Annotated in this window: 232 protein-coding genes, 3 tRNA genes, 6 pseudogenes and 1 other annotated feature (2 of these 242 cut by a window edge); of the genes and pseudogenes, 100 read left to right on the top strand and 141 right to left on the bottom strand. The window is 64.7% G+C overall.

The annotated features are described in order from the left end of the window. Positions 1-262 carry the final stretch of a gamma-glutamyltransferase gene (gene ggt, locus BHK69_RS16025; RefSeq protein WP_069690968.1) on the top strand. 1,334 nt of this gene lie to the left of the window's left edge, so 262 of the gene's 1,596 nt are visible here — the last part of the coding sequence; its start codon lies off the left edge, out of view; it ends in the stop codon at positions 260-262. A 166-nt stretch (positions 263-428) separates the two neighbouring features. On the opposite strand, the gene BHK69_RS16020 is transcribed toward ggt, so the two are convergent. The 8 genes from BHK69_RS16020 to BHK69_RS15985 all read right to left on the bottom strand — a co-directional run bounded on the left by BHK69_RS16020 (position 429) and on the right by BHK69_RS15985 (position 7,957). After that, on the bottom strand, positions 429-1,442 hold the full coding sequence (locus tag BHK69_RS16020; protein ID WP_069690967.1) for an ABC transporter substrate-binding protein: 1,014 nt from the start codon (positions 1,440-1,442) through the stop codon (positions 429-431). Positions 1,443-1,480: 38 nt separating this feature from the next. Then, complete coding sequence (locus BHK69_RS16015; protein ID WP_069690966.1) at positions 1,481-2,902, bottom strand: amidohydrolase family protein; 1,422 nt, start codon at positions 2,900-2,902, stop codon at positions 1,481-1,483. Between the two features lie 77 nt (positions 2,903-2,979). Further along, a complete protein-coding gene (locus BHK69_RS16010; protein ID WP_069690965.1) occupies positions 2,980-3,936 on the bottom strand; it encodes a Bug family tripartite tricarboxylate transporter substrate binding protein in 957 nt (318 codons plus the stop codon). 31 nt (positions 3,937-3,967) lie between these two features. Continuing rightward, the gene (locus tag BHK69_RS16005) at positions 3,968-4,318 is read right to left on the bottom strand and encodes a cupin domain-containing protein (RefSeq protein WP_069693706.1); all 351 of its coding nucleotides are present in this window, start codon (positions 4,316-4,318) and stop codon (positions 3,968-3,970) included. A 5-nt stretch (positions 4,319-4,323) separates the two neighbouring features. Beyond that, positions 4,324-5,340: a quinone oxidoreductase family protein gene (locus BHK69_RS16000; RefSeq protein ID WP_069690964.1), complete on the bottom strand. Its 1,017-nt coding sequence runs from the start codon at positions 5,338-5,340 to the stop codon at positions 4,324-4,326. 41 nt (positions 5,341-5,381) lie between these two features. Then, positions 5,382-6,305: a beta-keto acid cleavage family enzyme gene (locus tag BHK69_RS15995; RefSeq protein WP_425285518.1), complete on the bottom strand. Its 924-nt coding sequence runs from the start codon at positions 6,303-6,305 to the stop codon at positions 5,382-5,384. Between the two features lie 4 nt (positions 6,306-6,309). Further along, positions 6,310-7,056: an SDR family NAD(P)-dependent oxidoreductase gene (locus tag BHK69_RS15990; protein ID WP_069690963.1), complete on the bottom strand. Its 747-nt coding sequence runs from the start codon at positions 7,054-7,056 to the stop codon at positions 6,310-6,312. Between the two features lie 10 nt (positions 7,057-7,066). Beyond that, the gene (locus tag BHK69_RS15985) at positions 7,067-7,957 is read right to left on the bottom strand and encodes a dioxygenase family protein (RefSeq protein ID WP_069690962.1); all 891 of its coding nucleotides are present in this window, start codon (positions 7,955-7,957) and stop codon (positions 7,067-7,069) included. A 161-nt stretch (positions 7,958-8,118) separates the two neighbouring features. On the opposite strand from BHK69_RS15985, the gene BHK69_RS15980 reads away from it, so the two are divergent. Together BHK69_RS15980 and BHK69_RS32095 are read left to right on the top strand one after the other, a co-directional pair. Continuing rightward, positions 8,119-9,141: a LacI family DNA-binding transcriptional regulator gene (locus tag BHK69_RS15980; RefSeq protein WP_069690961.1), complete on the top strand. Its 1,023-nt coding sequence runs from the start codon at positions 8,119-8,121 to the stop codon at positions 9,139-9,141. 274 nt (positions 9,142-9,415) lie between these two features. After that, positions 9,416-9,544 (top strand): annotated as a pseudogene (locus tag BHK69_RS32095) (IS481 family transposase); the annotation flags it as partial. Between the two features lie 20 nt (positions 9,545-9,564). Here the strand turns inward: BHK69_RS32095 and BHK69_RS15975 are convergent. Beyond that, positions 9,565-10,161, bottom strand: coding sequence for a TetR/AcrR family transcriptional regulator (locus tag BHK69_RS15975; protein WP_244548213.1), 597 nt, complete (start codon positions 10,159-10,161; stop codon positions 9,565-9,567). Positions 10,162-10,821: 660 nt separating this feature from the next. On the opposite strand from BHK69_RS15975, the gene BHK69_RS15970 reads away from it, so the two are divergent. Together BHK69_RS15970 and BHK69_RS15965 are read left to right on the top strand one after the other, a co-directional pair. Continuing rightward, positions 10,822-12,495: an AMP-binding protein gene (locus tag BHK69_RS15970; RefSeq protein ID WP_069690960.1), complete on the top strand. Its 1,674-nt coding sequence runs from the start codon at positions 10,822-10,824 to the stop codon at positions 12,493-12,495. Between the two features lies 1 nt (position 12,496). Continuing rightward, positions 12,497-13,243 (top strand): nitroreductase, encoded by a 747-nt coding sequence (locus BHK69_RS15965; protein WP_083269478.1) that lies wholly within the window; start codon positions 12,497-12,499, stop codon positions 13,241-13,243. A 211-nt stretch (positions 13,244-13,454) separates the two neighbouring features. Here the strand turns inward: BHK69_RS15965 and BHK69_RS15960 are convergent, their stop codons facing one another. After that, positions 13,455-14,765, bottom strand: coding sequence for an aspartate aminotransferase family protein (locus BHK69_RS15960; RefSeq protein ID WP_069690959.1), 1,311 nt, complete (start codon positions 14,763-14,765; stop codon positions 13,455-13,457). 98 nt (positions 14,766-14,863) lie between these two features. Between BHK69_RS15960 and BHK69_RS15955 the strand changes: the two genes are divergently transcribed. Both BHK69_RS15955 and BHK69_RS15950 read left to right on the top strand, forming a co-directional pair. Further along, entirely contained in the window at positions 14,864-15,772 is a 909-nt protein-coding gene (locus BHK69_RS15955; protein ID WP_069690958.1) for a LysR substrate-binding domain-containing protein, read from the top strand. Between the two features lie 418 nt (positions 15,773-16,190). After that, entirely contained in the window at positions 16,191-16,817 is a 627-nt protein-coding gene (locus BHK69_RS15950) for a transglutaminase-like cysteine peptidase (RefSeq protein WP_069690957.1), read from the top strand. Positions 16,818-16,936: 119 nt separating this feature from the next. Here BHK69_RS15950 and BHK69_RS33420 read toward each other — a convergent pair whose 3' ends face one another. After that, the gene (locus BHK69_RS33420) at positions 16,937-18,187 is read right to left on the bottom strand and encodes a hypothetical protein (RefSeq protein WP_069690956.1); all 1,251 of its coding nucleotides are present in this window, start codon (positions 18,185-18,187) and stop codon (positions 16,937-16,939) included. A 919-nt stretch (positions 18,188-19,106) separates the two neighbouring features. On the opposite strand from BHK69_RS33420, the pseudogene BHK69_RS15940 reads away from it, so the two are divergent. Next, a pseudogene (locus tag BHK69_RS15940) lies at positions 19,107-19,289 on the top strand (IS1 family transposase); the annotation flags it as partial. A 2-nt stretch (positions 19,290-19,291) separates the two neighbouring features. Beyond that, positions 19,292-19,480 (top strand): hypothetical protein, encoded by a 189-nt coding sequence (locus BHK69_RS15935; RefSeq protein WP_069690954.1) that lies wholly within the window; start codon positions 19,292-19,294, stop codon positions 19,478-19,480. 146 nt (positions 19,481-19,626) lie between these two features. On the opposite strand, the gene BHK69_RS15930 is transcribed toward BHK69_RS15935, so the two are convergent. Together BHK69_RS15930 and BHK69_RS15925 are read right to left on the bottom strand one after the other, a co-directional pair. Then, entirely contained in the window at positions 19,627-20,016 is a 390-nt protein-coding gene (locus BHK69_RS15930) for a hypothetical protein (protein WP_069690953.1), read from the bottom strand. A 465-nt stretch (positions 20,017-20,481) separates the two neighbouring features. Then, a tRNA-Ser gene (locus BHK69_RS15925) sits at positions 20,482-20,572 on the bottom strand. Positions 20,573-20,810: 238 nt separating this feature from the next. On the opposite strand from BHK69_RS15925, the gene BHK69_RS15920 reads away from it, so the two are divergent. Continuing rightward, complete coding sequence (locus BHK69_RS15920; protein WP_069690952.1) at positions 20,811-21,173, top strand: hypothetical protein; 363 nt, start codon at positions 20,811-20,813, stop codon at positions 21,171-21,173. A gap of 155 nt (positions 21,174-21,328) precedes the next feature. Next, a complete protein-coding gene (locus tag BHK69_RS15915; protein WP_069690951.1) occupies positions 21,329-21,616 on the top strand; it encodes a BrnA antitoxin family protein in 288 nt (95 codons plus the stop codon). Positions 21,617-21,799: 183 nt separating this feature from the next. On the opposite strand, the gene BHK69_RS15910 is transcribed toward BHK69_RS15915, so the two are convergent. From BHK69_RS15910 to BHK69_RS15890, 5 genes are all read right to left on the bottom strand, one after another. Beyond that, on the bottom strand, positions 21,800-22,060 hold the full coding sequence (locus BHK69_RS15910) for a hypothetical protein (protein ID WP_148663453.1): 261 nt from the start codon (positions 22,058-22,060) through the stop codon (positions 21,800-21,802). A 153-nt stretch (positions 22,061-22,213) separates the two neighbouring features. Beyond that, the gene (locus BHK69_RS15905; RefSeq protein WP_069690949.1) at positions 22,214-22,531 is read right to left on the bottom strand and encodes a hypothetical protein; all 318 of its coding nucleotides are present in this window, start codon (positions 22,529-22,531) and stop codon (positions 22,214-22,216) included. Between the two features lie 528 nt (positions 22,532-23,059). Continuing rightward, positions 23,060-23,500: a GFA family protein gene (locus BHK69_RS15900; protein ID WP_069690948.1), complete on the bottom strand. Its 441-nt coding sequence runs from the start codon at positions 23,498-23,500 to the stop codon at positions 23,060-23,062. Positions 23,501-23,614: 114 nt separating this feature from the next. Then, a complete protein-coding gene (locus BHK69_RS15895; RefSeq protein ID WP_158516227.1) occupies positions 23,615-24,181 on the bottom strand; it encodes an OmpA family protein in 567 nt (188 codons plus the stop codon). A gap of 180 nt (positions 24,182-24,361) precedes the next feature. Next, complete coding sequence (locus BHK69_RS15890; RefSeq protein ID WP_069690946.1) at positions 24,362-27,817, bottom strand: indolepyruvate ferredoxin oxidoreductase family protein; 3,456 nt, start codon at positions 27,815-27,817, stop codon at positions 24,362-24,364. 138 nt (positions 27,818-27,955) lie between these two features. Here BHK69_RS15890 and BHK69_RS15885 point away from each other — a divergent pair, with 138 nt between their 5' ends. Further along, a complete protein-coding gene (locus BHK69_RS15885; protein WP_069690945.1) occupies positions 27,956-28,423 on the top strand; it encodes an Lrp/AsnC family transcriptional regulator in 468 nt (155 codons plus the stop codon). 59 nt (positions 28,424-28,482) lie between these two features. Here the strand turns inward: BHK69_RS15885 and BHK69_RS15880 are convergent, their stop codons facing one another. The 3 genes from BHK69_RS15880 to BHK69_RS32655 all read right to left on the bottom strand — a co-directional run bounded on the left by BHK69_RS15880 (position 28,483) and on the right by BHK69_RS32655 (position 30,597). After that, positions 28,483-29,187, bottom strand: a complete 705-nt coding sequence (locus BHK69_RS15880; RefSeq protein ID WP_069690944.1) for a L,D-transpeptidase — start codon at positions 29,185-29,187, stop codon at positions 28,483-28,485. A gap of 837 nt (positions 29,188-30,024) precedes the next feature. After that, positions 30,025-30,141, bottom strand: coding sequence for a DUF6538 domain-containing protein (locus BHK69_RS33585; protein ID WP_425285517.1), 117 nt, complete (start codon positions 30,139-30,141; stop codon positions 30,025-30,027). 180 nt (positions 30,142-30,321) lie between these two features. After that, on the bottom strand, positions 30,322-30,597 hold the full coding sequence (locus tag BHK69_RS32655; RefSeq protein WP_069690943.1) for a hypothetical protein: 276 nt from the start codon (positions 30,595-30,597) through the stop codon (positions 30,322-30,324). Here BHK69_RS32655 and BHK69_RS33580 point away from each other — a divergent pair. Both BHK69_RS33580 and BHK69_RS15870 read left to right on the top strand, forming a co-directional pair. Continuing rightward, positions 30,574-30,804: a helix-turn-helix domain-containing protein gene (locus BHK69_RS33580; protein ID WP_425285516.1), complete on the top strand. Its 231-nt coding sequence runs from the start codon at positions 30,574-30,576 to the stop codon at positions 30,802-30,804. The two genes, BHK69_RS32655 and BHK69_RS33580, sit on opposite strands and share 24 nt — an antisense overlap. 57 nt (positions 30,805-30,861) lie before the next feature. Then, the gene (locus BHK69_RS15870) at positions 30,862-31,143 is read left to right on the top strand and encodes a hypothetical protein (RefSeq protein ID WP_069690942.1); all 282 of its coding nucleotides are present in this window, start codon (positions 30,862-30,864) and stop codon (positions 31,141-31,143) included. Positions 31,144-31,326: 183 nt separating this feature from the next. Here BHK69_RS15870 and BHK69_RS15865 read toward each other — a convergent pair whose 3' ends face one another. The 3 genes from BHK69_RS15865 to BHK69_RS15855 all read right to left on the bottom strand — a co-directional run bounded on the left by BHK69_RS15865 (position 31,327) and on the right by BHK69_RS15855 (position 34,073). Further along, the gene (locus BHK69_RS15865; RefSeq protein WP_148663451.1) at positions 31,327-32,130 is read right to left on the bottom strand and encodes an AbiJ-NTD4 domain-containing protein; all 804 of its coding nucleotides are present in this window, start codon (positions 32,128-32,130) and stop codon (positions 31,327-31,329) included. 547 nt (positions 32,131-32,677) lie between these two features. Beyond that, entirely contained in the window at positions 32,678-33,439 is a 762-nt protein-coding gene (locus BHK69_RS32070) for a hypothetical protein (RefSeq protein WP_148663450.1), read from the bottom strand. Between the two features lie 256 nt (positions 33,440-33,695). Beyond that, positions 33,696-34,073 carry a hypothetical protein gene (locus BHK69_RS15855; RefSeq protein ID WP_069690939.1) on the bottom strand — a complete coding sequence of 126 codons (378 nt, stop codon included), beginning with the start codon at positions 34,071-34,073 and terminating at the stop codon, positions 33,696-33,698. Positions 34,074-34,393: 320 nt separating this feature from the next. On the opposite strand from BHK69_RS15855, the gene BHK69_RS15850 reads away from it, so the two are divergent. The 4 genes from BHK69_RS15850 to BHK69_RS15840 all read left to right on the top strand — a co-directional run bounded on the left by BHK69_RS15850 (position 34,394) and on the right by BHK69_RS15840 (position 36,277). Continuing rightward, positions 34,394-34,969 (top strand): recombinase family protein, encoded by a 576-nt coding sequence (locus tag BHK69_RS15850; RefSeq protein ID WP_069690938.1) that lies wholly within the window; start codon positions 34,394-34,396, stop codon positions 34,967-34,969. 127 nt (positions 34,970-35,096) lie between these two features. Continuing rightward, entirely contained in the window at positions 35,097-35,435 is a 339-nt protein-coding gene (locus tag BHK69_RS15845; RefSeq protein ID WP_244548212.1) for a hypothetical protein, read from the top strand. Between the two features lie 247 nt (positions 35,436-35,682). Further along, positions 35,683-35,907 carry a hypothetical protein gene (locus tag BHK69_RS32065; RefSeq protein ID WP_148663449.1) on the top strand — a complete coding sequence of 75 codons (225 nt, stop codon included), beginning with the start codon at positions 35,683-35,685 and terminating at the stop codon, positions 35,905-35,907. A 70-nt stretch (positions 35,908-35,977) separates the two neighbouring features. After that, positions 35,978-36,277, top strand: coding sequence for a hypothetical protein (locus BHK69_RS15840; protein ID WP_069693702.1), 300 nt, complete (start codon positions 35,978-35,980; stop codon positions 36,275-36,277). 155 nt (positions 36,278-36,432) lie between these two features. Here BHK69_RS15840 and BHK69_RS15835 read toward each other — a convergent pair. From BHK69_RS15835 to BHK69_RS15800, 8 genes and pseudogenes are all read right to left on the bottom strand, one after another. After that, positions 36,433-36,508, bottom strand: a tRNA-Phe gene (locus tag BHK69_RS15835). Between the two features lie 315 nt (positions 36,509-36,823). Then, complete coding sequence (yacG, locus tag BHK69_RS15830) at positions 36,824-37,036, bottom strand: DNA gyrase inhibitor YacG (RefSeq protein WP_069690936.1); 213 nt, start codon at positions 37,034-37,036, stop codon at positions 36,824-36,826. Continuing rightward, a complete protein-coding gene (locus BHK69_RS15825) occupies positions 37,029-37,850 on the bottom strand; it encodes an SDR family NAD(P)-dependent oxidoreductase (protein ID WP_069690935.1) in 822 nt (273 codons plus the stop codon). Before BHK69_RS15825 ends, yacG begins: the two co-directional genes overlap by 8 nt. Before the next feature lie 106 nt (positions 37,851-37,956). Next, a complete protein-coding gene (locus tag BHK69_RS15820) occupies positions 37,957-38,253 on the bottom strand; it encodes a hypothetical protein (RefSeq protein WP_069690934.1) in 297 nt (98 codons plus the stop codon). Beyond that, on the bottom strand, positions 38,250-38,633 hold the full coding sequence (locus tag BHK69_RS15815) for a hypothetical protein (protein WP_069690933.1): 384 nt from the start codon (positions 38,631-38,633) through the stop codon (positions 38,250-38,252). The genes BHK69_RS15820 and BHK69_RS15815 overlap by 4 nt, the downstream gene beginning before the upstream one ends. Before the next feature lie 47 nt (positions 38,634-38,680). Next, positions 38,681-38,893: pseudogene (locus tag BHK69_RS15810) on the bottom strand (Maf family protein); the annotation flags it as partial. Between the two features lie 89 nt (positions 38,894-38,982). Beyond that, positions 38,983-39,585, bottom strand: a complete 603-nt coding sequence (locus BHK69_RS15805) for a GNAT family N-acetyltransferase (RefSeq protein ID WP_069690931.1) — start codon at positions 39,583-39,585, stop codon at positions 38,983-38,985. A gap of 287 nt (positions 39,586-39,872) precedes the next feature. Then, on the bottom strand, positions 39,873-40,481 hold the full coding sequence (locus tag BHK69_RS15800; RefSeq protein ID WP_069693701.1) for a Maf-like protein: 609 nt from the start codon (positions 40,479-40,481) through the stop codon (positions 39,873-39,875). Positions 40,482-40,828: 347 nt separating this feature from the next. Here BHK69_RS15800 and BHK69_RS15795 point away from each other — a divergent pair, with 347 nt between their 5' ends. Further along, entirely contained in the window at positions 40,829-41,173 is a 345-nt protein-coding gene (locus BHK69_RS15795) for a hypothetical protein (RefSeq protein ID WP_069690930.1), read from the top strand. Between the two features lie 180 nt (positions 41,174-41,353). On the opposite strand, the gene BHK69_RS15790 is transcribed toward BHK69_RS15795, so the two are convergent. From BHK69_RS15790 to BHK69_RS15780, 4 genes are all read right to left on the bottom strand, one after another. Then, positions 41,354-42,199, bottom strand: a complete 846-nt coding sequence (locus BHK69_RS15790; RefSeq protein WP_069690929.1) for a CDP-alcohol phosphatidyltransferase family protein — start codon at positions 42,197-42,199, stop codon at positions 41,354-41,356. A 250-nt stretch (positions 42,200-42,449) separates the two neighbouring features. Beyond that, positions 42,450-43,151 carry a phosphatidylserine decarboxylase gene (locus BHK69_RS15785; RefSeq protein ID WP_069690928.1) on the bottom strand — a complete coding sequence of 234 codons (702 nt, stop codon included), beginning with the start codon at positions 43,149-43,151 and terminating at the stop codon, positions 42,450-42,452. Between the two features lie 251 nt (positions 43,152-43,402). Then, a complete protein-coding gene (locus tag BHK69_RS32645) occupies positions 43,403-43,540 on the bottom strand; it encodes a hypothetical protein (protein WP_158516225.1) in 138 nt (45 codons plus the stop codon). A gap of 8 nt (positions 43,541-43,548) precedes the next feature. Further along, on the bottom strand, positions 43,549-44,085 hold the full coding sequence (locus BHK69_RS15780; RefSeq protein ID WP_069690927.1) for a hypothetical protein: 537 nt from the start codon (positions 44,083-44,085) through the stop codon (positions 43,549-43,551). A gap of 308 nt (positions 44,086-44,393) precedes the next feature. Here BHK69_RS15780 and tam point away from each other — a divergent pair, with 308 nt between their 5' ends. The 4 genes from tam to BHK69_RS15760 all read left to right on the top strand — a co-directional run bounded on the left by tam (position 44,394) and on the right by BHK69_RS15760 (position 47,958). Further along, positions 44,394-45,170, top strand: a complete 777-nt coding sequence (gene tam / locus BHK69_RS15775) for a trans-aconitate 2-methyltransferase (protein WP_425285572.1) — start codon at positions 44,394-44,396, stop codon at positions 45,168-45,170. A gap of 172 nt (positions 45,171-45,342) precedes the next feature. Then, positions 45,343-45,819, top strand: coding sequence for a GNAT family N-acetyltransferase (locus BHK69_RS15770; RefSeq protein ID WP_083269476.1), 477 nt, complete (start codon positions 45,343-45,345; stop codon positions 45,817-45,819). 96 nt (positions 45,820-45,915) lie between these two features. Then, on the top strand, positions 45,916-46,311 hold the full coding sequence (locus tag BHK69_RS15765) for a DUF559 domain-containing protein (RefSeq protein WP_244548211.1): 396 nt from the start codon (positions 45,916-45,918) through the stop codon (positions 46,309-46,311). 282 nt (positions 46,312-46,593) lie between these two features. After that, entirely contained in the window at positions 46,594-47,958 is a 1,365-nt protein-coding gene (locus BHK69_RS15760; protein WP_069693698.1) for a cytochrome P450, read from the top strand. A gap of 204 nt (positions 47,959-48,162) precedes the next feature. Here the strand turns inward: BHK69_RS15760 and BHK69_RS15755 are convergent, their stop codons facing one another. From BHK69_RS15755 to BHK69_RS15745, 3 genes are all read right to left on the bottom strand, one after another. Beyond that, positions 48,163-48,651 carry a hypothetical protein gene (locus BHK69_RS15755; RefSeq protein WP_069690926.1) on the bottom strand — a complete coding sequence of 163 codons (489 nt, stop codon included), beginning with the start codon at positions 48,649-48,651 and terminating at the stop codon, positions 48,163-48,165. A 256-nt stretch (positions 48,652-48,907) separates the two neighbouring features. Then, entirely contained in the window at positions 48,908-49,558 is a 651-nt protein-coding gene (locus tag BHK69_RS15750) for a class I SAM-dependent methyltransferase (RefSeq protein ID WP_069690925.1), read from the bottom strand. 127 nt (positions 49,559-49,685) lie between these two features. Next, a complete protein-coding gene (locus BHK69_RS15745) occupies positions 49,686-51,638 on the bottom strand; it encodes an ABCB family ABC transporter ATP-binding protein/permease (protein WP_083269475.1) in 1,953 nt (650 codons plus the stop codon). Between the two features lie 131 nt (positions 51,639-51,769). On the opposite strand from BHK69_RS15745, the gene BHK69_RS15740 reads away from it, so the two are divergent. Beyond that, on the top strand, positions 51,770-52,117 hold the full coding sequence (locus BHK69_RS15740; protein ID WP_069690924.1) for a hypothetical protein: 348 nt from the start codon (positions 51,770-51,772) through the stop codon (positions 52,115-52,117). A gap of 138 nt (positions 52,118-52,255) precedes the next feature. Here the strand turns inward: BHK69_RS15740 and cimA are convergent, their stop codons facing one another. The 3 genes from cimA to cysS are packed head-to-tail and all read right to left on the bottom strand — an operon-like array spanning position 52,256 to position 55,439. After that, a complete protein-coding gene (cimA, locus tag BHK69_RS15735) occupies positions 52,256-53,854 on the bottom strand; it encodes a citramalate synthase (RefSeq protein WP_069690923.1) in 1,599 nt (532 codons plus the stop codon). Then, complete coding sequence (locus BHK69_RS33415) at positions 53,851-53,973, bottom strand: hypothetical protein (protein WP_280141780.1); 123 nt, start codon at positions 53,971-53,973, stop codon at positions 53,851-53,853. The genes cimA and BHK69_RS33415 overlap by 4 nt, the downstream gene beginning before the upstream one ends. Then, positions 53,970-55,439, bottom strand: coding sequence for a cysteine--tRNA ligase (gene cysS / locus BHK69_RS15730; protein ID WP_069690922.1), 1,470 nt, complete (start codon positions 55,437-55,439; stop codon positions 53,970-53,972). Before cysS ends, BHK69_RS33415 begins: the two co-directional genes overlap by 4 nt. A gap of 319 nt (positions 55,440-55,758) precedes the next feature. Between cysS and BHK69_RS15725 the strand changes: the two genes are divergently transcribed. Next, positions 55,759-56,085, top strand: coding sequence for a hypothetical protein (locus BHK69_RS15725; RefSeq protein ID WP_069690921.1), 327 nt, complete (start codon positions 55,759-55,761; stop codon positions 56,083-56,085). Here the strand turns inward: BHK69_RS15725 and BHK69_RS31465 are convergent. Beyond that, positions 56,069-56,767 (bottom strand): hypothetical protein, encoded by a 699-nt coding sequence (locus BHK69_RS31465; RefSeq protein WP_083269474.1) that lies wholly within the window; start codon positions 56,765-56,767, stop codon positions 56,069-56,071. The two genes, BHK69_RS15725 and BHK69_RS31465, sit on opposite strands and share 17 nt — an antisense overlap. Then, positions 56,755-57,273, bottom strand: coding sequence for a CreA family protein (locus tag BHK69_RS15715; protein ID WP_069690920.1), 519 nt, complete (start codon positions 57,271-57,273; stop codon positions 56,755-56,757). The genes BHK69_RS31465 and BHK69_RS15715 overlap by 13 nt, the downstream gene beginning before the upstream one ends. A gap of 152 nt (positions 57,274-57,425) precedes the next feature. Here BHK69_RS15715 and BHK69_RS15710 point away from each other — a divergent pair, with 152 nt between their 5' ends. Continuing rightward, positions 57,426-57,977, top strand: coding sequence for a GNAT family N-acetyltransferase (locus tag BHK69_RS15710; RefSeq protein ID WP_158516224.1), 552 nt, complete (start codon positions 57,426-57,428; stop codon positions 57,975-57,977). An 82-nt stretch (positions 57,978-58,059) separates the two neighbouring features. Here the strand turns inward: BHK69_RS15710 and BHK69_RS15705 are convergent, their stop codons facing one another. Next, a complete protein-coding gene (locus BHK69_RS15705; protein WP_069690918.1) occupies positions 58,060-58,593 on the bottom strand; it encodes a hypothetical protein in 534 nt (177 codons plus the stop codon). A gap of 175 nt (positions 58,594-58,768) precedes the next feature. On the opposite strand from BHK69_RS15705, the gene BHK69_RS15700 reads away from it, so the two are divergent. Next, positions 58,769-59,050, top strand: coding sequence for a HigA family addiction module antitoxin (locus BHK69_RS15700; protein WP_069690917.1), 282 nt, complete (start codon positions 58,769-58,771; stop codon positions 59,048-59,050). Between the two features lie 38 nt (positions 59,051-59,088). Here BHK69_RS15700 and BHK69_RS15695 read toward each other — a convergent pair whose 3' ends face one another. Next, positions 59,089-60,102: a fumarylacetoacetate hydrolase family protein gene (locus tag BHK69_RS15695; RefSeq protein ID WP_069690916.1), complete on the bottom strand. Its 1,014-nt coding sequence runs from the start codon at positions 60,100-60,102 to the stop codon at positions 59,089-59,091. 63 nt (positions 60,103-60,165) lie between these two features. Here BHK69_RS15695 and BHK69_RS15690 point away from each other — a divergent pair, with 63 nt between their 5' ends. After that, a complete protein-coding gene (locus BHK69_RS15690; RefSeq protein ID WP_069690915.1) occupies positions 60,166-61,251 on the top strand; it encodes a TRAP transporter substrate-binding protein in 1,086 nt (361 codons plus the stop codon). A gap of 25 nt (positions 61,252-61,276) precedes the next feature. Here the strand turns inward: BHK69_RS15690 and BHK69_RS15685 are convergent, their stop codons facing one another. Continuing rightward, positions 61,277-62,245 (bottom strand): CHAD domain-containing protein, encoded by a 969-nt coding sequence (locus tag BHK69_RS15685; protein ID WP_069690914.1) that lies wholly within the window; start codon positions 62,243-62,245, stop codon positions 61,277-61,279. A 335-nt stretch (positions 62,246-62,580) separates the two neighbouring features. Here BHK69_RS15685 and BHK69_RS15680 point away from each other — a divergent pair, with 335 nt between their 5' ends. The 4 genes from BHK69_RS15680 (at position 62,581) to BHK69_RS15665 (ending at position 66,774) form a co-directional block, all read left to right on the top strand. Further along, entirely contained in the window at positions 62,581-63,075 is a 495-nt protein-coding gene (locus BHK69_RS15680) for a MarR family winged helix-turn-helix transcriptional regulator (RefSeq protein WP_069690913.1), read from the top strand. 53 nt (positions 63,076-63,128) lie between these two features. Further along, positions 63,129-63,770: a maleylacetoacetate isomerase gene (gene maiA, locus BHK69_RS15675; RefSeq protein ID WP_069690912.1), complete on the top strand. Its 642-nt coding sequence runs from the start codon at positions 63,129-63,131 to the stop codon at positions 63,768-63,770. Between the two features lie 232 nt (positions 63,771-64,002). Next, on the top strand, positions 64,003-65,169 hold the full coding sequence (locus BHK69_RS15670) for a DUF2865 domain-containing protein (RefSeq protein ID WP_069690911.1): 1,167 nt from the start codon (positions 64,003-64,005) through the stop codon (positions 65,167-65,169). A gap of 285 nt (positions 65,170-65,454) precedes the next feature. Continuing rightward, a complete protein-coding gene (locus BHK69_RS15665; RefSeq protein ID WP_069690910.1) occupies positions 65,455-66,774 on the top strand; it encodes an MFS transporter in 1,320 nt (439 codons plus the stop codon). 113 nt (positions 66,775-66,887) lie between these two features. On the opposite strand, the gene gltX is transcribed toward BHK69_RS15665, so the two are convergent. After that, positions 66,888-68,228, bottom strand: coding sequence for a glutamate--tRNA ligase (gltX, locus tag BHK69_RS15660; protein ID WP_069690909.1), 1,341 nt, complete (start codon positions 68,226-68,228; stop codon positions 66,888-66,890). Between the two features lie 42 nt (positions 68,229-68,270). On the opposite strand from gltX, the gene BHK69_RS32060 reads away from it, so the two are divergent. Together BHK69_RS32060 and BHK69_RS15655 are read left to right on the top strand one after the other, a co-directional pair. After that, the gene (locus BHK69_RS32060) at positions 68,271-68,447 is read left to right on the top strand and encodes a hypothetical protein (protein ID WP_158516222.1); all 177 of its coding nucleotides are present in this window, start codon (positions 68,271-68,273) and stop codon (positions 68,445-68,447) included. Continuing rightward, positions 68,372-68,427 (top strand) — a sequence feature (sul1 is cis-regulatory element that is thought to sense ions involved in sulfur or methionine metabolism; They are found in Alphaproteobacteria). (Overlaps the previous gene by 56 nt.) Before the next feature lie 42 nt (positions 68,448-68,489). Continuing rightward, the gene (locus BHK69_RS15655) at positions 68,490-69,974 is read left to right on the top strand and encodes a SulP family inorganic anion transporter (RefSeq protein WP_069690908.1); all 1,485 of its coding nucleotides are present in this window, start codon (positions 68,490-68,492) and stop codon (positions 69,972-69,974) included. Between the two features lie 108 nt (positions 69,975-70,082). On the opposite strand, the gene BHK69_RS15650 is transcribed toward BHK69_RS15655, so the two are convergent. Beyond that, entirely contained in the window at positions 70,083-71,822 is a 1,740-nt protein-coding gene (locus tag BHK69_RS15650; protein WP_069690907.1) for an NAD+ synthase, read from the bottom strand. Positions 71,823-71,955: 133 nt separating this feature from the next. Between BHK69_RS15650 and BHK69_RS15645 the strand changes: the two genes are divergently transcribed. The 3 genes from BHK69_RS15645 to BHK69_RS15635 all read left to right on the top strand — a co-directional run bounded on the left by BHK69_RS15645 (position 71,956) and on the right by BHK69_RS15635 (position 73,556). Next, complete coding sequence (locus tag BHK69_RS15645) at positions 71,956-72,792, top strand: outer membrane protein (protein ID WP_069690906.1); 837 nt, start codon at positions 71,956-71,958, stop codon at positions 72,790-72,792. 72 nt (positions 72,793-72,864) lie between these two features. Beyond that, on the top strand, positions 72,865-73,134 hold the full coding sequence (locus BHK69_RS15640; RefSeq protein ID WP_069690905.1) for an antitoxin: 270 nt from the start codon (positions 72,865-72,867) through the stop codon (positions 73,132-73,134). Then, positions 73,131-73,556, top strand: a complete 426-nt coding sequence (locus tag BHK69_RS15635; protein WP_199578894.1) for a type II toxin-antitoxin system VapC family toxin — start codon at positions 73,131-73,133, stop codon at positions 73,554-73,556. Before BHK69_RS15640 ends, BHK69_RS15635 begins: the two co-directional genes overlap by 4 nt. Before the next feature lie 22 nt (positions 73,557-73,578). Here the strand turns inward: BHK69_RS15635 and BHK69_RS15630 are convergent, their stop codons facing one another. Genes BHK69_RS15630 through BHK69_RS15620 form a run of 4 tightly spaced genes read right to left on the bottom strand, consistent with a single transcriptional unit; the run spans position 73,579 to position 75,939 of the window. Next, positions 73,579-74,964 (bottom strand): class II 3-deoxy-7-phosphoheptulonate synthase, encoded by a 1,386-nt coding sequence (locus BHK69_RS15630; protein WP_069690904.1) that lies wholly within the window; start codon positions 74,962-74,964, stop codon positions 73,579-73,581. Between the two features lie 60 nt (positions 74,965-75,024). Beyond that, on the bottom strand, positions 75,025-75,246 hold the full coding sequence (locus BHK69_RS32640) for a hypothetical protein (RefSeq protein ID WP_158516221.1): 222 nt from the start codon (positions 75,244-75,246) through the stop codon (positions 75,025-75,027). Between the two features lie 34 nt (positions 75,247-75,280). Further along, complete coding sequence (locus BHK69_RS15625; RefSeq protein ID WP_083269471.1) at positions 75,281-75,694, bottom strand: type II toxin-antitoxin system VapC family toxin; 414 nt, start codon at positions 75,692-75,694, stop codon at positions 75,281-75,283. Beyond that, entirely contained in the window at positions 75,691-75,939 is a 249-nt protein-coding gene (locus BHK69_RS15620; RefSeq protein WP_069690903.1) for a type II toxin-antitoxin system VapB family antitoxin, read from the bottom strand. Before BHK69_RS15620 ends, BHK69_RS15625 begins: the two co-directional genes overlap by 4 nt. A gap of 294 nt (positions 75,940-76,233) precedes the next feature. Between BHK69_RS15620 and BHK69_RS15615 the strand changes: the two genes are divergently transcribed. The 3 genes from BHK69_RS15615 (at position 76,234) to BHK69_RS15605 (ending at position 78,045) form a co-directional block, all read left to right on the top strand. Continuing rightward, positions 76,234-77,247: an alpha/beta hydrolase gene (locus BHK69_RS15615; protein ID WP_069690902.1), complete on the top strand. Its 1,014-nt coding sequence runs from the start codon at positions 76,234-76,236 to the stop codon at positions 77,245-77,247. A gap of 151 nt (positions 77,248-77,398) precedes the next feature. After that, a complete protein-coding gene (locus BHK69_RS15610; RefSeq protein WP_069690901.1) occupies positions 77,399-77,638 on the top strand; it encodes a type II toxin-antitoxin system Phd/YefM family antitoxin in 240 nt (79 codons plus the stop codon). Next, the gene (locus BHK69_RS15605) at positions 77,635-78,045 is read left to right on the top strand and encodes a type II toxin-antitoxin system VapC family toxin (RefSeq protein WP_069690900.1); all 411 of its coding nucleotides are present in this window, start codon (positions 77,635-77,637) and stop codon (positions 78,043-78,045) included. Before BHK69_RS15610 ends, BHK69_RS15605 begins: the two co-directional genes overlap by 4 nt. 3 nt (positions 78,046-78,048) lie before the next feature. On the opposite strand, the gene gor is transcribed toward BHK69_RS15605, so the two are convergent. Beyond that, positions 78,049-79,416 carry a glutathione-disulfide reductase gene (gene gor / locus BHK69_RS15600; RefSeq protein WP_069690899.1) on the bottom strand — a complete coding sequence of 456 codons (1,368 nt, stop codon included), beginning with the start codon at positions 79,414-79,416 and terminating at the stop codon, positions 78,049-78,051. Further along, the gene (locus BHK69_RS15595) at positions 79,413-80,666 is read right to left on the bottom strand and encodes an O-antigen ligase family protein (RefSeq protein WP_069690898.1); all 1,254 of its coding nucleotides are present in this window, start codon (positions 80,664-80,666) and stop codon (positions 79,413-79,415) included. Before BHK69_RS15595 ends, gor begins: the two co-directional genes overlap by 4 nt. A 462-nt stretch (positions 80,667-81,128) precedes the next feature. Here BHK69_RS15595 and BHK69_RS15590 point away from each other — a divergent pair, with 462 nt between their 5' ends. The 6 genes from BHK69_RS15590 to BHK69_RS15565 all read left to right on the top strand — a co-directional run bounded on the left by BHK69_RS15590 (position 81,129) and on the right by BHK69_RS15565 (position 86,585). After that, positions 81,129-82,094 carry a Bug family tripartite tricarboxylate transporter substrate binding protein gene (locus tag BHK69_RS15590; RefSeq protein WP_069690897.1) on the top strand — a complete coding sequence of 322 codons (966 nt, stop codon included), beginning with the start codon at positions 81,129-81,131 and terminating at the stop codon, positions 82,092-82,094. Between the two features lie 134 nt (positions 82,095-82,228). Then, positions 82,229-82,705, top strand: coding sequence for a tripartite tricarboxylate transporter TctB family protein (locus BHK69_RS15585; RefSeq protein WP_069690896.1), 477 nt, complete (start codon positions 82,229-82,231; stop codon positions 82,703-82,705). A gap of 13 nt (positions 82,706-82,718) precedes the next feature. After that, positions 82,719-84,218 (top strand): tripartite tricarboxylate transporter permease, encoded by a 1,500-nt coding sequence (locus BHK69_RS15580; protein ID WP_069690895.1) that lies wholly within the window; start codon positions 82,719-82,721, stop codon positions 84,216-84,218. A gap of 194 nt (positions 84,219-84,412) precedes the next feature. Continuing rightward, positions 84,413-84,685 (top strand): alpha/beta fold hydrolase, encoded by a 273-nt coding sequence (locus BHK69_RS15575; protein ID WP_244548210.1) that lies wholly within the window; start codon positions 84,413-84,415, stop codon positions 84,683-84,685. 18 nt (positions 84,686-84,703) lie between these two features. Beyond that, the gene (locus BHK69_RS15570) at positions 84,704-85,036 is read left to right on the top strand and encodes an alpha/beta fold hydrolase (RefSeq protein WP_069690893.1); all 333 of its coding nucleotides are present in this window, start codon (positions 84,704-84,706) and stop codon (positions 85,034-85,036) included. Positions 85,037-85,166: 130 nt separating this feature from the next. Beyond that, positions 85,167-86,585: an APC family permease gene (locus BHK69_RS15565; RefSeq protein ID WP_069693693.1), complete on the top strand. Its 1,419-nt coding sequence runs from the start codon at positions 85,167-85,169 to the stop codon at positions 86,583-86,585. A 318-nt stretch (positions 86,586-86,903) separates the two neighbouring features. Here BHK69_RS15565 and BHK69_RS15560 read toward each other — a convergent pair whose 3' ends face one another. The 4 genes from BHK69_RS15560 to BHK69_RS15545 form a co-directional block, all read right to left on the bottom strand. Continuing rightward, entirely contained in the window at positions 86,904-87,410 is a 507-nt protein-coding gene (locus BHK69_RS15560) for a DUF2059 domain-containing protein (RefSeq protein WP_069693692.1), read from the bottom strand. Positions 87,411-87,636: 226 nt separating this feature from the next. Next, a complete protein-coding gene (gene rpiA, locus BHK69_RS15555; RefSeq protein ID WP_069690892.1) occupies positions 87,637-88,338 on the bottom strand; it encodes a ribose-5-phosphate isomerase RpiA in 702 nt (233 codons plus the stop codon). Continuing rightward, a complete protein-coding gene (locus BHK69_RS15550; RefSeq protein WP_069690891.1) occupies positions 88,335-89,786 on the bottom strand; it encodes an NAD-dependent succinate-semialdehyde dehydrogenase in 1,452 nt (483 codons plus the stop codon). The genes rpiA and BHK69_RS15550 overlap by 4 nt, the downstream gene beginning before the upstream one ends. A gap of 157 nt (positions 89,787-89,943) precedes the next feature. Continuing rightward, positions 89,944-90,300: a hypothetical protein gene (locus tag BHK69_RS15545; RefSeq protein ID WP_425285571.1), complete on the bottom strand. Its 357-nt coding sequence runs from the start codon at positions 90,298-90,300 to the stop codon at positions 89,944-89,946. Positions 90,301-90,528: 228 nt separating this feature from the next. Here BHK69_RS15545 and BHK69_RS15540 point away from each other — a divergent pair, with 228 nt between their 5' ends. Further along, the gene (locus tag BHK69_RS15540; RefSeq protein ID WP_069690890.1) at positions 90,529-91,233 is read left to right on the top strand and encodes an HAD family hydrolase; all 705 of its coding nucleotides are present in this window, start codon (positions 90,529-90,531) and stop codon (positions 91,231-91,233) included. 70 nt (positions 91,234-91,303) lie between these two features. Then, a tRNA-Val gene (locus tag BHK69_RS15535) sits at positions 91,304-91,378 on the top strand. 49 nt (positions 91,379-91,427) lie between these two features. Here the strand turns inward: BHK69_RS15535 and BHK69_RS15530 are convergent. Then, positions 91,428-91,991: a hypothetical protein gene (locus BHK69_RS15530; RefSeq protein ID WP_069690889.1), complete on the bottom strand. Its 564-nt coding sequence runs from the start codon at positions 91,989-91,991 to the stop codon at positions 91,428-91,430. A gap of 286 nt (positions 91,992-92,277) precedes the next feature. Between BHK69_RS15530 and BHK69_RS15525 the strand changes: the two genes are divergently transcribed. Continuing rightward, a complete protein-coding gene (locus tag BHK69_RS15525) occupies positions 92,278-92,532 on the top strand; it encodes a DUF7696 family protein (protein WP_069690888.1) in 255 nt (84 codons plus the stop codon). Positions 92,533-92,646: 114 nt separating this feature from the next. On the opposite strand, the gene BHK69_RS15520 is transcribed toward BHK69_RS15525, so the two are convergent. The 5 genes from BHK69_RS15520 to BHK69_RS15505 all read right to left on the bottom strand — a co-directional run bounded on the left by BHK69_RS15520 (position 92,647) and on the right by BHK69_RS15505 (position 95,320). Continuing rightward, positions 92,647-92,865: a hypothetical protein gene (locus tag BHK69_RS15520; protein WP_148663442.1), complete on the bottom strand. Its 219-nt coding sequence runs from the start codon at positions 92,863-92,865 to the stop codon at positions 92,647-92,649. Between the two features lie 196 nt (positions 92,866-93,061). Then, positions 93,062-93,352 (bottom strand): DUF7696 family protein, encoded by a 291-nt coding sequence (locus BHK69_RS32055; protein WP_148663441.1) that lies wholly within the window; start codon positions 93,350-93,352, stop codon positions 93,062-93,064. A gap of 147 nt (positions 93,353-93,499) precedes the next feature. Next, entirely contained in the window at positions 93,500-94,069 is a 570-nt protein-coding gene (locus BHK69_RS15515; RefSeq protein WP_069690886.1) for a hypothetical protein, read from the bottom strand. A 148-nt stretch (positions 94,070-94,217) separates the two neighbouring features. Then, a complete protein-coding gene (locus tag BHK69_RS15510; RefSeq protein WP_069690885.1) occupies positions 94,218-94,478 on the bottom strand; it encodes a hypothetical protein in 261 nt (86 codons plus the stop codon). Further along, positions 94,475-95,320, bottom strand: coding sequence for a glycoside hydrolase family 108 protein (locus tag BHK69_RS15505; RefSeq protein WP_069690884.1), 846 nt, complete (start codon positions 95,318-95,320; stop codon positions 94,475-94,477). Before BHK69_RS15505 ends, BHK69_RS15510 begins: the two co-directional genes overlap by 4 nt. Before the next feature lie 150 nt (positions 95,321-95,470). On the opposite strand from BHK69_RS15505, the gene BHK69_RS15500 reads away from it, so the two are divergent. Beyond that, positions 95,471-96,004: a hypothetical protein gene (locus BHK69_RS15500; protein ID WP_069690883.1), complete on the top strand. Its 534-nt coding sequence runs from the start codon at positions 95,471-95,473 to the stop codon at positions 96,002-96,004. A 40-nt stretch (positions 96,005-96,044) separates the two neighbouring features. Here the strand turns inward: BHK69_RS15500 and BHK69_RS15495 are convergent, their stop codons facing one another. The 7 genes from BHK69_RS15495 to BHK69_RS15465 all read right to left on the bottom strand — a co-directional run bounded on the left by BHK69_RS15495 (position 96,045) and on the right by BHK69_RS15465 (position 102,933). Beyond that, complete coding sequence (locus tag BHK69_RS15495; RefSeq protein ID WP_069690882.1) at positions 96,045-97,742, bottom strand: tetratricopeptide repeat protein; 1,698 nt, start codon at positions 97,740-97,742, stop codon at positions 96,045-96,047. A gap of 220 nt (positions 97,743-97,962) precedes the next feature. Then, entirely contained in the window at positions 97,963-99,066 is a 1,104-nt protein-coding gene (locus BHK69_RS15490) for an IS5 family transposase (protein WP_069693320.1), read from the bottom strand. Between the two features lie 220 nt (positions 99,067-99,286). Further along, positions 99,287-100,039: a class I SAM-dependent methyltransferase gene (locus tag BHK69_RS31460; protein ID WP_083269464.1), complete on the bottom strand. Its 753-nt coding sequence runs from the start codon at positions 100,037-100,039 to the stop codon at positions 99,287-99,289. 101 nt (positions 100,040-100,140) lie between these two features. Further along, positions 100,141-100,371, bottom strand: a complete 231-nt coding sequence (locus tag BHK69_RS32635) for a hypothetical protein (RefSeq protein WP_069690880.1) — start codon at positions 100,369-100,371, stop codon at positions 100,141-100,143. A 69-nt stretch (positions 100,372-100,440) separates the two neighbouring features. Further along, positions 100,441-102,144, bottom strand: a complete 1,704-nt coding sequence (locus tag BHK69_RS15475) for a hypothetical protein (protein ID WP_069690879.1) — start codon at positions 102,142-102,144, stop codon at positions 100,441-100,443. Beyond that, positions 102,144-102,482 carry a hypothetical protein gene (locus BHK69_RS15470; protein WP_069690878.1) on the bottom strand — a complete coding sequence of 113 codons (339 nt, stop codon included), beginning with the start codon at positions 102,480-102,482 and terminating at the stop codon, positions 102,144-102,146. Before BHK69_RS15470 ends, BHK69_RS15475 begins: the two co-directional genes overlap by 1 nt. Positions 102,483-102,603: 121 nt before the next feature. Further along, positions 102,604-102,933 (bottom strand): hypothetical protein, encoded by a 330-nt coding sequence (locus BHK69_RS15465; RefSeq protein WP_069690877.1) that lies wholly within the window; start codon positions 102,931-102,933, stop codon positions 102,604-102,606. 14 nt (positions 102,934-102,947) lie between these two features. Here BHK69_RS15465 and BHK69_RS15460 point away from each other — a divergent pair, with 14 nt between their 5' ends. Next, positions 102,948-103,436: a hypothetical protein gene (locus BHK69_RS15460; protein ID WP_148663440.1), complete on the top strand. Its 489-nt coding sequence runs from the start codon at positions 102,948-102,950 to the stop codon at positions 103,434-103,436. Positions 103,437-103,575: 139 nt separating this feature from the next. On the opposite strand, the gene BHK69_RS15455 is transcribed toward BHK69_RS15460, so the two are convergent. From BHK69_RS15455 to BHK69_RS15415, 9 genes are all read right to left on the bottom strand, one after another. After that, on the bottom strand, positions 103,576-104,913 hold the full coding sequence (locus BHK69_RS15455; protein WP_148663439.1) for a hypothetical protein: 1,338 nt from the start codon (positions 104,911-104,913) through the stop codon (positions 103,576-103,578). A gap of 13 nt (positions 104,914-104,926) precedes the next feature. Beyond that, positions 104,927-105,604, bottom strand: a complete 678-nt coding sequence (locus BHK69_RS15450) for a hypothetical protein (protein ID WP_069690874.1) — start codon at positions 105,602-105,604, stop codon at positions 104,927-104,929. A 263-nt stretch (positions 105,605-105,867) separates the two neighbouring features. Then, positions 105,868-106,866: a hypothetical protein gene (locus BHK69_RS15445; protein WP_069690873.1), complete on the bottom strand. Its 999-nt coding sequence runs from the start codon at positions 106,864-106,866 to the stop codon at positions 105,868-105,870. Further along, positions 106,866-107,735 (bottom strand): hypothetical protein, encoded by an 870-nt coding sequence (locus tag BHK69_RS15440; protein WP_069690872.1) that lies wholly within the window; start codon positions 107,733-107,735, stop codon positions 106,866-106,868. The genes BHK69_RS15445 and BHK69_RS15440 overlap by 1 nt, the downstream gene beginning before the upstream one ends. A gap of 242 nt (positions 107,736-107,977) precedes the next feature. Next, positions 107,978-108,184 carry a hypothetical protein gene (locus BHK69_RS15435; RefSeq protein WP_069690871.1) on the bottom strand — a complete coding sequence of 69 codons (207 nt, stop codon included), beginning with the start codon at positions 108,182-108,184 and terminating at the stop codon, positions 107,978-107,980. After that, a complete protein-coding gene (locus BHK69_RS15430; RefSeq protein ID WP_069690870.1) occupies positions 108,181-108,567 on the bottom strand; it encodes a hypothetical protein in 387 nt (128 codons plus the stop codon). Before BHK69_RS15430 ends, BHK69_RS15435 begins: the two co-directional genes overlap by 4 nt. Beyond that, positions 108,564-109,424, bottom strand: a complete 861-nt coding sequence (locus BHK69_RS15425; protein ID WP_069690869.1) for a hypothetical protein — start codon at positions 109,422-109,424, stop codon at positions 108,564-108,566. The genes BHK69_RS15430 and BHK69_RS15425 overlap by 4 nt, the downstream gene beginning before the upstream one ends. Next, entirely contained in the window at positions 109,424-110,797 is a 1,374-nt protein-coding gene (locus BHK69_RS15420) for a packaged DNA stabilization protein (RefSeq protein ID WP_069690868.1), read from the bottom strand. Before BHK69_RS15420 ends, BHK69_RS15425 begins: the two co-directional genes overlap by 1 nt. Further along, on the bottom strand, positions 110,797-111,171 hold the full coding sequence (locus BHK69_RS15415; protein WP_069690867.1) for a hypothetical protein: 375 nt from the start codon (positions 111,169-111,171) through the stop codon (positions 110,797-110,799). Before BHK69_RS15415 ends, BHK69_RS15420 begins: the two co-directional genes overlap by 1 nt. 134 nt (positions 111,172-111,305) lie before the next feature. On the opposite strand from BHK69_RS15415, the gene BHK69_RS15410 reads away from it, so the two are divergent. Both BHK69_RS15410 and BHK69_RS15405 read left to right on the top strand, forming a co-directional pair. After that, entirely contained in the window at positions 111,306-111,845 is a 540-nt protein-coding gene (locus tag BHK69_RS15410) for a hypothetical protein (RefSeq protein ID WP_069693690.1), read from the top strand. A 366-nt stretch (positions 111,846-112,211) separates the two neighbouring features. After that, positions 112,212-112,979, top strand: coding sequence for a DUF3800 domain-containing protein (locus BHK69_RS15405; protein ID WP_069690866.1), 768 nt, complete (start codon positions 112,212-112,214; stop codon positions 112,977-112,979). A gap of 75 nt (positions 112,980-113,054) precedes the next feature. Here BHK69_RS15405 and BHK69_RS33575 read toward each other — a convergent pair. From BHK69_RS33575 to BHK69_RS15360, 9 genes and pseudogenes are all read right to left on the bottom strand, one after another. Beyond that, positions 113,055-113,190, bottom strand: a pseudogene (locus tag BHK69_RS33575) (IS1595 family transposase); the annotation flags it as partial. A 145-nt stretch (positions 113,191-113,335) separates the two neighbouring features. Then, positions 113,336-114,571, bottom strand: coding sequence for a P22 phage major capsid protein family protein (locus BHK69_RS15400; protein ID WP_069690865.1), 1,236 nt, complete (start codon positions 114,569-114,571; stop codon positions 113,336-113,338). Between the two features lie 18 nt (positions 114,572-114,589). Continuing rightward, positions 114,590-115,447: a hypothetical protein gene (locus BHK69_RS15395; RefSeq protein ID WP_069690864.1), complete on the bottom strand. Its 858-nt coding sequence runs from the start codon at positions 115,445-115,447 to the stop codon at positions 114,590-114,592. A 310-nt stretch (positions 115,448-115,757) separates the two neighbouring features. Further along, positions 115,758-116,114 (bottom strand): hypothetical protein, encoded by a 357-nt coding sequence (locus BHK69_RS15390; RefSeq protein ID WP_069690863.1) that lies wholly within the window; start codon positions 116,112-116,114, stop codon positions 115,758-115,760. Between the two features lie 27 nt (positions 116,115-116,141). After that, positions 116,142-117,998: a portal protein gene (locus BHK69_RS15385; protein ID WP_069690862.1), complete on the bottom strand. Its 1,857-nt coding sequence runs from the start codon at positions 117,996-117,998 to the stop codon at positions 116,142-116,144. Between the two features lie 8 nt (positions 117,999-118,006). After that, positions 118,007-119,644, bottom strand: coding sequence for a terminase large subunit (locus tag BHK69_RS15380; protein ID WP_244548209.1), 1,638 nt, complete (start codon positions 119,642-119,644; stop codon positions 118,007-118,009). Positions 119,645-120,496: 852 nt separating this feature from the next. Continuing rightward, positions 120,497-121,027, bottom strand: a complete 531-nt coding sequence (locus BHK69_RS15370) for a nuclear transport factor 2 family protein (protein WP_069690859.1) — start codon at positions 121,025-121,027, stop codon at positions 120,497-120,499. A gap of 180 nt (positions 121,028-121,207) precedes the next feature. Beyond that, positions 121,208-121,555 carry an Atu4866 domain-containing protein gene (locus BHK69_RS15365; RefSeq protein ID WP_069690858.1) on the bottom strand — a complete coding sequence of 116 codons (348 nt, stop codon included), beginning with the start codon at positions 121,553-121,555 and terminating at the stop codon, positions 121,208-121,210. After that, a complete protein-coding gene (locus tag BHK69_RS15360; protein WP_069690857.1) occupies positions 121,555-122,283 on the bottom strand; it encodes an SDR family oxidoreductase in 729 nt (242 codons plus the stop codon). The genes BHK69_RS15365 and BHK69_RS15360 overlap by 1 nt, the downstream gene beginning before the upstream one ends. 121 nt (positions 122,284-122,404) lie before the next feature. Here BHK69_RS15360 and BHK69_RS15355 point away from each other — a divergent pair, with 121 nt between their 5' ends. Next, positions 122,405-123,301, top strand: a complete 897-nt coding sequence (locus tag BHK69_RS15355) for a LysR family transcriptional regulator (protein WP_069690856.1) — start codon at positions 122,405-122,407, stop codon at positions 123,299-123,301. A gap of 124 nt (positions 123,302-123,425) precedes the next feature. Here BHK69_RS15355 and BHK69_RS15350 read toward each other — a convergent pair whose 3' ends face one another. From BHK69_RS15350 to BHK69_RS15340, 3 genes are all read right to left on the bottom strand, one after another. Further along, the gene (locus BHK69_RS15350; RefSeq protein ID WP_069690855.1) at positions 123,426-124,352 is read right to left on the bottom strand and encodes a transposase; all 927 of its coding nucleotides are present in this window, start codon (positions 124,350-124,352) and stop codon (positions 123,426-123,428) included. A gap of 318 nt (positions 124,353-124,670) precedes the next feature. Next, on the bottom strand, positions 124,671-125,120 hold the full coding sequence (gene rpiB / locus BHK69_RS15345; protein ID WP_069690854.1) for a ribose 5-phosphate isomerase B: 450 nt from the start codon (positions 125,118-125,120) through the stop codon (positions 124,671-124,673). 230 nt (positions 125,121-125,350) lie between these two features. Further along, positions 125,351-126,727 (bottom strand): IS5/IS1182 family transposase, encoded by a 1,377-nt coding sequence (locus BHK69_RS15340; protein WP_069690852.1) that lies wholly within the window; start codon positions 126,725-126,727, stop codon positions 125,351-125,353. A gap of 119 nt (positions 126,728-126,846) precedes the next feature. Between BHK69_RS15340 and BHK69_RS15335 the strand changes: the two genes are divergently transcribed. The 3 genes from BHK69_RS15335 (at position 126,847) to BHK69_RS15325 (ending at position 129,851) form a co-directional block, all read left to right on the top strand. Continuing rightward, positions 126,847-127,422, top strand: a complete 576-nt coding sequence (locus BHK69_RS15335; protein ID WP_069690853.1) for a hypothetical protein — start codon at positions 126,847-126,849, stop codon at positions 127,420-127,422. Positions 127,423-127,516: 94 nt separating this feature from the next. After that, complete coding sequence (locus tag BHK69_RS15330; RefSeq protein ID WP_069690852.1) at positions 127,517-128,893, top strand: IS5/IS1182 family transposase; 1,377 nt, start codon at positions 127,517-127,519, stop codon at positions 128,891-128,893. Between the two features lie 361 nt (positions 128,894-129,254). Beyond that, positions 129,255-129,851 (top strand): hypothetical protein, encoded by a 597-nt coding sequence (locus tag BHK69_RS15325; RefSeq protein ID WP_069690851.1) that lies wholly within the window; start codon positions 129,255-129,257, stop codon positions 129,849-129,851. A gap of 837 nt (positions 129,852-130,688) precedes the next feature. Here BHK69_RS15325 and BHK69_RS15315 read toward each other — a convergent pair. The 5 genes from BHK69_RS15315 to BHK69_RS15295 form a co-directional block, all read right to left on the bottom strand. Continuing rightward, complete coding sequence (locus tag BHK69_RS15315) at positions 130,689-134,063, bottom strand: molybdopterin-dependent oxidoreductase (protein ID WP_069690850.1); 3,375 nt, start codon at positions 134,061-134,063, stop codon at positions 130,689-130,691. 107 nt (positions 134,064-134,170) lie between these two features. Further along, positions 134,171-135,232, bottom strand: a complete 1,062-nt coding sequence (locus BHK69_RS15310; RefSeq protein WP_069690849.1) for an ABC transporter ATP-binding protein — start codon at positions 135,230-135,232, stop codon at positions 134,171-134,173. A 10-nt stretch (positions 135,233-135,242) separates the two neighbouring features. Beyond that, positions 135,243-136,067, bottom strand: coding sequence for an ABC transporter permease (locus tag BHK69_RS15305; RefSeq protein ID WP_069690848.1), 825 nt, complete (start codon positions 136,065-136,067; stop codon positions 135,243-135,245). A 2-nt stretch (positions 136,068-136,069) separates the two neighbouring features. Continuing rightward, a complete protein-coding gene (locus tag BHK69_RS15300; protein WP_244548208.1) occupies positions 136,070-136,966 on the bottom strand; it encodes an ABC transporter permease in 897 nt (298 codons plus the stop codon). Beyond that, the gene (locus BHK69_RS15295) at positions 136,963-138,024 is read right to left on the bottom strand and encodes an ABC transporter substrate-binding protein (RefSeq protein WP_083269457.1); all 1,062 of its coding nucleotides are present in this window, start codon (positions 138,022-138,024) and stop codon (positions 136,963-136,965) included. The genes BHK69_RS15300 and BHK69_RS15295 overlap by 4 nt, the downstream gene beginning before the upstream one ends. A 116-nt stretch (positions 138,025-138,140) precedes the next feature. On the opposite strand from BHK69_RS15295, the gene BHK69_RS15290 reads away from it, so the two are divergent. Continuing rightward, entirely contained in the window at positions 138,141-138,914 is a 774-nt protein-coding gene (locus BHK69_RS15290) for a response regulator transcription factor (RefSeq protein WP_148663438.1), read from the top strand. Here the strand turns inward: BHK69_RS15290 and BHK69_RS15285 are convergent. The 5 genes from BHK69_RS15285 to BHK69_RS15265 form a co-directional block, all read right to left on the bottom strand. Then, complete coding sequence (locus tag BHK69_RS15285; RefSeq protein WP_069690846.1) at positions 138,872-141,163, bottom strand: response regulator; 2,292 nt, start codon at positions 141,161-141,163, stop codon at positions 138,872-138,874. The two genes, BHK69_RS15290 and BHK69_RS15285, sit on opposite strands and share 43 nt — an antisense overlap. Before the next feature lie 451 nt (positions 141,164-141,614). Next, positions 141,615-142,751, bottom strand: coding sequence for an MlaD family protein (locus BHK69_RS15280; protein WP_069690845.1), 1,137 nt, complete (start codon positions 142,749-142,751; stop codon positions 141,615-141,617). A 193-nt stretch (positions 142,752-142,944) separates the two neighbouring features. Continuing rightward, positions 142,945-143,175 (bottom strand): hypothetical protein, encoded by a 231-nt coding sequence (locus BHK69_RS15275; protein WP_148663437.1) that lies wholly within the window; start codon positions 143,173-143,175, stop codon positions 142,945-142,947. A 337-nt stretch (positions 143,176-143,512) separates the two neighbouring features. Continuing rightward, on the bottom strand, positions 143,513-144,397 hold the full coding sequence (locus tag BHK69_RS15270) for a sensor histidine kinase (protein ID WP_148663436.1): 885 nt from the start codon (positions 144,395-144,397) through the stop codon (positions 143,513-143,515). 394 nt (positions 144,398-144,791) lie between these two features. Continuing rightward, positions 144,792-146,768, bottom strand: a complete 1,977-nt coding sequence (locus BHK69_RS15265; RefSeq protein ID WP_069693686.1) for an AI-2E family transporter — start codon at positions 146,766-146,768, stop codon at positions 144,792-144,794. A gap of 481 nt (positions 146,769-147,249) precedes the next feature. Between BHK69_RS15265 and BHK69_RS15255 the strand changes: the two genes are divergently transcribed. Together BHK69_RS15255 and BHK69_RS15250 are read left to right on the top strand one after the other, a co-directional pair. Then, the gene (locus BHK69_RS15255) at positions 147,250-148,233 is read left to right on the top strand and encodes a L,D-transpeptidase family protein (RefSeq protein ID WP_069690841.1); all 984 of its coding nucleotides are present in this window, start codon (positions 147,250-147,252) and stop codon (positions 148,231-148,233) included. 185 nt (positions 148,234-148,418) lie between these two features. Next, entirely contained in the window at positions 148,419-148,835 is a 417-nt protein-coding gene (locus BHK69_RS15250; RefSeq protein ID WP_069690840.1) for a DUF1236 domain-containing protein, read from the top strand. Between the two features lie 337 nt (positions 148,836-149,172). On the opposite strand, the gene BHK69_RS15245 is transcribed toward BHK69_RS15250, so the two are convergent. After that, the gene (locus tag BHK69_RS15245; RefSeq protein WP_069690839.1) at positions 149,173-150,102 is read right to left on the bottom strand and encodes a GntR family transcriptional regulator; all 930 of its coding nucleotides are present in this window, start codon (positions 150,100-150,102) and stop codon (positions 149,173-149,175) included. A gap of 82 nt (positions 150,103-150,184) precedes the next feature. Here BHK69_RS15245 and BHK69_RS15240 point away from each other — a divergent pair, with 82 nt between their 5' ends. The 8 genes from BHK69_RS15240 (at position 150,185) to BHK69_RS32630 (ending at position 157,097) form a co-directional block, all read left to right on the top strand. Continuing rightward, positions 150,185-151,648 carry an amidase gene (locus BHK69_RS15240; protein WP_069693685.1) on the top strand — a complete coding sequence of 488 codons (1,464 nt, stop codon included), beginning with the start codon at positions 150,185-150,187 and terminating at the stop codon, positions 151,646-151,648. Further along, positions 151,648-152,487, top strand: coding sequence for an alpha/beta hydrolase family protein (locus BHK69_RS15235; protein ID WP_069690838.1), 840 nt, complete (start codon positions 151,648-151,650; stop codon positions 152,485-152,487). The genes BHK69_RS15240 and BHK69_RS15235 overlap by 1 nt, the downstream gene beginning before the upstream one ends. Positions 152,488-152,651: 164 nt before the next feature. After that, on the top strand, positions 152,652-154,214 hold the full coding sequence (locus BHK69_RS15230; protein WP_069690837.1) for an ABC transporter substrate-binding protein: 1,563 nt from the start codon (positions 152,652-152,654) through the stop codon (positions 154,212-154,214). Between the two features lie 139 nt (positions 154,215-154,353). Further along, complete coding sequence (gene blh / locus BHK69_RS15225) at positions 154,354-155,664, top strand: bifunctional sulfur transferase/dioxygenase Blh (protein ID WP_069690836.1); 1,311 nt, start codon at positions 154,354-154,356, stop codon at positions 155,662-155,664. A gap of 41 nt (positions 155,665-155,705) precedes the next feature. Continuing rightward, positions 155,706-156,044: a sulfite-sensing transcriptional repressor BigR gene (bigR, locus tag BHK69_RS15220; RefSeq protein ID WP_244548207.1), complete on the top strand. Its 339-nt coding sequence runs from the start codon at positions 155,706-155,708 to the stop codon at positions 156,042-156,044. Next, a complete protein-coding gene (locus BHK69_RS15215; RefSeq protein WP_069690835.1) occupies positions 156,041-156,451 on the top strand; it encodes a YeeE/YedE family protein in 411 nt (136 codons plus the stop codon). The genes bigR and BHK69_RS15215 overlap by 4 nt, the downstream gene beginning before the upstream one ends. After that, complete coding sequence (locus tag BHK69_RS15210) at positions 156,448-156,921, top strand: DUF6691 family protein (RefSeq protein WP_244548206.1); 474 nt, start codon at positions 156,448-156,450, stop codon at positions 156,919-156,921. The genes BHK69_RS15215 and BHK69_RS15210 overlap by 4 nt, the downstream gene beginning before the upstream one ends. Next, a complete protein-coding gene (locus BHK69_RS32630) occupies positions 156,921-157,097 on the top strand; it encodes a hypothetical protein (protein WP_158516220.1) in 177 nt (58 codons plus the stop codon). Before BHK69_RS15210 ends, BHK69_RS32630 begins: the two co-directional genes overlap by 1 nt. A gap of 255 nt (positions 157,098-157,352) precedes the next feature. Here the strand turns inward: BHK69_RS32630 and BHK69_RS15205 are convergent, their stop codons facing one another. The 5 genes from BHK69_RS15205 to BHK69_RS15185 all read right to left on the bottom strand — a co-directional run bounded on the left by BHK69_RS15205 (position 157,353) and on the right by BHK69_RS15185 (position 164,097). Next, a complete protein-coding gene (locus BHK69_RS15205) occupies positions 157,353-157,757 on the bottom strand; it encodes a type II toxin-antitoxin system VapC family toxin (protein ID WP_069690834.1) in 405 nt (134 codons plus the stop codon). Further along, the gene (locus BHK69_RS15200; protein WP_069690833.1) at positions 157,757-158,011 is read right to left on the bottom strand and encodes a type II toxin-antitoxin system Phd/YefM family antitoxin; all 255 of its coding nucleotides are present in this window, start codon (positions 158,009-158,011) and stop codon (positions 157,757-157,759) included. Before BHK69_RS15200 ends, BHK69_RS15205 begins: the two co-directional genes overlap by 1 nt. 353 nt (positions 158,012-158,364) lie before the next feature. Further along, positions 158,365-162,540 (bottom strand): autotransporter domain-containing protein, encoded by a 4,176-nt coding sequence (locus BHK69_RS15195; protein ID WP_083269451.1) that lies wholly within the window; start codon positions 162,538-162,540, stop codon positions 158,365-158,367. Positions 162,541-162,809: 269 nt separating this feature from the next. Next, the gene (locus BHK69_RS15190; RefSeq protein ID WP_069690832.1) at positions 162,810-163,460 is read right to left on the bottom strand and encodes a glutathione S-transferase family protein; all 651 of its coding nucleotides are present in this window, start codon (positions 163,458-163,460) and stop codon (positions 162,810-162,812) included. Between the two features lie 280 nt (positions 163,461-163,740). Further along, entirely contained in the window at positions 163,741-164,097 is a 357-nt protein-coding gene (locus BHK69_RS15185; protein ID WP_069690831.1) for a hypothetical protein, read from the bottom strand. 187 nt (positions 164,098-164,284) lie between these two features. Between BHK69_RS15185 and BHK69_RS15180 the strand changes: the two genes are divergently transcribed. The 4 genes from BHK69_RS15180 (at position 164,285) to BHK69_RS33495 (ending at position 166,464) form a co-directional block, all read left to right on the top strand. Continuing rightward, positions 164,285-164,701, top strand: coding sequence for a DUF6766 family protein (locus BHK69_RS15180; protein ID WP_069690830.1), 417 nt, complete (start codon positions 164,285-164,287; stop codon positions 164,699-164,701). After that, complete coding sequence (locus tag BHK69_RS15175) at positions 164,673-165,278, top strand: CinA family protein (RefSeq protein ID WP_158516219.1); 606 nt, start codon at positions 164,673-164,675, stop codon at positions 165,276-165,278. The genes BHK69_RS15180 and BHK69_RS15175 overlap by 29 nt, the downstream gene beginning before the upstream one ends. Before the next feature lie 335 nt (positions 165,279-165,613). Further along, complete coding sequence (locus tag BHK69_RS33570) at positions 165,614-165,991, top strand: DUF4167 domain-containing protein (RefSeq protein WP_083269448.1); 378 nt, start codon at positions 165,614-165,616, stop codon at positions 165,989-165,991. Positions 165,992-166,092: 101 nt separating this feature from the next. Then, positions 166,093-166,464, top strand: coding sequence for a DUF6894 family protein (locus BHK69_RS33495; protein ID WP_342029728.1), 372 nt, complete (start codon positions 166,093-166,095; stop codon positions 166,462-166,464). Here the strand turns inward: BHK69_RS33495 and BHK69_RS15170 are convergent. The 9 genes and pseudogenes from BHK69_RS15170 to BHK69_RS15135 all read right to left on the bottom strand — a co-directional run bounded on the left by BHK69_RS15170 (position 166,400) and on the right by BHK69_RS15135 (position 172,778). Then, a complete protein-coding gene (locus BHK69_RS15170) occupies positions 166,400-167,170 on the bottom strand; it encodes a Crp/Fnr family transcriptional regulator (RefSeq protein WP_199578892.1) in 771 nt (256 codons plus the stop codon). The genes BHK69_RS33495 and BHK69_RS15170 overlap by 65 nt on opposite strands. A gap of 319 nt (positions 167,171-167,489) precedes the next feature. Further along, on the bottom strand, positions 167,490-167,852 hold the full coding sequence (locus BHK69_RS15165) for a hypothetical protein (RefSeq protein ID WP_069690827.1): 363 nt from the start codon (positions 167,850-167,852) through the stop codon (positions 167,490-167,492). Positions 167,853-168,209: 357 nt separating this feature from the next. Further along, on the bottom strand, positions 168,210-168,485 hold the full coding sequence (locus BHK69_RS15160) for a hypothetical protein (protein ID WP_069690826.1): 276 nt from the start codon (positions 168,483-168,485) through the stop codon (positions 168,210-168,212). A gap of 388 nt (positions 168,486-168,873) precedes the next feature. Then, a complete protein-coding gene (locus BHK69_RS15155) occupies positions 168,874-170,415 on the bottom strand; it encodes a glycosyltransferase (protein ID WP_069690825.1) in 1,542 nt (513 codons plus the stop codon). A gap of 216 nt (positions 170,416-170,631) precedes the next feature. Further along, on the bottom strand, positions 170,632-171,066 hold the full coding sequence (locus tag BHK69_RS32625) for an NAD(P)/FAD-dependent oxidoreductase (RefSeq protein ID WP_069690824.1): 435 nt from the start codon (positions 171,064-171,066) through the stop codon (positions 170,632-170,634). Between the two features lie 67 nt (positions 171,067-171,133). Beyond that, positions 171,134-171,490 carry an NAD(P)/FAD-dependent oxidoreductase gene (locus BHK69_RS15145; RefSeq protein WP_069690823.1) on the bottom strand — a complete coding sequence of 119 codons (357 nt, stop codon included), beginning with the start codon at positions 171,488-171,490 and terminating at the stop codon, positions 171,134-171,136. Positions 171,491-171,509: 19 nt separating this feature from the next. Further along, entirely contained in the window at positions 171,510-171,668 is a 159-nt protein-coding gene (locus BHK69_RS33565; protein ID WP_148663431.1) for an FAD-dependent monooxygenase, read from the bottom strand. A gap of 114 nt (positions 171,669-171,782) precedes the next feature. Then, positions 171,783-172,205, bottom strand: a pseudogene (locus BHK69_RS15140) (uracil-DNA glycosylase family protein); the annotation flags it as partial. A gap of 87 nt (positions 172,206-172,292) precedes the next feature. Further along, entirely contained in the window at positions 172,293-172,778 is a 486-nt protein-coding gene (locus BHK69_RS15135) for a DUF305 domain-containing protein (protein WP_244548205.1), read from the bottom strand. A gap of 359 nt (positions 172,779-173,137) precedes the next feature. On the opposite strand from BHK69_RS15135, the gene BHK69_RS15130 reads away from it, so the two are divergent. From BHK69_RS15130 to BHK69_RS15115, 4 genes are all read left to right on the top strand, one after another. Further along, a complete protein-coding gene (locus tag BHK69_RS15130; RefSeq protein ID WP_069690820.1) occupies positions 173,138-173,995 on the top strand; it encodes an SDR family oxidoreductase in 858 nt (285 codons plus the stop codon). Between the two features lie 78 nt (positions 173,996-174,073). Next, positions 174,074-174,520: a PPC domain-containing DNA-binding protein gene (locus BHK69_RS15125; RefSeq protein WP_069690819.1), complete on the top strand. Its 447-nt coding sequence runs from the start codon at positions 174,074-174,076 to the stop codon at positions 174,518-174,520. 104 nt (positions 174,521-174,624) lie between these two features. Beyond that, positions 174,625-174,933, top strand: coding sequence for a PepSY domain-containing protein (locus BHK69_RS15120; protein ID WP_069690818.1), 309 nt, complete (start codon positions 174,625-174,627; stop codon positions 174,931-174,933). Between the two features lie 21 nt (positions 174,934-174,954). Beyond that, positions 174,955-175,488 carry a hypothetical protein gene (locus BHK69_RS15115; protein WP_069690817.1) on the top strand — a complete coding sequence of 178 codons (534 nt, stop codon included), beginning with the start codon at positions 174,955-174,957 and terminating at the stop codon, positions 175,486-175,488. A 147-nt stretch (positions 175,489-175,635) separates the two neighbouring features. Here the strand turns inward: BHK69_RS15115 and BHK69_RS15110 are convergent, their stop codons facing one another. The 5 genes from BHK69_RS15110 to BHK69_RS15090 all read right to left on the bottom strand — a co-directional run bounded on the left by BHK69_RS15110 (position 175,636) and on the right by BHK69_RS15090 (position 181,408). Continuing rightward, positions 175,636-176,712 carry a cache domain-containing protein gene (locus tag BHK69_RS15110; RefSeq protein ID WP_148663430.1) on the bottom strand — a complete coding sequence of 359 codons (1,077 nt, stop codon included), beginning with the start codon at positions 176,710-176,712 and terminating at the stop codon, positions 175,636-175,638. A gap of 11 nt (positions 176,713-176,723) precedes the next feature. Further along, complete coding sequence (locus BHK69_RS15105) at positions 176,724-178,694, bottom strand: glycosyltransferase (protein WP_069690815.1); 1,971 nt, start codon at positions 178,692-178,694, stop codon at positions 176,724-176,726. Then, positions 178,694-179,899 carry an HlyD family secretion protein gene (locus BHK69_RS15100; protein WP_069690814.1) on the bottom strand — a complete coding sequence of 402 codons (1,206 nt, stop codon included), beginning with the start codon at positions 179,897-179,899 and terminating at the stop codon, positions 178,694-178,696. Before BHK69_RS15100 ends, BHK69_RS15105 begins: the two co-directional genes overlap by 1 nt. Positions 179,900-180,302: 403 nt before the next feature. After that, positions 180,303-181,085 carry an SDR family oxidoreductase gene (locus tag BHK69_RS15095; RefSeq protein ID WP_069690813.1) on the bottom strand — a complete coding sequence of 261 codons (783 nt, stop codon included), beginning with the start codon at positions 181,083-181,085 and terminating at the stop codon, positions 180,303-180,305. Further along, on the bottom strand, positions 181,082-181,408 hold the full coding sequence (locus BHK69_RS15090) for a nuclear transport factor 2-like protein (protein ID WP_069690812.1): 327 nt from the start codon (positions 181,406-181,408) through the stop codon (positions 181,082-181,084). The genes BHK69_RS15095 and BHK69_RS15090 overlap by 4 nt, the downstream gene beginning before the upstream one ends. A gap of 78 nt (positions 181,409-181,486) precedes the next feature. Here BHK69_RS15090 and BHK69_RS15085 point away from each other — a divergent pair, with 78 nt between their 5' ends. Further along, complete coding sequence (locus tag BHK69_RS15085) at positions 181,487-181,897, top strand: winged helix-turn-helix transcriptional regulator (RefSeq protein ID WP_069690811.1); 411 nt, start codon at positions 181,487-181,489, stop codon at positions 181,895-181,897. Positions 181,898-182,003: 106 nt separating this feature from the next. Here BHK69_RS15085 and BHK69_RS15080 read toward each other — a convergent pair whose 3' ends face one another. From BHK69_RS15080 to BHK69_RS15060, 5 genes are all read right to left on the bottom strand, one after another. Next, positions 182,004-182,453 (bottom strand): hypothetical protein, encoded by a 450-nt coding sequence (locus tag BHK69_RS15080; protein WP_148663429.1) that lies wholly within the window; start codon positions 182,451-182,453, stop codon positions 182,004-182,006. Then, positions 182,450-183,085 (bottom strand): hypothetical protein, encoded by a 636-nt coding sequence (locus tag BHK69_RS32035; RefSeq protein WP_148663428.1) that lies wholly within the window; start codon positions 183,083-183,085, stop codon positions 182,450-182,452. The genes BHK69_RS15080 and BHK69_RS32035 overlap by 4 nt, the downstream gene beginning before the upstream one ends. A gap of 388 nt (positions 183,086-183,473) precedes the next feature. Continuing rightward, a complete protein-coding gene (locus BHK69_RS31435) occupies positions 183,474-183,962 on the bottom strand; it encodes a TIR domain-containing protein (RefSeq protein WP_083269447.1) in 489 nt (162 codons plus the stop codon). A 179-nt stretch (positions 183,963-184,141) separates the two neighbouring features. Then, positions 184,142-185,641 (bottom strand): PAS domain-containing HWE histidine kinase family protein, encoded by a 1,500-nt coding sequence (locus BHK69_RS15065; protein ID WP_244548204.1) that lies wholly within the window; start codon positions 185,639-185,641, stop codon positions 184,142-184,144. 152 nt (positions 185,642-185,793) lie between these two features. After that, positions 185,794-187,098 carry an NRAMP family divalent metal transporter gene (locus BHK69_RS15060; protein WP_069690807.1) on the bottom strand — a complete coding sequence of 435 codons (1,305 nt, stop codon included), beginning with the start codon at positions 187,096-187,098 and terminating at the stop codon, positions 185,794-185,796. 211 nt (positions 187,099-187,309) lie between these two features. Here BHK69_RS15060 and BHK69_RS15055 point away from each other — a divergent pair, with 211 nt between their 5' ends. Further along, positions 187,310-188,200 (top strand): alpha/beta fold hydrolase, encoded by an 891-nt coding sequence (locus BHK69_RS15055; RefSeq protein ID WP_069693680.1) that lies wholly within the window; start codon positions 187,310-187,312, stop codon positions 188,198-188,200. Positions 188,201-188,338: 138 nt separating this feature from the next. Here BHK69_RS15055 and BHK69_RS15050 read toward each other — a convergent pair whose 3' ends face one another. Then, positions 188,339-189,364, bottom strand: a complete 1,026-nt coding sequence (locus BHK69_RS15050) for a hypothetical protein (protein WP_199578890.1) — start codon at positions 189,362-189,364, stop codon at positions 188,339-188,341. A 523-nt stretch (positions 189,365-189,887) separates the two neighbouring features. Here BHK69_RS15050 and BHK69_RS15045 point away from each other — a divergent pair. After that, positions 189,888-190,154 (top strand): hypothetical protein, encoded by a 267-nt coding sequence (locus tag BHK69_RS15045; protein ID WP_342029727.1) that lies wholly within the window; start codon positions 189,888-189,890, stop codon positions 190,152-190,154. A 54-nt stretch (positions 190,155-190,208) separates the two neighbouring features. Further along, positions 190,209-191,231, top strand: coding sequence for a DNA topoisomerase IB (locus BHK69_RS15040; RefSeq protein WP_069690804.1), 1,023 nt, complete (start codon positions 190,209-190,211; stop codon positions 191,229-191,231). 163 nt (positions 191,232-191,394) lie between these two features. On the opposite strand, the gene BHK69_RS15035 is transcribed toward BHK69_RS15040, so the two are convergent. The 3 genes from BHK69_RS15035 to BHK69_RS15025 form a co-directional block, all read right to left on the bottom strand. Next, positions 191,395-191,793 (bottom strand): DUF1330 domain-containing protein, encoded by a 399-nt coding sequence (locus BHK69_RS15035; protein ID WP_083269445.1) that lies wholly within the window; start codon positions 191,791-191,793, stop codon positions 191,395-191,397. Between the two features lie 93 nt (positions 191,794-191,886). Next, on the bottom strand, positions 191,887-192,282 hold the full coding sequence (locus BHK69_RS15030) for a putative quinol monooxygenase (RefSeq protein WP_069693678.1): 396 nt from the start codon (positions 192,280-192,282) through the stop codon (positions 191,887-191,889). A gap of 101 nt (positions 192,283-192,383) precedes the next feature. Continuing rightward, a complete protein-coding gene (locus tag BHK69_RS15025; protein WP_425285570.1) occupies positions 192,384-193,091 on the bottom strand; it encodes an SDR family NAD(P)-dependent oxidoreductase in 708 nt (235 codons plus the stop codon). Positions 193,092-193,439: 348 nt separating this feature from the next. On the opposite strand from BHK69_RS15025, the gene BHK69_RS15020 reads away from it, so the two are divergent. Further along, the gene (locus BHK69_RS15020) at positions 193,440-194,231 is read left to right on the top strand and encodes a carboxymuconolactone decarboxylase family protein (RefSeq protein WP_069690803.1); all 792 of its coding nucleotides are present in this window, start codon (positions 193,440-193,442) and stop codon (positions 194,229-194,231) included. Positions 194,232-194,256: 25 nt separating this feature from the next. Here BHK69_RS15020 and BHK69_RS15015 read toward each other — a convergent pair whose 3' ends face one another. Continuing rightward, positions 194,257-195,150, bottom strand: coding sequence for a LysR family transcriptional regulator (locus BHK69_RS15015; protein WP_069690802.1), 894 nt, complete (start codon positions 195,148-195,150; stop codon positions 194,257-194,259). A gap of 301 nt (positions 195,151-195,451) precedes the next feature. Between BHK69_RS15015 and BHK69_RS15010 the strand changes: the two genes are divergently transcribed. The 4 genes and pseudogenes from BHK69_RS15010 (at position 195,452) to BHK69_RS14995 (ending at position 198,574) form a co-directional block, all read left to right on the top strand. Continuing rightward, a complete protein-coding gene (locus BHK69_RS15010) occupies positions 195,452-195,847 on the top strand; it encodes a (R)-mandelonitrile lyase (protein ID WP_069690801.1) in 396 nt (131 codons plus the stop codon). 25 nt (positions 195,848-195,872) lie between these two features. Further along, positions 195,873-196,240: pseudogene (locus tag BHK69_RS15005) on the top strand (cyclophilin-like fold protein). A 159-nt stretch (positions 196,241-196,399) separates the two neighbouring features. After that, positions 196,400-196,861 carry a (R)-mandelonitrile lyase gene (locus tag BHK69_RS15000; protein WP_069693676.1) on the top strand — a complete coding sequence of 154 codons (462 nt, stop codon included), beginning with the start codon at positions 196,400-196,402 and terminating at the stop codon, positions 196,859-196,861. Between the two features lie 144 nt (positions 196,862-197,005). Then, positions 197,006-198,574, top strand: coding sequence for a S10 family peptidase (locus tag BHK69_RS14995; RefSeq protein WP_083269439.1), 1,569 nt, complete (start codon positions 197,006-197,008; stop codon positions 198,572-198,574). 72 nt (positions 198,575-198,646) lie between these two features. On the opposite strand, the gene BHK69_RS14990 is transcribed toward BHK69_RS14995, so the two are convergent. Further along, a complete protein-coding gene (locus BHK69_RS14990) occupies positions 198,647-198,853 on the bottom strand; it encodes a hypothetical protein (protein WP_069690800.1) in 207 nt (68 codons plus the stop codon). 152 nt (positions 198,854-199,005) lie between these two features. Beyond that, entirely contained in the window at positions 199,006-201,402 is a 2,397-nt protein-coding gene (locus BHK69_RS14985) for a xanthine dehydrogenase family protein molybdopterin-binding subunit (RefSeq protein ID WP_083269438.1), read from the bottom strand. Positions 201,403-201,706: 304 nt separating this feature from the next. Between BHK69_RS14985 and BHK69_RS33490 the strand changes: the two genes are divergently transcribed. From BHK69_RS33490 to BHK69_RS14960, 5 genes are all read left to right on the top strand, one after another. Then, complete coding sequence (locus BHK69_RS33490; protein WP_342029726.1) at positions 201,707-202,738, top strand: cupin domain-containing protein; 1,032 nt, start codon at positions 201,707-201,709, stop codon at positions 202,736-202,738. A 283-nt stretch (positions 202,739-203,021) separates the two neighbouring features. Beyond that, on the top strand, positions 203,022-203,393 hold the full coding sequence (locus BHK69_RS14975; protein ID WP_148663426.1) for a hypothetical protein: 372 nt from the start codon (positions 203,022-203,024) through the stop codon (positions 203,391-203,393). A gap of 111 nt (positions 203,394-203,504) precedes the next feature. Continuing rightward, positions 203,505-203,912, top strand: coding sequence for a FixH family protein (locus BHK69_RS14970; RefSeq protein WP_069690797.1), 408 nt, complete (start codon positions 203,505-203,507; stop codon positions 203,910-203,912). Further along, positions 203,909-205,339 carry an efflux RND transporter periplasmic adaptor subunit gene (locus tag BHK69_RS14965; protein ID WP_069690796.1) on the top strand — a complete coding sequence of 477 codons (1,431 nt, stop codon included), beginning with the start codon at positions 203,909-203,911 and terminating at the stop codon, positions 205,337-205,339. Before BHK69_RS14970 ends, BHK69_RS14965 begins: the two co-directional genes overlap by 4 nt. After that, positions 205,336-208,527 carry an efflux RND transporter permease subunit gene (locus tag BHK69_RS14960; protein ID WP_069690795.1) on the top strand — a complete coding sequence of 1,064 codons (3,192 nt, stop codon included), beginning with the start codon at positions 205,336-205,338 and terminating at the stop codon, positions 208,525-208,527. Before BHK69_RS14965 ends, BHK69_RS14960 begins: the two co-directional genes overlap by 4 nt. A gap of 77 nt (positions 208,528-208,604) precedes the next feature. Here BHK69_RS14960 and BHK69_RS14955 read toward each other — a convergent pair whose 3' ends face one another. Next, positions 208,605-208,916: a hypothetical protein gene (locus BHK69_RS14955; protein WP_069690794.1), complete on the bottom strand. Its 312-nt coding sequence runs from the start codon at positions 208,914-208,916 to the stop codon at positions 208,605-208,607. A gap of 66 nt (positions 208,917-208,982) precedes the next feature. Continuing rightward, complete coding sequence (locus tag BHK69_RS14950) at positions 208,983-209,882, bottom strand: AraC family transcriptional regulator (RefSeq protein WP_069690793.1); 900 nt, start codon at positions 209,880-209,882, stop codon at positions 208,983-208,985. A 370-nt stretch (positions 209,883-210,252) separates the two neighbouring features. Here BHK69_RS14950 and BHK69_RS14945 point away from each other — a divergent pair, with 370 nt between their 5' ends. Further along, complete coding sequence (locus tag BHK69_RS14945) at positions 210,253-212,730, top strand: EAL domain-containing protein (RefSeq protein WP_069690792.1); 2,478 nt, start codon at positions 210,253-210,255, stop codon at positions 212,728-212,730. Between the two features lie 45 nt (positions 212,731-212,775). Here BHK69_RS14945 and BHK69_RS32030 read toward each other — a convergent pair whose 3' ends face one another. Together BHK69_RS32030 and BHK69_RS14940 are read right to left on the bottom strand one after the other, a co-directional pair. Further along, positions 212,776-213,075, bottom strand: coding sequence for a hypothetical protein (locus BHK69_RS32030; RefSeq protein WP_148663425.1), 300 nt, complete (start codon positions 213,073-213,075; stop codon positions 212,776-212,778). A 113-nt stretch (positions 213,076-213,188) separates the two neighbouring features. Then, the gene (locus BHK69_RS14940) at positions 213,189-213,494 is read right to left on the bottom strand and encodes a hypothetical protein (protein ID WP_148663424.1); all 306 of its coding nucleotides are present in this window, start codon (positions 213,492-213,494) and stop codon (positions 213,189-213,191) included. A gap of 62 nt (positions 213,495-213,556) precedes the next feature. Between BHK69_RS14940 and BHK69_RS14935 the strand changes: the two genes are divergently transcribed. The 6 genes from BHK69_RS14935 (at position 213,557) to BHK69_RS14910 (ending at position 216,005) form a co-directional block, all read left to right on the top strand. Next, entirely contained in the window at positions 213,557-213,811 is a 255-nt protein-coding gene (locus tag BHK69_RS14935; RefSeq protein ID WP_148663423.1) for a hypothetical protein, read from the top strand. A gap of 120 nt (positions 213,812-213,931) precedes the next feature. After that, positions 213,932-214,303, top strand: coding sequence for a GNAT family N-acetyltransferase (locus tag BHK69_RS14930; protein WP_244548203.1), 372 nt, complete (start codon positions 213,932-213,934; stop codon positions 214,301-214,303). Further along, complete coding sequence (locus BHK69_RS14925) at positions 214,300-214,677, top strand: VOC family protein (RefSeq protein WP_069690788.1); 378 nt, start codon at positions 214,300-214,302, stop codon at positions 214,675-214,677. The genes BHK69_RS14930 and BHK69_RS14925 overlap by 4 nt, the downstream gene beginning before the upstream one ends. A gap of 11 nt (positions 214,678-214,688) precedes the next feature. Then, complete coding sequence (locus BHK69_RS14920; protein WP_069693674.1) at positions 214,689-214,877, top strand: DUF3008 family protein; 189 nt, start codon at positions 214,689-214,691, stop codon at positions 214,875-214,877. A 300-nt stretch (positions 214,878-215,177) separates the two neighbouring features. Then, a complete protein-coding gene (locus BHK69_RS14915; RefSeq protein ID WP_069690787.1) occupies positions 215,178-215,735 on the top strand; it encodes a hypothetical protein in 558 nt (185 codons plus the stop codon). A 45-nt stretch (positions 215,736-215,780) separates the two neighbouring features. Further along, a complete protein-coding gene (locus BHK69_RS14910) occupies positions 215,781-216,005 on the top strand; it encodes a hypothetical protein (RefSeq protein WP_069690786.1) in 225 nt (74 codons plus the stop codon). A gap of 214 nt (positions 216,006-216,219) precedes the next feature. Here BHK69_RS14910 and BHK69_RS14905 read toward each other — a convergent pair whose 3' ends face one another. Next, positions 216,220-216,654 carry a CBS domain-containing protein gene (locus BHK69_RS14905; RefSeq protein ID WP_069690785.1) on the bottom strand — a complete coding sequence of 145 codons (435 nt, stop codon included), beginning with the start codon at positions 216,652-216,654 and terminating at the stop codon, positions 216,220-216,222. A gap of 238 nt (positions 216,655-216,892) precedes the next feature. After that, positions 216,893-217,567 (bottom strand): alpha/beta fold hydrolase, encoded by a 675-nt coding sequence (locus tag BHK69_RS14900; protein WP_069690784.1) that lies wholly within the window; start codon positions 217,565-217,567, stop codon positions 216,893-216,895. Between the two features lie 183 nt (positions 217,568-217,750). Between BHK69_RS14900 and BHK69_RS14895 the strand changes: the two genes are divergently transcribed. The 3 genes from BHK69_RS14895 to BHK69_RS14885 all read left to right on the top strand — a co-directional run. Beyond that, positions 217,751-218,545 (top strand): AraC family transcriptional regulator, encoded by a 795-nt coding sequence (locus BHK69_RS14895; protein WP_069690783.1) that lies wholly within the window; start codon positions 217,751-217,753, stop codon positions 218,543-218,545. Positions 218,546-219,053: 508 nt separating this feature from the next. Further along, the gene (locus BHK69_RS14890) at positions 219,054-220,043 is read left to right on the top strand and encodes a dienelactone hydrolase family protein (protein WP_069690782.1); all 990 of its coding nucleotides are present in this window, start codon (positions 219,054-219,056) and stop codon (positions 220,041-220,043) included. Between the two features lie 342 nt (positions 220,044-220,385). Beyond that, positions 220,386-221,502 carry the 5' portion of an ABC transporter ATP-binding protein gene (locus BHK69_RS14885; protein ID WP_069690781.1) on the top strand. 734 nt of this gene lie beyond the right edge of the window, so only the first 1,117 of its 1,851 coding nucleotides appear in the window; the start codon lies at positions 220,386-220,388; its stop codon lies off the right edge, out of view.

Here is a 221,502-nt window from a genome sequence, read left to right as displayed (position 1 = left end):
GTCGAAGCTGTTCGACCACGGCCTCGACCTGCAGAGCGCGATCGACCTGCCGCGGCTGTTCCCGCTGCCGGGCACCGCAACCGTCGAGCTCGAAGGCCGGTTGCTAGCGTCCTGCGGCCCTGCGCTCGAAAGCCGGGGCTTCAAGGTTCAGCCCGCCAAGACGCCGATCGGCGGCGCCCAGGCGATCTGGATCGATTGGGAGAACGGCACGCTGCTTGGCGGCTCCGACCCGCGCAAGGACGGCTGCGCGCTCGGCATCTGATCAGGCGCCGGAGGCGCCTGATCGAGCTGGAGTGCCCGGATGGCTCGACACGGAGTGAGCCCCGGGCGCAATGCAAGGCCGTAAGCATAGCGAACCGGCGTGAGATCAAGGACATGGCGGGCCGCGCAGGAACCCATTTCCAAGTCGGCACTATCAGGAGTTGAGACTAGCGTCGGGCGAGGGCTTCGCCGAGCAGGGCTGAATCGAGGTAACGTGACGGATCGCTGAGGGTTCGCCCGGCGGCCGCGTAGGTCGAGCGCAGGCGCAGGACCGTGCGCAGACCCTCGATGTCGATCGCCGCGTCGCGCTTGATGCCGCGCTCGGGATGGGTGAGCCGGGCATGGATTCTCTGCGCCAGCTCCGGCGACGTGCCCTGCACGCGCTCGCGCAGGATCGCGATCGCCTCATCCTTGCTTGCCGGATCGACGAGCCAGGCCACCGAGGCATGGAAGGCGCGCACGAACGCCTTGGCCGTATCCCGGTTTTCGGTGAGCCAGGCGCGGCGCGCCATGCCCGAAATGCCCTGATAGGGGCCGATCAGCGCGTGCATCTCGGCCAGCCGCACCGAGCCTGCGCTCTCCGCGATCAGGTCGAGCGGCGAATTGAGCAGCGTAGCGGTCTGTTTCTGTTCGCGCAGGGCCGCCAGCCGCTGGGCTCCACCGCCGACGGCGACGAACTTGACCTCGTCGGCTCCGATGCCCGATTTCATCAAGGCGTCGCGCAGCACGAAGGCGAATCCCGTCGTCAGCGCGTCGACCGACAGCTCCTTGCCCTTGAGGTCGTTGACGGATCTTGTACCCGGCACCGCCATCAGCGAGAGCATGCCGTCATCGACGCCCATGAAGGCCACGAAATCCGCGGGCCCCGGCAACTGCGCCTCGCCCTGGCCCTCGACATAGGCGACGACGTTGTCGATCGCTGTCAGGGCGACGTCGAACTTGCCGCTGAAGACGTCCGCCGCCATCTGGCGCGAGTTCGGCGTGATCTCGAGCGACGCCTGGAGCTTCTCTGCCGCGAAGAAGCCCTTCTGCTGGCCGATCCAGATCGGCCAGTTCGATGCGCCGGCGAAGGCGACGAGCCTGATCGGTCTTGCGTCCTGCGCCAGCGCGCCGGCGCAACCGAGCATCAGCGCGCAAACTGCGAGCGCCGAGCGCTTGGTGAGGCTCCATTCCTTGGTCAAGTTGCGTTCTCCCTGTCTTGTTTTGGTTGTCGATCTGTTCAGCGCTTCATCAGGTCGCTGGCCTGGCGTTGCAGGTCGCTTGCAGCCTTGGCGATGTCGCGCCCGATGAAGCGCCCATCGCGCTTGATTGGTTCGCCATCGACCAGCACGGTGTCGACGAGGCCGACATGGCCCTGCATCACCACCGCCGCGACCGGATCATGGATCGGCGTGTTGGCGAGGCCGCGCCCCTTCAGCATGACGATGTCGGCGCGCTTGCCGGCCCTGAGCGATCCGGTCTCGGACTCGATCCCGAGCAGGCGCGCGCCATCGATGGTGGCGGCCGCCAGCACCTGCCGCGTCGTCAGCGTCACCGCCTTCAGCGGCTCCTTCTTCTGCTGGGCCGCGAGATTGTCTGCCAGCCGCTGCGCGCTGAGCGCGCTGCGCATCTGCGTGAACATGTCGCCGCCGATACCGGTGACGACATCGACGCCCAGGCCCGGCCGGCCGCCATTGCGCAGCACGCGCCCGGTCGCAGGCTGGCCATGGCCCATCAGCATCTCGACCTCCGGCGTCACCACGACCTTGGCGCCGGCGTCTGACACGATGCGGTACTCGTCCTCGTCGAGATCGTTGGCGTGGACCAGGATCGACTTGGCCGAAAGCAGCTTGTCGGCGGTGAGCTGCGCGACCGCGCGCGGGCGGCGCGCTGCGTAGAGCCAGGCGCCAATATGGAACTGGTGCAGCAGGTCGAGCTCGCGGGCGAGCGTGAAGTCGCTGAGCGTATCCTCCGGCGAAGACGAGTCGGGACCGCGAATGCCGAGCGCCAGACGTACGCGCCCCTCGCGGCTGGCGAGCGGACCCGCCAGCACGCGGCGGATGTCGGCCTTTACTGCCTCGCCGCCCTGCGCCGCGCCGGGAATCGCGTAGCCCAGAAAGGCGCGGATGCCCGAGCGGCGCATGGCGTCGATGGCCGCGTCCGCATGGGCCGGCGTCAACACTTCGCGGCTCCAGTCGAAGATCGTGGTGACGCCAGCCTCGAGCTGTTCGAGCGCGCCGGCATAGTCGCTGGCGGCGAGGTCCTGCGCGCTCAGCTTCGGGCTGTAGCGGCCGACCACGACCTGGAAGTACTGGCCGAGCGTATGGTCCGCGGACAGGCCACGAATGATCGCCTGCCCGAGATGGATGTGGCTGTTGATCAGGCCGGGGATCAGGATGTTGCCCTGCGCCTCGACGACCTCGGCGTCGCCCGCCTCCAGCCGTTCGCCGATCGCGGCTATCCGTCCCTCGCGCACCATCAGATCGCCTGCGCGGACGCCGCCATCCTCGGCCTCCATGGTGACGAGCGTGGCGTTACGAAACAGCAGCGCCCGGTCGCTGCGCGCCTGTGCGTAAACCTCGGGCATCGGAGCGGCGGCCACGGCGAGCGCGGCGGCGGCGCCCAGCAGCAGGTCGCGGCGGTCAGGTATTGGTTGGCTCACGGCGTGTCTCCCCTCGATACTCGCTTCGGTTTGGCCGCGCCTGGCGCTCCCTGGCGCAAGGTCCGCGAAGGTTCGGCTCAGCCGCCGGCGGCCGCGACGAGCTTGCCGTAGCGCTCGGCATCGCGGCGCAGTTCCGCATCGAAGGCGTCGGGCGTCGAGGTCGTGATCTCGACGCCGAGCGCCGCGAAGCGCCCGACGGTTGCGGGATCGGCCATGACCTCGGTGACGTCCCTGCCGATCTGGCCGATGATTGGGCGCGACAAGGCCGCGGGTGCGAGCAGTCCAAACCAGCTATCGTAGACGAAGCTCGGCAGCCCCGCCTCCGCGAAGGTCGGCACATCCGGGAGCTGCGGAAGGCGCGAGCCCCCTGTGACGGCCAGCGCGCGCAGCTGGCCGGACTGGATCAGGTCGCCGCCGACGGTGAAGAAGGTGAAGGCCATGGCGGTATCGCCACGCATCACGCTGATCTGGGACTCCGGCTGGCCGCGATGCGGCACCAGCACCATCTGCGTGTTGGTCAGTTGCTTGAACAGTTCGGCGGCGATTCCCGTCGTGCTTCCGAGGCCGGCCGAGCCGTAGCTCAGATCGCCGGGCTTTGCCCTGGCGGTCGCGATGAACTCGGCCAATGTCCTGAAGGGCGCATTGGGCGGCACGATCAGGAGTAAGGGCGTGGTCGCGACCCGGCCGATCCCGGCGAAATCCTTGACCGGGTCGAAGCCGACATTCTTGTTGACGACGCCGATGACGCTGTGACCGTTCGAAGTCAGCAGGAGTTGCGAACCATCGGCCGGGCCGCGCGAGACGCTGCTGGTCCCGGCGATACCCGGCCTGTTCTCGACGATCACCTGTTGCTTCCATTTCGGCGAAAGCCTCTCGGCGACCGCGCGCGCGAGAATGTCGGTCATGCTGCCCGCTGAAAACGGTACCACGAGCCGCACGAGTTGATGGGGATAGCTCTGAGCGAAGGCGCTGCGGGCGCCAAGCGCTGTACCGGCAGCAAGGCCGGCTCGGATGATGAACTGACGGCGATCCATCGACGTTCCTCCCTGTGGACAAGCCGGGCCTTCAGCCTCTGGCGGTGTTGGGCAGCGGCATGGCGAGCAGAACCGTGGCCGGACGTTTGGCCTCGTTGCGCAAGGCGCGCGTTTCGTTGGGGGCGATGCGACAGGAATCCCAGACCCCGAGCATGACGACACCGTCCGGCGTCTCGAAGGTCACTTCGCCCTCGAGCACGAGGTAGAATTTCTCCTCCGGAGAGGCCGAAGGGGCGATGCCACCGCCCGGCAGGATCTGGCTCATTCCCAGCCACATCACGTCGGCAGGCCCGGCCTCGCGGCCCTGCAGCCGGAACATCCGCATGTCGCTGTGGCCAGGCGCCTCGTAGCGCGGGGCATCGTTCAGTCGCACGACGTGCATGGCGATCATCCGTTCGGCAGGAGGACGAGGCGGTCGCGCGAGGAACCGAGTACCGCGATATAGGCGTCACGAGCGCGCGCGAGCGGATAGGTCGCGCCGGGAGGGATCGGGAACGGTCGCAGCGCGCCGGTGGCGAAGCCCGGAACAAGGTCGCGCAGGATGTCGGCCGTTGCGACCGAGGATAGGGAGAGGGTGTCGACGCCGACATAAATGTGCCGGCCGCGATAGAAGGCGAAGATGTCGAACGGAACCGTCTGCTTCAGGGCGGCGATGAAAATCTGCCGACCGAGGATCGCGAGCGCTTTCGTGCCGGCCTCGTAGTAGGGCTCGCCGACCGTGTTGTAGACGATGTCGGCACCCTTGCCGCCAGTGAGTTCGCGGACCGTGCCGGCAACGTCCTCCCGACTTGAATCGATCACCGTGACGGCGCCTTGGGCGTGGCCGGCATAGGGTTCATCCTTGCGGACCACGCCGATGACGCGAGCGCCCTGCCAGGAGGCGATCTGCGCCGCCGCCTGACCGACCTTCCCGTTCAATCCAAGAATCAGGACCGTCTCGCCGGGTTTCGGCATTCCGCAACGGCGAAAGCCCTCCTGCGCGGTGACGAAGGGAACACCGATGCCGGCCGCCTCGGCAAGCGTGATCCCGGCCGGCTTCTCGATCAACGCTTCCGCCTCGACCACGAGATGGGATGCGTGGGTGCCGTCGCGCCGGATGCCGAGATCACCGGAGGAACCGAACACCTCCTTGCCGATCAGAGCGGCGGGCCCGTCAACGACGATGCCCGCGAAATCACGCCCCGGTGTGCGCGGGAAGATGGCGTAGGGCATCATCCCGATCGCGGCCTTGGCGTCGGACGGGTTCACAGCCGCCGCCCTGATCTCGACGATCGCGTCGCCGGCCTGCGCAGGAGCCAGCGAGCGCCGCTCGATCACAGGCGCAACCGCCTCGATCCCGTCGGCCTTGGCCAGCAGCCGGACCGTCGTCGCCATGATCGAGGTCATCTTTGCCGGTGCGTTCATTTCCAATCTCTCGCTTGCCCAATCTCTCGCTTGTCTGCGTGTCATGCGGGCGTCCGTCCCGGCTCGGACCCGGCCAATGGCAGGTCGAAGAGCGCCCGCGCCTGTGCCGGCGTCGCGATCTGGGCACCGAGCTGTTCGATGATCAGCCGCGCCTTTTCGACCATTGCGGCGTTGGAAGGCGCGAGCGTGCCGCGGTCGATGTAGACGGCGTCCTCGAGCCCGGTACGGGCATGACCACCGGCCAGCACCGACTGGGCGACCATCGGAAAGGTCGAGCGGCCGATCCCGATCGCGGTGAAATGGGCGCCGGCCGGCAGCAGGCCGCGCGCGTAGAGCACGGTCTCGGGCGAGGCCTGGAAGCCGTATTTCACGCCCATCACGAAGGAGGTGAGCGCCGGCCCCGTCAGGGTGCCGTCGGCCAGCAGATCATGCAGCAGGGCGATGTCGCCGGAGTCGAACAGTTCGATCTCGGGTTTCACGCCGGCCTCGCGAATGACCTTGGCCATGCGCCGGACATTGCCGGGCGTGTTGATGACGACCTGCCCGCCCGAATTCATCGTGTTGAGGTCGAGCGTGCAGATGTCGGGCCTCAGCGCCGCGATATGGGCGACGCGCTGCTCCGGATTCATCAGCGTGGTGCCGGCGGCCGCGATCTTGGGATCGTCCTGCGAGGGCACGAAGCGCCCGCCCGGACCGGTAGTGATGTTCAGGATCAGCGCGCGGTTGCGCGCTCGGATGCGCGCGACGACGTCCTGATAGTACTCCAGTTTCATCGACGGCGTGCCGGAGCCGGGTTCGCGGACGTGGATGTGGGCGATCGCCGCCCCTGCCTCCGCCGCCCCCAGGCAAGCGTCGGCGATCTCCTCGGGCGTGACCGGCAGATGCGGGGTCTGATCCGGACGCGTCAGGTTGCCGGTAACCGCGCAGGTGATGACGACCTTGTCGAGCATGGCGCGCATCGTCATCGCCTCACAACGCCCTGCCGCCGTCGACGATCAGGATCGATCCGGTCGAATAGGTCAGATGCGTCGCGCAGGCTGCGATGGCGCGCGCGACGTCTTCGGCGGTCGCAACGCGCCTCAGCGGTATTGTCGAGGCAACCTTCTCCAGGGCCGCCGCATCGCGGCCCGGCACGAAATCGGTCGCGACGACGCCCGGCGAAACCGACATCATCCGGATCGCAGGGGCCAGCACCCGCGCCAGCGACTTCGTCATCGTGTCGATGCCGGCCTTGATCGCGGCATAGGCGAGGTTGGAGCCGACGCCATTCAGCCCCGCGATGGAGGAGACGTTGACCACGAGCCCGTCGCCGGATGCCTTCAGCAGCGGCGCGAAGGCGCGGATCGCGGCGAACTGGCCGCGCCAGTTCACCCTGAACATGTCGTCGATGAATTCGTCGGTCAGCGCATCGAGATCGGCAATCGGAATCGGCTTCGTGTAGCCGGCGCTGTTGACGAGGATGTCGCAGCGCCCGAGCGCGCCCCCGACATCGGCCGCGAGCGCGACCAGTGTCGCGCTGTCCTCGACGGCAGAGTGTCGCGCCATGTGGCCGGAGCCCGGGAGGCCGGCGATGACGGCCCTCGCCGCAGCCTCGTCGGAGCGCCAGGTCACGACCAGCGTCGCACCCTCGGCCGCGAGCGCCCTGGCCGCCGCGGCACCGATGCCGCCCGATCCGCCGATGACCACAGCGACCTTGCCAGAGAGAATTTGCGTCATCGGCCCTGACTCACTTGATTGGAGGCTGCGGGAGCACGGCTTCGCCCGGCTCCATCACGAAGGTGTAGGCGAGGCTGAACCACTCGCCCGCGACGTCGGCAGCCGGCGCCGGCCCCTCTCCCTTGCGGAAATCGCCGATCAGCGCCTGCGTCACGCCGAAGACGACGTCGCTTTCGAGATGCTCGTCGTCGTCGACGAAGACCTGGGTTATCAGCGTCTTGAAGCCGGGCTTGAAGGCCAGCACATGCAGATGCGCCGGGCGATAGGGATGGCGCTTCTGTGCCGCCAGCATCTCGCCGGTCGGCCCATGGGTCGGCACGGGATAGCCGGCGGGCTTGACCGAGCGGAAGGCGAAGCGCCCCTCCGCGTTGGTCTCGAAGACGCCGCGCAGGTTCATATCGGCCTGGGTCTCGTCCTGGTTTTCGTACATGCCGGCGGGCGAGGCCTGCCAGACATCGACGCGCACACCCGCAAGCGGCAGGCCACGCGCATCGCGGATTCGGCAATCGACGAAGAGCGGTGGACCCGGCGTCGGCGAACGAACGATCGAGCCGCCATTCTCGGTCAGCGGCGCATTCGCCCGCCAGAACGGGCCGAGCAGGGCCGCGGCCGTTTCGGTCGCGCCGTTCTGGCCGTTGTTCAGCAGGCAGACCAGCGTCGACAGGCCGAGCGCATCCGAAAACAGAACGCCCTCGTTGTGGCTTTCGTTCGTCGCCTGGCCAATGCGGTTGAGCGTGCCGATCGCGTATTCGAACTCGGCCTCGGTCAGCAAAACCTCACGCGCGAAGGCGTGCAGATGGCGGATGAAGGCTGCCATGACGTGGCGCAGACGCGCATCTTCGGCTCCGTCCATGGCGACGAGCACGGCCTCGGTCACATCCTCCTGACGCGCGATGATCATCGAGCCTCCACTCCACCGAAACGACTGCCGACCCCGGCTTCCCGTGAAGGGGCCGGCCACCCGATGGCGTCGATTAAGCATGCGCAATCGATTGCACAATCGATTGCGCATGCTTAATCGACGCGATTGCAGCCGTCAAGCGCAGCGGCTACAAGCGGGACATGGCGGGGTTGGCGACAATCAAGGACGTGGCGCGCGAGGTCGGTGTTCACCCCTCGACGGTCTCGCGCGCGCTCGATCCGTCTCAGCGCGACCGACTCGGCCCATCGATCGTGCAGCGCGTCCTCGAGGCGGCGGAACGGCTCGGATACCGGCCCGATACGGCGGCGGCCAGCCTGCGTAGCGGGCGCTCCCATCTCGTCGGCATCATCGTTCCCGACATCGCCAATCCGGTGTTCTCGCCGATCATCAGCGGGCTCGAGCGGGTGCTGGCCGCGCGTGGCTACGCCTTGATCGTCGTCGACCAGCCGCCGGACCGGCCCATCCAGCCCGACATCCTGCAGATGCTGGTTGCCCGCCGCGTCGACGGACTCGTCCTCGCCAATGTTTCGCTCAAGGACGATGCCGTCGAGCGGTGCCTGCGCTGGCAGGTGCCAGTGGTGCTGGTCAACCGCGCCGAGGCGGCCGCGCGTGTCCCCTCTGTGGTCTCCGACGATATCGCCGGCATGCGGCTCGCCGTCGAGCATCTGGTTGGGCTCGGCCATCGCGCCATCGTCCATGTCGCCGGCCCGCAATCGCTCTCGACCGGCTCGCTGCGCCGCCGCGGCTTCATCGAGGCGATGGCAGCTGCCGGTCTCCCGGTGGGCAGCGACGCCATCGTGGAAGCGACGGCCTTCACCCGTGAAGCCGGACTGCCGGCCGCCCGCGAGCTCCTGAAACGGCGCCCGGACATGACGGCCGTCGTTGCAGCCAACGACCTGCTGGCGCTAGGCGTCTACGAGATGCTGCGCGAACAGGGCCGGCGCTGTCCGGACGACGTCTCGGTGATCGGTCACAACGACATGCCCCTCGTCGACATGGTGAGCCCTTCACTCTCGACGATCCGCATCAGCCACCGCGAGATGGGCGAGCGCACCGGCCAGCTATTGCTCGACATCATCACCGGCGCCCGAGACGCGATCACGCAGATCGTGACCCAGCCCGAGCTGGTAGCGCGCGGCTCGAGCGCGCCGCCAAGCCGCTGACGCCTCAAATCGGCCAGGGACGCGCCCGACGCGGTTTGTATCAACAGAAGGGCCGGTTCACGGCTTTGACCATGAATGTTCGTGGCGTTGAAATGGTCGTCAAAAGATTCCAGCCCGAATTCGCGCTGATCAGGCGATACCCGCAATCGCGCCGTTTGGGTCGAGTTCCGCCGCGCGCGAAGCAAGGATCGCGTGAAGCGCGTCGGGGTTAAGCCAGGCACTCGCCATCGACGGCAGCAAGTTCAGGGCGGTCAACACCCACGACAAGAATTTCACCGCCTATAACTTCGCCAAGCATCTCAAGGCCCTGCGATGGCGAACGCCCTACCAGGCTATCTGCGACGCCTGGACCAAGGACCGGTCAGTCTTCAAGATCAACCCGCGCCATCTCATTCCGGGACCACAACCTAGTATGACCTCCACTCAACCTTGGCCGCGAAGATCGTCCAATGGCAGGCTCTCAATCCTGCCGCTGACGCCGCGCAAGCAGAAGCCGACAATCGCTTTTGCCTGGTTTTGACGCTCCACATCCGTGGACAGGCTGTCCGAGGCCAAGGGGCCGACCAAGCCCTCGAAGAGCGAGCCGACGATGCAGGCCGCGGAAGCCTGGACGTCCTGTGCCGGAAACTCGCTATCGCGTATGCCTTGTTCGATGATCATCTCGAAGACGCGCGCAAGTTTTCGCCGATATGTGAGGCGTGCGGCTTCGATTTCAGGCTCGACGGGCTCTGCCACGAGCGCATGCGCAAGCCTGCGGCCGATCAGGGCGCGGCTGGCGAAGAGCCAGGCGGAGGCGGTCAGGCGCTTGGCCGCCGTACCGCCCCCCATGGCCAATCCCGCCGCAGCATCAACCTCACGCTGAGACACCGAGGCGACGACCTCGACCATGAGAGCCGCCTTGGACGGGAAGTTCCGATACAGCGTCGCCAAGGCCACGCCGGCCTCCTCTGCGACCGCATTCATCTGCGCCTCGCGAAAACCGACGCGGGTCACGAGTTGACGCGCCGCGCGCAGGATCAAGGCGCGCTTGTCGACAGCCGGCGTCCGGATGCGGGGGCTGCGGCCTGATTGGCTTGGACGTGGCATCGCTATCCTGTTCGAGATGGGCTCGTAACCGAGAAAGAGCCTGCAGGCGGCTGCAGGGCCGGAGCGCCCTTATCGATCATCTTCATGCTCAATTCCACCGTGAGCCGGCGCTCTCCAGGGTGGCTTCATCGGGCGTCGCCTTATCGGTCCGGTTTGATCGGTCTTCTCACCCGCGCGCCAAGCCTTCGCGCGCCCTGATCTTGCCTGCGCCCGACACCGCAAAAGGCGGATGCCCGGCCACGAGGCGCGTCGCCGATCGGATGCGCCGGTTTGGGTTCCCGATGCTACGCGCCAACTCGCGCCATGCCCGCGCCCTCCAGCTTGACAAAGTAGAATCATGATTCTACTTTCACGTCAATAAAATCGACAGATGCTGCCGCAATGCGCGAATTGTCCAATAATTATATCTAGGGAGAAGAAGCGTGATTCTGAAAGAAGCGAAATTCGAGCCGCCACGCCACTCCGAGCTGGCATCGGCTAACTCCCGCCGAGCTGGCGCGCCCGAGACGCTCTTCCTGCTCTCGTGACCTCCCAGGCACCCGCGCCAGGCCCAAACCGCATCATTGCAGCAATGCATGCCGAGGAGCAGTTCGCATGCCGGCACGACAACACGCTTCCGCCCTGTCCCGTATTCGAGAGCTCGTCGCCATCTATAGCGATCCCAATGCCAGCGTTGCGGAGCTGCTTTGCGACCGCCGCTCGCCGGACGCCTTGGCCTACAGGATCATCGGCGCGGATCTTGAAGCCTCGGACCTGAGCTATGGAGCGCTGCGAGCCCAATCCGAGAGGTTCACTGCGGCCCTTGCGGATCTCGGCATCGGCCCCGGCGACCGGGTCGCCACCTTGATGGGCAAAGGGGCGGACTACCTCATCGCGCTGATGGGCATCTGGCGGCTCGGCGCGGTCCATGTGCCGATCTTCACGGCCTTCGCTCCTCCAGCCATCGCTTTCCGGCTCATCGGAAGCGGAGCAAAAGCCGTTATCTGCGACACCGCCCAGCAGCAGAAGCTGCTCCCGGGGGATGACATTCCCGCTGATCCGCCCTGGCAGGTGGTAACGACGGCGGAGGCTGGAACGGCCCTTCCCGGCGCATTGCGGTTCACCGCGCTGCTGGAAGCGCAATCCCCCGGAATGGCTGCGGCCGCGCTCGGGGGCGATGCTCCCATCATCCAGATCTACACCTCAGGCACGACCGGAACGCCGAAAGGCGTGGTGGTGCCGACCAAAGCGCTCGCCGGCTTCCAGGCCTATGCCGAGTTCGGGCTCGCTCTGCGCAGCGACGACCTCTACTGGTGCGCGGCGGATCCCGGCTGGGCTTATGGGCTGTATTTCGGCGTGCTCGGCTCCTTGACGACCGGAGTGCCGAGCCTGCTGCAGCAAGCCGGCTTCGATGCCGGGACGACATTCGAAATCCTGGCGCAATACGGCGTCACGAATTTTGCGGCGGCGCCCACGGTTTACCGCTCGCTGCGCAGCTTCGCCGGGCCCGCGCCCAAGATCACCAAGCTGCGTTGCGCGTCGAGCGCCGGAGAGCCTCTCACGCCGGAGGTCAATGAGTGGGCAGCCAGCGCTTTGGGCGTGCTCGTGCATGATCATTACGGCCAGACCGAAGCCGGCATGTTGCTCAACAATCACCATCATCCGGATCTCGCGGCTCCGCTCAGGCCGGGCTCCATGGGCAAGCCGCTCCCCGGCTGGTCGGCGCTCGTCTTGAAGGAACAAGAGGACGCTCCGGCGGAGGATGGAGAGCTCGGGCGCGTGGCGATCGAGGTCAAGGACAGTCCGCTGGCCTGGTTTTCCGGATATATCGACGACCCGCTGAAAAGCGCGGAAAAATTTGCAGGCGACGGCCGCTGGTATCTGACGGGCGACGCCGGCCGTCGCGACCAGGACGGTTACTACCATTTCTCCTCGCGCGACGATGATGTGATCATCATGGCGGGGTATCGGATCGGTCCGTTCGAGATCGAATCCGTCATCGTGACGAACCCCGCCGTCAGCGAATGCGCGGTTGTCGCGGTGCCCGACAGCACCAGGGGTGAAGTCCTGGAGGCTTTCGTCGTCCTGCGGGGCGGCGAGGCGCCATCTCCGGAGCAGGCGAAAAACATCCAGAACTGGGTCAAGACCCGCTACGCCGCGCATGCATTCCCGAGACACGTGCATTTCATCGATGCGCTGCCCAAGACGCCAAGCGGGAAAGTGCAGCGCTTCCTGCTTCGCCAGCAGCGCCGGGAGCAGTTGGCTGACCTCGTCGCCGAGGCTCGCTGACATGACGACCGAATACTCGCAATCCGAGGCAGCCCCGCTCTCCGCATCCCGGGATGTCGCCGCCGATGCCGGGCGTGACCCGAATTCGGCGGTGGTCGAAGCGGTCGTCAACCGACGCTCAGTGCGACGATTTCTTTCGACGCCGGTCTCGCCGGCTGTTGTCAGGGCAATTCTCTCCGGGGCGTCGCGCGCGCCGTCGGGCACCAACTTCCAGCCCTGGCATGTGCATGTCGTCACCGGCACGGCGCGAGAGCGATTGTCGCGCGCGGTCCTGGCCGCGGCCGAGGCAGGCGATCGCTCCGACGAGTACGCCTATGCCCCCTCCCCCGTGATGGAGCCCTATCTCTCGCGGCGGAGGCAGGTCGGCTACGAATTATACAAACTCCATGGCATCGAGCGGAGCGATTACGCGAACCGCAAGCGGGTCATGCTGCAGAATTTCGAATTCTTCGGCGCACCCGTCGGATTATTCTTCACGATGGAGAAATATCTACTCCACGGTTCATGGCTCGACTGCGGAATGTTCATGCAGAACGTGATGGTTCTTGCGCGCGCCCATGGCCTTGAGACCTGCCCGCAGCAAGCCTGGTGCGAGTATGGACAAGTCGTGCACCAACAGCTCGGCATCCCAGACACGCATATTCTGTTGTCGGGAATGGCGCTCGGCAACTCCGACCCCGAAGCGCCTGAGAATACTTTGGTCAGCGAGCGTGTACCCGTCGATCAATTCGCAGAATTTCATGAATAGGTTTTGCGACCTATTCCATCAGCATTTGCCTGCGAACTGAAGACACCGACTGCCCAGCACGGGCATCTCGTGACCGTCCCCGGCCGGCGCAGGGACGAGGCCTTTCAGCAGCTGCTCGCCCGGCTGTGCAAGGAAGCGCAGACATAAAGGCCTTCGGCCATCGCAAGGACGCGGCCTGATCGGTTCAGGTTGAAATCGCTCGTCGCCAGGGTCAGTTCGTGGCGATCGCGCTGTCGATCGCGTCCGACATGATCGCCAGGCCGCGGTCGATCTCGGCGTCTGAGACGGTCAGCGGCGGCGCGATCCGAAAGACGCCTCCCATGCCGGGAAGCTTGACGATGTTCATGCTGAGGCCCTGGCGCATGGCCTCCTCCATGATCCTGGCCCCGAGTTCGAAGCCCGGCGCCTTGCTCTGCCGATCGGTCACGATCTCGAGCCCGAGAAGGAGGCCCCGCCCGCGCACATCCCCGACGCATTCGAACCTCTGCTGAAGCGACAGAAGGCCATTGCGGAGCCGCTCGCCGCGCGCGACGGCCTGCTCGACCAAGCCGTCGCGCTCGACCACGTCGAGGACCGTCACGCCGACGGCGGCCGGGAGCGGATCGGAGACATGGGTCGTGTAGAACAGGAAGCCGCGCTCATGCGCCTTCTCCTCGATCGCCTGCGACGTCATCACCGCCGCGAGCGGCAGGCCGGCGCCGAGCGTCTTCGACAGCGTCAGAATATCGGGCGTGACGCCGTCGCGCTGGAACGCGAACATGTTGCCCGTCCGGGCGATCCCGGTCTGGGCCTCGTCGAGGATCAGCAACATGCCCCGCTCCTCGCATTTGCGCTTGAGCGCAGCGAGATAACCCAGCGGGAGTTCGAGAATGCCGCCGCTCGACAAGATCGGTTCGGCGATGAACGCGGCGAGGTTGCCGGTCGACTGCCTGTCGATCAGCGCGAAGGCGTCGTCGAGTTCGGCCTGCCAATCATTGGAGCCGTCGGGATGCGTGAAGCGCGGGCGATAGGCGTTCGGCGCAGGGATGACGAAGGAGCCGGGCGCGACCGGTCCGTAGCCCCGCCTGCCGGCGCTGTAGGTTGCCGCAGCCGCAGCGCCCGTCATGCCGTGCCAACTCTGTGCGAAGGCGACGACCTCGTATCCGCCGGTCACCAGCTTCGCCATGCGAATAGCCGCTTCGTTCGATTCCGCCCCGGTGGTGAGGAGCTGCACCCGGTCGAGACCGGGAGCGAGCGCGGCAAGACGCGAGGCCAGATCGACGACCGGGCGCGACAGCATCCCGCTGAAGAGGTGCGCCACGGATCGCATCTGCCGGTCCACCGTCGCGACGATGTCGGGATGGGTATGGCCGAGGACGGCGCTCATCTGGCCCGAGGTGAAGTCCAGGATGGCGCGGTCATCGGCATCATAGACAAAACTGCCCTCGGCCCGCTCGACGATGATCGCTTCGAAATCGGGCCCATAGCGGGTCAGATGCGTGTGTGCGGCGGCCCAGAATGCGGGATCGGCGTTCAGCGACATGGGGCACCTCGGAAGCGGGAGTGTCCAAAGGCTAGTTGCGCCTGTTGCACTGCGCAAATTGATACTCTTTCAAGCGGATATCGATTAAATTGATAGCCATGCGCACGCTCGACCTCGCATTGCTCCGGAACTTCGCCGTCATCGCGCGCACGGGCTCGATCAGTGTCGCCTCAACGCAGGTCGGACGGACACAGTCGGCGTTGAGCATGCAGATGCAGCGCCTGGAAGCGCTGACAGGCCAAGCTCTCCTGCACCGCAGCGGCTCGGGCGTGCGCTTGACCACAGCGGGAGACAAGCTGCTCGCCCATGCCGAATCCCTTTTGGCCAAGCATGACGAGATCCTCGCCGACATGCGCGGAACCGGCCTCAAGGGCTCGGTCAGCCTCGGCTGTCCCGAGGACTACTCGATCGCGTTTCTGCCGGACCTGCTGCGGGAGTTTTGCGCCCTGCATCCCGATGTCGAGTTGCGCATGGTCTGTGCGCCGACCTCGGAGCTGCGCCCGCTGCTCCATCGGCGCCAGATCGAGATGGCGCTCGTCTCCCTTCCCGATCCCGCCGGCGCCGAGGTCATCCGGAGAGAAAACTTCGTCTGGGTCGCAAACGCAGCGGAGCCGGACCTGCTTGACCAGGCCGTCCTGCCACTGGCGCTTTCGGCGCCCATGACACTGGATTATCGCGCGGCCTGCGACGCCATGGAAGCGGCCGGCCGTCGCTACAGGGTGGCCTTTGCGAGCAACAGCCTCGCCGGTCTCATCGCCATTGCCCGATCAGGTCACGCCATCAGCGTTCTGACTCGAACCGCAGTTCCGCCGGATCTGTACATCGTCTCGGCAGGATTGCCGGCGCTTCCCGCGATCGGGATCGCGCTGGAGTTCGCGGAGCTGCGGCCACCATCCGCCGCGAGAGCTTTGGGCGACCACATCGCGGCCGTGTTGCCGACCCTTGCATGCGATGCTCGCCCGATATCCCGCCCCGGATCGCCGTCTCCTGCCTTGCGCGGACTGTGAAGGCAGGAGCGAATGGGGGCGAATTGCAGCCGCCTGAAATAACTCGCGTCAGGACGCGTTGGGGGCGAGCGATCGCCGGCCGGACTGCAACGCCTACGATCACTCCGGTACCGTCCGAGGTTCGCGGCTGAGGGCCCGCCTTCGGCGAGCCCGCCATTTTGGCGAACGAAACCCGTGCGTTGACGCAAATGCCTCACCCGGCGCGCGATGCTGCGCCGCGGACCGCACTGTTGACGGCGGTGTTTTCAGCCTTGGCGGGCGAGCCCGAATTGCGCAAAGCACTAGGCTGCGGGGGCGAATCTCCCGCGAATTCTCATCACAGAATTGCCTTCTTTCTTAAGCAAAGGCCCCCATCCTTCAGCAGCCTTCCCGCGATCTCGCAACCCGCAAGGTGGACCATGACAACGTGGTTTCGGCTATGACGACCTTTGCCTCAATCGCGACATGGACACTCGGTGTCGCTCTATTCGCCGGAACCCTGCCAGGTTCTGCCCTGGCTGATCAGCTCGCGGCCAGGACCCGCGGGCCGGCCTCGCCACCGCCGGCATTCCTGACGTTCTGCGCCAACAACCCGGCGGAATGCCGCCGGTCCGGCGCCCTGACGCGGCAGGTTCAGCTGACACCGGAACACCAGCGCGACCTTCAGGAGGTCAATGCGCGGGTGAACTCCACGATATCCGAGGTATCCGACCGGGATCATTATGGCCGCGAGGATGTCTGGAGCATCCCGACCGACGGGCGCGGTGATTGCGAGGATTTCGCGCTGCTGAAGCGCAAGCTGCTGATCGAGCGTGGCTGGCCATCGTCGGCCCTGTTGATCGCGGTCGTCGGTACGTCCGCCGGCGAGGGGCACGCGGTGCTGATGGCAACGACCTCCGAGGGGGATCTCGTTCTCGACAACAAGACCTCCCGCGTCCTGCCCTGGTCGCAAACCGGACACCTGTTCTTCACCCGCATGTCGCAAGCCAATCCGCGCGCCTGGGAGTCGATCGATGGCGGTACGATCACCGTAGCCGCTGCAACACGGCGCCCGCATCGGCCCTGAGTGGCCTGATCGTCGAGGATGCCTGTTTCGGGGGACATCTGAGGACGTGCTCGCCTTGGTCTGCGTCGGCTGCCGGCCGGGACTGGGATCAGCCTGCGTGATTGGAGCGCGCAATCCGGTCAGGCTGGTACACAGCCTGACCGGATGCAGTTGCAGCTTTCAGCGACTGCCGCCACCGCCGTGACCGCCGCCACCGCCACCGCCCTGGCCGCCGCCACCCTGGCCGCCGCCGCCGCCACCACCACCTTGGCCACCGCCACCTTGGCCGCCGCCGCCATGGCCGCCGCCACCGCCGTGACCGCCGCCGCCATGGCCGCCACCACCGCCATGACCGCCGCCGCCATGGCCACCGCCACCGCCGTGCCCACCGCCACCGTGGCCACCACCACCGCCATGACCGCCGCCGCCGTGACCACCGCCACCGCCATGACCGCCGCCACCGTGGCCACCGCCACCGTTACCGCCGCCGCCATGACCGCCGCCGTCGCCGTGACCGCCGCCACCGCCGTGGCCGCCGCCACCGTGGCCACCACCACCGCCATGACCGCCGCCGCCCTGACCGCCGCCACCGCCGCCGCCACCGCCGTGCCCACCGCCACCGTGGCCACCACCACCGCCATGACCGCCGCCACCCTGACCGCCGCCACCGCCGCCGCCACCGCCGTGCCCACCGCCACCGTGGCCACCACCACCGCCATGACCGCCGCCACCGTGGCCACCGCCACCGTTACCGCCGCCGCCATGACCTCCGCCGTCGCCGTGACCGCCGCCACCGCCGTGGCCACCACCACCGCCATGACCGCCGCCGCCGTGACCACCGCCACCGCCATGACCGCCGCCACCGTGGCCACCGCCTCCGCCATGACCGCCGCCACCGTGGCCACCGCCACCGCCATGGCCGCCGCCGCCGTGGCCACCGCCTCCGCCATGACCGCCGCCACCGTGGCCACCGCCACCGCCATGGCCGCCGCCGCCGTGGCCACCGCCACCGCCATGGCCGCCGCCACCTTGGCCACCGCCACCGCCATGGCCGCCGCCACCTTGGCCACCGCCACCGCCATGGCCGCCGCCACCTTGGCCACCGCCACCGCCATGGCCGCCGCCACCTTGGCCACCGCCACCGCCATGGCCGCCGCCACCTTGGCCACCGCCACCCTGGCCGCCGCCTCCCTGGCCACCGCCGCCTTGGCCGCCACCACCTTGGCCACCGCCCTGACCGCCACCGCCTTGGCCACCGCCGCCCTGACCGCCGCCGCCTTGGCCGCCGCCACCCTGGCCGCCACCACCTTGGGCGCCACCACCTTGGGCGCCACCACCTTGGGCGCCGCCACCTTGGGCGCCGCCGCCGGAATTGCCGCTCGCCCCGCCATTGGAGGCGCTTCCAGAACCGCCGCTAGAGCCCTCGCCTCCGTTGCCTTCGGGGCTTGCGGCGCCGCTCGGGCCGCCCGAGGACAAGGCTCCCGTCGTCAAGGGCGGGCACATCCAATATTGACTGCCGCCCTGCTGAATCAGGCTGCACGCTGCATTGGGTGCGCGCATGCGCCTGCCATTGGCGGAAACCGCACTGTAATACTGGACATTGCCGGCAGTGGCGCCCTGAGGCGCGGGCGCAGGCGCGCCGATTGACGCGGTTGTCAGCGGCGGGCATGTCCACAGCAGGTCGCGGTCGTATTGTACGACGATGCACTCCCGGCTCGGCGCCCGCGTTCTGCGGCCATTTGGGGATACGGCGTTGTAGTATCGTACCCCACCTGCATCTGCCAGGGTTGGCCCGGGCGCTGCCGCTGGGACTGTGCTCTGGCGGAATGGGTTGCCGGGTGCCGCCGGATCGCATTCCCACAGCCAGTTGTCTCTACCCCACAGCCAGTTGTCTCTGATGAGCTTGCGTTCGCAAGCGCTGTGGGGCCTCGTTGTCGGACTGCCGTCGATCGCGGAGCCCGCGTGGTACTGCGGCCATGGCTTGGCCCCTTGCGCGTAAGCAAAGGTCGACGTAGTCGCAAGAAGTCCCGCAATAAGGATCTTGTTCTGCAGGTAGCGCATGACGTACCTCCCGCCCGGGAGGTCTAGCGGCCACCCAGCGCAAAAAAAGATGCATTTCGGGATGGCCTGCTTTAGATTTCGGAAGAAGGCCAATCCGGTATCTTAAGCAATAACATGCGGTATTGTTTTGACTTTATTCTATTCGAGCGAACGATTCAGTTCGTTCGAACTAATCCGATGGGATTACTGCCGGACGAGGCAGCCGGGAGGATGACGAGGGATGCTGACGTCTTGGAGATGGACGATGACCACGGCTGCTCCAAGACGGTCGAGAACCACGTCTTCGCCGTCGCTCTGCATAGGATGTATCGCAACTTCGTGCGCATCCATTCGATGCTGCGGATGTTCGCAGCCATGGCGGCGGGCGTTTGGGATCGGCTTTGGGGAATCGGCGACATCGTTGCGCTCGTCGAGGCGGAGGAAGCGGCCTGAACGTGCTCGACCTCATCAGCTATTGCGAGCCACATTTGGCCTATTTCGCCATGCCGCGCTTCATCGACTTCGTCGAGACCTTGCCGACGACCGAGAACGGCAAGGCGCAGAAATTCACGCTGCGCGAGCATGGCCCAAGGGCCGGAACCTGGGACCGCGAGGCGGCTGGCTATGTGCTCAAGCGGTTATAGACCCGCTTCAGGCCGCCTCATCGGAGCCGGGAACGAAGCGAACTGGTGCGAGATCAAGGAAGTGGCGGACCACGTACGATGAAGACGGGCGCTACGCCCGCCCCATCGCCCTTTGACCGAGATTATTGAACGTAACTCGCCGTGCATCAACGCGATTCAAGCTGGCCGGCCCAACGGTCTCGCCCTGCCCAGTATGGACAATGCGGGCAAGTTCCGCCGTTAGCATAGTCTATCCCCTCCTCATGGGGACAGCCCAGGATTCCGTCCGCCATCACCACCGATCGCACCTCGTGACCGCGCAGGAACGTGGCGATCTCGCGAAGGACCGTTTCGTCCGTCCGTACGTCGCCAAGATCGGCAAACCATCGACGCAGTTCGGACGGGTCGCGCTCCGGTCCCGGCACGACGCTGACGGCCACTTTCGTGGCGCGGCGGTCGTCGGGGCCATAGAAGGCGATCGTGCCGACAGGATAACCCTTGCGGCCTCGTTTGGCCTTCTTCTCCAGCCATTTCCTTGGCTGCCAGCCCAGCTTCATAGGACTGCTCCCTTTCGCGCCTCAGGCTCCCGCGTCACCGCGCATATGGATAGAGTTCGGCAGCATGGATCGAGGACATGGCCGTTGCAACGCAGCGAACGCTTCAGCCCGACGGCCGTTCATGCTCGCTTAGCGATAGAGATCGCCGGGCCATCGCGATTTATCGACCGAGCGGCCTGGAGATTGACCGCCCCGCCGATCTATCCCGCCGGGGTGGTTCATGTTGGGCGAGCTGCAAAAATGCGTCTCTTCCCAGCTCGATTCGAGTCGTGCTCCCATGTCGAACCTGACAGGATTGCGAGAAGAGCGACGTGGAATCGACTTGGATCGGTCGACGAATTCAAAAGCTTGGAAAGTGACGGTGAGGGAGAACGGATGTTCGAACTCGGCGCCGGGAGCGCGAGCGGCCGAAAGGCCACCCCATCGGAGCCGTGAACGAAGCGAACTGGCGTGAGATCAAGGAAATGGCGGAGACGGAGGGATTCGAACCCTCGATACCCTTGTGGGGTATGCTCATTTAGCAAACGAGTGCCTTCAGCCTCTCGGCCACGTCTCCGTTACGCGCTCTATGCCCGATTGCCGCGCGCTTTGACAAGCCGTCCCGTGGAGATTTGCGTGGGTTTTGCTGTGAGCCGATGAATCAGGGGCGAGCGGCCCCAAGAAACCGCCCCGCGCAAACGGCCGCCCTGCCCGGCTCCGGAGTGCCAGTGGCACCGCAGCAGAAACAATCCGGAACAACTCGCCCGGCAAGCTCCTAGCGAATCGCACGCGCGGTGCGCGCTCTGGAGCCGGTCATGAGCAGCATATCAGGCGTCAATGCCGCGTCGGTCATCAGCACGGCGTCGCTCGGCAGCGACAATACCTCCGCCCTCGCCCAGGCCGACGCCGCGGCAGCCCTGGCCTCGGCGGCACTTGCCACGGCCTCGGCGAAGCTCGCCGCCGACGAGAAGGACAAGGCCGACGACCAGACGCTGCAGCAGGACCGCGCCGCCGGGCAGCAGGCCGAGCGGGCCTTGCGGGCAGCCGAGCAGCGCGCAGCCCAGCTCAAGCAGGCGACTGAGGCGAACAAGAGTGCCGAGCAGGCGAAGCCGGCCGAGGAGGCGCAAGAGAGAAGCGCCGTGCCGGGCCTCGGCGAAGTGGTGGACGCCTCGGTCTGAGCCAGGCTCGCGGCTCCCGGCGAAAACGGCTCCCGTCCTGTACAGCGGTCGCGGCAATCACTAGCCTTTGCTTGGACACGTTCGACCACCTCGCTTTGCCTGGTGAGTCGGCCGGATGTCGCCGCGACGATCCATGCACAACGCCAAGGCCTCTCATGAGCCAAGATAGACCCCGCCGGCCGGTCAATCTCCGGGACAAGGCCGAAGCCTTGTTCAAGCCGGCCCCACCGAAAGTCCCCGCCCCGGCCGTGAAGCGGCCCGCCATTCCCGGAGCCCGGGAGCTGGTCTCGCTGCGGATCGACAGCGAAGTGCTGGAGCATTTCCAGAATGGCGGTCCCGGTTGGCAGGACCGTATCAACGATGCGTTGCGGCAGGCCGCGGGCCTCGGCAGCGACGATGAGGGCCTGACGCCGGACGAATTGAATTCCTCGAATGACGGCTGATTGGCGGGGCTAAGCTGTTTTTCCGTCACGCTGCCCCCGTCATTGCGAGGAGCGCAAGCGACGAAGCAATCCAGGAGGGCTCGCTCTACGTCCCCTGGATTGCTTCGCTGCGCTCGCAATGACGTTTTGGGCTGTGCGGAAAACGATCTGACGCACCGCCCGGCAGCCTCTCACTGGAACGCCTCACTTGGCGGCGACGCAGGTCCCGAGGCTCGCAACAGTGCCGGCTGGGCAGGTCTTCTTGCCGAGCGTCGGCGCAGCCCGCTGGGAGCTGGCCTGGAAGGATTCGCAGCAGGCGCCGCGCACATAATAGCCGCTGGGGCAGGCGCCGCTTCGCTCGATGCGGTCCTTGCCGTCAAGCGTTGGCCGGCACGCTCCGGCGGCTAGCGCCTCGCCGGCGAGACCGGTGATGGCAACAGTGATAAGGGCGGCGACTCGGATCATGCCGGGCAACATCGCGCATCTCGCCCGGCCTGTCACCGGCGAAACGCGCCTGTCCCCGGCTCAGGAGAGCCGGCCGGCCTTCGCGTCAGTAGCACTCGCGCGTCAGTAGCACTCGCGCGTCAGTAGCACTCGCGCGTCAGTAGCACTCGCGCGTCAGTCGCACTCGCGGACGCGGTTATAGCCGACGAAATCGCCCCAGCTGTTATAGACCGGGCGCCGTGTGACATAGCAGTCGGACTCATAATAGCGCGGCCCGGCATAGACGGGGGCGGGTCCGTAATAGGGCGGCGGCGGAGCATAGCGCCCGGCTCCGGCGAGCGCGCCGCCGACGAGAGCGCCCGCCGCCATGCCGCCGAACAAGGCGCCGTTAAAGCCGTCACGGGCCTGTGCGGCCGTCGACAGCGGCAGAGAGGCTGCAGAGATACCGACCGCCAGGAGACCAGCGATACCGATTCGAGTTAGCGCGCCCATGGCACCCTCCATCACGTGTAAGGTAGGTTTAACAATCCAAAAGTGAATAAAAACTGAATGACAAGGTATCGTAGCGTCATAGCCGTGCCAGAATTCGGACACAACTGTTAAAGTTCGAGAATATCTCTTGGCTTTAGCAGTACAATCTCTAGATATTCTGCAGTTTATTTCGACAAAATCAAAATACTCTCTTTGTATCCGCATCGTCATGAGACGTTTCTTGGGCGTTCCCCAGAAGCCGGCCAATCATGTGAGCAAGGATTTCAGTCGGTTGGAATTTCGGGAAACGCGCCGTCATCCCGGGCGACTGCAAGGAGACCCGGGATCCATGCCGGAACCTCTCCTGCAAGCGCTCCGGAATGGATCCCGGATCTCCGCGGAGTTTATCCTTGGGCCGATCGAAGATCGGACCCGAGGGCTGCGTCCGGGATGACGGCGCGGGTGATGGCAAGCGATTCGAGGCCTCCTGCGATCGCTCGTTTCATGTCACGCCACCCCCACCGTGGTGGAATACAGCCCGCGCGCCCCTCAGCGCCCCGCCGGCCAGCCGACAAGCTTTGTCGGTATCCAGCGCGCCTTGCGCCGCGCGATGCGCCCTTCGACGGCCTCGGCGCTGAAGTCCCTGGGCTCGGCCGGCCGGGTGAAGGCCGCGCGCTCGTCGAGCACGTCGATATTGAGCGTGGTCCAGGCCTCGCCCTGATCCGTCATCAGCATCGCGACATAGACCCCGCAACGCCTGCAGATCACCACCTCGGAGGTGCTCAGACCGAAGGCGTAAAGCTGCAACTGCTCGGGCTCGCGCGCCGTCAGCGTGGCGCTCGATTTCGGGTCGGAGAAGGTGCGGGCATTGTGCTTGCGGCAGAAGGAGCACTGGCAGGCGCCGATGACCTGCTCGGCCGGAGCGCGCGGCGTCCTCAACTCCACAGCGATCGCCCCGCAATGGCAGGCACCCTTGTGCAGGCGTTCCATGCTCTGTCCTCACGGGTTTGTTGGCAGCGGGCGCGACGCTGCGCCTGGGCGACGGCTTCGGTCAATGGGGGTGCTTGGGCAGGCGCTGCGATGGCGGCCGCTAACGGCACAAGCCTAACGGATCGTCACGGAGACAAAGCGATTGCGAGGCTCCCGCTCGCCTGCCGAGGTGGCAACGGGCAGTCCGCGGGTGCCGGCGGCTTCCAGGCGAACGATGCTGCGGCCCGGCACGCCCGCCGCAATCAGCGCGTCGCGAACAGCCTCTGCGCGTGCCCGAGCCAATTGGGCGGGGCGCTCTTCCGACCTGTCGGTGTGACCCGAGATGGTTATGCGAGAAGTCGGGGTTGCGCTTTCGCGGATGGCCGCGATGATCTGCCCGGCGGAGGGCGACACAGTCGCCAAGCCCCAGTCCATGAAAATCATCATGGTTCGCGACGAGCGCACGGCCGCCGCGATGGGCCTGCACTGATATTGTTCAAAGCAGGATGGCAAACCAGCCGCCCGGTCCTCCGGCCTCTGCACGCTGCAGAGCGCGCCACTCGAGACCCGCTTCGTTTGGGAAGGGCACCTACACTCCGGAGCGACCTTCCCGTCTTGGGTCGCGCAGGTCTCCGCACGAACGGGGGAGTAGGTCGCCAGCGTCAGAGCCAGCAGCGTCGGCAGAACCGTCCAGAGTTTCACGCCCATTCCCCCCAGTTTATGCGCGGGGACTATGAGCCGCATCAAGCGCCCGGGCTAGGGTCTTTCCGCGTGTCTCCGAATCGCGAAAAGGCTCTAGCTCCTTGTTTTATCGCATTTTCTCCGCGCAAACGCTTCGCGTTTGTCGCGAGGGAACCGATGTCCACTTCGCTCGAAAATGCACTACCCCCCGGCAACCCGGCGCACCCCACCATTCGCGGCCGGCGGCAGCGGACGTGCAAGCAACGCGGTCATGCGCGCCTTGACCTGCTCGACCGCCTTGTCCTTCACCGGGCCATAGCCGCGGATGTCCATCGGCGCCGTGGCGATCTCGGCTGCCCCCGCTGGCCCCTGCTGCGGCAGGCGCTGCAGCAGCTGCGCGACGATGTCTTCGTACCAGCCGATAAGGCCCCGCTCCATCCTGCGTTCGGCGGTATAGCCGAACAGGTCGAAGGCGGTGCCCCGCAGCCGCTTGAAGCGAGCCAGCGCACGCAGCGGCGTCTGGATCCACTGGCCGAACTGGCGCTTGAGCGGCCGGCCCCTTGCATCCCTGCCGCTCGCGAGCAGAGGCGGCGCGAGGTGGTAGTTCACGGAGAAGTCGCCTTCGAACTCGCGCTTCAGCTCGTCGAGAAACCCGCTCTGCATATGCAGCCGCGCGACCTCGTATTCGTCCTTGTACGACATCAGCTTGAAGAGCGAGCGCGCCACCGCCTCGGTCAGTGCGGTGGAGTTGAAGGGCGCCTCCGCAACCCGGACACGCGCGACGGCGTCGCGGTAGCGTCGCGACCACGCTTCGTCCTGATAGCCGACGAGAAATTCGGCGCGGCGCGCGATCACCTCGTCGAGCGACTCGGGGCCGATCGCTTCCTCCCTGCCGTTGAAGTCCGGATCGGCGAAGGCCAGACGCCCCACCGCGAACGCCTGCCGGTTCTTCTCGACCGAGACCCCGTTGAGCGCGATGGCGCGATCAAGCGCGGCATGCGAGACAGGCACCAGCCCTTGCTGCCAGGCATGCCCCAGCATGATGACATTGGCGAAGACGGCATCGCCGAAACGCTTTTCCGCCATGGCGTTGGCATCGAAAGCGTTGACGTTTCCAGCTCCCGCCACGGTCTCGATTTCACGCAGCCGGCGGCGCGAGGCGAGATCGGCATCGCGGATGCGGACGATGTCGCCGGTCGGCATCTCGGCAAGATTGACGACCGCTCGCATGCCGCGCCGATAGGTCGCCGACGCTTTCGGCGAGGAGGACACGACGATGTCGCAGCCGATCAAGGCATCAGCGGCGCCGTTGTCGATCCGGACCTGGTTGATGGTCGATGGCGTGCCGGCCAGACGGATAAAGGACAGGACCGGCCCGAACTTCTGCGCGAAGCCGGTGAAATCGAGCACCGAGCTGCCCTTGCCCTCGAGATGCGCCGCCATCGCGATCAGCGCGCCGATCGTGACGACGCCGGTGCCACCGACGCCGGTGACCAGAAGATCGAACGGCTCGTCGAGCGACACCGGCGTCGGCGCCGGGAGGCTGGCGGCACGGGCCACGAAATCGTCCTCCAGCACGGTTTTCTTGCGACGCGTGGCGCCTTCGACCGTGACGAAGCTCGGGCAGAAGCCGTTCAGGCAGGAGAAATCCTTGTTGCAGTTCGACAGGTTGATCTTGCGCTTGCGCCCGAACGGCGTCTCCTTCGGCTCGACGCTGAGGCAGTTCGACTCGACCGAACAATCGCCACAGCCTTCGCAGACGAGATCGTTGATGTAGGCGAAGCGCTTTGGGTCCTCCATCGTGCCGCGCTTGCGGCGACGGCGCTTTTCGGTGGCGCAGGCCTGTTCATAGATCAGCACCGAGACGCCCTTGACGTTGCGCAACTCGCGCTGCACGGCGTCGAGCTCGCGGCGGTGATGAATGGTGACACCGGCGGGCAGGTCGCGGCTTGAGAATTTCTCGGGCTGGTCCGACACCAGCGCGAGACGCTCGACACCTTCGGCGCGAACCTCCTGCGCAATCGCCTGCACGCTGATCGGCCCGTCGACCGGCTGGCCCCCGGTCATCGCCACGGCGTCATTGTAGAGGATCTTGTAGGTGATGTTGGCTTTGGCCGCGATCGCCTGGCGAATCGCCATCGACCCAGAATGGTAATAGGTCCCCTCGCCGAGATTCTGGAAGATGTGCCCCTTGCCGGTGAACAGCGACGAAGCCGCCCAGTTCACGCCCTCGCCCCCCATCTGGATCAGCGAGGTCGTCTCGCGGTCCATCCAGCTCGCCATGAAATGGCAGCCGATGCCCGCCAACGCCTTGGAGCCTTCCGGCACCTTGGTCGAGCTGTTGTGCGGGCAGCCCGAGCAGAAATAGGGCGTGCGCGTCGCGCCCGGCACTTGGATGACGCGATCGGCCTCGGGCATCAGGCTCGCCGCCCGCTCGGACAGACGCAGATCGGGAAACAGCGCGTCCAGGCGCCGCGCGACGATCGGCGCCAGCATGATCGGCGACAATTCGCCGATCCAGGAGATCAGCCGGTTGCCGTCCTCGTCGCGCTTGCCGACCATGGCGTGGGGCTTGTGGCCGGGATAGTCGTAGAAATACTCCTTGAGCTGACTTTCGATGATGCCGCGCTTTTCCTCGACGACGAGGATCTCGGTCTTGCCGCGCACGAAATCGAGCGCATCGCGGCGCGCCAGCGGCCAGACCATCCCGACTTTGTAGATGTCGATCCCGAGCTTTCGGCAGGCCGCCTCGTCGACGCCGAGCAGGCGCAGCGCCTCCATCAGGTCGAGATGGCCTTTGCCGGTGGTGACGATGCCGAAGCTGGCGTCGGGAATGTCGTAGATGCGGCGGTCGATCGGATTGGCCTCGGCGAAGGCGAACACGGCCATCTTCTTCGCCTCCATCCGCTCCTCGATCTGCGGCCCGGGCAAATCGGGCCAGCGATAATGCAGGCCGGTTGCGGGCGGCGTGTAGGCGGGCGCGTTGAAATCGCGCGGCGGCGGAATCTCGACCGATTGGCCACTTTCGACGGTTTCCGAGATCGCCTTGAAGCCGACCCACATGCCCGAATAGCGCGACAGCGCGTAGCCATATTCGCCGAAAGCCAGGTACTCGCCGATCGAGGCCGGATTCAGCGTCGGCATGAACCAGGCCATGAAGGCAACGTCGGACTGATGCGGCATGGAGGACGAGACGCAGCCATGATCGTCGCCCGCCACGACGAGAACGCCCCCATGTGGCGAGGAGCCATAGGCGTTGCCGTGCTTGAGCGCGTCGCCGGCGCGGTCGACGCCCGGCCCCTTGCCGTACCACATCGCAAAGACGCCCTCGACCTGCTTGTCGGGGTTCGTCTCGACCTGCTGCGAGCCGAGCACGGCGGTCGCGGCAAGGTCCTCGTTCACCGCCGGCAGGAACGCGATGTTGTGCTGCGCGGTCAGGTCCTTGGCGCGCCACAACTCCAGATCGACACCGCCGAGCGGCGAGCCGCGATAGCCGGAGATGAAGCCAGCCGTGTCGAGGCCGCCGGCCTTGTCGCGCCGCGCCTGGTCGAGCGCGATGCGCACCAGCGCCTGGGTTCCGGTCATGAAGACGCGGCCGGAGCTCTTCGCGTAACGGTCGCCAAGCGCGTAGTCGCCAACCGGGACATCGTAAGCCATGGGCGAAACCTCCCGCATGCGTTGTTGCGGTCGATTCAACCAGAATTCTCTGGAAAATCCTGTCTCACTTTGTAGGCTTTGCCTGTAATTCGGTTTATCCTACCGAAAATTGCCGCAACACCGGTGGAAATTTCCAGAATGGCTAGGATCGAACTCGGCGCCCAGGACAGCAGGCTGCTGCAGATCCTGCAGTCCGATGCACGCGTCTCCAATCAGGATCTGGCTGATCAGGCCGGCATGTCCGCCTCCGCTTGCTGGCGCCGGGTGCGGATACTGGAGGAGGCCGGCGTGATCGCGGGCTACATGGCGATCGTCGACGCCGAGAGGGCAGGATTTGGCTTCAGCGCGATCGTGCATGTGACGCTGCTGCGCCACGAAGCCGATCACGTGTCCAATTTCATCGCGCGCGTCGCCCAGCAGCCCGAAGTGGTGGAATGTTTTTCGACCACCGGCGAGGCGGACTATCACCTACGCGTCGTCTGCCGCGACAAGGACGACTACAACGTCTTTCTCGAGCAGTTTCTCTTCCGCCTGCCGGGCATTGCCCATGTTCGCACCAATCTGGTGCTGAAGGAGATCAAGCTACACGGCAAGATTCCGGCATAGCGCGCGGAAGACGGTCGAGATGCTGTTCGCGCAGCTCAAACCCCGGTCGTCCGACGCGTCTATGCCGGCAACACGGTTACAGGCGTGCCCAGCGACACCCGCGCATACAAGTGAATGATGTCCTGGTTTATCATCCGAACGCAGCCGGACGACACGTTGGTGCCCACAGTATAAGGCTCGAGGGTTCCGTGAATGCGGTAACCGAGATCGCCATTGGCATCGAACAGATACATTGCGCGCGCGCCTAGCGGGCTTTTCGGGCCGCCGAGCACGCCGAGGCCTCGGGGCGTCCTTTCGAGCTTGGCTTTGATTTCCGGGTCGCGCTCGACCATTTCATGAGGCGGCACCCAGTCTGGCCAGTCGCGCTTCATATTGATCTTCGCCGCGCCGGACCAACCGAACCCCTCGCGGCCGACACCAACCCCATAACGGGTCGCGATCCCCGGCGATTCAACGAAATACAGATGGTAGGATGCAGGATCGACAACGATCGATCCCGGAGCATGATCCCGGCTGAACTCGACGGTCTGGCGAAGATATTGCGGATCAATCTCGCCGGAATTGACCGCAGGAACCGGAAAGCGCTCGCCTGGATAGGCGGTGTAGACCTCGGCATAGTTCGGGCGCGCCAGCGTACGGGTCTTGGGGCTCGGCTTGCCCACCGACATGTCGGGAAGGGCAACGATGCTGCCGGTCCCACAGCCTGCCAGGCCGGTCGCGCCAACGGACAGGGTGAACAGGTTAAACGATCGGCGGCTCAGCATCGGGTATCTCTCGGCAAAGGCTGAGGAGAGACATGGCCTTATATGGTTACCACCGCGTGAAGGCGGGCGGGGCTGGCGGCTACAGACCCGTTTGGCTCTCCAGGCTACTCGACTTCCGCCTGAAGCTGCCGAGCAGCTGGGGCTGCTAAGCATGACCTAAGATCGACATTGCAATTCTACTGCCGGGTCGACGATGATATAAAATCGCCCTCAAATAGATTTCAGGGACAATGGTCGCGTTCTTTGCGGTACTAATATCCACAATTGTCGGCGGTGTTGTCGGAATATTCATGCTGGCAGCTTTTTCTCCCGTTAATATTATATTTATGGCAATTGGATTCAAATTTGTCTGATGGTGGCCGATTGCGTTGGCGGTTCCGACGACTGTATTTGTCCTACCGTTGGCGCATATTTTTGTACCAAATCCGCTTCTCCGAACGATTTTTCTGTTATTTTGTGGGACCATAAGCGGATCGATTACCGTATTCCTCATGTTTGGGAGCGTCATTCCCGTTAAACCGCACGGAACGCTATATGAAATGATCTTCTACGCGGGGGGATTTGCTGGGTTCGCCGCTGCCGCTGTTTTTGACAGCATCGCGAGAGAAGCAGAATAACCAGAACTACGCTCATGACGCTTTGCGAACGAGCGAACAGGAACATAGCTTTATACGCTCATCAGCTTTCGCAGATGTAATTCCCCCTACGGATCTCAGCGCCACAGGCCCGCTCGCCACTTCAGATACCCTACGTCCTCCTGCAGGTTTCCGGCTGCTGGCGCTGCCAAGCGGACCTGCTTCGGGAACGTCGCCAGAGCGAGCGCCATGGCGGCAATCGTCACGTCCCCTTAGTCGCCCCCCCTCGCATGAGCCGTCGGGCCTCCACAGGGTCCTTCGCGCGAAGCGCGCGCTTCTCTTCGCGCTTGCCAAGGGCCTCCTGAAGGTCCTTCGGCACCGCCTTGAAACCAGTAGACGCCTGTCTTGGGATGCGACGTGCACGCGTCGACCTGTTCGGCTTCTTCCATCATTATCGCGTACCCTGCCGGTCACCTGAAGGCCCCTTGCCGCTACAGGTCGGGAGCTTGCAGAGCGTTGCGGAGAGGGTCGGTACTGGCCTAGCCTGGAGAGCTATCGGCTATTCCTGGCCTTTCCCATGTTTCGCCGGTGTAGTGATGCGGCGCTCGGGACGCTCATCTTCAAAGAGCGGCCTCGGCCTCGCCTCAGGGGATTTGCCAACGCGTGGCGGAGGCCAGAAGAGCCACACGAAGTAAGCCAGCACCGCGCCGGCCTCAATCGCGACGATGGTCCAGAAGAGGCGTGGATACGGCCTCATGAGGTTGGCGCTCATGATGCCCGCCCATACCGCAAGGAAGCTCACGATCCACGGATGGGCCTTCAGCAGTGCTCGCATGCAGTCCGCCCCCACGACCTACAGACACTTCACCATCCGGAAGCAGCCGGCAAGTTGCCAGTCACATCCGGGAAGACCCTGTGGAGTTACGATGGTCCAATAGGGCAGGACGTGAGTCTGTCTGAGATCGCGAGGCGGCTCGGGATTGGTAAGGCGAGCGTGCACCGCATCCTGAAGGCCCGGAAGGAAATGCAAGCCGCAAGCTGATGCAACCTCTTGCACTGCTGAAACGGACGGGCTCAGTGGTCGCGGGGGAATATATCCATGTCAGCGATCACTCTGCTTCTTCCTTTCGGGGGCGCTCTTGTCGGCGCGTTGGGCTTCTACACGGACGTGGCTTGGGTGTTCTGGATCGGAGTTGCGCTTTGTGGACTCAATGAGTTTCTGAACACAGCATCGGGCGTCTATCGCTTTCCGTTCATCGCGTTGAGCTGCGTCGTTGTTGGCATCTTAGCTACTTCACCATGGTTTGTTGGGGCGGGCCTGGGGCTGTTAGCGGCAGGAGCTTTAGACGGCGCGAGCGAACTGTTCGGCAGGTCGCGTTAGGGGGCACCTGCCAGGCTCCGCGAAAGCCACTGCAAGTTATTGATTGAACGGCTTTGCTTACTGATCAACCCCTTAGAGGGGGAATGGTGCCCAGAGCTGGACCGGCCATTCAGCGCGAAAAACTCAATGAAATCAAAGGCACTAGAGGTCCCGATAGGGAGGACTTTGTATCACCGCCTTGTGTCACCTGTCGCCCCCTTGAGTGCGATCCCCCTCCTGTGTTCCCCGAGCTATGAGGTAAGATACAAAGGAAGCGCACGCGCCGAGCATGAATAATGCGTCAGCCTCATCGACGCGGGCCTCGTTTCCAAGAACTAGCGCATGACGGACGCCTTTTTCGTCGCTCGTATAGCCGTAAAGCGAGTTGAACGCATTCTTCAGGCCGCCATGCAAACGGCCGCGTCTTTCCAAAGCAATCAGCGCAGGACCGAGGACTGATGCGTCTGGAGCCAGGCGAAGCGCCATGGCTTCGACCGCGTGAATGCTCTCCCGCACGCTGCCTGCCCAATCTGCGTTCCGAAGAGCAAGACCCGCCGCAGTGAGATGCTTTCGGGCAGCTTCAGCACCGCTCGCTTCGGCATCAGCCAACGCCGCCTCGAATGCGGCACCCTGTTCCGCCACTCCGATAGCGATGATTTGGCCGTCAACGATACGATACGCAGACTTAGCCATGATAAACGCGCTGGCTAGCTCCGACTTCAACTCTGCACTGCACCCCTTATGCCGAACAAAGAACTCGACAAGATCGAACAGAGGGCCGATACTCGCCCTACTAGTAAAAGCCTTTAAGGTATTCCGTAGATCATAGGCACTATTCTCGTAGTCATCCGCATCCTTCTGCAGAAACAGAACGTGGAAATCCATCGCGACGCGCTCCCATTTGCCATGGAAATAGGTGCGCTCATATCCGGAGACAGCCTCGCGGTCGATTTCCAAACCTATGAAATAGTCTAACAGGCGTCGAAGTTCGGCAGAGACGTCACCCATTTGTAGCTGCGGTGGGATCGGCGCGAGGCCAGTACGCTGCGAAAACGGTAGGTAGCTCTGCTCGCTTGTCATGGCTCGTTATACAACAGGATGCAGCCTCTGGATAAGTAGTTTGGCTCCTCCATCAACAGCCAACAAGTTAAGCTAGGAACGGCTCAGCTCTATCGCGCGGGGTCATCATATGCGTCCGGAAAATCAGCCGCGAAAATCTGAAAGCCCTCCCCTCTCCGGCTACGCTCCCATTCCCCCCTGTGGCCCCCTCGCGTTTCCTGTAGGTCGCTATCAGGTATGCCGGAGGTTCCCACCATGACCTTGCAGAGTTCGGCACGGCGTCCCGCGTGTTGCGCCCCTCACATGGTTGGGGGGTTTGGAGAGCGGGAAACAGAAGAGGCCTTCCGGCTGGGGGGTCGATGAGGATTTGCGGGAAGTGCCGCTATTCGGGCAGTTGATGAGCCTTGAGGTGGAGATGCAGGGAGCGGCAGCGGCTCGGCATTGACGCACTAATCGGCCTCCACTGCCGGCCTTTCGTCGGTGCAGGAAACGCCTCTTACCTCACGACCTTTGGCCAACCATTTGGCCGAAGTCCTGCTCGCATAATCAGTAGCTGGCCAAGGCGGACGAAAGTGTGGACCGGCCCCTTTGGTTCCCAACTGTAATAACCCTGACCCCACACTTTTGGAGGCCCTAGTGAAACGGCCAAACGTGTCGATAACCAGTCATCGTCTTTCGAACGCCCGTCTAAAGCTCTGCTCCAATAAGATATATGCGTAATCCTCTTATCCTTTGATCCGTCATCGAAATAGAATGTAACTCTGTCAAAGACAGCATGGCCAGTCTGGTCGATGGAGTGATAGCTTTCTTTTGTTCTGTCGATTGCCTTTCCCGGAAAAGCGGCTGCCAGCCTCTCAGCCGTCTCGCCGACGCCTACACGTTCCAGCCCGACCGGATAGGAGGAACCTATCGCAAACGTATTTGCCCATTCGGCATCTTGTATTCGCGCTTTTGCCTCCGCGAGGGCTTTTACAGCGGCCTCTTTTGCCACCTTAACCTCAGCTTCCAGCTTCGCCGAACGGTCGGCGAAATCAGCTTCGGCTTTGTGGAGCCGCTGTTGCAGGGGCTGGATTTCAGCCACTAATCTCTGCGACGTATCAAGCTGGCTTTGAAGGATCGTGGCACGTTGAATGGCGTTAGGATCGCGTGCCGGAACAAGGAACTTCTCATAGAAGGCTGCTGTTGCGCTGACCGAGGCAAGGATCGTCAGTCCAAGAATGTAAATCGGCTGGTCCTTTAAATCCTTCCACGTCGTCATCTAAATGCACTCATCGTCCAGCGGCTATTCTGAAGAACATCATGGCAATCGCTCTGGCTACAAGCCGCTCCTGATTTGCAGATCGGGATATCCACGCGAAGAAATCTTTCAGCCCTCCTATCTCCGGCCGCTTCCCGATTTCCCCCCGAGGCCCCCTCGCGTTTCCAGTAGGAGACATCAAGTATCTACCGGGGTCCTGGAGGGCCTCTTGCTGCTACGGATCGAGAGCGTACAGGTAACTGGTAAGGCTTGCCGCCTAGGTTGACCAAACTACCGAAGCCAGACCGATTACGAAGAAGCCATAGGCCGCCCACAAGAGCCATTCCTGAGCATTTCGCACTCCGTCACGGAAGCCCCGAGGCTGGCCGAAATCAATTTCTCTGAGTTGATCCTTGAGGTGTTGCAGCTCTCCCCTGATGCTTGCCGCTCGTGCGCTCAGATCGCCTTGAGCAACAGCGGGGGTGAAGCTTCGCTCCGTCTTTTCATACAGCTTTTGGACTTGTTCATCGGCCTCCATACGCCTGCTCTCCACCGCGTAGGCATAGCTAGCGATGAGTTGAAGCCCACTAGCTACAAGGCCAATAAAAAAGCACCAGATGGGGAACTTGCCGATGGTCGGACTGAGCTGGACCACGGGCGTTTTACCTATCGAACTGAGCGCAAGAGTGAGGTGCCGTTCCGTTCGCGACAGATGCGTACTTGACGATTTGCTTCCACAGCTCGCTCGGATCGTGGCTCATGTTTCGTCCCCCAGACTCCTATCTTCTAGAACTCAACAGTGGGCTTCAACTGACGCCGGCGATTTGTCCCCGCTTAAGCGGCCGCAATGATCCGATAGGGCAGGCTCATGTGGTCCGTTCCAGAACACGGGCCTTGCGTTCCACACAAATGGTCCATTGATATTCAGCGCCAACTCTAGGAGCCTATCGGAACGATAGCTCTTTGGAGAGTGCCATGCTCATCGGATACGCCCGGACCTCGACCCTCGATCAGACAGCGGGCCTGGAAGCGCAACTGCTCGACCTTGCGGCGGCAGGGTGCGAACGGACCTATGTCGAGCAAGTCTCATCAGTGGATGTTGGGGAGCGGCAGGAGCTTGCCCGCGCTCTCGACAACCTTCGTCCAGGCGACGCCCTCGTAGTGACGAAGCTAGATCGCCTCGCGCGGTCGATGGCGCATCTGATGGACCTCTTGAAGGTCATCGATGGGAAAGGCGCGTCCCTCCACATCCTGTCCATGAACTTGGACACGGGCTCGCCCACCGGCCGGCTTATGCTCAACGTGCTCGGGAGCGTGGCTCAGTTCGAGCGAGAGATCATGCTTGAGCGGCAGCGCGAGGGGATCGCCAAGGCGAAGGCGGCCGGGAAGTACAAGGGTCGGGCTCCTACGGCGAAGGCCAAAAGTGAGCAGGTTGCCGAACTGGCAGGGCAGGACGTGAGTCTGTCTGAGATCGCGAGGCGGCTTGGAATTGGCAAGGCCAGCGTCCATCGCATCCTAAAAGCTCAGAAGGAAATCGCAGCGACGGCATGATCTAGGAGGCGGTCCACAGAATACTCGGCAGAAGATCGACAACTCTTGGACAGCGGGCGGACTTCCCGATACTCACAGGCCGCAGTGCTGGTCACCTCTTCCAGCTCGAGACTAAGCGGGGGCTAACTTGAAACGCATCGTGGTAATGGCGGGACTAGGTCTCGTCCTGATGGGCTGCGCAGCCTCCCCCGAGTCAATAGCCCCCTCTTATGTCAGCGAGGTTGGCTATCGCAGTTGGGCCTGCAAAGACCTTGCGGAGGAAACGGTCAGGCTCAGCGCCGCGCTGGCCCGCACCTCGCAGCTTCAAGAAAACGCCAGAACCGGGGACACTGTAGGAGTTATCTTGCTCGGTCTTCCCACCGCCTCCATGAGCGGACAGAACGTGGCCCCTGAAGTGGCGAGGCTTAAAGGCGAGACAGAAGCGGTGCGTAAGGCGATGATCGGCAAGCACTGCGCTTCAGCGTGAGCTACTATCGCCGACTTTCGGCCACTCCTGACATCTGGCCCCCCTTCATGTCCACCGCAAGAGCCCGTCAGCAATGGCGGGCTTTTCCTTTGGCACGTGCCGGGCAACCCAAGGTGTCCTGCTACACCTCAGGCCGTCGTGCCGCTACGGGTTTCAACGCTGATCAGGGCCTCGGCGAGCGCCGCACTTTGGCCTTGGAACGGGACCAAGCTTTTCCTTGCTGGGGGCAGAACCGGAGGCTCCGACAATGGCAAGCTCAACCTATAAAGGTTCGCGTGACCACATCGCGGCGGCAGAGCAGCTTGAAAAAGCAGCCCAATGTCATCGTGAGGCTGCTCGAATGTTTGAGAGCGGTGATGCCAGAAAGGGTGCTGAGCAAGCTCAGATGGCCCAGAGCTGTGAGGCAAAGGCGCAACAGCATGGAAGCGCCGCAGCCCAGGCTGACAAGGAAGTTAACCGTCAGCAGGGTTGATTGAAAAGCCTAGCGGTGCCCCCCTTCCAAGGGGGGCATCTGGGAATTCCGATGAGCAATGGAGGACACTATGCGTATGATGCTAAAGGTGTCGATCCCGGTCGAGACAGGAAACAAGAGCATTGTCGACGGCACTCTCCGGAAGACCGTGAAAGAGTTTATGTTGGAATTCGAACCTGAAGCTGCATATTTTGTGGCAGATGCCGGATTGCGCACGGGATACTTCTTCTTTGATCTTGCTAAATCGACCGATATCCCGTCGGTGGCCGAAACATTCTTTCTGAACCTCAATGCCGCCATCGAACTTACGCCAGCGATGAACGCGGCGGACATGGAGGCTGGCGTTGAGAGGGCGATGAGGGGTCGCTGATCCTCTTGTTCAGTGACGGGTAGACGTCTGTCTTGGGATGCTTGAACGGGCACGCCATCGTGAGAACCATTCAGATCACCCGATTGTATCACTCGGGTGCCTGCAAGTCTCTGATTTACTGAATTTCTTTGCTGATCAACCCCTTAGAAGGGGAGTGGTGCCCAGAGCTGGAATCGAACCAGCGACACTGCGATTTTCAGTCGCATGCTCTACCAACTGAGCTATCTGGGCGCCGGGGATGGGCAAGCGCCCGTCCCTGTTGGTGGAGGCGGTATAATGGCCGGGCTCGCGGCTGTCCAGTCGCTTGCGCAAGCTTTCCATCGCTATCGCAAAAGGGCGCTTTCCGGCCCCCTTCCGCGGCGGCTTTCCCGCCAAAACCTCTCAAAAACCGTTTGGAAATTCCAGCCCTCATCCTGAGGAGCCGCGGCACGCGGCATCTCGAAGGATGGTCCAGCCCGCACCGGAGCCTCCTGGAGCATCCTTCGAGACGCCATTCCCAAGGGAATGGCTCCTCAGGATGAGGGCTCAGGGTGTTGCCAAACCCACTCAATCCTCGTCGTCGCTCCCGCGGCCAGGCTTGTCGGCCTCGGCCTCGTCGACGGGCGCGCCTGGAATCACATAGCTGCCCTTCAGCCAGCGGCCGAGGTCGATATCGGCGCAGCGGGACGAGCAGAAGGGCTTGTATTGGGCGACCCGCGGCTTGCCGCAGATCGGGCAGGGTCTGGCGGCGGGCGGCGCAGCGTTTTCATTGTCAGCCATATTTGAGCGTGATTCCTCCATCGACGACGAGTTCGAGGCCGGTGACATAGCGCGCTTCGTCGCTGGCGAGAAACAGCGCGGCGTAAGCCACGTCCCAGGCCTCGCCCATATGGCCCATCGGCACCTGCGCATCGCGCGCCGCCCACATCGCATCGATGTCGCCATCGCCATAGACCTGGGCGAGGCCGGCGGAATACTCGACCATCGGCGTCTTCATCAAGCCGGGCAGGATCGCGTTGACGCGGATCTTCTGGGGCGCGAATTGCGCGGCGGTGGTGCGGGTGAGCTGGTTCAGCGCCGCTTTGGTCGCGGAATAGCTGGCATAGGGCACGCCGGTATGGCGAATCGAGGCGATCGACGAGATGTTGATGATCGAGCCGCCCTCGCCGCTCTCCTCGAACTGGCGCTGCATCACCGGGATGACATGCTTCATCGCCAGGAAGGCGCCGGTGAGGTTGACCTTGAAGACGCGGTCCCAGACCTCCTCGGGCAGGTCGACGACGCTGCCGACCTCGGCGATGCCGACATTGTTGTCGAGGATGTCGATGCGGCCATAGCGGCCAAGCGCGCGGGCGACGAGATCGGCGACCGCATCGGCGCTGGTCACATCGGTCTGCACGGCAAAGGCCTGGCCGCCCTCGTTCTGGATGATGGCGGCGGTTTCCTCGGCCGCGTCGCGGTTGATGTCGGCGCAGATCACTTTCGCGCCCTCGCGGGCGAAGATCGTCGCGGTCGCCTTGCCATTGCCCCAGCCCGGCCCGATCGAGCCCGCACCGGCCACGATCGCGACCTTGCCCCTGAGACGTCCCGTCATGCGCAATCCTCCTGGAGGCGCGCCTTGTCAGGCCGGCGCGCTTGCGGCGCAAGACTCCGACGTTCGGGGTTGCGTGGCAAGCGGCTGCTGCAAAAGGAGACCGCGTTCAACCTGCCATCATCGCGAGCGATACCGTCATCGCCACGACCCAACCGGCCATCGCATACCAGATCATGCGAGCGGCGGTGAGCGCGGATGCGGGCCTTCGGCGCAGCAGCGCGGCCGACAGAAGCAGTATCGGATAGCCGCAGAGATAGCCCAATGAAGCGACGAAGCCGATGGCCCAGCCATTGGCGAAGGGCGTGCCGGAAACACCGGGGGTCCCCAGTATCCAGACGATCAAGGCGCAACCCGACAGCAGCCAGGCCAGGAAAGGGAGCGCTTTCGCCAGACAGCCGCTCATCGCGTCCTCGCCCGCTCCTCAAACGGCTTTACAGACGAGCCCTGCGGTCGATCGGCCCAAGCTCGATCGGCCCAAGCGCAGATCATGGCGCGTGCATTGCTCCAGCACGCCCCTGCCCGCTCGACGTCACCGAGATCGACATCGGCTTTGCGCGCACCGCTGAGCCCATTCCAATAGGCCCGCGCCGCCCCGCTGGGCGCGACATAGACGACGGCGAAGGCGCGGCTGCGGCGCATCGCCTCGATGCCGAAGCCACCGCCACGGTGCCGCTCGATCTTGCAGGGGCCGTCGATATGACTGCGCTCATCGACAACGAAGCGGCAGCGATCGGCGCCGGCCGCCTGCCCGGCACCGAGCGTGGCGAGCAGGCTTGCAAACATTGCAACGACGCCCCGAAGGATCACAAACCCGCTCCTGCCGCTGCTCCTCACCCCATATTCATCCAGCCGAATCGGATCGGAAAGCCCTCGCCGCCGAGCAGGTTGACCGTCTCGTAGAGCGGCAGGCCGACGACGCCGGTATAAGGGCCGGCGAGCTTGATGACGAAGGAGCCGGCGATGCCGCGCCATTCGCCCGAGGCGAGATACATCTCCAGATCCTCGTTGGAGAGCCGCTTGAAGCGCAGGCGCGTCTTGACGACGTGATCGATTGATCTGTCGGACTGTCGCATAAAAGCTTGGAACCGCTTCGTCATAACGTACGAGCTTCAAATGGTAAGGCTCGTGATCCTCAGATCAGATCCTTGACCATCAAAATCCACTCCCCGGGCTCATCCGATCCCGGAAAAGCAGAAAAGGGGCGCCTGTCCCACTCGCTGAAGCCTGCCTGCCGATAAAGCCCATGGGCTCTCGGGTTGAAGCTGCCGACCATCAGCGTCAGCCGATCTTTCCCAGCCGCCCGCGCGATGGTTTCGGCCTCAGTGAGAAGGGATTTTCCAAAGCCCTTGCCCTGATGCTCGGGATAGATCGCCGCAGCCGAAATGTACCAGGTCCCGGCGGCCATGGCCTTCAGCTCGTTCAGCGCCCGCACGACCTCCGCGGAAGGCGCTGCGGGGCTGGTTGGCGCAGGGATGACATATCCGTTCAATGCCCCTGCGATCCGCCCCTCATGCTCGGCGACGCGCCAGTTGCTGAAATGCGTGAAGTGCGTCTCATCATTGCGGATGACGCCGCGACCGACCTCGAAAGCAGACCGGCCGGGATCGGCCATCTGGCCCCATAGGAAGGAGGTCAGGCGGCGCGTCGCCATATCCGCCAGCAGCGCCAGATGAGCGCAATCCTCCTGGGAGGCGGGCCGAAATGTGATGCTTGGCGAGGCGGGCGCTGAGGACATATCTGCTCCAGGGATTCGACGATTTCGGGTTCGGCGATGTCAGACAACAAAAAACCCGCCGACCGAAAGGTGGGCAGGTTGCGGAAAATCCCGGGACGTGACGGAGCCTAATGTCCCCGGAAACCTCGTCGCAGAATCGACACGCCACGCTGCACGGTGATGCAGCGTCGGCGTCGGAGGATCTCAGCAGGGCGGCGATTGAAGCTCATGGGCCGCCAGGATGATGGGAATTCGTCCCCTGGTCAACGGCATTGCCCGGCGCTCGCGACCCAAGTCGCGACAGCCCCCTACCCGACATTCATCCAGCCGAACCGCACCGGAAAGCCCTCGCCGCCGAGCAAATTGACCGTCTCGTAGAGCGGCAGGCCGACGACGCCGGTATAGGAGCCGACGAGCTTGATGACGAAGGAGCCGGCGATGCCCTGGATGGCATAGCCGCCTGCCTTGCCGCGCCATTCGCCCGAGGCGAGATACATCTCCAGATCCTCATTGGAGAGCCGCTTGAAGCGCAGCCGCGTCTCGACGATGCGGTCGCGGATCGTGCCGTTGGGAGCAACCACCGCGACCCCGGTATAGACCCGGTGCGCGCGGCCTGAGAGCAGGCGCAGGCAGGCGGCCGCCTCGTCGACGATCTCGGCCTTGGGCAGGATGCGTCGGCCGACCGCGACCACGGTGTCGGCTGCGACGATGTAGCAGCCTTCGAGATCGGCCCTGCTCTTGGCGCCCTCGCGCGCCGCTTCCGCCTTCTCGCGAGCGAGCCGGCGCGAGAGGTCGCGCGGGCGCTCGCCCTTGAGCGGGGTCTCGTCGAGATCGGCCGGCAGCAGCGCATCGGGCTTGAGGCCGGCCTGCTCCAGCAGCGCGAGCCGGCGCGGCGAGGCCGAGGCCAGAACCAGCATGGGCCGCCAGCCGGGATGTTTGGGAGAGGCGAAGAAGCTCACAAGGCGGCTCGATGAATTGGGGGCGCGCAACGGGCGGCGCGCTTGTCGCTAAGGCTCTAGAGCATTTTTCGCGGCGGATAAATCCGTCGCCGGCGCAATGCACTCAGCGCAAGCGGCCGGGCGCGTTTCACTCCAGCCATTCATCCTGCGCATATTATAGGCGGGACTACGGGGCCATGCCGCATTGCACAATGGCGCGTAAGGCACCACACTACGCGACCAAGCGGGCTGTGCGTCCCGCGTTCCGGAGTCACTCCCTTATGGCAATATCGAGCAAGCATCCGTCCGCCGTAGCAAAAGCGGGGGTGGAAGCGCAGGCGCTTGCCACCAAGATGCTGACGATGCAGGCCGATGCCGGGCTGACCATCGCCATGCGGATGCCGATCCTGCTCAAGGGCGCCCTCGGCGACAGCCATGGCCAGCGCGAGGCGGCCAAGGCGCTCAGCGAAAAGGTCTCGGCCGTGATGGAGAGCGGGCTTGCCGCCTCCCAGGCGGCGGCGATGTTCTGGTGGGGTCTTGCGCTCAACCCGCTGGCGCAGGTCGATTTCACCGAGGCCGTCGCCAAGGTCGCCAACAGCTCGCTGGAGCCCTTCGCCAAGCGCACCCGCGCCAATGCGAGCAGGCTCACGGGCCGCGCGCGCAAGCGCTGAGGATGAACGGAGAATCCGCGCCGGAATTCATCGCAGGGCGTCATTCTCGGCTTGCGCCCTGAGAATCTCATGACCAGCGCACTCTGGTTTAAGAGATGGTCGGGTCAAGCCCGACCATGACGCGCTTTGGATCCCGGCGCTACGCCCGGAATAACGGCGCGGGTACTCGTCCGCCCGGAATCAGACGCCGTCAGCCGGCACGTCCGCCGCGACGGCCGGCCCGGCGATCCCGGCCGCATGCTGGCGCTCGAGCTTGCGATAGCGCGCCACGCTGAGCGGAAGCAGCGCGAGATAGGCGACCACGATCAGCGCCAGCATCTCGAAGGGATAGGCGAAGAGCAGCCCCGCCACGACGACGACCGCCACGAAGATCGGCAGCACCTTGTCGCGCGGCACGCGCGTGCCCAGCGTCTTGCCGGCATAGCAGGGGATGCGCGAGATCGTCAGGAAGGCGATGAACAGGATGTAGAGACCGACGAATGGCGCGCCATATTCCGCCACCGGCAGGCCGATGAACTGCAGATAGAGCGGCAGCATGGCGGTGATCGCGCCGGCGGGCGCCGGCATGCCGACGAAGAAGTTCTTCTGCCAGTCGGGCCGGTTGGGATCGTCGATCATCACGTTGAAGCGTGCGAGCCTCAGCGCCATGGCGCAAGCCAGCGTCAGCACGATGATCCAGCCGAAGGATTTCAGATCGTGCAGCACGAAGATCCACAGCACATAGCCGGTGGCGACGCCGAAATTGACGAAATCGGAGAGCGAATCGAGCTCGGCGCCGAAGCGCGAGGTGCCCTTCAGCATGCGCGCCAGGCGGCCATCGACGCCGTCGAGCGCCGCCGCGATCAGGATGCAGACGGTCGCAATCTCGAGCTTGCCCTCGACGACCATGCGCATCGCGGTGAGGCCCAGGCACAAGGCCAGCAGCGTCACGACATTGGGCGCGATCAGCCGGAACGGGATCGGCTTGAAACGGGCGCGCTTGGATTCGACGCGCTCGGGCTCGAAGGGGGGGAACAGGTCGCTCATGGGAGCGGGAATACGCGGTTTTGAAGGCGGAGGCTAGGCGGAGGATTGGCTACCACGGCGGCAGCATGAGGCGCGGGGAACCCCTCTCCTGTAAGGAGAGGGGCAGGGGTGAGGTGTCGGCCCCTAGACCAGTCGAGTGGAAACCTCACAGCGCGGCTGTGGTGACGTCACGGCCAAAGCGTCCGACGGCCGACCCCTCACCCTGCCCTCTCCCTACGGGAGAGGGTTCCCCGCGCCCTTTCGAGCCGCGTTAAATCCCCCGGAACGTCCGCTTCACCGCCTCGTTGCCGCTCATATCGGCCAGCACCGTCTCGCCGGCGATCGCGGTCTGGCCCTCTCCGACCAGCGGGATCACGCTTGTGGGCAGATAGACGTCGACGCGCGAACCGAAGCGGATCAGGCCGAAGCGCTCGCCGGTCGCGATCGTGTCGCCCTCCTTGACGAAGGGCACGATGCGGCGCGCGATCAGCCCGGCGATCTGGACGACGCCGACGATCCCGGCCGGCGTCTCGATGGCGAGCGCGTTGCGCTCATTGTCGTCGCTCGCCTTGTCGAGCTCGGCGTTGAGAAAGAGGCCCGGCGTATAGGCCATCTTGACGATGCGACCCGGGACGGGCGCGCGGTTCACATGGCAGTCGAAGACGTTCATGAAGATCGAGACGCGCGTCATCGGCTCGGCCGGCAGGTTCAGCTCCGGCGGCGGCAGGGCCGAGGCGATCTGGCTGATGCGGCCATCGGCCGGCGAGATCACCAACCCCTCGCGCTGCGGCGTGATCCGGATCGGATCGCGGAAGAAATAGCAGATCCAGATCGTGATGATCGCGCCGATCCAGCCGAAGGGCGACCAGAGATTGGCGAGCACGATCGTCGCCACGAGGCCGATGGCGATGAAGACATAGCCCTCCTTGTGGATGGGCACGATCACCTTGCGGACGGAATCGACGAGCGACATGGATCTGGTTCCGTTGGCTTTAGTTGGCGCCGGCAGGCGCGGATGTGGCGGCTTTCTGCGGCGAAACTCGGGCGCAGAGCGTGGCGCTGGTTTAGAGCATTGCGCGAAAAAGTGGGTACCGGTTTTTTCGCAGGAGCAATGCTCTCATTTTTTAGAATCGATCAGGTTGTTCGCATTCGGACGGAATCGTCCGAATGCGACGTGATCTAAGGGGTTCGGCGCGCGGGGGGAAGAGGCCCGCAATCGCGCCATCACCTTGCCGGGCAATTCCCGACAAGATCGACCAGCGCCTGCTTGGCGAGGCGCAGATTGAAGCGCGCCTGGGCAGCCCCGATCGCCTGGGACAGCAGGGCAATGATGCCCAGCAACAGCGCTCCCCGCCTGACCATGGAAAGCCTCATCGTGAGACCGGGGCCGAGGCTTTGCTGAGCGGGGTCAACGCCTGGCTCCAGGCCGGGGAGACCGGCTGCGCGATCTCGGCCGGGAAGGCCGGCAGCAACGAGAGGCTGAGCGGTGCTCCGGCCTTGTCGCTCTGGATCACCAGCGTGTCGAACCTGAGCAGCCTGGCCGATTCCTGCCGAAGCACGGCTCCGGCCGCGACGACCGCGCCGCGCACGCTCAGCAGGAAGCAGGAATCGAAGGCGTTCCAGCGCTCAGTCGCGTGCTCGCCCTGCCAGCCCGGTTGCGCGAGATAGCCGCCCTGCCAGCGGATCGAGAGCGGCTGTTCGAGCCGCAAGGGCGTGCGGCCGCCCGGCAGCATGGTGGAGGCCGAGAGCGCGGAAACCGTCCTGAGCGAGGCGCAGCTTTCGAGATGGCCCGGCCTGTCCGGCTTGACGACCCATAGCGCCCAGCTCTGCGCCGGCTCGGCGGCAAGCGGACCCGCTGTCAGGCAAGAGACGAGAAGCACCCCCATCGGGCGCAGGCGCTTCCACATCTCGTCCACCTCACGGCCTTGCTCGGAGCCCAGCCTCGCTCGAAGCCCGGCCTTGCTCGGAGTTCATGCCTATGGCCCGCCATGCGTCGGCGCAAGCGCCATCGCCGCGCGCGCTGCCCTTTGGGGATTGTGCTGGACGGCGCTTGGCGCTGGACGGCACTTTGCAGTGGACGGCGCTTGGCGGTGACAGCGCTTGGCAGGCCCGCGCCATCCGGGCTGGAAGGCCTCGGGTCGCGGGCGTAACCTCCGCGCCGTTCGCACTGACGCCCGAACCCGATCCGATGCGGCCGCAAGACGCGGCCATGGAGATGCAGATGAGCTGGTCCGCCACGCAATACAGCAAGTTCGAAGCCGAACGGAACCGCCCGATCCGGGACCTGCTCGCCCAGCTTCCAGGCGACGACGTCGCATCCGCGGCCGATATCGGCTGCGGCCCCGGCAATTCGACGGAACTGCTCAAGCAGCGCTTCCCTGACGCTACGGTGATCGGCATGGATTCCTCGCCCGACATGATCGAGGCCGCCCGCAAGCGCATGCCCGACACCGGCTTCGAGATCGCCGACATCGCCAGCTGGGAGAATCCGGGCCCTTTCGACGTGATCCTGTCCAATGCCGCGCTGCAATGGGTGCCGGACCATCGCGCGCTGCTGCCGGCGCTCATCGCCAAGCTGAAGAGCGGCGGCTGCCTTGCCGTGCAGATGCCCGACAATTTGGATGAGCCGGCCCATATCCTGATGCGCGAGACGGCAGCCGACGGCCCCTGGGCCGCGGAGCTGACGAACGCCTCCAAGGCGCGCGGCAGCCGCCAGAGCGCCGACGGGTACTATCGCCTCCTGCGCGAAGCCGCCTCCGGGGTCGACATCTGGCGCACCACCTATCACCATCCCCTGGTGGGCGGTCCGCCGGCGATCGTCGAATGGTTCAAGGGCACGGCGCTGCGCCCCTTCCTCGATCCGCTCGACGCGACGCAGCGGGCGGGCTTCCTCGAACGTTACACGGCTGTGATCGCGCAGGCCTACCCTGCTCTGCCGGATGGCAGCGTGCTCCTGCCCTTCCCGCGATTGTTCTTCGTCGCGACGCGGTGAGCATGGGCTAGAGCGTTTTCGAGCGAAGTGGCTACCGGTTCGCTCGCGACAAACGCGAAGCGTTTGCGCGGAGAAAACGCGTTAAAACAAAGCGCTAGAGCAATTTAACGATCCAATTGGATCGGAAATTGCTCTAGCCTTGCGACGATCGCTCGGGGAGAGGAGAGCGCCCATGATCCGGCCTGGCTCCACCGTCGATGCAGATGACGCCCTCCCCTCCGGGCTGGCCTTCGCGGAGGTCAGCTTGCGGCTCAGCCATGTCTACCCGGCCGAGACCTCGCCCTGGGGCGTGCGCACCTTCCGCTTCGACATGCTGGTCGACGGCATGGTCGCCGGCACGATCAGCCTGCGGCCGGCGACCACGCATCTCCTGACCCATCTCTCCGGCCAGATCGGCTTCTCCGTGGAGCCCGGTTTTCGCGGGCGCGGGCTCGCCGCAAAGGCGGTCCGCGCGCTCGTGCCGGCCGCACGTGCCCATGGCCTCAATGAGCTCTGGTTCACCACGACGCCCGACAATGTCGCTTCAAGACGCACGCTGGAAAAGCTCGGCTGCGTACTGGTCGAGAGCGTCGCGGTGCCGGAGGACTATGTCAGCCATGCCAGCGGCGAACGGACGAAACTGCGCTACCGGTTGGACCTGTTGGGCTGAGGGTGATCAAGCGGCTGCGTCATGCTCGAGCACGACGGAAAGGGCGCGGGGAACCCCTCTCCTGTAAGGAGAGGGGCAGGGGTGAGGTGTAGGCCGTTGGACGGTGAGGCGCGATGGCGACGGAACAACAGAGTTTCGCAAGGACACTCCGCCGGCAATCGACGAAGCCGGAAGACATCCTCTGGGATCTGCCGCGCGCGTCGTCTCGACGGTCTCAAGTTCCGACGTCAGGCGCCGCTGCTCGGCTACACCGTCGATTTCCTCTGTTTCGAGCGCAAGCTCGTCGTCGAACTCGACGGCAGGCAGCATGATGTCGAACGCGACTACGACGCGGCGCGCTCAGAGGAGATCGAGCGCCATGGCTTCATGGTGATCCGCTTCGGCAATGAAACGGTGCTCAACGACCGCGACGTGGTCATCGCCCGGATTCGAGAGGGCGCGGGAACCGCGACGGAGATCCCACTCCTGCAAGGAGAAGGCAAAGTGAGGTGAAGGCCGCTTTCCGCATGAGGCTCGTGTCCGCTGCGGTGAGGCCTGCACCCCGCTGGTCCAGGGGCCGACACCTCATCCCTGCCCTTCTCCTTACAGGAGAAGGGTTCCCCGCGCCCTTCTCCCCCATCAAAGCCGGCTGTTGCCGGCTTTGACACTTAGGGTTGCCCATCTCGGGCAAGCCCGAGAGAAGGAAAGAGAGCACCCCGGTTGTTCATTCGCCATATTCGCAGGCACAATGCCGGCGCGTGGTGGAGCATGAACCGGGAGACCGAAGCCTTGACCATGATGGCCGCCGCCTCCGCCGAGATCGCCCCCGAAATCCCGTTCCGGAGCCGGCGCTCCTCGCTCTCCGTGCTGACCTCGCTGCTGCGCAACCCGCTCGAGGCGATACCGCCGGAGGCCTTCTCGGAAAAGCTCGTGCTCTCGCGCGTCGCCGAGCAAGACAGCCTTTATATCTGCGACCCCGCGTTGATCCAGGAGGCGCTGCTGCGCAATGCAGGCGCGCTCGGCAAGGGCGACACCTTGCGCCGCGTGCTGGCCCCCGCGCTCGGCCAGGGCCTGCTGACGGCCGACGGCGCGCATTGGCGCTGGCAGCGTCGCGCGGTCGCGGCGGGCTTCCAGCATGACAGCCTGACCGGCTTCCTGCCGGCGATGATCGCAGCCGCCGAGGCGACGCGCGACGGCTGGCTCGGCAAGGCGGGGCCACTCGATATCGGTCACGAGATGATGCACACCACCTTCGCCATCATCGTCGAGACGATGCTTTCGGGCAGCGGCGATTTCGACACCGTCAAGGTCGAGAGCGCCATCACCGATTATCTCGAACCGACGAACTACATGTTCGCCTACAGCCTGTTCCGCGCGCCGGAATGGCTGCCCTATCCCGGTCGCCGGCGCGCCTTCGCCTCCGTCGCTTATCTGCGCGAGACCCTGGGCGCGATGGTCGCCAAGCGGCGCGCCAGCGGCGAGCATCGCAACGACCTCATCGACATGCTGCTCGCCAGCGCCGACCCCGAATCCGGCCGCGCGATGAGCGACGCCGAGATCGTCGACAACCTCCTGACCTTCGTCACCGCCGGCCATGAGACGACCGCGCTCGGCCTGGCCTGGACCTTCCACCTCCTGACCCAGAACCGTGCGGTCGAGGATGCCGTTCTGGCGGAGATCGAGGCGGTGACGGGCGGTGGCGCGCTGCAGCCGGAGCATGTCATGGCGCTGCCTTTGACCAAGGCCGTCTTCCAGGAGGCGATGCGGCTCTACCCGCCCGCGCCGGTCGTCACCCGGCAGGTCGAGGAGCCCTTCCAGCTGGGCGGCATCGCGCTGAAGCAGGGCATGGTGCTTTATGTGCCGATCCAGGCGGTGCATCGGCATGAGCAGCTCTGGGACCAGCCCGATCTCTTCGACCCCGCCCGCTTCGCGCCCGATGCGGTGCGCGCCCGCCATCGCTACGCCTATCTGCCTTTCGGGGCCGGCCCGCGCACCTGCATCGGCAGCGCCTTTGCCACCATGGAGGCGGTCGCGATCCTGGCCGTGCTGCTGCGAGCGATCAGGCTCGAGCCGCTGACGCAGGAGCCGCCCGAGCCGACCTTGAAGGTCACCTTACGGCCGAAACAGCCCTTGCTGATGACTGCGGCGCCTCGCGCCTGAGAGTCTGTTTGCAGCCCGTGCTCGGAACCACCGCGTCATCCTGGACAAGCCGCCCTCGGGTCCGGCCTTCGGCCGGCCCAAGGACAGGCTCCGCGGCGCAGCTCCGGGATCCATCGTAGAGCGTTTAGGCCCTACGATGGATCCCGGGACGACCTTCGGTCGCCCAGGATGACGGTGTGGTTCCGCGTGTAGGCGAATGCGCCCCTAGGCCGCCGCGTGGACGCTGGTGAAGCGCCTTGAGGCGAGCCAGGTCAGCACGGCGAAGACGACCAGCACCACGCCTTGCGCAATGGCGAAGGGCGGCTCGCCTTGCGTCGGCGCCAGCGCGCGCAGCGCCGGCACCTTGAGGAAGGCCTGCGCGACCGCGACGAAGACGAGCAGATAAAGCGCCAGCATCGCGGTGATCGCATAAATCCGCCGCCAGCCATCAGCGAGGCCGCGACCATAAAGCGCGAAACCCGCCACGATCAGCAGCACGAGCGAGATCGCGCCGACGATATGGGAGGGCAATACGCCGGTGAAGGGAAAACCGTAGCCCGTCGCGCTCGTGGCGAAGGCGGTGGCGAGGTAGACGCCGGTCCAGCGCGGAACGGTGTGGCCCTTGAGCAGGCCGCTCGCGACGGGAATGCCCGTCAGGATGGCGATGATGCTGAGCCAGGTGTGAAAGCCTACGAAACTGGTCGGATCGAACATTGGAAGCCCCCGCTTCAACCGCAATACGCCATCCTGCCAAATCCGGGGCCGCCCTGGCGAGCGATATTATGGAAGCTTTCTCAACTGGAGGCCCCCGCCGCCGCTAGAGCATTTTCGAGCGAAGTGGATACCGGTTCGCGTGAAGACAATGCGATAAAACAAGGAGGTAGAGCATTTCCGCGATTCGCAGAAACGCGGAAATGCTCTAGGCGCTCTGCATGCTCCGGCCGCCGTACCGTTGCGCAACAGAAGCCGGTCAGTGCGAAGCCTTCCTGAACAGCCCGGTCATCCAGCGGCCTTCGCGGCCCTCGAACGAGTGCGACCAGTGCAGGACGAGGCCGAGCGCGGCCAGAAGGGCAACGATCTCGGAGCGCGGCCACAAGGCGACATAGTACGCGTCGCCCTTCGAGCCGATTTCGACGCTCTCGCCCTCCCCCTCCCGGAGTCCGAGCAGGAAGACGCCGCCGTCGCTGATCGCCTGGGCGATCCTGGCGAAGACCGTAGGCAGCAAGTCACGCTCGACATGCTGGAGCACGTAGAGCGCCACGACCCCGTCATAGGGGCCGCCCAGCAGATCACGGATCACATCAAGGCGCTCGGCATGGCGACCGCGCGACGCCTGAAAATGCAGGAAGGACTCCGCGGCGTCGGTGCGTCTGACAACGAGCCCTCTTTCCTCGAGCCAATCGGCGTCCCAGCCCGGGCCGGAGCCGATCTCGAGCAGGCGGCTTTCCGGTTCGACGAGCTTCAGCAGCTCGACGAGCCCCGGTTGATCACTCGCCTCCGGCCGTGGCGCAGTCGTTTGCGCATAGTCGATGGCACAGTCCTCATAGCCGGCGAGGGTCGACGCGTTGGAGGCCGAGCGGTTCACCGGCCCGCCTTCCTTGGGGGTCTTCGGTTCGGCCATGTCTCGCTCGCGTTGCTATCGCGCTCCAGCGGAATCCAGATCGCCAGCCCGCCGAGCCTGAGAGACCGGCGACGATCATCCCGAATGATGGCCCATCTCCTCGATCGTCCGCAAGCGCTGCCTGAGCTCACTCCGTCAGGCTGACCCTGACGCTCGGCGCTTCCTCCGCGGTCGCGCGCTGCAGCGTCGCCTTGGCCTCGTCGACCTGGCGCTGGCGGTTCCAGAGCGCCGCATAGACGCCATCGGCCGCAAGCAGTTGCGGATGGCTGCCGCGCTCGACGATCAGGCCCTTGTCGAGCACGATGATCTCGTCGGCATTGATCACGGTCGAGAGCCGGTGGGCGATGACCAGCGTGGTGCGGCCCTCGCTGACCCGGTCGAGCGCATCCTGGATCTCCTTCTCGGTGAAGGAATCGAGCGCCGAGGTCGCCTCGTCCAGAACCAGCACGGGCGGGCCCTTGAGGATGGTGCGGGCAATCGCGACGCGCTGCTTCTCGCCGCCCGAGAGCTTCAGGCCGCGCTCGCCGACCGAGGTGGCGTAGCCCTCCGGCAGGGATTTGATGAAGCGGTCGATCTGGGCGAGCCGCGCCGCTTCCTCGACTTCAGCCTCGCTCGCCTCGGGCCGGCCGTAGCGGATGTTGTATTCGATGGTGTCGTTGAACAGCACGGTGTCCTGCGGAACCATGCCGATGGCGGCGCGCAGGCTGACTTGCTGGACATCCGCGATCGGCTGCCCGTCGATCAGGATGCGGCCGGAATTCGGCTCATAGAAGCGGAACAGCAACCGCGAGATCGTCGACTTGCCGGCGCCTGACGGTCCGACGATCGCGATGGTCTTGCCCGGCGGCACGGTGAAAGAGATGCCCTTCAGGATCGGCCGCTCCGGGATATAGGCGAAATGGACGTCCTCGAAGCGGACCTCGCCGGCATCGACCCGCAGCGGCAGCGAACCCGGCTTGTCCTGGATCTCGGGATCCTTACCGATCAGCGAGAACATCTGCTCGATGTCGAGCGTCGCCTGCTTGATCTCGCGATAGACGGTGCCCATGAAATTCAGCGGCTGGTAGAGCTGGATCAGCATGGCGTTGATCAGCACGAAATCGCCGACCGTATGGGTGCCGGCGCGAAAGCCCTGCACCGCCATCACCATCGAGATCGTCAGCCCGGCGGCGAAGATCGCGGCCTGACCGAAATTGAGCCAGGCGAGCGAGGTGTAGGCCTTGATCGAGTTGCGCTCATAGCGCGCCATGGAGAGGTCGTAGCGGGCCGTCTCGCGGGCTTCGGCGCCGAAATACTTCACCGTCTCGTAGTTCAGCAGCGAGTCGATCGCCTTGGAATTGGCGTCGGTGTCGGACTCGTTCATCTGCGAGCGGATGGCGATGCGCCACTCCGTCGCCTTGATGGTGTAGGTCATATAGGTCGTCACCATCACGACCAGCACGACGACATAGACCCAGTCGAACATCACCAGGAGCACGGCGATGATCAGCACGAGCTCGATCACCACCGGCACGAGCTGGTTGAGGCCGAGCCGGACCATCTCCTCGATGCCGTTGCGTCCGCGCTCCAGAACCCGGGTCAGGCCGCCGGTCTTGCGCTCGAGATGGAAGCGCAGCGAGAGATAATGCAGATGGCCGAAGGTCTGCAGCGCCAGCGTGCGCACCGCATGCATGAAGACCGGCGCAAACAGCGCATCGCGCAATTGGATGAAGGCGGCCGAGCCGACGCGGGCAAGCCCGTAGACAACCGTCAGCGCCAGGGGCGCTCCGACGAGCCAGGGCAACCAGCGCTCCAGGCTGGTCGGCGTATTGGCAAGCGCGTCCGTCGTCCATTTGAAGGCGAAGGGCACGCCCATCAGCACGATGCGGCCTGCGACCAGCAAGGCGAAGGCGAGCACGACGCGCTTGCGCAGGTCGGCGCGGTCGGCCGGCCAGAGATAGGGCCAGAGCGCGCGGAAGGTCGCGACGAAGCCGGAGCCGGGCTGGAGCACGGCCGAGCGGGCGAAACTCGGCGGCGGGTTGGACACGGCTGGCGCAGACATCTTGAAACGATTCCAGTTGGCCGGGTGATATAGGCGCATTCGCGCGGCAATGCATGCCCATGTCGCGCAAGGTTCCGATTGCGTCGGCTTGCTGCCTTGTTCTCGTCCAAAGCCCGGTGTCAGATATCGGCGGAGAACGCCAAAGCTTTGCTAATGGGGACGAAACAATGATGAAGTTCCAACGCGTTATCGCCACCGCGGCTGCCGGCCTCTGCGCCGGGCTGATGCTCGCGGCCGCTCCCGCCGCCGCGCAAAAGGCCAAACCGCCGGCGCAGATCAAGATCACCAATATGCGCGCCTCGCCGCTGACGACCTTCGAGATCGCCACCACCGGCGACCAGTCGCGCCTCGTCGGCAAGCTCGCCAAGCCGCTGGAGCCGGGCAAGAGCACGGCGGTCAAGCTCAACAAGCCCTTGGGCTGCAACTACTACGTGCTCGCCCGCTTCGGCGACGACGCCGAGAGTGACGGCGAGAGCATGGATCTGTGCAAGGATCGGGTCATCCGCCTGACGGAGTGAGGCTGCTTCGCCCGCAACGTCATGCTCGGCCTTGTGCCGAGCATCCACGTCTTGAACACCGAATGCGATAGAGGAAGACGTGGATGGTCGGGACAAGCCCGACCATGACGGAGGTGGCGCTTCCGCCTCATTCGGCTTCTACGCCGTCGCGCCCTCGCGCATCAGCTTGTAGGTGATCGAGTCCACCAGCGCCTGGAACGAGGCGTCGATGATGTTGGCGCTGACGCCGACCGTGGTCCACCGCGCACCGGTCTCGTCGGCCGACTCGATCAGCACCCGGGTGACCGCGTCGGTGCCGCCCTGGAAGACCCGGACCTTGTAGTCGACGAGGCGCAGGCCCTCGATCAATGACTGATAGCGGCCGAGATCCTTGCGCAGCGCCAGGTCGAGCGCGTTGACCGGGCCGAGCGCGCTCTCGGCGACCGAGATCAGCACCTCCTCACCGACCTTCACCTTCACGATCGCCTCGGAGAAGGTGACGAGCTCGCCCAGCGCATTATGGCGGCGCTCGACATTGGCGGTGAAGCGCTCGATCTCGAAATAGGCCGGCAACTCGCCCATGATGCGCTTGGCGAGCAGGAAGAAGGAAGCGTCGGCGCCCTCAAAGGCGTAGCCTTGCGCCTCCTTCTCCTTGACCTCGTCGAGCACCCGGCCAAGGCGCGGATCGTCGCGGCCGAGCGTCACGCCGATGCGCTCCAGCTCGGCGACGAGGTTGGATTTCCCGCCCTGGTCCGAAATCAGAACCTTGCGCAGATTGCCGATCGCCTCGGGCGGGACATGCTCATAGGTGCGCGGGTCCTTCAGCACGGCCGAGGCATGGATGCCGGCCTTGGTGGTGAAGGCGGACGCCCCGACGAAGGGCGCATGGCGATTGGGCGCCCGGTTCAGCATCTCGTCGAGCGCGCGCGAGACATGTGTGAGCTCGCCGAGCCTGGTCGCGTCGACAGCGATGGCGAAGCGCTCGCGATAGCGCTCCTTTAGCTTCAGCGCGCCGATCAGCGTCACCAGATTGGCATTGCCGCAGCGCTCGCCGAGCCCGTTCAGCGTGCCCTGGATCTGGCGCGCACCGGCCTCGACCGCAGCCAGCGAATTGGCCACCGCGCAGCCGCAATCGTCATGGGCGTGGATGCCGAGATGGTCGCCGGGAATGGTTTTCGTCACCTCGGCGACGATCGCCGAAATCTCGTCGGGCAGCGTGCCGCCATTGGTGTCGCAGAGCACGACCCAGCGCGCCCCGGCCTCATAGGCCGTGCGGGCGCAGGAGAGCGCATAATCGGGGTTGGCCTTGTAGCCGTCGAAGAAGTGCTCGCAATCGAGCATCACCTCGCGTCCGGCAGCCCTGGCGGCTTCGACGCTCTCAGCGATGCCGATGAGGTTGTCTTCGAGCGGGATCTCGAGCGCGACATGGACATGGTAGTCCCAGGCCTTGGCGACGAAGACGATGGCGTCGGCCTTGGCCTCCAGCAGCGCCGCGATGCCGGGATCATTGGCAGCCGAGCGGCCGGCGCGCTTGGTCATACCGAAGGCGGCGAATTTGGCCTGCGTCGTCGGCTTCTGCGCGAAAAACGCCGTATCCAGCGGATTGGCGCCGGGATAGCCGCCTTCGACATAGTCGATGCCGAGCTTGTCGAGCATGGCGGCGACGCTGCGCTTGTCGTCGAGCGAGAAATCGACGCCCGTCGTCTGCGCGCCGTCGCGCAACGTGGTGTCGAAGAGATGGATGCGGGCAGCGCTCATCGCCCCCGCCTCAGTTTGAAGCGCAGCACGCGCGGCATCACCATGGCGAGCATGACGAGCTTCATGGCAACGGACAGAGCGCCGGCTGGGCGGATCTTCGGGGTGTCGGCGCGGTTCATCGTTTCACGTCCCATGTCGTCGTCGGCTCGCCGGTGGCGGGGTCCTTGCCATCTTTGAGCTGGATGCCTTGCGCCAGAAGCGCGTCGCGAATGCGGTCGGATTCGGCGAAGTTCTTGGCGCGGCGGGCTTCGAGACGAGCGGCGATCTGCATGTCGACAGCAGCACGAAGCGTTGCGTTGTCCAGCGCGTTGCTCTGGGAACGCAGGCCGATGCCGAGCAGCGACAGTCCTCCGCGCAGCCGAGACAGCTCGCCTGCTTTGCGAAGCGCATGCAGCTCGGCCAGCGCCTTGGCGATGTTCAGATCATCCGCCAACGCGTCCAGGAAGGCTTGCGAAGGCGATCCGACCTCCGCATCGCCGGCGACATCCGACCATTCGGCAAGCGTCTTCTCCGCCTCCTCCAGCGCCTTCACCGTCCAGTCGATCGGCTGGCGGTAATGCGTCTTCAGCATGGCAAGGCGCAGCACTTCGCCCGGCCATGTCCGCCCGCCAAAGACCTCGGTCTCCAGCAATTCGTTGATGGTGACGAAGTTGCCGAGCGATTTCGACATCTTCTCGCCCTCGACCTGCAGGAAGCCGTTATGCATCCAGATATTGGCCATGCGCCCTGCCCCGTCGACGCCGCCAAAGGCGCAGCAGGATTGGGCGATCTCGTTCTCATGATGCGGGAAGACGAGGTCGATGCCGCCGCCATGGATGTCGAAGAGGTTTTTGGCCGGGTCGTCGCAGGCAAGCCCGCCGCCGAAAGGCGAGAGCAGCTTTGCCATCGACATGGCCGAGCATTCGATATGCCAGCCGGGGCGGCCGGGCGTGGCGATGCCGGCCGGCGATGGCCAGCCGGGATCGATCCCTTCGCGGCTCGGCTTCCACAGCACGAAATCCATCGGATCTCTTTTGTACGGAGCAACGTCCACCCGTGCCCCGGCGATCATCTCGTCGAGCGGCCGGCGCGCCAGCGAACCGTATTTCGGCGCGGCCTTGAGATGTTCGACGGCGGGCACATGGAACAGCACATGCTCTTCTGCGACATAGGCGACGCCGCGCGCGATGAGGCGCTCGATGATCGCCTTCATCTCCTCGATATGGTCGGTCGCACGTGGCTCGGCGTCGGGCGGCAGGTTGCCGAGCGCGCCGATATCGGCATGAAACTGCGCCGTGGTCGCTTGCGTAACCTTCGCGATCGCCTGGTTCAGCGGCAGGCCGGGATAGTCGCGGGCCGCCCGCGCGTTGATCTTGTCGTCGACGTCGGTGAGGTTGCGGGCATAGGTGACATGGTTCGCGCCATAGAGATGCCGCAGCAGCCGGTAGAGCACGTCGAAGACGATGACCGGGCGGGCATTGCCGATATGGGCATAGTCATAGACCGTCGGGCCGCAGACATACATGCGGACATTGTCGGGATCGATCGGAGCGAAAACCTCCTTCGTCCGCGTCAGCGTGTTGTAGAGCCTCAAGATCGGCGACATCGGAGAGTGTCCTGGCGAAACGGCGGAAGGCATGGAGACGAGCATATCCTGGCCGCTGGCCGGGGCGCTGTCTGTCTTTCCGTTTCAGGACGAGGACGTGAGCAGCCGGCCAGCGAAAGCTAGCGGCAAATAATGCAAATCGGGTTGGCGGCTCGCGTCATAAAAAACTGATTGCCTGCATGCGAGCTTTGCGTCAAGAGGGCGCCCCACTTGTTGCGCTGCACCATGGCTGGCGCGAGTTCATCCAAATTTAACCGATTGGAACCATCCTCACGATTTGAGGGTTGAGCGCCCGACCGGGTCACGAGGAATATCTGAAATGCGCCGCGCCATCGCTCTTGTCGGCCTCTTCGGAATCATCGGCGCGGGCCTGTCCCTGTCGATCCTGCCCTCGACCAAGACTGTCGCGGCCGCCAGCGACCAGCGCACCTTCCTGATCCCCGCCAGCGACGGCTACGGCGTCGCCGACTGCATCTCGTCCAAAGCCGAATGCGGCAAGATCGTCGCCAATGCCTGGTGCGAGGCCAAGGGCTTCAAGATGGCGACCAGCTTCGGCCTCGCCGATCGCGAGGATTTCACCGGCACGCTCGCCAAGGCGACCGTGACGGCCGAGCCCGAGCAGCCGCTGGTCATCGTCTGCGGCTAAGGCTGCCTGGCCTGTTCTTCGCCCACCAATCGCACTGCCAATCCGTGTAACCCAGCAGTGTCCCTTGGCGGCGCTCCGACGCTTCGCTCCATCCCGATTTTTCGGCGCTCTGCCACATCTCGATATAGGCATTGATGCGCCATTCCTGCCCCGGCAAGGCAAAGTACACGCGACGTATCCCATCGAGAGGCTGACTATCTACGACACCTCGCTTCGGCGACGGGAACGGGTGGTCGATGGTGCGCCGCAGGAGGCGTCCTTGCTCAACGAATGGGCCAAAAGGCGCGAGAAACTCGTCAAGAAAGGCACTGGGATAGGCGTCGCTGAAGACAGCGAGAGGTTTTCGCCCGTCCAGCATCAACGCCAGTTCGAAACCGGTGTGAATGAGGTAAGGCACGTCGCGAAGAGAGTTCCAAGGAACTAGCGAGACGGTGCCCATGTCCGTTGGAAATGGACAGTCGAACGCTCGCGAGATTGCCGAGAGCTGTCCGCTGTCGAGTTCATATCCGCGTTCAAGCTCATGATCATCACCCAGATCCGGGCCCAGCACGACGCGAAGTCGGGCGAGATCGTCGCACTGGATCTGGGCTTCTAGGATGGGACAACAGGTCCGGGAATCACGGACCTGCAAGACGAAGCGGCGTGGCGCCGTTGCTTCCACCTCGCCCCTCACTTCACCCATTCGGCGCATTTCGGCGCATCGCCATTCGCGCCCCAGGGCATGATCGGCACGGTCGAGGTCGAGTTCTGCGGGGAGCCCTCGATTAGCTTGTCGGTATAGACCATGTAGATCAGCACATTGCGCTTGGCGTCGCAGCCGCGCACGATCTGCATCTTCTTCCAGATCAACGAGCGGCGCTCGCGGAAGACGACATCGCCCTGCTCGGATTTGTCCTTGAACTTGATCGGGCCGATCTGCCGGCAGGCAAGCGAGATGTCCGAGACCTGCTCAGCGACGCCGAACATGCCGGCGACGCCGCCCTTCTCGGGCACGGTATAGTGGCAGGCAACGCCCTCGACGACGGGATCGTCGACGCCGTAGACGGCGAGCTTGTCGTCGGGCGTCAGCATCTTCCAGACGGTCGACTTGCGGAAGATCAGGTCTTCCTGCGCCTGGGCCGGCGAAAGCGCCGCCCCGGCAAGCGACAACGCCGCCAAAGCGACAAGGACGTGACGACGAAACCGCATTCTCTCTCTCCCGAGGCTTTTCCGCATGGCGGCTGGCAGGATATGGGATATCGCGCCCTGCCGCACCAGAGCCGGATCGATGCGAAAACCGATTGCTCTAAGGCGGCGACGGCTCAGCCGAGATCGCGCCCTGCGAGAACCGCGACATGACCATGACGGGACTGCCAGAATTGAAGACCGCGCAGCTGGCGCTGCGGCCACGGCAACTGGCCGATCTCGACGCCATCGCCACGATGAATGCCGATCCCGAGGTGATGCGCTATATCGCGCCGCTCGGCGATCCGGCGATGAGCCGGGACGGCATCGCGGCACGCAGCTTCAGCCATATCGCACGCGGGCTCGGCTACTGGTCCGTCTTTCCCGCGACGGAACCAGGTGCACTCATCGGCTATGTCGGGCTCATCCCCGATGGCGAGGCGCAGCAGCAGGTCCAGCTCAGCTACCGCTTCGCGGCCCGCCATTGGGGCCAGGGCCATGGTTTCGAGGCCGTTTCCCGCCTGCTCCGCCACGGCTTCGAGACGCTGGCCCTGCCGGAGATCGTCATCGTCACGCACCCGCAAAATCTAGCTTCGCTGCGGCTGGCGGCGAAACTCGGCTTCAAGCCGGCACCGAGGCAGGTCATGACACTGATCGGCGCACCGCCGGTCGTCGCGACCCGCCTGCGCCTGGAGCGCCCCCGCGAGCAAAAGCGCGAGCCCTATTGACTGACGCCGTAGCTCGTCAGCGTCGCCCTACGCTACGCGATGATCTCCGCCCGGCAGGCCGGGACATGCAAGCCCGGCATGGTCACGCCGCCAGCGGCTTGAACACCAGATAGGCCGCCACGAGCGCGCCGACGATGCCGAGCGAGAACAGCACCAATTTCAATCGCGTGGTCCCGCTGGCGAAGGCGACATCGCCGGCCTCGACCTTGGGATATTTGTCGAGCAGGCGCGCAATGCCGAAATTCTCGGCGACGTCGCAGAGCCCGCCGAGCAACCAGCCGCCGCCGCACAGCGCCGCGCCCCACCAGGGCTGCCCGCGCATGCACAGCCCGGCGATGATGACCGCGCCGACGATCGCATAGACGAAGGCGACGGCGACATCGGCGGGCAGCACGCGATGGCGGTATTTCGCGCGGCGCTCATCGCCATAGGCGGCGAAGAGCTTCTCGACATCGGTCACGGTGAAGCCGTTCCAGTCGCTCTCGAGCAGGCGCGCCACGCCCTGCCGGCTCGCCCAGACGCCAACCAGCCAGTACAGCAGCATCACCAGCGCCGGGCCCCAGACGAAAAAGGCCAGCGGGATGGTGGTCGGGTAGAGCGGCACGGATTCGATCATGGCAGGCAGGACTCTCGCGGCAAGCGGGTTGCGAACAAAGCCTAGAACATCAAGCCGAAGCCTGGAAACCGGTTTTCGGACAGGGCCTCTATTTCATGTGGTATTAAAGGTGCTTCGCGAGCCGAGAGGCAGCCGACGGCGGTCGAGATCGTCGATTATCATTGAGGAGCTAGCGATGCCACGCATCCGCACCCATCCCGGCGAGATCCTGCGTGAGGACTATCTCGCCCCGCTCGGCATGAGCGCAAGGCAATTGGCGAAGGCGCTCGGCGTTCCCGGCAACCGCGTCAGCGAGTTGCTGCGCGAGCGCCGGGACGTCTCGGCCGATACCGCGATCCGGCTGGGGCGCTATTTCCAGACCGATCCGCGCTTCTGGCTCAATCTTCAGGCAGCGCACGACCTCTCCAAGGCCGAGACGCAGCAGGACTATTCAGCCGTCCAGCTGCACGCCGCCTGAAACGCCTCTCCTTGGGCCACCGGGCTTGGCGCAGCCCATCACTCGGCGTGAGGCAGGATCTCCTGTTCGATCGCCCCGAAGATCGAATGGCCGGCGGCGGTCTTCATCTCGATGCGGATGCTGTCGCCGAAGCGCAGGAACGGCGTCGTCGGCGCGCCGCGCGCAATCGTCTCGACCATGCGCTGCTCGGCGATGCAGGCATAGCCGAGTCCACCCTCCGCCAAAGGCTTGCCCGGACCGCCCTCTGTGCCGCGGTTCGAGACCGTGCCCGAGCCGATGATCGTGCCGGCGGCCAACGGGCGGGTGCGCGCCGCATGGGCGATCAGCGTGCCGAAATCGAAGGTCATGTCGATGCCGGCTTCCGGTCTGCCGAAGGGCTTGCCGTTGAGCTGCGTCAGCAGCGGCAGATGCAGCTTGCCGCCGGCCCAGCTCGCACCCAGTTCACCCGGCGTCACGGCGACCGGGGAAAAGGCGGTCGGCGGCTTTGACTGAACGAATCCAAAGCCTTTCGCCAATTCGTTCGCAACCTGATTCCGCAGGCTCACATCGTTTGCAAGCATGATCAGGCGGATATGATTGAGGGCCTGGGCGGACGAGACGCCCATCGGCACGTCACCGGTGACGACCGCGATCTCGGCCTCGAAATCGATGCCGTCGACCTCGCTGCGGGCGCGGATCGCCTGGCGCGGCCCGAGATTGGAATCGCTGCCGCCCTGATACATCAAGGGGTCGGTCCAGAAGCTTTCCGGCATCTCGGCGCCCCGCGCCTTCCGGACCAGTTCGACATGGTTCACATAGGCCGAGGCGTCGAGCCACTGATAGGCGCGCGGCAGCGGGGCCGCGCAATCATGCTCGTGGAAGCGGAAGGACGGGACCGAACCATGTTCCAGCGTCTCCGCCAGATCGGCGAGGCGCGGAGCGTAGCGATCCCAATCGTCGAGCGCCGCCTGCAGGGTCGGCACGACGGGGAAGGCATCGGTGGCCCGGGTGAGGTCTTTCGAGACCACGACGAGTCGGCCATCCCGGCCGTGCATAAGTGACGCGAGTTTCATGTCTTTCCATTCCTCCCCGGACGCGCCAGAAAGAGCGCAACACGCTTTTTGGGAGGTGACCATATGAAACGTCGCGACTTTTTGAAAACAGGGGCTCTCGCCGCCGCTGCGACCCCGGTCGCGATGCCTGCGATCGCGCAGTCGGCCCCCGAGGTGAAATGGCGGTTGACGTCGAGTTTTCCGAAGTCGCTCGATACGATTTACGGCACCGCCCAGCAGTTCTCGAAATTCGTCAGCGACGCCACGGACGGCAAGTTCGAGATCCAGGTTTTTGCGCCTGGCGAGATCGTGCCCGGCCTGCAGGCGCTCGACGCCGTCTCCTCCGGCACGGTCGAATGCGCGCATTCGCCGACCTATTTCTACATCGGCAAGGATCCGACGCTGGGGCTCGGCACCGGCATCCCCTTCGGGCTGAACGCGCGCCAGCAGCATAGCTGGTGGTATTTCGGCGGCGGCGAGCAGATCGTGAACGGCGTGCTCGACCGCTTCAACGCCTATTCGATCCCCTGTGGCAATTCCGGCTGCCAGATGGGCGGTTTCTTCCGCAAGGAGCTGACCGGGCTCGACGACCTCAAGGGCCTGAAGTTCCGCATCGGCGGCATGGGCGGCGCGGTCTTGGCCAAGCTCGGCGTGGTTCCGACCCAGATCGCGCCCGGCGACGTCTATCCGGCGCTGGAGCGCGGCACCATCGATGCGGCCGAGTTCGTCGGCCCCTATGACGATGAGAAGCTCGGCTTCATCCGGGTCGCGAAATATTACTACTATCCCGGCTGGTGGGAGGGCGGCGCGATGCTGCACCTGATCATCGGCAAGGAGGCCTGGGCCAAGCTGCCCAAGCATTATCAGGCGATCGTCCAGAACGCCTGCGAGGCGGCCAATAACTGGATGCTGGCGAAATACGACTTCGTGAACCCCGGCGGCCTGCGCCGCCTGGTGGCGCAAGGCGCGCAGTTGAAGGCGTTCCCGATGCCGGTGATGGAGGCCGCTCTCAAGGCCGCCGAGGAATACTACGCCGAGACCTCGGCCAAGAGCCCGGACTTCAAGAAGGGCTACGATTCCATGGTCGCCTTCCGTGGCGAGAACCTGCTCTGGTGGCAAGTGGCGGAGTTGTCCTACGACTCGTTCATGAACCGGCTGAGGGCGCGCTGAGGCGTCGAGTCACATCAGCTTGGGGTCACATCAGCTTGACCCGGCGTGGCTCGCGAAGCGCCATCATCTCGCCGAGGCGGGCGCGCAGGGTCTTCGGCTGCTCATCGAGCAGCCGGTGCGCCAGCCGCGCCGCCTTCCCGCGCCGCTTGACGATGCGCCGGGCGATTCTGTGCTCGGCCTTCTTGTGCCCAGCCTTTGCCCTGCGCCCGGCCGGCATCAACGTGTTCAGGTATCTGTGGGCGAGATCGAGATCGACGACGGCGCCGAGATGCGAACGCAGGCGCTCCGCCAATTCGCCCCGCAGCGCGGGCCCCGCCACCTTGGCGGGGCGAAAGAACTGGAGCTGATAGGCGAGATCGACGATCGCCGTCCGCGACGCATGCAGGCGCTTCAAACTCATCCGGAGTGGATCGCGATGCAGGCGCCGACGCGTCTTGCGGCAGGAGCGTTCGAAGCCCTTCAGCAGAAAGGCGCCGCCCTCCCCCGCCACCGACCAGCGCGCCATCTCGACGGAGAGCCGGCCCAGCTTGATGCGAGCGGCCTCCAGTCGCGGTCGCAGATCGGACGGAGCCGGCGACCCGGCCTCGCCCTCCGGTTTCGGCAGACGCTCGAAGAGGCTCTTCCCCAGCGCGTCCTCAAGGGTCCTGGCCAGGACGACGGCATCGCGTGCGGCGCCGAAATCCCGGCGCAGCGCCCTGATCTCGGCGCGCACCGCCCTGGCCTCCTCGGCCAGCGAGTCCGGCGCGAGCTTCAGCAGGGAGCGCCATGCCTTCATCAGGCGGCGGAAAGCGTGGACCTGCTTCTCGGGTTCGGCCCGTGCGTCGTTGATCAGGCGAAGGGCACGCTTGGGCATGTCGCGGCAGCTGCGCAACCAATGGCGAGCCCAGCGCTGCATCATGGCGCCGCCCTCGGCGGAGCGTTCCGGCTCGCGACGCGCGGCCAGTCCGCTGCCGGAACGAGCCCGCCTGGCCGGCGCCTTCGCTCGGACCGCCACAACGCCCTCCTTATGCCCCTTGCCGGAGAGACAACCCCAAACGCCGGGAAGCTGCAAGCCCAGCCGCGACCCGGCCGCTGCTCCATCGTCATTGCGAGCGCAGCGAAGTAATCCAGGAGGGCTCGCTCTATGTCCTGTGGATTGCTTCACTGCGCTCGCAATGACGGCAAGATCGTCAGGCAACTGGTCCAACAGCCTACACCTCATCCCTGCTCGTCAGGATGAGGGCTCAAAAATCCAAAGGCGATGCCGCTGCCGCCTGCCCGGGGCCTAGGCTCCGGGACCATGAGCCCGCATCATACCGTGCAAACTGAAGCCGCCGGACGTAAAAATCGATGTCGACGAAAAATCCTCCATCCGCCGCTGATCCCCTGCTCCGCCTGGAGCAATTCCTGCCCTATCGGCTCAACGTCGTCGGCCTGCTCGGCAGCCGGGCGCTCGGGCGGATCATCGGCGCGCATTTCGGCATCGACATCCCGCAATGGCGGGTCATCGCGCAGCTCGGTGAGTTCGGCAAGCTGACCTCGCGCGACATCGGCGAGCTCGCCGAGATGCACAAGACCAAGGTCTCACGCGCCGTCGGCGAACTGGAGAAGCGCGGCCTGGTCTCGCGCGCCGAGAACCGCCAGGACCGGCGCGAATCCTTCGTGGCGCTAACCGCGGCAGGCGTACGAATCTACGGTCAGATCGTGCCGCTGGCGCTCGCCTTGCAGGCGCGCTGGACGGAAGGCATCGCTCCCGAAGAATTGAAGGTGTTCGAGCGCGTGCTCTCGACCCTGACCGAACGCGGCCGCCATCTCGCCGGCGGCTATCGCGGCGACGAGGCCTGACGGCAAGGACGAAAACGGACGGCAGGGAGCGACCGGCAGCGGGAGGTTTCGGGATGCGTCTCGTATCGCGTTGGCAGAATTCGGCCGGGGAGCGTGTCCGCATCGCGCTCGGCCTCAAAGGCCTGGACTACAGCTATGTCCCGGTGAACTCCCTCGCGCCGGGCGAATATCTACGCCTGAACCCGCAAGGATTGCTGCCGGCCCTGGATGTCGACGGTCAGATCATCGCCCAATCCTCGGCGATCCTCGACTACATCGAGAGCATGTTTCCCGCTCCCCGCCTCCTGCCGTCCCAGCCCGTCACCCGCGCGCAAGCCCGCGCCTTCGGCGCGCTCATCGCCTCCGAAATGCACCCGCTCACCGTTCAGCGCGTCCGCCGCGTCCTGCAAGCCGAGATGAATGCCGACGAGGCCGGCGTCACCCGCTGGGTGCAACATTGGCTGGCGCTGGGTTTCGGAGCGCTTGAAACGACGCTGGCGCAACGGACGCGGCAATGGCCGTTCTGCTTCGGCGAGAGGCCGGGTTGGGCCGAGCTTCACCTCATTCCGCAGCTCGGCGCCGCTCGCCGCCTGCATTGCGACCTCTCCGCCTACCCGTTGCTGCTGCAGGTGGAGCAGCTTTGCACGCCCATCGACGCCTTCCGCCTGGCGCGCCCCGAGGCGCAGCCCGATTTTCCCGCCGAGGAGCATCCCTGATCCGCGTGCCCGATCGGACGCTGCGCACGGCTGAATGCCCAAAATCACAGCCGATTGCCGCTCGCAGGCAAATATGGCATGCGAGTGCGAGCTACGGCTCCCAGCGAATCCGCGCCAGGTCGCCGCAGGCGCCGTCCTTAGTTCCGTCGCGTTTGGCAGGTGTTCTCGCGCGTGAGCAATCGGCGCGGCAAGCGCCTGGACCAGCAAAACAGGTGATGTGGCCCGACCCGCGATGACAGTTCCGTTTTTCCGACGCTTCGGCGCCGTGCTGGTGGCGCTGGCGAGCCTGGGTGGCGCGGCTTTCGCGCAATCGCCGGCATGCAATGCCTGGCGCTCCGAGCTCGCCAGCCTGCAGGGTCAGCGTGGCGGCGATCCGCGCTCCGCCCAGGCCGCCCAGCGCGCCGGCGCGCAGCTTGCGCAGGTGACCAGCCAATACCGCAGCATGGGCTGCGACCGCAGCTTCTCCTTCTTCGGCGAGGGACCGCCGCCGCAATGTGGCCTGCTGCGCTCGCAGATCGGCCAGTTGCAGGCGCAATATGGCGCGGCTCAGCGCCAGGCCGAGGGCGGCGGTAGCGAGCAGCGCCGGGCCCAGCTCGCTGCGGCGATCGACAATAACTGCCGGCCGCAGCAGCGCGGCTTCTTCGAGACCATCTTCGGGCTCGAACCGCGCCGGGGCGAGATCGATACGACCTTGCCCGAGCTCCAGCCCGAGCAGCCGCTGGAGCCGGAGAAGCCGCGCATGGGCGGCGCCTACACCGTCTGCGTGCGCAGCTGCGACGGCTTCTTCTTCCCGCTCGCCAATAATGCCGGCGGCGGCGGCGACGAGATGTGCCAGGCGCTGTGCCCGGGCACGGAAACCACCGCCTTCGGCATGACGAGCGGCGGCGATATCCAGAACGCAGTCTCCCGCAGCACCGGCCAGCCCTATACCTCGCTGGCGAACGCCGGAAAATACCAGCGCAGTTTTGACGCCGCCTGCACCTGCCGCGGCCAGGGCCAGAGCTGGGCGCAAGCGCTGAAGGACGCCGAATACCTGCTCGACAAGCGCAAAGGCGACGTCATCGTCACCGAGCAGCGCGCCGCCGAATTGTCGCGGCCCAAGGCCGATCCCAAGGCAGATCCCAAGGTCGATCCCAAGCGCCGGGGTGCCACACCCGCGACCGTGCAGCCCGCCGCCGTTCCCGATGTCGCCGACGAGAAGCCCATGCCCTCCGAGAACTCGCCGACGGCGGGCACGGAATCGGCCGGCGTCGGTCCCGATACGGTCGGCGAAAAGGTCCTCCCCAAGGGCGACGGGGTGAAGAGCGAGACGAAGAGCGTCACCGGCGAGAAGCGCACGGTGCGGATCGTCGCGCCGAATCTTGCGCCCAATCTCGGCCCCTCGGCGACGCGGCAATAGAGCATTGCTCACGCGAAAAGCTGAGTACTGGTTTTTCGCGTGGGCAATGCTCTCAGTTTTTAGAATCGATCACGTCGCTCTCGGACGATTCCGTCAGGGCTCCATGCACAGAAACCATGACGCTACGCCGCCAGCCGGGTAGCCCGGCACTGGACGCATGGCCAGCCGGCGCGCATTAAAGGGCCATCCCTCATAACGGGGACGCCGCCTGGCCGTAGAATGACGCATCCGTCCCTCCGACGATGCGAGGCTGCCTCCGTCCCCAAAAAGGCTCAGAGGCCCGCCATGTCAGACGACGCCATTCCCGCCCATCCCCATCCGATCGAATTCAACGACGCCAAACGCCGCCTGAAGGCGATCTTCATGGGCTCGGTCGGCAACCTGGTCGAATGGTACGACTTTTACGCCTATACGGCCTTTGCGCTGTATTTTGCGCCGCATTTCTTCCCATCCAGCGACCCGGTCGTGCAGCAGCTCAACGCCGCGACCCTGTTTGCCGCCGGCTTCATCGTGCGCCCGATCGGCGGCTGGCTGTTCGGCCATCTCGCCGACCGCTATGGCCGCCGGCTCTCGCTGACCGTCTCGGTCGTGCTGATGTGCTTCGGCTCGTTGATCATCGCGGTGACGCCGACCTATGCCTCGATCGGCTTCGCCGCGCCCGCTTTGCTCGCCTTCGCCCGCATCGTCGAGGGCCTGAGCCTGGGCGGTGAATACGGCGCCAGCGCGACCTATCTCACCGAGGTCGCCGACCCCGAGCATCGCGGTTTCTATTCGAGCTTCCAATACGTCACGCTGATCGGCGGGCAGCTCACCGCCATCCTGGTGCTGTTGCTGCTCCAGAACGTCTTCCTGACGCATGAGCAGCTGGTCGAATGGGGCTGGCGCATCCCCTTCGTCATCGGCGCGGCGCTCGCCATCATCGCCATGTTCATGCGCCGCCACATGCACGAGACCGAGAGCTTCGAGGCGCTGAAGGGCAAGAAGCGCGAAAGCTCGATCCGCGGGCTGCTGCGCTATCCGCGCGAGGTCGCGATCGTGGTCGGCCTCACCGCCGGCGGCACCGCCGCCTTCTACACCTTCACCACCTATATGCAGACCTTCGTGAAGCAGACGGTGGGCCTCGACGACCTGACCACGACCTATGTCATCGCCGGCTCGCTGATCTTCGCCGCCGCCCTGCAGCCGATCTATGGCGCGATCTCGGACCGGATCGGCCGCAAGCCGATGCTGATCTTCTTCGGCGTCGCCGGCACGCTGCTGACGGTGCCGATCCTGACCGCGCTCGCCGGGACGAAGTCGCCCTGGATCGCCTTCCTGCTGATCTCCGGCGCCTGGGTCTTCGTCGCCGGCTACACCTCGATCAACGCCGTGGTGAAGGCCGAGTTGTTCCCGACCTCGATCCGCGCGACAGGCGTCGCTGTGCCTTATGCGCTGACAGTCTCGATCTTCGGCGGTACGGCTCCGGCGATCGCGCTCTGGTTCAAGACGCTCGGCCACGAGCAGTGGTTCTACTACTATCTCGCCGGTGTGATCTTCCTGTCGCTGCTGGTCTACACGACGATGCGCGACACCAAGCACGATTCGGCGATGCACCGGCACGATTGAGGCACCGCCTCCCGCAAACGTCATTGCGAGCGAAGCGAAGCAATCCAGGAGCGGCAGAACTCTACGCTCCCTGGATTGCTTCGTCGCTTCGCTTCTCGCAATGACGGCTTGGCTCAGGCCGTCTCGCCAGCGAGGCGCTTCAGCGCCTTTTCCCGCCCGATCAGCGGCAACAGGGCTGCCAGCTCCGGGCCGTGCTCCAGCCCGGTCAAGGCCAGGCGCAGCGGCATGAACAGGGCCTTGCCCTTGGCGCCGGTCGCGGCCGCGACGGCCTGCGTCCAGCTCTTCCAGCTCGTCGCGTCGAAAGGCTCGGCCGGCAGCACGGAAGCCGCCGCTGCGGCAAAGGCGGGGTCGGTGACGACCGGGTGCAGCGGCCCTTCGACGACCTGCCACCAGGCCTTCACATCATCGAGCTTGCCGAGATTGCCACGGACCGCGAGCCAGAAAGGCTCGGTCGCGGGCACGCCCAGTACCGCCAGCCTCTCAGCCACGGCGTCATAAGGCAGCTGGTGGAGCGTGCGGGCGCTCAGCGCCTCCAGCTCATGCTCGTCGAACTTGGCCGGGGCGCGCGAGACATGGGCGAGCTCGACCAGGCCAGCGAGCTCATCCAGGCTGGCGACCGGCCTGACCGCATCCGAGGAGCCGACGAGCACGGCGAGCGCCGCAACGGCCAAGGCCTCGACGCCGCTTTCGCGCAGGCCGCGCAGCGAGAGATGGCCGAGCCGCTTCGACAGCCCCTCCCCGCTCGCCGTCGTCAGCAGATTGTGGTGGCCGAAGAACGGCAGGGCTGCGCCCAGCGCCTCGAAGATCTGGATCTGCACCGCCGTGTTGGTGACGTGGTCCTCGCCGCGGATGACATGGGTCACGCCGGTCTCGGCATCGTCGACGACGGAAGGCAGATGATAGAGATAGCTGCCATCCTCGCGGATCAGCACCTGGTCCGACAGCGAGGCGCAATCGACATGGGCCTCGCCCCGGATGAGATCGTTCCAGGCGACGACGCGCGGCTCCAGCAGGAAGCGCCAATGCGGCTTGCGGCCCTCGGCCTCGAGCTGCGCCCTGTCTTCGGCCGTCAATTTCAGCGCGGCGCGGTCATAGACCGGCGGCAGGCCACGCGCGAGCTGGCGCTTGCGGCGGCGGTCGAGCTCGTCGGCTGTCTCGTAGCAGGGGTAGAGCCGGCCGGCCTCGCGCAGGCGGGCAGCTGCCGCGTCATAGATCGCCAACCGGTCCGACTGTTTGATGACGAAGTCGGGCACGACGCCGAGCCAGGCCAGGTCTTCCGCGATCGCATCAGCGAATTCCGGCTTCGAACGCGCCAGATCGGTATCGTCATAGCGCAGCAGGAAGCGCCCACTATAACGGCGCGCGAACAGCCAGTTGAACATGATCGACCGGACATTGCCGATATGCAGGAAGCCGGTCGGAGACGGTGCGGTGCGGACGAGCGGAGAGGTCATGCGCGGCTTATGGCGCGTTTGACGGGGGCGGACAATCGCCGAGTGATCGCCGCGCCCAGTGATCGTCGCGGTTGCGCGCCGATCGCCTCCGCAGCAATTCCTGTTGCGGCGCAGCAGGACTCGTGGCTAGAAGATGTCATTCGAATGGACCCGGTGAAATTCCGGGTGGCTCTTCCGGCCGCCGATCCGCCGGACAACCCAAATGTCGATCAAGCCTGATCCTGCGCATCGCGCAGGCGCTGATTGCTCGTGGGTTTCGCAATGTCAAAAATGACTGCCTATCGCCGTGAATGGTTCTCCAACATCCGGGCCGACATCCTGTCGGGCATCGTCGTCGCTCTCGCGCTGATCCCGGAAGCGATCGGCTTTTCAGTCATCGCCGGCGTCGATCCCAAGATCGGGCTCTACGCCTCCTTCGCCATCGCCTGTGTCTCCGCCTTCGTCGGCGGACGCCCCGGCATGATCTCGGCCGCTACCGCCGCCACGGCCGTGCTGATGGTCACGTTGGTGAAGGAGCACGGCCTGCAATATCTCTTCGCGGCAACGATCCTGATGGGGCTGATCCAGCTCGGCGCCGGAGCGCTCAGGCTCGGGCGGCTGATGAGTTTCGTCTCGCGCTCGGTCATCACCGGCTTCGTCAATGCGCTCGCCATCCTGATCTTCATGGCGCAGTTGCCCGAACTGATCGGCGTGCCGACGCTGACCTATGCGATGATCGCGGCCGGCCTCGCGATCATCTATCTCCTGCCTTATCTGACCAAGGCAATCCCTTCGCCGCTCGTCGCCATCGCCGTGCTGACGGCGGTCGCATGGGGCTTCGGGCTGAACCTGCGGACGGTCGGCGATCTCGGCGAACTGCCTTCGACCCTGCCCGTCTTCGCGCTGCCGCAGGTTCCGCTGACCTTTGAGACGCTGAAGATCATCTTCCCTTATTCGGTCGCGCTCGCCGCGGTCGGGCTCCTGGAATCGCTGCTGACGGCGCAGATCGTCGACGACATGACCGAGACCGGCAGCAACAAGAGCCAGGAATGCTACGGACAGGGCGCAAGCAACATCGCCTCGGCGCTGATCGGCGGCATGGGCGGCTGCGCCATGATCGGACAATCCGTGATCAATGTGACGTCGGGCGGGCGCGGCCGGCTCTCGACCTTCGTCGCCGGAGCCTTCCTGCTGTTCCTGATCGTCGTGCTCGACGACCTCGTGCGGATCATCCCGATGGCCGCGCTCGTCGCCGTGATGATCATGGTCTCGATCGGCACCTTCTCATGGCGCTCCATCCTCGATCTGCGCCTCAACCCGCTGCCATCCTCCATCGTCATGCTGGCGACAGTCACGACAGTCGTCGCCACGCATGATCTCGCCAAGGGCGTGCTCGTCGGCGTTCTGCTGTCAGGCGTGTTCTTCGCCGGCAAGGTCGCGCGGCTCGTCGCCGTCGATAAGCGCGAAAGCCCCGACGGGAAGAAGTGCGACTACACCGTCCGGGGTCAGATCTTCTTTACCTCGACCGAGAGCTTCCTTGCGGGCTTCGCCTTCGACGAGCGGCCGGAGCGCGTGACGATCGACCTGACCCATGCGCATTTCTGGGACATCTCGGCGATCGCGGCACTCGACAAGGCGGTCCTGCGGTTCCGCCGCAACGGAGCGTTGGTCACCGTGATCGGCCTCAACGAAGCCAGCGCGACCATGGTCGACCGCTTTGGTCAGCACGATAAGGGTGGCGATGCAGGGGCGTCGCCGGTGCATTGAATCGCTCACCGTCATTGCGAGAGCAGCGAAGCAATCCAGGGGAACGTCGAGCGCTGCCGCTCTGGATTGCTTCGCTGCGCTCGCAATGACGATGGAATTGGCCTTCGCTCAGAAGTCGAAGCTCTCCCCGCCCGGCTTGCCCACCCCCTTCACCAGCGTCGCATCAGGCTCGTAGGCGCCCTCGCCCGGGTCGCGAAAAACGTTGACGATCGGGTAGCGGCGGTCGCGACCGAGATTGCGGCCGGTGACCTTCACGCCCGGCGCGGCCTGGCGGCGCTTGTATTCGGCACGATGCAGCAGGCGCTCGACCGCGACGACGGTTTCACGCTCATGGCCGAGCGCGACGATGTCGGCGACGCGCATCTCGCGCTCGATCAGGCAGGCGAGGATGGCGTCGAGCACCTCATAGGGCGGCAGCGCATCCTGGTCGGTCTGGTCCTCGCGCAATTCGGCGCTGGGCGGCCGGGCGATGATGCTCTCGGGGATGACGACGCCATCAGGACCAAGCGCGCCCGCCGGCTTCCAGTGGTTGCGCAGCTGTGCGAGGCGGAAGGCTTGCGTCTTGTAGACGTCCTTGATCGGGTTGAAGCCGCCATTCATGTCGCCATAGAGCGTGGCATAGCCGCAGGACATCTCGGATTTGTTGCCGGTCGTCACCAGCATCCAGCCGAATTTGTTGGAGAGCGCCATCAGGAGCGTGCCGCGCGTCCGGCTCTGCAGGTTCTCCTCCGTGACGTCACGCTGCGTGCCCGCGAAGAGCCCGGCCAGCGCCGCCTCGAAGCCCGCGACCGGCGCCGCGATCGGCAGCGTCTCATAGCGGACACTGAGCGCCCTGGCGCAGGCCTGCGCATCATCCAGGCTCTGCTGGGCGGTGAAGCGGGAGGGCATCATCACGCAAGTGACGCGCCTGGGCCCGAGCGCATCGACGGCGATCGCCGCGCAAAGCGCGGAGTCGAGGCCACCGGAGAGGCCGAGCACGACGCCGGTGAACCCGGTCTTGCCGGCATAGTCGCGCAGGCCCAGCACGCAAGCCCCGTAATCCGCCTCGTCGCCGCTCTCGATCGCCGCGATCTCGCCCGGCTGGGCGCGCCATTGCCCGGCCTCGCGCGCCCACTCGGTGACGACGAGCGCCTCGCGGAAGGCCGGCAGTTGATGCGCCAGCGTCCTGTCGGCAGCGAGCACGAAGGAGGCGCCGTCGAAGACGAGCTCGTCCTGGCCGCCGAGCTGGTTGAGATAGACCAGCGGCAGGCCGGATTCGACCACGCGCGCGACCGCGATATTCATGCGTTCATCGCCGACATCGCGGCGATAGGGCGAGCCATTGGGCGCGAGCAGGATCTCGGCCCCGGTCTCGGCCAGGCACTCGACCACCTCCTCGCTCCAGATGTCCTCGCAGATCGGCAGGCCCAGCCGAACCTTGTCGCGGAACACCACCGGGCCGGGCAGCGGACCGGGCGAAAACACGCGGGAATCGTCGAAGACGCCATAATCGGGCAGCGCCACCTTGAAGCGCACCGACTGGATCAGGCCGCCATCGAGCAGCGCATAGGCGTTGTAGAGCTTGCCGCCCTCAGCCCAGGGCAGGCCCAGGAGCACGGCCGGGCCACCATCCCCAGTCTCGCGCGCGAGTGCCTCGCAGGCCTTGCGGCAGGCATCCTGGAAGGCCGGCTTCAGAACCAGGTCCTCCGGCGGATAACCGCAGAGAAAGAGCTCCGGCAGCATCAAGAGCTCGGCGCCGGCATCGCCTGCGGCGCGGCGGGCGGCGCGGACCTTGTCGGCATTGCCGCAGATGTCGCCGATGGTCGGGTTGAGTTGCGCAAGCGCAAGACGAAGAGAGGTCGCAGTCATGACTTTGCCTGTAGCGCGGCGCCCCAAAGCCAGCAATGCGTGTGGCCCGGGCTTAACTGCCCGTTAGGGTTAATCGGGCATGAATGGCGGCGTGTCGGACAGTGACGATGACCGGCCGGTTTGGAGAAACCTCATGCGCATCCGCTCCCTCATTCTCACCGGCGTAGCAGTTGCCGGCCTCGTTCTGGTCGTGGACCGGGCCGCCTTGGGCGCGGATTACCCGGTCCTGCGCGGCTCGCAGCAGACCGAGGACGCGCCGCCGCGCGATTTCGAATCCGGCACCTTCAACTGGACCGGATTCTATGTCGGCGGCTTTGCCGGTCAGACCCAGACACGCTTCAGGACCGATCGCGGCGTGATGGACCTCGCGAATGGCTTGTTCAACGCCACTACAGCGCTGAACGAAATGTCGCCGGGCGAATTGGTCCGGACTTCGCCGCGTGATGACAGGGGCATCACCTTTGGCGGTTTTGCCGGTTACAACATGGCTTTCGGTGAGGCCGTCATCGGCTTCGAAGCCGAATATTCGCGGATCGATCAAAACACCACCGCTTCGACTCTCGAAGGCCGCCTGCTCTCAAGCGGCCCCGCAATCGTTGCTTCGATTCAGGAAGCCAGGCTGAACGACTATGTCAACGCTCGCCTCCGGCTGGGTTACGCCTATGGCCGATTGATGCCGTATTTCACGATTGGCGCTGCTGCCGGCCGGTTCGACACCAATGTCGCCGTGGCTGCCGACTGGCGCCCATCGACCACCAGCACGACCAGCTATTTCGGCTATCCACGCATCGCTGGTGGTCCGAAAAAAGACGTCTGGGGCTACGGCATGAGCGTCGGCGGTGGCGTCGAGGCCGCCCTGGCCGACAACATCGTCGTTCGCGGCGAATATCTCTTCACGCGCTTCAACAATGTCGAGGGCGTCACAGTGAACGTGAACACTGCCCGCGTCGCGGCCGCTCTCAAATTCTGAGAACCGCAGCCAGCTTGCAGCAGCGTCTCGCCGAGAGTATATATCTCTGCATATACTCTCGGGAGATGCCATATGTCGGACATCCGCACCGCGAAACTGTTTCAGAACGGCGCCAGCCAGGCCGTCCGGCTGCCTGCGGAATTCCGCTTCTCCGGCACGCAGGTCTATGTCAGCCGCGACGAGCGAACCGGCGACGTGATCCTCTCCAGCCGCCCCGCTGCACGTGACTGGGCCGAGTTCTGCGAGCTCACCGGCGAAATCAAGGGCACGGACGCCTTCATGGCCGAGCGACCGCTGAATACCGCCCCCAAACATCGCAAGATCTTCGAGGATGAGGCGTGAGCCTGCTGCATATGCTCGACACGGATATGTCGAGCTACATCATCAAGGGCCGCTTGCCGAACGCGGCTGCCATCCTCTCGGCGATCCCATCCTCGAAACTCTGCATCTCGGCGGTGACGAGGGCCGAATTGCTTTACGGGCTGAAACGCCTGCCCTTGGACCATCGCCTGCACCTGGTCGTGCGGCGTTTCCTGGACATGGTCCCTTCTCTGCCTTGGGATGCCGCGGCTGCCGACCATTATTCCGAGATACGCCACCAGCTCGCCAGCACCGGTCAGCCGATCGGCGAACTCGACATGATGGTCGCGGCCCATGCGATCGCGGCCGGCGCTGTGCTGGTGACCAACAACACCCGGCACTTCTCGCGGATCACCGCACCGCTCGTCATGGCGAACTGGATGGATGCGCCGCAGCCCGGCTGACACCGGGCTGCGGTTGTCGTCTTTACTCGGCCGCCTCGACCTCCGGGCGCACCCGGCCCGAGCGCTCGCGCTTGACCAGCTCGGCAACGAGGAAGGCGAGTTCCAGCGCCTGCTCGGCGTTGAGGCGCGGGTCGCAGACCGTGTGGTAGCGGTCGTTGAGATCCGCATCGGTCATGCCGCGCGCGCCGCCGGTGCATTCGGTGACGTTCTTGCCGGTCATCTCCAGATGCAGACCGCCGGCATGGGTGCCCTCGGCCTGGTGGACGGCAAAGAAGTTCTTCACCTCGGTCATGATCAGGTCGAAGGGCCGCGTCTTGTAGCCGCTCGCCGCCTTGACCGTGTTGCCGTGCATCGGGTCGCAGGACCAGACGACATTGCGCCCTTCCCGCTTGGTGGCGCGCACCAAAGCCGGCAGGTTGTCGAAGACCTTGTCGGCGCCGAAGCGGGCGATCAGCGTCAGACGGCCCGGCTGGTTTTGCGGGTCCAGGACATCGATCAGCTTCAGCAAGCCGTCGACGGTCGTGGACGGCCCGCATTTCAGGCCGATCGGATTGCGGATGCCGCGGAAGAACTCGACATGGGCATGGTCGAGCTGGCGCGTGCGGTCGCCGATCCAGACCATGTGGCCGGAGGTGTCGTAGTACTCGCCCGTGGTCGAGTCGGTGCGCGTCATCGCCTGCTCGTAGCCGAGCAGCAGCGCCTCATGGCTGGTGTAGAAATCCGTCGTGCGCATCTCGGGATGCGTCTCGGGATCGATGCCGATGGCGCGCATGAAGTCGAGCGACTCGGTGATGCGCTCGGCCACCTCGTTGTAGCGCGACGAGGCCGGCGCATCCTTGACGAAGCCGAGCATCCAGCGATGCGCATTGTCGAGATTGGCGTAGCCGCCGGTCGCGAAGGCGCGGATCAGGTTCAGCGTCGCCGCCGACTGTCTGTAGGCCTCGAGCTGGCGGCGCGGATCGGGGATGCGCGCGTCGGGCGTGAACTCGATGTCGTTGACGATGTCGCCCTTGTAGCTCGGCAGTTCGACGCCGCCGATCGTCTCCGTTCCAGCCGAACGCGGCTTGGCGAACTGGCCGGCGATGCGCCCGACCTTCACCACCGGCGAGCCGCCAGCGAAGGTGAGCACCACCGCCATCTGCAGGAAGAGCCGGAAGAAATCGCGAATGTTGTCGGCGGAGTGCTCGGCGAAGCTCTCCGCACAATCCCCGCCCTGAAGGAGGAAGGCCTCGCCGCTTGCGACTTTCGCGAGAGCCTTCTTCAACTTGCGCGCCTCACCCGCAAAAACGAGCGGCGGAAAGCCGGCGAGCTGCTGCTCAACCGCCTTCAAGGCTGCCTGATCCGGGTATTCCGGCATCTGCTGAACGGGCTTGGCCCTCCAGCTCTCGGGCGTCCAACGCTCCGACATTTGTCTTGCTCCTGCTTGCGATCGCGCGGCGGTTAACCTCATCTCAGCGCGAAGCGGGGCCTATACACCGATCATCGCAAGCTGACCACCATGACGACGCCGCTTGGCGCGGAAAGGCCGCGCGGCCTTTGCCCGGCCGAAGGCGGAAGCGTGAATCTTCGCAACACGATGGCGCGTTCGGCTCACATCCTGAATCCGGCGGTTGAGACGCTGATTCAAGCCGCTGAGATGGCGATTCAACGACATCGACGATCGCTTCAACGGCTTCAGAGTTTGAATCATGCGGAGCTGGCAGGAAGAGATGGACGCCTGCCGCTCAGGCAGCCTCAATATCGGTGCGGCTGAAATCGTCGCCCTTAAACAGCAACCGCGCCTTGAGATGCCTGGCCGTCGCGTAGGAGAAGCAAGCGCCGAGATTGAGGATGCCGGGGCGGCCGCCGCCGAGGCCGTAACGCTCGGCCGCAGCCACGGCCCCCGCCGTGATCTCGGCGTCGGGCGCGATCGGCGTCACCATCGTCAACTCACAGAAAATCGTGACCAGTTCGAAAGCACGGTCGCGGCTCACCCGGTGGAGACGCGCAACGGCAGAGGCAGCCTCCCAGAGTGTAACGGTCGAGGCATGCCGCAATTCAGGCCCACGCGGCCAATTCTCCAGCCTCTGCGCGAGCGCCTCGCCGTCGCTCTCTCGTCCCAGGATCGCGGCCATCGCCGAGGCATCAACAACGATCACGGCCGCTCTGACTCGCCGTTCAAGTCGTCATAAAACGCGCGGTCGGCCACCAATCCCGTTTTACCGGCCTTTCTCAACTCTTCATGAATCGGAGCCAGCTTCTCCCAAAGCGTCTTTTCTGGAACGTCGCGTTCGGCTTTTTCCACCAGCGCCAGGCGGATGATCTCGGTCACACCCGTGCCGTGCCGGCGAGCCAGATCGCGCGCCAGCGTCTCGACGGCCTCGTTCTTGATGCTCAAACCCATGTCAGCATCTCCTTTCTAGAATTCGGCAGGGCCATTCTATAATCCAAAACAGCCGTTGCGTCAGCAGGTCGATGTGGCGTCGCCTGGCCTGCGCCGCCAGCCCTTCGCCATCTATTGGCGCCTGCTTTGTGGCCCGGGCGATCGATCCTGCTCTCACTCTTGGATGCGAGACGGATTCAGATTTCAGATGGCATCACTTTGTGATTCCATCTGAAATCATCCGGCTCTAGCGTTCGCCCCAAGATAGAAAGAGAAACTGGCAGGGAAACGCAGATGGGCTTTCGGTGCTTCGCAATGGTGGGGGCATTTTTCGCCGCCACACTCTCCAGTGCTTTCGCAGAGGAAGCCCTGTCGCTACGCGGCATGGGCTCGTTCCATGTCGGCGGCAAGCTGGTCGAGATTTCAGGCCGGCCGGTCAAGGAGGTGACCTTCACGCCCGGCGGCGTTCCGGCCAAGGTCGATCCGAACGGCACCTACCAGACCGGCCAGATGTATGTGCAGTATTTCCTGCCGCAGAACGAGCGCGGCGCCGCCCCTCTCCTGCTCTGGCATGGCGGCGGCATGACCGGCGTCAATTACGAGACGACGCCGGACGGGCGGCAGGGCTGGCTCGAGTTCTTCCTGCGCAAGGGCTGGGCGGTCTACAACTCCGACGCGGTCGAGCGCGGCCGTTCGGGCTGGGCGATGTATCCCGACGTCATTCCAGGCGAGCCCGTCTTCCTGACCACAGCGAACCCGTTCGAGCGCTTCCGCATCGGCGACGGCGCGGGCAGCTATAATGGCGATCCCGCCAAGCGGAAATATCTCACTGGGAGCCAGTTCCCGGCCGATGGCTACGACAATTTCGTCAAGCAGATCGTGCCGCGCTGGACCTCCACCGACCAGATGATCATCGATGCCTATATCGCCGAGGTCGACAAGGTCTGTCCCTGCGTGATCGCCTTCCACAGCCAGGCCGGGCAGTTCGGCTTCAAGGTGGCGCAGGCGCGCCCCGACAAGGTCAAGGCGCTGATCGCAGTCGAGCCGGCGGGCCTGGGCGACCCAGCCAAGGCCGATCTCCTGAAGAACATCCCCGTGCTGATGGTCTATGGCGATTATGTCGAGCAGGACGCGCGCTGGCCGGCGATCCGCAAGGCGGGAACCGATTTCGGCGACAAGATCAGGGCTGCCGGCGGCTCGGTCGACGTCGTCAATCTCCCGACTGTGGGCATCAAGGGAAACTCCCACATGATGATGCTCGACAAGAACAATCTGGAGGTCGCGCAGCTGATCCAGGACTGGCTCGCCAAGAAGGGGCTCAGCAAATAACCCGCGGCGGACGTGCTCTTCCGCTGCAGAGATGCAGCGCAACCGTGCGGTCGAAATCGGCCTTGGTCACGCCCATCGTCACAGTTCTTTCCCCGCCGGCCAAACCGACCTACCTTTTCATCTAGTTTGAAAATCAGGTGGGAAATTCGCCATGGTCACGATTGGCGCTTTTGAGGCCAAGACTCATCTCTCGGCGCTGCTCGAACGGGTCGCCGCCGGCGAGGAGGTGGTCATCACCAAGCATGGCAAACCGATCGCGCGGCTGACCGGCGCGGGCGATATCGATCAATCGCGCCGCGACGAGGCCTTCGCCAGATTGAAAGCGCTGCGCGGCAGAACGACGCTCGGCGGGCTATCCTGGAAGGATTTGCGGGACGAGGGGCGGCGGTGACGCTCGTCATCGACGCTTCGATCGCGCTCGCATGGTGTTTCGAGGACGAGGCGTCCCCGGAGAGCGATGCGATCGCGGAACGGGTTCGCCAAAGCGGAGCGATCGTGCCCGGCCTGTTCGCGCTGGAAATCGGCAACATCCTGTTGCAGGCCGAGCGGAAGGGCCGCCTCAGCGCCGCCGCGGTCTCCGAGCGCCTGGAACTGCTCGGCCAATTGGCGCTGGTCACGGATGCGGAGACCGCGGGCCGCGCCTGGCGCGAGACGCAAAATCTCGCGCGCGCCCACCGCCTGACGAGCTATGACGCAGCCTCTCTAGAACTGGCGCTGCGCATGGGGGCAACGCTGGCGACGCGCGACCGAGACCTGGCGGCCGCCGCCCGATCGCTCGGCGTGCCCGTGCTGCCCTGACCGCTACCCCGCCCGCGCCGTCCGCATCGTCACGAGTTCCTCCGCAGCACTGGGATGGAGCGCAATGGTGCGGTCGAAATCGGCCTTGGTCGCGCCCATCGTCACCGCGATGGCGACAGCCTGGATGATCTCGCCGGCGTCATGGCCGAGGATGTGGACGCCGAGCATCCTGTCCGTCTTCGCGTCGACCATAAGCTTCATGTAGATCCGCTCCTGCCGGCCCGAGATCGTCGCCTTCATCGGCCGAAAAGCCGATTCGAAGACCCGCAGCTCGTAGCCGGCCGCGAAGGCCTGGTTCTCGGTCAAGCCGACCGTGCCGATCTCCGGCGTGGTGAAGACGGCCGAGGCCACGAGGTTGTGCTCCATGTGCCAGGGCTTGCCGCCGAAGGTCGTGTCGGCGAAGGCGTGGCCCTCCCGGATCGCCACCGGGGTCAGATTGACGCGGTTGGTGACGTCGCCGACGGCGTGGATCGAGGGCACGCTGGAGGCGGAATTCTCGTCGACCATGATCTCGCCGACGGGGCCTAGCTTGACGCCGGCGGTCTCCAGCCCGAGCCCGACCGTGTTGGGCCGGCGACCGGTCGCGACCAGCACCACCTCGGCGTCGATCGGGCTGCCCTTGGCGCAATGGGCGCGGCGCACGCCATCCGGCAGCAATTCGATCCTGTCGATGGTGCAGCCGAGCCGCAGCGTGATGCCGGCATGCTCCAGCGCATCGCGCAGGCGGGTGCGGATGTCCTCGTCGAAGCCGCGCAGGATGTTGTCGCCGCGATGCAGCAGCGTCACCGCGACGCCGAGCCGCGCGAAGACGCTGGCGAATTCGAGCGCGATATAGCCGCCACCGACGACCAGCATGCGCTTGGGCAGGCTCGGCAGATGGAAGATCTCGTTCGAGGAGATGCCGAGCTCGCCGCCGGGGATCGGCGGATCGAAAGCGGGATAGCCGCCGGTCGCGACCAGGATATGGCGGGCGCGGATGGTCTCGCCGCTCTTCACCAGGCGCAGGCTATGGGGCCCCTCGACGACGGCGCGCTCCTCGCGAATCGCGACCTTGGCGCCCTCCAGGCCCTTGCGGTAGAGGCCCGACAGCCGCGTGACCTCGCCCGCCACGGCACCGCGCAGGGTCGGCCAGTCGAAGCTCGGCTTGGGAATGTTCCAGCCGAAGCCGGCGGCATCCTCAAAATCATCAGCGAAGCGGCTGGCATAGACGAAAAGCTTCTTGGGCACGCAGCCGCGAATGACGCAGGTGCCGCCGATGCGGTCCTCCTCCGCGATCATCACCTTGGCGCCGTGGCCAGAGGCGATGCGGGCAGCGCGCGTGCCGCCGGAGCCCGCCCCGATGACGAAGAGATCGACGTCGAATTCACTCATCGGCTTGTCTCCGTATCATTTCGGCTGGCATCGTTTCGCCCGGCATCGTTTTGCCTGATGCTCATGAACCAGATCGCCGTTGCGCCAAGAGCCGCGATCCACCAGCCCTGCCAGGCGCCATGGCCGACCGAGGCCACACCCAGCGCCGCAGCGACAACCGCAAGGCGGGGGCTGAGAACCCGGGCCGGCATATGGCGAAGGCGTCCCAGGAATACGAGCCCCGCAGCGCAGATCAGCAGGACGCCGGTCAGGCCGGTCTCGACCCAGACCTGCAGGAAGGCGTTATGGGGATGGCCGACATCGAGCAGCAGGCGGTGCGGCTCGGAGACCGCGGCCGCGGCCGGATGGGTGCGCAAGGCTGCCGAGGTTCCAAAACCGAAGCCGGTCAGCGGGCGCGCCCTGATCGCCTCGCCGAAGCTGAGCCAGATGTCGACGCGGTCGCGCGCATGGGCGCGGGCAAGCTGCTCGTAGACGCCAACTGGCAGGATGCGGTCGGCGAGCGGGCCGAGCACGGGCGCGACCGCCATCATGGCGACGAAGGCAAGCGCCACACCGGCCAGCGCCAGGCGCGGCAAGGCCAGCGCGACGAGCCAGGTTGCGGCCATCAGCATCAGCCCGAGCTTGGCCGCGCCGCTCTCGCCGGCCATGATCGCGGCGGTGACGAAGACGGCCGCTAGTCCGGCAAGCGCCCGACCGCCGCGCCCGGCTCCGGGGCCAGCCCAAAGGCCGTAGACCGCCGGGGCCAGCAGGAGCAGGCAGGTCAGGAGCGGCCGATTGAAGATAAAGAGCTGGCTCCGAAGCCCCAGAGCGTCACGCAGGCCCGGCCCGAGGCGCAATTCGCCCAGGACCAGGATGCCGGTCAGTGCCAGCGACCAGCCCAGCGCCCGCCTGGCGCGTGCAGGCGCCGTCTGCGGCCAGCACAGGGCGACGACGAAGCCAGACGCCAGCGACAGGACCAGCTCGCCATACATGGCGAGCCCGGTGCGCGGGAGATGGCTCCACAGCAGCGTCACCAGGGCCCAGCCGAGGAAGCCGAGCAGCACCAAGGCCAGGGGCTGCACCAGGAGTGCGCGCGCCTGCTTCAGCCGGGCCGGCAGGCGCCCGGCCAAGGCCTCGGCAGCAAGGACCGCCAGCGCGGCCAGCGAGAGCAGCAGCGGTGCGGAGCGGTTGGCCGCCCACATCACCGGCGGGAGCATGATGAGAAGCGCGCTGGCGATATTCAGGGCCAACGCGGCATGGCCAGCTGGCACGGCTTCGTTCGCCGCGGGCTCTTGCGGCGCGGGCTCTTGAGATGTCGGAGACAAGATCGATCGGCTCATCGGCAAGCGATTACGCGATCGCGGCTGGTCCGCCTAGAGCATTGCTCCTGCGGAAAACCGGTACCCGTTTTTTCGCGGAATTTCGTCTCGAAGCGCGCCGTCATCCGTGACGACTGCAAGGAGACACAAGGATCCATGCCGGAACCTCACTCGCAAGCGCGCCGGAATGACGAGGCTGCTCCAGATCAAGTCATTCGGCCCCAGCTAGCGGCTTGCCGCAGCGATCCAGCCATCAGTTGGGGTCGCTGCGGCAAGCCGTTCCCCGAGGGTTGCGCGCGGCAATTTATGAGATTGTATTATGCAATCACGTGCAATTGACGCTGGAAGTGTCAAAGTGTCACTGCGGATCGTTCAAGATAAAATCTGCGGGAAACCCGCGAGCGGAGGAAACCCATGCTGAGATCCATTCTGAAGCGCGGCGCTGTCACTGCCGTGGCCTTGGCTGGCCTGTCGACGGCCGCTTTCGCCCAGCTCGAACTGAAGATCATGGCGCCTGCCGCGCCCGGCGGCGGCTGGGACGGAACCGCCCGCTCGATGCAGCAGGTGCTGACGGCGTCTGGCATCGCCAAGAGCGTGCAGGTCAACAACGTCAACGGCGCCGGCGGCACGATCGGGCTTGCCCAGTTCGTCAACGGCGCCAAGGGCGACGGCTCGCAACTGATGGTCAACGGCTTCGTCATGGTCGGCGCCATCCTGCTGAACAAGTCGCCGGTGAACCTGTCGCAGATCACGCCGATCGCGCGGATCACCGCCGAGGCCGAGGTCATCGTCGTGCCGACGGATTCGCCGATCAAGAACGCCAAGGACCTGGCCGACCGCGTCAAGGCCGATCCGGCCAAGGTGACCTGGGCCGGCGGCTCGGCCGGCGGCGTCGACCACATCATGGCGGCACTCTTCGCCGGCGCCGTCGGCGCCGACGCGACCAAGGTCAACTACATCCCGTTCTCCGGCGGCGGCGAGGCACTGGCTGCGATGCTGGGCGGGCGCGTCACGGCCGGCATCTCCGGCTATGGCGAGTTCGAAGGCCAGATCAAGGCCGGCAAGCTGCGCGTGATCGGCGTCAGCTCGGGCTCGCGCCTGCCCAACGCTCCCGATGCCCCGACGCTGAAAGAGGGCGGCGTCAATCTCGAAGTGCTGAACTGGCGCTCGGTGATGGCGCCGGCCGGCATCACGCCCGAGCAGCGCAAGGTTCTCTCGGACGCGATCGAGAAGATGGTCAAGACCAAGGAATGGGCCGAGGTCCTCAAGGCGCGCGGCTGGGACGACGCCTATCTCGGCGGCGCTGCCTTCGAGACCTTCCTGAAGGACGAGGACGCCCGCGTCACCAAGGTGCTCAAGGATGTCGGCCTGGTAAAGTAAGACCTATCTGCAAAACCACTTGACGAAGGGGCCGTGCAAGCGGCCCCTTTGTTTACGGATCAACGCCGGATCAACCGGCGAAGCCGCGAGGCAAGAGCGCGCAAGACGAGAGCGCGCAAGGCGAGAGGGTTGGAATGAACCAGGATGTCACCACAAGCCGGGTCGACCGGCCTGCCCTCGTCGTCGCGGCCCTGCTGCTCATCGCTGCGGCATTCGTGTTCTACGACGCCCGCTCGCAGACCATCGTCTCGACCTATGGCCTCGGCCCCACGGCCATGCCCTATCTGGTCAGCGCCGTACTGGCCATTCTGGGTCTGTCGCATGTCGTCGTCGCCTTCCGCGAAGGCCTTCCCAAGCCGGAAGCGGTCGACCGCAACGCCATCCTCTGGCTGACCGGCGGGCTGATCGGCCTGATCGCCTGCATCGGGCTCGGCGGCGGCTTCATCATTGCGACCGCGATCGTGTTCTCCTGCACCGCCCGCTCCTTCGGACGTCAGGCGCTGGCGATCGATTTCGGCATCGGCGCCGTGCTGGGTCTGTCGATCTTCCTGCTGTTCTCGAAGCTGCTGCAGCTGACGCTGCCGTCCGGCCCCCTCGAAAACCTGTTCTGAGAGGCCCGGCACAATGGATACCTTCGCCTCGCTGATGCACGGCTTCTCCGTCGCGCTCGAGCCCTCCAAGCTGCTCTTCGCCCTGGTCGGCGTGTTTCTCGGCACCGCCGTCGGCGTGCTGCCGGGCATCGGGCCGGCCCTGACGGTCGCGCTGCTCCTGCCCGTCACCTTCAAGCTCGACCCCGCCGGCTCGATGATCATGTTCGCCGGCATCTATTACGGCGGCATGTATGGCGGCTCGACCACGGCGATCCTGATCAACGCGCCGGGCGAAAGCGCCTCGCTGGCGACTGCGCTCGAAGGCTCGAAAATGGCCAAGGCCGGCCGCGGCGGGCCGGCACTCGCCACCGCCGCAATCGGCTCCTTCGTCGCGGGCACGATTGCGACGCTGGGACTTGCCTTCCTCGCGCCCTGGCTCGTCGACATCGCGGTCAAGTTCGGGCCGTGGGATTATTTCGGCCTGATGATCCTGGCCTTCGTCACAGTGTCGGCGACCTTCGGCGACTCGCCCCTGCGCGGGCTGACCAGCCTCGCGATCGGCGTGACGCTCGGGCTGGTCGGCATCGATAAATTGACCGGCCAGGCGCGCCTGACCTTCGGCGTGCCCGAACTGCTCGATGGGGTCGAGGTGACGACGCTGGCGGTCGGCCTCTTCGCGGTCGGCGAGGCACTCTATGTCGCCTCCAAGCGCTTCCGCGACCCCGAAGAGATCGTGCCGATCAAGGGCTCGCTCTGGATGACGAAGGAAGACTGGAAGCGCTCCTGGGCGCCCTGGCTGCGTGGCACCGCCTTCGGCTTCCCGATCGGCGCGTTGCCGGCGGGCGGGGCGGAAGTGCCGACCTTCCTGAGCTATTCGACCGAGCGGAAGCTCTGCAAATATCCCGGCGAATTCGGCAACGGCGCGATCGAGGGCGTGGCGGGGCCGGAAGCGGCCAACAACGCCTCGGCCGCGGGCACGCTCGTGCCGCTGCTGACGCTGGGCCTGCCGACCTCGGCGACGGCGGCGATCATGCTGGCGGGCTTCCAGCAATACGGCCTGAACCCGGGCCCGCTGCTCTTCGCCGAGCGGCCGGACCTGGTCTGGGGGCTGATCGCCTCGCTCTTCATCGCCAACGCCATGCTGGTGATCATCAACCTGCCGCTGATCGGGCTCTGGGTCCGCCTGCTGGCGATCCCGCAGCCCTGGCTCTATGCCGGCATCCTCGTCTTCGCGGCGATGGGCACGCTTGCGGTCAAGGCCTCGGTGGTCGAGCTCTCGATGCTGTTCGTCTTCGGGTTTCTTGGGTTCCTGATGCGCCGCTACGACTATCCCGTCGCGCCGATGGTGGTTGGGCTGATCCTGGGGCCGATGGCGGAGGCTCAGCTCAGGCGCGCTTTGCAGATCAGCCTCGGCGATCCGATGATCCTGCTGGAGAACCCCGGCTCCGCCATCCTTCTGAGCCTGGCCTTCATCGGGCTGATCGCGCCCTTCGTGATGAGCGGACTGAACAGGTTCAAGGCCTCGGAGGACTGAGCAAGATCATTCGCCGAATAACGCTATCGCTCCAACGATTCAGATCGATGTCGTTGATCAGCTTTCGCGAAAGCCGCGTTGCACGGCCGATCCTGTAGGCATCGAATGGCATGACCATAAGGGACAAGCCGGAACTGCTCCTGCTGCATGCCCTGCCCCTTGATGGCTCGATGTGGGCAGAGCAGGAGCAGCTCTTGTCGGGCTTCACCTACGCGCCGACGCTCTATCCCTTTGGCGACAGCATCCAAGCCTGGGCAGCCGCAGCTCTGAATCTCGCGAAAGGCAATCGGCTTATCGTCGTGGGCTGCTCGATTGGGGGCTCTTGCGCGCTCGAGCTGGCTGCGATCGCGCCCGATCGCATTGCTGCTCTCGTCCTCATCGGAACCAAGGCCAGGCATCGGCCGGACCCAGCCTTTCATGCCTCGGCGCTGAGGACGCTCCAGGACAAGGGATTGGAGGAGGCTTAGGAGATTTTCTGGGCTCCCTTGTTTTCACCCTCGGCCAATGCCCGCGCCTTCGATGAAGGGAAGCGGATCTTGCTGCGCCAGTCGCCGCCGGATATTGCGCGCGGCATAACCGCGTTCCATAGCCGACCCAGCCGAGACCAGCTCATTTCGACGTTTCCTCACCCGGTCATCGTCGTGACGGGCGCGGATGATATCGCTCCCGGCATCGACGTGAGCAAGGCGCAAGCCGCCTCGGCGCTGCATGGACAGGTTCATGTCATCCCGGGATGTGGCCACTACGTGCCGCTGGAGCGCCCCGGTGATCTCAATGCGATCCTAGAAGAGGTGATCGCCGCCTGCGGCACAGACTAACCGCCGAGATTTGCAATCAAACCATTTTCACGCAACGACAGCGTGCATTGTTGTTGCGCCTGAACAAATGTGGCGTGAATTTGCTCTCCCCTTCATCAGCCGCATCGCGGCCCGTCGAGCGAGGATCATCATGAGCGACACAACGCTTCCAGCTTCCGCCGCACCCGCCGCCGAGCCCAGCCTGCACCGCGTCATGGGCCCCTGGCTGCTCCTGCTCTTCATCGTCGGTGACATTCTCGGCACCGGCATCTATGCACTGACCGGCCAGGTCGCCAAACAGGTCGGTGGCGTGGTCTGGCTTCCCTTCCTCGTCGCCTTCATCGTGGCGATGGTGACGGCCTTCAGCTATCTTGAACTCGTCACCAAATATCCCAAGGCGGCGGGCGCGGCGCTCTATACGCACAAGGCCTTCGGAATCCATTTCATCACCTTCATCGTCGCCTTCGCGGTGATGTGCTCGGGCATCACATCGGCCTCGACCGCCTCGCGCGCTTTCGCGGCGAACATGTCCAACGCCTTCGGGCTCGGCCTGTCGAGCGGTGTGGGCATCACTCTGATCGGGCTCGGCTTCATGGCTCTGGTCGCTGCTGTGAACCTGCGCGGCGTCGGTGAGAGCGTGAAGGCCAATGTCGTCCTGACCTGCGTCGAGCTGACCGGGCTGCTGATCATCATTACCATCGGCCTGATGGCGATCATGGCCGGCCAGGGCGATGTCTCGCGCGTACTCGAATTCAAGACCACGGGCGACAGCGGCGCGTTCTGGCCGGTGGTCGCGGCGACCACGCTCGCCTTCTTCGCCATGGTCGGCTTCGAGGATTCAGTCAATATGGCCGAGGAGTGCAAGGAGCCGACACGGATCTTCCCCAAGGTGTTGCTGACGGGGCTGGTGATCACCGGCGTCATCTATGTGCTGGTCTCGATCTCGGCGATCACGCTGGTGTCGCCCGAGCAGCTCGGCGAGGGCGAGACGCCGCTGCTCAAGGTGGTGCAGGCCGGCGCACCGAACTTCCCCCTCTGGATCTTCGGCTTCATCACCATGTTCGCGGTCGCCAACAGCGCGCTGATCAACATGCTGATGGCGAGCCGGCTGGTCTATGGCATGAGCCGCGAGCATGTGCTGCCGCCCCTGCTCGGCAAGGTGCATGCAACGCGGCGCACGCCCTATATCGCGATCGGCTTCACCACACTGCTCGCCTTCGCGCTGATCACCTTCGTCGGCGAGGTGCCGGCGCTCGGCGGCACGACGGCGCTGCTGCTGCTCTGCGTCTTCACCATCGTCAACGTCGCCGTGCTGATCCTGCGCAAAGACACGGTGGAGCACGATCATTTCCGGACGCCGACCGTGCTGCCGGTGCTGGGCGCGCTCGCCTGCGCCTTCTTCGCCGGGCCGTGGACCGGGCGCGATCCGGTTCAATACCAGATCGCTGGGGTGCTGATCGGCATCGGCATCGCGCTTTGGATCGTGACGGTGATGGTCAACCGCGCCAGCGGCGTGAGGCTGTCCGACCCGAGCGCGGACACAATCGGCGGACGCGGCCCGCTCAACTGAAGCGGGTCCTTAGATCACACCGCATTCGGACGGAATCGCCCGAATGCAAAAAACCTGATCGCTTCCCAGAGTTCAGAGCATTGCTCCCCACGAAAAACCGGCACTCATTTTTTCGCGCGATGCTCTAGAGCAATTTCCGATCTGATTGGATCGTTCATTTGCTCTAGCCCTTTGGTTTAACGCGTTTTCTCCGCGCAAACGCTTCGCGTTTGTCGCGAGGGAACCGGTATCCACTTCGCTCGAAAACGCTTTAGCAAGAAGGCCGCCCGCACCAGCGGACGGCCTTTTTCTGACGAGCGCATCGCAAGTGGCGCGCCCTTACATCTGGTGGCCGCGCTTGCGCATTTCCTGGGTGAAGCGGTCGAACAGGAAATTGCTGGTGTTGATGCTCCAGGGCTCCAGCACCACGTAGATCTCGTCGATCGCCTTGGCGCGCGCCGCGTTGTAGCGCTGGCCGACCGGCGATTTGAAGAAGGCGACGACCTCCTTGAGATCGGCTTCGTTGATCTTCCGGGCAAAAATCTCCGACGCCGAGACCATGATCTCCGCCCGCTTGGCGTCAGCCTCCGGCTTCAGCGCCTCGATGACCGCGTCCATGTCCTTCTTCATCTCGGGGCGGGTCGTGCCGACGAGCTGCTTCGTGCGCTCGCTGAACTCGGTGTAGATCGACTCCAGCGACGAGGAGATGCCGGTGAGCTCGGCGGCTTCACGCGCCAGCTGAAGGTGGCTGGGCGTGATAGCCGGGGCCGCCGTCTGCGCGAAAGCCGGCGCCGACAGGATCAGGGCGAGACCAAGAGCCGCGCTGGCGAGAGAGTGACGGATCATGCAGTGGTCCTTCGTCATGCGGCCGGACAACGGCCCGGTGCGCAGGCGGCCGCGGCGGGCCGTTTCGGTTTCAGAGCGATCTTTAGAGCAATACGCGAAAAAATGGGTATCGGTTTTTCGCGTGAGCAATGCTCTCAACTCCAGGAATCAATCACGTTTCTCGCATTCGGGCGGTTCCATCCGAATGCGAGAAACGTGATCTAGCGTGGTTTGCACCAATTGGGAATCACCCGGTCGCGCCAAGCAGGCGCAAGCCGTCGGCGCCCGCCAGGATGGCGCCCGATGCCAGGCCGATGAAGAGCCCGTGCTCGACGACGCCGGGAACCTGGCCGAGCGCGAGCGCCAAAGCCTCGGGCTGCGCGATCGCTCCCAGATGAGCGTCCAGGATGTAGTTGCCGTTATCGGTGACGAGCCTCGCACCATCGGGCCGCTTGCGCAGCACAAGTTCTCCGGCAGAGCCGCAGCCGGCGATGGCGGCAGCCACGGCGCGGCGCGTCGCCTCCAGGCCGAAAGGCACGACCTCGATCGGCAGCGGAAAGCGGCCGAGCCGCTCGACCAGCTTGCTGTCATCGGCGATGACGATCATCCGAGCGGAGGCGGCCGCGACGATCTTCTCGCGCAGATGCGCCGCGCCGCCGCCCTTGATCAGGCGCAGGGCGGAATCGATCTCGTCGGCCCCATCGACCGTGAGATCGAGTTCCGGCGTCTCGTCCAGAGTCGACATCGGAATGGCGAGCGCAAGCGCCTGCGCCTGCGTCGCCTCCGAGGTCGCGACGCAGATCACGTCGAGCCCCGCAGCGACGCGCTGGCCGAGCAGATCGACGAAATGCTTCGCCGTCGAGCCCGTGCCCAGGCCCAGGCGCATGCCGGGGCGCACGAGCTCGAGCGCCCGCGCCGCCGCCAGCTTCTTCAGATCATCGGCGGTCAAACGCCCAGCCCGCCCATCAGCATGTATTTGATCTCGACGAACTCATCCATGCCATGGAGCGAGCCCTCGCGGCCGAGCCCCGATTCCTTGACGCCGCCGAAGGGGGCGACCTCGGTGCCGAGCATGGCCGAGTTGATGCCGACCATGCCGTATTCGAGCTCCTCGGCGACGCGGAAGGCGCGGCCGAGATCCTTGGAGTAGAAATAGGCGGCCAGGCCGAAGGGCGTGTCGTTGGCCATCGCCACGACCTCGTCCTCGGTCTTGAAGCGATAGACCGGGGCGACCGGGCCAAAAGTCTCCTCATTGGTCACCAGCATCTTGGTGGTGACGCCCGAAAGCACCGTCGGCTCGTAGAAGGTGCGGCCAAGCGCATGGCGCTTGCCACCGACGACGACCTTGGCGCCATGGGCGACGGCGTCGGCGACGTGGCGCTCGACCTTCTCGACCGCGCGCTCATTGATCAGCGGGCCCTGCACGACGCCGACCTCGACGCCGTTGCCGACCTTCATCTTGGCGACCTCGCCGGCGAATTTCGCGACGAACTCGTCATGGACGCCGTCCTGGACGAAGAGGCGATTGGTGCAGACGCAGGTCTGGCCCATGTTGCGGTACTTGGCTGCGATCGCGCCCTGGACGGCGGCGTCGATATCGGCGTCGTCGAAGACGATGAAGGGTGCGTTGCCGCCCAGTTCCAGCCCGACCTTCTTCACCGTCGAGGCGGCTTGCTGCATCAGAAGCTTGCCGACAGGCGTCGAGCCGGTGAAGCCGATGAAGCGCACGGCGGGGTGCGAGGTCATGACGCCGCCGATCGCCTTGGCATCGCCGGTGACGATGTTGAGGACGCCAGCGGGAATGCCCGCGCGCTCGGCGAGCTCGGCCAGCGCCAGCGCGGTCAGCGGCGTATCGGGCGCGGGCTTGACCACGAAGGTGCAGCCGGCAGCGAGGCCAGGCGAGCATTTGCGCGTGATCATCGCGGCTGGGAAGTTCCAGGGCGTGATCGCGGCGCAGACGCCGACGGGCTGCTTCTGGATGATGATGCGCGAATTCGGGAAGGGCGAGGGAATGGTCTCGCCATAGATGCGCTTGGCTTCCTCCGCGTAGAACTCGACGAAGGAAGCGGCGTAGGCGACCTCGCCGCGGGCTTCCGTGATCGGCTTGCCCTGCTCGGCGGTCATGATCTGGGCGAGGTCTTCCTGGTTCGCCATGATCAGGTCGAACCATTTGCGCAGAATGACCGAGCGCTCCTTGGCCGATTTCTTCGCCCAGGGCTTGAAGGCGCGCGAGGCCGCCTCGACGGCAGCAGTCGTCTCGGCTGCGCCGAAGCGCGGCACCTTGGCCAGCACCACGCCCGTCGCCGGGTTGTCGACCGCGTCGACGCCCTCGCCGATCCAGGCGCCATCGACATAGCACTGCGACTTCAGGAGCGACGGGTCGTTGAGCTTGAGCATGACAAATCTCGAGGGAAGATCACGGGAGCCGTTCGTTTAGCACGGCGCGACGGCACATGCCGACGGTCAATGCCGCATGGCGCCGATATCATCGGCTCAATACAGGCCGGAAAATAGCGGGTTATTTCGCCTGGGCGGAATGTTTCGCCTGGGGCCGTTATTTCGCCTGGGGCGTGCAGACCACCTTGTCGTCGAAGACGTAGCAGACGCTCATCTCGCCGGTGCGGATGTTGACGCGGAAGATGCCGCCCTCGCGCTCGTGCCGCGACGGCACGAGTTGGTAGTCGCTGGGCGCCTGGGGCCCGGCCCCCTCGCCCGCCGCAAAGCAGATCGTCATGCCGACGCCGCCTTCCTTGAGCTGGAACTGACAGGCCCCGACCTCGCCGGTGGCCTTGTCGATACGGTAGACGCGGTTGAGATCGGTCTGCGGCGCCGGTGCGAATTCGAAGGGGGCCGCGATGGCCGGGCCGACCGCCGCGATGCACAGGCCAGAGGCCGCCACGAGGCGCACCAGCTTTTCCAGGGAGTTCGACACCGCAGCATTCCTTCCAGCGAATCGGCGAGACGATATCACCATCGATGAAGCTTTTGCCGACAGAGCGGCAGCAGTGCGGCGCGCAGCCTTTCCGAAGCAGCCTTAAGCGGGCTAAGAGGCTTTATACCCCCGCGCACCCCGCCCGGAGAGGCTTGCCGATGAGAGAGCCTCGCCCATGAGACACACACCCATGAGAGAGACTTGCCCATGAGTCTGCCCGCCATCGTCGTGTTCGATCTCGACGGCACGCTCGCCGAGACCGCGCCCGACATCATGCGCACGCTCAACCTCATTCTGGTGCGCGAGGACCTGCCAGCCCTGCCGCTCGATCGCGCCCGCGAGCTGGTCGGCGCCGGGGCCCGGGCCCTGATCGAGCGCGGCTTCCGCGTCTCCGGCCGCCCGCTCGATGAGGCGACGCTGGAGCGCCTGTTCGAGGATTTCCTGCTGATCTATGCGCAGGACACCGCCTCCAACAGCCATCTCTTCGACGGCGTGCTGGAGGCGATGGATACGCTTGCCACCGAGGGCTATGTGTTCGCGGTCTGCACCAACAAGCCGATCCTGCATACCCGACTGATCCTTGATCATTTTGGCATTACCGGGCGTTTCGCCGCCATCGCCGGGCGCGACAGCTTCCCCTTCCACAAGCCCGATCCGCGCCATCTGACCCTGACGATCGAGGCTGCCAAGGCCGATCCGGGGCGGGCCGTGATGATCGGCGATTCGCGCACCGACATCGCCACGGCCAAGGCCGCCGGCATTCCCTGCATCTGCGTGCCCTTCGGCTATACCGACGTCGCGATCGAGACGCTGGAGCCCGATCTCGTGATCCAGCATTTTGACGCCCTGCCCGACGCGGTGCGGCAACTGCTGGGTGAACGAGCGCTCGGCCGCGTGCCCATGCATTCATGACGCCAAGCATTTCTTGACGCCGCTCATTCTTGACGCCACGGCGCGCGCCGACTAGGAGAAGCGCCGGTGCGGGCGACTAGCTCAGCGGTAGAGCACTCCCTTCACACGGGAGTGGTCACAGGTTCGATCCCTGTGTCGCCCACCATTTTCTTTCAGTCATTGCGCCCCCCCCCCACTCGGACGTCACCCGAGCGTCACCAGTGATGGTTCGTGACCGGCGCAATGGCCCAACCCTGCTGGGCCGCGCGGGCGCCGCTCCACTGCTCCACATTGGCCGTGGTGTTGAAGTCGCCGCCGGGATTCAAAGGATCGCCGCCGAGAAAATGGAACCACCAGGCATTGGCGGTGGTTCCCGTTCGAATCCAGGTGATGCCATGCCGTCTTGCATAGACCGCCAGGGCATAGACCAGGACCGGGCCTATACCGCTGTTCAGAGGTGCGGCTTGAGCTCCGCTGATGATGATGCATTTTCCAGAGGGCATCGGCCCGGCATTGAGAGTGGGTACGCCAGCATGCCTTTGATGCTGCGTGCCGATTTCGATGTAGACCCTGAAATCCAGGGATGAGTCTGGCGGATTTGACCAGGCCGCCACTGCGTTGGCGCGATATGAGGCGACAAAACCCGCCCCCGCGACGCCGATGCGCAGCCCGGCGCCTGTGTTGCGGGTGACGATGACCGTCGTCCCCGGCGGCGTCTGCCACTGCTTTGGAAGATCAGCCGCCGCAGCCGCCGGACGGGCGCCATCAACCCAGGCCATCACATCCCCCCATGCTTAAGTTCCGGCAAGGCGGCTTCCGCAAATCGGGTGGCGCCCGCAGGGAATGCCAGTGTGCACAACCCGGATTGTTAACGCAACCTTAGGTAAGAACTCCGCGGTATGGGAAGGAATACTCGACCAAGGAGATTGCGCGGCGACGATCATCTGACCTCCCCTTCCGGCAGGCGAAAGCCATCGCCCGGCGGATCACCAGCCGCCCCGACAGATGCCGGGCAGGCACGCAGGAGGTAAGGTCTCCCACCCTCAAGGAGATTCGCCTGTGCCTATGCCTGCCCCGTCATTCACCTGGTCCGATCTCGCCGGCCGCGAGGTTTCGACAGCGTCCGAGGAATGGCGGCTCGAATGCGAGGTCGCGTATCTGCTCAGCCTGCCGCTCCCGAAGCGCAACGCGATGCTGGACGGCGTAACCGGGTCGACCGATCGCGATGCGCGCGGCATCAAGGGCGTTCGCGGAGAGGCGGCGGTCGTGGCGCTGCGGGCGCAGATCCAGCGGTTGAGCGAGATCAGGAAGCGCGGCTGAACGAAAAAGCCCGGCTCGCCGAAGCGAAACCGGGCATGCGGGCAGCCGTCCAGAGCAACGTCCGTTTCCATTGGATCGTTCAACCGCTCCAGCTCACGTACTAAAGCGTTTTCTTCACGCGAACCGGTGTCCACTTCGCTCGAAAACGCCGCAGCGACCGCTGGTCTGCGAGGCGCGCAGCCCGAACTGGTGCAGGACGTTCTTCTTGAGGTCATCCTCATCGAGCGCCAATGGCGCAAGGTTCGCGACGAGATAGGCAAGCCTTGTGCGTTCGCCATCGCGCTCCGGCTCAGGGATGGCATCCTTGAGCTCGTTCCACGCGGCCTCCATCACGGCACAGGCTCGGGCCAGGTCGGCTGGGTCTCGCAACGACGAAAAGGGCATTCTCTTTCCCCCGGATTGACAACGACGAGGGAAATTTAGGAGCCGCTACGCGCGCCGCAAGTCCTTGTTGCAACGAAACAAGTGCCTTGTTGCAATGAAAAAAGAGCCACCTGCCCCGAGGGAAGGACGGCTCAATCGGCGAGGCTTATCGGACGAGCGCGGGAACCGCATCGCTGCGAAGCCGGAACAGGATGATCTGGCTTCGCAGGAACCTGACCTCGGCTGGCCCTCTGATCGCCGTGATGCTGCGGTGGCTTGCCCTGCGCCCAAAACCGGTCAGGATATTTTCCAGACAATCGGGCGAAAGCGAACAGAGAAATTCAACTTCGCGTTCATGGCGAAATTCCTCAGACGCGTTCGAGATTAATTCACCGGTCAAGACAGATTTGACCGGCGCTGATCCTGCTAAATCACGGGGAGTTCTATTGTAAAACATGGCGAACCTCCTGATAAAGAACTTTTCCAGGTCGATTACGTTCCACAGCGTTCAAGATCAGGCTCCGCTGAAGTAAAACCTGAGGCCCCCGCACGCTCTCAAGCCAGGCGCCCTCCGGCGATCTGCACTCAAGGCCCGCCATTCCGATCAGGGCGGCGCCGGCCTTCGCGCCGCCAGTTCGCGCAGCAGCTGTTCCAGCGCCCGCATCCGCTCGTCCTGCGAGCGGAGGCGCTCCTCATGGCGCGCCATGACCGCATCGAAACTTTGCGCCTGGTCGACGAAGCGGCCGCTCATGGCCGCGCTCTGCTCGACCAGGCCGAGCTTGACCCGATCTGCGGCCATGTCGCGCTGCGCCTGCTGCTGGGCCGTGTTCAGGGCGGTGATGGCATCGCCCTGCCCGCGCACCGAGAGCGTCACCTGCGCGAGCTGAGAGGCGAGATCGAGCCGCACCGTGGCGATCTGCCCGTTGACGAGAAAAATCAGCCCGCCGAACAGGACCGAGGTCACCACCACCGCCGTGCCGATCATGCCGACGATCTGCGGCATGGTCAGGCGCGCTGATTTGTGCGCGGCGCGGTCCTCCTCGGCCTTCTCCGACCATTCCCTTCGGAAGCTCTTCAGATCCTGGCCGAGGTTCTCGAGGTTCGCGCCAAGCAGTTGGATATCTGTCTCGACCTTGCCGAGTCGGCGATCATAATTTGGAGTGTCAGTCGTCATCGGCACAGGCTCCCGCAGCCGGGATGATCATTTCCGCCCCCAGCAGCCGGCGGCGACGCCACGCTCGAAATGGATGTCGATGCGGCGTGTGTCGGCAGGCATAGCGCCGCGCACCGACATCAGGCTGTCGGTGATCACGCCGCAGGGCCTATCGACCGGCACCGTCTGGCAGGCAGAGGCCGCGAGCGCGATCCCAGACGCCAGTGCAATTCTCGACAGTGCGCGCCGCGTCATCGGCCTTCCCCCTCAGCGTGTCGTTTGATTTCATGATCTCGGCCGCCGCATCGGCCTGCCCTTTGCGGCGCTGGTCGCAGCCATAGAGGCCGATGCCGAGCAGAAGCGCGGCGATGCCCCAGGCCTGCCAGGGCACGCTGCGGGCCGCAGCCAGGGCGGAAAGCAGCGGGCTCACGCCGGCACCGCGAGGTCGAGCGCGTCAGCCTGCGCCGCCGCCTTCCGCCGCGCCCAGAGCCGGTAGAGGATGCCGCCAATCGTGATGACAGCGCCGGTGACGACGAGCGCCGCGACGATATTGCCGATGAGCGCGCTGTTGCCAGCGAGCGGCGAGAGCGCGTCCTGCGCCTGCTGCAGCGCGCCGCCGAGGCCGCCGGTCGCGACGCCGCCACCGATCGCGACATCGCCGACGGCGGGCGAGGCGGCGGGCACGGCCTGTCCGATCGTCGCCTTGGCGTTGCCACCCTCGGCATGGGCGAGCACCGGCCCGACGCTGCCCGAGGCCCAGGCCTGGCCAATGGCGCGCACGCCGGAGACGCGCGACGTCCAGCCCCTGCCGAAGGTCGACCAGTTGCGCAGCGCCTTGAGGAAGGCCATGCGGCGCGCGCAGATGGCGGCGATCAGCGCGTCATGATCGGGATGCGCCGCCACGGCCGCTAGCGTCGCCTCGCCGAATTCGCCATCGACCTTCACGCCTCCGAGCGCGCGTTGCAGCCACTTCACGCTCTGCGCCGGCCCGGAGTTTACAGCGCCGTCGAAGACGACATAGTCAATGCCGGCCGGCAGATCGTCACCGCGCACGGCATCCCAATATTGCGCGCGATAGATCTCGTCGCGCTCGGTCGTCTCCATCAGATAGACGTCGTGCTTCGGGCGCCCCTTGCGGGCGCGATAGCCGTCATAGACGCGCTGGATCACGCCCTGGTTGGTCCGGCCGCCCGGATCCCTGGGATGGTCGACCTTGCCGCCCTCATGAACGAGGACGCGCTTCAGCGCCGCCGCAAAATTCTGCGTCGTCATGGATCACCTGTGATGTTTTGAAGGGAGCAGTCGCCAGGCTGGCGACAAAAAAGTCCGCCCGGTGAGGAACGGCTTGAGCTGGCTGAAACAGCCATGGTTACGGCAGTTATCGCCGTAGACGGGCGTTAGGCGGACTGGCAGAATTGCAAAATGAAACGCTTCACTACGATCGCTCTGCTGCTGGCCTTCACGGGCGGCTGTGTCTCGTCCGCAGAAACCGAGTCCAAACAGCAGGCGCATGAAAGATCCGATGCATACGCCGCCGTACTCGCCTCAGCAGAAGCCGATTACGGCGCCAATAATATTACATTCGGCCAGATGGTTGCCCGCGTAACAAGCGCCAGAATTGCGAGTCTGCCAAATGATACATTCGCCGCCGAAGAATCTTATTTTGCTAGACTTCAGGGCGCGCGAGTGGATAAGGGCGAAATCACGATCGACGAATACCGTTATACTTTGTCGCAAAAAATAAATGAAATTGCCGCGAAACGGCACGCCAGAGCGGTTCAAACAGTCGCCGCCATTGCCGCATTGGAGAGCGCGCCAGCTTCATCACCCGCGCCGGTGGCTCCGCAAATGCAATTCCAATCCACCTATCAGCCGATCTACCCGCAGTCGCAACGGCTTCAGGCAAACTGCCGGTCTCAGATGGTCTTCAACCAGTTGCAGACGGTCTGCAATTAGCCGCCCGGAGGCGGCTAGGATTGACTAGGGATAGGCGCGCCTAAACCACCATCCCGCTCAGCCGTGCCGCGTCCTCAGCGCCACGCGCATGCTCTAGATTTTCAGGCTCCAGCTTTCGAGCGTTGGCGAATGCCAGGGCAGCCTTGGCATGGTTGCCGACTTTCAAATGTAGCCGGCCGAGGAAGTGAAAATGCCAAGCCTCGGCGGGCTGGCAGCTTGTCGCCACCTCGGCCGCCCGGATAGCCGCTTCGTCATTACCCAGGCGATATTCAATCTCGCCCAAGAAATAGGAGTATCCCGGCCGCTCGGGCGCGGTTTCGGCAGAGAGCCTGCTGTAGCGTGTAGCTTCCGCCAGATCGCCGGTGCCAACCAAAACCGCAGCCTTCTGATGGTAGCATTCCGCCAGCAACAGCCGGATGTCGGGCAACTTCTGATTTAAGGCCAAAGCCGATTGCGCGGTTCGGATGGCTGCATCGTAGTCGCCCAGGGCCATGTGAGAATGGCTCGCATGCATCGGATAGCGATATTCCCGAGGCTCGAGCTCAGCCGCGCGTGCGAAGTTTGCGACGGCTTCTTCGTGCAGTCCCGCTTCGGCCAAAAGGCTCCCAAGATGATGATACAGCCACGGGATGACGACGCGGGTTCCCGCGTCGGGGGCCGAGGCCGGCTCGACCGCGCGCCGGCCATACTCGATCGCCTTATTGAGGTCTCGAGCCTTGTAATAGCAATCGCTCAAATAGAAGCAGGATTCGGAATCCTGCGTTGCCGTCAGGTCGCCATCAGTGATGCGAGCGGTGAAATGGTCGATCGTGTTCTGGAGCGTTTGAGCACGGCGCAACGATAGGTGCTCTATCAACCGGTCGATCGCCGCGACCTGCGGGGTGTGAGCTCCGCTGTCCATTGCGAACCGGTTCATCGCCCCCTGATAGGCCAGTATCGCCTTGCAGCCGAGGAACAAGGCTGAATCCTGGTTGCTACGCCGAGCCTGCTCGACCGAAAGCATGTCCAAAATCGGCCCGTCATTGGCGAACCGGCCATCGGTCTCCAGCAGCAATTGCTGGAACTCAGCCTCGCTGATCCTGCCCGGGTCTTGCAGGAACTGATATCCGAGACTGCGAGCCGATCTGGTGGCGACGAAGCTGATCTTCTCCAGATCGTAGCCAAGCTCCGCAGGCAATGCCGGGTCGAGCCGGGACCAGAAGTCCAGAACGATGCTCTTGTCCAGCGAGCACTCCAGCCGACGGTAAGCTTCGACATCTTCCGGCGCGAAAGCCAGCGACATCGGAACCGAAGCGACGTGCCCGCGGCATTCACTTGCCGTTCCCGCTCCGATGATGCGGCCGAGATAATCGGCACCGCCATCGAGCGTTGCCTCATAGGACACAAGCGATCCATGTCCGGCAGCGCAGACAGCGCTCCATCCGCTATAGTAGTGCGAATACACGTCGGCGAAAGATGTGGGGCTATCCAGCCCATCCCTGAAGAACTCAGGGCGCCGGGTGACCAAGTCGCGCGGCGAATGAAGCAGGCAACTCTGCAGCCACATCACCGGATGACGCGTGACGACCAGAAACCGCTTGCCCTCCATCTCGTCAGCGCACTCGCTGACGAAGGCATGTTTCCAGACGCCCGACTGCGTCGTGACATCGATCCCGAACCGCTCCCTGGCCAGGTTGCTGACGTAGTTCGTTCCGGATCGTTGGATGCCGACTAAGGCCATCAAGGCGGTTGTAGACATACGTTCCCCGGTAGCATCAAAATTTGATGCTACCTAACTACCTGAAACGCTCTATTTGGAAAGCCATGCCTAGCAGGCTGCTGAAGAAGTCTGTTCTGGCTCTTGGTTTAGATGATCTTTGCTGTTTTGGCAGCGACTGGCGCAGCTGGGAAGCGTCGGCGGCTTGTCTTCTGGTGGATGCTGCTGCCGGAGCGTGGTTTGGTCCGCTTGGCGCTGCCCTTCATGCGGTCGCCTGGGCTAGAAGCTTGGGGATGCGGACGAGGTTGTAGGCGGCAACTGCGAAGGTGAAGACCGCCTCGGCCTTGGTCCGGGACCGGACCTTGACCTTGGCCAGCCCGGCCTGGGTCTTGATCCAGCCGAAGACCTCCTCGATGCGCTTGCGGCAACGCTGGCTGATCGCGTAGCCGGGATGGCGGGTGATGCGGCCGTCGATGGCGGTCTTGCGCACCTTGCCGGTCTTGGACACCGCGCCGTTGATGGCGATGTGCGGCGTCACCTGGCGCGCCCGCAGGTCGCCCACGAAGGCCTCGACATCGTAGGCCTTGTCGGCTCCCAACGTGATCCGATGCCGGCTTTCGCGCCGGTCGAGCATCGCAAGCGTTGCCTCGCGCTCGGCCGTGCCGGTGGCGTGGGTCAGCGTCGCGTCCACCACGAGGCCATGGCGGTTCTCCATCAGCGCATGGCCTATGAAGCACAGCCGGCTCTCGTGCCCGTCGCTCTTGCGATAGAGCCGGGCATCGGGATCGGTGGTCGAGGCATGGGTTACATTCGAGCGCTTTTCCTTGCGGAAGTTGCGCTCGCCGTTGCGGCCAGGCCCAGGCGGCTCGTCCGAGCCGTCCTTGCGCCGGAAGCTCTTCATCGAGGCCCAGGCATCGATCAGCGTGCCATCGACGGAGAAGTGGTCGCTCGACAGGAGCTGCTTCACCTGACGCAAAGCCAGCAGCCCCGACAGGAAGGCGTGGGCCACATCCGCTTCCAGAAGCCGGTCGCGGTTGTGCGTGAACACCGTCGGGTGCCAGACCGCGGCATCCATCTCAAGCCCGACGAACCACCGGAACAGCAGATTGTAGTCGATCTGCTCCATCAGCATCCGCTCGGAGCGAACCGAGAAGAACGCCTGCAGCAGCGTCGCGCGCAGCAGCATCTCCGGTGGGATCGAGGGCCGACCCATCTGCGAATACAGCGTCTCGAAGCGACCGTTCAGACCCGCCAGAACCTCGTCCGCCAAAGCCCGGATCGCTCGCAGCGGATGATCCGCAGGAACCCGCTCTTCCAGCCGGATGTAGCTGAACAGGCTATCCGACCGATCCTCACGTCCCCGCATCGCAAGACCCCGCATCTGCCTCAGACAGAGTGAATCATCTCCAAGACGATCCCGCCAGAGACTTCTGCAGCAGCCTGCTAGAGCAAATTGGTTGCTCAAAACGTCCAGAACAGCAGCCTGCCGTTGTTCTGGCCGCATGGCCGAATGCCAGCCATGCGGATTGTGCGGCCATGTGTTCGCCGACGGCATCAAAATTTGATGCTGCCGCGCCGCCTGAACGCTACTTGAAAAGCCAAGCTTGGAGCCCGGCATAGTTGTTCCACAACCGCCGGTCGACGCCGCCCATGTCGTTGAAGACATGCGTCAGGCCCTCTCGGCTGTAGAGGCTGATGTGCCCGTTGTGAGGGCCGAGATACCACCAGTCGCGATCGAGGGACGCGGGATCCCATTGAGCGGTCTGGAAAGCGAAGACGCCCGGTGACTTGAGATGAGCCCGGATGAAATCGAAAATCTTCCGCGGATCCGGTAGATGCTCGACCACCTCGCAGGCGGTGATGACATCGAACTTCTTGTCTCCGAGATCCGGCAGGAACCACTCCTTGCCGACCTTTGGCGGGATGATGTCCGTTCCCCAGGTCTTCAGGCCAAGGCTGCGGTGGCTCATATCCAGGAAGCCGCCGATGCCGCAGCCGAAATCAAGGATCTCGATCTCGTCGAGGCGTTTATGCAAAAGCTCGTTGGCTAGAGCGACCAGGCGAAATGTCTCGGTGACGCGGCCATACCAGTCAGGATCCTGATTGTTCCAGTAGGTGTCGTCGTAGATCTCGGTGTGGTCGTTTTCGTCCAGCGCCGGCGTGAATAGAAAATTGCAGTGAGAGCACTGATAATACCAGCAATCATCCGGCTCATCAGGAATAGGGTGGTTGGCGCGTTTGTTGTAGGGAAGGCCGAACTGAAGCTCTGATGGATTCCCGCAGAGTTTGCAGCTTATCGTTTTAGGTGCCTGCTCTCGGGTCAGAAACTTATTCGCCATCTGCACACGCTCTCGGTACGATCCTGCTCGATCGTTCGTATCGTGAGCGTTTGTGATTTGCTAGATTGATCCGACTCAAAAGCGCGAACGCTGGTCCATGGTCAGCTCCGTACCAGCCTCAGCTTCCGGCGAGGGTGCAGCTCCGCAACACCGCGAAGCTTCTGGACGACGGTCGCGCCATCATCGTCTTTAATCTCGGTGCGCGCGAGGCCGGTCTCCTCGTCCAGAAAGACGCACCCATCCAGCGATTTTCCATTCAGCCACGGCTCGAAGGAATGCAGGCCATGGAAAAATCGGGGCGATTGCGATCGGTAGAAATCCGCATCGGGCAACGGTGTGTTTGCAGCATACTCCTCAATCCATCGAGTGCCCCCTCTGCGTAGCGCTCTTGGGACGCCGCTTCAAGTATCGTTCACATTGTCCGCCATGGTGACATTGGTCCCAGTCCCGGTGTTGAAGGCCGTAACCACGTCGCGATAAGTGTTATCCTTGATGATCCCGTTTTTCGCAGCGGCGTTGATGCTGAGTGCATACGCTGCCCGGCTAGAACAATCGAAATCGCACCCGATGAATTTGAAGCCGCGCGCGGTCGGATTAAGGAGAACAGCTGAGTAGCTGCCTGCTCCCGCTTTCGACATGTCGCTGAATGTGGTGCCAATGTATTGCGTCCGCTTGCCACTTTCGTCCACAGCCTGACGCTGGCAATTGGTGATCCGACCGCCAATAAACTTGGTGTCGAGCATATTCTCTCCCACAAACACGGCTGCGGTGTCCGCGCCTCCCTGCCCAACCGCACCAGAGGTGTTGCTGATATCGCAACGGTGGAACTCGGTACGGAAGCCGCGATCCAACACCGCGGCGGCTTCCGTCGCGCGGTCAACCTCGAACTTGTAGAAGGCGCAAAATGACGGCAAATCAGCCAGCGCCGTCGAGGTGGAAATCATTTGAAGGCCGCGTTTCACACCGAGCGCATAAAATCCGTTCGTATGCACGCCGGCCACACGGCCGCTAATGACGAGGCCGTGAGAGCCCGCGCAGTTTGCCTGCACCGTAAACTCGTCAAAGACGACGATATCGGTTCGATAAGCCGTCGCTGGACTGCTAACGACACGAGCGCCTATGCCGGTGACAGCATAGGGCATATTGATGTGGCAACGGTTGAAATAAATCGAATTGCCATGCTCGACTCTGACACCTTCGACTGATCCATCCGAGATGAAATTGTGCACCTCGCAGATATTGGCGTGCGTGAAAACAACGTCTCGTTGGCCGGATGGCTGGGAATCCCGGTAGATGTATAGATCGCGAAGGTAGACGTAGTAGACCGGATTTGTGCCGTCCCCGACAACGAACACATCACCACCAGCAGCTGTGACTTTAAGCCTAGCCTGCTGACCGACGCCTTGGATCTTCACGCGCGATCCAGTCACGCCTGTCTTGTGGCCGTAGATAGGACCGCCAATTTTCCAATCCACCCCCGGAGCAATTGGCGGGAGCCATGCGATACCACCGCCATTCGTGATGACGCGGTCAATACAGGAATTGATCGCGGAGGCATGATTGGCATCTGCTGCGGCGGCGCCTTCGAAAAGAGGCGTGCTCCCCGTCCGCTGGATGATATCGCTCAGCGTCGCCGGGTGCGCCATATCCTCGTAGCTGAATTCGGCCCGCTCAATTGCGACGCGCACTTGCGCGGGGACCATCAGCTTTGCTGTGTCCGTCAGTGCCTCGGAATCCGCATCGACCGCCAGTCGAGCATCGATCTGCTGCTTCGTCCGCAGCGGCGACGTCAGCTTATCGTTGTCTGTTCCAGCCTCGGCGACTGCCTGACTAGCGAGCCGGGCCGTCGTCTGCTGAGCCGTCCGCAGCGACGACATCAGTTTGTCGTTGTCCGCGCCGGCCTCCGCGACCGCTTGGCTGGCTAGTCGGGCCGTCGTCTGCTGAGCCGCCCGCAGCGGGGACATGACCTTCTCGGCATCGGTCCCGGCTTCCGCCTCTGCTTGCGTGGCGAAGTCGTCTTCAGCCAGGGGCGGCCCGACAAGGCCGGGGCGAAACCGCATTTTCAGCGAGGACGGCCCTCGCGCGACAATGCTGACATCGGGCATCAGAAATTCCCCTCGGTAATGGTGACAAAACCGTCGAAGACCTGGATCGTCTTGCCGGTCGCGGTGTGGGTGATGCGGCAGCCATGCCGGTATCGACCGGCGCAAAGGCGCATCGCCTCAGGCGGCTGAAAGGTGATGGTGTTTTCGCTCGCGTCGACAGCCAGGCCGTCACTGCTGGTCAGCGAGAGGACCGGGCGCCTCTCGCGCTTCAGCTCATAGGCGTAAGCATAGTCCGCCCATGGGAAATCGGAACCGTCCGCGAGCGTCCACTCGCAGGTGAATGCGAAGGTCTCGTCATCGGTCGCGGAAACATTGACCTGATAGGCAGCGCCGGCCATGGCGGCTCCTCATGGAAAAAGCCGCCCGGTGAGGGCGGCTTGGGGTGGGCTTGGATTGACTGAAACAGCCGGGGAATTGGTGGCGTTTGCCGTGGACTCCGCGCCCTACCTTGCGGCAGGATCAGCCGGCTTGCCTGAAGCCCGTGAATTCGGAGTAGCTTTCTTGAGCGAAGTTCCTGCCAAGGGCGCTGAGGCTGCCCCGCTTGCGATCGATAATGGCACCCCGTTCCTGCCCTTCGACGGCATAACCGGTATCCGCCATGACGGGGGTATCTATCACCTCATCTTGGCAATGAACCGGCCCGTTGCTCTCAAGGGTGGCGGTGTCGCCCCCTCCGTTCACATCGTCTGCCAGCTCCAAGACAATCGCAACGCCTTGCAGGCCCTCCGCAGTGCAGTCGATGACGTAGTCCTGCTCGCAGTGAAGCCTGAGGGTGAGGCGCACTGACATGGTATTCTCCTGAGATGAAACGATTGCTGATCTGGTATCTGCCGCAGGCGGGACTCTTCTGCGGAACGTTCTGGCTGCTGGCCTCGATCGCCGCCAAAACAGGCGAGGAACCGCACGTCGGGGCGTTTGTTCTGGTTTCGGTTATGGTGGCCGCCGCCTATACCGCCGCAGTTATGGTCTTCCGGGATGCCCCTTTGCATTTTCGAGGCATCGGGCGCTGGGGGCGCCGGGTTTTTGCGAGCCTGCTCCTGGCTGTCGTCGTTGCTGCCTTCGCCGCCAGCGTGCTCTCGCTATACCGGACAGGTGACGTCCGCTCGAACTTGTTCGGTCCAGTTGTTGTATTCGCGCTTCTTGGACTAATCTGGGCCACCGCCTTGGCGTTATGGCACAGCTTCACCGTTCGGAAGTCAAACGCGTCTGCTGCGCCAGAACCAGAGGTCGAGAGGATTGCGGAAAGCCCCCGCCCCCCCGGCTCCCTCACGCACCTGCGGCAGGATCGCTAAATGAACGGTGAGGGCATTTTGGATTCGCCTGTTTCGGCCTGGCGACCCGGATCACCACGGGTTGGGCGTGGTCGAAGATCAAAGGCGTCCCGATCGGCAACTCTGCGGCCTGCACCGGTGCGGTCATCTCAGCATGAGCCTATTTTCGTGGTTGCGCGGCCGCAATGGCCTGCGCGGCCATGGCAGCCAGCCGGATAGCGAGAACCTGAGCCTGGGTGGAACCGGGCGCGGCCTTCGCCAGCCGCCTGAACGTCTCGATTCCCGCCGGGTCGGTGATGAGCCGGGCGATCTCTTCCGTATTCTGCCCCAACTGCCACCGCTCATAGATTTCCGTGGCCTTCTTCGGCCATTTGATGCGGCCGGCCACCAGCATCTCTGTAGCGTCTCCGATCCCCCCGCCGCCCTTCAAGGTATCGTTCATCTGCTTGTCGAAGGGGCCTTGCGAGCCGGGGCGCAGGCGCTGGCCGGTTGCGCTCAGGATCTTCAGGAACTCGTCGAAGCCCTGCAGGAGTTGCGGGCCGCCGACGCCCTGGATCGCAGCTGCGAGGTTTTGCGCCTGCTGCGAGTTTCCCTTCAGCGCGTCGACGAAGTCCGGCCCTACGAACTGGTTCGGCTTGGCTTGAATCGTCCGGGTCGCATTATTGAACACGCCCTCGACATGAGCGCGGACGAGCTGGCGCGCGGCCATGGCGTTTCGCTGCGTCAAAGCCCCGACGGTATCCATGATTTCCCGAGCGCTCCCCGCCAGAGGGTCCTTCGGGAACAGCACCGCGATCGCCTCGCGCGTTTCGATGTCGCGCTTGGCAACCTTCCCAAGCGGGCCAGCCATCAGCGGCTCGAGATAGCGCTGGCGCAAGGCCTCCTGCCGAGCCAGTGCGGCCTCATATGAGCCGATCTGCGCAGGCTGCATGGCCGCAGCCGGGCTCGTCGCGCGGTCTATGATTCCGGTTGCCTCTTGAATCGTATCATCGGCTGCACGGCCGATGGCGGGACCGAGGGTCGAGGGCGCCTGGGATTGCGGGGCGATGGTATCAAATGCCTGCCGGCTCGCCGCCTCGACCTGCGCGGGGCGCCGGGCCATGAAGTTGCCCATGATATCGGCCCCACCGACGGAGTCCTCGGTGAAGCGCTGAAGGTTCATGAGACCTCTGCCGCCGCCATTGGATGCCTGCGCGATGGCTTCCGGCCACGTCAAGGCGATGCCGCGCGCTTGAGCCGCCTGCATGAGCTGCCCGGCGGCTGTAATGGTCGCCTCATCGACGCCGCGCAGACCGGCGGAAAGGGTCGTCGCTGTGGCGGGGCGAGTCGCGAGAGCAGCAAGACCTCCAGTCACCACTGCCGCGCCTCCGCGCGCAAACGGTTCAAGAGGCGTTCCCTCCGTCGCCTGCCCCGCCCGCTCACTGGCGATACCAGGGGCGACAGTATAGCGCAGCTGATTGGCGAGCGAGCGTCCGGCACCGGGGATGAACTCGCCCACCGTCTGCGCATACTTACCGGCGGTGGTCTGCGGCTCGTAGAGGGTCGGTCGGTGGCATGCTCAGATCGTTGTAGACCCGCGCAAGCTGGCGTTTGACATTCGTGCTCGGGATGGTCCCGGCCAGTTCATCAACAGCATGCCCGATCTCATGCGCAAGGACGCGGGAATACGTATCGGGATCGAGGTTCTTGTCTATGAAGATCGCGCGGTCGACAACCTTCCCTGAGAGCCGGTTTCTCGTTACCACGTACCGTCCCGCATCCCCTCCGATCGCGCGCGCCGCAACATCCTGAGGGAATCTGCCCGTTCCTTCCTTTCCGATGGCGTCATATGCAGACGCTGGAATCCCGGTATCGCCCTCGCCAACGAAATTTCGGCCGGCGACATATCTTGCGGTAAGCGGCCTTCCGTCCAGATCTTGCGTGAGTTTTCCGGTTGCATCGACGGGGGCTCCGGCGGGGTAATCGGCAGCGAAAGGCCGCGGCGGTTTGACCGGAGGATCATACAACGAAACGCTTCTGGACGCTAGGCTTTTCGTCCCTTTTCCAAGCGCTGCGAGTGCCGACGTCGCACCTAGAACGGCCCCGAGCGTGTTCAGCCCGGCGCCTGCGTAATTCCCCTCCTGGTAGTCCCGGTACGCCTGATTGGCGGAGAGCGGCACAGCCAGCGGCGTCAGGTCGATGAGCGACATGCCGGTCTGCCCGAGAGCCGGATGATTTCAGATGGGCTCACGAAGTGATCCCATCTGAAATCTGAATCCGTCTCTCATCTAAGAGTGAGAGCAGGATCGATTGCGAAAAACCGGTGCCCACTTTTTCGCATCCTGCTCTTGCCCCGTCGAGCCGAGCAGGCCCGAGACGAAGCGGCGGCGCACGGGCGAGACCCGCCCATCGCCCATGAGCAGTTGGCCAAGCCGGTCACCCCAGCTCGGCTCGTAAGGACGAAGCTCAGCCACTATTCCGGCTCCCACTGATTGTTGCGCAAAGTGATGATCGTGCCGTCCGGCATGCGGGCGCGTGAGCCTTCACGAGCCTGCGGCTGGGCGCGGGGCCCCTGCTCCTGCCCCTGTCCAGGCTGCCCGGCCCCCAGCCCCCCGTTCACCGCGGACCGGATCATGTCGGCGGGATAGCGAGCGCCGGCCGCGCCATGCTCCTGCGCGATCAGCGCCTGCATGAAGGCCCGCGCCCGCTGCGGATTGGCGAGCTCGAGATCCTGATCCGGGGCAAGGCCCATGGCGCGCGCGATGTTGGCGGCGGCTGCGCTGTTGCCCGGCGTCCAGCCGTTGCGGCCGGCGATCAGCTCATCGGCCGTGCGCTTGCCGCCCTGGTATTTGCGCAGGGCCAGGCCGTAAGCGGCGGACATGCCGGCCTCGGGCGAGTTGAACACGCTTTGCGGGTCGCCCTGGTCGGTATTCCGGGACGGCCCGACAACGCCGGGAAAGGCGGTGTTCCCCGCATATTTGATGTTGCCGGGATTATTATTGCGCATGCCCGCCGGCAAAGCGGGGTTGCCATAGCCGAACCGGTTGCGCTGCTCCATCTCGGCTTCGAGCCGCTGCGTATCTGCTTCAGTCTCTGCCAGTTGAACCGGGCGATTGAACGCCCGCTGCGCCGGGACTGAGGGCGTGGCTGGCGCGAGCGCGGCCTGCGGTTCGTCCGCAACGGCTGGGCCCGGCGCAATGAGGCTGCTCGCCTCCTCATCGCTTGTTTGCGTGCGCGCCCTCGCCTTCTCACTGAGCGCCAGGAAATTCGCCGCGCCCCTGGCGTCGCCGGCCGCGAACAGGCCCCGGGCGGCCTTCAGATAGCCCTCGGGCGAACCGTCCAGGCCCTGGCCGAGATTGGCCAGGCCCTGGCGCTTGCGCGACTGGTCGAGGGCGCTGTTATAGGCTTCGCCCAGCTGCGAGAGCGGAGAGAAATCGACGACCGGAGGTCCGAGATTCCAAGGCTGTGCCATCAGTAGAGCCCTCCAGCGCCGGGCGTCGTGCCAAGGTTGCCGCCAAGACCGCCGCCGAGGCCCATAAGGCTAAGCCCGCCCGTCATCGGGGCGGCGAGCAGGCTCACGGCCGTTTTGCCGAGATTCATCCCGAAATTGAGCCGGTTCTGGGCCGCGGTCTGGCCCGCCATCAGCGCGCCGGTGCCGGCGCCGATGATGGTCTGGCCGAGATTGCCGAGCGCGCCCGCATTCGCGTTGGCATAGCCGGTATGGATCCCGGCCTCCTTGCCCGCCGCGTCGCTGTAGACATTCGATTGGTCGCGCCCCTGCTGGGCATAGAGATTGCCGAGGCCCTGCTGGATGTTCGCCTGCTGGCCGCTGGCCTGCAGGCCGGTATTCGACAGGCCGTTGAGCCTGTCCTGCCAGCCGCCATATTCTTGATTGGCGAGGTTCGAGGCGCGGTCAGTGATCGCCTGCATGGTGTTGCCGGAGCCGAGCGCACCGAGCGCCGAGGCCTTGCGCGCGACCGCATCCGTCGCCTGGTCGAGCTGGTACTGGTAGCCGGGCGAGGCCTGGAACTGCGCGACCGCGGCCGCATTGCCCTCGGCGCCGTTCTGCCCGAGGCTGTTCTGATAGGTCGTCAGAGCGCTCTTGCCGGCCTCAGTCCAGGGGTTGAAGCGCTCGATCGCCGCCTGGTATTCGGGAACGGCGGCGCCATAGCCCTGCCCCAGCGCCGCCAGGCTCGATGTCCGCCCGGAATCGATTGCGGAGAGCGAGTTGTCGCGCCCCTCGGCAAGCGTGCCCTGCTGCTGGTTGTAATTGTTCTGGGCCTGGTCAGCCGCCCATATTCCCGCCAGTCGCCCGGCGCGGCCTGAAAAAACTGAAGCCATGATGGTTTCCTTATGCCAACGGGTTTTGAGACCGGCTTATGGCTGAAGCTCCGCCGTCATTCCGGGGCGATCCGAAGGATCGAACCCGGAACCCAGAACCGATGCCGCTGCTTGGGAGGGGGTTGCCGGCGCGCTTCACGAGGACGCGCATCGGTTCTGGGTTCAGGCCTGCGGCCTGCCCCGGAATGACGGCGCGGGGGATGACGGGAGAGAGTAACGCCATCGCTCAGCGCTGAAGGGCGTCAGGTTGTCTTGGATTCTGACGATTTGGGGGCTGCCGGATCCGGCTTCGGATAGCGCGCCTTGACCGCCCGGCAGGCGTCGAGATAGGCGCATAGCTTCGAGCCATCTCCGGCCTGCTGGTGAACCAGGGCGTCGGCAAGCTCGGTCAAGGGTGGGTAGTCCGCAGCCCTGCGGGCGCGGTAATCGTCGCGGTGCACGATCTTCACGTCGTCACCTCGGATGTCTTCACCTCGAATGTCTTGGTGAGTTGGCGGAGGGACCGGACCTCGATTGCGTAGGTTCCCGGCAGCGAGAATTCCAGCTCCACGACCGCATCCTCGCCCTCATAGGCCGTGCGCCCGATGACGATCGTTGCCGGCACGGGCACGTCGCGCAGCGTCATGCCGTCGAGCCAGGCCGGATTGTCCTGCTTGGGCCGGACCTCGCGCGTCTCGAGGTCGACATAGAAATCCGGGCCGCCGCCGCCCGCGATGATCCGCGCGCCGGCCTGTCTCTGCCGCTCGATCACACCGAGCGCCATGCGGCCCCATTCCGTCACCGCTCCGGTCTCGTCATAGCGCACAAAGGCGACAGCAGGCCCCACGGTCATCGCGCCAACTCCTGAACCAGGATGGCGACGCCGCCGACGCCGGCACCGTTGCCGGAATAGACGATATAGTCGTGGTAGCCGCCGCCGGGGCTGTCCTGGCAGAGAACCGTGGTCTGGAGGAAGGAAATGCCGGCCGACGAGCCGGAGCCCGACGCCTCGAAATTCGTCGCCACGGAACCGATCAGGACGCCGTCGCGCTCGACATAGACCGTGCCCGGCGATGCCGAGAGCGGGAAATAGGAACCGGCCAAGCCGTTGAACGAGGCGGTGATCGCCACCGTGGCGCCGGCCCGCACGGTGATCCCGACGCCCGTATTGATGCCACCGCTGGCGGAAAAAGCGACCTGGCTGATGGCGTGGCTGGCGACCGCGACCGTCTCGACCGTGCCGGTGACCAGCAGGTTGCCGTTGATGACGACATCGCTGGTGATCTCCAGCAGATAGGATGCACCACCCCCGAGCTGTTGAATGCCGGTCAGGACAAAGCCGCCGGTGACGCCGTTGATCGTGCCCGTGACGGCATATTTGACGGCGATGCCGTCGATGGAGGCGCTGAGGATATCGAGTTGCGCCGTATTGTCGCCGACCGTCGTCTCAAGCGTGGTGAGCTCGGCCGCCAGCGCGGAATCGCCTGCCGCGCGCGCGATCGCCTCCGTCGCGACCGCAGCATAAGCGCCATCGACCTCTTCCGAGACGAGATTGAGCCGCGTGTTGGTGTTGGCGACGTTCGACTTCATCCAGGCTTGCAGCGCCTGTTCGTAATCGAGCAGCGCCTGCCTGGGAAAACCTTGCTCATTGATGCGCCGAACCGCCATCGGCATGACGGCGGGAACGGTCAGCGGGTCGAAATCGGCCATCAGGCGGCCCTCAAATCGAGACGATCGGCTGTCGCGCCGAGGAACGAGAAATCGGCCGCCCCCTCCCAGCGGAAGCGGAGGATGAGGCCGGCCTGCGTCGAAAGCCCGAGATTGGCGACGCTGACCGGCCATCTGTCGGCATCAGCAAGCGAGCGCTGAAGCTCCGAGCTCCAGCTCTTGCCGCCATCATGCGACCAGGAGACGTGGATCGTGATCTGGGCCTCAGTGAAGTCGGCAGAGAGCCTCGCCGCGACACGGGCCGGGAAGTCCTTCAGCGGCCCCGACTGAATGAGGCCACTGAGCGCAGCCCCGTTCTCCGTCAGCGTGGTCGACAGCGTCAGGAGATCGCCCGACAGCATATCCCCGAACAGCCATTGCGCGTTGCTGTAGATCGAGCGCGTCGCGCGCCAGCGGCCGGCCCCGCTGCTCAGGCGTTCATGCCAGGAGCGCTCGACCGTGTCGTATATCCAGCTCCCGCTATCGCTGGACACGGCGACGAACTGCCGCCCCTGCCAGACAAAGACATCGACCGCGACCGTGGCTGCGCTGGAGGCTGCGATGAAACGGTCGACGTCTGGGGTGGAGATTGTCGCCGTCTCATAGCCCGACAGCGCCTTGACCGTCCTGTCCGAGGCGACGAAATAAATCGGCCCGTTCCAGGTCTCCTGAAACCCGGCGACAGCCATGGTGGTCAGGATACCGACGGGCGGCACGGTCGCCGCCCTTTGCAGCGGGAATGGCGAGGTTCCGACATTCTGGTAGGGCTCGATGGTGGAGCCGCCGAAGCCATAGGCCAGCGAGCCCTGAACCGCGACCCTGCGCAAACCATCCGAGCGGCTTTCCGCCGTGGTGAAGCTCAACGCGTTAATCGCGGTCGCATTGAGCTCCGAGGCGAAGAGCCTGCCATCCGGGATCGAAAACAGGAAATAGCCGCCCAGGAAATCGACGCTGTTGACCGTCGCCGGCAGGTCGGCATCGGGATAGGCGCTGACCGTCGTCGCGGTCAGGACATAGGCGCCGCCGCCCTCGCACACCGCGACGATATCGGGCGTCGAGACGCCTGACGTGACCTTGTTGTTGCGCGCCAGCATGACGCCATCGGAACCCGGAATGGTGCCCGTCAGCGTCGTGACAGTGCCGTCAGCGGCAACCGTGACGACAGAGCCGGTGAACACGACATAGCTGACGCCGTTGACATCGAGCATGCCACGGATGCCGGTTTTCCCTGTCGCCACGCTCCGGGTCAGCCCCGGGACACGGCGCACATAGGAGCGATCCCCCTCCTGCACCGGATAGCAATTGACATAGCGGCCCTCGCCCTCGCCCGGCCGAACGCCCGGCGTCGAGGATTTGGGAAAGGGAAGCGGCGGCATCAGACAATGCCCCCATGACGGCGGCGGGGCACAAGCGCGCGCTCGATGCGCAGCATCCGGCCGGTTCCGCTGCCGATGCGCTGGATGGTGCGCAGTTCGGCCTCGGCAAGCTGCTTGGCGACAAGGTCGCGCGGCCGGCCGAATTTCGGGCCGCAGATCTGCGCGAGATAGGCCACGAGCGCGTCGAAAACCTCGTCGTCGATCTCCTCGGCATCGGGGATGTAGATGATGTTGCGCTTGGCGAGCGCCGCCAGCACTGGGTCGATGCGCTGCTCGACGAAGGCGGTATCCTCAGCGTCCGGCACCTGCCCCGAGGCAAGCGAGAACAGCTCTCCGAGCACCTCGCGAACGAGATCGGCTTTGGTCTGGCTCATGACCCATGCCTCGCGAATAGAAAGGTGATTATATACTTGACGCACCAATCTTACGGATGGCGCGCAGCGGGACTCGACTCTAGGTTGAGTCGCGTGGTGTGATCTCCTCGCGCGATCAGCGCGGGGGGATGGAAATGGGTCTCAACTATGAAGACCTCGATGAGGAAACTCGGCGCTTGATGGTCGAGGAAATCGAGATAGATATTGCGTCCGATAAGATCTACCGCAGCTCGTATCTAGGTCAGCGGTCGCAGGGCAATTGGCCTGATTACATCACAGAAGCCGCACGCTCCGGCTCGGACGATTCATTGGCCCGTCAACTGAGAGTCCCCGGGGCCTTGAACCAAACAACTCAGCGGCGACTTGCGACCGGCCGGGTGATCTCGGCCAAGGTGCCCAATAACGCCGCTGAAGTTTTGGCTGAAAGCGAGTTCAACAGATACTACGCGCGGGGGCTTAGCCGAAAAGCCATCCAGAACGAGATACCCCGCCTGCAAGTCTACCGCGCCAAGCGCGTGATGAACCCGCGCCCGGAATCCGAGGAAAAGATTGGGTTGCTGGTAGACCCAGCAACGCTACTGATTGATCTACGCGGCAGCATCGGCGTCGAGCCTGCTCTTGGCGTCCCGCCCGGACCCGGCTCTGGCATCAGCGTCCGCATTCCGAAGCGCTGACCCAAGCGTAAGAACACTATCTTCGGATAGCGAATAGTCGAAATCCAAGTCTTCGCGCTGCATTATGAAAATCTGCGGCTCGCCGGCTAGGGCGAAGCCATAGCGCCGGCCTAGTTCGGACAGATCGTGCAGATACGCCGCGATATCACGCGACGGATTGAATGCGGGCATGCTGACCTCCTGAATCAAGAAGCCCGGCTCAACGGCCGGGTTTCTTGATTGCGGGTTTGGCGGGCTTATCGTCAGGCGGGGGCTTGTGCTTCACGATCTTGCCGAGAATAGCTCAAATCGCTCCTCGCTTTCGTCACAACCGAGTTCGCAGGCCGCCATTTCAAATTTCTGCCGCTGCGAGGTATCGTCATCACCATGGATGTTCCCAACCCGCCGGACCACCTACCTGCCCTCTCATTCTACGGGGACGCCAGCTCAAAGCAGAGCGCCTACATGGTGGCTGGTGGCTTTGCCGTCAGCGGCAATCGTATCAATGAGATCGAGGATGCGATAGCAACGCTTCGCGACGATGCGGGCATAAGGTCAGAATTTCACTGGTCAGACTATCGAGGCGGCCATAAGCGGGCTGCATACGAAGCCTTGGTTCGATACGCATTCGATCTAATCAACAAGCGGCAGGCCGCACTCCATATTATAATCGCCAAATTTGGCGGCTATAATCATCGCCAAATCAAAGGCGAAAACCACGACACCAGCGTGAATAGGATGTATTATCAGCTCTTTTTGCACCGTATTTGTAATTTTTACGGCCAGAGAAGGCAAATACATATCCGACTAGACGCTGGTAACGACTCGGACGATATTTGCAGGATGCGGAACGAACTGTGCGCTGCGGCCTACAAAAAGTATAATACTAAGCCGAACTGCGTTCGGACGATTGAGCCGGTCAGGTCGCAAAACGTCGGGATTATCCAGATGGCCGACGTGATCGTCGGCGCAATAGCGGCCAAACGGAACGATGTGAAGCATACGTCGCCCAAAGGCGAATTGGCGGAATTCGTTCTGCGCGCATCAGGCCGCCACTCATGGGCGGCAGATACCGCTTTTAGCGCACGTTTCCTGACAGTCTGGCACCACGCCACGAAAGTGAGCAGGTCCCCCAAAGCCCTAGCCGAGGGCTAGCCTCGGCACGGCTGGTCTAGCCAGCGTATTCGGACTTTGGAGGCCTGGCCCCGAATCTAAGCACGTTAGCGGCGCTTAACAAGCTGTTTGATAGGTGAGCCGCTTCCCGACGACACCCTTCAGCGCAATTTCGGCGCGCTCACTATCCCCAATGCCGAGCTTTGCTGTAGCGGAAATCGAACTCGGCCAGATAGCGGCGCAGGTGCTTCCGTCTGGACCATCCTTCGAGACGCCGCTTCGCGGCTCCTCAGGATGAGGGCTCACATGGCCAAGCCGGGTCTCATGCCAACGGCCTTCCCCGCCAACGAAAAGAGGCGGCCCGAAGACCGCCCCTCCTATTGCCGGCGTCAGCGCGCTCAGCTGCCCGACAGGCGGACCGCCAGGCGCGGGTCGACCGTCTTGACACCGTAGAGGATGTCGAGACGCCAGGCCGATTTGTCGGTGGTGCCGTCATAGACCGGGATCACGCGCGCATTGATGTTCTTGTAGGTCTCGCGCGAGACATCGACGGCGCCCGGCGGCTTCACCAGTGGCACCACGACCAGGGCGAACGCATTCTTGTGGAAGACGAGATTCTGGGCATAACCGGTGCCGGCAGCACCGAAAAACGCCATCGCCGCATTGTCCGCCGGCACCGCCGAGACCGTCTGGAACGCACCCGAGGTGATGATCGGCGGCGAGATCGTCAGCGTCGCATTGCCCGAGGCATCCGAGGACGCGTCCGCCTTGACGACGAACATCTTCAGATGCGGCAAGGTCGCCTTGGTCACCGGGTTCACGTCGAAGACCCCGGCGATGGTGAACACGTCGCCGGCCTTGACGCGGGCGGCGGCCGCAGCCGTCCAGCCATCGGTGACCAGGGACTGGCTGCCGATGTCCTTGACCGCGGCATAGGTCACGCCCTGCGCCCCACCATTGACCAGCGGCGCGCCGCCGAGCGGGCCGACAATATGCGTCGGCACGTTTTGCGACATATAGGTGTCGATGCCGCCGATCTCGCCGATGCGGCCCTTGCGATAGGCGCCCTGCGCGACGTTCTGCATGTAGAGCGCCGTCTGCGAACCGGCCATCGCCCAGTAATCGGTCGGGCTCAGCACGCCGGAGCGCATGTCCTGCGGCACGGCGCCGAGATCCATCCGCGTCGGCGCCTTGGCGAAGTCGGCAAACGCATCCACGGTCTGGCCCGGCGTGCCGACCCAGTTGGGCACGTTCCGGTATTCCGCCATCACGTCGAGGTCGATCTGATTGGCGAGCTGGACCATGGCCGGCTTGATGACGCGCTCGGCAAGCTCGTCGATATTCAGCGTCAGCTCTTTCGAGGTGAAGGCGAAATCGACACCCTTCTGCTTGTCGACCGTGATCGTGGTCCGCCCTTCCGTTACGTCCTGGCTCGCCATCACGGCGCCGTCACGCACGGTGAAGTCGGTCGGCTTGCGGATGGTGATGGTGTCGCCGGCGGAGTAGCCGTTCAGCTTCTTGTCGAACTCGTCCTCATAGCCGCGATAGACCATGCCGGCCATGACGAGCTCGTTTTCGAGAATGCGCACCGCCGTTTTGGCGACGATGGCGGGGGTAAGCGTGGTGTTTGCCATGTTGGCTGTTCCTGAAAGTTATGCCCGGTCGCCGTATTGCCGCTTGAGATACGCCTCCATGCGGGCCTCCTGGCTCGATGGGCTGGCGCCGCCTTTGGGGGCGGTTACGGGCGGTGGGGCTCTGGTTGCGGTGGTGGGCTTGGCCAGGGACAGGCGAGCCTCGATCTTGCCCATTTCACGGGCGGCGCCGAGCGGCGACAATCCGTTGAGGCGGCGCAGATCGGCGGGATTCCTGGCGAAGTGGTATTGCAGCAGCGCGCCCTTCTCGCTTTCGAGAATGAGCTGCCCGACGATGGGGGAGACCGGGTGCGTCCTGTCATTCGTCTTGCCGACGACATCGAGGAAATCGGGGATCACCTTGACCGCATCAGTGACGCGATCATTGAAATCCTCGACAAGATCGCTCATCCGCTCGGCGGAATGAGAGGCGACCTGGCTTGCCAGCGCCTTCACCTCGCGGGTGACGATCCTGCGTTCTGCCTCATAGGCGGTCAGCGCTCGCTCGTAAGCGAACCAATCGCCCCTGAACTCGTCTTCCCCAGGCGGGTCGCCGATTTCCCTTCGGACGAGTCCGTCGATCGCCGCGCCGTCGTCGACCACCGGGGTGCGACTGCGCAGAAGCTCGACCTCGTTGCGAAGCGCATCGCGCTCCCGCTTCAGCCGTTCGACGCCGGAGCGGCGCTTCTTCGGCTTGTCCTGCTCTTCCTCTTCGCCAGCACCTTCCGGCTGTTGCCCGTCAGCGCCGTCCTGCTCGTCAGTCCCTGTTTCGGACGCCTCCGCGGCTTTCGCCGTGTTGCCGTCCTCAGACTGTTCTCCGTCGGCTGGCGCGCTTCCGCTCGCCTGCCCGTTGGTCAGGTCGTCATCCCAATCGATCATGGTGCATCCATAGAAAAAGCCGCCCGGAGAGGCGGCTTGCTCATCATCGCGGCCTGCGCCTCATGCGCCGGCCTGGCGTGAAGTCCTGTTTAGTCGGTGTCCGGGGCTAGTGCCTCGGGGTCGGCTCCGCCGTCATTCCGGGGCGATCCGAGCGCGGAACCCAGAACCGATGCCGCTGCTTGGGAAGGCACCGGTCGCCCACCCCCGTCATTGCGAGGAGCGTCAGCGACGAAGCAATCCAGGAGGGCTCGCGCAAGCCTCTGGATTGCTTCGCTGCGCTCGCAATGACGGCAGAGAATAACGCCGTCGCTCAGCGCTGAAGGCCATCAGCATCAGCGGCCAAGGCTTGCGCCTCGGTGGCCAAGGCCTGCGCCTCGCGCAAGGCGGCACCGTGCTGCGCCATCGCCATCGCCATCTCCGTGTCCGCCCTCGCCTCCGCATTGCCCGCGCCGCGCCCGAGCGCGCTGATCTGCGCCAGGGCGAGAGCTCGCCTCGCCTCGATCAGCGCGATCTCCGCCTCGGCCTTGCGAGACCTGTCCGAAGCCTCCCGCGCCGCAATCGCCCTCGCATTCTCCGCGTCAGTGAGGTCGCTTTGCGCCCTCGCGAGGTCGATCCGGCGCTGCTGTTCCTCGGTCGCGATCTGCGACTGCGTCTTGGCGCCGTCCATCTGGATGCGCGCGCCCTGAGCTTGCGCCTACTGCTGCGCTGCGATCGCCTCCGGCGAGGGCTGCGGCGGCTGCGGTGACGGCTGTTCGCCCGACCCTTGAGCCTCCATCTGCTGGATGGCGGGCGGCAGGCCCATTTTCAGGCGCTTGGCGATCTGGTCCTTCATCGGCCAGTCCTGCGCCTGGACATAGAGATCGCCGATCAGCCCGAAGGTGCTGGGCACGGCCTGGACGAGGGTCGCCATGCCGTCCTTGGCCTCCTCGCGCTTGGTCGAGTAGGACGGCCCCTGCTCGATCACCACGTCATAGGCGCCGATGGACAGGTCGTTGAGCTTCTGGGCGGTGGCCGTCTCGCCATCATCGCCCTCGCCACCGTCGCCCTCCCCGCTGACGACCATGCCGACAGCCTGGTTGACGCGCAGCGGTGTCATCCTGCCGTCTTCGCCGACGATGCGGATGGTGCGCTCGGTGTCGTAGATATGCGGGATCAGATCGAGCAGGATCACGCCGGTGTGGCGGACCGCGCGGGCGAAATTGTCGAGATAGACGAAGGTGCCGACATCGCCCTCGCGCTGGCGGGCGAGGATCGCCCTGCCGCTCTTCTCGTTCGAGGCCTCGCCGAGCCCGGCCTGGTGGATGCCGATCACCGCCATCATGTTCTCGGCCGCGAGCTGAAGCCCTTCCGAGACGCCCTGCGACGACACCGGCGGCTGCACGCGCTGCGGCGCGGCATTGCCGTTCGACGGATCTGGCGTGTAGCGCAGATAGGGCCTGGACTCGGTGTTGGCGTTCTCCCACTCGTCCTCGTACTCCTCGAAATTCCGCTCGGTGCCGAGCCAGGGCGCCTTGGGCTGGAGCGCAATGACCTCGGCCTGTTTCGAGGCGAAATAGTTGAACATGCGCTGCGGATCGCGGGCAAATCGCACGATGCCGTGGCGGATGACGCGCGGCCCGATCCGGATTTCCTCGCCGAGCAAGGGCACGATCGGGATATAGCGGCCGGGCCAGAGCGCCGGCTTTTCCAGGATGTGGCCTTGCGTGATCAGGCAGCGATAGACCTTGAAGCTGTCGCGCTCCTCGATGCGGGCGCCTTGCCGCGCAAGCTCGGCCAGCTCCTCGGCCGGCGCCTCGGTGACATCGCGGATCGCGCCGTCGGCGGTCAGGGCAAGCGTGATCCTCGCCGGCTTCTTGTAGAAATATTCGGCGACGCGCACCGTGTTAGTCGTGACCCAGCCCTCGAAATGCCCTTCGCTCTCCGGGCTGAAATCGGTGACCGGCGCGTCCGGGTATTTCTCCTTGTAGGCATCCAGCGCGATATCGACAGGCACGAAGCACCACATCGCATCCTTGCGGGTGAGATCGACCGCATCGGGATCCCAGATGACGGAGACGCCGTCCTGCACCAGCTGGATGCCGATCTCCTGGTTGAAGGTGGTCTGCGAGGCATATTCGGTGATGACGCGCCAATGGCCGATGCCGCTGTTGACCTGGCTGTCGGCGGCGGAAAAATAGGTGCCGGGCGCATCGCAGCGGTTCTCGATATAGCGGATGATGCCGGCGCGCAGCTCGGCCGCCGCCTCGTCGCCGCCATCATCGACCGGAACCACCTTGATCGAGGGTCGACCCTGGCGAATATCGCCCGTGACCTGGCGCACGAATTGCGGAATGCGGTTGATCGTCAGGCACGGGGCCTGGTCGGCCTCACGCTGGGCGATCGCCTCCTTCGGCCATTGGTCGCCGGCGCGGAAGCGCAGATCCTCATAGGCCTGGCTGATGTTCTCGCGCTCGGCTTCATAGCCTGCCGACCAGCGTTTTGCCGCCTGGGGCAGCAGGTCCTCGGTCGCAGAGGCCGGGGCCTTAGCGTTGTCATCGTCTTGAGCGATCATGTCTGGTCCTATCCGCCCATCCAGGCGCCGCGTCCGCGCGAGCTTCGCGGGCGGCGCTCCCGGAGCTGCCGATCCCTGACAGGCTCGGCGAAGGTCAATGCGATGGCGTCCCAGTCATCCGGCGACCTGATCCCGCGCGCCCGCATATGCTCTTTGCTTTCCAGGAGCAGGCGCTGGTTCGCGTCGTAATGGTAGGACGGCCCGCAGGCATCGGCCTGCAAACCGTCCTGGTCCGGGATGTCGGCGCCGCCGGGCTCGTCGAGCCAGTCGCGCGAGCGCTTCCACATCTCGGCCCGGCGGTTGCGCGGGCCCGGCTTCTTCGTGCCATCCGGCAGCAATTCGACCGGCTCCTGCGGCTCGGAGCCGAAATTCACGGGCACGACGACCGCGTCATAGGGCGCGCCCCAGGATTGCAGGATGTCGACAACGCCGGCGCCGACGCCGCCGACATCGACAAACACCCTTGCCGGCTTGTCCAGGTCGATCACCTGCCTGATCCAGTTCGCCCCAGCGACGACACCGATCTTCGCCTTGCTCTCGGTCTTGCTGACCTTGCGGCCCCGGCGCCAGGCCAGCGAAAAGCGGTCATCGCCGAAGCGCGCGGGATCGGCGCCGATGACCAGCGGCCCGATGCCCTCGCAGCGCGCTTTACGGGCGCGCAGCACGGCCTCCGACTTGATGAAGCTGTCATGGCCGGTGAGCTGGAAGGCCTCAGCCGCGGTTGCCGGATATTCCTGCTTGAACAGCAATTCGTCCTTCAATTCGGCGATCTTGGCGCGGCGCCAGGCCATCTGCTCAAGCGTCAGGCCGTGCGCCCCGGCATAAGCCTGCTCGTCCTCATCGAGCGCAAAGCCAGCGGGAACCGGCCGGCGATACTCGTCCTGCCAGAACCAGGGGATGAAGATCGCCTCGTAATCGCCGATGCCGGCCTCTGCCTGCTGCCAGCGCTCATGGAACTCGCCGCCGACGCCGTTTGCCGTGCTTTCCAGCACGATCTCGGTTCCCGGCAGATCGGGGATGGCCTGGACCACACCGGCAAAATGAGTCGCGGCATTGGGCCAGAACGCGACCTCCGAGCCATGGAAGAGCTGCACCGTCTGCGAGCGGCCGACCGCCCTGGCGCCGGCCGTGCCGACGGCATAGCCGCTCTCCAGCCTGGAGAAGGAAAGCTCCCTCGCATTGGCCGCGCCGGTCTCAGGCTTGAGGAGCCGCGGGCAGTGCTGGTGATAGCGCTCGACCATGCCGAACAGATTGTTCGTCGCCTCGCGCTCATGCGTCAGGATGAACACCCTGATGCCGCGCGCGTGACTGGCGCGCCAGTAATAGCGCCCGCCGATATAGGTCGAAATGCCTTGCTGGCGGCCCTTGAGCACCAGCGCGCGGACCTTGCCGGTGCGCGCCCGCTGCGCCTCGAGGCGGCCATGAAGGTATCGCTGCGCCTGGTTGAGCTGGAGCGGCGCGATCGCACCGGTCTTGGTTCGGATCCGCAGCGCCTTCTCCGCATAAGGCTCGAACTCAGCCCGCAGCCTCCGGCGGATCGCCCTCTCCTTCGGGCTCATCTCCTTGGGGCTCATCGTCTTGGGCCCCACAGTCTTGGGCCCCACCGTCTCGGGGCTCATCATCGAGTTCGGCGAGCGCGTCTTCATGGCTGAGCGCGATGCCGCCGCTGTGTTCGATCGCTGCAAGCTTGGCATGGACATAAGGGGCTGCTGCCTTGGCGATCTCGAACCGAGCCTTGGGCTCGAGGCTCTCGTCGCGAAGCATGGTGAGCATATAGGCGAGCGGCGTAAGACCACCCTCAGCGGCCGGCCCTGCCTCGGTCGGGCGAGCCGCCGCACCGGCCTTGCGGCTCGTCCTTGCAACGCCTCGGGCCATGTCTGGATCTTTGAACTGAAGGCTTCGGTTGCGCCCGGCCTGACACGAAAAAGCCCGCAAGCGGGACGCTGCGGGCGGCAGGCACAGGAATTCACAGTGCTATTGAGACATTAGACCTATCATAGGACCATTGTCAACAGTCATTTTGAAGAAATTCTCATTTAATTGAGAACAGGCCCCGCCGGAACCGCCCCCACGGATCGAGGAAGAGCGGCGCGCCCCGTTTGCAGAGGTTCGGAAGGTTGCAGGAAGGTCGCGCGCTGCCCTCGCGCCGCACGTCATGCTCGGGCTTGTCCCGAGCATCCACGTCTTGAACACAAGCCTTCACCGGCAAAGACGTGGACGGCCGCCACAAGGGCGACCATGACGATGCCGCGCGTCATTCTCGGGCGGAGCAAAGCGCAGACCCGAGAATCTCGTGCCGGAAGAGGCGTCAGCAAAGGCAGACGCCCCCCTCACGAGATGGTCGGGACAAGCCCGACCATGACGCGCTCCGGCATCGATCCCGGGTCCGCGCGGAGTTTATCCTTGGACCGATCGAAGATCGGACCTGAGGGCTACACCCGGGATGACGGCGCGGTTCCGAGATAAGCGGAACTCATCTGCGTTGAAGCGGCCGCTCCCTATCGTTGAAGCGGTGTGTTGGTGTCGACGACCTCCTGATAGGCGACGAGATCGAGGAAGGCTTCGGCCTCCGCGACCTTGCCGTCCTTCATGCGGAACAGCCAGACGAACTGGTTTCGATAGGGGCGCCCGCCGGTCGTCGTGGCGCTGGCATTGAAACGCACCGTCACCCGGTCTCCGACGGCCCAGATGTGCCGCACCTCGGGAACAAGCCGGGTTGCGAGGCGGCTCATCAGCGGCGCGGAGGCCCTTTCGACGAAATCCCGGAGGCCGCGATAGGTGCCCGCGACCGGACCCGAACCCGGTATCGTCCAGACGACATCGGGCGCGAGGAGCTGCTGGAACACATTGTCCCCGCCGGCCCAGCGCTGAAACGCATCGCGCACGATCGCCTCGTTGCGGGCGGTGGCGGAGATGTCCGCCCGCGCCGGCATGGCGGCCGTCGCTGCGACGGCGGTCGCGACGAGTGCCGCCAGGCCGAGGCGCCGGATAGTGGTCGCGGATCGATTGGGCAGAGTGTCGGAGGTCATCGAAGGTCTCCTTCTCAGGGGTTGGTGGTGAGAGCGGCCCGCAGGTCCAGGAAAAGCGGGCGGGCGACCCGTGCCGTCTCGAGCAGCGGCATCGGTTCTGGGTTTCGGGCTCGATCCTTCGGATCGCCCCGGAATGACGGCACAAACGCGGCGATAAGCCGGTGTCAAAGCCCGTTGGCCTTACGGGGCCGTCATGGTCGACGACCGCTCACGGCGACGCAGGATCATTCCGGCATGATGCAGTGTATCGGCATCGACGAACTCGCCATCGGCAGTGAAACCGGTGTCGTCCCAATAGGCGATGCGGCTGCCGGTCACTTCATAGCGCCCGCGATAAGCGCCTTCGCGGCTCCCGCGCGCCTCGACATAACGGCCGCCGGGCAGCAATTCATGGCGGATCCGGTTGTCGTCGGTCGTCCACATCCCGACATAGGGGTGGCCGGCTTGGGCCATGGGGCTCTCCGCAAGGACGATGGTTGCGAGCGCCGCAGAGAGACCCACCGCGACGAGGGTGAGCGGAGCGCGCATCAGTGCGGCGCCCTGGTCGCACGGACGACGATTTCGTTGACGTCGACGTCCCCGGGCTGCTCCAGCGCGTAGCGGACGGCCCGGCCGATGGCGTCCGGCTGGAGCGCGATCGCTCGATAACTCCGCATCGCCTCGGCCGCCGCGGCATCGGTGATGGTGTCGGCGAGTTCGCTTTCGACGACGCCGGGATGGATGCAGGTGACCCTGATATCGCTGCGCTCCTGGCGCAGCCCGTCCGAAATCGCCCGCACCGCATATTTCGTGGCGCAGTAGACCGCCGCCGTCGGGGAGACGCTGAGCGCGCCGATCGAGGCGATATTGACGATGTGGCCAGAGCCCCTGGCCGTCATCTCCGGCAGGACGGCGGCGATCCCGTACAGGACGCCCTTGATGTTGACATCCACCATGCGATCCCACTCCTCGACCTTCCGTGAGGCGAGCGGCGAAAGCGGCATCACGCCGGCATTGTTGACGATGGCGTCGATCCGCCCGAAATGCCGGCGGGCGGCCTCAGCGAAGCCGGCGACCTCGTCGCGGCGCGTCACGTCGAGGCGGCCATACTCGACCTCGGCGCCCAGCTGCCGCAACTCGCCGGCGAGCTCTTCGAGACGCTCGACCCGGCGCGCGCCCAGCATCAGGCGGGCTCCCGCCGTTGCAAGCTCGCGGGCGATGCCCGCGCCGATGCCGCTCGAGGCCCCGGTTATCAAAACGGTCTTGTCCATGGCCATGTTTCCCTTCCTCTCGTGCGGCTCAGCTGGTGGCGCCAGGCCAGTGACCGGAAAGATGGACGCTCCCGGCTGTCGCCGGTATCTGGCCAAGAGGCGACAACCTGGTTAGAAACCCTAACCAATGACAATCGACATCAATGCGCTCGCGACCTTCGTCCTGGTCGCCGAGGAACGGAATTTCCGCGCAGCGGCGGACCGCCTCGGCGTCACCCGCTCGGCCGTCAGCCAAGCGATCAGGCGGCTGGAAGACGAGATGGGCATCGCCCTTGTCCACCGCACGACCCGCAGCGTCGGCCTGACCGAAGCCGGCGAGCGGCTCCGCGCCGAGATCGCCCCGCCCCTCGCCGAGATCCGCGCCGCGACGGAGGCGACCCATCACCTCGGCGCGGGGCCGCGCGGCCAGTTGCGGCTTGCGGTTTCCTCCATCGCCGAGAGCTTCCTCTCGGGTCCATTGCTGGCGGGCTTCACCGAGGCCTGCCCGGAGGTCGAGCTCGATGTGCTGGTGACGGATGAGGAGATCGACATCGTCGCTGGCGGCTACGACGCGGGCGTGCGCCTGGGCGAGGTCATCGAGCAGGACATGATCGCGACAGCGGTCTCGGGCCCGCAACGGCAGATCCCGGTCGCAGCCCCCTCCTATCTCGCGCGCAAGGGCAAGCCCGCCCACCCCAGCGAGCTCACGGCGCATCGCTGCATCGGCTGGCGCCCCGCGCCGCGGGTGGCTCCCTATCGCTGGGAGTTCACCGAGGCCGGGCGCGACTTCGCGGTCGATGTGAAGCCGGAGATCACCACCAACGACATGGCGCTGATGATCGCAATGGCGACCTCGGGCGGCGGCATCACCATCGGATTGGAGGAGTCGTTTCGCACCTCGATCGCGCAAGGCACGCTCGTGCCCCTGCTCGAGGCGTATTGCCCGTTCTTCCCGGGCTTCTTCCTGTACTACCCCAACCGCCCGAACATGGCGCCCAAGCTCAGGGCCCTGGTCGACCATGTCCGCAGCAACCGGAATCGCTAGCGCGATGTCCGATCCAATTGGATCGTTCAATGGCCCTGGAACATGCTGTCTATACTCGGAAACATGGCGTCATCCCGGACAAGCGGCGAAGCCGCGCCGATCCGGCAACTGTGTTGTTTGGTGGTCATGATTGGAATGCGGTGCGGGTTTTGAGCATGGCGTTGAGGGTTACGAGGAGCTTTCTTGCGACGGCGATGATGGCGACCTTGGCGGCGCCGCTTCGGGCGCGGATGGCGTCGTAGAAGGTCTTGAAGCGCGACGATGTCCGGATGGCTGCGAGGGCTGCCATGTAGAGGGCTTTGCGGACGCGCCGCCTTCCGCCCTTGATCATGCGCTGTCCGCGCCTGCGCCCGCTGTCGTTATTGAAGGGGGCGAGGCCGGCGAGTGCGGCGACGGCCTTTGGCGAGACGTGTCCGAGCTCGGGCATCAGGGCGATGAGGGTGGCGGCGGTGACGGGTCCCACGCCAGGGGCCGAGCGCAGCAGGGCTTGCGCCCTGGCCAGCGTCTCGTCGGCCTGCAGGGCTTCATTGACGAGGCGCTCGAGCGTGACGATCTCGGCGTCGAGCCAGGCGAGATGACGGGCCAGACTGCCGGAGGGATCTTGTCCTTCGCTGTGGCGGACGCGCTCGGCGGCGCGCATCTCGACGAGCTGGTCGCGGCGTTTGTGAAGCTGCGCCAGAGCGTTGCGGGCAGGGTCGCAAGCCGGGTCGGGCATGAGCGCGAGGGCGCGCGCCATCGCCGCGAGCATCTCGGCGTCGATCGTATCGGTCTTGGCCAGGCGGCCGGTGGCGCGGGCGAAGTCGCGGGCGCGCCCCGGGTTGATCCGGGCGAAGCGGCAGCCCGCCTGCTCCAGGGCCTGGCGCAGCATGCGGTCATAGGGGCCGGTCGCCTCGAAGGCGATGAAGCAGGCCTGGGCGTCGAGAGATGACAGCCAGGCCGCGATCGCCTCGCTCGTATTGGCGATCCGAAGGCTCGTCCCGCTCGTCTCATCGAACAGGTCGAGATGGCTTTTGGCGATATCGCAACCGATGAAGCAGGGGTGTATGGTCATGGTGCCTGTCCCTGTGCTGCGAGGTCCGGTGCAAGCGGCCTCGGTCAACTGTTCAGGATGGGGTCTGCAAAGGCGGGCGGGAGCCGAGCCGGAACACGGTGTTCACCACCTGGGATCCAACGGCTTCCCGCCCGCTCCAATCATGACACACACCAAACACACAGGGATCCATTCCGGAGCCTAACTAGGCAGCGCTCCGGCATGGATCCCGGGTCTCCGCTTCGCTACGCCCGGGATGACCGTGTGTTTCAAAGCCAAGACAAGCAAGCTCTGGCTCTCAAACAAGACGCGAGGAACACAAGACGCAAAGGACCGGCGCTACTCCTCCAGCGCCCCGATCATCTCCATCCGCGTCGCATGCCGGCCGCCCTCGAACCGGGCGCTCAGGAACGCATCGACGATATCGAGCGCCAGCCCCTCGCCCACCACGCGCGCGCCGAGCGACAGCATGTTGGCATCGTTGTGCTGGCGGATCATGCGGGCAGAGAATGTGTCGGCGCAGACGCCGCAGCGGATGCCCTTGACCTTGTTGGCCGCCATCATGATGCCCTGGCCGGTGCCGCACAGGATGATGCCGAGCCGGCAATCGCCGGAGGCGACGCGCCGCGCCGCCGCTTCGCCGTGCTGAGGGTAAGGTGTGCTCTCCGGCGTCGTCGGTCCGATGTCGACCACCACCCAGCCTTGCGCCGCGAGATGAATGGCAATGGCCTGCCGCAGCTGAATGGCGGCGTGGTCGCTGGAGAGGACGATACGGTCGCTGGCTGTCAAGGAGATGTAATCCCGTGTCCCGAGGCGATCCGGCGGCCTACCCGAGCTGGATTTGGCCGCGTTGGATCAGGGGCTTTTTGCTTGGTCAATTCGTCCCGTTTTCGCATAACGGCAACCTGCCGGAAAGCGGGCGGGGCCGATGTCTGGAAAGGGTAGATTGTGTTGAAGAAGTCGGCGCTGGGGTCGGCTGCCGATTGATGCTGAACGGGTCGCTGAGAGGGCGTTCGCCCTCATGCCGCCAGGGGCGGTGCTCCGGCCGGCATCAGCTTCGCCATTTTCCTGAGGTTCTGGGCGGTGGCTGCGAGGAGGAACTCGTCGCGGGCGCCGCATGGTCCTCGCAAGCGCAGGCGATCGAGTTTGAGGATGCGCTTCAGGTGCGCGAACAGCATCTCGACCTTCTTCCGCTCTCGTCGCGAGGTTACGTATGCATCGGTGGCGGCGATGTCGCGCGCCATGTCGCGGGCGCCTTCGTGGATGGAGCGGAGGATCTTGCGAGCAGGATCTTTCGGACAGCACTTTGGCTTCAGGGAACAGGCGTCGCAGTCGCTCTTGATCGCCCGGTAGCGCATGAGGCCTTCAGGATCGATACCGTCGCGCGGCACCGCGAAGGGCCGTCGGAACTGCCGCAACTCCTTGCCGTCCGGGCAGATGTAGAGATCGCGATCGTGATCATAGGCGAAGTCGGAGCGGCTGAATGTGCCGTCCCGGCGCGTGGATTTGTCGAACACCGGGATATGCGGCTCGATACCGCGCTCGTGCACCAGCCAGGCCAGGTTCTCGGCCGAGCCATAAGCGGCGTCTGCGACCAGCTTCTCAGGCCATGTGCCGAACCTGTCCTGCGTGCGACCGATCATGGTTCGCGCGGCGCCGACCTCGGCCTGCCGCACTGCCGTGGTCGCCTCGACATCCATGATGACGGCATGCTTCAGATCGATCAGGTAGTTCGTTGCATAGGCAAAGAAGGCCTGCCCGCCATGGGCGGCCGTCCAGCGCGCGGCAGGATCAGCCGGCGAGATGAACTTGGGCACGACCGGCGTCGCCGCGCCGAAGGCGGCATCGTCAAGCACGGTCAGATACTCGCGCACCGCATGGTTGGCGGTCTCGGGCGCCAACCCGTCCTTGCCGGGCACGCCGTTCTGGCGATTGGCGTCGGCCTTGATCAGGCTGGCATCGACGGCAAACCCCTCGCCACCAACCAGCCCCTCCGCCATGCAGCGCCTGACCGTCGTCTCGAACACCTCGCGCAACAGATCGCTGTCGCGGAAGCGACCGTGCCGGTTCTTTGAGAAGGTGGAATGGTCGGGCACATCCCCCTCCAGACCGAGCCGGCAGAACCAGCGATAGGCCAGGTTCAGATGGACCTCGTCGCAGAGTCTGCGCTCGGAGCGGATGCCGAAGCAGTAGCCGACGATCAGCATTCGGATCATCAACTCGGGATCGATCGAGGGCCGGCCGGTGTCGCTGTAGAACGGGCGCAAATGCGCCCGAATGCCGGACAGATCGACAAAGAGATCGATGGCGCGCAGCAGGTGATGCGCAGGGACGTGCCGTTCCAGGCTGAACTCGTAGAACAGTGCCTCCTGCGCAACCGTCCGCTCGCCCATCATCGCGCCGCCCTCCGCAGCGACGACTGAATCAGAACCTCAAGCTCCCAGCAACACCGACTTCTTCAACACAATCGGTAGTTTGCGGACGTCGGCTGCACCGCGCTAGGATGTGCTCTGTTATGGAGCAGAACTCGCCGAAGCCATTCACGCAGGCTGCACGCGCAGCATTTCCGGTAGCCAATCGTGCTTTGGCAGAACAGGCCATTTCTCATCTCGCTCCGTTTGTGGATGACGCCGACCGCAAGCGGTCATCGGAATTTTCGGAATTTGATGTCTTAGGGCAGAACGTTCGGATTCCTATTCGCCTGCGCTTTCTCAGACTGTCTGCGACCGACATGGCGATGGCCAGCCTGCCCCAGCCAGCGCTGTGCTTGGTTTCCCGTGCGACCGACGGGTACTTGCGTCAACACGCCGTTGCTTCACTTCTTGGCATCAACAACGCTTGGGCACCCCCCTATGTTGCGACGCTTCTTGCCGACTATGTGCATGAGATTGTCGAAGTCATTCACGACGGCCTACCGGGGTTGAATCGGGCGCTCTATGCAAATCTTGTCCGAGAGAACCGGACTCAGTTTCGGATGCTTCGCGTGCGCGCAACTAGCTACTGGAACGCCTATCACCGCCATCTCTACCCGGATAAGCGAGACTATCCCGGACTGAAGGCTTTGCACGAGATGGAGAGATGGGCCGCCTAGACCAGATGTCCGCCTTGGGCCGATTGTGTTGAAGAAGTCGGTGTTGCTGGGAGCTTGAGGTTCTGATTCAGTCGTCGCTGCGGAGGGCGGCGCGATGATGGGCGAGCGGACGGTTGCGCAGGAGGCACTGTTCTACGAGTTCAGCCTGGAACGGCACGTCCCTGCGCATCACCTGCTGCGCGCCATCGATCTCTTTGTCGATCTGTCCGGCATTCGGGCGCATTTGCGCCCGTTCTACAGCGACACCGGCCGGCCCTCGATCGATCCCGAGTTGATGATCCGAATGCTGATCGTCGGCTACTGCTTCGGCATCCGCTCCGAGCGCAGACTCTGCGACGAGGTCCATCTGAACCTGGCCTATCGCTGGTTCTGCCGGCTCGGTCTGGAGGGGGATGTGCCCGACCATTCCACCTTCTCAAAGAACCGGCACGGTCGCTTCCGCGACAGCGATCTGTTGCGCGAGGTGTTCGAGACGACGGTCAGGCGCTGCATGGCGGAGGGGCTGGTTGGTGGCGAGGGGTTTGCCGTCGATGCCAGCCTGATCAAGGCCGACGCCAATCGCCAGAACGGCGTGCCCGGCAAGGACGGGTTGGCGCCCGAGACCGCCAACCATGCGGTGCGCGAGTATCTGACCGTGCTTGACGATGCCGCCTTCGGCGCGGCGACGCCGGTCGTGCCCAAGTTCATCTCGCCGGCTGATCCTGCCGCGCGCTGGACGGCCGCCCATGGCGGGCAGGCCTTCTTTGCCTATGCAACGAACTACCTGATCGATCTGAAGCATGCCGTCATCATGGATGTCGAGGCGACCACGGCAGTGCGGCAGGCCGAGGTCGGCGCCGCGCGAACCATGATCGGTCGCACGCAGGACAGGTTCGGCACATGGCCTGAGAAGCTGGTCGCAGACGCCGCTTATGGCTCGGCCGAGAACCTGGCCTGGCTGGTGCACGAGCGCGGTATCGAGCCGCATATCCCGGTGTTCGACAAATCCACGCGCCGGGACGGCACATTCAGCCGCTCCGACTTCGCCTATGATCACGATCGCGATCTCTACATCTGCCCGGACGGCAAGGAGTTGCGGCAGTTCCGACGGCCCTTCGCGGTGCCGCGCGACGGTATCGATCCTGAAGGCCTCATGCGCTACCGGGCGATCAAGAGCGACTGCGACGCCTGTTCCCTGAAGCCAAAGTGCTGTCCGAAAGATCCTGCTCGCAAGATCCTCCGCTCCATCCACGAAGGCGCCCGCGACATGGCGCGCGACATCGCCGCCACCGATGCATACGTAACCTCGCGACGAGAGCGGAAGAAGGTCGAGATGCTGTTCGCGCACCTGAAGCGCATCCTCAAACTCGATCGCCTGCGCTTGCGAGGACCATGCGGCGCCCGCGACGAGTTCCTCCTCGCAGCCACCGCCCAGAACCTCAGGAAAATGGCGAAGCTGATGCCGGCCGGAGCACCGCCCCTGGCGGCATGAGGGCGAACGCCCTCTCAGCGACCCGTTCAGCATCAATCGGCAGCCGACCCCAGCGCCGACTTCTTCAACACAATCGGCCGAAAGCGGACCTGGACCCTGTGCTCCACCGTCGCGCGCAGGGCGCCGAACGACCCCGGCTCGGAACGCTGATCCTAAGACGGAATGCAGGGGACGGATCGCAGTCATGGCGCGCCCCTCTCATCCAGGCGACAGGGCATCCCGCTGAAGCTTGAAACCGCACACTCAACTATCGGGAATCTTTCCACGCATTTTCAGCGATGCCGATTGCCGCCGCGTCAGGGCTGACATAAAGCGTTCATCCTCCGCTGCCGAAAGGCAGGCTTGAACTCTGGTATCTCTGATGAATTCGCGTTTCCGTTCCTGCGCTATCGGCCTGGTTCTCGCCGCCGCCCTGGGCGGCTGCCAAACGGCGAAACCCATCGCCATGAGCGTCTCGGTGACGCCGACGACCAAGGAGGGCGCGGCCTTCGGCGATGTGCTGGCCGCTCAGCGCAAGGCCGGGCAGGACATTCCGCCGCTCAAGGGGCAGCAGGTCTTGATTGTGCGCAGCTATGAATATGTCCAGAAAGCCGACGAGCCCTTCGCCACAAGCATGGAGATCGAAGGTATCGACTGCGGGGTGGAGAGCGAGGGCTATCGGGCGTCGCTGAAAACCCCGGCAGAGGTCAGGGTGCCGGACTATGGCTATGCTTCGCGCCTGATTTCGGTTCGCTGCCATACGGCTCGCCACAAGCCAAGTTTCGTGACTGTTCAACCTTTCGACAAGACCACCTCTGACCGGTTGAGAGCGGGGAGCAACGCTGGTCTTGCTGCACTGGTGGCCGTCGCCATAATCGATGCGGCAACGGATAAGAAAACTCATGAATTTAGCTATCCGCCCGCACATGTAACGATGAACGGGATTGGCTGCGAAACAGAAAAGGTCGGTTGCCGCTAGGGCAAGGCACAAAATCAGCCTGACCGAGCTACGACCGAAAAAGAGGGGGAACCGGCGCTCAACACATCCATGCAACCCCAGCCGGTCACAAACTGATAATGGGCTGTCGGCCCGCTAGCCTTCCATGCTTCGGACTGGACGCGAGCAAACCGCGCTCCCTCCAGTCGATAAGCGAAGTGCTCAGGAACCAGACCTTCGTTCGCCGTCTCGTCTTCCTCCGTGCTTAAAGCCATCTCGTCCAGTAGCCGCACGATGCATGGGCGGTCGAACGAGACACGCAGCAAATGTGCATCGTCACCGGGTAAAAGGAAGTCGGCAGCTATGCCATCCGTTTGCCATTGAAAGGCGATCAGGTCGCTAGCGCTCGCCTGGAGCGGAACGCCCGTGTTAAGTGGTTCATACCTCGGCATAGAGATTATCGTGCCGCTATCCGGCAAGTTCTGCAATCTGCCGCATCGCAGTCGCTCTCCTTTTATGAGTTCACGACCTAATAAGGGCCTGCTGCAACTCGGGGGTGACCCCTGACCACGGCGTGGCAGACACGGGAATTCGCGGCGTAGCGGACCAGAAGCTGGTCGGGCGCAAGCCACTTCATCTCCGCCCATGATCCGCCCCAACTGCCTGCTGAAGCAGCGCCATGATCGCTGTCTGCGACGAACGCGTTCCCACCTCCATCCGGCTTGTCTTTGGGTTGGATTATCGAAATCTGCCCCAGCTCTGTTTTGACGCGTTGTCTTCACGCTAACAGGTCTCTACTTCCCTCGAAAATGCTCCAAACCGAGCCAGGCTCGACATGCCGTCGTCACGGGGGCGCCCGGTCGTGGCAGCGAGCCGAGCTCAGAACGCGATTGTGAGAGCGGAGAGCGGAACGGCCTGGCAGGTCAGGCATTGATCGGGCTCGCCGTCGAAATCGACCATATGGGCGAAGCGCCCCTCGACGACACGAACCGAGCAGCTTTCGCATTGGCCGACCCGGCAGCCGCTCGGCAGCGACAGGCCGGCCGCGAGCGCGGCATCGAGGATGGGGCCGGCGGCGGGCGTCCAGAGGAAGGTTTCCCCCGTTCCCGCGATCGTCACGGTCTGCGGTTCCAACCGGGCGCGCATCTCTCCCGGCGCAGAAAAAGCCTCGGTGAAGATGTCGAAGCGCGGCAGGCCCAGCTGCAGCAGCGCACCCGTCATCGCCGTGTTGAAGCCCGGCGAGCCGCACAGATAGGCGAGCGGCCGCTGCGGGACGAGATCTGCAAGGCCGCTCAGGTCCAGCCGCCCCTCCCGGTCGAAGCGCTTCGCCAGCCGGTCCTCGTCACTTGGCTGCGAATAGGCCGTCACGCGATGAAGCGCCTCCAGCTCTTGCGCGAGTTCGTCGAGGCGCCCGGCGAGGTGATGCTCGGCGCCGCTGCGGCAGCCATGCAGGAGATGGATCTCGTGAGATGGCCTGGGCCTCGTGGCCGCCACAGCCTCGAGATAGCCGACGAAAGGCGTGATGCCGATCCCGCCCGCGATCAGAATGACAGGGCGCGTACTGGTGACGGGCAGCGTGAAGACACCGGCTGGCGCCTCGACCAGCAATTCGTCGCCGACGCGCAGATGCTGGAGGGCCTGCGAGAGCGAGGCGGCGCCTGTGGTCTGCGCGCCGCGGCGCACCGCGATCGAAAGTTCGTCCGGGCGGTTTGCCGGGCCCGTCAGCGAATAGGCGCGCGCCAGCGGGTTGTCCGGCAGGCGGATGAGGACATGCTGGCCGGGCACGAAATCGGGCAGGCCGCGATCGTCGCATGGTGCGAGTGACAGCGCGATGGCGTCGATGCCTTCCGGCTGTGCCGAGGCAACCCTGAAACGACGCGCGCCGGTCCAGCGTCCCAGATTGGCGGAGGGATGAGGCTGGATGTCACATCCGACGGCGCGCAACGGCACCGATCCGCTGACGGGGTCGCGCTGCGCATCTCCCAGGGCTGCGTTGATATTCGTCGTGTCCGGGCCGGTGATCGCGCCGCCGCCGAGCCCCAGCGGCACGCAGGCCTCCCACCAGCCGAATTCCGCCACGACCGTCCGGTCGTCGAGCGCCGTGTTGATGCGGACGCGCAAGGTCGCGCCGCCGATGCGCGTCTCGACCACGGCCCAGTCTCCCTGGGACAGCCCGCGGGCCCGCGCCAGGCCCGGACCGATCTCGACCGAAGGATCGGGCGCCTTGCGCCGCAGCGAAGCGATATGGCGATGCGAGCTATGCACGAACCAGCCGCTCTTGGCGGTCGTCAGCAGCAACGGCAAAGGACTCGTTCCGGCAGACCCGTCATCGGCTGAGACGAAATCGGCAAGCGGATCGTAGCCATGCTCATGCATCAGCTCGGAATAGAGCTCGACGCGGCGGGTCGGGGTGGCGAAGCCCTGCACCGCGCCCTCCCCGAGATCGGCGAATTTGCGGTAGTGGAAGGGCTGGGGAAAGCGCTTGCCATCAGGCAAGGCGCGCAATTCGTCGACCGTGACGCCAAGCGGCGCGAGCTGGTGGTTCCAGCCGGCGACGATGTCTCCGCCGAAGAAGCTCTCAGTCAGGCCCATGCGTGTCGCCAGCGCCATGACGATCTCGTAATCGGCGCGGGACTGCGCGAACCGCGGCAGCATCTGGCGCCGGAACTGCACCGTCTCGACGGCTTCCTGCGTGATCTCGAAACCGATGCGCAACGCCTCGCGCTCCCACGGCATGCTCACCGGCAAGACGATGTCGGCGCATTCGGCGGTCGGATTCATGAACATGTCGGCGTGGACATGGAATTCGAGCGCCCGCAGCGCCGCAAGGTTGCGGCTCGTATCGGCCTGCGAGACGGCGAAATTCGTGCCGAAGCTCATCAGGGCGCGCACAGGATAGGGCTCGCCTTGAAGCACGGCGCGGCTGAAGTCGCGCGCGGTGATCCAGCCGCGCGCCGGCGGTCCCAGCGGCAATTCGTCGAGGCCGAGCGCCTTCTCCTTCTGCCCCGGCGGCAGCAGCGACAGATCGTTGATCGCATTGGCCGGCGGCGGCACCGGCCAGATATTGCCGCCTTCGCGATCGCAGGAGCCGGTCAGCGCGAAGAGGGTGGCGATCGCCCGCTCGGTCATCGTCGCATTGCTGTGCTGGCCGACACCGGTCCAGCTGTAATAGGCGAGGCGAGGCGCGTCTTCGAGCAGGGCATGGAAGGCGGCGATCTCGGCCTCGGCGATCCAGGTCAGCTCCGCCACGCGGGCAAGCGTGTAGCCGCGCGCCCGTTCGGCAAGCAGGTGGAAGACGGTCGAGGCGTCGATCACGCGGCCGTCGAGCGCCTGCAATCTCGCTGCGGCGTCGAGCTGGATGCCCGTGCCATCGGGAAACGCCTGTCGGGTATCGTAGCAGGCGGGCTTGCCCGCCTTGTCGAGGATGACGAAGCCATCCGGCGCGCCCACGATGATCTCGGATGCGCGCAGGAAACGGCCCGAGGCGCGATCGACCAGAAGCGGCGCATTCGTCCAGTTCCGCACGAAATCGGCGTCATAGCTGCGCGTCTCGATCAGATGGCGAATGGCGCCCATGGCAAGGGCGGCATCGGCGCCCGGCCGCATCCGCAGCCAAAGATCGGCCTGCTGGCCGGAGCCGTCCGGCTTGGGGTCGATGACGACGACCCTGGCGCCTCGGCTGCGCGCCTCCGCAACCCGGCTCGCCTGCGCCAGCCAGGTTCGGGCCGGGTTGTGGCCCCAGAGGACGATCACATCGGCGCGCTCATATTGCGGAATGCCGAGGCCGCGGCCGAATGTCAGCGCATGCGCATAGTCCTTGTGCCAGCCGCAGACCTCGACCGCATAGATCAGGTTGGGGCTGCCGAAACAGCGGATGAAGCGCTCGACCCAATCATAGCTGTCGACGATCGGGGTGCCGCTGAAGGTCGTCATGGCGAAGGCGACGGCCTCCGCGCCCGATTCCGCGCGGATCGACAGCAGGCGCGCTGCAATCTCGTCGAGCGCTTCGTCCCAGCTGATCGGCGCCCATTGCGGCGTGCCGCCATCCTTCCTGCCGATGCGGCGCAGCGGCGTGGTCAGGCGCAGCGGGCTGTGGACCATTTCAGGCGCCGCGCGGCCCTTGGCGCACAGGGCGCCGCCCGTGGGATGGCCAGGGCGAGGCTCGACCCCGACCATCCGGCCGTTCTCGGTGAGAGTCACCGAGCCGCAGCGCGAGCGGCAAAGCGTGCAGTATCCGTCATGTCGCTCGGTCATCACGCGCCTCGAAGCGGTTTCGTCCCAGTACGCGTCTTGCGCGCGCATCCTCGTTCGGGCGCAGCCCCTCGCCGCGCGCCCGTCATCCCTGCCGGTCCCGCAAAGTCTCAGAAGGCGCGGGTCGCCGCCGCCGACCAGGCCGCGACCACACGGTCGCCTGGCCGGGGAAGCTCGCTCTGCGCGATATCCTGGTTCTGCTTGTGGGCGATCAGGCGCTGGCCGGCATCGCTGCGGACGATGAATTCGGTCAGCGCCCCGCGATAGGAGACCGCCTCGACGGTCGCGGCCATCTGGTTATCCGCGAGAACAGCCACGGCGGGCCGGTGCAGGCTGATCCGTTCGGGGCGGATCGCGATGGTCGAGGCGCCGGCGCGACGCGCATCGGCCGTGATGGTCAGTGTTTCGCCGCTGCTGGCGCGGAAGCGGTCCGGTGCGGCCAGGTCGCCCTCCATGAAATTCGCCAGGCCGATGAACTCGGCGACGAAGCGGCTCGCCGGCGCCTCATAGATCTCGTGAGGCGTGCCGATCTGCTCGACCTTGCCGGCCGACATCACCACGATCCTGTCGGCCACGCTCATCGCCTCGTCCTGGTCATGCGTGACGAAGATGGTGGTGAGACCGAGCTTCGACTGGAGACGCCGCAGGTCGGTCCTGACCTCGTGCCTCAGCCTGGCGTCCAGCGCCGACAGAGGCTCGTCGAGGAGCAGGACTTCCGGCTGGTAGACGATGGCGCGCGCCAGAGCGACGCGCTGCTGCTGGCCGCCGGAGAGCTGCTTGGGAAGCCTGTCCGCCAGATGATCGAGCTTGACGAGGGACAAGGCCTCGATGACGCGCGCTTGCGTCTCCTCGCGGCCGACCTTGCGCATCTCCAGCCCGAAGGCGACGTTCTGGGCGACGCTCATATGCGGGAAGAGCGCGTAGCCCTGGAAGACCAGGCCGGCATCGCGCAGATAGGGCGGCAGGACCGTGACGTCGCGGTCGCCGAAATGGATGCTGCCCTCGCTGGCGAAGGCGAGGCCCGCGATCATGCGCAGCGTCGTCGTCTTGCCGCAGCCGGAGGGGCCGAGGAAGGCGATGAACTCGCCCTGCGCGATCTCGAGCGAGACCTTGTCGACCGTGGTCAGGCTGCCATAGCGCTTGGTTAGGTCGCGAAGTGTGATCTTTGACATCGACGCTTTCTCAGAATGCGCGCGTGAGCTTGAAATAGCGGTCCGTGACCACGAGCCCGGCCGCGATGAGGACGATCTGGACGGTGGCGACGGCCGCGATCGTGGGATCGATGCTCCACTCCAGATAGTTCACGATGGCGATGGGCAGCGTGGTGGTGCCGGGCCCCACCAGGAACAGGGACTTCTCGAGGTCGACGAAGGAGACCACGAAGGAGAACAGCCCGCCCGCCACGACACCGGGCCGGATCACCGGCCAGGTCACGCGCCAGAAGGCTTTGAGCGGCCGGGCTCCCATGGTGAGCGCCGCTTCCTCGAGCTGGCGGTCGGCTCCCAGCAGCGAGGCCGTGACGAGCCTGACCGTCCAGGGCAGAGCGATGAGGCTGTGGGCGATCGCGAGGCCCGAAAAGGTCATCGCGATCTGGACGCCGGTCACGACCTCGATCTCGATCAGGAACATGTAGAAGGCGGCGCCCGCGACGATGCCCGGCACGATCAACGGCGCAAGCAGCAAGGCCTGGATCGCTTCCCGCCCGGGGAAATCGCCCCGCGCCAGCACGACGGAGGCGGGAACGCCGACCAGCAGGCTGACCAGCGTCGCCACCATGCCGAGCTGCAGGCTGGTGACGAAGCCGTCGCGAAACCGGGTCATCTCCCAGGCGGCAAGATACCAATCGAGCGTGTAGCCGCTCGGCGGAAAGCCGATGATCTTGTTCTTGAAGAAGCTGACCCAGATCACCGCGACGAGCGGCGCCAGCACCGCCACGAAGGCGATGGCGGAGCCGAGGATCATGGCGGGACGAAAGCTGTCGAACCTTGCCGGAGTGGCGCGCCGCATCGTCACACCATCCCGTAGCGCTTGCGCAGCGTGACGCTCGACAGCACGGTCAGCGCGAAGGTGACGCCCATCAGGATGAAGGCGAGGCTCGCCGCGAAAGGCCAGTTATAGACCTTGATGGCCTGCTCATAGACCTTCGGCGCCATCATTTGGAAGGACGGGCCGCCGATCAGCACGGGCGTCGCATAGGCGTTCACGGCCAGTACGAAGCAGAGCAGGCAGCCGGAGAAGATGCCGGGCATCGCCAGCGGCAGCAGCACGCGAAAGAACATCGCCCAGGGCCGGGCGCCGAGGCTGAGCGCCGCCTCCTCGTAGATTTCGCCGATGCCCTCGAAGACGCTCTGCAGCGAGATGATCATGAAGGGCAGGAGCACGGCGATGAGGCCGATCACGACCGCGGTGCCCGTATAGAGAATGCGGACAGGCTCGACGATGATGCCGGTGTAAAGCAGCGCCGAATTGACCAGTCCACGATCCGAGAGCAGCACCATCCAGCCGGCGGCGCGCACGGCATTGCCCATCAACAGCGGGATGATCGTCGCCAGGATCAGCGCGGTCTTCAGGCCCGGGCTCGTCAGGCGCGTCAGGATGTAGGCCGCGGGCAGGCCCAGCACCAGGCAGACCAATGTGCAGGAGGCCGCGACCGTCAAGGTGCGCGCGAGAATCCACAGATAGAACGGATCGCCGAAGAAGCGCGTGTAGTTCTCCAGCGTCAGCCCCTCGTTGGCGACCTGGCCGGGATCGAACACCGCCAGGCTCGTCCGCCCCATCATGACGAGGGGCAGGACAAGGCCTGCCAGCACCAGGGTCAGGCTCGGGAGCAGGAGCCAGCCGGCACTGAACCGGCGGGCGGGGCGCCGCGAAAGGCTCGGCGCAGAGGTGTCCAAGGCCAGGGTCAAGCCTTGAACTCCTTGTTCCACCATTCGACCCATTTCGGATCGCTTTTCGCGGCGTAGGGGTAATCGACGAAGTTCAGCTTGGCGATCTGCTCGGGCGTGAATTCGAGGCGCTTGCGCATATCGGGGGCGAGTTCGGCGTTGCCGGTCGCCACTGAATAGGAGGTCGCCTCCGCGATCGCGCCCATCGGCTTGGGCTGCAGCATCGCGTCGAGATATTTATAGGCACCGTCGACATTGCGGGCGCGCTTGGGAATGCCGGCTCCGAACGAGACGAAGACCGCGCCTTCCCGGGGGTAGGACCAGCGGATCGGCAGGCCTTCGACCTCCCATTGCACCGCGCGGGCGCTGTAATTGGCCGAGATCCAGATCTCCTCATCCTTGAAGGCGGCGGCGAGAGCCTGGTGCGAGGGATAGAGCCGGGGTTGGACCGCCTTCTTCATATCGAGCAGCGCCGGGAAGGCTTTGCCGACATCGCCCATCGAGCCGCCATGGGAGAGCGCGGCGGCATAGATGTAGTTGAAGTAGATCTGGTCCATCAGCCCGACGCGGCCGGCATATTTCGGGTTCCACAGATCCGCGAAGCTTGTCGGAGGCACGGGGATCTTGGCGGGATTGTAGAGGATCACCACGCCGCCATAGATGCAGGGCACGAGATAGGGCAGCCGGAACTTCTCATTGATGCTGCCATGGCTCGGGATACGCGAGACGTCGAGCGTCTCGAGCGCGCCCTGCGCGTTCATTTCATAGGCGTCGGCATCGCTGAGCCAGGTCACGTCGACAGTGCCGCGCGGCAGCCGGCGCTCGGCGAGGAGCTTGGCCTTGCGCTCTGGCACCGGCGCGAGGTCATGGACGATGCGCAGCGGCGAGGAACCGAAGGCCGGAGCCTCAAACCCCTTCACGATGCGTTCGTTCCAGTCGCCGCCCCAGTTCGAGACGACCAGATCGCCGCTCTGCGCCTGCGAAGGCGTGGGCAGCATCGCGCCCAGGGCGGCGGCCGACCCAAGCCCAAGAAGGCGCCGACGGTCGAGACCGTCCGCCGCAAGATGATGATCCGACACGGTTATTCCCCTTGACTGGGGCCGCTGTCGGCGGCCCGCATTCCTTCACCCTTCGGGGTGTGAACCTGCAAGCTAACCGTGGCGCGCTTCACGAATGCGTTGTAATTGCTTCACGATTGTTTCAGCCTCGCAGCGCCCAAAACGGGAGGCGTACGATCAAGCGACTGCTGCTCATCGAGGATGACGACACCTTCGGCATTCTTCTCGCCGCCTATTTCAAGACGGCGAGCTACCTCACCGAGAGAGTGGGCTCGGCGGAGGCTGGGCTGAAGCGGCTGGATCGCGAGAGCTGGGACGCCGTCATCATCGATCTCAACCTGCCTGACGAGGACGGCATCGTGCTGACGCGCATGGTGCGGGCGCGGTCGTCTATCCCGATCGTCGTGGTTACGGGGCGCCATGGTGCGGAAGACCGGCTGCTGGCGCTGGAAATCGGCGCGGATGACTTCATCACCAAGCCGTTCGAGCCGCGCGAGCTCGTGCTGCGTCTCAACAACATCCTGCGCCGCGGCGAGCGGCAGGACAAAAATCCCGCCATACGTCTGGGTTGCGCCGGCGGGGAGCTCGATCTGGCGGGCCGCACCCTGCTCAACGGCGCCGGCGACCGGATCGATCTGAGCGCGGTCGAATTCGCGATGCTGGCCGTGCTGGCGCGAAGCCCGGATCGCGTTCTGACGCGCGCCCAGATGATCGATGCCGTAACCAGTGGCGATGCGCCGGAAACCGAGCGCGCCATCGACATCAGGATTTCGCGCCTGCGCAGAAAGCTGGCCGAGGCCGGGCTCGACGCCGCCTTGCTGAAGACGGTCCGCGGCTATGGCTACAAGCTCGAAACCACGCCGCGGCTTCAGGCTGGAAGCACTGGGCGTTCATCGAGACGCGACGCATAGTCCACCATCCGCGCGATCGCGTCGGTGAGGCAGTCGATCAGAAGCCGGCTCTGGCGTTGCGATAGGACGCCGTCTGCGTCCGCGATGGGGCGCAGGGTTCTGTCCGACAGCTCGTGGAAGCCGAAAAGGCCGGCGGCTGCGTGAACCTTGTGCATCAGCTTTCCGAGTTCGCCCGCATCGCCCGAGGGTTGCGCCAGCGCCTCGGCGGCCTGCCGGAAGGTCGCCGTGCCCGCGACGACGATCGCCTGGACATTCTCCGGCCCGATATCTCCGACCATGCGGTCGAGGCTGGAGGTGTCGAAATCGCCGAGGCTGTCCGCCCGCTCGGAAAAGCGCAGGCGATCCTTCGGCTGCAGCACGCCGATACCCTGCGCGAAATCGCGCGTTGCCGTCAGCGTTTCCGCCAATTGCTCCAGGCCGACGGGCTTCTCGACGAAGCCGGTGAAGCCTGCCGCGTAATAGGTCTCGATGTCGGCGGGCAGCACGTTTCCGGTCATGGCGATGATGGCTGGCCGGCCCACTGCCGGCCGCGCATTGACGATCCACCGGGCGACATCGATGCCGGACATGTCCTGCATCGAGATGTCGAGAAGGACCGCGTCATAGGAACGCTGCTCCAAGGCGGCGATGCCCGCGCGGCCGTCGAGCGCGGTCGTCACCCTGTGACCGAGCTTTTTCAGCAGCGCCTCGGCGACGATCAGGTTGATCGGCTCGTCATCGACGACCAGGACATCGAGCGGCGGGCCGCCGGCGCGGATGTTGGCGTCCGAAGCGATTGGCGTCTTCGGCTGGTGCATTTCGCCGAGGCTGGCGAGGGGGACATCGACCCAGGCCCGCGTCCCGCGATGGCGGCCGGGCGCCAGCCCCAGCTGGGCGCCGATGGCCTCCGCCAGTTCCTCGCTGATCGCCAATCCCAATCCAAGGCCTTCGATTCCCGAGGCGACATGGTCCTTGTGCCTGCCATAGGCCGCAAAGGGGCGGCGCGAGCGATCCTTGTCGATGCCGGGACCGGAATCGGTGATGGTGACGCGCAGAACCGGGCCGCCGCGGGCGTTGTGGCGGACGGATGCCCGCAGCGAGATCGCGCCGGACGAGGTGTATTTGAACGCATTGCTCAGCAGATTGAAGAAGATCTGCCGCAGACGCCGGGGATCCGACCAGACCGGCATCAATGTGTCGGGGCTGATGCGGGCATGGAAGGTCAGGCCCTTCTGCTTCGCCATGGTCCGCGCAAGGCCGGCGATCTCCTGAAGCAAAGGATGACTTTCGACGATCTCGCACTGGATGGCGACGCGGCCCGAGGTGATGCTTGCGATGTCGAGGATGTCGTTCAGGACATCGCGCATCGCGCGGGATGCGCCGACAAGGTTCTGGATCATCGCCTGGTGCCGCTTCGGCATCGTCTCCTCGGCCAGGAGTTGCGCGATGCCGTAGATCACGTTCAGCGGATTGCGCAGTTCGTGCCCGACCTTGGTGATGAATTGGGTGCGCATGGCGATCTCCGCCTCGGCCCTGGCGCGGGCGGCCCTGAGATCGCGCTCGCGCGCCTTGAGCACGGTGATGTCGGCGCGGATGCTGGTCGTGCCGCCAGAGGGGGTGCGCCTTTCGCTGACCTGGATCCAGCGCCCATCGGCGAGCTGCTGCTCGAAGAAGCCGATACCGGTCCTGTGGAAGGAGATGCGGCGCTCGACCCAGTTGTCCTCGTCATCGCTGATCTTGAAGACGCCACGGCGCACGCTTTCGCGCACCAGATCCGGGAAATAGAGCCCTGGCTTCATGAGATCGGCGACCGCGGGGTAGAGGCGCTTGTACTGCGCATTGCAGATCAGCATCCGGTCTTCCGCATCATAGAGCACGAAGGCTTCCGGCAGGGCTTCCATGCCTTCGATCAAGGCGCGGCTCAATGCATCGGATCGGCCATCGCGGGCGGGCTCGTCGGGAAACACCGCGCCCGCCGCTTCGAGCGGGCCGATCCACCGGCCAAACACCGCAGCGCCGTCGAGCGCGAGAAAGGGAGGACCGGCAGCGATATGGCCGGCAAAGACCGAGTTGTCCCGGGCTGCGGACTGCGCGAGCTGGCTGAGCGTCGCAATCGTCCGATCAGGAAGCCGGACCTGCGCATCGCCGTTTCGGAGCCGCGACGCATCCGCGACGCTCTCCAGGGATGCCGGAACAGTCCATGTGATCTCATTTGCACGCCCGGACCAGTGCCAGAGCAACGCATCACCTGAGACAGCTTCATCAACCATGGAGCGTTACATGCCTGTTTCGGGGAAGGCCGGCAACCGGACCTTCCCAGGGGCCGCTTCTGGCACAGCAGCACGCCAGGAGCGGATACTGCCTCAGTGCCTGAAAGGGACCCGCGTTGCGCAAGCAGCGTCGAAAACCGCCCCACTCGGACATTGGCGGCGTGCCGTCGCCGCGACCGGAAACGATCCATGGCGCAAGACGGACCGCCTGCATAAATTGCCCTTCTTTGGGAGATGGCACGATGTCTTTCATCTGCCACCGTCTGCTTCATGAAACACCCAATCTCGGTGTCCACGAAACCGGCAGCAGGCCATTTCGTTGTTTCTGACGCACGGGCGGGAAGGAGACGATCCCGCACGCAGGAATCGCGGGTACGGTTGAGGCGATGGTAACCGTAGTTCGGTCGGCTCCCCATCACGGTAAAGGCTGATGCAGCGCAGGCTGTCAGAGCTACCGGGCTCCATTGTATTGAGGGAGCTGGGGTTTACTGCCAAAAATTAGACGCTGTGGGTCCCGTTCAACTGCCCGTAAGGTGCGGCTAAAGCCTGTTAGCGCGCGCCGGCCATCGGTCGTCAAGGTTTCAACACTCCTCAGACCAGCACCCGTTAAGCGGCTAATTTCAGCGGTAATCTCTGCCGTACGCTTGTCGAGGTTGTCGGCAAGCACGCGGATCGACTTCGCGACATCGCGGATATCGGAGAAGGCATTGCGGCCGTCCTGGCCCGCGGCCGTGTTCAGGAAGGCCTGCGCCCCCTTCAGCACGTCCTCTACGTGATCAGCGGCCCTGTTGAGCTTTTCGGCAATTGAGGCGACATCCTTCACTCTCTTGCCGACATCACTACTTGCGCCTCCCAGCGTCGCGGTGAACTCCTCAACGTTTTCGACGACCGACTTGATATTCTGTTGATCCACCGAGCGGATGGTCTCGGTTAGCTCCTGGCTGAACGCGCCTAGCTTCTGCGTAAGCGGAGCAGTGAACTCGGCGACTGCGCCAATGCTCTTCATCAACTTGTCGACGCCGCCGGAACTATCGGCGAGTGCAGTCGCGAATTGTTCCGCGTTCCTAATCGTTTCGCTGATCGAGCCCGCATTTTCCTTGACTAGCCCCTCGATGCCGCCAAGAGCGTCGTCGACGCGCTTGGCGATGGTGCGAGCCGTCTCGAGGATATCTTCGGAGCGTTCGGCGGTTATGGTCGGAAGGGGCTCACCCGCTTGTGCGATCAAAACCGGCGAATTGGGGTCGCCGCCGAGAAGCTGCACGGCGACGACACCGGCAAAACCCTGAGCCTCAATGCGGGCGCGGGTATCGGCGCGCAGTGGTGTCGACTGGGCGACCTTGATCACAGCATAGATTTGGCGCGGATCGTCAGGCTGGAGGCTGATTTGCGTCACCTCGCCGACGCGCAGGCCGTTGAAAAGCACGTTGGTACCCCGCCCAAGGCCCGAGACTTTGTCGTTGAAGAGAAGGCGAACTTCCGTCTTATCGGCGCCGCCGCCGCTACTGAACCAATAAACGAACCCGAATAGCGCAGCCAGAACCGCGAGGGTGAACAGTCCAACCAGCGCCTGACTAGCTCGCGATTCCATGGCCTAGACAGCTTCCCCTTTGCGTACGCCACAGGCGGGCAGGCCCTCACTCGGAGCCGAAAATTGGTGTTGCGCGGTGCCAGCATAGATCATCTCCAACCCGCTAGAAGCGCCCGAGATAGATGGTCTCGGTATACGCTGTTGGGCAGCGACCTCTGACGAAGGCAGGCGCTGATCTGGCGAAACGAGGACATCAAAAATATCGGGAGAGGAAAGCCGGCAGGAAGTACCCAACGCCTCCAAATGCTGCGAGTAGCGCGAGAAGGATCGTCCCGGCTCGGAAGCGGCTGAGCACCGAGCGAGACGAGTCAGTCTCGACGATCAACTTTAGAAAGCCATGCAGCGGCCGGAATCGTGTGGGCACGGGCTTGGCATCATTGTCCCCGCCATCCAAGGCACCATCGGTGGAAATCGCTTTCGGCATGACGTCGCCTCCCCGGCAGCGCTTCAACCCTGAGCCGTCCGGTTCGTTCCGTTGAACCGCATGCATCATACAGTCCCGTCGATCAAAAATATCTCCCCCGCCTCCGCATCGTCTCTCCTCTCGGTCAGGACAAGCCCGACATTCGGAGGCCGCAAGACCCTAACAGCCTCCCAGCGCTATTCAGTTGATCATGATGTCCGCAGGCGATGCCGCCCACCGTGCTCATCCTGGCGTCGGGTCGCGTCTCGCCGTTGGTCGCCGACATGCCAGAGAAGATCGTGTTCGTCAGGAAGCCATATGCGGAGGACGACCGACTAAAGGTGCTGGCCGCAGTCGATTAGTTGGCCAGCTTCGCGACCCTGAGTGTCAGCGTCACGATGAGCCCCTCCGGTTCCCATGCGTAGTCGATCACTCCGTTGAGCTGCCCATTGACGCTGCGGGCAACCAGCCTGCTGCCGTAACCGCTGACCTTCGACGGCTCGACGCTGGGGCCGCCCCGCTCCATCCAGACGATCTTGATGTCGTCGCCCTCCAGCGAGCCGGATACGTCCAGCGTTCCCTCGTCGGACGACAATGCGCCGTACTTCACTGAGTTGGTGGCCAATTCGTGGATGACGAGCGCCAGCGTGGTCGCCGCGCCCTCGCCGACGCCCATGCGGGGAACCGCGACACGGATTCGACCGCTGAATGCGCCCATGTCCTCATATGGCGACAGCAGGATCGACAGCAGGTCGCCGAGCAGGGCTGCGGTGCCCTGATGGCCGGGAAGCGGACGCACCAGATCGTGGGCCCTGCCCAGCGACGTCAGGCGGGTCGTCAGGTCCTTGGCCATCTCGGCGGCCGTGCTCGACGACCGGGAGGCGATCTGAGTCAGTCCCGATGCGATCGCCAACAGATTCTTGACCCGATGGCTCATCTCGCCGGCGAGAAGCTCATGGCCCTCCTCGGCCTGCTTGCGGCCGGTCACGTCCAGGAAGATCCCGTACAAATGACCCTCATGCATGCCGGAATCGTTGCCTAGGCCGCGTGCGGAAATCCAGCGTATGTCGTCGCCGACCATGATGCGGAAGTCGGTTTCGTAAGCGCCCTCGACGCCGCGCGTCGCAGTGAAAGCAGCACGGACACGGTCGCGATCCGCTGGGTGGATGCGCGCCGACAAGTCCTCGAACTTCAGGTCATCTGTCTGCTCCACGCACCACATCCCGAAGCCCTGTTCGTCCATGACGAACGTGTCTTCCGCGACGTTCCATGACCACAGAGCGACGCCCGCAGCCTGGATGGCTCGGCGCAGGCTATCTGATGTCCAGTGGCTAAACGGCACAGTGAGCCTCGATTGGAAAGGTTGCGGGTGCACTGAACTCTATACGGTATCGAGGCTCTCTATGCCTTGGGCGTGTCGCAAGGCATTGACCACGGCTCCTTAAGGCGAGTGAGGCATGCAGAAACTACATCCAGGTCGGCCGCACAATGTGCCGGGTATACGGCAAATCTCGTTTCTCATCCTGCCGCATCTCAAAGACTGCCATCAAGCGTGAGATATGGATCTCGAAAGCGGACCGTCATAACCGACAGCAGAGTCAGGTAATCCGGCCAGGAATGAACCTCAGATGACCGGGTCAGGTTTGGCCTGCAGATTCGAGGACGTGAAGCGTCCGTACAGGCGCGGCAGAACCAGCCGTCGCGTCCTCCAGACAATATCGAACCGCCTCGCGGAAGGTGACGGCGACGCGATCGGGCTTTGCCGCATCCATGAGCTGGTCGCCAGTCTCGTTCGGCGCAAGCGTTAGCGCCACGATCATGATCGTCGCGGCCGGCATCTTCCGCCGAAGGCGCTTTACCGCATATCGCATGTTCGCAATACTATTGCCGTTGAGATAACAAAGGCAGACAAGCGCCACACCATCGGTGCTGAGCGTGAAAATATTGCGCGTCGACAAGCTAGTGGAAGGTTCGATACGCGTTGAGACCCCATGCTTCTCGATGACTTGTGCCAGCATCACTGCGATGGCTTCGTCGAGCTGGTTTTGCCCTGCTATAAACAGCACCGGCTGCGGCATCCTGTAGGTTTCGGCCAGGTCTTCGGGAGCCAGAACCTGCAGGTCCGCCGTGCCCTGCATCTCGTTTGTCTCGGTGATGGTTGCTTCGGTCTCGGCGTCCGTCGGGGTTTTTCCGTTTTGTGGCTTCATGTCGTCGTGATCGGCAAGATCGTCGACGACCTCGCGAACGGCTTCGAGGATGCCTGCCATTCGGGCATCGTCAAGGACGCCGCGGAGGGCATCCGCGGAGGCCAGTCGCAATCCCTCCACCGCAACGGTCTCATAGTAGGCCGACAGCGATCGCTCCTTCAAAACCTGTTCGGCCTTGTCGGCTGCCTCGGCGGGATCGCCAGCCAGGATACGCTGATAGAAGATTTCTGACGCCGACAGGGCTGGACGGTCGCCAAGAAGGACGTCGAGGAACTCGAGCCGCTCGACGTGCCGACCAAGTACAACCAGGCAGACCGTTAGAGGCGTCGCGAGAACGAGGCCGATCGGTCCCCACAGCCATGTCCAGAACGTCGCGGCGACGACGATTGCAACGGGGGACATTCCTGTCGACTGTCCATAAATTAGCGGCTCGATCACATGCCCCGCGACCGGCTCGGCGATCAGAAACAAGGCTGCGGTCCAGAGCAGCATCGTCCAGCCTGGATCGACGGCCGCCGCGATCGTCAGAGGAAAGGCGGCGGAGAAGATCGCGCCGATATAGGGAATAAATCTCAAGATCGCCGTCAGGATGCCCCATAGCGCGGGGCTCGGCACGCCGATCGCCCAGAGACCAAGACCAATGACGAGCCCGAAACCAGCGTTCACGGCAAGCTGGGTCAAAAAAAGCCGGCTCAAGCGCGACGCCGCATCATCGAGTGCAGCCGTGGTCTTTTGCAGATCATAGGCGCCGGTCAGCCGAATGAATCGATTCCGGAGATCCTCGCGCTGAAGCAAGATGAAGATGACAAAAATCACCACGATGCCCGTCGTCGCCAAAGGGTGAATCAACGGGACCAGAAACGCCCGAAGCGTCTGAAGCGCGCCAGGATTGGGCTGATGGACCTCGACGGGAATGGGGCGCTGTTCAGGAGGAGCCTTTGGCGCTCCAAAAGCCTCGGGGACCGGCTGTTCGGGCGCCTTATCAAGCTCCTTCCCGAGTTCCTGAAGGACGTCGGCGGCCCGTGACAGGACGCCGCCGCCGGGGCCCGAACCGCGCAGCGACGATATTTTTTCGCGGATCGTGTACTGGTACCGCGGGAGATCGGAGGCCAATTGCGTCGCCTGCGTCGCCATCATCATTGCCAGCGCACTGACCCCTGCAAACGCGACGACGACGATGGTTATGACGGCGAGCGAGCGCGGAATTTTCAGGCGCCGCAGGACTTTGACCAACGGAGCCAACACGAAGCTGAACAGGATCGCCAGGGCGACTGGGACGAAGACGTCGCGACCGACGTAAAGCGCGGTGACAATCAACGCGATCACGCCGAAGGTCCCTAACCCGGTGCCATGAGGCCCGAGCGGCTTTAGTTCCTGGGTCGGATCAAGCTTGGCCGGAAGCGTCATCGGTAGGCCCCCCATTGCACAGCTAGGCACAGTCGCCTGCGCCTCTCCTGCTGAACGGCAGGTGATCATCGATGTTCCCGCGCGAATTTTCCGAGGGCAGTCAGCCAGACCGGCCGGCTGCCGACGCCGGAACTTTTACGCCTCTTCGCGGTTCTCCTCGCAAGTTGGTGAATGGGTTAAAATCATGAAAATTCAAACTGTTATCTTGGCCGTCGTTTCGATCGTCGGCTTTTCGGCTGCCGCAGCTTCTCAGGCCAATCGGCCCATCGATCAGGCAATGCGGGTCTCAGTGCTTTTGATCGACCAGCCTGTCCTCGCCGTGGTGCCCTCGCCATCGGCCGATCGCCCGGCCATCGCGCCGAGCTTGACGGTAACGTCGACCACCGCCCTCGCTGCGCGCAAAGTGCGGGTGGTCCTACCATCACCGTTCGCGCGATGATCGCGACCTATCAAACGGGCGCGTCGTGAAGGTATCAGATCAATGAACAGCGCCAGTCTGCGCATTGCGATTGTGGTAACGGCGCTCGGTTTCGGAGCCCCGTCGAGCGGCGCTCTCACGGCCGACCAAATCAACGGCGCGCTTTTCACGGATCGGCGCCTGGAGCCCCAAGCCGGGCCTGATCCATTCATCGTCAAAGCGCAGGTTCTTCTCAGCCGACGCAGCATATCGCCTGGCGTAATCGACGGCGGCGATGGCGAAAATTTTCGCAAGGCAGTGGCGCAGTTCCGTCGGCAGGAAAAACTCGGCGAAGGCGGGGAGATCGACGCGCTGACATGGCTGACACTGGGCGGCGAGACCGCGACCGATGTGGTCGCCGAATACAAGCTTTCCGAAAAGGACGCCGCTTACGATTTCACCGACGAGATCCCGCGTGATTACGCCAAACAGGCCAAGATGAAGCGCCTGTCCTACACCAGCCCTGGGGAGATGCTCGGCGAGCGCTTTCATATGAGTGAGAAACTCCTCAATGCGCTCAACCCCGGAGAAGCGTTCTCCGAGGCAGGCCCAGTGATCCTGGTGGCATCAGCCAAACGCTCGCTCGAGAAGGGCAGCGCCCTACGCATTGACGCGGTCAAAAGCTCGGGGATGGTTTTGGTCTACGGCGCGGGCGATCAAGTTCTGGCGAGTTACCCCGCAACGATCGGTAGCCAAAACACGCCTTCGCCCTCGGGCGAACATACCATCGAAAGGATCGCAAGGAACCCGAACTACACCTACAACCCCGAAAAGAACTTTCAGCAGGGCAAAAACACCGAAACCCTCGTCCTCCCGCCAGGCCCTAATGGCCCGGTCGGCACCGTCTGGATCGCGCTGTCGAAGCCAACCTTTGGAATACACGGAACTCCCGAACCGTCGCAGGTTAGCAAAACGACATCGCACGGGTGCGTCAGGCTCACCAACTGGGATGCCGAGGAACTGGCTGACCTCGTGAAGCCAGGCGTGTTCGTGCGTTTCATCGACTGATCTTGTGGGTTCCCCGATCATGCCTTGTTCCCCAAACTGCAATCCTGAATAAATATTCATATAAGCCATTGATTCAATTGTAATTTTAATCCGTCTCATGGAACATTGCGATTGGGTGGATGTTTATTTTGCAATGCCTTGATCGTGGGGATTGCCTCCACGCCGAGCCATTGGAGGGTAAATCCATGCTCACGAAACTGGCCATTATCAGCGCGCTCGCATTCATTCCCGCCACAGCCTTCGCCCAGAATCCCCAGGGCGCTCAGGGCGGCGTTGCTGCCGGCGCAGCCACCGGCGCTGTCGGTGGCGCCATCGTCGGCGGCCCGGTCGGCGCGGTTGTCGGGGGCGTTGGTGGAGCTGTCGTCGGCGCGATCATCGGCGACAACACACCGCGCTTCCAGCAATATGTCGTGACCCAGAAGCGGCCATCCTATACCTACGCGCAGCCCCTGTCGGTCGGCGTCGAACTGCCGAACGACGGCGTCACCTACTACGAGGTGCCGGCCGAATACGGCGCGACCCAGTATCGCTACACGGTCGTCAACAATCGCACCGTCCTAGTCGATCCACGCACGCGTCGCGTCGTCCAGGTCATCGATTGACCCTCCAGACGATCGGTCGCAATATTTGGTTCGACTGATCTCGCGTCGATCGCCCGGCGGCAATTACCGTGTCGCCGGGCGATCAAGCAAGCCTCGACCCAGCTGGCCTCGAGCCAAGGTGGCGGCCCCGGTTGGCGACCGTGTCGAGACAATCGCGGAGTAGCGCGTTCAAATCGTCGAGATTGCGGAAGGATCGGGAAACGAAGAAGTCCTCGCGGATGTAACGCCCCCGCACGAAATCATGAATGTCGATCGGTCCTGGATGAGAGCCCGAGCGGCAATGAAGAAACATGACGCACATAGCGTTATGACATCATGAAATGCATATTACGGCCTGCTAATATGGGCTGGCGGCGCGCGGGGAGAGGCTGACCTCGCGGGCGCGGTCGAGATGGCGACGCAGCAGGACAGCCGCGATCTCGCGCTCCCCGGCCTCAAGCCGGGCGATGATCTCGAGATGCTCGCGGCAGGAGACCGCGACGCGCTCGGGCCCGTAGCGCCAGGAATAATTCGCATAACGCCGCAACCGGCTCTGCTGCTGCAGGGCAAGCAGCAGATAGCGGTTGCCGCAGGCGGCGATCAGCCCTTCATGGAATTCGCAATTCATCTCGAACAGCGCGATGCTCGCGGTCTCGCTCCAGGGCCGCGCCAGCATCGCCTCATGGCGCCGGCGCATCTCCGCGAGCCAGGCCGGATCGGGCGCAAAGCCCGCTTCGAGCAGGGCCGCCGGCTCGATGATGCGGCGGAAGGCATAGCTTTCAATGATCGCGGCATCGTCGTTCAGCGGTGAAAAATGCCAGCCATGGCCCGGCCGGCGCTCGACCAGCCCGACTCCGGCCAGCTTGTTCAGAACGCGCAGCAGCAGCGGCCGACCGATGTCATAGCGCCGCATCATGTCGGCTTCGGAAGCCTGCGACGGCAGCGTGCCAGCGACACGATCCCTGGCGATAGCGACGCAATAGGCGTCGAGATCGGCTGAGGCCGCGGCGTAGTCGCTCTCGGCGATCTCGCTGGCCGGCCGCGACAGGGCATGGCCGCCATTGGGCAAGGCGGCGATGACGCCACGCTCCGCGAGATGGCGCAGCGCGGCACGCACCGGCGTGCGCGAGACCTGGAGGCGCCGCGCGAAGGCAGCTTCCGGCAGGCGCTGGCCCGGAAGCAGCTCGTCTTGCCGGATCATCTCGAGAATACGCGGCAGCAGGTCGCGCTGCAGCTTGCTCGGATGCTCGGAAGTCGGCGCGGTCGGTGCGTTTTTTTTATGTCTCATGGTTTGACAAAATACATATTCTCGACCTCCATAGGAAGCCGTTACCTGGCCTCCCCAGGAGCACCTGCAACCGGAGCCCATGATGCCGCCGCCCCAGACCCCAGCGGTATCGCCTGCCGACCGGATCGATGCGGACGCCCTGTGGCGGCTCGAGGCTCACGAACTTGCGCGATTGATCGCTCTCGGCCTGGTGTCGAGCCGCGAGGCGGTCGTCTCCTGCCTTGCCCGCATGGATGCGGTCAACGGCACGCTCAACGCCGTGATCCGCCGCTTCGATGCCGAGGCGCTCGCTGACGCCGACGCCGCCGATGCGATGAGGGGGCGCGGCGAGGCGCTCGCGCCGCTCCACGGCATTCCCGTCACGGTCAAATGCAATATCGACCAGAAGGGCCATCCGACCGATGGCGGCGTCGAGGCTTATCGCGATCTCGTCGCCGAGAGCGACAACCCGGTCGTCGCCAATCTCCGCGCTGCGGGCGCCGTGATCATCGGGCGCACCAATACGCCCTGCTATTCGATGCGCTGGCACACCGAGAACGCGCTGCATGGCGCGACGCTCAACCCATGGCATGCCGGCATCACGCCCGGTGGATCGAGCGGCGGCGCAGCCGCTGCGGTGGCCGCGGGCATCGGGCCGATCGCACATGGCAACGACATCGCCGGATCGGTGCGCTATCCCGCCTATTGCTGCGGGCTCGTCGGCCTGCGGCCGAGCTATGGCCGGGTGCCGTCGAGCAACGCGACCGCCAAAGGGCTGGCCGCGATCTCCTCGCAGCTCATGGCAGTCCAGGGCCCACTGACGCGCAGCGTGCGCGATTGCGAAATCGCTTTCGAGGCAATGGCGCAGCCGAGCCCGCGTGATCCGCGCTGTGTCGTGCCGGCGCCGTTTGGGTCCATGCGCGGCCCCCTGCGCGTCGCCTTGGTGGCCCGGCCGAAAGGTGCCGTGGTCGATCCGAGCGTGACCGAAGCAGTGCTCAGCGCCGGCCGCGCGCTCGCGGCCGCCGGCGTCATCGTCGAGGAGATCGAGCCGCCGGACCTGGCCGGCATCGGTGAGCTCTGGGGCAAGCTCGCCACGGCCGATGTGATGGCGAACCTGCAGCCGCTGATCGAACAGAACGGCGATGAGGGCATCCGTCGCGCGCTTGCGCTCTGGGACGAAGCCTTTCCCCGCTACAGCGCGGCCGACACGCTGGCTGCGCTCGGTGAGCGCGCGCTCGCCTTGCGCAACTGGCAGCTCTTCTTCGAAGACTATCCGGTCGTGGTGATGCCGTGCTCCTATGCACCGCCCTTCCCTGTCGGCTTCGACCTCAGGGATGTCGCTGAGACCACCCGCGTGCTGGCGGCGCAGAGCCCGCTCATGGCGATTTCGGTGCTCGGCCTGCCCGGTCTTGCGGTGCCGACCGCTGCGCAAGGCGGGATCCCGGCCGGCGTCCAGATCGTCGCCGGGCGCTTCCGCGAGGATCTCTGCTTCCGCGTCGGCGCCATCATCGAGGCGCATCTGCCCCGGGCGACGCCGCGCGATCCAAACCCGACAGGAACGTTCTGATGGCCTTCGTCAGGCGCCACGGCGTCAAGCTCTCGGCCTATGATTTCGGCCGCACCACGATCCACGCCTGCCAGGCCGATCCGCGCTTCAGCTGGTGCGCCTATGTGCCGGAGGATTACGACGAGGCCGGCACGGAGCGCTACCGGCTCCTGGTCTCGGTCCACGGCACGATGCGCGACATGGTCGCCTATCGCGACGATTTCATCCCCTTCGCCGAACGGAACCGCTGCATCGTGCTGGCGCCGCTGTTTCCTGCAGGCATCACCAGCCCGGGCGAGCTCTCCTCCTACAAGCTGATGACGCCCTCAGCGGTGCGCTACGACGCGATCCTGCTCGCCATGGTCGAAGAGGTGCAGGCGCGCTACCGGATCGCCGGCGATCGTTTCGCGCTCTTCGGCTTTTCCGGCGGCGGGCATTTCGCGCACCGCTTCCTCTATCTGCACCCCAAGCGCCTCTCGGCGGTGTCGGTCGGCGCGCCGGGCATCGTGACGCTGCTCGATTTCGAGCATGATTTCTGGGTCGGCGTGCGCGATTTCGAGGCCGTGATGGGCCGGCCGATCGATCTTGAGGCGATGCGCCGGGTCGCGGTCCAGATGGTCATCGGCGGCGACGATACCGAGACCTGGGAGATCACGCTGGCCAAAGGCTCACCCCTATGGCGCCCCGATGGCGAGATCGCCGGCATGAACCGGCCCGAGCGCATGCGCGCCCTCAAAGCGAGCTTCGAAAACCACGGCATCGCCGTGCGCCACGACATCGTGCAGGGCGTTGCCCATCGCCATGCCGGGCTGCTGCCGGCGGTCACCGATTTCCTTGCCGAGGCGATGCCGGAGCCATGATGCGTATTCGTGGAGCCGTTTCCGATCCAAACGGATCAGTCAACAGCTCCAGAGCTTTGTTTTGCCGCGTTTTCTCCGCGCAAACGCTTCGCGTTTGTCGCGGGGGAACCGGTGACCACTTCGCTCGAAAACGCTTTCGCTTAAACTCTTGAAGGAGACCGGCCATGCGACGCAGTACCTGCCAAGTTCTTGTCGTCGGATTGGCCCTTGTCGCCGCATTGGCCACCGGATCGGCCTTCGCCCAATCGGCCCCGACGACCAGCCGGCTCGCCGTGGCGCTCAACGCCGATATCCGCAGCCTGGAGCCGGGCGTCAACCGCGACACCAACACCGACACGGTGATCCACCAGCTCTTTGAGGGGCTCGTCGCCTATAAGACCGACCTTGATGTCGGGCCGGCGCTGGCCGAAAGTTGGACGCTCTCCGATGAGGGCCGGAGCTATACCTTCAAGCTGCGCCCGGCGACCTTCCACAATGGCAAGCCGGTGACCTCGGCCGAGATGAAATGGTCCTGGGATCGCCTCAACCAGTCCTCTGCCTGGACCTGCCGGCCTGTCTTCAACGGCCAGTCCGGCGCCAAGGTCGTGGCGGTCGAAACCCCGGATCCGCAGACCGTCGTGTTCAAGCTCGACCGGGCGAGCGCGATCTTCCTGAAGCAGCTCGCCAACATCCAATGCCATGTGCTGGCGATGCATCCCGACAGCGTCGACACTGAGGGCAAATGGTCCAGACCGATCGGCTCCGGCCCGCTCAAGCTGCGGGAATGGCGGCGCGCCGAATATGTCCTGCTCGACAAATTCGCCGAGTATCGCGGCAGTGCCGCACCCGCCAACGGCTTTTCCGGCGCCCGCGACATGCTGGTCGAGCAGGTCCTGTTCCAGGTGATTCCCGATCCGAGCGCGCGTGAAGCGGCGCTGCTGACTGGCGCCGTTGATATCCTGCACGACATCGAACCCGACCAGATCGAGACGATGAAGCAGCGCGGCATGCGCGTCCTCAGCACGCCGGGGCTCGGCTGGTCGGCGCTTTTGCTGCAGACCGACGATCCGCTGCTGTCGAACGTCAAGATCCGGCAGGCGATCGCGCATGCCATCGACCTGAAGCAGATCGCCGAAGCCCAGACGCTCGGCATGGCCCCGGCCAACGCCTCGGCGGTGAGCAGCTCGACCGCCTTCTACAATGCAGGCTTCGCGGCCTGGCCGGCCTATGACCCGGCGCGCGCCAGGGCGCTGCTGAAGGAGGCCGGCTACAAGGGCGAACCGCTGCGCCTCCAGACCAACAAGCAGTATCAGAGCATGTATCAGAATTCGGTGATGATCGAGCAGATGCTGGCGGGCGCCGGCTTTGCCGTGAAGCTCGAGGTCATCGACTGGGCGACGCAACTGTCGAACTATCTCAACGGCCGTTTCCAGATGCAGTCCTTCGGCTATTCCGGCCGCTTCGATCCGGCCCTGATGTATGCCGCCTTCGTCGGCGACAAGACCCGGTTCAAGACCGCGCAATATGGCGATCCCGACGCGGTCGCCCTGCTCGGGCAGCTCGATACGACCGACGACCCGGCTGTGCGAGGCAAGCTCTTCGCTGCGCTCCACGCCAAGGTCCAGGCCGATGTACCGATCGTCGGGCTCTACTTCTCGCCGATCATCGAGGCGGTGCATCCGCGCGTCGAGGGCTACGTCTCCTGGCCGGCCAACCGCCCGATTACCTGGGGCGTCCGCAAGCGCTGATGGCCGGGACATCGGGCGGAATTCGACGGAGCCGGCCACAGACGGTCCCGAGGCTTGCACCTTTTCAATATATATTATATGAAAATATATATTGAATATCAACCAGCCTTGAATATCAGCCCCGTCTTGGAGGCCGGTCATGCACCCCGTCAAAATTTCGGAAGCGCTTTCGGTCGCCGGCCAGCCCGCAATGGCTGACTTCGCGGCCCTTGCCGCGCAAGGCTTCAAGGCCGTCATCAACGATCGGCCCGATGGCGAGGAGGCGGGGCAGCCGGGCTCGGCTGCCGAGAAGAAGGCGGCCGGCGAGGCCGGGCTGGCCTACAGCTTCATCCCGGTGACCGGCCCGACCATCACCGAGGCCGATGTGACAGCCTTCCGTGCGGCGCTCGCGCAGGCATCGGGGCCAGTATTCGCCCATTGCAAGAGCGGCACCCGCGCGCTGACGCTTCATGTGCTGGGCGAAGTCCTCGACGGTCGCATGTCGACCGATGCGGTGATCGGTTTCGGCCAGAAGCTCGGCTTCGACCTCTCCGGTGCCAAGGCCTGGCTCGACCGTCGCGCGGCCCGGGCGCCACAGGTCACGGGCTTCTACGAGCCCATGACCGGCAGCATCCAGTACGTCGTCACCGATCCTGCGACGAAGGCCTGCGCCATCATCGATCCCGTTCTCGACTATGACGAGAAATCCGGCGCGACCACCACTGCTCAGGCCGACCTCATCCTCGCCTTCATCCATGAGCAGGGCCTGCGCGTGGAATGGATCCTCGACACCCACCCCCATGCCGATCACTTCTCCGCCGCGCAGTATCTCAAGGGCAAGACCGCTGCGCAGACCGCGATCGGCGCGCAGGTCGTCGCCGTGCAGAGACTCTGGAAGGGTCTCTACAACCTCCCGGACCTCGCCACCGACGGCTCGCAATGGGACCGGCTCTTTGCCGATGGCGAGCGGTTCAGTCTCGGCTCGCTGGAGGCCTCCGTGCTGTTTTCGCCCGGGCACACGCTGGCCTCGATCAGCTATGTCGTCGGCGATGCCGCCTTCGTCCACGACACGCTGTTCATGCCCGATTCCGGCACCGCGCGGGCCGATTTCCCCGGTGGCAGCGCCAGCGCGCTCTGGGCCTCGATCCAGGCCATTCTCGCGCTGCCCAACGGGACGAGACTGTTCACCGGGCATGATTATCAGCCCCATGGCCGCGCGCCACGCTGGGAAAGCACGGTCGGCCTGCAGAAGCTGACGAACCCGCATGTCACTGGGCAGGACGAGGCCTCGTTCGTCGCCCTGCGTCAGGCCCGCGACAAAACGCTGCCCATGCCCAAGCTCATCCTGCATGCGCTGCAGGTGAACATTCGCGGCGGCCGCTTGCCCGAGCCGGAGGCGAACGGCCGGCGCTATCTCAAGATCCCGCTCAATGCCTTGGCCGGAGCGGCCCGGGACGAGGCGGCGCCATGACGCAGGCATCGATGAATCAGGCATCGATGACGCAGGCGCCCATGACACAGGCTCCCATGACACAGGCTCCGATCAATCGGGCGGAGCTGGCGAGCCGCGCGACGGAGGTCGCCTTCCTGCTCAAGACGCTCGCCCATCCCAACCGGCTGATGATCGTCTGCACGCTGGTTGAGGGCGAGTATTCCGTCGGCCGGCTCGAAGAGATGCTGGACATCCACCAGCCGACGCTCTCGCAGCAGCTTACGGTGCTGCGCGAAGCCGGCATCGTCGAGACCCGGCGCGAGGCCCGGCAGATCTTCTACCGGTTGACCGAACAGAAGGCGGCGAGCCTTGTCGCCGCGCTTCATGCCATCTTCTGCGCCCAGGAGCCCGTGCCATGACCGCCTACTGGCCGTCTCTCATCGGCGGCATGCTGATCGGCCTTTCCGCCAGCATGCTGCTGCTGCTGAACGGCCGCGTCGCCGGCATCAGCGGCATTCTCGGCCGGCTGGCGCAAGGCACGCAGATGCTCCCCAACGCCGCCTTCGTCATCGGGCTCATGATCGGCCCGCCGCTCTATCGGCTCGGGTCGGGTGCGTGGCCCTCCGTGACGATCACGGCCTCCCTGCCGGTCATCACGATCGCCGGGCTGCTGGTCGGCTTCGGCAGCCGGATGGGCTCGGGCTGCACCAGCGGGCATGGCGTGGTCGGGCTTGCAAGGCTGTCGCCGCGCTCGCTCGCCGCGGTCGCCACCTTCCTCGCGACCGGCGTCGCAACCGTCACCCTGATGAGGCTGGTTGCGCCATGATGCGCCCGGCTCGGATTTCGTCCGCGCAAATCCTCGTCGCGCTGCAAGTTCTCGTCGCGCTGCTTGCCGGCGCCGTGTTCGGGCTCGGCCTGTCGCTGTCGGGCATGCTCGATCCCGCTCGCGTGCGCGGCTTCCTCGATGTCGCCGGCGATTGGGATCCCAGCCTCGCCTTCGTCCTGGGCGGAGCCGTCGCTGTCGCCTTCGCGGCCATGGTTCTGCGCCGCCATCTGCAGCGGCCCGCCTTCGCTTCCGCATTCCACCTGCCCGCGACGACGCCGATCGACAAACGCCTGATCCTGGGCTCGGCGATCTTCGGGCTCGGCTGGGGCCTGGCGGGCCTGTGCCCCGGCCCGGCGCTGGCCGCGCTCTCGCTCGGGCTCGCCCCGGTCATGCTCTTCGTCGCGGCCATGCTCGCGGGAATGACGCTCCATGACCGCCTTGCAGCGCGGCAGCCCGGCGGGAGCCGGTGATGACGGCGCAGATCCTGATTGCGATCGGTTCGGGCAGCCTGGTCGGGTTCAGGCTTGGCCGTGTCGGCGGCAGCGGGTCGATCCGGGCGACGCCGCTTTTGCTCTATGCCGTCGGCATCGCCCAGCCTCACATCGCGATCGGGACCGGTGCCCTCGCCGTTTCGGTCAACGCCTAGGCCAATCTGGTCGGACATGCCCGCAAGGGCCATGTGCAATTTGGTTGCCGCGCGACTTCGCCCGCCCTGGCCCGGCGGTCAGCTCTGAAGCCCGTGCTTTCAGGGCCTCGCGGCGCGGGCGCGAAGGCGCTACCGCGGCCTCCTCGCCCAAGTCGGCCCCTCGTCCAAGTCGGCGTCACGCCCAAGTCGGCGTCACGCCAAATCGGAGCGTCCTGGAGGCGGGCTCGCGGATTGGGAGACCAGGCGCCGGCGGCGTCAAGCAAGGTCCCAAGGATTGATCACGGACACGCCCGTATCGTCGAAATCCACGACATTGCGGGTCACGAGGATGAGATCATGCACGATCGCCGTGGCCGCGATCAACCCATCGACGTCGCCGCGCGGCCGGATCGCGGCGATGCGGCCCCATTCGACCGAGATCTGGTCCGTCACCGGCAGGATGCGATCGGCATGATCATGACGGATCCGGCGTAGCCACTCGGCAAGATGGCCGGCCGCCTTCGGATCCGACCTTTGCTTCAAAGCGATGCCGAGCATGATCTCGCCGAGCGTGAGCGTGCTGAGGTGGACACTGCCGGGAGCGACCGAGCGCAGCCAGGTCAGTGCCGGCGGCGAGCCGCGCCTAGCCTCCGAGATGATGTTGGTGTCGACGAGATACATCAGAACGCCGCGTCGCGGCTCGGAGTCTTGGCGCGCCGCGTCACCGCCTCGGCGAATGCGTCGTCCCAGGCCGGGCCGGAGAGCAGATCGTCAACCAGGGTCGGCCGCCCGGCGCGCAGCGCATCGTAGTCGGTGGCCGAGAGCACCACAGCGGCTCGTTCGCCGCGCAAGGTGACGATCTGCGGGCCTTCGAGCCGGGCTTTCCGCACCACCTTGGAGAACTGGTTCTTGGCGTCCTGGAGCGGCCATTCCATGTTCAAGCACTCCTGGCTAGCAAGTATTTCTGGCTAGCAAGCATTTCTAGCTAGACTGTCTAGCTATATAAGAGCGCGTTCTGATAGGTCAATGTCCCCCCGGTTCTTCAGTGTCGCCGGTTCGTCAGCGTCACGATGGCCCACTCCGGCGATCGCGTGCAAACGGGGCCCGCTCAATCAGCAGGAAAACGACAGGAAACTTGCCGGATTGCGAGCTGTCCGGCGATGGAAGGCGGGCCAGAGATTGGCCCATCGCCCGCAAACGGAGCTGCGGCGCGTATAGCCGCGCCGGGGCCGGGTCGCCCTCCCCCGGAGGTTCTCAGCCCTGCTTGCCCGAGTCTGAGCCCGCGCCCTCAGAACCTCACCGCCAGCACGCCCTTGAAGGCGTGGTCCTGCGTGTCCTGGGCGAGCTGGCCGGTATAGGACAGGCCGAGCGTGGCGCTCTTGCCGATGGCGAGGTCGAGCCCGGCTTCGACGATGGCGGCGTCCCGGGCGATCGGGACGCCGGCGACGGTGAAGGCGCTCGCGCCGGAGAAGGCGAGCGTCGCATTCGGGTTGACCTCGCCGAAGGCGTGGCGCCAGGCGAGCCCGCCGCGCAGGGTCAGATCCACGCCCCGCGAGGCCAGGATGCCCTGCAGGTTGAGGCTGGTCGAGGCGCGCAGGCCCAGCGTGGAATAGCCGAGGCTGGTGTCGTCGCCGCGCGCGCTCAGCGCCGCCGCGCCGCCGGTCTCGGTAAAGCCGTCCGTATGCAGATTGACATAGGCCAGCCCCGCGAAGGGCTCGAATGCGACCCGCCCAAGGTCGATGCGGTAGCCGAGTTCGCCGAAGAGCTGCGCCGTGCCGGCGGTATAGTCGCTCCTGAGGCTGTCGCCGAAGCCGGAGAAGGCGACGGTGCGGCGGGTCGCGATCTCGTGCCAGGTGTAGCTCGCACCGGTGCGCAGGCCGAGAGCGCCCCATTGGCCGCCGGCGTAGAGGCCGAGATGATAATTGTCGCTCTCGCCCGAGGAGCGCCTTGCATTCACGTCGAAGCTGCTGCGGCTATAGCCGGCGATCACGCCCAGGCGCAGCGTGTCGAACAGGGCGGCATCGGCGCCGAGCAGGAAGCCGCCGGTCGAGCGCGTCAGCTTGGCGGCGTTGCCGTCACTGTCGCTGCGGCCCCACGCGCCATAGCCCTGGCCCCAGACCGCGAAGCGGTCGGCGTTCAGCGTCGGCATCGGCCCCTTCACGCTCAGGGCGAGGTCGGCGGTGAAGCCGTAATTCAGCGTCGCCATTGGCTGGGCCCCGACCGTGCCGAAGGCGGCGCGCAACCGGTCATTGGCGGCGTTGCGCAGGAGCCAGCTCTCATCGACCAGCGCGCTCTTGGCCGAGGCATGGATCTCGCCCGAGAGCGCGTCGAAGGCGGCGCGGGCGGAAACAGCGTCGAGCATCAAGAGGCTGTTGTAGAGCGCCAATGTCCTGCCGACCTGCGGCAGCGTGTCGAGCCCGCCTGCGGTCGCGAACTGGTTGCGCGTCTGCGCCACGGTCTCGAAAATCGCCGGCGGCGGGCTGGCGGGCGGCGTCACGGGAGTGGTGCCCGGCGGCGTGACGGGAGGGCCGGCGGGATCGGGAGGCGTCACGGACGGCGCGCCCTTGACCTGGATGACGAGGTCGACCCGGTTGGGCTGCGGATCAATGGTGAGATCGAGGAAGGCCGAGCGCGAGACCGCGCCTGCAACCGCGCCGACGATCCCGCCGGTCGCGGTGATGATGGTGTAGCGCTGGCCGCTGATATAGCTCGTCTGCGGGTCGAGCGCGGTGACGCCGACCTGGCTGCCGGTCACCGTGGCGCTGCCTGAGACCGCGATCCGGTCGGAGGTGCCGTTGCCGGCGACCTCGACCTCATAGGTCGAGCCCGCCGCCAGCACGAGGTTGCCGGTGACGGTCAAGGTGCCGATCGAGTTACCGGGCGCGATCGTCGCGCCGGACTGGATCGTGGCGGCGCCGACCGCGCCGGAGCCGCCGAGCGTAGCCCCCGAGAGCACGGTGACCGTCGCAAGCAGAAGCGTGCCGTTGACCGAGAGCTTGCCCGCCTCGACCGTGGTCGGGCCGCCGAAGATGCTGAGGCCGGTGACGTTGAGGTTGCCGGCGCCGCGCTTGATGAAGGAGCCGTTGCCGGTCATTATGTTGGCGAAGGTCGCGTCGGTCGGCTGGTCGATGATCAGCGCGCCAAGGTTGGAGATCCGGCCGCTGCCGAAGCTCGTGGCCTGGCCGATCAGCGTGCCGGCGGCGATCGCGGTGCCACCCGTGTAGCTGTTGACGCCAGTCAGGGTGAGCGACCCGGTGCCCAGCTTCTCCACCAGGCCGCGGCCCGAGATCGCGCCGCCGAAGGTGACGGCGTCCGAGCGGAAGAACGACAATCTGGCGTTGTTGACGACATCGCCGATGATCGAGCCGCTGGTGGCGCCATCGCCGAGCACCAGGATGCCAGCCGAGACCACCGTGCCGCCGGTATAGCTGTTCGTCCCGGTGAGGTTGAGAATACCAAGATCGGACTTCATCAGCTGGGCACTGCCGATGAGGTTGGAAGCGATCGTGGCCTGGGTGAGCTCGCCATTCTTGGTGCCGTCGCCGACGCGGATCACCGCCTGCGCGCCGGTCAGGGTGATGTCGCCGCCCTGGATGGTGTAGCCGCCGCTGGCGAACTGCATGCCCGAGCTGGTGACCGGCCCCAGCGTCGTGTCGACCGTGATGACGGAGGGGCCGGTGGTGCCCTGGAAGACGGCGAAGGAGCCTGCGGCGAAGGCCGCGTTCGACAGGCCCTGCCGATTGGTCCAGTTGCTGTCGCCCGAGGCCTGCCAGGTCCCGCTGCTGCCGCTGATGACGCCGTCGCCCGGCGTGCCCGGGCCGTCCCAGAAGCTGAGCGTCAGGCCGGCCGTGTTGACCAGGTTGACCTGGCCCGGAACCGCGGTCTGCACGGAGAAATCGGGCGTCGGCATGCTGCCGACCGCGAGGCCGCCGCTGAGCGTGCCGGTATAGTTGAAGATGCGGTAGATACCCGGATCGAACGAACCGCCCCCGGAGGCCGTGACGTTCAGGGTTCCGTCGAGGCTGAGGTTGCCGTTGACATTGGTCAGGTCGTTGAGCGCACCGCCGGCAACGCCGGCCTGGCCGAGCTTATAAGCGAGCAACGCGCCGCTGTTCAGGGTCAGGTTGCCGTTGATCGTCAATATGCCGGGCGCCGCCCCGGCGGCGCCCGGCGCCAGCGTGCCACCACTGTCGATCGTGACGGCGCCGCCGATGGTGCCGCTGCCGCCGAGCGTCGCGCCGGTAAGCACGCCCATGGGGCCGAGCGTCGAACCGCTGACCAGCAGCGTACCTTGCTGGACCGACAAGGGCATCGCGGTGGTGGCCGTCCCGGTCAGGGTCCAGGTGCTGGTGCCCGTCTTTATAAAGGCGTCGAAGTTGCGGTATTGCGCGATGGGACCGATGGTCGAGACGTCGAAGCTGGCATTCGCCGTGCCGCCGAGGCGCAAGGTGTCGAGAAGCCCGGTCGAGTTCGCGACCACGTTGCCCTGGATCAGCGAGCCAGCCTGGAGCTCCAGGTCGATGAAGCCCGTCGAGCCCGCGCCCAGCCCAATCGCATCGGTCTGGCCGGTGCCGGCCCGGATCGTGCCGCTGTTGACGATAGCGAGGTTTGTCGCCACCAGATTCGTGGTGATCGCGAGCGCGCCGTTTCCGCCCTCGATCGTGCCGGTATTGATGAGCGTGCCGGTTCCGGTGCGCACCAGGACACCGATGCCGCCCGTGGCGCCGGAACCGCCACGGATCACGCCGTTGTTGGTCAAGCTCGCGGTGAAGCCAAGCGAACCGATAAAGACGCCAATGCCGCCGGCCCCAGCCAGGCTGGCGCCGCCCTGGATCGTCCCGTTATTGACCAGCGAGCTGCCGGCTAAGACCTGGGCGCCGGTTCCCCCGTTCTGGCCGGCAAGCGCCCCGACGCCGCCGGTGACGGTTCCGTAGTTGACCAGTGTCGCGAGATTGGAGAGTTCGGCGCCGATGCCTCCGGCCCCTCCAAGCCCGCCGCCGGTGCCGCCGGTGATCGAGCCTCTGTTGACGACGGAAGCCTGGTCGCTGACGAGCAGGCCCGAGCCGCCGGAGGCATTGAGAGCCGGGCCGGAATCGTCGCCGACAACGGTGCCGCGCAAAGTCGTCTCGCCGCCCAGGCCGAAGATGAAGGTCGTGCCGCCGGCGCCGCCGGTGTCGGCGCCCGAGAGGGTGAAGCTCCCCGTATCGATGGTGATGGGCTTGCTGGCTGTCGGAAGCGCGCCGACCGACACGGCGAAGCTGCTCGTCAGCGTGATCGTCGAGCTCGGGTCGCCGTCGCCATTGGCGGCGGTAATGGCGGCGCGCAGCTCGGCATCGGTGCTGACCAGATAGCTCGCGGCCATGGCCTGCGCCGGCAGCCAGCAGGCGATGGCGACGCAGGACGCGCCCGCGAGAAGCCTCGCCCGCGCGGTATACCCGGCGCGCCGGCCCAGACCCGCTTTCATGAAAGGCTCTCCAGGGGAAACGGAATACTCCTGGTTGCAATATTGCAGGGATTCGAGCCCGCCCCTCAAGGCTGCACCAGCAACAAACCGAACAGAAAGTTTACAAAGCAGCAAATAGATCACAGTGGAGCGACAGGCGACGGAGTTGCGCCGCGCCGGCGGGACGCGGAGCTGCGGCCTGCAAGCCGCGCCAGGGCCGGAGTCGAGCCGTCGCGGGCGTTTGCGATTGGCGCGCGCCAGAACTGCTCATCAAGCTCGGCGGATCTCTATCAGCCGGTCGATGCAGCGGTGAATACCGCCAGCTGCGCATCGAAGGCACGTTGATAGGCCGGCCGCGCTTCGGCCCGAGCGACATAGGCGGAGAGGTTTGGATAATCCTCCAGCAGGCCCGATCCCTGCAGCCGGCGCAGCACCGTCACCATCAGCAGGTCGCCGGCGCTGAAGGCGCCATCGAGCCATTCGGCATCGCCAAGGCGGCTGGACAGCGCGCCCAGCCGTTTCCCGATGCTGTCCTCGAGCGCCCGCAGGCGCTGCGCGTACCAGGGCTCGTCGCGCTCGAAGATCGTGGCAAGCGCACGCTCGAAGATCGGCGGCTCCAGCGTGTTGAGCGCGGCAAACATCCAGGCGATCGCGCGCGCCCGGGCATTCGCATCGTCGGGCAGCAGGCCCGCATGCCGTTCGGCGATGTGGAACACGATCGCGCCCGACTCGAACAGAGCGAGATCGCCCTCCTCATAGGTCGGGATCTGCCCGAAAGGATGCAGCGCAAGATGCGCAGGCTGCTTCATCGCGCCGAACGACAGCAGCCGGACATCGTAGGCCTGGCCAACTTCCTCAAGCGCCCAGCGCACGCGCATGTCCCGCGCCAGCCCCCTGCCGCGATCGGGGGATCGTTCAAAGGCGGTGATGGTGACGGTCATGGCCAGGCTCCCGATCCCCGCACGCTGCCCCGAAGAGCCGTCGTTGACAACAAGGCGTCGGGCGAGCGCCCCAGAGACCGCGATGGATCCCGGGCCGAAGCTTCGCTTCGCCCAGGATGACGGCGCGGAGGTGGTCAAGACAGAGCCATTGAAATCATTGGCTTCATGATGCCAGGCTCTCGGGACGAGGTTTGCGGGATGAGGGCTGAGCGAGCCTCAACGGGGCTCTCCGCTCTCCCCAGCTCTCCCCCACCAGCTATCGCCACGCCAGCGCGCCGCGTCAGCTTTTGCGCAGCTTCCCCAAATTTCCGGGCAAGCCGGAAAAAGGCAGGTCGTCCCCGCTCAGAAGCGGGATGCCCGCCGGCGTTTGTCCGACCTCGTCGTCATGATGATCACCTGCATGACGATCACTTGCATGACGATCACTTGCATGACGATCGCGCGCGTTCAGCAGCGCGCCTGCCGCCGCCAGGATCTCGGTCGGCGGCTCCAGATCCTCCTGGAGATGCCACTCGATGAAATCGCGGCTCTTGCCCGCCTGGTTCGCCAGGTCGGCGATCCAGTCCTCGTGAGGAAATCGGGCGGCCATCACCAAAGCGAGTTCCCGTCCGGTCCCGATCTGTTCGTATGCTGTCATGTCCGGCTCCTGTCCCAGCCGTTTTTCCCTGACCATTTTTGGCCATTTGCAGGAGCAACGGCCACCGACACGCACGGTTCCAAAGTCGAAAGCCGACGCGGACGAGCCTTCGCGAACAGCGCCGAATGCGGAACCATGAGCGGCCGTCGCAGGTTGAGATGAGCGCCCCATTTGCGAAGGCAGGCAGATGCAGCCAACGATGTGGTCACGATACGGTTTCGCCTGGGTCACCGGCGGGTTTTTCCTGATCAGCCTGGCCGGCCATTGGCTGTTCGGCTGGTTTGCCTATGTTCAGGAGCAGCAGTCTCACCAGCAGCCGATCGTCGTTTCCGGCTACGTCGTCGAGATGATGCGCGATACCCTCGAAAACTGGCAGTCCGAGTTTCTGCAGCTGATCTGGCAAGTCGGCGGCCTGGCCCTGCTGCTTCATGTCGGCTCTCCTCAGTCGAAGGAGGGCGACGATCGGCTTGAAGCCAAGGTCGATGCGATCCTGCGAGCCGTAGACCGCTCCGATGCCGATCGCCTTATCGACGAAATCGACAGCGACTATGCCCGTCAGCAGAGGGACCATCATCATGTGCGCGAACGCCAATCCAGGTCCTGAGGCGCGCTCGGCTGCCGCGGACGAGACCGTCGTCGGTTTACCGGGTCCGGAGGTACCGCCCGCGCCGAGCCTGGCTGAACTGTTGGTGTCGCGGATGATCGTGGCGCGGAAGGTCCTGGTCACAGCCGAATCCTGCACCGCCGGGAAGCTGGCGCATCTGATTTCGGAGGTTCCGGGCGCCGCCAAGGTTCTGGAGGGTGGCTTCGTCGTCTACAGCAAACAGGCGAAGATGCGGCTTCTCGGCGTCCAGCGCCAAATCATAGCGGATTTCACGACAGTGTCCGAAGCCGTCGCCCGCGCGATGGTCGCCAATGCGTTGGAGCGAAGCGGGGCCGACCTCGCGATTGCGTTGACGGGCGTCACCGGAAGCGAACCCGACGAGAACGGCAATCCTCTGGGGCGCCTGCATGTCACGGCCGGCCTGCCCGACGGCTCTCGCATCCACCGGCACTGCGAGTTCGGCAGCCTTAGTCCCGATGTCTTGACCCACGCCGCATTGCAGATGGCGCTGCTTTCGGCGCTCGAACTGCTCGGCCGTCCAAAGACCGGAACGTCGCCATCGCCTCGACGCACCTGAATTCGCCACATTGTGCCGCTATATCAGCGCGGTCGACGATGCTTCGTTCGGCCGGCTCCGAATGCGCTGATCAAGCGCCGAGCCAAGCAGCCGCATTCCCAAGCACCCGCGTTCCAAGCATTCGCTGGAATGTTTGACCATTGCCCGGATGCGGCCCCGATTTCCTTAAAGCAAAAACCGCTGCGGGGCTCAGCCCCGTGGCCAATGGATCCCTATGCAAGACACTTACACGCAACAAGACACTTCGACGCAACAAGCCATTTCCATGCGGCAAGACATTTCCGAAACCAAAGCCGCAACCGGGTCTTCACGCCCCGACCTGACGACGGCGGCAAATGCCGCGCCGCGACAATCCGATTCGAACTGGAAGCCTGAGCCCTGCGGTCTCACTCGCGCGGAGCTGCGCAGGATCGTGGCGGAAATCCTGGGATGAGGACCTCATGAGAATGCACCGCACTCGACAATCATCGCTGGCCGCTCTCCCTCTCCGACCTGCTGCGCGGACCGAACGCGCGCAATCGGCGGCCCTTCAAACCGCAAATCGCCAAAGTGCAAGTCTTCAAAGCGCAAGGCGCACTTACGAGCGCTACCTGGCACTGGCGCGCAGAGAGGCGCTCATCGGCGATCGGATCAAGGCCGAAGGCTATTATCAGCATGCCGAGCACCATTTGCGGGTGCAGGCCGGGATGGCGCGACCCCAGCCAGACATTTGATAATGCAGTCGCCGGCCCGATGGTTGATGCTCTTCACGGGAACAAAGACATCCGCCGCGTCTTGAAACAACGAGTATCAACACGACGAGCGTTGAAACGACATGCCACGCTATTTCGTCGACACAGCCGATGGCGAATTCGCCTTCGTCGACAGCGAAGGTTTCGAGGCACCCGATCCCCAGGCAGCCCGACGGATTGCCTTGGCCGCGCTGCCCGACATGGCCAGCGATTCAATTCCCGATGGTGACCGCCGGCGCTTCGTGGTGCGGGTGAGAAACGACAAGGGCGATCTCGTCTACAGCGCGACCCTCACGCTCACGGGGGCGTGGGCAAGCGACGCGACCGATCCCGTGTCCGACGATTTCAAGGACTGCGATTTCAAAGACGGCGATTTCCAAGGCAGCGACTTCAAAGACTGCGATCCGCCTTGCTCCCCCGCGCCACCTGATCGAGGTGAAGATACAACTCGCTGAAGCCGGCGGCTTTGCGCAGCCGCTCCCAATCGGGAATTTGCACGGACCGTTTTTCGCGCTTGATCAGCTGCTTGCCGGCTAGCCGCTTGAGCACGCGACTGACATGGACCACGGACATCCCGGTCGCATCCGCAAGCTGCTCTTGAGTCATCGGCAGATCGAAGCCTCGCGAATTGGCGAGGCCGGCAACCTCGAGCCGGCGCCCGATCTCGCACAGCAGATGCGCGACCCGGGCGAACCCGTCGCGTTTCCCGACATTCAAGATCCATTCCCGGAATACGGATGCATCGATCAAGGTGTCGACCCACATCGCCATCCCGATGGTGGGGCGAGCTAGGATGAGTTCGCGGACGGCGCTGCGGGGGATGAAGGCGATGTCACAGCGTGTCAGCGTCTGGACATTGTGGTCTGCAACATTCAGCAGCGCGCCTTCGAGATCGACGAAATCGCCATCGAGATGGAAGCTGAGGATCTGCCGTTCCCCAGTTTCGGTGGTTTTATGCCGAAGGGCAAACCCTTGCAGGATCACGCAGGAATGGTCGGGCCGATCCCCCTCCCGGACCAGATAGACGCTCGGTTCGACTTTCTGAACACGCGAAGGCAGCCCCAGGAACGCCACACGGTCGGCGTCCTCCAGCGGAGCACGCAATTCGAGTTTGCGCAGCAACAGCTGCAGCACTTGATGAGAATCGGACAATTCGCTCACCGCGCCGTTCGAGGGGGCGGGAGCGCTTGAAATCTCTCAGCCACTGGAGCCCGAATAGCCCTCCAGCGATAGCGTCACTCTAACAGATGATCGCTTCATAAAGTGATCAAATGATATGTCTGCTCTTGTTTTCGAACGGCCGCTCTCATGCTGCCCCCGCAGCGTCGCCGGTCGAGCGCTGTGTTCGCCGCGACCTCGGCGCGGAAAACGCACGCCGATGGGCGATCGCGTGACTGCCCCAGAAAACCAGGGCGGCAAGTCCCAAGGCGGCAAGTTCCAAAGCGGCAAGTTCCAAAGCGGCAAGTCCCAGGCCGGAAACTCAATGAGGCAGAAAACCCGACCAGGATGCATCGTTGCGCATCACCGGGCCGTCCAACCGGCTCCCGATCGTCGACAGCTCCCTGACATACCGGCTGCGCATCGCCGCCGTATCGGCCTCTGCTTCGCTCGCGAGCCAGGTCAAATAGTCGTCGAGATGAACGGTGACGATTTTCAGGGCACAGCCCCTCGCCAGTAATTGGCGCATATCGCGAAAAGCACTGTCGAGCCATGCCTCATAGCTGATCGGCAAACCGTCGCTTCGGCTCAAGCCATCGCTTGGGCTCATCAGGCGCATTCTCTCGAAATCCTTGCGCTCATACCACGGCACGACAAGCACGGTTGTGAGGTCAACGCGTTGCATATCTGCCTCCCTTTTCGCCCTCGAGGACGAAAAAAGCAGGGCGCGGCGGTGGCGGCATTAACATTGGTTAAGACGTGGATTGATTCTACGGAACCGCATCGGGCGGGCGTCGAATCGAGCCTTGAAAGCGCATCTTCAATGACCGCGGGAACGTCTGGAGACTTCGCCGGTTGATCAGCAAAACGCCGTCCCGGCAGGCTCGGTCAGGGGCTCGCCATGCCCGCAAAATCCCGAGCCATTCCGTCAGGAATGGCATCTCGAAGGATGCTTCAGGAGCCTCCCGAACCATCTGGAGCATCCTTCGAGACGCCGCTTCGCGGCTCCTCGGGATGAGGGCTGAAATGCCCGAACAGAAGCTCAGGGATCGGGCGGTTGAGCGATGTTCGCCAGCACGGCGATCTGAACCGCCGTCGCATCGAAATGTCGAACGGCGAGTTCAGCGAGTTCAGCCAGCTGCTCGGGGGTGTTTGCGTTCCAAAGCCCGGCGACGATGTAGCCGAGACGCTCGCGCTCAGCGGGCACGCTCAGCGGGGGAATCGTGTCTCTCGCTTCGATCTCGCGCCAGGCCTTCTCGAACGCGTCCACGATCTCTGCGAGTTCTTCCGGAGTCGCGACAATGGACCGAAACGGCATGGTGGCCCCCCTGCTCCGACGAAATGGCGCCGAGTCCGCCTGGCGTCAAGCCTGCCTGGCGCGAACTCTGCGCGGCATCGATTCCGGCCGAACATAACCGCTCCCGCTGCGTTCGATCAATTTACGCCGAGTCATGCCCTTAGGTAAGCCGCATCAATGGGGCATCGGGATGAGCGGCTGCTGTGCCGCGAGGTCAGAGTTGCCAGATGACGGTCGCAAGATGACAGTGGAACGCCTACTCTGGCTGGGGATCGTTCTGGCCCTGGCTCTCATGGTCTGGGCCGCAGTCTCCATCCGGCCGGCTCCGGACGTTCCGGACGCGGCCTCTTTCGGGCAGGCCGGGGCAAAGCGTGGTCATTTTCACTGAACAATTACCAGCGTTGCGGGTTCAGGTTTCGCCTCTTGGAGCATTGCGGAAAAACGTGCTCGGATGACGGATTGGATCACCCGTTGACGGCCAATGGGTCTTGATCGCGTTGGCGATCAAGACGAGCCAGCGGCGGACCTGCGTAAAGACCAGAAATTCGTCATGGACACGCTGCTGGGCGCTCCGGCCGAGCATCTCACGCTTCCCCGGATCCCGCAGCAGGTCGTCGAGCGTCGCCGCGATCTCGCGCGGATCTTCCGGATTCGCCACCAGACAGCCGTCCAAGCCCGGGCGAATCTGTTGCCGAAGCCCAGCGGCCTGCGAACCCATGATGGCGGCGTGCTTCCACATGGCTTCCGTCGCGGTCAACCCGAAGCCCTCCTGCAGGGAGTTCTGCGCCACGATGTCCGAGCAGCGCTGCAGTGCATTGACGAGCAGCGCGTTGTGCTTCGCCGAGCTCATCGGCAGCAGGATGATCGCGATGTCGTCCTGGAGATCCGGCTCCAAACCTGCATAGGCCTTGCGAAGTTCCGCCAGCACCTCCTTACCCTCCGGATCGTCCTCGATCGATGCTGGATCGGGCCCCGCCAGGATCAGCCGCGCCAATTGCAGGGATCGTCGGTGGTCTTCGTCCAGATTGGATTTCTGTCTCAGCTCGCGCTTCAGGATGGCGAAGCCCTGCATCAGCGGGAGGAAGCCTTTGAGCCGGTCCCAGCGTGAAATCTGGGTCACGATCGGCCGATGGAGAAGCCCGATGTCCTCCGGCTCCGTGGCAGGCGCCCAGGTCTCGTCGCGCTGAAGCCGCTCCGCCAGTTGGGGGAATGGCGGCGTCGGCATCGGGCCGGGCGCCGCGATCAGGGCGCCGGCGGCCAATATCCCGACCAGCTTGTGGACCGATAGCTCTCGGTTCTTATGGCTGAGCGGGTCGATGGCGGGATGGATGATCGTTGCCCGGCCGGCGAGACAGCCGGGGATGTATTCTGGCGCCGTGAACACCGCATGGTCGTAGGCGGATCCGTATTCATCGAGGAATGCCCAGGCTGCGCGGGTCTCCGGCGTCTCCCGATCGAGGCCGATATGGCAGCGCCAGATCGCCTCGATATCCATCTTTTTCCTCAGCATAGCGCCCGCCCCCATCGGCTGCGGGTCGTGGACGACGAGCACATCTCCCGGCGAGATATGGCGCGCGATCATCTCAGCGGTGTCGCTGCTCACCTGGCCATAGAGCTCGCGGTCCGCAGCTCCCAGATTCGCATCTCGCTGGCCGTGGATCAGGTTATGCAGCCGCTTGGTCAGCCGAAAGAACGCGGGATCATCGCTCTCCATCACCAGCCAATTGGCGTCGACGCCGAGTTCACGCATCAGCGACAGCAGCGGCGGCAACAGCTCGGCCACGCCGCCGCCCTGGCTGGTGCTGTTCACCATCCACACCCGGTGGCCGTCCAGCACGGGAAGCAGGCTCTCCGCTTCCTGACGCAGCTCGCGCACGGCGCTGCTGAGTTGCGCGATGCTCTCGTAATCGGCGAGCGAAACCTGGTGTGGCGGTTCGACGAGATGCGCCATGAAAATGCTCCAGCATTCTCTCCAACGGCCGATTGCGGAGAACTCTTCATCGCGCCGTCTTGCGGATTGCCCTCGCCGGCCGTCGCATGGTCCGGAGGACCGCGGCTGCCCGGATCGAGACGGCGGGACCCTTGAACGGAATTCTCGGTGCAACTGAGCCGGCGGGCATCGGTTCCAAAGAAATCGGTCCCAAGACATCGGTTCGAAGACATCGCTCTAGGAACCGTCCCCCTGGGAAGGATGAGCGCCCAACGCCGCATCAGGCGCGGTGGTCGCCTCGATGGACTTGGTCGCCTCGGTGGACTTGGGCGCCTCGGTGGACTTGGGCGACTCGGTGGAGTTGGCCGAAAATCCGGCAAGGTCTTCCTTCAACAGCTCGCTGTTGATCGCGAAGGCCGCTGCGGCTCCTTCTCCGGCTGCGACGATGGAAAACTGCACATGACGTGACACGTCGCCGGCGACAAACACGCCGGGCACGCCGGTTTTTCCATAACCGCCGGTCCTCACCGATTTGCCCCGGCCGGCGTCGACGCCGAGGCGCCGGGCAATCTCGACATTCGCCGTCCCATCGGATCGGAAAAACAGTGCATCGGTCGGCAGGACCTCGCCGGACTCGAAAACAATCCGCTCCAAGGCGTTCGGCGCTGCCATCGAGCCGCGCGATCGGTTCCTCTCGGAGGGAGATCTTGCTCCTTGCCAGGCGTCGCCGTTCGGCCGGCTACAATTCGCAGGCACCGTCGCTGACGAGCGTGAGATGTGGCGACCAACCGGTCAGTTCCAGGGCGAGTGCTAAGGCTGCCTTGGAGCGGCCATACACGGCGATCCGCTGATCCCGTTGCTCGTAGCCGTCGCAATAGGGGCAATGCCATACGCCGCGACCATGGAAGCGGTCGATGCCTGCAACGGCAGGCAAGGCATCGGTAACGCCGGTGGCGACGAGGACCTTGCGACCGAAAAAGGTCTCGCCGCTTTTGCTGCCGAGCCGAAAGCCCGATCGACCTCGCTCCGCAGTGACGATCTCCGTATTCTCGCGCAGTTCGACGGTTTCGTAGGACCGCAGCTCGTCCGTCGCCAAGTGCAGGAAATCCGTAGGATTAATGCCGTCGCGCGTCAGAAAGCCCCCGAGCCGCCTTGAAGTCCGATTTCGCTGCAAGCCGGTGTCGCAGACCAGGACGGCGGCGCGCCCGCGCCAGGATGAGTGCCGCCGACAAGCCTGCCGGCCCGCCGCCCACGATCAGAACATCTCGTTGCATCAGCTGCGCTCCCGGTGATTTTGAACTGCGCTCCAAATGACTTTGCCCAGAAAGTGACTTCACCCAGAAATTGAGTTGGCCAATTCAGGAGTTGGAAAAGCAGTCTCTTGCGGCTCAGCCCCTGGCCAGGGCCGGGTCGTCTTGCTCGGACAAGGCGCGGATACGCTTCAGGTCCAAGACGAATTCGTCATAGGCCCGCCGCCTGGCGTCTTCGTCCGGCAGGCGCAGGAGATAGGAGGGGTGCACGGTGATATAGCCACGATGGCCATCGAATTGCGCTTCACCCCGGTTCCGACTGATCGGTAGCGCCTTGCCCGCCAAGGCCAACACAGCCGTGGCGCCAAGCGCGACCACGACCTCCGGCTGCACGAACTCCAGCTCCTTGATGAGCCACCAGCGGTAATGCCTGACTTCGCCTGCCGTCGGCCGCTGGTGAATGCGGCGCTTGCCACGTTGCTCGAATTTAGAATGCTTGACGGCATTGGTGAGGTAGACGCGACCGCGTGCGATGTCGGCCTCCGCCAGGGCACGGTCCATCTGGAAAGCCAAGTAGGAGCACGGTTGCCGCGACTTTGAGGCCCGGAGATCGACCTGGGAGTGTCGTGCCTGTGCGGTCGATGGCGATCAGTAGCGGGCGAGTATCGCTTCCATCTGGGCGATCTCCTTCTGCTGCGAGGCGACGATCTCGCGACAGAGCGCGGTGATCTCGACATCGGTGATCGAGGCTTGCTCGCACATCAGGATCGCGCCCGAATGATGCGGGATCATCGCGCGCAGGAAGTCGGCATTGTCGACCCCGGCCTGGGTTCGCATAGCGGCGAAGCTAGCGAGGAAGATCGCGATCGCGCCAGCGCCGATCAGCAAGTTGAGCCGCCGTGACGGAAACATCGAGCGCATCGAGACGAGCATGATGATCGACATCGGCGCCAGCATCATCAAGGTCATGTAGACGTTGTTGAGATTGAAATGAAAATGACGGAGCGTCGCGATCATCGCATACATCACAACGTACATGGCAATGAAATCGAGCGTCAGCTCCACCGCAAATCGGCGGTAATGGCCGCGCATATTGTCGTGCTGTTCTGTTCCCGATGTCGCCGCGTGTGGCATCGCGTGTCGCGCCGGCGGCCTTTGCTGTGCTTTCGATTTTGCTGGCATGGCAGAACCTCATTGCGGATCAATCCGGTCAACCGCGAGAGGACATTGTCGTTCCATCCCCGCGTTCCGATTGGATTTGCATCGGCTTGAGACAGGCACTGCCGGGGCAGCTGGCCGGCGGCGTTCCGGCTCCAAGGGGTTCGTGCGCCATGGCCCTTGCCGAGCGCAGCCTCGCGTTCGAGCGCCCGCTGACTACAGGCCATCCCTGAGCCCTCCCAGCTTGTGCAGACGCGGCTTGTCCCGGGAACCGCTGCGATCCGCAGCGGTTAGAAAACAGGTGCGGGGGATTCGCGTGCAGGAGGAACCACGTCATGACGCAGCATCCGCAACCACCCTTTCCGTCCCAGCCACAGACCATGCCCGGGATGACGAACAAAATGCACCCGACGCCCGATCACGGCGAGGTATCCTATCAAGGCTCCGGGCGTCTCCTGGGCAAGAAGGCGATCATTACCGGCGGCGACAGCGGCATCGGTCGCGCGGTCGCGCTCGCTTTTGCGCGGGAAGGCGCCGATGTCCTGATCGCCTATCTATGTGAGCACGAGGACGCACTGCAGACAGCACAACTCGTCGAACAGGCCGGGCGGAAGGTTGTCCTGATGTCCGGTGATATTCAGGACGCGGCCCATTGCCAGGCGATCATCGCCAAGGCGGTGTCGGATCTCGGCGGCGTCGATATCCTCGTCAACAATGCCGCCCATCAGGCCAGCTTCAAGGATATCGCCGAGATCTCTGATGAGGAGTGGGAGCTGACCTTCAGGGTCAATATCCACGCCATGTTCTATCTGACGAAGGCGGCCGTTCCTCACATGGGGCCTGGCAGCGCGATCATCAACACAGCGTCCATCAATTCCGACGTGCCCAATCCGTCCTTGCTGGCCTATGCGACGACCAAGGGCGCGATCCAGAATTTCACCGCCGGCCTCGCGCAGCTTCTTGCCGAAAAGGGCATTCGCGCCAATGCGGTTGCGCCTGGCCCGATCTGGACGCCGCTCATTCCATCGACCCTGCCCGAAGAAGCGGTGAAGAATTTCGGCAAGCAGGTGCCGATGAAGCGGCCGGGCCAGCCCGCCGAGCTGGCGACAGCTTACGTGATGCTGGCCGACCCACTGTCGAGCTATGTGTCGGGGGCGACGATCGCGGTCACCGGCGGCAAGCCGATCCTGTGATGCAGCCCGCTCCTGTGATGTGGAACCAGGGGGCGCCTTGCCCGGTTCGTGACGAGGCGATTGCAACGGAGGTGAACCGTGCAGAGCAAACTCCTCAATCAAGATAGCGGCGGACAGAGAACCTTCGCGCTCGTCATGGAAACCGGCGACGAAGTCATGAGCTGCCTGCAGGATTTTGCCGATCGCGAGCAGGTCACGGCAGCGCAGTTCTCCGCTATCGGTGCGTTGAGCGACGCAGCCCTCGCTTATTTCGACTGGGAACGGAAAGAGTATATCGACAATCCGGTGAGCGAGCAGGTCGAAGTGGCTTCGCTGACAGGCGACGTCGCCATGGCGCCGGACGGCAGCCGGGCGCTTCACATTCATCTTGTCGTCGGCAAGCGCGATGGGACGGCGCTTGCCGGGCATCTCATGAAGGCCCATGTGCGCCCGACCCTGGAACTCGTGATCACTGAAGCCCCGGTTTACCTGCGCAAGGTTTACGATCCGGAGAGCGGCCTGACGCTCATTCGTCCGCAGGCGTGAGAGCGACGCCCTAGCCGTGCCGGCATAAAAAACGATGGAACCTGTTCGGTGGAGACTGGTTGCTTAAGCATAGGCAAAGCGCCGCTCAACCTATGGAGATTCACATGAAACGCGTAATTCTCGCGTCGGTTTTCTGCGCCCTGACGACGGCTGGCGCCATGGTTCAGACATCGACGGCACAGACGACTGCACCGGCCCCCGCCCCCAAGGCCCCCGCTGAAACAAGCGCGCCGCAATCAGGTGCGAACAGCTTCACCGAGGCCCAGGCGAAGAGCCGCCTCGAAGCCAACGGCTATACCGCCGTCAGCGACCTCAAGAAGGACGATAAGGGGATATGGCGGGGCAAGGCCACCCATGCCGGCCACCCCGTCAGTGTCAGCCTCGATTATCAAGGCAACATCGTTCGCAACTGACCACTAGAAAGGAGAGTTCCGATGACACGCACGATTACCCGTTCCTATGATCACTTTGACGATGCCAGCGCCGTCGTCGCGCGTCTGGAGGCAGTCGGCATTGCGTCCGAGAACATCAGCATCCTCAGCCAGCGCAACGATGTCGACGACAGCAATGCCGAGGAGGGCGCCGGTATCGGCGGCGTCGCCGGCGGCGCGGCCGGGCTTCTCGCCGGCCTCGGGATGATCGCCATTCCCGGCATCGGTCCACTCGTCGCCGCAGGCTGGCTGGCGAGCACGGCCGCAGGCGTCGTCGCCGGCGCGGCGGTGGGCGGATTGGTCGGGGCCATGACCAGCGCCGGCGTCAGCGAGCGCGATGCTCATTATTACGCCGAAACCGTGCGCCGTGGCGGCTCGATCGTGTCCGTGCGCGTCGCCGACGTCCGCGCCGCCGAGGTCGAGGCGATCATGGATGGCGCGGGGCCGATCGACCCCGTCACGCGGCGGGCGGAATATGAGCGTGAGGGCTGGCGGCGCTTCGACGAGAGCGCCGCGCCCTATGGCGGCCCGATCTAGCTCGATCTAGCCTCATAATGTGCGGCCCGCGTCTTCTCAGGAGGCGCGGGCCGCTTTCTTCTGCCGGGCTCTTGGAAATCTCTCTGTTTGAGATATCCCACAGCTTCATCCTGAAAGTCGGGCCGGGCGATCAGCTGCGCCACATCTTCATCGGCGCGAGATCTTGGATTGGAGCCTGACCAGCGCGTGGCTCAGGCGCGCGGCTTCGGCATAGCGGGTCTCGAGATAGGGTATGGTTTGCTCGCCATCCGCGACGATGGCTTCCGACGAGCTGGCGAGCCGGCGCAGCGGCGTCGTGATCCAGTGCGAGCCGAGGTAGAGCAGCGCCAGCGCCACGATCGCGCCCGCGCCGAGCATCAGCCAGAAGGTGCGAACCAGCTCGCGCGTCGTGGCAAGCGCCTCGTCCAGGTTCTGCCGCACGAGAAGAGACCAGCCGAAGCCGGGCAGGTCCCCGTATGAGATCGATGGAACCACGACCGTCACATAGTCCTTTCCGTCGGACCAGCGTTCGTCCAGAACGGCCAGGGTCACGCGGTTGGCGGCCTGGGCGGCCCCGATATTCAGGGGCTTGTCGATCAGGCTGGCCGGGCCGTAAAGCACCGTCCGCTCGCGCGAGAGCAGGAGAAGCTCGATCCCGGGTGCCTGCAGATTGTTCAGGCTGTCGACGACCCAGCGCCAGTCGAGATGGGCGCCGACGACACCGATCACGGCGTTCGATTTCTGGATCGGCGCCGCCATGTCGATGAAGTGATACGGCTCCGCCGCGGCCGGCATCAGCTTCGCCAGCATCTGCGCCTGGTGGACATCGACCGCGGTGGGCCCTCTGAGGCCGCGGCGAAACCAGGGCCGCTCGGCGACGCTTTGCCCTTCGAGCATGCCGCGCGACGCGATGAGCACGGTGCCGGCCACATCGGCGACCCCGATCCAGGAATAGCGCGTATCGAGCTGGCTGATGAGGTTGAGGCTGTCGCGGCTTTTCGCGGGGGCGTCGACATCGATGATCTTCGAGAGCGCGCTGACCTCCTGCCAAAGCTGGTTGAGGCGCCGGCCGAGCAGGCTCGCACTCAGTTCGCCGCGCGCCTTCAGCCTCTCGACGAGCAGCGTCTCGGCGCGCCGCTGCAAGGCGCCGGTGTAGAACGTGCCCGCGATAATAGCGGGCATGAGCATCAACACGGCGCCGCCGCCAAAGACCATGGAGCGCAGGCTCAATCGACCGCTTGCCATCGTGTTCTCCTTCATCGCGTCAAGGCGCGGGCGAGCTCGCGGATCATCTGGCCGATATCGCCCTTGCCGGTGCCGGGCGGCACTGCGGCGGTATGCAACCGCGCGATGATCCGCTCGCGCTGCTCCTCGCTGGGGGTGAGCCTGATGCGGTAGCCATCCAGCGTCGGCGCGATGACGCGCGCCGCGATCTCCCCGATGATCGGCAGGCGCAGGCTGCCCTGCGCCCCCACGGACAGGCCGGAGGGGCCGCTGATCCTGGCGCCGCCGACGCCGAGATTGACCAGCCAGCCGCGATGCGCCTCGCCGGCGACGGTGAGGGTCACCGGCTCGATGATCTGGCGCATCGGACGGTCCGGGCGCGGCTGCTCGATGCAGGCCGCGATCGCCACCAGCAGGACAAGCAGGTTGTAGACCGTCCAGAACATCACCACGACCATGCCGTCGCCGGCGCGGGCGGCGTTGTTGACCAGAAAGTCGGAGCTCAGATTCATGACGAGGCCACCGACGGTGAGCCCGAAGAACACGATGAAGGGCCGCATCATCGGCCATTGCACGATCACCTTGGTGCGGTCGCCGCCCTTCGCCGTCACGGAGAAGCTGTGCGGCCCGGGCGTCAGCAGCCCAAGCGCGCAGGCGCGCGTGATCGGCCAGGCGGCCATGAGCTGGGCGACGTCATTGACGATCGGGATGAACAGCCCCTTCGAGAGCCAGTTCAGCACCGCCATGACGGCGATGTAATAGGGCACGTAATAAACGACGATGTCGGTGACCGAGGCGTTGACGATCGTGACGCCGAACCACCAGTAGAGCAGCGGGCCGATGATGCTGGCGAGGCGGAAGGGGAAGGTCGTGGTCCAGTAGAGCAGCGAGTCGAACACACTCAGCCGGTGGATGAGGCTGAGCTTGTGGCCGCCGAACGGGTTATAGACGTTGCGCACGATCTGCATCATGCCCAGGCACCAGCGGCCGCGCTGGACGATATACTCGCGCAGCCCCTCCGGGGCGAGACCTTCGGTCAAGGGCTCGTTGAGATAGACGGTCTTCCAGCCATTTTCGGCCAGCCGCAGGGTCAGCAGGAAATCCTCGGTGACGCTTTCCGTCGGAAAGCCGCCGATCGCCTCGAGGGCCTCGACCCTGACCATCGAGGAGGTGCCGCAGCAGACGGCGATCCCCCAGGCATCGCGGGCCGGCTCGACATTGTCGAAGAAATGCCGCTGCTCGTCGGGATAGGCCGAGCTGATGCCGAGATTGTGCTGGATCGGGTCGGGGTTGAAGAAGTGCTGCGGCGTCTGGACAAGGCCCGTCGCGCGATCGTGGAACAGCGCCAGGGCCCGTTCGACGAAATCGGTATGCGGCACGAAATCGGCGTCGAGCACCGCAACGAAATCGGGCGGATCGGCATCGCCGGCCCGCTGCGCCAGAGCATGGTTGATGTTGCCGGCCTTGGCATGGGCATTGTCGGGGCGAATGAAATAGCCGATGCGGTGGCGCTCGCAGAGCTCCCGCAGCCAGGGGCGCCGGCCGTCATCCAGGATGAAGATCCCCAGATTGGGATACATGATGGCCTTGGCGCCGATAATCGTGCGCTCCAGCACCTCGAGCTGTTCGTTATAGGTCGCGATGAGGATGTCGACGCGCGGCGCCGGGGCCGGCTGCCACCAGCCCTTGTTGCGGTCGGCCTCGCTGCTGCGCTCCTTCACCCGCGACAGGATGAAGAAGGCGATGGTCGAGGACAGGACGGTGAGCGCCTCCAGCAGCGCGAAGGACCAGCTCAGCACGGCATCGACATTCCAGGCGAGCGGCGCGACCGTGGCCGTGAGGCGCCAGATCACATAGCGCCAGGCCAGCAGCATCGCGGCGCCGAGCAGGAGCGCGCGCCAGTACCAGCGCCTGGGATCGAGCAAAGGCAGCAGCAGCAGGCGCAGGCCGACGACCACGGCCGCGCCGGCAAACGCCGCCAGCAAGGGCGGCAGGGCGAGCATCAGACCCCGTAGCGGGTCAGGAAGCGACGCAGCGTCGCCAGCGGCCCGCTCGTGAAGATGACGCGCCCCGTCCGGCCGATCGCACAGGAGAGGTCGGGCTGGCTGGCAAGCTCAGGCACGTTGATCGTCACATCGAAGCGCTCCAGATGCTCGGCGCTCGGCCCCACCGCCAGATTGGCGTAGAGGGTCGCAGCGCCCGAGCCGCCCAGGCGCGTGATCGTGCCACCGAAGATGCGATCGTCGCCGAACAGGCGGAACTGCACGGCCGTCCCGATCGAGAGGCTGTCATAGAGCGCTTCCGTCACGCTTGCGGTCACGACCAGGCTTCGGCAATCGACGAGCTTCACCAGATCCTGGCCGCGGCGCGCATATTCGCCGTCATCGACCAGGAAGTCCCAGGCCATGCCGGCGACGCGGGCGTTGAGCGTCGCCGAGGTCAGGCGGCTGACGCGAACCCGCTCGGCCCTGATCTGGCGCTCGAACTGCGCGGCCCGGGCTTCGATCTGCTCCTGTTCGGCGGCGAGCTCGGCGAGACGCAGGTCGAGCTCGCGGACACGCTGCGAGGAGAATGGCGCGTCATTGTAGGAATCGCCGATGAAGACGCCGCCGCGGGCCGAAGCCAGCTCGGTGGCGAGATAGTTGCTGCGCTGCCGGGCGCTTTCGAGATCCTGCTGGGCGACGTCCTGGGCGGCGCGGGCGCGTTCCAGATTGGCCGCGGTCTGCACGCCGCGACTGCTCAGATCATTCGCGCGCTTCAAGGACCCGTCGGCCTCGCGCAGGCGTGCGAGCGCGGCGTCCTGGGCCGCCCTGCCCTCGGCAATGCGCGCCTCGATCTGGCTGACGCGCCCCTTTTGATAATCGGCGAGCTGCGTCGCAAACCCGGCCCGCGCCTGGCTCAGAGCGGTCTTTTGCGTGGCCACGCGCCTGAGCTCGATCTGCTGGTTGTCGCGGTCGCGTTCGAGATCGAGCAGGCGGGCGGTGTCGAAGCGCTCATCGGCGATGTCGGCGACCAGTTCGCCGGCATTCACCCGCGCGCCGATGCTCCTGACGGCAAGGCTGACCTGTCCCTCGATCGGCGCGCGGATCACGTTGATCCGGGCATTGATCGTCGCATCGGCCGAGGTTCCCGCGAAATATTCGCCAACCAGCACAAAGAGGCCGCCAAGCAGCAGAACGACGCCGATAAGGATACGTAAAAATTTCAAATTTGACCTTCCGGTATGCCAAGGCGTTTCATTCACGCCGTCACATATGACGAATGCCTTAACATCCGGGCCGGCATTATCTCAACGCCAGATTGCCGCACCGTAACAGGCGATGCTCGCACGGATGCTGTCTGGTGTACTTCCAAGTGGCGGAAATTACTGACCTGCCTTCGGTTTTTCAGACCGTCAAGGCTGGATTGCCAAAGGCCACGCAGGCCTGACGCAAGGGCTGGAAGCACCCACAGCCTGACGGCCGCGCCACCTGTGCGACGCTTGAAGAGCGGCCGTTCGGGCGCCAATGTAGCTTGACCACGGAGGGAGCACGAACGGTGCTCTCCGCCCGCCGGCTTCGCCGATGCCACGCCATGACAGATCACTGATCGAGCCCCCTCCGGCCCGAGGTTCAGGCTGTCGGCACGGTTCCGCCGTCGATGACGAATTCCGTGCCGGTGATGGCGCTAGCGCGCGGCGAGGCAAGGAATGCGATGAGGTCGCCAACCTCAGATGGACGTGCCGGTCGGCCGAGGGGAATACCGCCGAGCCCTTGCATGACGATGGCCTTGCCGCCTTCGTAATCCGTGCCGGCCTCAGCCGCCAACCGCTCGACAAAAGTGACCGCAGCCTCCGTCTCGACCCAGCCCGGCGAGACACGGACCACGCGCACGCCTTTCGGCGTGACCTCCTTGGAGAGGCTTTTGCTATAAGTGGAGAGCGCTGCCTTGGCCGCGGCATAAGCGGTGGTCGATTGCGGCAGCGGCAATTGATGCTGGATCGACGTCACATGGATGATGACGCCCGATCCCTGAGCGATCATCGACGGCAGCAGGGCGCGATCGATCCGAACCGCCGACATCAGGTTCAGGTTCAACTCCCGTTCCCAGATCATGTCGTCGATGACCGCGAAGCCACCAGGCGGCGCAGCTGATCCACCGACGACATTGACGATGATATCGACACCGCCGAGCTGGTCGAGGACACAGCTCGCGACATGCGCGCAACCCTCGGCCGTGGTGAGATCGGCGGCGATATAGGAGATGCCGGAGGGGGATGTTTCGGGGACGACACGCGCGGTCGTCGCGATCCGAACCCCGGCTTTCCCCAGCACATCGACGACGGCCGCGCCGACGCCTTTCGTGCCGCCCGTCACCAGGGCACGGCGCCCCTTCAAATCGAGGTCGAAGCTCATAGCCCGATCTCCAGGCTGGCGATCTTGCCGGCTTCGAGGACGAAGCTGTAGCGTAGATCGACAGGGCTGCCGGGGAAGTTTCCGGTCACCCGGCTGGTGACGATAGCCCGGCCCTGATCCTGTTCAATAGCGAAGGGCTCGCTGACATAGGTGTATTTGGTGGAGGCCTGCGTCTTCCAGCGGCGGATCGCCTCGCGGCCAGCATGGGTCTTTCCCTCGTCCTTCACGATGCCAGCCTCGGTGAAACAGTCGGCGACGCCGGCGCGCTCCGTACGGTCGGCTGCGAAATAAGCGGCAATGGGTTTTGGCAAGGAAACGGACATTGGTTTTCCCTTCGTGGTCATCGGCGCCATCGCGGCGATGGCGTTGCATCCCGAAAGAGTTCGCCCTAACCTGACCAAATGACAAGAACCGACGAAAAAGTAAGGTACTCACCTGAAAGTAAGCTAAGTCCTGCGGTCTATACGCGCGAAACGGCGGCTGAGGGCGTCGAGCAGGCGCTGAAGCTGCTCGAAGGGCGCTGGAAGCTGACCATTCTCTTCCATCTGTTCGGGGGACGGGTTCAGCGCTTCTCGGAGCTTGAACGGGCGATCCCGGCGGTATCGCAGAAGATGCTGATCCAGCAGCTTCGCCAGATGGAGCAGGACGGCATCGTTCGTCGCATCGTCCATCATCAGGTGCCGCCGAAGGTCGAATATGCGCTGACCGACTGGGGGCAAGCCCTATGCCCTGCACTCGACGCGCTGTTGACCTGGGCTGGTCAACGACCCGCAACCGCCGAGGCGCCTGAGGGCGATATCTGCGAGCCGTGATGTCGGGAGCGTCGATCAGCTTGCCGTGAAGCGTCGCGGATTGCGGCCGCACGATCCATGCAGAGGCAAGTCATGCGGCGCCAGAGGGCCATGGCATGGCCGGGGCCTATTTGGGCGGTACGTCAGCGGCGATCTCCACCTCGACTTCCTTATAGGCGTCCACCAGATTTGGCTTGACTGCGAGATCGGGCCTCGCTGCGCTGACGTATTTCTCCAGTAGCGATCGCCAGATTAGTCCGCATTGAGCTTGGGACAGCCTGCTGCGCCGCATGATCATCTCAATCGTATTGACCTGCTCTATAGCAGCTTCCGGCGCCCCGTTCCCGCGGAGCAGAATGGACACAAAGCAAAGAGGCAAAAAGATAGCGAGGTAGGTCCAAAAGGAAGTTGCGACCGCCAAATTAGCGAATTGCGAAGACGGATCTACAAGATGCCAGGCACGACTAAGGAGGCCCGCCATTTGGCTCAAGCCAACGGCGCAGGCAATGCGAATTGGGTAGTTTGCTCCAAGCGCTTTCAGGAGTTGGCGCATCAAATGAGAAACTGGCTCGCTCACGAGGGTGCCCCTGCGTATCCGCTGACCACCGAGCCGGTAGTACTTTCAATCTTCTTCGACTGCGATATAGCCGCGCCAGGCGGTAGCCCGCCGTCTACGGAAGACCGGGACAAAAAGGAAATGATCTCCAAAACCTCGGCGGCCTGCGCGCCAAAATAACCTCGAGATATTCGCCAGTATGAAACGGCACGGTAAGCTATGATTACGCCGATGGCGGTGACACAAGTCACAATCTCTGCTACACTCGAAACGAAAATCGCGACACCCAATCCAATCAAAAGCAACAGGATCGCCAAATAAAACTGACCTTGAGTGCGGCCAATCATGGCCTTTTCGATCGAAATTCTACTCCGCGCATCTGAAAAAAACATTCGAGCTGAAATCAATGCCAATCTAGCGGCGATATATGCAAATAGTAATTGCCGAGCCCTTCCATATGAGAGGACCGACCCAGCACCAGACAGCAAAATTGCAATAGGAATGGCAAATAGAGTTACGGTAATTCCGAACAGGTAATAAATTAGCGCTCCAGCTATTGGGAGCGCGATAGCGAAGCCAATTGCAGTACCACTTCGATCATCTCTTGCCAACTCAGCAAGCGTCATCAAGCGCTGGCTCAGCGCAAGCAGCATACTAGCCATTGACCGGAACAAGCGCATCCCCCAAGCCCAAAACCGCGTAGCGCTCACAATAGAGCGCAAATTGGGTGGACTTGCAATCAGTCACGGCAAAAGATCAGCAGCTTCTAGCCGCTCCACTTCAGAAAGGACTGAGCACGGCCTGGCAAGAGGTATTAGGAAGCTTGCTCCTGCAACGCCGAACTGCTATACTGGTAACGATTTACGACGTTAGATTTACTTAGCAAAATCGATGCATCGGCGAGTGGCGGACCCTTCCGCCAACCCCACCGATTGCCGGATGGGCGACCCACCGCTGTCACAGACCGCGCAGGCGTGCCCGCAAGGCCGAGGAATTACCGCTTTCTCAGCAGCAAAATGATGGTTAGCGCCGGTCAAGCAGCTAGCGCTTTCCCATCACAACATTCCATTCGATGTCGTAACCGGCCTCTTGGAGTTCCGATGCCAAAGCCCGCTGCCATGCGCCGGCTGGATCGAATTCCTGATAAGCGACACCGAAAAAGTCAGAAGGAAGTTCAATGTCGCCCGATTTCAGAGCGACCACGCGATTGCGACCCAGCCGGCCAATGAAGTAGCCGAGTTCAAGGATTACGTTCTGCCGAGCGCGGGGGTGCTGCCGCTCTCCTTGGAGACCACCTATATCGTCAGGGGTCAACGGTACGACAGCGAAACCAACTTTGCCGTGCTTCTCGAACTTCTCGATTATCGTATGCCCGCCGTTTGCTTGTTCGTGCAAGATGATAACACTGAAGCCGATGCGCTCCAGAAACCTTGCCACGGCCTCGCGCGGGTGGGGATCTCGTCCGTGAACGATAAAGACTGAGCGCTCAGGTTCGGCGGGCGCCGATTGGGTTGTGGTGCTAAAGCTCAAGGTTCTCTTTGTGCTTCTTGGCGGGGCTACTCGGCACCCTTTGGTATAAAAAGATCAATTAATCATACTACAGTATGATTTATGTATTCCTGCATCAACCTGCGGCCTGACCGGCTCGCGTTGACGACGTGCCCTCCCCGCATGCCGCGACAATCGACCGGCTCATGCCATCGGCTGAGCTACATGCCCAGGCGATCACGGGCGACGGTCAGGCGAATTGACAATCCATCCGGCCTCCAGTCGCGAACGATCTCCCCGCCAAGTTGCCCCTTTACGGTGGCCCTTGCGAGAAGAGTGCCGAAACCGTCGCCATCGCTCGATTGCTCCACGGCTGGCCCACCGCTTTCGGTCCAGGCAAGGGTGAATTGGTCACCCTCCTCCTTGCAGACGATGTCCACGCGGCCTTCGGGGGACGACAGCGCCCCATATTTGGCGGCGTTGGTCGCGAACTCATGCAGCAACAAGGCAAAACTCGTCACGGCAGCCCCGGCGAGCGCGATGTCCGGGCCGCGGATTGCGGCACGCGATCCATGCTCGCCGGAAACGGCATCATAGGGCGCCAGGATGGTTCGAAGCAGCGTATGCAACGTCGTTGCCTGCTCAATCCGGCTGTTGGCTTCGGAGGTTCGGGGGATGGTGAGAGCGTGGGCTTGGGCCAGCGCATTCAGGCGCGCCGAAACGGCGCTTGCAAGTTCTGCCGGCGTACTTGCCGAACGCGCGCTCAGTTTCACGACGCTTCCGGCGAGCGTGAACAGGTTTTTGATACGATGATCCATCTCCTTGATGAGGAGATGCTGCTGTTGCTCGGCGCGCCTTCGCTCCGTGATATCGCGGGCGATCTTTGAGGCGCCGATGACGCGGCCATCGCGAGTGGTGATGGGGGAAACGGATAAGGAAATCTCGATCAGGCTGCCATCCTTGCGCCTGCGGACCGTCTCGTAGTGATCGATACGCTCTCCGCGCCTGATGCGGGACAGGATCTCCGGTTCTTCGTCGTGGCGCTCGACGGGGATGAGCATAAGCACCGGTTTGCCGACGGCCTCCTCGGCGGTGTAGCCGAACAGCCGTTCCGCCCCATGGTTCCAGTTGATGATTATGCCATTCAAATCCTTGGCGAGGATCGCGTCGTCGGAAAACTCGACGATCGCGGCATAGCGCTGAGCCGCCTCGTCGGTGGCGGCACGGGTGGTGAGGTCGACCAGCATGTTGACCGCGCCGATCAGGCTTCCCTCGGCATCGAAGAGAGGGGTCGGAAAGGCGAGGAAGGGAATGCGGCTGCCATCAGGGCGTTCGGCGACGGCCTCCATGCCTCGGATGGGGCGTCGCTCTCTGAGCGCGATGGCCATCGGGCATTCGTCATGGGGCAGCAAACTGCCGTCGGGCCAATAGAGCTTCCAGGAACCGCAGAATTCGCTTCTGCCCAATTCGGGATGGACACCCCAGAGTTCAGCGGCAGCCGCGTTGTAGAAGGTGATCCGCCCGTTCTCGTCGGTCGTGTAGACGGCCTCCGGCAGCGCCTCGAGAATATCCTGGACGAGGATGTTGCGAGGAAGAACGGGTGACGGGGATCGAGGGTTCGGCTCCGGTTCGAGCAGCTTTCGGTCAAGCTGCTCTTGACGCCCTGCTATGTCCATCGCCATCGCCGATATCTGCGCATCCCGCATGCCGAGCTCCTTCATCGCTTCCAGCCCCGAGGCGCACCAGACGGATCGTCGTTCTCGGTTAGGCTGATGATAAAGAAACCTGTCGTTCGAAAAGAGACAACCTTTCGGCCCGCGCTACCCATTTGGGGGCCCTCGTCGCGGATAGCATTCATGCCGCCAGCGATACGTCAAACGACAAGCATGCTCGCTGCGGCGAGGGCCATCATCGCAGTGGCTGCCCATCCCAGAATGCGGATCGGCATGTTTGCGACGAAGCGCCCCATATTGTCCCGTTGCGTCGCAACCCACATCATTGAGGCCATGACAGGCACCGCGACAAAACCATTGACGACAGCGCTCCAGAACAGCGCCTTGATCGGATCAATCGGAGAGAAGCCTATCAGAAGGCCAAGCACGGTCGCCATGCCGATGACGCTATAGAAACCTCTGGCCTCCCAGGGTTTGTTCTCCAATCCACATTCCCACCCTTGCGACTCCCCCAAGGCATAGGCTGCCGAGCCGGCGAGAACCGGCAGGGACAGCAGGCCAGTTCCAATGATGCCGAGGCTGAACAACATGAAAGCGAAGTCGCCTGCGATAGGCCGAAGCGCTTCGGCTGCCTCGGCTGCGCTGCTGATTTCTGTCTTTCCCTGAACGTTGAGAGTCGCCGCCGTGCTGATCATGATCGCGATGGCGACGAGATTCGAAACGGCCATTCCAACGAAGGTATCGAACCGCATCCGCGCAAGCTGGCGATCTGCTTGATCGGGTGCTTTCCGCAGCGGTTCATCGACAGGCTTCCGCTCGATCTCCTCGACCTCTTGGCTGGTTTGCCAAAACATCAGATAGGGGCTGATCGTTGTGCCAAAGATCGCCACGACCATCGCCACGGTGTCGCTTTTGAACGAAAGCTCTGGTGCTAAAAAGCCCCAGGCGACGGCCGGCCAGTCGACCTTCGCTGCAAACAAGACCGCAACATAGGCCAGCAGGACGAGTGTCAGCCATTTGAGATAGACCGCGTAGCGCTCGTAAGGGACGAAGAGTTGAAGGCCCAGCGACAGGAGTGCGAGCGCAAGGGTGTAGATGAGAGCTGGCCCGCCGAAGGCGAGGTTACCGGCAGCGCCCATGGCTGCAAGGTTAGCGCCGATATTGATCGTATTGGCGATGAAAAGCAGGCCGACCAGGACCAGGACGACTGACTTAGGCAGGATCCGGCCAAGGTTCTGCGCAAGCCCGCATCCAGTGACCCGTCCGATTTGCGCGCTGACAAGCTGGACGGCGGACATGAGCGGATAAGTCAGGGCCATCGTCCAGAGCATGTTGAAGCCAAACTGGGCTCCGGCCTGTGAATAGGTCGCGATGCCGCTGGGGTCGTCGTCCGCCGCGCCGGTGACCAATCCAGGGCCAAGTTGCTTGAAGAGGGCAGCGCCTCGAAAACCTCGCCAAGACAGCGCCCGCTCCTTGGCCAGACTGCCATCAGCTACGTTTGCCATGGTTTTCTCTCCGTTTGGCATTCCGACGAGGAGAACTGTCGAGCTGACGCTTGCGTTCCCATTCCCTGGCGAATTCAAAAACTTGGGCGAGATCAAAAACTTGGGCGAGGCCAGAAACTTGGGCGAGGCCAGAAACTTGGGCGAGGCCAGAAATTTTGGAACGCGCGCTCCCGAGCGCCGTTCATGTCTCAGCGCAAAACCGGGGGTGATTGTGTTCGAGAATTTTCAACTCGACTTTATTGAAACGCCCGAAGCGACACTGCGCGTCCGCCACGGCGGCGCCGGACCACCCGTGCTGCTCTTGCACGGACATCCCCGCACTCACACGACTTGGCATCGTGTCGCGCCCATCCTCGCGCGGACCCACACGGTCGTTTGCCCGGATTTGAGAGGTTTTGGCCAGTCGGACAAACCTCCCGATAGCGTCGATCATTCCGGCTCGTCAAAGCGCGCCAAGGCTCGCGATTGCATCGCCTTGATGAGGGCATTGGGCTTTGACCGCTTTGCTCTGGTTGGCCACGATCGCGGCGCGTACACCGCTTTCCGCACAGCCATGGACCACCCGGATTCGGTCAACCATCTCGCCATTCTCGATGCCGTCCCGATTATCGAGGCCCTGGACCGCTGCACCGAACGATTTGCCCGCCAATGGTGGCATTGGTTCTTCTTTGCGCAGCCAGACAAGCCAGAGCGCGCCGTTCTCGCCGATCCGGACGCTTGGTATGGCGGCTCGGCGGAGGCCATGGGCATCGAGAATTTTGCTGACTTCCAACGCGCTATCCACGACCCCCGGACGGTGCATGGCATGATCGAAGACTATCGAGCAGGCCTCGGCATTGATCGCCTGCATGACGAAGAGGATCGCCGCCAAGGGAAGTTCCTGCGATGCCCGGTGTTGAGCCTCTGGTCGCTGCGCGACGATCTGGAGGAGCTATACGGTGATGTACTGGCGATCTGGAGGCCCTGGGCACCGGACCTCCGCGGCCATGGCATCGATAGCGGGCATCATATGGCTGAAGAAGCGCCTGACAGGCTGGCTGCGGAGTTGCTCCGCTTTATCAGCGCCGACACGCCAGGGTCGGAGCGTTCTTGTCCGCCTTGATCTTCGAAAGGGGAATCTGGTCTTCGGGAAGGGAAGTCGAGACGTCGTCGAGATTTGGACTACAGCACCAGGCCGAATATCGTATTCGGCCTGGTGCTGTAGAGACCATATGGCGGAGTTGACTTTGGAGTGCTCCGGTCAACGCCCGCCGAACAAGGCGCTAAGATCGATTTCCTCGTCCCGATGCTTTCCGCCCAGCTGGGCAGCCAGCCAGGCCGCGGCAGCGCCAAGCATCAACACGGCTGCAGTCAGGAAGGCGGTGATGACCGCCGTCTTGCGCGCACGCTCGGCGGCCTGCTTGGCCGCTTCCTTGGCCTGTTCAAGCTTGGCGAAGGCATCATCGACGCGCTTCTGGGCCTCGGGCTGCGGGATATTCATCCGGGCAGCGACGCGCGTGGCGAGGTAGTCGCGATCCGCCTGTTCGAGCTTTCCCGAACGGAGTCCAGTTATGAGGATCCGTGATGCTTCCTCACGCTCGCTCGCGGTCGGGGGCGTCGTTCCCGTGGATCTCATCACCGAGTCCAGTGCCGAGCCCAGCGGGTCGGCCTGCTGGTTGATCAGCGTGGCTGCTCCCCCGGCAGCCGCGGCCGCGCCAGTCACTGCCGTCTTGGCTGCACCCAAGAGCGACGAGCTTGCTATCATCGTCACCAGCAGTGCCCCGGCAGCCCATACGATCAACCCGTGCGCACCGTCCCGGACATGGCGTTCATGGTCGCTGGCATCGCCGGCCGGGCGGCGCATGCGGCCGGCGAGATAGCCGCCGGCATAGCATGCCGACACGGTGATCCAGATGGTCCAAAGGCCTGCGGCGACGGTAAGGGCCACCAGGCTGGAGGAGCGCGTCGTATCGGCTGAGATCAGTGACAGGCCCAGCGCTGAGCCGAAAGCGGCCATGACCGTGGTGATGGCCGCTGAAAGAACCGCGCCACCGAAAATGGCGCTCCATTCGAGATAAGAGCCGTCCGCACCGCTCTTGGCGGTCGTTGGGGAGACGACGACGACGTCAGTTGTGCCCATCGACATGATACTGCCCCTTATCGCAAGCCGAGGAACGAAAGGATCGCCAAGACGACCACGATGAGCCCGACGAGATAAATGATGCCGTCCATGATGCCCTCCATCGTCACACATGTGACGTCTGTAGAACGAGATCGGTAGTGACATGGTTCCACTAGGAACAGTGGAACCCTCGGAAAGGTCGGGGGTTCATCAGGCACAAAGCGGAGACATAAAACGGGAGGCCCGATCATGGGACGCGGCATATTACTTTGGATGTTGGGGGTTCCCCTGCCGCTCATTATTCTCCTGGCTTTGTTTCGCTAGGTAAGCGACACGGCCGGTTTGTCAGCGTGTTCAAGCTCCCTGAGGGATTTGGGTTTCATCGCGCCTTTGGCCCTGAAGAGCCTTTGGCACTGAAGATTTGTCAGCTGAAGACTTGGCTCGGAAGACTTGGCTCTGAAGACTTGGTAACTGAAGACAAATCCGGCGCGATCGATTTATGGGCATGACCCCGCTAGCCCCTCCGCTCGACACAACAGCTCCGAAGACTTTGGATGCCGAAGACTTTGGATCATGAGTCGCGGCGGTTCACCTTCACCACTCGCCCGGGAACAGCCCTGTGCCCGGCACGTTGATGGGGCGAGGGTTGCGCGGGAGTGGCGTCATGCATCGGACGGCGAAGGACAGGTTGATCGCGGCGCTGGCTGCGCAGCTTCGCGCCGAACGTGAGACGCGCGAGGCGCTCGCCTTCGTCATCGCCAACGGCCAGCTGGATGGCGCCGTGCTCAGCGCCATTCTGACGGACCCGATTCCGGTGTTCACGCAGGACGATCTCAATCGCGCCGATGAGCTGTCCCGGCAGGATCTGTCGCGGAAGGACCTGTCCCGGCAAAAGCTGTCCCGGAAAGCTCCGTCCCGGCGTGGCGGCAAGCCCTCGCGGCGGGAGGCGGCATAATGGCTCCGCGTCGCGCGTGGAGCGTTTCAAGCGAAGGGTCATAGGCGAAGGGTCATGGGCGAAGCTCGACAGCCAGGCACGCGATTGCACAAGGTCGCGGCGGACGAGCTGACGATCCGCCGCCTGCGACGCGGCAAGGGTTTCAGCTATCGCGATGCGGCAGGGTGCGCGATCCGGGATGCCGGCACGCTCGCCCGCATTCGCTCGCTGGCGGTGCCGCCCGCCTATGAGGATGTCCGCATCGCAGCCGACCCGCAGGCCCATTTGCAGGCCATCGGCAGGGACGAGGCCGGGCGCGTCCAGCATCGCTATCATCCCGCCTGGGAGAAGCGGCGCGAGCGCCGCAAATTGAAGCGGCTGCTTGGCATCCTCGGTGCGCTGCCGAAGCTGCGCGCGAGCGTCGCGCGCGACCTGAGGACGCGCGGGCTCGGGCGGGACAAGGCGCTGGCCTGCGCGGTCGCCATCATCGATCGTTGTCATATCCGGGTCGGCAACGAGGCTTACGCCACGGCCAATGGCAGCTTTGGCGCCTCGACCCTGCTCAAGCGCCATGTCGAGTTGACCCGCCGGCGGATCGCGCTGGTGTTCCGGGGCAAGAGCGGGGTGCAGGTCGCCTGCGCCTTCGAGGATGCGACCCTGGCGCGCGCGCTCGAGCGCATCATGACGTTGCCGGGGCGTCGGCTGCTGCAATATCGTGGCGACGATGGCAGCGTCTCGCCAATTCGCGCCGGCGAGATCAACGCCTATCTCCGCCGCGTTTCGGGTTGCTCCGTCAGCAGCAAGGATCTGCGCATGCTCGCCGGCAATGCCGCTGCGGCGGAATTTCTGCTCGCAAGCGGGAACGGGGCCGCGCCGGGCGACCAGAAGCGCGAGCTTGCCCTGGTCATGCGCGAGGTCTCGGGGCGGCTCGCCAACACGCCGGCGGTGGTGCGCAAGAGCTATGTCCACGAGATCGTCGTCAACGCCTATGCGAGCGGCCGGCTCAAGGCCTGCTATGACGGCGTGCGCGCTAGCGCCGGCTGTTCGCGTGCGGAGCGGGCGCTTGCCCTGCTGGCCGCCGAGGCCGCGACGCGATAGGGCGCAATCCCGAAGACCGGCCGGCAGCGCCGGCGGCTATGCTGAGAGATCGTTTGAGATTCACTCGGCCTCATCCTGAGGAGCCATTCCGGCGCTTTGAGCTTGCATCGGCGTGTCATGAGCCTGGCCCCTTGAGCAGGCGGTGCGCGACGCATGAACGGCGTCAACTGCCCGAGCCCTCGATGATGAAAGTATGCGACCGGCCGGAGTTCTGGCGGATGGGCCTCAGCGCACGATAGGCGGGAGAATCATACCAGGCCTGGGCCTTTTCCATGCTGTCGAAGGCGATGACGACGAGGCGGCCTTTCGACGGTTCGCCCTCCAGATTGGCGGTTCGCCCGCCGCGCACGATGAAGCGGCCACCGAACGGTTCGAAGGTCGACGCCACTTGCGCGCTATAGGGCTTGATGCCCTCCGGATCGGTCAGTTCGAAATCCGCCATGTAGAAGGCCGGCAGCGGCGCTCTCGCGCCCGTCTGCGCATGAAGCGCAGCCGCGCCCAAGATCGTCGCGCCAGAGATCGCCGCCGTCACGGCGACGGACAATATGAGAGGGGTCTTCATCGCTTGCTCCTGAGCTGCATCATCGCGCCTCGAACTGTGGGACATCGCGCTGCCATGGGCCGGCGGGTTCGGGCGACGCAGGCCGGCGCCGGTTCATCTCGATTTCGCGCTCAACTGGACCGGAATGGTCTCGATCAGCTTGCGCGCCGTGATCATCGGCTGGGTCACGGCGACGTATTTCTTGAAGTGGGGCGATTCGAGATGTGATCTGTAGGCCTCGTCGCTGGCGTAGATTTCGAAGAACCGCAGCCGCGCCGGATTATCCTTTTCGGCCACCGAATAGATCGCCAGCACGCCCGGTTCGAGCCGAACGGCATCCGCCATCTCCTCCCTGACGGCCGCTTTGTAGTCGTCCAGCCTGGCGGGATCGATATCGAGCTCGGCGATCCGCACGACGACGCCAGTCGGCATGTCCTGAGCGGAGGCATGACCGCCGATCAGGGCGCCAATGCTGATCGCAGCCGCCATCGATACATCTTTGATGCTCATCATTGCCTCCTCGGCAGGACAGTCGGTCGCATCGATCTCAGACGGGCTCGCCGGCACAGGCCGTCGACCAGCCGTCTCGCGTTCAAGCTGCCGTTTCGCATTCAGCGGACGGTGTAGCCGCCATCGACCGGCAAGGCGTGACCGATCACGAAGCTGGAGGCCGGGCTGCAGAGCCAGAGCACCGCATCGGCGATCTCCTCGGGGCGGCCAAGCCGGCCGATCGGGACCTCCTTCATCATCTCCGCCATGGCGTCGGCCTGGGTCTCCAGCATGACTGTAACCATCGGGGTCTCGATGATGCCCGGACAGACCGCGTTGATCCGGATACCCCGAGCCGCATATTCGAGCCCGGCGCTCTTGGTCAGCCCGACGACGCCGTGCTTGGAGGCGTGGTAGATGCCGCGTTCGCCGATGCCGACGAGCCCGCCGAGCGACGAGTTGTTGACGATCGCGCCGCTGCCCTGCTTTCGCATCTGGATCAGCTCGTGTTTCATGCAGTTCCAGACCCCGGTCAGGTTGACGCCGATGACGCGGGCGCAATCGGCCGGGTCCGCATCGGCGGTCTCGGCGACGGGGCTCTGGATGCCGGCATTGTTGAAGGCGGCGTCGAGACGGCCGAAGCTCGCGACGGTCTGCGCGACCATGTCCGCGACCGCGGCGAGATCGGAAACGTCGCAAGGGATAGCGACGGCGCGATGCCCGGCGGCGGTCAATGTCCCGGCGGCTGAGCGGACCGCATCCGCATGAATGTCGGCCAGCGCCACGGCCGCGCCGGCCTCGGCGAAGGCGCGCGCCGTCGCCAGCCCCATGCCGGAGGCAGCGCCCGTCACCAGCACAACCTTGCCTTGGAAATACCCGTCCACGGAACCGATCCCTGCCGTCGTTTTGATGAGCACGGACGATAAGTCGGCCGAGCGGCCCCGATTAGCCGGCCGTCACGGCTAGGGCCTAGCGATTGCCCTCATCAATGAGATGGGCTGGATCGACGCCGCCATTCATGAATCCTGCTGCTGAGCCCTATCGCCAAAGGCCTCCTAAAACCCGGGCTCGGGCGATGCCAAATTGGGGGCCGACATGGGCGACGCGTTGGCAAGATCTCACGGCGCAAGCTCGCACGGCAGTCGGCGCCGTCATCGAATCATCGGAAGGAACATGACATGAAGCTCGTCAGTGCGGCTCTGATCTCGCTGGGTACGTTGACGGCTGCCATCGCCGAAACCGGCTCCGGCCCGGCGCGCGCCTCGACGCCGGCCAGCATCCTGTCCTCTGCGGATGTCCGTTCCGTCGCGCCCGCCCTGGACAAATACACGCAGGACAATCTGCTCGGCGATCTCTGGAAGCGTCCGGGCTTAAGTCCGCGCGACCGCAGCATCGTCACACTGTCGGTGCTGATCGCGCGCAGCCAGACGATCGAGATGCCGTTCCATCTTGCGCTGGCCCTCGACAATGGCGTGAAGCCGGCTGAAATTTCCGAGATCATCACGCATCTCGCCTTCTATTCGGGCTGGGGCAACGCGACTGCGGCCGTGGCGGTGGCCAAGGACATCTTCGCACAGCGCGGCGTGCGGCCCGACCAACTTCCCCCCGCCTCGCCGACGCCGCTCCCGCTCGACCAGGCCAGCGAGCAGAACCGGGCGACCCGCGTCCAGGCAGATGTCGGCCCGATTTCACAAGGGCTGGTGAACGACACCGGCAGGCTGCTGTTCAACGATTTGTGGCTGCGGCCCGATCTTGCGCCGCGCGACCGCAGCCTGGTGACGGTCAGCTCCTTGATCGCCGGCGGACAGGTCGCTCAGATTCCCTACCATCTCGGCCGGGCCATGGATAACGGCCTGACGCAGGAGCAGGCGTCCGAGGTGATCTCGCACATCGCCTTCTATGCCGGCTGGCCGAACGCCTTCTCGACCGTGCCTGTGGCGAAGACCGTTTTCGAGTCCCGCAAGAAGTAGTCGGGAGGCTGCGTCGGGCGCCGCGCTACCTGCGATGGCGCAGCGCATCGATCAGCAGCGAGAAGGCCGGCGAGGCTTGGCGCCGGCTCGGATAATAGATGTGGTAGCCCTGCCAGACCGGGCACCAGTCGCCGAGCAGACGCACCAGGCGTCCATCGGCGAGATAGGGCTCGGCGATTTCTTCCGGCATATGGGCGATGCCGAACCCGGCGACGCTGGCCTTCAGATTCTGGAAGATGCTGTTGAAGATCAGCTGCCCCTCGACCCGGACCCGGACCTCGCGACCCTCCTTTTCGAATTCCCAGGCATAGAGCCCGCCATAGGTCGGCAGGCGCAGGTTGATGCAGCAATGCCCGACGAGGTCCTGCGGCGCCTCGGGCGTCGTACGATCGGCGAGATAGCTCGGCGCGGCAACGACGGCGAAGCGGATATCGGGGCCGATCCGCACCGAAATCATGTCCTTGGCGACCTGCTCGCCCATGCGGACGCCGGCCTCGAAGCCTTCTGCGACGATATCGGCCAGGCCGTAATCGCTGACGAGCTCGACCTTGATGTCGGGATAGGCGCTCAGGAACGGGACGAGCTTCTCCCAGATCACCGTGTCGATCGCGACGTCCGACGCGGAAATCCGGATGGAGCCGGCCGGCTTGTCCCTGAACTCGCTGAGAAAGGCGAGCTCCGCCTCGATCTCCTCGAAACGCGGCCCGACATTCAGCAAGAGATGCTGCCCGGCCTGGGTCGGCGAGACGCTGCGCGTCGAACGCGTCAGCAGGCGCACGCCCAGCCGCTGCTCGAGATGCTTGACGGTGTGGCTGAGCGCCGATTGCGAGACGCCGATCTTGGCGGCGGCCCGGGTGAAGCTCTTTTCGCGCGCGACTGCGAGGAAGGCCAGCAAGTCGTTGATGTTCTCGCGCGACATTCATGAACCCTTCTCATTGCTTGCCTGTCATCGAGCCCGATAGCGGCGGGCGCAAGGCCGCTTCGCGCTCTTGCAGGCGAGACGGCATTGATGAAGGTCGTTTCTAGGCCCATCCGATCTCGCCCGCCTTATCCCGGGGCTCCGTGAGTACCATATCGACGACAGGTTGATCCTATGGCCCCGGCCTGCGAGCGGCGCGCGCCGGCCGGTCATCGATATGGTCGCCCATCGCCGCGAATCTGATGCCCGCATCGTCGGTTTGGCTGGATGCGGACAGACGCACTGTACGGAAGAGGTCACCATGGACATCAGGAAAATAGGCTCCCAGCCCTCCGGCAAGGGCCCGAGCGACTACTTCACCGGAACCGTTCGCGTCGACCCGCTGTTCTCGGCCCCGTCGCCGGCCCGGGTCTCGGGCGCACGCGTCACCTTCGAGCCCGGCGCCCGGACGGCCTGGCACACTCATCCGCTCGGCCAGACATTGATCGTGACGGAAGGCTTCGGGCGGGTGCAGCGCGAGGGCGGGCCGATCGAGGAGATCCGGCCCGGCGACGTCGTCTGGTTTCCGCCGGGCGAACGCCATTGGCATGGCGCATCGCCGACGACCGCGATGACCCATCTCGCCATCCAGGAGCAGCTCGACGGCAAGGCCGTCGATTGGCTGGAGAAGGTTTCGGACGATCAGTACGGCGCATGAAGCGTCGGGTTCACATGCAGCGCTCATGACGATCCATCTCATCATCGACGGCGACGCTATCAACGGCAGGACGCTCTCCGCGACGCTCGACGACAGCGCCGCGGCGTGGGATTTCGCGGCCCTGCTGCCTCTGAGGGCGACGCCGAAGGACTATGCGCGGACCGAGAAGGTCGCCACCTGCCTGGCAAGCTCTCGACGGCAGGCAGTGCGCCGGGCTTCGATCCCTCGCCCGGCGACATCGCGTATTCCGCACCATGGCGGAATCTCGCGATCTTCTATCGGGATTTCGACTACTCCCCCAGCCTCGTCAGGCTGGGAACGATCAAGGATGGCGTCGAGGCCCTGGCAGGACCGGGGCCGCTCGACGTGACGATCCGGATCGCCCCGCGCTGATCCCAAGCCTGCGCCGCCCAGGGCGGGGCGGAGCAACCCGGTCCGTCAGCAAGGGTTTCATGAGCGGGCCTCATAGGCCCTTCCTGCCCGGCGCCCTTAACCGCGGAACCTGCGCAGCCCAAATCGATGGAACCGATCGACCTGGAAAGGACCCTGCTCATGAAGCCGCTCATGTGGTGCGTTGTCTCGCTCGCTGTCGGCGCGGCCGCGCCTGCGTATAGCGAAAGCTCGGTGATCTCCCGTAACGGCTCGCGCGCTTCGGCTCAGGGGCCGGCCCAGAATTTCACCGGCTCCGTCGTCGTCGATCCGCTCTACGCGCCAAGCGGAAGCACGCATGTGGGCGGCCACGTCTCGTTCTCTCCCGGCGCCCGCTCCGACTGGCACAGCCATCCCGCCGGGCAGGTGCTGATCGTCACCGACGGCACGGGATGGGTTCAGGAGGAGGGTGGCGAGAAGCGCGAAGTCAAGCCCGGCGACGTAATCTGGACACCGCCCGGTGTGAAGCATTGGCATGGCGCCACCGCGACCAACAGCATGAGACACATCGCCATCACCAATATGCGCGATGGCCGGAATGTCGACTGGCTGGAGAAGGTCACGGACGATGAGTACCGGAAATGACCGCCGGGCAGATGAGGCATCCGGCGCGGGCGCGGGAAACGCCCTTGCCCGAAGGCGAGGCAGCGCTGACGGCTTCGTGAAACGGCGGCGCGGGCGAACGCCCCTTCCCTCGGTTACACTCATCGCGCGCTACAGAGGTCTTGCATGACATCTTTCCTCCGCCGCCTCGCTTTCGCTGGTTGGATCGCCAGTTTCGCCTGGGTCCAGTCGGAAGGCGTTTTTGCGCAAGGGGCCGGGGCGACGCGAGGCGGCGGCCCATCGCAGGCGGTTCCGGCATCGTCGGGGGCTGCCGGCACGGCCTTGCCGTCCCAGTCCTTGCCATCCCCGTCCGTGACCCGCCACACGATCGATTTGCCCGGCCGGACCCTGCAGTACACGGCAACGGCCGGAGCGCTGCCGGTGCGCGACCAATCCGGCCGGCTGCTGGCAGAGATCGCCTATGTCTCCTACGCGCTCGACCGCGAAGGCGCAGCTGTCGCGGCCGAGCGTCCCGTCACCTTTGCCGTCAATGGCGGGCCGGGCGCAGCCTCGGCCTATCTCCATCTCGGCCTCATGGGCCCCAGGCGCCTGCCCTTCGGCCGGCAGGGCGACACGCCCTCCTCTCCCACCGACCTCGTCGCCAATGCCGAGACCTGGCTGGATTTCACCGACCTCGTCTTCATCGACCCCGTCGGTGCGGGCTTCAGCCGGTTCGCGCCCGGCAATGACGATGCGCGCGGCCTGCTCTGGTCGGCCGAAGGCGACTACAAGTCGCTGGCGCGCTTCATCGCGAACTGGCTGCGGCTCAACGACCGCCTCGGCTCGCCCAAATTCATCGTCGGCGAAAGCTATGGCGGCTTTCGCGCGCCCAAGATCGTCAGCGAGTTGCAGACATCCGACGGGGTCGGGCTGTCGGGCATGCTGCTGCTCTCGCCCGTGCTCGACTTCACCTATCAGCGCGATGCCCGTGGATCGCCGCTGCGCTGGGCGGTTCAGCTCCCGTCGCTGGCAGCTACCCGACTCGAACACGAAGGCCGCCTGTCGCGCCGGGCGCTCCTGGAGACCGAGAGCTATGCCGCCGGCGACTATCTCGCGGATTTGTTGAAGGGGCCGCGCGACAAGGCGGCGGTGCAGCGGATCATCGAGAGGGTCACCGCGTTGACGGGGCTTGACCGGATGCTTGTCGAACGGCTCGGTGGAAAGATCGACACGGGCACATTCCTGAGAGAGATCGGCCGCGATCGGCAACTGGTCGGCAGCCCCTATGACGGGGCGGTGTTTGCTCTCGACCCCGACCCTGACGCGGCCCGGACCCAGGCGCCCGATGCGGTGTTGGAGGCCATCACCGCCCCGCTGACCGGCGCGATGCTGCGCCTCTACGCCGACGAGCTGAAATGGCAGCCCGACGGCCGCTATTTCCTGCTCAACGAGGACGTCTCACGGCGCTGGAGCTATGGGCAAGGCCGGGGAGACCGGGAAACGATGCGGGAGCTGCGCAGCGCGCTGGCGCTCGATCCGCGTCTGCAGGTCATCGTGGCGCATGGCATGACCGATCTCGTCACGCCCTATTTCGAAAGCAAGCTCCTGCTCGATCAGCTGCCGCCGCTCGGCGACGAGGCGCGGGTCAAGCTCGAACTCTTCCCAGGCGGCCACATGTTCTATTCGCGCGACGCCTCGCGCCAGAACCTGCGCGAAGCCGTCCGCATGATGATCGAAGCGCGGCGCGGCCTTTGAGGCGGCGCCGTTATCCGAAGGCTCTGCATGCAAAAGGCGCCGCCCGGCGGGCGACGCCTTCGGTTGCGACGGTTACTCCGTCGCGGTCGCGGCGGTCTCGGCGGCATTCGTCCCGGAGGCATTTTTGGCGACAACGGTCACCTGCTCGGCCTGAGAGGCAGCCGTCGCCTGCTGGCGGTCGCTGTGCAGCGAAGCCTGCGTGTCGGTCTTGCCAAGCGAACACGCCATCGCGGAGGAGGCGGAGAGGGCAAGAGCGGACAGCACGATAGCGATCTTCATGATCTGGATCCTCACCTTGTTGAACCATGGAAGACATCACGTCTGGGGACATGACGCCTTGACGATAAGGCGGCTTGGTCCGGGTGATTAGCCGCCGTCACGCGATCGGGCTTATGAGACCGGTTCATGAGAGACGCCGTCGCGCGTCACCGTCAGGTCGGCCCCGCCCCTCGGCCGATCTGGTCGGCTCCCGCCCGGATCGCCCGCCAGACCGCCTGGGGCGTCGCCGGCATGTCGAGATGCGTGACGCCATGGGGCGCCAGCGCATCGACAACCGCGTTCATCACCGAGGGCAGCGAGCCGGCGCACCCCGCCTCGCCGCAGCCCTTGGCGCCGACCCGGTTGTTCAGCGTCGGCACGCCCTGGCTGACGAAGGTGAAGAACGGCACATCCGCCGCCCGGGGCAAGGCGTAGTCCATATAGGAGCCGCTCATCAGCTGGCCGCTATCGTCATAGACGGTGCGCTCGAACAGGGCCTGGCCGATGCCCTGGACGACGCCGCCATGGAGCTGGCCCTCGACGATCATCGGGTTCACCACGGTGCCGAAATCATTGACCATGACATAGCGCGCGATCGCGACATGCCCGGTCTCAGGATCGATCTCGACCTCGGCGACATGGCAGCCATTGGGATAGGCAGAGGGCGCCGATTTGAAGACATGATCGACGTCGAGCGACTGCGGCAGTCCCGGCGCGAGCGCGGTTCCGGCCCGCAGCCGCGCCGCCAGCTCCATGATGCCGATCGCGCGGTCGGTGCCGACCACGCTGAACCGGCCGGCAGCGAAGGCGATATCGGCGGTATCGGCCTCCAGGACATGGCCGGCGACGAGCTTGCCCTTTTCGATGACGAGATCGCTCGCCTCGATGATCGCCGAGCCGCTCGCCATCAGCGATTTCGAGCCGCCTGTGCCGCCGCCCGCGACCAGCCTGTCGCTGTCGCCCTGCACGAGCTTGATCTTGTCGAAGGGAATGCCGAGCTGGCTGGTGAGCAATTGGGAGAAAGGCGTCCAATGGCCCTGGCCGTAATCCAGCGTGCCGGTGACGATGGTGACGCTGCCATCCGGCTCGAAATGGATGCCGCCCATTTCATTGGTCGGTGGCGCCGTGACCTCAAGATAACAGCCGATACCGCGCCCGCGCAGCAGCCCGGCTTTCCGGCTTGTCTTCAGTCGCCCGGCATAGCCCTTCCAGTCGGAGGCTTCGAGCGCCCGCTCGAACAGCGCCGGGAAATCGCCGCTGTCATAGACCGTGCCCACCGGCGTCGCCCAGGGCAGCCTCGCGGGCGGAACCAGGTTGCGCCGCCTCAGGCTCGCCCGGTCGATCCCCATGCCGCGGGCGGCCTTATCGATCAGCCGCTCCATCAGGTAGTTGCCTTCCGGGCGGCCGGCGCCGCGATAGGCGCCGATCGGCGCCGTGTTGGTCACCGCGCAACGCGTCTTAACCTCGACGAGCGGGGTCCTGTACATGCCGACCGAGTTCTTGCCGATATTCAGCGTCGCCATCAGCGGCCCGGCGGGCGTGACATAGGCGCCCATATTGGCGACGCCGGTGAAGCGCGTGGCGAGGAAGCGCCCGCGCGCGTCCAGGGCCAATTCGGCCTCGAAGACCATGTCGCGGCCATGGTGATCCGAGACGAAGCTCTCCGAGCGCTGATCGGTCCATCTGACCGGCCGCTTCAGCATGCGGGCGGCGTGCAGGAGCACGACATATTCGGGAAAGACCGAGGCCTTCATGCCGAAAGAGCCGCCGACATGGCCGGTGACCAGGCGCATCGCTGCCGGCTTCACGCCCATAGCCGCAGCCAGGCTGTTGCGCATGCCGAAAGCGCCCTGGCTCGGCGCGTGCAGCGTGTAGCGCTTCGATTTTCCGTCAAAGCTCGCAATCGCCGCGCGCGGCTCGATCGGGTTGACGACGACGCGGTTGTTGACGATCCGCAACCGGGCGACATGCGCGGCCCCAGCGAAGGCAGCCGTGACCTTACCAGCGTCGCCGGAGTGGAAATCGAGGATCAGATTGCCGGCGACGTCGTCATAGAGCTGCGGCGCCTCGGGCTTAAGCGCCGCCTCGGCCTCGATGACGGCGGGCAAGATATCGATGTCGAGCCTGACCGCTTCGGCGGCGTTGCGGGCCTGATCAGCTGTACGCGCGACGACGACCGCGACGGGGTCGCCGACGAAGCGGACCCTGCCTTCCGCCAGCGCCGCCCGCCGGGGCTTTCGCATCGCCGTGCCATCGCGGGCCGGCAGGTCATTGGGCGCCATGATGGCGGCGTAGCCCTGCCCTTCGAGGTCGGCTGCGGTATAGATCGCGACGACGCCCTTCATCGCGCGCGCCTCTGCCGTATCCACCGCCTTCAGATCGCCATGCGCATGCGGGCTGCGCACGAAGGCCGCGAAGAGCTGCCGCTCGACGCTGAGATCATCGGTATAGCGCCCCTGCCCCTGCACGAGGATCGCGTCCTCCCGGCGCGGCACGCGCTGGCCGATCTCGACCGAAGCCGCGGCAGCGCCGCCAGGGGAAAGGTCAGCAGGGGAAACGCGAGAGTTCATCAGGTACCGGCCAAAGGAGAACGGGAGAGATGAGAGAACGGGCGAGATGGGCGAACGGGGAGGAAAGCTCAGCCTCATTGATAGGGCGGGTGCTGGACCTGCTGAAAGAGCGCCCAATGCAGCCCCGCCAAGCGCCCAGCGGTTGCGAAACGCGCAGAGCATGCCAAACTCGCAAAGGTCGCCAAACTCATGGACCGAGCCGGCATAGTCGCGAAGGCAGGCTCGCTAAGCATGATGGTTGGCTGCCCCACGACTGGGCGAACGGAACGGAACAGGTGTCCTGATGGGCCTTCGCTTCATTTTCATGCTCACACGCAACGACCGCACGGTCAGCGACGCGATGGAGCAGCTTCAAACCGCGCTGGCGCTTGGCGTCAGGCATATCGGCTTCAAGGATATCGGCCTGCCGCTCGACGCGCTGAAGGCGCTCAAGACCGCGATCAGGGCGGGCGGCGCGACCTCCTATCTCGAGGTGGTCTCGCTTGATCGCGACAGCGAGATCGCATCGGCTAAAGCCGCCGTCGAGATCGGCATCGACAATCTGCTCGGCGGCACGCGGGTCGACGACGTGCTGCCGATCATTGCCGACACGACGATCCAGTACTGCCCCTTCCCCGGCACGATCTCCGGACATCCCAGCGTTCTCGAGGGCACGATCGACGAGATCGTCACCAGCGCGCAGGCGCTCGCCGCGCGCGAGGGCGTGCATGGGCTCGATCTCCTGGCCTATCGCTCGCATCAGAACGTGCCGGCGCTGATCGCGGCCGTCTGCGGCGCGGTGTCCAAGCCCGTCTATGTCGCCGGATCGATCGACACGCCGGGCCAGATCGCCGCCCTGAAACAGGCCGGCGCGGCCGGCTTCACCATCGGCACAGCCGCTCTCGACGGGAAATATCCGGCCGACGGCACGGATGTGCCGCGCCAGCTGGCCACGATCATCCGCGATGTCGCGCAGCTCAACCGGCACATCTCGCCGTTTCACAAGGACAACCTGACCCACGCTTTCGGGCGCTTTTCCGAGCGGCGCTTTTCCGACGCCTGGCCCCCTCGCCTCGCCGCTTCGGTCAATAATCCGCGGATCAGGCTGGCGACGCTGGAGGGCGAGACCGGCTGGCATTTCAACAGCCGGGAGGACGAGGTCTTCTTCGTCCATCAGGGCCGGCTGCTGATGAAGTTCCGCGACCGCGACGAGGTGATCGAGGAAGGCGAGTTCATCCTCGTGCCGCGCGGCGTCGAGCGCTGCCCGACCGCGCTGGAAAAGGCCTGCAAGGTCGTCATGCTCGAAATCGCCGCGACGCGCCGCGACAGCCAAGGCGGCAAGGAACAACGCGCCTGACGCTTGCGCCCGGGGCGCAGGCCTCGGATCAGTTTTTGATTCAACTGGATCGGAGACTGCTGCAGCTCTTTGTTTTAACGCCTTGTTTTAACGCGCTTTCTTCACGCGAACCGGCGTCCGCTTCGCTCGAAAACGCTCCGGAGCATTGCGCGAAAAACCAGGCAACGGCTTTTCGTGGGAGCAATGCTCTCAACTCCTGGGATCGATCACGCCATGAGCGGCTGACGATCTCTTGAAGTCGCCGAGCTTCCGCGGGCCGCTCGCATATGGCATTCATCGCCCCATGAAGCTCCGGCTCCTCGCGCATTGTCTGGTTCTGGCCCTGTTCGTCACGGCCAGCGTCCTGACGGCTTTCGTCAGCCCGGCCAAGGCCGGCTATGGCCGCGTGGAGGTCGAGGCGACAATGCCGATGGCGTCCGACATGCCATGCTGCCCGCCCGATCAAGCTGGGCCGCTGGACTGCAAGACAAGCTGCCCGGCCCTCACCTTCTGCCTGGCCAAATGCTTTGCCAGCGAGCCGATGAAGGCTTTTGCCACGCTCGCCCAACCGATCATCGTCGCGCTTGAAATGACCGGCGACGATGCCGCGCAGGCCTCGCGGCCGTTCGAGCCGCCGGCACGACCTCCCCGAACCCAAGGCATCGCCGGCGCTTGAGCGCCGGCTCCGGCCGCGCGGATGGTCCGGCGCGGTCGGTGAGCCGTGGCTTTCGCCACATGGTTTGGCCGTGCGCAAGCGCGGCGGCCTGATCCATTCGGGATTTCAATCATGACCTCTGTGAACCTACCGCGCGCGCTCGCCGCCGCGCTTTCGCTTGCGACCTTGGCGTTCAATGCGCACCCGGTGCGGGCCGATATCAAGGACTACGCGTTTCGCCTGACCCAGGATGAACTGAAGCAGGGCAACGGTGTCATCGTCACCGTGCAACTCATCGACAGGCGCTCGGGCAAGCCGGTGCCTGACGCGGTGATCTTCAGCAAACGCCTCGACATGGAACCGGACGGCATGGCGATGATGGCCACGCCGCTCGAAGCCTTGCCCATGAGCGAGCCGGGCTCCTATCGGTTCAAGACCAATCTGACCATGGCGGGCGGCTGGCGCCTTTCGCTCGGCGCCAAGATCCAGGGCGAGACCGGCACGCTCGAGAACAAGCTGACCCTCAAGGCCGTGCCATGAACCGCATTGCCCTCACGGGCCTCGCTCTCGCCGTCATCATGGCGGCGGGGGGCGCAGGCTATTGGGCCGGGCACCGGGGTCTTCCGGTGCCTGGCCCCAGCGAATGGCTGGGTAGGGAAGGAACGCGCGTGGCGGGGGAGCCTGCCGGAACGGGTGTGGTGATCTACTATCGGGATCCCGACGGGAAGCCGCTCTATTCGGCAGAGCCGCGCCGAACGGAAGATGGCAGGGCGTACCGGGCCGTCCGCGCCAGCCAGGACATCGGCTTCGACGAGCCGGCAACAGCGCCGGCCGCCAAGGCAAATGGCGAGCGCAAGCTGCTCTATTACCGCAATCCGATGGGGCTGGCGGATACCTCGCTTGTACCCAAGAAGGATGGGATGGGGATGGATTACCTCCCGGTCTATGCCGGCGAGGATGTCGACGAGACAGTGATCAAGCTCTCGCCGGGGCGCGTCCAGCGCAGCGGCGTCCGCTCGGAGCGCGTCAGCCGCCAGCTCATCACGCGGCCGATCCGGGTACCCGGCACGGTGCAGCTCGACGAGCGCCGCATCGCCGTCGTCACGACGCGTTCGGATGCCTTCATCCAGGAGGTCGCAACCGTCACGACCGGGGACCGCGTCGCCAAAGGCGATCGGCTGGTCAGGATCTATTCGCCCGAGATCACGGCAGCGGGTGCGCAGTTCCTGACCGAACTCAATGCCGCCGCGCGCGGTGTCCCGGAAGGCGGGGCAAGGCAGCGGCTTGAAAACCTCGGCGTCCCTCCCGAGATCGTCGCCGAGATCGAGCGTAGTCGGAAGGTGCCGCTGACGATCAACTGGCCGGCTCCACGCGACGGCATCGTGCTGGAGCGAAACGTCGTCGATGGCATGAAGACGGCGGCCGGCGACAGCCTGTTCCGGCTCGCCGACCTCTCGATCATCTGGGTCATCGCCGATGTTCCTGAAGGCGATCTCGCCGCTATCCGCATCGGCGCGCCAGCGACGATCCGGCTGCGTGGGCGGCCCGGAACCGTCTTCGAGGGCAAGGTCGGCCTGATCTATCCGCAGGTCGTGGAGGCGACACGCACCACCAAGGTTCGCATTGAGCTCGCCAATCGCGAGGGCATGCTGCTGCCGAACATGTATGCCGATGTCGAGATCGGCTCCGGCGCTGCGGCCCCCGCACTCGCTGTCCCCGACAGCGCCGTGATCGACACCGGCACGCGCCGCATCGTCATCCTCGATCGCGGCGAAGGCCGCTTCGAGCCGCGCGAGGTCAAGCTCGGCCAGCGTGGCGACGGCATGGTCGCAATCAGCGAGGGCATTGCGGAGGGTGACCGCGTCGTCCTCTCCGCCAATTTCCTGATCGACGCCGAAAGCAATCTCAGGGCGGCGCTGAGCGGGCTCGGGCCCACCGAGACCAGGCCTTTCGAGGTCAAGCCATGATCGCCCGCCTGATCGCCTGGTCGGCGCGCAATCTCGTCCTCGTCTTCGTCGGCACCGCGTTTGCGGTCGCGGCCGGCGTCCATGCGGTGAAGACGCTGCCGCTCGACGCCATTCCCGATCTCTCCGACGTTCAGGTCATCGTCTACACCGAGTATCCCGGCCAGGCGCCGCAGGTGATCGAGGATCAGGTCACCTATCCGCTGACGACCTCGATGCTGACGGTGCCGAAAGCCCGCGTCGTGCGCGGCTTCTCCTTCTTCGGCGTCTCCTTCGTCTATGTCATCTTCGAGGACGGCACCGACCCCTATTGGGCGCGCTCGCGCGTGCTCGAATATCTCAACGCCGCCGCGCGCCGCCTGCCGGCCGGCGTCACCCCCACATTGGGACCAGACGCGACCGGCGTCGGCTGGGTCTATCAATATGCCGTCATCGCCAAGGAGATGACGCTGGCCGAGCTGCGCTCGACGCAGGATTGGGTGGTGCGCTTCGCCGCCTCGCGCGCGGAGGGGGTAGCTGAGGTCGCCAGCGTCGGCGGCTTCGTCAAGCAATATGCGATCGTGGTCGATCCGGTGCGGCTGCGAGCCCAGGGCGTCTCGCTGGCTCAGCTGCGCGAGGCCGTCCGCAACAGCAATGGGGATGTCGGCGGACGCACCGTCGAACTCGCCGAGTTCGAGTTCATGGTGCGCGGGCGCGGCTATCTGCAATCACCCGCCGATATCGAGCACATCGTGCTGCGCAGCGAGCGCGGTGCGCCGCTTCGCCTCTCAGATGTCGCGCGCGTCGAACTCGGCCCCGACGAACGGCGCGGCATCACCGAACTCAACGGCGAGGGCGAGGTCGCCAGCGGCATCGTCTTGCAGCGCTTCGGCGCCAACGCGCTCGGGGTGATCGGGCGCGTCAAGGAGCGCCTTGCCGAGATCGCACCTGGCCTGCCGGGCGGTACTGAGATCGTGCCGGTCTATGACCGCTCGCAGCTGATCGAGCGGGCAATCGCGACGTTGAAGGGCACGCTGATCGAGGAGAGCCTCATCGTTGGGCTGGTCTGCGTCGTCTTCCTGCTGCATCTGCGCAGCGCCCTGGTGGCGATCCTGATGCTGCCGGTCGGCATCCTGATGGCCTTCGCCGCGATGAAAGCGCTGGGCCTGGGCTCCAACATCATGAGCCTCGGCGGCATCGCGATCGCGGTCGGGGCCATGATCGACGCCGCCATCGTCATGATCGAGAACGCGCACAAGCATTTGGAACGGGCACCGCCGAACAAGCCGCGCATCGATATCCTGATCGAAGCCGCGAGCGAGGTCGGGCCGGCGCTGTTCTTCAGCCTGCTCGTGATCACCGTCTCCTTCCTGCCGATCTTCACGCTGGAAGCGGAGGAAGGTCGGCTGTTCGGGCCGCTCGCCTACACCAAGACCTTCGCCATGGCAGCGGCCGCCCTTCTGTCGGTGACATTGGTGCCGGCGCTGATGGTCGTCTTCGTCAGGGGCAGGATCATTCCCGAGCGCAAGAACCCGATCAATCGGGTACTGATCGGGCTCTATCGCCCGCTCATCCATGGCGTACTCGCGGCCAAGACCCTGACGATCCTGCTGGCGCTCGCCGTGCTCGGCGTCAGCCTCTGGCCGGCACGGCAGCTCGGCTTAGAGTTCATGCCGACGCTGAACGAGGGCACGCTGATGTATATGCCGACGACCTTGCCGGGCCTCTCCGTGACCAAGGCTGCCGAGCTGCTCCAGACCCAGAACCAGATCATCCGCTCCTTCCCGGAGGTCGCCTCGGTCTATGGCAAGGCTGGTCGAGCCCAGACCGCGACCGACCCGGCGCCGATCGAGATGTTCGAGACCATCATCAACCTGAAACCCAAAGCCGAATGGCGCGTGGGCGTCACCATCGACAGCCTGAAAGCCGAGATGGACAGGGCCTTGCAGTTTCCCGGCGTCTCCAATGCCTGGACGCAGCCGATCCGCGCCCGCATCGACATGCTGGCGACCGGCATCCGCACCCCGATCGGCGTCAAGGTCTTCGGCACCGATCTCGTCGGGATGGAAGGGATCGCGCGCCAGATCGAAACCGTGCTGAAGACCGTGCCGGGCACGAGCAGCGCCTATGCCGAACGCGTCATCGGCGGCTACTTCCTCGACATCGTCCCCGACCGCATCGCGCTCGGGCGCTACGGGCTCTCGGTCGGCGATGTCCAGAACGCGGTCGTGATGGCGATGGGGGGCGAGACCGTCACAACCATGGTCGAGGGCCGCGAGCGCTACGGCGTCACGATCCGCTACCCGCGCGACCTGCGCTCCGACCCGCAGGTGATCGCGCGCGAGGTGCAGGTCGCGACGGTATCCGGCGCCAGCGTGCCGCTTGGCGAGGTTGCAAAACTCGAGCGCAAGCGCGGCGCGACCACGATCCGCACCGAGAACGGCGAGCTTGCGACCTACATCTTCGTCGATATCGCCGGGCGCGATCTCGCCGGCTATGTCGGCGGGGCGCAAGCTGCGATCGCGCAGTCGGTGAAGCTGCCGGCGGGATATCGCGTCGCCTGGAGCGGGCAGTTCGAATATCTCGAACGGGCCGAGGCGCGGCTGAAGATCGTCGTGCCGCTGACGCTCGCGATCATATTCCTGCTGCTCTACCTGAATTTCCGCAGGCTGACCGAGACCTTCATCGTCATGCTCTCGCTGCCCTTCGCGCTGGTCGGTGGGGTCTGGCTGCTCTGGTGGCAGGGTTTCAACCTGTCGGTCGCGGTCGCGGTCGGCTTCATCGCGCTTGCTGGGGTCGCCGCCGAGACCGGCGTCATCATGCTGATCTATCTCGACCATGCCTTGGCGGAGGTGAAGCTGCGTCGCGCTGCGGAAGGCAGGCCGTTCACGCGAACCGACTTGCACGACGCGATCATGCTGGGCGCGGTCGAACGCGTGCGACCCAAGATCATGACCGTGGTCGCGATCATGGCGGGCCTCCTGCCGATCCTCTGGAATACCGGCACCGGCTCGGAGGTGATGCAGCGCATCGCCACGCCGATGATCGGCGGCATGGTCTCCTCGACCGTGCTCACGCTGCTGGTGATCCCGGCGATCTATGGCCTGGTCAAGGGCTGGCGACTGCCGAAGCAGGACGCATCAGGCGCCGCCGTCGATGCACCGGCATCCACCGGGGCTGGACCATTTGCACTGCCACAGGAGATGCCGTGACGGCACCGGGATGATCTTTGCACCGGTTGCCGATATCGGCTCGACGCCAGGACGCCGGCATCAAGAAGACGCCGGCGTCAGGCTCCGGCCCTGTGCCGTCTGTTCAATGAAGCCGGGAGCAGAAGGCAGGCCAGCACGCCGCACACCGAGGCGACAGCGGCAAGGCCGAAGGGCCAGACGAAGCCGGCAGCGACAAGGTCGGATGGCGTAAGCGCCCCAAGCGTGGCAACGCCCATCGCAAAGCCGGCCTGTCTCGCGATGACGGTGACGGCCGATGCCATGCCGCTGGCCTCCGGCGGCGCGAGCGCCCCGGAGAGTTGCGGATGCGACAGCGCGGCCCCCGTGCCGATCAGCATCATTCCGGCGAAGGCCCATGCGAGGGCCGGCACCCTGGCTTGCGTGAGCGCCGCGGCAGTCAGCGCGCATCCGCCGATCAGACCGCCGTCGCAAGCGCGCTATTTCAGCGGCAAAAACAGCTCCGCAACCGCCTCATGCTCCGGCACCTCCGGGAAGAGGCTCAGCCGCTGGCAATAGATCGGGAAGTCGCGGGCTTCCTCGCCGCTGACTGGGAGCCAATCGCGATACAAATAGAGCGCGGCGGGCTCCAGATTATGGGTGTTACCGATAACGCGCAGCACCGCGCAGCGCCCGCCAGGGATCTCGCCGGCTTTGATCTGCTCGCCATGCGCCTCGATCGGCCGGTCGGTCCCGGCACACAGGTCGTTGCTGTAGTCGGCAGGAGAAGCGGGGCGCCTTTCGGAACGCCAGACATTGAAGGTCGGACTTGTCCCGGGGTGCAGGCCAGCGGCCTTACGCCAGGCGATGAAGCGCTGGATGGTGGCGCCCAGCGTCGCCGGGTCGCCCCGATGCTCCATGATCCCCACCCGTGTTGTGGGCACATCGCGGATCGTCACGTCGTCAGCGGTAAATGTCGTCTGCATGAGCTTGCTCCTGGCATCGTCGAAAGGCCCGAAGGCCGCAAGCCACGGCTCCCAGTCGGGAGATTTCCGAAACGACGACGGCGATTGCCGGAACCGTTGCCGAAAGGCGCGGGCGAAGGCATCGGGCGCATCGTAGCCGGCATCCATCGCTATGTCCGTGACGCTTTGGGCGTCCCTGTAGGCCAGCCGGTACGAAGCGCGCTTCATTCGGGCAAGCTGGACATAGCGATGCACGGACACCCCGAAGGTGGACATGAACTGCCGGTGGAAATGGTATTTCGAGAACGCCGCGACGCCGCTCAACGCGTCCAGGCCCAGATCGTCGTCCAGATGCCGGTCTATATGGTCCAGCACCCGCTGCATCCGGGCATGGTAGTTTTTGCGGGCATGGTCGTTTTCAAGTGCCGCCGTCATCGTCTCTTGGTCTCTTCCTCCGTGGCGGCGCCAGCTAGGCCCTTCCGGAGATGCCGCGCTCGACCGATCTTGCGATTTGGCATGGAAGGGTAGCCTGCCGGCAACGGCTTGCAGGCGAGCCTGGATGCTTAGCGTGTGGAGATTCGTCGTTGCGTGGATGGCATGGCCGGCGCCCTGCCCTGCGGAGTGAGCTGCTGCATGACGTCACCGCCTAAACGCCCTCATCGCATGCCGCCACAGCCTGAATGATGTCCGCGACGATCGTCTCCAATTTTAGCGTTCCTTGGCACGATGTGGTTCGCATTCTGCCCTATACGACCGGAACGATCGTCAGAATTGCGCAGGTGCCATGTATCGAACACTGACGTGCTTGACGGAGGAGCATGCCGCCTGGGTTCTGCCCTTGTCGGCGCTGGTCTGCTGGGTGTCATGCCATGCAACGTTCGGCCTGCTCAAACAGGCCCGCGAAAGCGCGGGCTGGACTGCCGCCATCTGGCTCGTCGCCACGGGCGCTGCGGCCGGCTCAGGCATCTGGAGCACGCATTTCATCGCCATGCTCGGCTACGAGCCGCCGCTCAGCATCGGCTATGATGTGCGCCTGACGCTGGCCTCGCTGGGCGTCGCCATCGCGACGGCTTTTTGCGCCGCGAGCCTGATCCGGGGCGCCGCCGGACCCGTCGCCATTGTCGCCAGCGGACTCGTGCTGACCATGGGCATCGCCGCGATGCATTTCACCGGAATGGCGGGCGTTCGCATTCCCGGCCGTTTCATCTGGGACGAGGCGCTCGTCGCGGCGGCGCTGGCATCGGCTGCCGTGCTGACCTGCGCGGCGCTGTTCGTGTTCATCCGCCGCCCGACCCGCTACCCCCGCGCCGTTGCCGCGACGCTTCTGACTGGGGCTATCGCAACCCTGCACTTCGTCTCGATGGGCGCCGTGCAAGCGGTGCCGGACCCCGTGATCGCCGCTCCCGACGACGAACTGGCGCGCGGGGCGCTGGCGGCCGGCGTAGCGGCCGTGATGCTGACGATCCTGGCGTTCTCGGCGCTCAGCTTGTTCGCCGACCGCCTCAGGCGCGCCAACCGCGCGCTTGCCTCGCATGGCGCGGCGCTGCGCGTCAGCGAGGAGCGCCTGGCTCGAGCTTTGGATGCGGGAAGCGACGGCCTGTGGGACTGGAATATCGCGACCGGCCAGGCCTGGTACTCCGAGCGCTGGCTGACGATGCTGGGCTACGAGCCCGGAGAGCTCGAGGGCCTTGTCGGAACCTGGCGAGGCCTGCTCCATCCACAAGACGCGCTGAGGGCCCAGGAGCTCCTGCAGGCGCATTTCGACGGCCGCTCGCCGGTCTATGAGTGCGAGTATCGACTGCGCCGCAAGGACGGCAGTTGGGGCTGGGTGCACGCGCGCGGCAAGGTCGTGGAGCGCGACGCCGAGAACCTGCCCCAGCGTATCGTCGGCACGCATATCGACATCGCAGCGCGCAAGCTCGCCGAACAGCAGATCGCCCATATGGCGCGCCATGACGGGCTGACCGGCCTGACCAACCGGACCCGCTTCTACGAGCTGTTGCGCCTGGCCTTGCGGCAGGTCGCCCATGCCGGCAGCGGCTGCGCGGTGATGTGCCTGGATCTCGACCGCTTCAAGACCGTTAATGATACGGTCGGCCACATGGCCGGCGATGAACTGCTGAAGCGTGTCGCCGGCAGGATCGCCGGGCACATGCATCCGGCCGACACCGTGGCGCGCATGGGCGGCGACGAGTTCGCCATTCTGGTCAGGAGCGACCCGAGCGATGAAAGCTTGCGCCGCCTGGCCGAGGAGCTGATTTCAGTCGTGGGCAAGCCGTTCTCCTTGGGCGGACAGACCATCGAGGTCGGCCTCAGCATCGGGATCGCGCGGGCGCCGCAGCACGGCCTGGTCGAGACGCTTCTGTTCAGCCGGGCCGATCTCGCGCTTTACCAGGCGAAGGCGGAGGGGCGTAACTGCTATCGCATGTTCGACGCGGCGATGGACGAGGCAATGACACGGCGGCGCGAACTCGAACGCGATCTCAGGACGGCGCTCGCGGACGGGAAGCTGGAACTCCACTATCAGCCGCAAGTGAAGGCCAGCAGCCGCAAGCTCATAGGCTTTGAGGCGCTCGCGCGCTGGCGGCATCCGGTGCGCGGCCTCATACCGCCCGGCGAGTTCATCCCGCTGGCCGAGGAGACCGGCCTCATATCGGCGCTCGGGGAATGGGTCCTGCGGAGCGCCTGCAGCGAGGCGGCGCGCTGGACGCAGCCGCTCAAGGTCGCGGTCAACCTGTCTCCCCGCGAGTTCCAGCAGGGCGATCTTCCCGAGCTCATCTTCGCAATCCTGGCCGAGACCGGCCTGTCGCCGAACCGCCTGGAGATCGAAATCACGGAGACGGCGATCTTCGCCGATATGAATCGCGCGCTCTCGATCCTGCTGCGGCTGAAGGCGCTGGGCATCAGCATCGCGATGGACGATTTCGGAACGGGCTACGCTTCGCTGGCGACCTTGCAGGCCTTCCCCTTCGACAAGATCAAGATCGACCGCTCCTTCGTCGGGCAGGTCGAAACCAGCCCGCAGGCCGCGGTCATCGTGCGCGCCGTGCTGGGCCTGGGACGCAGCCTCGGTATCAGCATCGTGGCGGAGGGTGTCGAGACCGCCGGCCAGATGCGCTTCCTGGTCGGCGAAGACTGCGAGGAGCTGCAAGGCTATCTCTTCGGCAAGCCGCAGCCGATCGAAAGCTTCACGGAGGCCATGGGCGGCCGGCAGGCGGGCGATCTCGCAACCAGGGCGGCCCCAGTGCGCCAGGCCGCCGCGCGCATGGCCTTCGCCTCGTAAGCTCTGCCGGCAGGCCGGCGGGCGCGGCTATTCCACTCCTATCGGTCATCTGCCGTCCGGCTCGCCGCTAGCTTTTCCGCTGCTGTCGATGACCGCAAAGTTTTCGCCAAGGCCGGGCTTGGCGGGCGGCTTTTTCATCGGTTCGGATACGGGTTCGGTCCAATGCTTTTCGGCAGCAGTGCCCTCGGAGTCGTTTGGATCATAGGGCGCGTGCGGTCCGGTGGGGTTCACCGAGCGCGGGCTCGGCCCGGCTCGCCGTTCAGCATCCTCACCGGACTGTCCGGGGCGTTGCGGTGTCTTGTAGGGCGCCGGCGCATCGGTGGCGCGATGTGGCGTCTTCGTCATGGAGCGATCCTCCTCAAGGGAAGAACCGCTCGTCATGGGTCGGGTTCCCCTGCCCCGGCCCGCATCGGGCGGCGCTGGCGCGTTATGGCTGAGGCTCTCGCATCCGGCAGTACCTAACCGAGCAAGCCTGCCCGACTGACCATGCCTGCCGCGACCTCCTCGACATAGCGGAGCCTGGCCGCCGCGGTGTTGGGAGCCGAGCCCAACCACGCCAGATAGGCGTCAGGCTTGATCGTGACGACTTCGATCGCTTTCCCGGCGGCAAGAGCCTCAGCCAGAACGCGGCGGGCATTGCGATGCCACGTGGCATAGTCGGGCGAAATCTCGCCGCGATCATGAGCAAGCGACCAGAGCCGCGCGAAATCCTCCTCCTCGTACCACGGCATCGCGACCGTGTACGCGCCGGATAACGGCTTCATTCGCGGCCCCCCCTGCCAGGCAGACTGTAGCGCGGCAAAAAGCCGGCCTGCGCGAGGTCACTATGGAACGAAGCCCCCGCCTTGTCCGTTTGGTGTTTTTGGAGATCGTCATGAAAACGCACGTGCAACATGATCCTGCCGAGCGCGCATCGGAAGCTCCTACGAGAATCACGATCGAGACCTCGGAAGATTATGCGTTGGCGCTCAGGCGCATCAAGGCCCTGAACAGGTCCCAGCGCTCGCAGAGCGAGGAGGCGGAGCTCGAGGCGTTGAACGAGGCCGTTCGCGGCTGGGACAGTCGTCACGGCGCTGGCTAGCAGTCTACGGCCTCTCTAGCTCTTTATTCTGACGCGTTTTCTTCACGCGGACCGGTATCGACTTCGCTCGAAAAGGCTCTGGCAGCTGCAGGAACTCGGACTGCCCCGCCGGGGCCAGGCATGGAACTCCGGGCCGAGCTGACGGTTCAACGCCGGGGTACGTTTTGTGGAGGTGCCATGAACACGCATGCAACAAGCCCAACCGCGCCATTGATCCGCGACGAACCCGAACGCAACCGTTTCGTGATGCGCGTTCGCGGCGGCGAGGCCTTCGCAACCTACCGGCGCGCGAACGGCTACCTCGTCATCTCGCATACCGAAGTTCCGCCCACGCTTCGCGGACAAGGCATCGGGTCCGAACTGGCCGCAGGCATTTTCGAATTTGCGCGCAGCAACGACGAACGTATCGTGCCCGCCTGTTCCTTCCTGGCCGATTGGGTGCGGCGCCATCCCGAATATCGCGATGTGCTCGCGGGGAAGGAGGCGGGATGATCGACCATGTCTCGGTTGGAACGAACGACATCGTCCGCGCACGCATCTTCTACGATGCCGTTCTCGATCGCCTCGGATTGCGGCTGATCAACAGCAGCGCCCATTCGGCGGATTACGGCGTAAGCGCCATCCTATTCTCCGTGGAAACGCCGCATGACGGGAAGCATGCCTCCGTCGGCAATGGAACTCATATCGCCTTCCTGGCCGGCGGCCGCGATGTCGTCGATGCGTTTCATGACATTGCTTTGGCCCATGGCGGCTCCGATGCCGGACCGCCCGGCCTGCGTCCCGAATACGATGCTCACTACTACGGTGCCTTCGTATTCGATCCCGACGGCAACAAAATCGAGGCCGTCACCCGCTCGTCCAAATGAAGGAGGTCGAGATGCCTGCAAAATCAGCTGCCCAGCAAAAGGCCGCCGGTGCCGCGCTCGCGGCGAAGCGCGGAGACATGGCGAAGAACGAACTCAAAGGCGCTTCGAAATCGATGGAGACATCGATGAGCGAGAGCGAGCTCGAAAAAATGGCTTCGACCAAGCGCAAGGGCAAGCCCGAACATAAATCGAAACATTAGAGCGTTTTCGAGCGAAGCGGACACCGGTTCGCGTCAGGAAACGCGTCATATCGGGTTCGAGATCGAGCGCATGGCTGTGCTCGGTGAGCGTCGCCCGACCATTTCGCTGTGCCTGCTTGCCTGCCCATCAGCTGGCTCCCGGCTGGCCCTCCACGCAACCGACCGCGGGCTCTGCATGTTCCCGGAGGCGAGTGATGGAACCGCCGCGCGTTCTGTCTTCGGGAAGCAAGATGCCCTTCGGGAACAAGATGCGCGGGAATTGGTTCGTTTCGAAGTGCATCCCAGCGAAGGAGCAGCTTCATGGCACGCACCATCACACGGTCCTATGATGACATCGCCGACGCCGAGACCGCTGTTTCGCGGCTCGAAGCGGCAGGGGTCCAATCCGAGGATATCAGCATCATCGGCTACCGCCCGGAGCAGGTGGAGGAGGATGCCAAGCATGGGGGCGAAGTCGGCGGCGTCGTCGGAGGCGGCGCCGGGCTGCTCGGGAGCTTGGCGGCCCTGCCAATCCCCGGTGTGGGCCCCGCTTTTGCGGCAGGCTGGATTCTCAGCAGCATGGCGGTGGGTGCAACCGCCGGCGTCGCAGCGGGCAATCTGATCGGAGCAATGAGCAGCACCGGCCTGGATGATAACGAGGCTCATTATTTTGCCGAGACCATCCGTCGCGGTGGTGTGGTCGTTTCGGTCCGAACATCGGATTCGCACGCCTTCGTCATCGAGAAGATCATGGATGGCGCTGGTTCGGTCGATGCCGAAGCGCGCCGCCAAGAGTATGAGCGGGAGGGCTGGAAGCGCTTTGACGAGAGCGCCGGCCCCTATCGCACCCCGCATGATCTGTCCGGGGTCGTCTCGTGAGCGAATAGGTCATCTGAGGGGATAGGCCATGTAAGGGGACAGGTCATGGAAACCGAGGCCGAGCGACGGGCGCGGATGCAATCCGTCGCGAAAGGCGGCGATCCAATTCCTCCGATGCGAGCCGATAGCCATTCGACAGAAGATCCGGCTGTCGAAACGCCCGTGGAAGCTCGTCAAGGCTTTCTCGGGCGGCCGGTCCTGGTCGTTCTGGTCGGCGGGCTCGTCCTGGCCACGGTCGCGTGGCTGGCAGTCGCGCTGCTGGGTTATTGATCGCCCCGGCTGGCCGCCGGGAACACAAACGACTGGGGGAACACAAGCGACTGATCGCTGCGCGCGGCGCGGCGGTCGACCGCCCGGTGGTTATCGGCCCGGCGCTCCGAAAGGAGGCCGGACCTCAGTTGCGCATAAGCCCTTCAGCGTATAACCCGCCGCCCTGTCCAGGCGCGCGGGAAGCGGGTTGCCCCCCTGCCCCGGCGGTTCCGGCTCAGCGCGTCTGGCTGTGCTTCCCGCCTGGCCGGGAAATGCCGCTCAAAGCCTCACCGGCCTTGCCGTTGCCATCCACAATCGCGACATCGCCAAGCGAGACGATGCCGACCAGGCGCTTGGATCGATCGACGACCGGCAAGCGCCGGACCTGGATGTCGCCCATATTGCGAGTGACCTCGTCGAGGTCCTGATCCTCAAAGCAATATTTGACGTCGACCGTCATCACGTCGCGGACCTTGGCGTCGGGGCCCTTGCCCTCGGCGACGCCGCGTATCGCGATGTCGCGATCGGTGATCATGCCGACCAGGCGGTCGTGATCACCGACAGGTAATACGCCGGCATCGAGGCCCGCCATCATCCGCGCGGCCTCCTGGATCGTTTCGTTGGCACTGGCAACGTAGACGTCCGGGGTCATTGCTTCACTGACTCTCATCGCCACCTCCTCTGGTTGGGATTGGTCGTCGCGGATGCCGCCGCCCGCGCGAACGCAAACGAGGGCATCTCCGGCCTTGGGCTACGGCACTGCTTGGGCCGCGGCACTGATTGCAGTGGAACTGGAGTCGGCTCGATCTGTTCCGCACCCTTTGAAAGAAGGCGGCGTTCCGCGAGATGTGTGGGCCCGGCGGCGCGTGGAAATCAGCTGGCCATGACGCGGTCGAGGGGCGTGCCGATTATTGCATTGCCTCGAGCCGGGTCAGGATTGCCAGGAACTGGTCAGGCGCCGCGGCGATGACGTTGTGCCTGGTGGGCATCTCTTCGATCCGCCAGTCCGCGAGCTTTCTGAGGCGCTCGACCGTTGCAGGGAACGGGCTGTCGGCCCAGCCGGTGGCGTAGATAAAGAGCTTCTCGCGAACCCCTTTCCCGCGCCCGGTCAATCGGATCTTCTGGAGAAATGACGCCATCGGATGCGGCCGGCAACGCGGGTCCATATGCGCGGGCGGTCGAACACCAAGGCCGTCCTCGTCGGCCCCCTCAATGGCGATCGCCCGGAAGTGGTCATTTACCAGGCCCCACCAGGACTCGCCATCCTCGGGCACCAGCGCGTCGATGTAGACGAGCGCGGCTACGCGCTCGGGCATGCGATCCGCCACCCCTGTTATCACCATCCCACCATAGCTGTGCGCGCACAGAACGACATCGGACAGATCCTCGAATTCGAGCAGATTGGCCACATCGAGAATATGTGTGTCGAGGTTGGGTCGCGCCGCCGCGAGGTGCACCCGTTCGCCCAATCCGGTGAGTGTCGGCGTAAACACCTCATGTCCAAGTGCACGCAGCCTGCGCGCGAAAGGCGTGATCTCGCAGCCGCCATGCCAGCCGCCCGCCACGATAACGACGTTCGCCATCGGTCAACTCCTCGTCAATGCTCTCGATCACGTCGCATTCGGGGCGGAACCGTCCGAATGCGGAAAACCGGTACCCCAGTTTTTCGCGCACTACCCCCAGGCCGCGCATCAGCGAGGTTTAGCCCTTTTGGCCATGCAGGAATTTAGATATTCTGCCAATTGATTATCAAAACCGGTCAATCCATGCGGCAGCCGCTTCACTATCCATGGCCGGATTTCGATGTGGACGGAGCCGTCGCTCCGGCGATTGCGGTGCGCGTCGATGTCAGCGAAACGGGAACGGAGGTCGCCGCTCACCAGCACCGCAAGGGCCAGCTGGTTTTTGCGCTGACTGAGGGCGTAACCTGTCGCGTTCCCAGCGGCTTATGGATGGTGCCGACGCATTGCGCGGTCTGGATTCCAGGCGGCACGGAACACAGCAATATCGCGACCGCCAATGCGAAGCTGTTCTTCGTTTATATCGAAGCTGGCGCGGCCGATCTCCCGGCGCGATGCTGCACCATTTCGATCTCGCCCTTGTTGCGCGAGCTGATCGTCGCGCTGTCCGAACGTTCCGATACACATGACGCCGACGCGCTTCTGGCCAGGCTGCTGCTCGCCGAATTGCCGCGCATGCCTGTCCAGCAGCTCTATCTGCCGATCTCGTCGGAACCGCGCCTGCGCCGGATTGCCGATGCCTTGGCCGCAAACCCTGCCGACCGGACCGGCTTAAGCGCATGGGCCAGTCGCGTCGCGCTCAGCGAGAGCAGCCTGAGCCGCCTGGTGATCAAGGAGACAGGGTTGAGCTTCGGGCGCTGGCGGCAACAGCTGCACCTGATCGTCGCCATCAGGGAACTGTCCAATGGCGCGACAGTCCAGCAGGTTTCGGCCGAGCTGGGCTACGAATCCGTCGCGGCCTTCATCACCATGTTCAAGAAGGCGCTGGGCAAGCCGCCGGCGAAATACCTTGCCAGTGTCATGCACGGCGACCGCACATAGATGATCGATGCCAGAGCGCATTCACGCGAAGCGGCAACCGGTTCGCGTGAAGACAGCGCGCTGAAACAAAGATCCGGAGCTTGCTGTCTTGGCAAGGAAACACGCCGTCATCCCGGACAAGCGGCGAAGCTGCGCCGATCCGATCCATGCCGGAGCCTAACCAGGCAGTGCTCCGGCATGGATCCCGGGTCTGCGCTTCGCTACGCCCGGGATGACGTCGCGTGGGTGGTCGGGACAGAGCCATCACCGGAGCCTGCCGGAGCATCCCTCGAGACGCCATTCCGGACGGCGTGGTTCCAAGCGAAGTGGACACCGGTTCCATCCCGGGCGAGCCTTTCCGCGCTCAAAGGCGTCCAGCAACTCGTGCGGATACCGTCGCTGGCTAGCCAAAACTCTCCATGCAAGCGACGAATTGACAAATGTACCAACTGGTTCAATTTGCACTGACTAAAGAGCAGGGGCGACAGGCGACACAGCCAGCCGTCAACAATGACTCAGGGAGGATTAAATGAGCTATCGGTCATTTTTTGCTGGCATAGCGATGTCTCTGTGCGGGCTCGGCGGCGCCGCTCTGGCGCAAGGCCCAGTCCCGAAGGATCTGCCGGCGCGGGCAGAAATTTACGCGATCCCGACGCTCACCTTGTCCGACAGCCAGTTCCTGTCGGGTGATTCCAACGCCAAGCCAGCCGTCGTCACCGGCGAATTGAGCCTGGCGCCGGGGACCGGCCGCCTCCCCGTCGCCGTCTTGATGCACGGCTCAGGCGGGATCGGGGGCAATATTCAATATTGGAAACGCGTCCTCAATGGCGCCGGAATCGCGACCTTTGTCATCGACGGCGTGACCGGCCGGGGCTTCTCCGGCGTCGGCGACAAGCAGGCCGCGCTCGGGCGCCTGAACTTCGTCCTCGATATCTACAGGTCGCTCGATATTTTGGCCAAACATCCTCGCATCGACCCCGAGCGGATCGTGATGATGGGTTTTTCCCGCGGCGGACAGGCGGCGCTCTATTCGAGCGTCGATCGCTTTCAGAAGCTATGGAACAAAAGCGGTGTCAATTTCGCGTCCTATGTCGTGTTTTATCCCGATTGCGGCACGACCTATCGCGACGACGGCAAGGTTTCCGCGCGCCCGATCCGCATTTTTCATGGCACGCCGGACAACTATAATCCGGTTGCCCCCTGCAAGGCCTATGTCGAGCGGCTCAAGCAGGCTGGCGCCGATATCCAGCTGACAGAGTATCCCAATGCGCCGCACGGCTTCGACAATCCGTATGGCGCCAATCCGCCTGCGCCCACCAAAGCCGACCAATCCGTTCGCGCCTGCAAGATTCGCGAAGACGCAAATGCGGTTCTCGTGAATGACGCGACCCAGAAGCCGTTCAGCTACAATGATGAATGCGTGAGCATAGGCCCGACCGTCGGATTCGATCCCGAGGCCGCGCAGGCCGTCACGTCAGCGGTCCAGGCTTTCCTGAAATCGACATTGGGTGCCAAGTAGTCGATCGCCGTAAAGCTGATCTCTCGACAATAAAGGAAACGAATTGCCTTTCGTTGTCTGAAATGAAGCGCAGGGGTAGACCAAGCCTACCCCTGCGATTTCGAGCTTTTTTGCCTTCAGCCACGATAAGGCATCGCCAGCTGGAGCGTTTTCGCGCGAAATGGACACCGGTTCGCATGAGGACAACGCGTTAGAACAAAGCACAGGAGCTGTTGAACGATCCAATGGAAACGGAAACGGCGCTCGTGGCCAGGTGGAAACGCGGTCGATCAGTCTAGAGCCCGCCTCTGACCGCGACCATTCGCGGTTGCCACGCCGACAGTCTGGCAACCATAAGGACTGATGTTCAGCTTCTTCGACACTCTCGTTGATTCGACAGCATCGCCTCCGGGCGAGCCTCCCAGCGGACTACGAAGGTTCTATTGGCATTTCATCCGCCAGGCGAAGGGCCTGTTCGCGGCGCTGTTCATGCTCGGCTTTGCGCTTGCCGTCGTTGACGCCGTGGTGCCTTATCTGATCGGGCGCCTCGTCTCCATCCTGTCGTCGGTACCGCGCGAGCGCGTTTTCGACGCTGCCGGCCATCTGCTCCTGATCATGGCGACGATCGTACTCGTGGTGCGGCCGCTGGGCACGATCCTGTTTCGCCTGCTCGTGAACCACTCGATCGCCGTCTCTTTCACGACGCTGATTCACTGGCAGAATTACTGGCACGTCGTCCGCCAGCCGCTCGCCTTCTTTCATGACGACTTCGCCGGGCGCTTGGCCAGCCGGGTCACGCAGACGGGCCGGCCGCTGCGCGATACCATCGTCTCCTTGGTACGCGCGGTCTGGCAGATCCTGATTTTCGGCGCGACCGCGATCGGTCTTCTCGGCACGCAGGACATTCGCCTGGCCGCACCGATGATGGCCTGGTTTCTGTTCTACGGCGCGCTCCTCGCATACACGCTGCCGAAGGTGCAGGTCCGCTCGCGCGAGACCTCGGAGATGCGCTCGGCCATCACCGGCAAGATCGTCGACACCTTCACCAATATGATGACCGTCAAGCTGTTCGGGCGCCGGAGCGATGACGACACCTATATGCGCGACGGCTTCCAGCGCTTCCAGGCCGCTTTCGCCCGCCAGCAGCGTCTGAATACCGTCTATGTGTTCTGCCTGGTCTGCCTCAACGCGATCCTGCTGGCGACGACGGGCGGTATCGGCGTCTGGCTTTTCTCGCTGGGACGCGTCGATGCGGGCACGCTGACGACCGCCGTTCTCCTGACAACCCAGATCATCGCCATGTCAAATTGGGTGGCGTTCGAAATCTCAGGCATTTTCGAAAATATCGGTGTCGTCCAGGAAGGCATGAAGACGATCGCGCAGCCACTGAGCCAGCTCGACCGGCCTGACGCGCGTCCGCTCGCGGCTCCCCATGGCGAGATCCGGTTCGAGGATCTGCATTTTCACTACACGCAGCCGC

This window comes from Bosea vaviloviae, assembly GCF_001741865.1.
Taxonomy (GTDB): Bacteria; Pseudomonadota; Alphaproteobacteria; order Rhizobiales; family Beijerinckiaceae; genus Allobosea; species Allobosea vaviloviae.
Note: the sequence above shows the minus strand (reverse complement) of the source record. Positions and strands in the feature narration are given on the sequence as shown.

Excerpts from the sequence above, each read along its gene's own strand:
- BHK69_RS15885 (WP_069690945.1), top strand. The coding sequence starts at position 27,956 with ATGGCTAGGATCGAACTCGGCGCCCAGGACAGCAGGCTGCTGCAGATC.
- BHK69_RS33565 (WP_148663431.1), bottom strand. The coding sequence starts at position 171,668 with ATGCAACGAGATGTTCTGATCGTGGGCGGCGGGCCGGCAGGCTTGTCG.
- BHK69_RS15585 (WP_069690896.1), top strand. The coding sequence starts at position 82,229 with ATGAACCAGGATGTCACCACAAGCCGGGTCGACCGGCCTGCCCTCGTC.
- BHK69_RS33580 (WP_425285516.1), top strand. The coding sequence starts at position 30,574 with ATGGGCCTTCAGCAGTGCTCGCATGCAGTCCGCCCCCACGACCTACAG.
- BHK69_RS15095 (WP_069690813.1), bottom strand. The coding sequence starts at position 181,085 with ATGAGCTTCGACCTCGATTTGAAGGGGCGCCGTGCCCTGGTGACGGGC.
- BHK69_RS15205 (WP_069690834.1), bottom strand. The coding sequence starts at position 157,757 with ATGTATCTCGTCGACACCAACATCATCTCGGAGGCTAGGCGCGGCTCG.
- BHK69_RS15130 (WP_069690820.1), top strand. The coding sequence starts at position 173,138 with ATGACGCAGCATCCGCAACCACCCTTTCCGTCCCAGCCACAGACCATG.
- BHK69_RS15180 (WP_069690830.1), top strand. The coding sequence starts at position 164,285 with ATGCAGCCAACGATGTGGTCACGATACGGTTTCGCCTGGGTCACCGGC.
- BHK69_RS15440 (WP_069690872.1), bottom strand. The coding sequence starts at position 107,735 with ATGGCTTCAGTTTTTTCAGGCCGCGCCGGGCGACTGGCGGGAATATGG.
- BHK69_RS15200 (WP_069690833.1), bottom strand. The coding sequence starts at position 158,011 with ATGGAATGGCCGCTCCAGGACGCCAAGAACCAGTTCTCCAAGGTGGTG.
- BHK69_RS15395 (WP_069690864.1), bottom strand. The coding sequence starts at position 115,447 with ATGATCGATTGGGATGACGACCTGACCAACGGGCAGGCGAGCGGAAGC.
- BHK69_RS15405 (WP_069690866.1), top strand. The coding sequence starts at position 112,212 with ATGGATGTTCCCAACCCGCCGGACCACCTACCTGCCCTCTCATTCTAC.
- BHK69_RS15410 (WP_069693690.1), top strand. The coding sequence starts at position 111,306 with ATGGGTCTCAACTATGAAGACCTCGATGAGGAAACTCGGCGCTTGATG.
- BHK69_RS15700 (WP_069690917.1), top strand. The coding sequence starts at position 58,769 with ATGCCACGCATCCGCACCCATCCCGGCGAGATCCTGCGTGAGGACTAT.
- BHK69_RS15750 (WP_069690925.1), bottom strand. The coding sequence starts at position 49,558 with ATGGCCGAACCGAAGACCCCCAAGGAAGGCGGGCCGGTGAACCGCTCG.
- BHK69_RS14925 (WP_069690788.1), top strand. The coding sequence starts at position 214,300 with ATGATCGACCATGTCTCGGTTGGAACGAACGACATCGTCCGCGCACGC.
- gltX (WP_069690909.1), bottom strand. The coding sequence starts at position 68,228 with ATGACCTCTCCGCTCGTCCGCACCGCACCGTCTCCGACCGGCTTCCTG.
- BHK69_RS15820 (WP_069690934.1), bottom strand. The coding sequence starts at position 38,253 with ATGAGCGGCTGTCTGGCGAAAGCGCTCCCTTTCCTGGCCTGGCTGCTG.
- BHK69_RS15690 (WP_069690915.1), top strand. The coding sequence starts at position 60,166 with ATGAAACGTCGCGACTTTTTGAAAACAGGGGCTCTCGCCGCCGCTGCG.
- BHK69_RS32625 (WP_069690824.1), bottom strand. The coding sequence starts at position 171,066 with ATGGCAGCGCCGAACGCCTTGGAGCGGATTGTTTTCGAGTCCGGCGAG.
- BHK69_RS15890 (WP_069690946.1), bottom strand. The coding sequence starts at position 27,817 with ATGGCTTACGATGTCCCGGTTGGCGACTACGCGCTTGGCGACCGTTAC.
- BHK69_RS15995 (WP_425285518.1), bottom strand. The coding sequence starts at position 6,305 with ATGACGATGCGCGCCATGCTCGACAAGGTCGTCATCACCTGCGCGGTT.
- BHK69_RS14900 (WP_069690784.1), bottom strand. The coding sequence starts at position 217,567 with ATGGCGAACGTCGTTATCGTGGCGGGCGGCTGGCATGGCGGCTGCGAG.
- BHK69_RS33495 (WP_342029728.1), top strand. The coding sequence starts at position 166,093 with ATGCCACGCTATTTCGTCGACACAGCCGATGGCGAATTCGCCTTCGTC.
- BHK69_RS15195 (WP_083269451.1), bottom strand. The coding sequence starts at position 162,540 with ATGAAAGCGGGTCTGGGCCGGCGCGCCGGGTATACCGCGCGGGCGAGG.
- BHK69_RS15565 (WP_069693693.1), top strand. The coding sequence starts at position 85,167 with ATGAGCGACACAACGCTTCCAGCTTCCGCCGCACCCGCCGCCGAGCCC.
- BHK69_RS15650 (WP_069690907.1), bottom strand. The coding sequence starts at position 71,822 with ATGACTGCGACCTCTCTTCGTCTTGCGCTTGCGCAACTCAACCCGACC.
- BHK69_RS15560 (WP_069693692.1), bottom strand. The coding sequence starts at position 87,410 with ATGATCCGTCACTCTCTCGCCAGCGCGGCTCTTGGTCTCGCCCTGATC.
- BHK69_RS15275 (WP_148663437.1), bottom strand. The coding sequence starts at position 143,175 with ATGCCGAAAGCGATTTCCACCGATGGTGCCTTGGATGGCGGGGACAAT.
- BHK69_RS15745 (WP_083269475.1), bottom strand. The coding sequence starts at position 51,638 with ATGCGCCTATATCACCCGGCCAACTGGAATCGTTTCAAGATGTCTGCG.
- BHK69_RS15500 (WP_069690883.1), top strand. The coding sequence starts at position 95,471 with ATGAAACGCTTCACTACGATCGCTCTGCTGCTGGCCTTCACGGGCGGC.
- BHK69_RS15540 (WP_069690890.1), top strand. The coding sequence starts at position 90,529 with ATGAGTCTGCCCGCCATCGTCGTGTTCGATCTCGACGGCACGCTCGCC.
- BHK69_RS15090 (WP_069690812.1), bottom strand. The coding sequence starts at position 181,408 with ATGTCCGTTTCCTTGCCAAAACCCATTGCCGCTTATTTCGCAGCCGAC.
- BHK69_RS32065 (WP_148663449.1), top strand. The coding sequence starts at position 35,683 with ATGGCAAGCTCAACCTATAAAGGTTCGCGTGACCACATCGCGGCGGCA.
- BHK69_RS15630 (WP_069690904.1), bottom strand. The coding sequence starts at position 74,964 with ATGTCGGAGCGTTGGACGCCCGAGAGCTGGAGGGCCAAGCCCGTTCAG.
- BHK69_RS15135 (WP_244548205.1), bottom strand. The coding sequence starts at position 172,778 with ATGCCACACGCGGCGACATCGGGAACAGAACAGCACGACAATATGCGC.
- BHK69_RS14915 (WP_069690787.1), top strand. The coding sequence starts at position 215,178 with ATGGCACGCACCATCACACGGTCCTATGATGACATCGCCGACGCCGAG.
- BHK69_RS15335 (WP_069690853.1), top strand. The coding sequence starts at position 126,847 with ATGGAGCAGAACTCGCCGAAGCCATTCACGCAGGCTGCACGCGCAGCA.
- BHK69_RS31465 (WP_083269474.1), bottom strand. The coding sequence starts at position 56,767 with ATGGGTGAAGTGAGGGGCGAGGTGGAAGCAACGGCGCCACGCCGCTTC.
- BHK69_RS15400 (WP_069690865.1), bottom strand. The coding sequence starts at position 114,571 with ATGGCAAACACCACGCTTACCCCCGCCATCGTCGCCAAAACGGCGGTG.
- BHK69_RS15120 (WP_069690818.1), top strand. The coding sequence starts at position 174,625 with ATGAAACGCGTAATTCTCGCGTCGGTTTTCTGCGCCCTGACGACGGCT.
- BHK69_RS15110 (WP_148663430.1), bottom strand. The coding sequence starts at position 176,712 with ATGGCAAGCGGTCGATTGAGCCTGCGCTCCATGGTCTTTGGCGGCGGC.
- BHK69_RS33490 (WP_342029726.1), top strand. The coding sequence starts at position 201,707 with ATGCTCACACGCAACGACCGCACGGTCAGCGACGCGATGGAGCAGCTT.
- BHK69_RS15330 (WP_069690852.1), top strand. The coding sequence starts at position 127,517 with ATGATGGGCGAGCGGACGGTTGCGCAGGAGGCACTGTTCTACGAGTTC.
- BHK69_RS14910 (WP_069690786.1), top strand. The coding sequence starts at position 215,781 with ATGGAAACCGAGGCCGAGCGACGGGCGCGGATGCAATCCGTCGCGAAA.
- BHK69_RS15285 (WP_069690846.1), bottom strand. The coding sequence starts at position 141,163 with ATGGTTGATGAAGCTGTCTCAGGTGATGCGTTGCTCTGGCACTGGTCC.
- BHK69_RS15590 (WP_069690897.1), top strand. The coding sequence starts at position 81,129 with ATGCTGAGATCCATTCTGAAGCGCGGCGCTGTCACTGCCGTGGCCTTG.
- BHK69_RS15780 (WP_069690927.1), bottom strand. The coding sequence starts at position 44,085 with ATGTGGAAGCGCCTGCGCCCGATGGGGGTGCTTCTCGTCTCTTGCCTG.
- BHK69_RS32070 (WP_148663450.1), bottom strand. The coding sequence starts at position 33,439 with ATGACGACGTGGAAGGATTTAAAGGACCAGCCGATTTACATTCTTGGA.
- BHK69_RS15900 (WP_069690948.1), bottom strand. The coding sequence starts at position 23,500 with ATGGAACGCCTGCACAAGGGTGCCTGCCATTGCGGGGCGATCGCTGTG.
- BHK69_RS32035 (WP_148663428.1), bottom strand. The coding sequence starts at position 183,085 with ATGCTGCTTGCGCTGAGCCAGCGCTTGATGACGCTTGCTGAGTTGGCA.
- BHK69_RS15355 (WP_069690856.1), top strand. The coding sequence starts at position 122,405 with ATGACAATCGACATCAATGCGCTCGCGACCTTCGTCCTGGTCGCCGAG.
- BHK69_RS15025 (WP_425285570.1), bottom strand. The coding sequence starts at position 193,091 with ATGGGGCTGGCGACGGCGCGCGCCTTCGCCGAGGCCGGCGCGGCCGTG.
- BHK69_RS15805 (WP_069690931.1), bottom strand. The coding sequence starts at position 39,585 with ATGTCCTCAGCGCCCGCCTCGCCAAGCATCACATTTCGGCCCGCCTCC.
- BHK69_RS32645 (WP_158516225.1), bottom strand. The coding sequence starts at position 43,540 with ATGGTCAGGCGGGGAGCGCTGTTGCTGGGCATCATTGCCCTGCTGTCC.
- BHK69_RS15020 (WP_069690803.1), top strand. The coding sequence starts at position 193,440 with ATGAAGCTCGTCAGTGCGGCTCTGATCTCGCTGGGTACGTTGACGGCT.
- BHK69_RS33420 (WP_069690956.1), bottom strand. The coding sequence starts at position 18,187 with ATGGCGGGGCGAGCGGCAATTCCGGCGGCGGCGCCCAAGGTGGCGGCG.
- BHK69_RS15655 (WP_069690908.1), top strand. The coding sequence starts at position 68,490 with ATGTCAAAAATGACTGCCTATCGCCGTGAATGGTTCTCCAACATCCGG.
- BHK69_RS15770 (WP_083269476.1), top strand. The coding sequence starts at position 45,343 with ATGATCCGGCCTGGCTCCACCGTCGATGCAGATGACGCCCTCCCCTCC.
- BHK69_RS32630 (WP_158516220.1), top strand. The coding sequence starts at position 156,921 with ATGACGGCGCAGATCCTGATTGCGATCGGTTCGGGCAGCCTGGTCGGG.
- BHK69_RS15310 (WP_069690849.1), bottom strand. The coding sequence starts at position 135,232 with ATGTCAAAGATCACACTTCGCGACCTAACCAAGCGCTATGGCAGCCTG.
- BHK69_RS15840 (WP_069693702.1), top strand. The coding sequence starts at position 35,978 with ATGCGTATGATGCTAAAGGTGTCGATCCCGGTCGAGACAGGAAACAAG.
- BHK69_RS15905 (WP_069690949.1), bottom strand. The coding sequence starts at position 22,531 with ATGGGCGCGCTAACTCGAATCGGTATCGCTGGTCTCCTGGCGGTCGGT.
- BHK69_RS15050 (WP_199578890.1), bottom strand. The coding sequence starts at position 189,364 with ATGTCACTACCGATCTCGTTCTACAGACGTCACATGTGTGACGATGGA.
- tam (WP_425285572.1), top strand. The coding sequence starts at position 44,394 with ATGCAGATGAGCTGGTCCGCCACGCAATACAGCAAGTTCGAAGCCGAA.
- BHK69_RS15865 (WP_148663451.1), bottom strand. The coding sequence starts at position 32,130 with ATGGGTGACGTCTCTGCCGAACTTCGACGCCTGTTAGACTATTTCATA.
- BHK69_RS15930 (WP_069690953.1), bottom strand. The coding sequence starts at position 20,016 with ATGAAGCTGGGCTGGCAGCCAAGGAAATGGCTGGAGAAGAAGGCCAAA.
- bigR (WP_244548207.1), top strand. The coding sequence starts at position 155,706 with ATGACACAGGCTCCCATGACACAGGCTCCGATCAATCGGGCGGAGCTG.
- BHK69_RS14995 (WP_083269439.1), top strand. The coding sequence starts at position 197,006 with ATGACATCTTTCCTCCGCCGCCTCGCTTTCGCTGGTTGGATCGCCAGT.
- BHK69_RS15230 (WP_069690837.1), top strand. The coding sequence starts at position 152,652 with ATGCGACGCAGTACCTGCCAAGTTCTTGTCGTCGGATTGGCCCTTGTC.
- BHK69_RS15255 (WP_069690841.1), top strand. The coding sequence starts at position 147,250 with ATGAACAGCGCCAGTCTGCGCATTGCGATTGTGGTAACGGCGCTCGGT.
- BHK69_RS15490 (WP_069693320.1), bottom strand. The coding sequence starts at position 99,066 with ATGCGGGGACGTGAGGATCGGTCGGATAGCCTGTTCAGCTACATCCGG.
- BHK69_RS14895 (WP_069690783.1), top strand. The coding sequence starts at position 217,751 with ATGCGGCAGCCGCTTCACTATCCATGGCCGGATTTCGATGTGGACGGA.
- blh (WP_069690836.1), top strand. The coding sequence starts at position 154,354 with ATGCACCCCGTCAAAATTTCGGAAGCGCTTTCGGTCGCCGGCCAGCCC.
- BHK69_RS15615 (WP_069690902.1), top strand. The coding sequence starts at position 76,234 with ATGGTGGGGGCATTTTTCGCCGCCACACTCTCCAGTGCTTTCGCAGAG.
- BHK69_RS15460 (WP_148663440.1), top strand. The coding sequence starts at position 102,948 with ATGAAACGATTGCTGATCTGGTATCTGCCGCAGGCGGGACTCTTCTGC.
- cysS (WP_069690922.1), bottom strand. The coding sequence starts at position 55,439 with ATGTCGCCGATCTTGAGGCTCTACAACACGCTGACGCGGACGAAGGAG.
- BHK69_RS15430 (WP_069690870.1), bottom strand. The coding sequence starts at position 108,567 with ATGACCGTGGGGCCTGCTGTCGCCTTTGTGCGCTATGACGAGACCGGA.
- BHK69_RS32055 (WP_148663441.1), bottom strand. The coding sequence starts at position 93,352 with ATGTTTTACAATAGAACTCCCCGTGATTTAGCAGGATCAGCGCCGGTC.
- BHK69_RS33415 (WP_280141780.1), bottom strand. The coding sequence starts at position 53,973 with ATGAACCGCGCCGACACCCCGAAGATCCGCCCAGCCGGCGCTCTGTCC.
- BHK69_RS15350 (WP_069690855.1), bottom strand. The coding sequence starts at position 124,352 with ATGACCATACACCCCTGCTTCATCGGTTGCGATATCGCCAAAAGCCAT.
- BHK69_RS15670 (WP_069690911.1), top strand. The coding sequence starts at position 64,003 with ATGACAGTTCCGTTTTTCCGACGCTTCGGCGCCGTGCTGGTGGCGCTG.
- BHK69_RS31460 (WP_083269464.1), bottom strand. The coding sequence starts at position 100,039 with ATGGCGAATAAGTTTCTGACCCGAGAGCAGGCACCTAAAACGATAAGC.
- BHK69_RS15955 (WP_069690958.1), top strand. The coding sequence starts at position 14,864 with ATGCGCACGCTCGACCTCGCATTGCTCCGGAACTTCGCCGTCATCGCG.
- BHK69_RS15420 (WP_069690868.1), bottom strand. The coding sequence starts at position 110,797 with ATGCCGCCGCTTCCCTTTCCCAAATCCTCGACGCCGGGCGTTCGGCCG.
- BHK69_RS15965 (WP_083269478.1), top strand. The coding sequence starts at position 12,497 with ATGACGACCGAATACTCGCAATCCGAGGCAGCCCCGCTCTCCGCATCC.
- BHK69_RS15325 (WP_069690851.1), top strand. The coding sequence starts at position 129,255 with ATGAATTCGCGTTTCCGTTCCTGCGCTATCGGCCTGGTTCTCGCCGCC.
- BHK69_RS15450 (WP_069690874.1), bottom strand. The coding sequence starts at position 105,604 with ATGTCGCTCATCGACCTGACGCCGCTGGCTGTGCCGCTCTCCGCCAAT.
- BHK69_RS14985 (WP_083269438.1), bottom strand. The coding sequence starts at position 201,402 with ATGAACTCTCGCGTTTCCCCTGCTGACCTTTCCCCTGGCGGCGCTGCC.
- BHK69_RS15415 (WP_069690867.1), bottom strand. The coding sequence starts at position 111,171 with ATGAGCCAGACCAAAGCCGATCTCGTTCGCGAGGTGCTCGGAGAGCTG.
- BHK69_RS15710 (WP_158516224.1), top strand. The coding sequence starts at position 57,426 with ATGACGGGACTGCCAGAATTGAAGACCGCGCAGCTGGCGCTGCGGCCA.
- BHK69_RS15010 (WP_069690801.1), top strand. The coding sequence starts at position 195,452 with ATGGACATCAGGAAAATAGGCTCCCAGCCCTCCGGCAAGGGCCCGAGC.
- BHK69_RS15645 (WP_069690906.1), top strand. The coding sequence starts at position 71,956 with ATGCGCATCCGCTCCCTCATTCTCACCGGCGTAGCAGTTGCCGGCCTC.
- BHK69_RS15705 (WP_069690918.1), bottom strand. The coding sequence starts at position 58,593 with ATGATCGAATCCGTGCCGCTCTACCCGACCACCATCCCGCTGGCCTTT.
- BHK69_RS16010 (WP_069690965.1), bottom strand. The coding sequence starts at position 3,936 with ATGGATCGCCGTCAGTTCATCATCCGAGCCGGCCTTGCTGCCGGTACA.
- BHK69_RS15665 (WP_069690910.1), top strand. The coding sequence starts at position 65,455 with ATGTCAGACGACGCCATTCCCGCCCATCCCCATCCGATCGAATTCAAC.
- BHK69_RS15340 (WP_069690852.1), bottom strand. The coding sequence starts at position 126,727 with ATGATGGGCGAGCGGACGGTTGCGCAGGAGGCACTGTTCTACGAGTTC.
- BHK69_RS15185 (WP_069690831.1), bottom strand. The coding sequence starts at position 164,097 with ATGACAGCATACGAACAGATCGGGACCGGACGGGAACTCGCTTTGGTG.
- BHK69_RS15790 (WP_069690929.1), bottom strand. The coding sequence starts at position 42,199 with ATGAGCGACCTGTTCCCCCCCTTCGAGCCCGAGCGCGTCGAATCCAAG.
- BHK69_RS15640 (WP_069690905.1), top strand. The coding sequence starts at position 72,865 with ATGTCGGACATCCGCACCGCGAAACTGTTTCAGAACGGCGCCAGCCAG.
- BHK69_RS15680 (WP_069690913.1), top strand. The coding sequence starts at position 62,581 with ATGTCGACGAAAAATCCTCCATCCGCCGCTGATCCCCTGCTCCGCCTG.
- BHK69_RS15265 (WP_069693686.1), bottom strand. The coding sequence starts at position 146,768 with ATGACGCTTCCGGCCAAGCTTGATCCGACCCAGGAACTAAAGCCGCTC.
- BHK69_RS14960 (WP_069690795.1), top strand. The coding sequence starts at position 205,336 with ATGATCGCCCGCCTGATCGCCTGGTCGGCGCGCAATCTCGTCCTCGTC.
- BHK69_RS15015 (WP_069690802.1), bottom strand. The coding sequence starts at position 195,150 with ATGTCGCGCGAGAACATCAACGACTTGCTGGCCTTCCTCGCAGTCGCG.
- BHK69_RS15250 (WP_069690840.1), top strand. The coding sequence starts at position 148,419 with ATGCTCACGAAACTGGCCATTATCAGCGCGCTCGCATTCATTCCCGCC.
- BHK69_RS15515 (WP_069690886.1), bottom strand. The coding sequence starts at position 94,069 with ATGACGACTGACACTCCAAATTATGATCGCCGACTCGGCAAGGTCGAG.
- BHK69_RS32030 (WP_148663425.1), bottom strand. The coding sequence starts at position 213,075 with ATGACGAAGACGCCACATCGCGCCACCGATGCGCCGGCGCCCTACAAG.
- BHK69_RS15445 (WP_069690873.1), bottom strand. The coding sequence starts at position 106,866 with ATGGCACAGCCTTGGAATCTCGGACCTCCGGTCGTCGATTTCTCTCCG.
- BHK69_RS15105 (WP_069690815.1), bottom strand. The coding sequence starts at position 178,694 with ATGCTCGCCCTGCCGCCCTTGCTGGCGGCGTTTGCCGGCGCGGCCGTG.
- BHK69_RS15715 (WP_069690920.1), bottom strand. The coding sequence starts at position 57,273 with ATGCGGTTTCGTCGTCACGTCCTTGTCGCTTTGGCGGCGTTGTCGCTT.
- gor (WP_069690899.1), bottom strand. The coding sequence starts at position 79,416 with ATGAGTGAATTCGACGTCGATCTCTTCGTCATCGGGGCGGGCTCCGGC.
- BHK69_RS15915 (WP_069690951.1), top strand. The coding sequence starts at position 21,329 with ATGAGCCAAGATAGACCCCGCCGGCCGGTCAATCTCCGGGACAAGGCC.
- BHK69_RS15505 (WP_069690884.1), bottom strand. The coding sequence starts at position 95,320 with ATGACGACGCAGAATTTTGCGGCGGCGCTGAAGCGCGTCCTCGTTCAT.
- BHK69_RS15175 (WP_158516219.1), top strand. The coding sequence starts at position 164,673 with ATGTGCGCGAACGCCAATCCAGGTCCTGAGGCGCGCTCGGCTGCCGCG.
- BHK69_RS16005 (WP_069693706.1), bottom strand. The coding sequence starts at position 4,318 with ATGCACGTCGTGCGACTGAACGATGCCCCGCGCTACGAGGCGCCTGGC.
- BHK69_RS15040 (WP_069690804.1), top strand. The coding sequence starts at position 190,209 with ATGGGCGAAGCTCGACAGCCAGGCACGCGATTGCACAAGGTCGCGGCG.
- BHK69_RS15270 (WP_148663436.1), bottom strand. The coding sequence starts at position 144,397 with ATGGACGAACAGGGCTTCGGGATGTGGTGCGTGGAGCAGACAGATGAC.
- BHK69_RS15815 (WP_069690933.1), bottom strand. The coding sequence starts at position 38,633 with ATGTTTGCAAGCCTGCTCGCCACGCTCGGTGCCGGGCAGGCGGCCGGC.
- BHK69_RS15970 (WP_069690960.1), top strand. The coding sequence starts at position 10,822 with ATGCCGGCACGACAACACGCTTCCGCCCTGTCCCGTATTCGAGAGCTC.
- BHK69_RS15950 (WP_069690957.1), top strand. The coding sequence starts at position 16,191 with ATGACGACCTTTGCCTCAATCGCGACATGGACACTCGGTGTCGCTCTA.
- BHK69_RS14905 (WP_069690785.1), bottom strand. The coding sequence starts at position 216,654 with ATGAGAGTCAGTGAAGCAATGACCCCGGACGTCTACGTTGCCAGTGCC.
- BHK69_RS15530 (WP_069690889.1), bottom strand. The coding sequence starts at position 91,991 with ATGGCCTGGGTTGATGGCGCCCGTCCGGCGGCTGCGGCGGCTGATCTT.
- BHK69_RS15390 (WP_069690863.1), bottom strand. The coding sequence starts at position 116,114 with ATGGACGGCGCCAAGACGCAGTCGCAGATCGCGACCGAGGAACAGCAG.
- BHK69_RS15980 (WP_069690961.1), top strand. The coding sequence starts at position 8,119 with ATGGCGGGGTTGGCGACAATCAAGGACGTGGCGCGCGAGGTCGGTGTT.
- BHK69_RS15235 (WP_069690838.1), top strand. The coding sequence starts at position 151,648 with ATGGCCTTCGTCAGGCGCCACGGCGTCAAGCTCTCGGCCTATGATTTC.
- BHK69_RS15425 (WP_069690869.1), bottom strand. The coding sequence starts at position 109,424 with ATGGCCGATTTCGACCCGCTGACCGTTCCCGCCGTCATGCCGATGGCG.
- BHK69_RS14965 (WP_069690796.1), top strand. The coding sequence starts at position 203,909 with ATGAACCGCATTGCCCTCACGGGCCTCGCTCTCGCCGTCATCATGGCG.
- BHK69_RS15870 (WP_069690942.1), top strand. The coding sequence starts at position 30,862 with ATGTCAGCGATCACTCTGCTTCTTCCTTTCGGGGGCGCTCTTGTCGGC.
- BHK69_RS15060 (WP_069690807.1), bottom strand. The coding sequence starts at position 187,098 with ATGGCAAACGTAGCTGATGGCAGTCTGGCCAAGGAGCGGGCGCTGTCT.
- BHK69_RS14940 (WP_148663424.1), bottom strand. The coding sequence starts at position 213,494 with ATGAAGCCGTTATCCGGCGCGTACACGGTCGCGATGCCGTGGTACGAG.
- BHK69_RS32655 (WP_069690943.1), bottom strand. The coding sequence starts at position 30,597 with ATGCGAGCACTGCTGAAGGCCCATCCGTGGATCGTGAGCTTCCTTGCG.
- BHK69_RS15960 (WP_069690959.1), bottom strand. The coding sequence starts at position 14,765 with ATGTCGCTGAACGCCGATCCCGCATTCTGGGCCGCCGCACACACGCAT.
- BHK69_RS15465 (WP_069690877.1), bottom strand. The coding sequence starts at position 102,933 with ATGTCAGTGCGCCTCACCCTCAGGCTTCACTGCGAGCAGGACTACGTC.
- BHK69_RS14990 (WP_069690800.1), bottom strand. The coding sequence starts at position 198,853 with ATGAAGATCGCTATCGTGCTGTCCGCTCTTGCCCTCTCCGCCTCCTCC.
- cimA (WP_069690923.1), bottom strand. The coding sequence starts at position 53,854 with ATGAGCGCTGCCCGCATCCATCTCTTCGACACCACGTTGCGCGACGGC.
- BHK69_RS15035 (WP_083269445.1), bottom strand. The coding sequence starts at position 191,793 with ATGAAGACCCCTCTCATATTGTCCGTCGCCGTGACGGCGGCGATCTCT.
- BHK69_RS15215 (WP_069690835.1), top strand. The coding sequence starts at position 156,041 with ATGACCGCCTACTGGCCGTCTCTCATCGGCGGCATGCTGATCGGCCTT.
- BHK69_RS32640 (WP_158516221.1), bottom strand. The coding sequence starts at position 75,246 with ATGATTCAAACTCTGAAGCCGTTGAAGCGATCGTCGATGTCGTTGAAT.
- yacG (WP_069690936.1), bottom strand. The coding sequence starts at position 37,036 with ATGGCTGACAATGAAAACGCTGCGCCGCCCGCCGCCAGACCCTGCCCG.
- BHK69_RS14920 (WP_069693674.1), top strand. The coding sequence starts at position 214,689 with ATGCCTGCAAAATCAGCTGCCCAGCAAAAGGCCGCCGGTGCCGCGCTC.
- BHK69_RS15065 (WP_244548204.1), bottom strand. The coding sequence starts at position 185,641 with ATGAAGGAGCTCGGCATGCGGGATGCGCAGATATCGGCGATGGCGATG.
- BHK69_RS15725 (WP_069690921.1), top strand. The coding sequence starts at position 55,759 with ATGCGCCGCGCCATCGCTCTTGTCGGCCTCTTCGGAATCATCGGCGCG.
- BHK69_RS15985 (WP_069690962.1), bottom strand. The coding sequence starts at position 7,957 with ATGATCATCGCGCGTCAGGAGGATGTGACCGAGGCCGTGCTCGTCGCC.
- BHK69_RS15550 (WP_069690891.1), bottom strand. The coding sequence starts at position 89,786 with ATGCTCAAGCTCAACGACCCGTCGCTCCTGAAGTCGCAGTGCTATGTC.
- BHK69_RS15085 (WP_069690811.1), top strand. The coding sequence starts at position 181,487 with ATGACAAGAACCGACGAAAAAGTAAGGTACTCACCTGAAAGTAAGCTA.
- BHK69_RS15315 (WP_069690850.1), bottom strand. The coding sequence starts at position 134,063 with ATGACCGAGCGACATGACGGATACTGCACGCTTTGCCGCTCGCGCTGC.
- BHK69_RS15475 (WP_069690879.1), bottom strand. The coding sequence starts at position 102,144 with ATGCCCGATGTCAGCATTGTCGCGCGAGGGCCGTCCTCGCTGAAAATG.
- BHK69_RS15280 (WP_069690845.1), bottom strand. The coding sequence starts at position 142,751 with ATGGAATCGCGAGCTAGTCAGGCGCTGGTTGGACTGTTCACCCTCGCG.
- BHK69_RS15380 (WP_244548209.1), bottom strand. The coding sequence starts at position 119,644 with ATGAAGACGCGCTCGCCGAACTCGATGATGAGCCCCGAGACGGTGGGG.
- BHK69_RS15740 (WP_069690924.1), top strand. The coding sequence starts at position 51,770 with ATGAAGTTCCAACGCGTTATCGCCACCGCGGCTGCCGGCCTCTGCGCC.
- BHK69_RS15305 (WP_069690848.1), bottom strand. The coding sequence starts at position 136,067 with ATGCGGCGCGCCACTCCGGCAAGGTTCGACAGCTTTCGTCCCGCCATG.
- BHK69_RS15695 (WP_069690916.1), bottom strand. The coding sequence starts at position 60,102 with ATGAAACTCGCGTCACTTATGCACGGCCGGGATGGCCGACTCGTCGTG.
- BHK69_RS15370 (WP_069690859.1), bottom strand. The coding sequence starts at position 121,027 with ATGACCTCCGACACTCTGCCCAATCGATCCGCGACCACTATCCGGCGC.
- BHK69_RS14975 (WP_148663426.1), top strand. The coding sequence starts at position 203,022 with ATGAAGCTCCGGCTCCTCGCGCATTGTCTGGTTCTGGCCCTGTTCGTC.
- BHK69_RS15360 (WP_069690857.1), bottom strand. The coding sequence starts at position 122,283 with ATGGCCATGGACAAGACCGTTTTGATAACCGGGGCCTCGAGCGGCATC.
- BHK69_RS15850 (WP_069690938.1), top strand. The coding sequence starts at position 34,394 with ATGCTCATCGGATACGCCCGGACCTCGACCCTCGATCAGACAGCGGGC.
- BHK69_RS15910 (WP_148663453.1), bottom strand. The coding sequence starts at position 22,060 with ATGATCCGAGTCGCCGCCCTTATCACTGTTGCCATCACCGGTCTCGCC.
- BHK69_RS16000 (WP_069690964.1), bottom strand. The coding sequence starts at position 5,340 with ATGAACGCACCGGCAAAGATGACCTCGATCATGGCGACGACGGTCCGG.
- BHK69_RS15880 (WP_069690944.1), bottom strand. The coding sequence starts at position 29,187 with ATGCTGAGCCGCCGATCGTTTAACCTGTTCACCCTGTCCGTTGGCGCG.
- BHK69_RS15580 (WP_069690895.1), top strand. The coding sequence starts at position 82,719 with ATGGATACCTTCGCCTCGCTGATGCACGGCTTCTCCGTCGCGCTCGAG.
- BHK69_RS15800 (WP_069693701.1), bottom strand. The coding sequence starts at position 40,481 with ATGCTGGTTCTGGCCTCGGCCTCGCCGCGCCGGCTCGCGCTGCTGGAG.
- BHK69_RS14890 (WP_069690782.1), top strand. The coding sequence starts at position 219,054 with ATGAGCTATCGGTCATTTTTTGCTGGCATAGCGATGTCTCTGTGCGGG.
- BHK69_RS14970 (WP_069690797.1), top strand. The coding sequence starts at position 203,505 with ATGACCTCTGTGAACCTACCGCGCGCGCTCGCCGCCGCGCTTTCGCTT.
- BHK69_RS14935 (WP_148663423.1), top strand. The coding sequence starts at position 213,557 with ATGGAACGAAGCCCCCGCCTTGTCCGTTTGGTGTTTTTGGAGATCGTC.
- BHK69_RS14930 (WP_244548203.1), top strand. The coding sequence starts at position 213,932 with ATGGAACTCCGGGCCGAGCTGACGGTTCAACGCCGGGGTACGTTTTGT.
- BHK69_RS15190 (WP_069690832.1), bottom strand. The coding sequence starts at position 163,460 with ATGACCGTCACCATCACCGCCTTTGAACGATCCCCCGATCGCGGCAGG.
- BHK69_RS15155 (WP_069690825.1), bottom strand. The coding sequence starts at position 170,415 with ATGGCGCATCTCGTCGAACCGCCACACCAGGTTTCGCTCGCCGATTAC.
- BHK69_RS15160 (WP_069690826.1), bottom strand. The coding sequence starts at position 168,485 with ATGCCGTTTCGGTCCATTGTCGCGACTCCGGAAGAACTCGCAGAGATC.
- BHK69_RS15210 (WP_244548206.1), top strand. The coding sequence starts at position 156,448 with ATGATGCGCCCGGCTCGGATTTCGTCCGCGCAAATCCTCGTCGCGCTG.
- BHK69_RS14950 (WP_069690793.1), bottom strand. The coding sequence starts at position 209,882 with ATGACGGCGGCACTTGAAAACGACCATGCCCGCAAAAACTACCATGCC.
- BHK69_RS15470 (WP_069690878.1), bottom strand. The coding sequence starts at position 102,482 with ATGGCCGGCGCTGCCTATCAGGTCAATGTTTCCGCGACCGATGACGAG.
- BHK69_RS15245 (WP_069690839.1), bottom strand. The coding sequence starts at position 150,102 with ATGAGACATAAAAAAAACGCACCGACCGCGCCGACTTCCGAGCATCCG.
- BHK69_RS15115 (WP_069690817.1), top strand. The coding sequence starts at position 174,955 with ATGACACGCACGATTACCCGTTCCTATGATCACTTTGACGATGCCAGC.
- BHK69_RS15525 (WP_069690888.1), top strand. The coding sequence starts at position 92,278 with ATGCCTGCCCCGTCATTCACCTGGTCCGATCTCGCCGGCCGCGAGGTT.
- BHK69_RS15000 (WP_069693676.1), top strand. The coding sequence starts at position 196,400 with ATGAAGCCGCTCATGTGGTGCGTTGTCTCGCTCGCTGTCGGCGCGGCC.
- BHK69_RS15030 (WP_069693678.1), bottom strand. The coding sequence starts at position 192,282 with ATGAGCATCAAAGATGTATCGATGGCGGCTGCGATCAGCATTGGCGCC.
- BHK69_RS33570 (WP_083269448.1), top strand. The coding sequence starts at position 165,614 with ATGCCGCGCCGCGACAATCCGATTCGAACTGGAAGCCTGAGCCCTGCG.
- BHK69_RS15755 (WP_069690926.1), bottom strand. The coding sequence starts at position 48,651 with ATGTTCGATCCGACCAGTTTCGTAGGCTTTCACACCTGGCTCAGCATC.
- BHK69_RS15990 (WP_069690963.1), bottom strand. The coding sequence starts at position 7,056 with ATGACGCAAATTCTCTCTGGCAAGGTCGCTGTGGTCATCGGCGGATCG.
- BHK69_RS15920 (WP_069690952.1), top strand. The coding sequence starts at position 20,811 with ATGAGCAGCATATCAGGCGTCAATGCCGCGTCGGTCATCAGCACGGCG.
- maiA (WP_069690912.1), top strand. The coding sequence starts at position 63,129 with ATGCGTCTCGTATCGCGTTGGCAGAATTCGGCCGGGGAGCGTGTCCGC.
- BHK69_RS15165 (WP_069690827.1), bottom strand. The coding sequence starts at position 167,852 with ATGCAACGCGTTGACCTCACAACCGTGCTTGTCGTGCCGTGGTATGAG.
- BHK69_RS15620 (WP_069690903.1), bottom strand. The coding sequence starts at position 75,939 with ATGGGTTTGAGCATCAAGAACGAGGCCGTCGAGACGCTGGCGCGCGAT.
- BHK69_RS15240 (WP_069693685.1), top strand. The coding sequence starts at position 150,185 with ATGCCGCCGCCCCAGACCCCAGCGGTATCGCCTGCCGACCGGATCGAT.
- BHK69_RS15785 (WP_069690928.1), bottom strand. The coding sequence starts at position 43,151 with ATGTCGCTCGTCGATTCCGTCCGCAAGGTGATCGTGCCCATCCACAAG.
- BHK69_RS15385 (WP_069690862.1), bottom strand. The coding sequence starts at position 117,998 with ATGATCGCTCAAGACGATGACAACGCTAAGGCCCCGGCCTCTGCGACC.
- BHK69_RS15825 (WP_069690935.1), bottom strand. The coding sequence starts at position 37,850 with ATGACGGGACGTCTCAGGGGCAAGGTCGCGATCGTGGCCGGTGCGGGC.
- BHK69_RS15495 (WP_069690882.1), bottom strand. The coding sequence starts at position 97,742 with ATGTCTACAACCGCCTTGATGGCCTTAGTCGGCATCCAACGATCCGGA.
- BHK69_RS15610 (WP_069690901.1), top strand. The coding sequence starts at position 77,399 with ATGGTCACGATTGGCGCTTTTGAGGCCAAGACTCATCTCTCGGCGCTG.
- BHK69_RS15760 (WP_069693698.1), top strand. The coding sequence starts at position 46,594 with ATGATGGCCGCCGCCTCCGCCGAGATCGCCCCCGAAATCCCGTTCCGG.
- BHK69_RS15365 (WP_069690858.1), bottom strand. The coding sequence starts at position 121,555 with ATGCGCGCTCCGCTCACCCTCGTCGCGGTGGGTCTCTCTGCGGCGCTC.